The following is a 162627-nucleotide window of genomic DNA, read 5'->3' on the forward strand; positions in this document are numbered from 1 at the left end:
CCCAACAACCTCCCCACCTACCCCTTCCAACACCACCGCTACTGGCTGGAAGGGCCCTCCGCGCAGGGCGATGCCACGAGCCTGGGCCTGGACACCCTGGACCATCCCTTCCTCAGCGCGGCCACCACCCTCGCCGACGGCGACACCCTGCTCCTCTCAGGACGGCTGTCACGCCGGCACCATGCCTGGCTGGTCGGTCACTCTGTCGACGACAACGCCCTGCTGCCCGCCACCGCCTACCTGGAGCTGGCCTTCCAGGCTGCCGGTTGGCTCGACTGCGGCAGCGTCGAGGAACTCACCCTGGAAGCACCGCTGTTCCTGCCCGAGCACGGTGGCGTCCGGCTCCAGGTGACCGTCGATCCCCCTGATGACGAGGGCCGGCGCGCGATCAGGGTGCACTCCCGACCGGACATTGCCGGCGACGGGACACTGGACGAGGAGGTCGTCTGGAGCCGTCACGCCGCCGGCGTGCTCGCCCCCGCCTCCGCACAAGCCGGTACCCCCCTGGAGGTATGGCCGCCGCCGGGTGCCGCGGAACTCGACGCCGATGGCCTCTATGAGCGGCTCGCGGATCTGGGCTACACGTACGGAGCCGCCTTCCAGAACCTGTGCGCGGCCTGGGCGCTGGACCACACCGTGTACAGCGAGGTGGAGCTCGCGCCCGAATACCATGCCGACGCCGCCCGTTTCGGGATACACCCCGCTCTGCTGGACTCGGCGCTTCACGCCATGGGGCTGGGGGACTACCTCGGCGAAGGCGTCCAGTTGCCGTTCACCTGGTCCGGAGCCTCCCTCCAGGCCACCGGTGCCACCACACTGCGTGTCGCCCTCGCCCCGGGTGAGGGCGGTGAGAACACCGTGACCTTGTCCGTCGCGGACCCCACAGGAGCACCGGTCGCCCGGATCGAACAGCTCACCCTGCGCCCCGCGCCGTCCGGCCGCCCGCCCGCCGGCCCCGTCCGCCAGGCGTCCGACGCGCTGTACGAGCTGGAGTGGGTCGAGGTCGCCGGGCCCGCCTCGGAGCCCACCGAAGCTCTCCCCCCGTACCGGCTCGCCGGGCCCGTCGGCCCGTTCGGCGACCTGCCGTCGCTGCTCGGCGCCCCCGTCGAGCGGGATGCCGAACTGACCCTGCTGCCGGTATGCGTGCCCGGGGACGGGGCCGGGAGCGGCGGCACACCGGCGGCGGTGGGCGCGGCCGTACAGGATCTGCTCGACCGGCTCCGTGACGTGCTGGCCGACGACGCAGACGACAACGGCCCGCTCGTGGTCCTCACACACCGTGCCGCGCCCGTCCTGCCGGGCGATTTCCCTGAGCTGGCGAACGCTCCGCTCCTTGGGCTGCTCCGGTCGGCGGCGACCGAAAACCCGGACCGGATCATCCTCGTCGACTTGGACGACGAGGCCGCCTCGCTGTGTGCACTGCCCGCCGCACTCGCCACCGGGGAACCTCAACTAGCCGTACGGGGCGGCGAGTTGAGAGTACCGAGGCTCACCAGGAGCGTTCCGGAAGCAGCGCTGGAGGTACCGGGGGACGGCTCCGCCTGGCGGCTGGAGACACCCGGAGGCTCGCCGGACGACCTGTGCGCGGCCCCGCACCCCGCAGCGGAGGCTCCGCTGTCACAAGGCCAGGTGCGGATCGCCGTACGCGCCGCCGGGCTGAACTTCCGGGACGTGCTGACCGCCCTGGGCATGGTCCCGGTCGGGGCACCGCTGGGCACAGAGGCCGCCGGCACTGTGCTGGAGACCGGCCCCGGGGTAGCCGATATCTCTGTCGGAGACCGGGTCTTCGGTCTGGTTCCCGGCTCGGTGGGCCCGATCGCCGTGGCAGACCGGCGGCTGATCGCACGGATCCCCGACGGATGGTCCTTTGCCCAGGCGGCCGGCGTACCGGCCGTGTTCACGACGGCCTATCACGGCCTGGTGGAGCTGGCCGACCTGCGGCCCGGCGAACGGCTGTTGATCCACTCCGCGGCCGGCGGCGTCGGGATGGCGGCACTGCAACTGGCCCGGCACCTCGGTGCGGAGGTTTTCGCCACCGCCAGTCCCGGCAAGTGGGGGGCGCTGCGCGCCCTGGGCCTCTCCGCCGGGCATCTCGCCTCCTCCCGGACCACGGACTTCGAGAGCGGCTTCCGTGCGGCCACCGGCGGCGAGGGCGTCGATGTCGTGCTCAACTCGCTGACGGGCGATTTCATCGACGCTTCACTCCGGCTGCTGCCGCGCGGCGGGCGGTTCGTCGAGATGGGTATCGCCGATCTGCGGGACCCCGAGGCGGTCGCTTCTGCGCATGAGGGCGTGTCCTACCACGCCTTCGAACTGCTGGAGATGGACGCCGAACGCGTCCAGGAAACACTGCGCCACGTGCTCGCCCTGTTCGAACGAGGGGTTCTGGAGCCGCTGCCGGTCAGTGCCTGGGACATTCGCCGGGCGCCCGCCGCCTTCCGTTATTTCAGCCAGGCGCGACAGGTCGGCAAGGTGGTGCTCACGGTACCGCCCGCCGACACGGACGACGGCACAGTGCTCATCACCGGCGGCACCGGCGCCCTCGGTGCCGCGCTTGCCCGCCATCTGGTCGCCGAACGGGGTGTCCGGCACCTGGTGCTGACCGGACGGCGCGGTGAGCGGGCCCCGGGAGCGGCAGAGCTCGGCGCCGCGCTCACCGAGCTCGGCGCCGACGTGCGTATCGAGGCGTGCGATGCCTCTGACCGCGAGGCACTCTTCCGGCTGCTCGGCTCGATCCCGCCGGAGCACCCGCTGACCGGGGTCGTCCACGCCGCGGGGGTACTGGACGACGGTGTGCTCGCCTCACTGACGCCGGAGAAGGTGACCGCTGTGCTCCGGCCGAAGGTGGATGCGGCCTGGCATCTGCACGAGCTGACACGCCATCTGGACCTGCGGTCCTTCGTCCTGTTCTCCTCGGCATCGGGTCTGCTCGGCGGTGCGGGACAGGCCAACTACGCGGCGGCGAACGTCTTCCTCGACGCGCTGAGCCGGCACCGCCGGGGCCTCGGCCTGCCGTCGACCTCGCTGGCGTGGGGCATGTGGGAACAGTCCAGCGGCATGACGGGACATCTGGCTGAGGCCGACCAGGAGCGGATCAGCCGGGGCGGGCTGCTCCCCATGTCCGTGCCCGAGGGCCTGGCCCTTTGGGACGCGGCCCTCGCCGCGGACCGGCCTCTGCTCGTTCCGGCCCCGCTGGACCGTGCGGCCTTGCGTGCCCAGGCCGAGGAGGGCACGGTTCCCGCGATGCTCCGCTCCGTGGTACGGGCTCGCGCGGTGCGGCGCGCCGCCCAGGGAACGCAGGTCTCGGCGGTCCCGCTCGCTGATCGGCTGGGGACCCTGCTTCCTGCCGAGCGCGAGCAACTGCTGCTCTCTCTGGTCCGCGACCAGGTCGCGGCGGTACTGGGGCATGTGGAGGCAGACGACATCGCTGCCGAACGAGCGTTCAAGGAGATCGGCTTCGACTCGCTCACCTCGGTGGAACTGCGCAACCGCATCGGGGCAGCCTCGGGGCTGCGGCTACCGACGACCCTGGCGTTCGACTTCCCGACCCCGGCCGCGCTGGCCGGTCACCTCCTCGCCCAGCTGGCCCCGCAGAACACAGCGGATCACTCCGCGGACCTTGAGCGGCTGCTGGCCGGAATCTCCGTGGACAGCGAGGACTTCCCTGCGATCAGGGACCGCTTGCGCGCCGCGCTGTGGCAGTGGGACGAGGCCGTCTCGTGGTCGGGCGACGGTGGGGACCAGGGCGCCGGGACGGCGAGCGATCTGTTCGAAGCGACCGACGCGGAGCTGTTCCAGGCCCTCGACGAGGAACTCGAAGCGCCCTGATCGCAGGAGCGCCCCCCGGCCCGCCCCGTCAACCGATCAACCCATCGAGAGGAGAGTGCGGCTGCCATGAACACCGAAGACAAACTGCGCGACTACCTGAAGCGGACGACGGCCGATCTGCGCCAGGCCCGTCGGCGCGTCAAGGAACTGGAACACAGGGATCACGAACCGATCGCGATCGTGTCGATGGGATGCCGGTTCCCGGGAGGAGCCGACTCACCGGAAGCACTCTGGCACCTGGTGCGGGAGGGTACCGACGCGGTGTCCGCGTTCCCGGAGAACCGGGGCTGGGACGTGGAAGCCCTGTACGACCCTGACCCGGACCGGCCTGGCACGACCTACACCCGGGAAGGGGGCTTTCTGGACAGCGCGGGAGAGTTCGACGCCGCGTTCTTCGGAATGGGCCCCCGCGAGGCGGTCGCCACCGACCCCCAACACCGGCTGCTGCTGGAGTTGTCGTGGGAGACCTTCGAACGGGCAGGCATCGCTCCCGGGTCACTGCGGGGCAGCCGTACGGGGGTCTTCGCCGGGGTGGTGTCACAGGCGTACGTTCCCCCTCCCGGTCGGGTGCCCGACGGCTTCGAGGGACACTTGATGACGGGGAACGCCACCAGCGTCGCCTCCGGCCGGATCGCCTACCACCTGGGGCTCGAAGGTCCGGCAATCACCATCGATACGGCGTGTTCCTCTTCGCTGGTGGCCATGCACCTGGCGGCCCAGGCGCTGCGCCGCGGCGAGTGCGACCTGGCGCTGGCCGGCGGCGTGACGGTGATGGCGACGCCCGTCCTGCTGGTGGAGTTCAGCCGCCAGCGGGGGCTGGCGCCGGATGCCCGCTGCAAGGCATTCTCCGCGGACGCCGACGGCACGGGATTCGCGGAGGGCGCGGGTCTGGTCCTGCTGGAGCGGCTCTCCGACGCCCGGCGGGCCGGGCGTCGGATCCATGCCGTGCTGCGCGGCTCGGCGACCAACCAGGACGGCGCCAGCAATGGGTTGACCGCGCCCCACGGCCCCGCCCAGGAACGCGTCATCCGACAGGCCCTGGCCGATGCCCGCCTCACCCCGCAGCACGTGGACGCGGTCGAGGCGCACGGTACGGGGACGACACTCGGCGATCCGATCGAGGCCCACGCGCTTCTTGCGACCTACGGACAGGACAGGCCGGATGACAGGCCGTTGCACCTGGGGTCGTTGAAGTCCAACATCGGACACACCCAGGCCGCAGCGGGCGCCGCGGGCGTCATCAAGATGGTGATGGCGATGCGCAACGGTCTTCTCCCCAGGACCTTGCACGCCGAGGAGCCGTCCCCGCACGTGGACTGGTCGTCGGGAGCGGTTTCGCTGCTCACCGAAGCGCGGCCCTGGCTCCCTGACGGCCGGCCCCGGCGGGCCGGCGTCTCCTCGTTCGGCATCAGCGGCACCAACGCGCACGTCATCCTCGAAGAGTTCTCCGACACCGCCCCCGCCTCGGCCTCATCCTCGCCGCACGACATGCCCGCCCCCTGGGCGCTGTCGGGTGCGACGGAGTCGGCTTTGCGCACCGGGGCCGGATACCTGCTGGAACACCTCGCCGAGCATCCCGGCCTCACACAGGCCGAGGTGGGACACGCGCTGGCTGTGCGGCGTACGGCGTTCCCGAAGCGGGCCGTCGTCCTGTCGGGCACCCGCGAGGAGCAGTTGGAGGGCCTGGCCGCGCTGGCGTCCGGCAGCCCGGCACCGCGCGCGGTGCGGGGTACCGCGGCGGAGCGGCTGACCACCGCGTATCTCTTCACCGGGCAGGGAAGCCAGTGGGCCGGCATGGGCCATGAGCTGTATTCCTCGCACGCGGCCTTCGCGGCGTCTCTCGACGAGGTCTGCGAGGCGTTCGACGGGTTGCTGCCGCACCAGCTGAGAAAGATCCTCTTCGCGCGTCCGAACAGCCCGGAGGCGGAGTTGCTGGACCGTACCGAGTACGCGCAGCCCGCGCTGTTCGCCGTCGAGACCGCGCTCTTCCGTCTGCTGGGCGAGTTGGCGCCCGAACCGGACTGGGTCGCCGGGCACTCACTCGGCGGCCTGACGGCGGCGCACGCCTCGGGTGTCCTGTCTTTGGCAGACGCCTGTGCGCTGGTCGCCGCGCGCGGTCGGCTGATGCAGGCGCAGCCGGACGAGGGTGTGATGGTCGCCTGCGAAGCCACGGAGGAGGAGATGGCCGAGGCGGTGTCCCGCCACCCGGGACTGGTGGACATAGCGGCGGTCAACGGGCCTTCCGCCACGGTGGTCTCAGGTGAAGCGGCGGCGGTGGCCAAGGTCGCAGGGGCCTTCTCGGAGCGTGGGCGCAGGGTCAAGGCCCTCCAGGTGAGTCATGCCTTCCACTCCCCCGACATGGACGGCGCGCTGGCCCCGTATCGCGAAGTGGTGGCGGCGCTCGCCTTCCACCCGCCCCGCATCCCGGTCGTCTCGGAGGTCACCGGCGTCCAGCTCACCCCCGACGAACTCCGGCAGCCGGACTACTGGGTCCGCCAGTTACGCTCCACGGTCCGCTTCGGCGACGTGGTCGCCGCGCTGACTTCCGCCAGGGTGACCGCCTATGTCGAGATCGGTCCGGACGCCGTTCTCGCGCCGATGGCCGCGTCCTGCCTGCCGTCGTCGGGGCCTGTCGTGGTGCCCACGTTGGTACGCGAACAACCGGCGGACGCCGCCCTGTCCACGGCCCTGGCACGACTGCACTGCGCCGGGGGCGCGATCAACTGGGACGCCTGGTTCGGGCGCCCGGCCGGGCCGCACGCGGAGCTGCCGACCTATCCCTTCGAGCGGCAGCACTACTGGTGGCCCACCGGCACGCTCACGGCCGGGGACGCGGTCCCGGAAGCTCTCGACGAGTCCGGTGCGACCGCTGCGGCCCACTCCGGAGCAGACTCGGGGGACAGTCTGCTGGACCTGGTCCGCATCCATGCCGCCCACGTTCTCGGGCATCCCTCTCCCGATGCGATCGCGGCTGAGGACAACTTCGTGGACATCGGATTCTCGTCGTTCACCGCGCTGGAGGTGCGCAACCGGCTCTGCGAGTCCACCGGTCTCGAACTGTCCCCCGTGCTGCTCTTCGACTACCCGACGCCGATGTCCGTGGCCGAGTTCCTCGAACAGCAGTCCGTCGCCTGACATAAGGCCCAGGAGCAGGTGCCGTTCCGGGGGTGGCGGGCAGCTACCGTGCAAGCTGATCCCCAGCTGTGCAATCCGGATATCGATCAAGGGCCGGGGCCTGGCGGAGCGGCCGGAGACGAGTCACGTACCGCTTCAGCCAGCGTCTCGACAATCCGTGCCGCAGGGCGCCGCAGAGTACTGACTGCGCTGCAGAAGCCCTCGGCGACGAGCGCCTGCTGGGGCAGCTTGCGGCCTGCCGCTCGGAGTGGTCCTCCGCCCTCACCAAGCCGGCCGACACAGCCGGGGGGACAGCCAGTTCGACGATACGTACGGATGGCCGCTGCCAGATCTCGCGGCCCGCTCTCCAGCCCGAGCCCCGGCAGCTACCGCTCCGGCCGCGCCGAACCCGGCGTCGTCTCCCGGCCGGCGAGGCGTGATCGGGCCGTCACTGGCCTCCCGCCGGAACGGGAGCAGACCCGGTGGTTCCGCGGTCGTCGCCGGGCTGCCGGGGAGACGACGCGGGGATGGCGTTGTCGATGAGGACGGCGGCGATGGCGGCGGCGGTGGGGAAGGATTCGCTGTTGAGGACCCGGGTGCGGGCCGAGGCGCCGTCGATGAGCAGGGCCAGTTGTTCGCCGAGTTGTTCGGGGTCGGTGGCGCCGGCTTCGCGGGCGGTTTCGGTGAGCCGCGCGGCGATGGTGCTCTTGTAGTCGCGTGCGTACTGGGACGCGGGGTGCTGGGGGTCGTGGAGTTCGACGGCCGCCGCGATGTAGGGGCACAGGGGCATGGACGCGGGCATCTCGAAGGCGGCGAGGAGTCGTTCGCGGGGTGTGAGGTCGGTGCGGTCGAACACTCCGGGCATGACGTCGGGATCGAATCGGCGCAGGTATTCGGCGACGAGTTCGTCCTTGCTGGGGAAGTGCTGGTAGGCGGTGCGCTTGGACACCTGGGCCACGGCGCAGAGTTGGTCCATCCCGGTGCGGTTGATGCCCTGGTCGCGGAACAGCTGCTGTGACGCACTGAGGATGCGCTCACGTGCGCCCCTGCCGCGGCGCCGGCCCAGGGGGCCCTTCTCCAACTCCGTCATGCCTCCAGCCTAGACCGTTCGGTACGGACCGGTCTACATATGCCTGGACCGTGCACCCTCCGCGATGACGGAGATTCCGCAGGGTGCGAGCGGTCCGGTGCTCGTCGGTGCGTCATGGCGCACCGGGCGTCCCACGGCGGAGTCGGTACCGACCGGTGTACGTAGCTTGCGCTCCGGTCAGCCCCCGGATACGTTACGTACACAGCTTGGTATATGTAAGACCGAACTGCTTCGGACAGCCATCAATGCAACGGAGTGATCGTGGGAAAGCTCGATGGCAAGGTAGCGGTGATCACCGGCGGATCCACCGGCATGGCACTGGCCGGCGCCCAACTGTTCGTCGAGGAAGGAGCGCACGTCTTCATCCAGGCCCGGCGGCAGGAAGCACTGGATGACGCGGTCAAGCTGATCGGCCGCAACGTCACCGCCGTCCAGGGGGACGCGGCCGAACTGGACGACCTGGACCGCTTGTACGACACCGTGAGGCGGGAAAAGGGCTCGATCGACGTGCTGTGGGCCAGCGCCGGGACGGGCGAACCCGCCGTCCTCGGCGAGATCACCGAGGAACAGTTCCACCGCGCCTTCTGGCTCAACGCACGCGGCACCCTGTTCACCGTGCAGAAGGCATTGCCGCTGATCAACGACAACGGCTCGGTCCTCATGACCGGATCCAACGCCTCCCTCGGCGCCTTCCCCGGCTGGAGCCTCTACGCGGGAAGCAAAGCCCTCCAGCAGGCATGGGCCCGCGTCTGGCTCAACGAACTGCGCGACCGCAAGATCCGGGTCAACGTCCTGACCCCCGGCCAGGTCGCCACCGCCAAACAGGAAGAGCTGTTCGACGAGGAGACCAAGGCCGCGTTCGAATCCCTCATCCCCCGCGGAAAGATGGGCCGCCCCGAAGAAATCGCCACCGTCGCCCTGTTCCTCGCCTCCGACGACTCCAGTTACGTCAACGGCCTGGAACTGGTCACCGACGGCGGCACCACCGCCATCTGACCCACGCCAGGAACGCCGCGGACACACCCCACAACAACCCGGTCGCCACCACGAACTGATCTCGGACGCGGACATCCGCGACATCCGAAGTGTTGCGCGGGCGTCACCGAATCCGCGTGCCGTCGATGGTTCGTGAGCGGGACAGCGCGACACCTCGTGAACAGGAAGAGAGCACACCTCATGAGCAGCATCACCCTCATAGGCACGGGGAACATGGCCCGTACCCTCGGCACGCTCGCGGTGGCGGGCGGCAACACCGTCGAGGTCATGGGACGCGATCAGTCCAAGGCCGATGACCTGGCCAAGGCTCTGGGCGGCGGCGCGACGACGGGCAAGTGGGGCGCCGTCCCTGCCGGGGACATCGTCATCACGGCCCTGTTGTACGACGGTGTCGTCCCGGTCGTCGCCGAGTACGGAGACGCCCTCGCGGGCAAGGTCATCGTCGACATCAGCAACCCCTTCAACGCCACGTTCGACGGACTGGCCCACAGCGAAGAGACCTCGATCGCGCAGGAAGTCGCCAAGGTGGCCCCGGCCGGCGCCGACGTGGTGAAGGCGTTCAACACCATCTTCCGCAACGTCCTGGAGAAGGGCCGGCCCAACGTCCTCATCGCCGGCGACAACGCGCAGGCCAAGGCGGGCGTGGCGGCATTCATCGAGAGCCTCGGGCTGCGCCCGCTGGACGTCGGCGGCCTGAAAATGGCGCACTGGCTGGAAGGAGTGGGCGTGGTAACGGTGGGCCTCGCCAGCAACGGGGTTGGCCACTGGGACTTCGCCCTCGGCGTCAACGAATTCACCGGCTGAGCGCCCGGGGGCGGGCAGTCGGCGGACAGGGCGTCCATGTATGCGTGATCGGGCTCGGCCCCGACATCCCCGCCCCCCAGCACCCAAAGGTCGCCCGCCCCCTGCGTAACGCCATCGAGATCGAGGACGTGTGGTTCCGCTACGGACACGGCCTGCCCTGGGTGCTGCGGGGCGTGAGCCTGCGGATCGAGGCAGGCGGGCCATCGCGCTCGTGGGAGTCAACGGTTCCGGTAAGTCGACTCTGGTCAAGCTGCTATGCCGGTTCTACGACCCGACCCGGGGCCGGATCCTGTGGGACGGCACCGACCTGCGGGACATCCCGCCCAGTGAACTCCGCGAGCGCATCGCCGCCACCTTCCAGGAACCCATGCGCCATGACCTCAGCGCGAGGGAGAACATTGGGATAGGCGAACTCAGCGCTCGTGTTGTCGGGCGGGCAGTGGCAGCGCATAGGGCTCGCGCGGCTGTTCCTGCGCGCCGACGCGGACCTGCTGGTCCTGGACGAACCCACATCGCGCCTCGATCCCGACGCCGGGTACGAGATCCGCACTCGGCTCCGGACGCATCGGGCCGGGCGGACCAGCGTGCTGATCTCTCACCGGCTGAGCGCGGTCAGGGACGCGGACACCATCGCGGTGCTGGAGGACGGCCGGATCACCGAACGCGGCGACCATCGGCGACTCATCGCCCAACAGGGTACGTACCACCGGTTGTTCACTCGCCAGTCCCGCAACTACCGCGAAGAAGTCACGCCGGTGCCGGACAAGACGGACCCGTACGGTGACGAGGCTGCGCTTGCCGGCGGCGGCCTCGGCGCCTGAGCCTCCATGTGCCCGGAAGGAGCCTACGTGCCCACCGCTTTGACCACTGCCGCAGCAATCGTGGCCCTGATGACGCTCGCCGCCTTCCTGGTACGAAGGACGTGCGTTCTCCTCGATGTCACCGGCACCAGCATGCCGCCCACCTACCGCGACGGGGACCGGCTGCCGGCAGTCAAGGCACCCACAAGGCTCATACGCCGAGGGGCAGTCGTCGCGATCCGGCTACGCACAGGCCCCGGCTCCCACGACGTGGAAGACACCATCGAGGGCCACCCCGTGGCCACCTGCGTGCTCAACCGTGTCGTGGCCCTCCCCTGGGACGACGTGTCGCACCACCTGCGCCTCACGAACCCACCGCATGCCACACCCCCCGCTCCCCTGCCCCGCATCGTGCCCCTTGGTCACGTGTTCGTACCCGGTGACCACCGTGAGGTCAGCCGCGACTCCCGCCACAAGGGGCCCGTCCCTTTGGACCAGATCACCGGGGTGGTGCTGTGCGGGATCCGCCAGTCGGTCGTCTGGGGACATTCGAGACCCTGCGGCCATGCGGACACCGGGTGCACACCCGGTGCTGACGCGCGGTCAGATCCCGTGAGGCCGGCTGCCGACGGCGTCGGCAGCGGTGGGGGCGGGGCGCAGACGCCGGGCGAGGAGGACGCCGCTCAGGGCGAGGGCTCCGGTGAGGGCGAAGATGCCGAACAGTGCGGTGCGGATGTCGGCGTCGTAGTGCTGTGCGATGGCGATGGCCGCGCCGCCCAGACCGGCGATCAGGCCGGTGGCGAGGGTCTGCGCGAGCTGCAGTGCCCCGCTGACCTCGCCCTGCCGCTCGGCGGGTGCCTGCTCCATGGTGTCGGTGGTCGCGGCGTTGAACCCGATGCCCATGCCGATGCCTCCGATTCCCCAGCCCACCACGGCGATCCAGGACGGTACGGCCTCGACGAGGATGGCCAGGGCGATCACCGCGACACCGGCCAGCAGGACGACGAAGCCGAGGGCGACGCTGCCGGTGCGGCTGCCCTGGTTCCTGCCGTCCCGTTTCGCCTGGAGCGCCGAGCCCACCACCCAGGTGATCGCGCCTGCGGACAGTCCGAGACCGGCCTGGGCTGCGCTCACGCCGTGCAGTTCCTGGAGGCCGAGAGGCAGGAACGCCTCGCTGCCGAAGTAGACGCCGCAGAGGAGGCCGCGGATCACGATGCCGGCGCCGGGCCCTGGGCGCGCGCCGAGAGTGCCCTTCGGTGTCACCTGACGCAGCGCCGGCACGGCGATGGCCACACCCAGCAGGGCGAGCGGGACGAGCAGCGCGAAGTTCTTCAGCAGCAGCGCCTGGAGAAGGAGGCCGGTACCCGCGGTGAGCAGGACGGCGCCGGTCAGCGGCCCCTTCCACCAGGGCAGCGCGGGAACGCCGGCCGGTGCGGGAACGGCTCCCGGTACGGCGCCCGCGTTCCGGGGACGGTTGAGCTTGCGCAGCCCAGGAAGGGTCAGTACGGCGGCGATGGCGATGAGCGGCAGCATGAGCAGGAAGACCGCACGCCAGGTGGTGGCGTCCGCGAGTGTGCCGGCGAGGACGGGGCCGATGAGCGAGGGGATCGTCCACGCGGACGAGAGCAGCGCGAACATGCGGGCCCGCAGGTCCTGGGGGTACGCCAGTCCGATCACCGTGTACGCCACGGCCATCACGGCGCCGACGCCGAGGCCCTGCGCGAACCGGCCCAGCAGGAACAGTGGCCAGGACGTGGCCGCTCCCGCCACAGCACAGCCCAGCGCGAAGACGGCCATGCCCGTCATGGCAGCACGCCACGGGCCGACCCGGTCGGCGGACCGTCCCGCGAGGACGGTGCCGATGATGTTGGCGAGCATCAGCGCGGACAGGCCCCAGCCGTAGGCCCCCAGACCGTCCAGCTTCCGGGCGATGTCGGGCAGGACGGTGGCCACACCGAGTGACTCGAACGCGACCATGCCGACCGACAGGACGACGCCTAACGTGAGGGTCCTGTAAGGGCCGGCGAAGACGCTCTCCGTCGGCTTCGGTTCCGTGGCGGCCGATGGTGCGGGGCGGTCGCCTGGTCCCTCCGTCGCCTCGTCGACATGCTGAGACATGGCGGTCACTCCTCGCGAGATATTTCCGTTCCGTATTGGAACGGAACGGAAGCATATCTATACTGGCGCGATGGTGAACACCCCGAACGGCACCCCGGCAGGCGCGCGACCGGCCGCCAGGCAGCGCTCCGGAAGGCCGCGGGACGAACGTATCGACGCGGCCGTACCCAAGGCTGTGATGGAGATCCTCAGCGAAACGGGCTACGCCAACCTGACACTTGAGGCGGTCGCCGCCCGTGCGGGTACGAGCAAGCCGGCCCTGCGCCGCCGCTGGCAGTCCCGTCAGCACCTCGTCGTCGACGCTCTCGCCACGACGATCGGCACCCAGCCCACCCCGGACACCGGGTGCACGCACTGCGACCTCATCGCCGGGATCGGCACCCTCAGCCAGGCGTTCACCACCACGGTGGGGCGGCGCACGCTGCCAGCCCTGGTCGCGGACCTCGCCGACGACCCGGAGCTGGAATCGGCGTTCCTCGACAAGTTCTTCCACCCGCGCCGCGCCTCCACGGCCGAGGCTCTGCGGCGCGGGATCCAGCGGGGGGACATCCGCGCCGACGCCGACATCGACCTGCTCCTGGACATGCTGGCCTCGACCACGTACTACCGGGTGCTCTTCGCCCACCTTCCCGTCACGGCCACGCTCGCGGAAGACGTGGTCAAGCTGGTCCTCGGCGGGGTGGCCACCGAGCAGTGGCGCGTCCGGAGCGGGGGCGTGGACGGTACCTGACCGCGGGTCAACATTCGGGTGCGCCGGGGTCGCCCGGCTACAAGGCGAGGAAGTGCTGCTTTGCTCAGCCGAGACGTCGAACTGTCCGCCCTGGGAAGGGTGCTGGCATCCGCGGCTTCCGGAATGGGAGCCAGCCTTCTCCTGGAAGGCGGTATCGGCGCCGGTAAGTCCCATCTGGTGCGCGCCGCGCTGAGAGCCGCCCGGAGCAGAGGGTTCGAGGTGATGTTCGCCCGCGCTCTCCAGGCCGAACGGGCCCTGCCGTACGGCCTGCAGCAACAGGTCCACGACCAGTTACCCGGTGCCGTCTCCCCCGTATGCGCGGCGGAAGCGGGCGGAGCGGCCCCGGGCCACGCGGCCACGCTCCCTACGCACCGTCTCGTCGCCGAGCTCCCCGCGCGGGCTCCGTTGCTGAGGGTCGTGGACAACCCCCAATGGGCCGACGCGCACTCGCTCCACTGGTTCGGCCGGTTCATGAACAGCCTCGAAGGCCGGCCTGTCGCCCTCGTCGCGACCCTGGCGTGGGACCACTCCGAAGTGAAGAACGCCGACCAACGGCCCGTCGGCACCGCGTCGTTGGCCGACGTGGCCTCCGAGTTCCACCGGCGCGAGGTGCTTCAGGGCCTGAACGCCGACAGCGTCGGCTATCTGCTGGCATCCGCCTTCGGCGAACCGCTGGACACGGAGCTTGTACGCGCCTGCCACGAGGCCACCGGCGGCAATCCCCTGCTGGTGCGGGCCCTCCTGCGCGAAATGCGGCGCAGCGGAATCGGTCCGGCCGATCTGTCCGCCGGGCGCATCGCCGAGCTCGGCTCGGCCGAGGTCGCGGAGATGCTCGTCGCCCGGTTCGAGGAGTGGTTCCCCGAGGTCGGCAGGGCCCTCGACCTCATCGCCGTCATGAACCGTGTCGAGTCCTCGCACGTGGTCGCCGAACTGGTCGGTATCCCCAGCGGGGTGGCTGCCGACGTACTCCATACCCTCGTCCGCTGCGGAGTCCTGGACGAGACCCCGGCGGGCACCGGATTCAGCCGGCCGATGATCCGCACGTCGTTCCTCACCGCGATGCCTCCCAGTGAGCGCGCCCGGCTGCATGCCGAGGCCGCCAAAGCTCTGCACGGCATGGCCGCTCCCCGCAGCGAGATCACCGCACACCTGCTCCGTTCCGCGCCGGTGGCCGAACCCTGGTCCTGCCGGCTGCTCATCGACATGGCCGACAACGCACGTGCCGAGGGCGACCTGAAGAGGGCCAGGGCCTGCCTGGAGCGCGGCTCGGAAGAGTGCGGGCCGGGAGAGGAACCGGGACTGCTGCGGCGGCTGGGCCACGTCGAACTCGCCGAGGACCCCGCTGCCGCAGTCGCCGTGCTCCACCGCACTCTGGGCCTTGCCCCCGAGCCCGACGAACGGCGGGCCGTCGCACTCGTCGACCTGGCGCAGGCCATCTGCCTGACCGGCGATGTCGCTGCGGCTCTTCGGGTCATGGAGAACGAGGTGGCGGACTTCGAACGTGCCTCTGCGGACAAGGAGTTAAGCGCCGGGATCTCCGCCGTAAGCGGCCTGCTCACCCTGCTCGACGGCAAAAGCACACAGCGGACGCCCGCAACGGTGCTCACGGAGGCCACCGCCATCCCCTGGATCCGGCGCTCCCGCGCCGCCCTGTCGGCCGTGTGCGCCCAATGGGACGGTGAGCGGCGCGAGGAGGCGGTACGGCATGCCCGGCTCGGACTCAGCGAGCCGGTCGAATCCGTCAACGCCCATGCCGCCGTACGTCTCGCACTCCTCCTTGTCCTGTCACGCGCGGGCGAGCACGAGGAGGCGGCGAAAGCGTGCGGCACGATCCTGAGCAAGGCGACGGCCGAGGGTTCCGGCAGCGTGACGGCGCTGGCCCTCGCGGTGCTCACGGAGTGCGCCTTCCGGACGGGCCGCCTCCAGGAGGCCGAGGACGCGGGCCGCGAGGCACTGGAGTACGGACCCGGCCGCCACTGGCTCGGATCCGCACAGGCCCGCTGCCGGCTGGGCGGTACCCTCCTCGAATCCGGCGACCTCGAAGGCGCCCAGCGACTGCTTCTCGACGACAGACCCCACACCCCCGACGTGCTGGTTCCCGCGCTGTTGTTCCACCGGGGGCGGCTTCAGGTCGCGGTGGGCCGGGCCGAAGCGGGCCTGGCCGACCTGGAGGAGTGCGGCCGTCAACTGCGGGCGCGTGGCTGGTCGAACCCCGCCGCGTACCCCTGGCGCTCCGAAGCCGCTCTGACCTACGCGCACCTCGGCAACCACGCCGTCGCCGAGCGGCTGCTCCAGGAGGAGCTGGAGCTGGCCCGCGGCTGGGGTGCGCCGGACGCCATCGGCAGAGCCTTGCGGGTACTCGGCCTGCTCACCCGTGGCGACGGGAGAGCAGCGGTCCTGGGAGAAGCTGTCGGCTTCCTCCGGGAGTCCGGCGCCGCCCTCGACGAGGCCCGCGCCCTGCGCGACCTGGGGCCGCGAGCTGCTGCGCACGGGCACCGCCCGGCAGGCTCGGGAGCATCTGCGTGCGGCCATGGGAATGGCCGAGAAGAGCGGCGCTCATGTGCTCGTCCGTGAGCTGGGCCAGGGCACGGGGAAGAGGCGCCCGCTCGTAGCGCTGCCCTCTTCGGGGTGTCATCGGCGGCGGCCGATGCGGGGAAGGGACGCCGGACGTGACGCGGTACGGGCGCGGACGTTGAGCGCGGCTCGCTCGCGGCGATGTCCCGCTGGTGGGCGATGCCACGCTCGTGGCGATGCGGGGGCACCGGCACGGGGGACGTTCGCGTCACCGCCGTCAGGCTGGTGACGCGTCCGCCTTCGAGGCGGTCATGGCCAGGACCGGTTCCCACGCAGCGGACCCGGGAGGTGTTGACATTGACCATACGGCCAATATTATTGACCGTATGGTCAACAGCATTGGGGCACCAGCACACGCACCTCATCGGCTCGGTGCCGTCAGCGCACTGGTGTGGAGCTACGTCGCAGCCATGGCCGCAACCGTCGTGGCGCTGGCGCTCCTGGCGTTCACGGCCCCCGGGCAGGCGACCGAGGAGGCATGGGGGCACGCCGTGATCGTCATGCTCTTCGCGGTCCTCCTTCTGGTGCGTCTCCGTTCGGCCCGGTCGGGCAGCACCAGGGCGGTACGGGCACTCGGCGTCATCGCTGCGGCGCTGCTCGTCGTGAACCTGGTGGAAGCCGCCCTGCCGGACGTCTTCCCGGAGTGGATGCGGGTCGAGATGGTGGCGATCGCTCTCTGGATGGCGGCACTGATCATCCTGGTCCGCCGTTCGGCACGCCGCTGACCGCGCATCGACTCCCCAGGAATGGTGCTGTGAACACACCCCGCTCAGAGCCTCGCCCGCGCACCCGCCAGCGCCTCAGCGAGGAAGTACGTCGGACACAGATCATCAAGGCCACCATCGCGGTGGTCGCCGAACTCGGCTACGAGAGTGCCTCTTTGGCCCGGATCGCCGAGCGGGCGGAGGTCTCCAAGGGCCTGGTCTCGCACTACTTCACGGACAAGGACCACCTGATGGAAACGGCCGCCAGGACCACCCTGGCGACCATGAGGCAGACCGTCGCAGACTCTCTCGTCCTGACCGATCCGATCCCCGAGGTCATCCGTGCCGCGATTCACCGTGCGGCCAGTCTGGGTACGACGCACCAGGCCGAGCTGACCGCGATGCGGCAGATCAGCACCAACCTGCGTCACGCCGACGGCACCCCACGGCTCGGCCTCAGCGACTACGAGCAGACCTACCAAGGCCAGGAAGCCCTGTTCCGGCGCGGTCAGGAAGAGGGCACACTCCGCGACTTCGACACCCGGGTCATGGCGGTCACCTACCAGGGAGCCATCGACACGATGCTCACCTATCTCCACGGCCGTCCCGAGGCCGACGTCCACCACTACGCGGACACCCTCGCCGACCTCATCGTCGCGGCCATCAGCCTCCCTCAAACGGCCACTCGCCACCCTTCGACCAGCTAGAGCCCGATCAAAGAGACACCCTCCGGCTGTCCCGTCGGCGCGAGTCCGCGCGGGAGACGGCCGCTGTGGTCCCGCAGCCCGGGACGGCTCGCTGACCCGCAGCACCGTGCGGCCGGCCGTCGAAGTCGGGGCTGCGGCCCGAGTGGCAGGACCCGTATCGCGGCGTACGCGTCGCCGCCCTCAACGGCCGGGATGCCGGACCGTGTTCGGGGTCCGGCTCTGTCGGAACACGGCGGGACACGGTCTGGGCGCGTGCTGCGCGCTCAGTTCGTCCACGGCGCTGACGGCAAGGCCGGGAACGTCGAGAGCGCGAACGCCGTGCGCGATGCCCTGAAGCAGCAGCTCTGCTCCCGGGGCTGTGAAAACCCCTGGCCCCTCTCGGAGTTGACTTCCACGCGCGGCAGAGTGCGTTACTCCTGCCGGCATCGGCGGCAACCGGGCCCGTTCGCCACCGGTCGCGGGCCGGTGATCGCGGGCCGGTACGCCCGCTTCTCGGGCTTCGCCCGGGCCGCCGTGCACTCCGGGAACGGATACGACCGCGCCACGCCGCTGACCCTGCGGCCCCAGGTGCACCCACTCGCGCGGGCCTGGCCGAACGGGCGGACGGGCGGACGGGCGGACGGGATCGAACTGCACGGCGCCACTGGCACGGAGTGCACCGGCCGCCTGGGGGGCTCCCAGTTGGGCCACTTCACAGTCACCTGCGTCGCGGATGCCGGGCTGCGTCTGCTCCGCGCTCAGCGATTGCACGGCCCATACGGATCAGCAGTCAGCGCGTCTCATCCGTCTTCCGTCCGGAGGTGCGCCCCGGGCGGCGGGGCGGGGGAATCGAACCGTAGGGGGCCCACCGAGCCACGGCGCGGGCGATGCCCCGTGCCTCAACGCCGGCCTGGTACAGCGCTCCGCTCAATGGATTACTGAAACCGGTGAAGTAGAGATGGGGCGCTGTCGCGCACGTCTGAGGTCCGCGCACGAGGGGGTACCCAGCGTCGTTGAGGACTGAGGGGGCAGCGAGCAGGCTTCCCAGTTGGGGGCGGTAGCCGGTTGCGGCGATCACGACGTCTGGGGTCAGCCGGGTGCCGTCGGCCAGGGCGACGTGCGATCCGTCGAACCCCTCGACCGCGGCGACCGGCTGCACCCGCCGCGACCGCACGGCGGCGACGAATCCGTGGTCCAGTACCGGATTGACGCCCTCCGCCTCGTTTCGGCTGAACGCGCCGGAGCGAGGAAGGGGAATGCCGAAGGACGTCAGATCCGGTACGGCACAGCGCTGCGTCAGCAAGGACGAGCGGTCGCGCCATGCCGTGGGCAGGAACTCCGTCAGCCGCCCGGCCACATGACCACGGCTGGAGCTGCGCGGCAGGATGTTCGGCGGCGTCCGCAGTGAGAGCCACACCCGGCGCGCGCCGTGCTCGCTCAGTACGGCCGCGATCTCGGTGCCGCTGTTCCCCGCCCCCACCACCAGCACCGTGCGCCCCTGGTAGGGAAGGGGATTGCGGTAGTCGGCGGCGTGCAGCAGCGCCCCCGAGAATCCCTCACGGCCGGGCCACTGCGGCATGTACGGCGTATGGCATCGCCCCGTGGCGACCACCACCGCACACGCCGTGAGCGTGCCGCCGGAGGTGTGGACCCGCCACGGGGCGTTGTGCTCGCCGTCGTGGGGTTCGATCCGGTGCACCACGGTGTTCAGACGCACGTCGAGCCTGTGGTGGGCGCGGTAACGCTCCAAGTAGCGCACGAAGTCGTCGCGTCCCACCCACGCCCCGCACCGCCGGGGCAGACGCAGGCCGGGCAGGTGAGAAGACCCGCGCGTCGTGTGCAGCTGCAGATGGTCGTAGCGCCGTGCCCAGCTCGCCCCCACACGCTCGGCGCGTTCCAGGACCGTTACGGGCACTGCCGCACGGCGCAATATCGCTGCGGCTGCCAGGCCGCTGGGGCCGGCGCCGATGACAGCGACGGGAGGAAAGGGCGTAGTGACATAAGCCGAGTGGTTCATCGCGCGCAGAGTAGGCCGCTCCGTGCCCCTCGCAGGGTGGCTGCGGAGACGACGTAGCTGTCCCGGAGAGGCGAGAACATGCGGCCCCCGCGGGAGCTCCCACCCATCTCCGGGCGGCCGGCAGTTCACCGACCCGCTGCGAGACGTACCCGATCAGGTGACCCCACGATCACGCCGCTCGCCAACCCATGACCAGCCGCTACCGGGAGTACCGCCGCCCGCTCATGGAGCGACTGCCCGAACTGACCCGGTCCCCCGTGGTCTTCGGCGAGTGGGCCGAAATCCGCGCCGACTACGCCGTCCACGCGCGTCGTTGACACTCCGCAGCCCGCACCCGCCTGGCCTCCTCCCGAAGGAGGCGGCAGCGGCCCGTGGCGCGGTCCCGGCACACCAACAGCAGGTTGAGCGTGATCGAAGAAGAAAAGGACCACACCTCCCCCGCAGAGAAGCCGTCAGGGGAACTGCACGGTCGAACCGCTCTCATCACCGGCGCCACCTCCGGCATCGGCCTGGAGGCCGCCCGCCTGTTCGTCCGCCAAGACGCGAACGTCATCGTCTCCGGGCCGTAGCGCCGAACGCGGCGCCAGGGCGCTCGCCGACCTGCCGAACGGGCCCGACACCGGGGCGCTTCGTAGCGGCCGACCTCGGGGGCCTCGACTCGGGCAGCGCCCTGGCGGAGCAGGCCGGCCCGGTCGACGTCCTCGTCAACAACGCGTCCGTCTCCCCCGCCGCCCCGACAGCCGAACAGAGCATCGGGGTAGTCGTAGCCTTTGTCTCCGTGGAGCTTGGCAGGCCGTCGGCCGACCTCCCGGTCACCGTGCCGCCGCCGGCCACCGCCCTGCGGACGTTCCGGAGCCGGTGGGACCACCCGCTCGGACAAACTCCCACAGGTCGTCCGCCACCATCCGCTCAACGAGCGATGCAGTCACCGGTCCAGACAGCCGCAAGATCGCACCGAACGAAATGACGTCCAAAGCCGCTATCGACGCGCTGCTTGGAACGCGGCGCATTGGAGAATCCACGGACTCACGTACGGGGCGGTTCAAAGACGATCACTCAGGGCACGGTGATGACGATCTTCCCGCGTGCGTGGCCTGCGGCGCTGACGTCATGGGCCGCGGCGGTCTCCTTCAGCGGGAACGTGGCGTGCAGGGGGACGGTGAGGCGGCCCTGATCGGCCAGGTCCGCCGCCAACTGCAGCCCTGCCCAGCCCGGTGACTCTCCTGCCTCCGAGCGGGCGAACCGTACGCCGTGCCGAGCGGCGTCGAAGTCCGCGATGGTCACCACGCGGTGCGGGTCGCCGACGATGGCCACCAGTTCGGCGAGGGAGCCCTTGCCGGCCGCGTCCAGAACCACGTCGACACCGCGCGGAGCCAGGGCGGCAACGCGTTCGGCCAGGCCCGGGCCGTAGGTGACCGGTACGACGCCGAGCCCCTCAAGAAAGCCGTGATTGCCCTCGCTGGCGGTGCCGATCACGGTGAGGCCGCGGGCCAGGGCGAGTTGCGCGGTGAGGGTACCGACACCGCCGGCGGCACCCTCGATCAACAAGGTCATGCCCTCGGCGGCGTCCAAGGCTTCCAGCACACGCGTGGCCGTGTCGATATTGCCCGCGGCGCCACCCGCTTCCCCGAAGGACCACGACCGGGGCTTGGGCGCCCACGCCTCCAGCACGGCGTACTCGGCCGCGCCGCCGCCCTGGTCCACGAAGGGAACGAGGCCGAAGACCGCATCCCCCACGGCGGTGCCGGTCACCCCCTCCCCCACCTCGTCGACGATGCCCGCGGCGTCCATGCCTGGTATGTGGGGCAAGCCCAGGGAGACGAAGTCCTGCAACATCCCTGAACGCAGGTACCAGTCGGCGGGGGTGACACCGGTGGCACGCACGGCGATGCGGACCCGGCCGGGCCCGGCGTGCGGCTCCTCGACCTCTTCGACGGCAAGAACCTCGGAACCGCCATAGCGGTGGTACTGCACAGCAAACACGGACAGCCTCCATACACACGGCACGTCATTCGACAGGAGAACCCACAGCCGCTCACCTACGCGGCCGGGAGCCGACCGCGGAAGCCCGCAGCCTCACGTCACGCTAACCGGCTAAACGGTCGACCTCTTCCGTTTGTGCTTAAGTGGGAGACATGCCTGACCGACTGTCTCGGAACCCGTCCACTTCCCCCGCCGGCGCCCCCGCCCCGGGGCAGCGAGCCGACGCCCGGAACAACCGTGCTCGGCTCCTCCAGGCCGCTCGCGACGCGTACGCCCTCGACGGCACCGGCGTGCCCTCCAGCGCAATCGCCCGCCGAGCCGGTGTGGGCGCCGCCACCCTCTACCGGCACTTCCCGACACGCGACGCGCTGATCTCGGCCGCGTTCTCCGAACAACTCGGCCAGTGCGTTGCGGCCGTCGACGAGGCCCTCAACGACGACGATCCCTGGCGCGGACTTCGCACCGTCCTCACCGAGGTGTGCCGGATGCAGGCCGAGGACCGCGGCTTCAGTGCCGCGTTTCTCACCGCATTCCCCGACGCGCCCGACGTCCAGCGCGAACGTGCCCGCGCGGAGTCGCGCCTCGCCCGGCTGGTACAGCGTGCGAAGGACACCGGGCAGTTGCGCAAGGACTTCGACAGCAGCGACATCACACTGCTGTTCCTGGCCAACAACGGCGTCCTGCGGGACTCCCCGGCGGCCTCCATGGCCGCGTCCCGCCGCCTGCTCGCCTACTTCCTCCAGTCCTGTCGGCCGACGGACGACACACCGCTGCCCGAACCCGCACCACTCCGCCTCGACGACCTGTACAGGGCACCGCGTCGAACGGGATGACCGGATTGCCGAAGACAAGTTCCCTGATCCGGTGGCTGATCGGCATGTGGACCTCAGCTGTCATGAGTTCGCGGTGGTCGTGAGCCGGTCGCCGAGTGCGCTTCGCCGGTACAGCACATGCCGACCGTCACGTGTCCGGGTGACCAGTCCTGTGGAGTGCAGGACGCGCAGGTGTTGGGAGACAGCGCTTGGGGTGACCCTGAGGCGGCGGGCGAGCTCTACGGTGGGCAGCGGCTCTTCCAGGAGGCCGAGCAGTCTCGCTCGGGATGAACCGAGCAGAGACACCAGGGCCGTTGTGTCGACGGTCGGTATCTCCGAGCCCCACAGCGTGGCCACTCCCCGGCTGGGATAGACGAGGCTCGGCGGCTCGTCCGGGCTCACAGGCGGCGCGGGCTTGTGTGCGAACACGGACGGCAGGAGCAGCAGCCCCCGGCCGGATGCCGCAACCCGGTTCCTGCTGATCATCTTGTGGATGTACAGCTCTCCGTCTTGCCAGCGCAGGTTCGGGTGCATGTCGGCGAACAGCAGTCGGGCGCCCCCCAGGGCGAGCTGGCGGGCGCGGTAGGTCATGTCGGCTTCCAGCACCAGCCGCATCTGCTCCCACACCGGCTCGATGGCCACCTCCCAGTACTGCCGCAGGAGATCGCAGATGGCGTCGCGGAGTCTGGCGACAGGTGCGTCTTCGGCTGCGGTGGCGTCGCGGAGCGCTTCGGGAAGAGGGTCGGGCGCGTGCGCGAGCAGCAGGTCGTGGCGGACTCGCGCGCAGGGCGCCTGACGGACGGCGAAGAGTTCTTCTTCGAAGGCCGGCGCGAAGCTCGCGGGATTCGGGGTCAGGAAGTCGGGGAGGGTACGCCGCTGGGCGACCAAGGACATCAGCAGACCGGTGTCGAGCGTGCCGAGCCTGCCAAGTACGGACCTGCGCCAGGGCAGATGCAGCGCCGACAGACCCGGATCCTGCAGCACCCGCAGGCTGAACAGGGTCTCGTGCAGGGGCGAGAGGGCGAAGGAGGTGTCCGCGAGGTCCTCGACGCCAAGCACAAAGCTGATCATTAAGCCATACGCTACATCGATTGGCGACGCAACGCCGATGCCGTGGACTTCCTCCCATGACACCCACAACTCATGTGCGGCGGACGGCGGTTGTCACCGGCGCTGCCCGCGGTATCGGCGCCGCTGTCGCCAGGCGCCTGGCAGGCGACGGCTTGGCGGTCGGCGTGATCGATCTGGACGAGACGGACTGCGCCGATACCGTGGAGGCCATCACAAGTGTCGGCGGCTCAGCGCTGGCCGTCGCCGCCGATGTCGCCGACGAGGCCGCGGTCACTGCGGCCGTCGCCCGGATCGCCGCCACGTTCGGACCGCCGATGGTGCTGGTCAACAACGCCGGCATCGGACCCCGTGCTGACCTCGTGGACATGACCACGCAGCAGTGGGAGACGGTCCTGGGGATCAACCTCAGCGGCCCCTTCTTCGCCACCCGGGCCGTCTGCTCGCACATGGTGACGGCCGGGTGGGGACGCATCGTCAACATGTCGAGCGTCTCCGCTGTCGGTGATGCCGGCCGCGTCGACTACGCCAGCGCGAAGGCGGGTGTGCTCGGGTTCACCAAATCCCTCGCTCTCCAGCTCGGCCCGCATGGCGTGACCGCGAACGCCATCGCGCCGGGATTCGTCGTGAGCGACATGACCAGGGCCTCGGCCCGGCGGCTCGGCCTGAGCTTCGAGGAGTTCCGGCACAGAGCGGAGCAGTCCATCCCGGTCGGCCGGGTGGGCCTGCCTGACGACATCGCACATACCGCCTCCTTCCTCGTAAGTCCCGGCGCGGGGTTCGTCTCCGGCCAGGTCATCTACGTCGCCGGCGGGCCGGTGGACTGAAGGATGAGCCGCCGGATGACCCTGCTCCTCGCTGTCACCTGCGCCGTGGCAGTGGGCAACATCTACTTTCCGCAGGCCATCGGTCCGCTGGTCGCCGCCGGGCTGCACGTGTCGCCCGATTCGGCCGCTGCGGTGGTGACCGCCACACAGATCGGCTACACGGCCGGGATGGTCCTGCTGGTGCCGCTCGGCGACCGGCTCCCGCACCGCTCGTTCCTCGTCGTCCTCCTCGCCCTGACCGGCCTGGCACTGCTCGCAGCGGGTTGCGCACCGGCTCTGCCTGCCCTCATTGCCGCCAGCACCCTTGTCGGTCTGACCACCGTGGGCGCGCAGATCGTTGCCCCCATGGCGGCTGGTCTCGTGGCCGCCGACCGCCAAGGAGCGGTGATCGGCACCCTGCTGAGCGGATCGACCGGCGGCATGCTGCTGGCCCGGACCTTCAGCGGCACGCTCGGTGAGTGGCTGGGCTGGCGGGCTCCCTACCTGGTCGCCGCGGTCCTGGCCCTGATCCTCGCCACCGTCTTGGCGTTCGCGGTGCCGACCACAACCCCGTCCTCCCGCCAGCCGTACACAGCGCTACTGGCCGAGCCGCTGCGCCTGCTGCGCACCGAGCCTGACCTGCGCCGTTCGTGCTTCTACCAGGCAACCGTCTTCGCCGGGTTCTCCGCGGTCTGGACCTGCCTGGCGCTCCTGCTCGCCGGACCGGCCTACGGGCTGGGTGCCCAGGCGGTAGGAATGATCGCCCTGGTCGGCGCGGCGACCATGGTCTCCGCTCCGCTCACCGGCCGCCTGGTGGACCGCTACGGCCCCGACCCAGTGAACCTGGTCTGCATGCTTGGCGTCCTCATCTCGGCCGCGATCCTCACCATCGGTATCCGGGGCGGCACGCTGGGCCTGGCCTCCCTGACACTCGGCACGCTGCTCCTCGACACCGCGATGCAGTCCGGCATGGTCGCCAATCAGGTCCGCGTCTACGCCCTGCGCGTCGACGCCCGCAGCAGGCTCAACACCGCCTACATGACCTGCGCCTACCTGGGCGGCAGCGCAGGTTCCTGGCTCGGGACGCGCGTCTGGAGCCAGGTCGGCTGGTGGGGCGTGTGCGTGCTCGTCGCGCTGCTTGCCACCCTCGCCCTGGCCCGCCACCTACTGGCGCTGTACACGTTCGAGAAAGGCCCGGCCAGGAACCGTGCGGCGAATGCGGATGGCCACGGCCACCTCCCTGGCACTGGTGGAAATGATCAGACACCGTGCGGCGCCTCCGTTACTCGGCCTCGCCGTCGCCTGACTCGTCGTGGGCGTCGGAGTCACACAACGGGCGCAGGCCAGGCGCCGCGGGCCGGGTGAGGGCATAGCGGACGAGGAAGCTTTTGTGGTCGTACTGGGGCGGGGAGAGCCGGGCCGGACACGCACGCCCACTCATATAGGAGCTGGAGGTCAGACATGCGACGTAGGAGTTCCTGCAACTTTGGGCTGCGCCATCTCCACCTGCTGTGGTGGTCCACTCGGCGCCACCACCATCGACACCGCTCCCGTCTCTGCCGCCACCGCCGGCACGTCTACGCCGACGCCAGACAATAAACAGAAGCGGACAGCGGCTATCTACGGCTGCCGTCCATGAGTTTCGATTATGCTTCGAGCGCGCTGCAGATATGTCCGCTTCTGATGTCTCAGGGTGCTGAAATATTTCTCATTGTCTCGAATGTACTTGAGTTGGATCTTGCTTTCTTCCCTGACCCAGCCTGACACCAAGTTGGTGCGACGCTTGCATGCGACGTCGCCCTCGGCGACGCGAATCTCTCGTGTTGAGGGTTTCTTTGTCTTGGACCAGGCACGGGAGGTGGCCGCATCGTAGGGATCAGAGTAAGCAAAACCCTCTCCCTTCATGCAGTCAGACCATTTGCGGATCAGCGAGGAAACGGCTCCAGTCTCCTGAGATTCTTCAAGCCCTTTTGCGCTGAGTTTATTAAATAGGGGCTGGTCCATCTCAATCCCGTCCCACATCCTATTATAGGTAGTTTCCCAGCAACCCTTGCCGTCTTCCAGGGCGGCTGCGCGGGCGTTGGGGCTGAGATGTTTTTCCCGCTGTTCTCTACGCTCGGCCACCACGGTAGGGGCCAGGATCTCCGGGACGGAATGATAGCCGTACCGCGACGCAATCGTCTTCTCGATCACGCCGTATCGCCGGCGGTTCCTCCAGTCGCCGAACTTTGGCCGCTCTATTTCGCTCCATTCAAACCCTTTGGCTTCCATGCAGCGTTCGACAAGAAGGTCCTGGGCACCTTCGGCGTAGTAAATCTCATCGACGGAAAGCTCATAGTCATCGAATGGAAGTTTCAGGGCGAGCACTTGTGATGACGGTGCAGGGGCGTCCGCCTCGGACACGGGCCCATGTCCACGATCCGATGCCGACGAACACCCCGTCGCCATCAGCACCGCAGCAGTGGGCGCTATTCGCTGAAACAGCCTGTGCATATGTCACCCTCCGCATGAAAGTGGTGGCATCGGCGTTTCACCGATGCCACCACCTCACGACCTTACAGGAACTTCACACAGCTAGTGTCATTGTCGAACCCATTGTTACCGAACGACGAGTCCCGCGAGTTGGGCTTCGCGGTGTAGTTGTCGCCGGTGCAGGACGTACCCTTGTCCCAAAGGCCAACATAGTGATTCCGGAAGTTCTTCATCGAGCTGGCTGAGTTCTGCATACTGTCCCCGTTGTCCCACTTATTGCCGGACAGTTCATGGTCGCCGCTGGTGAATGCGCGCGTACCGCCGCCATAGTTGTTGTTCTGGAAGAGCTGGAAGGTCTCTGCCTTCAGTTCCACATCGGCGCTAGCCGCCGGAGCGAAGCCGATGGTGCCCGCGGCACAAACGGCCAGCAGGCCGAGCGGGAGTGCGATCTTACGCTTCATGGTTTCTCCAATCGAATGGGATGCGATTGGGCGCAGGTCAACCTGTTGCACAAACACCAGGCGGCAATTAGCGAAGCCGGCCGACGTCCTGAGTGCCCGATGAGGCAACCACATGGCACGAATATTCGTCAACGTCCGAATAAGCCTACGAATTCGAATGAAATATTGCAGTTTGTGAATGTATGATCCTGATTTCATGATTCGCGCGGCCGATACGCCAGGCACTGCTGGCGGAACCATGCAGTTACCTTTCGGTTAGCAGGGTGATCTCCGATGCAGCGATTGGGCTCTGAGCAGTGGCTACGCCACACCGCCCTCGGGTGGGCCGAGCCGACGGGGGCCCGAGCGGAGGGCTGCCGCATCGGGGTGCAGGACCTGTGTCCGTTCAGGCAGCGGTCTCGGGGGTGCGGCCGTGACCGGCACAGGCCCCCTAGGTCGCTGCGGGCCGGGTGACGAACACTGGCCCAGCCGTAGTCAGCCTGACCGGTGCTCCGCTCCCGGGCATGGCCATGGCATGGCGGCTTCTTTCCATCTGAGTGAGCTCTCTCAGCGTGCGCCTCGGATCGGTGGTGGGGACCCTGTCCGCAACAACGAGGCTCCCGTGCCGTTGAGGGAAGTGTTCGAAGCCTCAACACATCAGCGCAGGAGCCTCGTTGGTTCTCGCCCCTGCCGCCGAGTGGGGTCACCATGCTCATCGTCATCCGCGAGGATGACCGCCGCTGCAAGCTCCCGCCCCACCGGCGTGCGCCGGTCGGCCTGGTGCACGTCCGGGCGGAGCCAATGGCTGACGTCGACCGCGAGGACCAGGCACCCGTCGGCGACCTGCGGCTGCGGCAGGCCGACCAGCACCTGCCGCAGCCGGACCACATCAACGTTCCCGCGCTTCAACGCGTCGTTCATGGCGCCGATCCGCGCCGATGTCAGGCCACCAGAGTGAGGTCCACCGGGGTGACCCCGACCCGTCGGCGCACTGCAACGGGGACGTCTACGCCCTCGAATGTCCGCCCGCCGTACTGTTCCAGACCGGGCTGGTCCTTGAGGGTCTCGTTGACCGACTCGATCAGCTGCCGGACGATCCGACCGGCCGCTCCCGCAAGTGAGCCGGCTCCTGCCTCGTCAGCCGGGCCGGGTGCGCCAACGTTCCGTTCTCGGCAGAGACCGCGTCGTCAGCGTCCTACGAGGAGTGCGGGCGCTGTCCTGACGTTCTCACCGGCGATCCGATGCGGCAGGTTGAGCATGCGGTCCGCCCGCCGGGGATGGACCGGGGCCGGCCTTATCGAGGGGTTCGGCAGGTCTGCAGATATGCGGTGGTCATTGTGACGATCTGGTTGGTCAGGTGGGCGGTGTCGAGGTGGTGGCTGCGGCTGGTGAAGCGGTGAGTCAGTGACTCGATGGTGGCCAGCACCATGCGAGCGGCCAGCTCTGGCTGGTCGACGTGCATCTCGGGGTCGGAGCGCAGCAGCGCGGCGGCCGTTTCCACCGCGTCCTGCTCCACCTGCCGGAAACGGGCCAGCAGTTGCGGCGGCCGAGGGGCTTCCTCGAACAGCACCTGGTGCAGTCGTGGGTTGTCGGCGTGCAGCCGGATCACTGCCGAGGTCAGTTCCGGCAGCCATTCCCGCGCCGGCCTGGGCCGGCTCAGACACGCTTCTACCGCCTCGGCGGTCTGCTCAAGGTGCGCCTGGGCGAGCACCACGAGGATGGCGTCCTTGTTGGGGAAGTACTGGTAGAGCGAGCCGATCGACAGCCCGGCCGCCGCGGCGATCCGGTCCGTGGTCCCGGCGGCATAGCCATACTCGGCGAAAACGCGAGCCGCTCCGGTCACGATCCGCTCCCTGGTGCGCCAGGAACGCCGCTGGACCGGTGTCTTCCTGGGCTGGTACCCGGACGACGAGCGGGGCATCGGGGCCTCCGAAGGCGAGTACCGAAAGCGAGGAATCCCTCGTAGCCTACCCGGGCGTCCAAGAACCCCCGGGAGGTACCCAGATGGCCACCCCGCACACCCACCCAGCAGCCGGCCTGTCCCCCGCGCCGTGGCTTGCCGCCGCGCCCTTTCTGCTGCCCTACCTGGTCTACGTGCTACACACCCTTGAGGAATTGCAGGGCTTCGCCGCCTGGGCTTCGGAGCACTTCGGCCCGGAGACCACCGGCACGTTCGCCGCGTACCACATCCCGCTGATGCTGCTGGTGCTCCTCACTTCCTGGCGGGCCGTGCTGGCCGGCCGGCACGGCGGCTGGGTGGTCATGGCCGCCGCCTTCCAGTGGCAGTTCGCCGTCAACGCCCTCTTCCACCTGACCGCCTGGATAGCGCTGGGCGACTACGCCCCCGGGGCGGTCACCGGGGCGGTGGTATCGATCCCGGCCACGGTGTTCTTCTTCATCTGGATCCGTCGTCAGCGCCGGGCCACCGTCGCTGAACTCACCCTCGCGGCGGTCATCGGCACGCTCATCGCCGCCCTTGCCATCGGATTCTTGTTCCTCTAGCGCAACGCGGACAGGGGCGCCGAACGGGACGACAACGAGGGCGACCCCCGCAGGTCCTCCACGCGGCGGACCGCTCCGCACCCGGTGGCGGCGGGGCTGGTCGGTTCCCACCCCTTGGGAGAGGTTCCAACCCCTTGGGAGAAGAGTCCTCGTGCCGTGACGGAAGTGACAGCATTACGGGAGTTGAGCCAGAACCGAGAAAGGACGGGGGGCAGATGGCCTCTCTCGGGCAAGCCGTGGTCGTGGACCGGGTGGTGAGCGAGGAGGCCCAGCCACGGCGTGGGCCGGGCAACTTCGTGGTGCGTACGCTTGCCGACCGCGCCCTGGAGATGGGCTCTGTTCCCGGCGTTCCCGGCGTTCCCGGCGTTCCCGGCGCGACCAACGCCGGGCGCGCGCTGTACGAGACACGGGGCTGGAAGAAGCACACGACGCTGGCGAGTGCGTCTACCGGCCCTGAAGCGGGAGCATCGGCTGTGCGAAGGGTGGCCGATCGTACCGCTTCAACCAGGCCGCGTAGCGTTTCCCTGCTCGACAGTGCGCGACGATGAGAGTGGAAAAGTGAGCACGGCGCAGCCGGCCCGCATCTACCGCGCCAGCGGGTGACCAGCGCCTCAACGTCCTCGGCCTCGCACCTGAAAGTGCCCACGACACCGCGCGGCTCGCAATCGGTTCGTCCCCGCCCTCTGGAAAGCACTCGAAGGAGGAACCGGCGGTCAGCTCCCCGTCTTCGCTGCCGACCGCTTGCTCAAGGACTGCTTCCGCTGGTGGTTCCCGCTCGACTCGGGATGGTCGAGGACATCGGCGAGGGGTGCGCTCCGTCTGGAGGGAACGGACTGATCCGGAACGGTGCCGACCCGGCTCGCCGAGTCGGTGTGTCGTCTTCCCACGGTTTCGGCGTGGGATGAAAACGCCTCGGCGGCGGGGGCCTGAAGCGTGCGGCATACGTGTCAGCCTCGCCCAGGCCCCGCGCCGCCGAGCACTTACTACTCCTTGCCGGCGCGGTCCTGGAGGACCTCACCGAGGACGAAGAAGGCGTTGAGCGCGGCGGGGAATCCGGCGAAGACGGCCATCTGCGTGATCGTTTCGACGATCTCCTCCTTGGTGTTCCCCGCGTTGAGAGCGCTGTCGATATGGGTCTTCAGCTGAAGCGGGGCAGTGCTCATCGCGGTCAGACCGGCCACGGTCAGCAGTTCACGGGTCTTGACGTCCAGGCCGGGCCGGGTGAACACGTCACCGAGGGTGAACTCGATGAGGAGGTCCGCGAAGCCCGGGGCGATGGCTTCGAGAGCGTCGAACGACGCCTCGCCGGCCGAATCCTGGTGCAGGTTGTTGTAGTAGGCGATGCCCCGCTGGAAGCGCTCGCTCTTGACCTGGGTCTGGTCCGTCATGTCAGTTCCTTCGTTCTTGGTTCGCGCTGGGCCGCCTCACGGGGAGGGCACGGCCGTTGTCCGGAGGTACGCGTTCGTGTTCGCTTCCGTATGCCCACAACGCTAAAACCTGACGTCGACGTCAGATGCAAATCGAAGAGAGAGGGATCGAAAAGAGAGAAAGAGAGGGGAAGGAGAGCCCTGCCTGCCGCAGCGCTCAACACGGCGCACAGCTCGATGACGCGGAACGCGCGCCCACCCGCTCCATCCGGCGCGGGCCCGCCGACGGCTCCGACGCACTCGCCTGCCCCCGCGCCCGCCGCGCCACCCCGCGGTGAACGCCGCACCGCGGCCTGCGATGGCCCGGACGCCGTCACCGCCGGTCCGGCCTTCGTCCGCAACGGCCACACGGACCTGCGTCGCAACGCCGCACGGACCTGCTCGCCGCCAACCCGCCGACCCCCGCCTTCTACGGCGACATCTACGCCGCCCCGGAAACCGGACAGACCTCGCCCGCTTCCCCTTCCCCGACCCCGCTTCCCGGCGCTTGCACCCCGATTGGGAGCAAGCAGCCGACGTCGCGGGCGCCATCCTGCGCACCGAGGCCGGCCGCAATCCCTATGACCAGGAGTTGCCGGGACCTCGTCGGGGAGCTGTCCGTCGCTGTCCATCCGCAGCGACGGGTTCCGCACCCGCTGGTCACCCACGACGCCCGCCATCACGGCACGGGCACGTCCGCCATCACGCACCGGCACCGGCACCGGCACCGGCACCAAACGCTTCCGCCACCACGCCGTCGGTGACCTCCCTCTCGCCTACGAAAGGCTGGAGACGGCCGCCGACCCCGGACACGGGAGGGCCCAGGCCAGGCGTAACCGGAAGCTGCAGAAACGGCACGCGCCGACTTCGCCGGCCTACAGCAGCACAGCTCCAGCCCTGAACAGCTAGTCAGCGCTGCACGCCGCCTGGTCGCAGCTGTAGGAAAACGGGGCCCCGATCTCTGTAGGAGTCTCCGTGGGAGAACGGGGCCCCGCGTACGGGAACAGGACGGGCCACGAGAGGACGACCGTGGGTGCCCCGGGCGGTCAGTCGCCTTGGCCGGCCCGCTCGATCAGCTCGATGACCGGCCCGTGTGCCAAGCCGTCCAGGTACACGAAGCGGGCCCGGCCCGCGATGGCCCCGTCGAAGACGACATTCGGGTCCTCGCCCGCCTCGCGCAGCGCCGCGAGATGGCGGTCGACGCTTTCGACGGCGTAGGCGAGATGGTGGACACCTTCGCCGTTGGTCTCCAGGAACTCCGTGTAAGCGGCCGGTGAGCGGCTGGATCAGTTCGTCTCCGATGCTCCGGTGCCGATGAAGCCGAAGCGAGCCGAGCAGGAGACCTCCTGTCCGTGGAACCGGGCCTCGGCGAAGTGGAGATCCATGATCCGCTCGGTCTTGACGGCCCACCGTCGCTCGTAGTCCGCTGCGGCACTGTCGAGGTCCGCCACGACGATGCCGACGTGGAAGAGGGGAGGAAGGGCGGGGGACATGGCAATCTCCTGTACTCGGGGCGAGGCTGCGCACCAGACTGCCCGACCACGATCGCAAGTGGCCCAACGGGGGTCGGCAGACGGGGACAGGGGCGGAGGCGTCGGCCGCGGGCGGCTGACACACCGCAGGGCGGCGAGGTCACCGGTGATGAGGACACTTGAGCCTTGGTGCTTGCGGACCCGGGCCGTCACGTCAGATGGCACAGCGCTTCCGCATTGCCGAAGGCGATCTTGCAGCGGTCCGCAGGGTCGGGGATGGCGTCGAAGAACTCGCGGACTGCTGCCGCGTCGGGCCGGTGGAAGGGGTAGTCGGTGGAGAACAGCACCTGATCGGCGCTGGTGAAGTCGAGCGTGTGGCGCAGCAGGCGTTCTTGGAGCATTCCGCTGCTGGTGATGTGGATATTGGTGGTGAGGTAGTCCGAGACCCGGCGTTCGAGGTGCTTGGCGATGCCCGAGAGGCTGTCGACCCGGTCCATCCAGAACAGCAGCATCTCGCCCCAGTGACCGAGCACGAGTTGGAGGTCGGGGTGGCGGTCGAAGGTGCCACTCAGGATCAGTCGTAGCGCCGCGAGGCCCGCGTCCATGTGCCAGCCCCAGCCGAAGGTCGCCAGGCCGAGGTCGACCTGGGGGCCCAGGCCCCGGTAGGCGGCATCGCGCAGCCGGTTGGACGGGATCTGCGGATGGATGAAGATCGGCTGGTTGAGGCGGGCCGCGGTGGCGAACAGGTCGTCGTAGGCGGCGTCGTCCAGTGGGCGGTCGCCGGCCCGCCCGTGCACCATCGCGCCGACGTGCCCCAGGCGGGTGGCGCACCGTTCGAGTTCCGTGGCTGCCGCCTGGGGGTCGCCGGTGGGCAGGGTCGCGAATGCCCGGAGCCGGGTGGGGTGCGCGGCGACCGCGTCGGTGGCCTCGTCGTTGGCGTCGCGAGCCAGGACGACGGCTTCGCGGGAGGGGAGGGCCTGGGTGGCGGGGGTGACGACCGACAGGACGGACAGGTCGATGCCGGCGGTGTCCATGGCCTCGATCCGGCCCGGTCCGATGTCTTCGAGCCGGGCTTGGTTGTCGCCCATGGTGTTGAAGGCGACGCTTTCGTCCCGCTCGGTGCCCTGAAGCAGGTCGAGCGCGTCGCGGATGGCGACGCTGTTCCAGTGTTCCTCGATAGCGATGATCTTCATGTTCCCGTTCTCCGGCTCGTCTCGTCAGGCGTAGGGACTGGTGGTGTCACCGAGCAAGAGGTCTCGTCGTCTGCCGGTCGGTCGGCCGGGCAGCGCATCGGCCTCCTCGGGCGGGACCAGGTCGACACTTTCAGGGTGAGGCGGTCGCCGGTGGCGGCCAGGCGGTACGGCTCGGTCTCACTCGTGCCGCGGACCGTGGCGGTCACCTGCCGGCCCTCTCCAGGTGTGCGGCGACCAGGCGCAGGTCGGGTCGGCCCGGGCACGGCCGCATGAGCCAACTGTCGTTTGACAGGCAATGTACGAAGCAGGCAAGTGACTGTCAAACGATAACTATCTGGCGACAGGCAAGTTATCCTGGTGGGGTGGACGAGAAGCAGACCTCACAGCTCTTCGAGCTCGCTGACCTGATCCTGGCGGTGGGCCGCCATATCCACGCGTCCAAGGAAACGGCAGCCGAGTCCGGGACTCCCCTGGAAGGAGCCGTGATGCGGTTCATAGACCGCCACCCGGGCACGACTCCCGGCGCGGCTGCCGAGGCCACCCAACTGATCTCCAGCAACTTCAGCAGGGCACTACGAGGGCTGGAGAAGAACGGGCTGGTACGGCGGGACGTGGACGAACACGACGCGCGCCGCGTACGCCTCTACCCCACCGACAAGGCGCAGGAGAACCTGCGGCGGCTGCGGGAGACCTGGTCGCGTCTGCTCGACGGGACCGTCACCGATGCCGATGAGATCGCCATGGTGATTTCGACCCTTCAGCGCATCGAGACCCAGCTCGCCCAGAACCGCCCGGACCGCGCCGACCACCAGGACCGCCCGGACCAACTCCGGTAAGACCGGCGGCGGGTACACGCACTGCTGGACCGCTTCGCGGCGTTCCGCCAGGGGCGGTCACACCCGGCACCACCCGCGCGGACGCCCGTACTCTCCTCGTCGCCCACCGCGCCCATGCGCCAACTCCTCCGGCGCTGCGTAGGCTTCGGCGCCCTTCCGCCGCGCGGCCGAGCACGATGCGGCGCATCCCTCCGCTGCCTCACGCCGTCGTTTCGGTTCGGTGACGGGCGGGACGGGCTTGGCGAGGGGCCGGTACGTTGCACCGGCATGAGATCCCGTATCGCCGTGGTCGGCAGCGGCCCCGCCGGCCTTGCCTTCGCCCGCGTTCTGCAGCGTCATGGTCACCCTGTCACCGTCCTCGAACGTGATCCCGCACGCGACGCCCGCCCCCCGGGCGGCACGCTGGACCTGCACGAAGGGCTGGGCCAACTGGCGCTGGAGAAGGCGGGGCTGCTGGCCGAGTTCCAGACGCTGTCCCGTCCCGAGGGGCAGGCCATGCGCATCCTGGACACGGACGGGGCCGTCCTCCGCGACTGGCAGCCCCGCCCGGGAGACCGGGCCAACCCCGAGATCGACCGCGGGCAACTCCGTGACCTGTTGCTCGGGCCGCTGGACGTGCGGTGGGGGCGGGACGTGACGGAGGTGGTGCCGGGGAGCCGGGATGGCGTGCTGGTCCATTTCGCGGACGGGCGGCAGGAGACGTTCGACCTCGTGGTCGGCGCGGACGGTGCCTGGTCGCGGGTACGCGCGGCGGTCTCGTCCGTGACGCCGCAGTACACCGGCGTCACCCTGGTCGAGACCTCCCTGGACGATGTCGACATCCGCCACCCCGGCCTCGCCCGGCTGGTCGGCGACGGTTCCGTGGCTGTGTACGGCGTGAACCGCGCGCTCGTCGCCCAGCGCAACAGCGGCGGCCACGTCAAGGTGTACGCCCAGTTCCGCGCGCCTCTGGACCGGCATACGAACCCCGGCCGGCGGCGGGGCCCGAACCAGCACGCTAGCCAGGACCCGGCCGGCGCCGAGGCCCATGTCGAGGCCGACGCCGACGCCGAAGCCGTGCGATCGCGCCTGCTGGCTCTGTTCGACGGCTGGGCCGCTCCCGTCCTCGACCTCCTCCGCCACGGCACCGCTTTCGCCCACCGCCCCCTCTACACCCTTCCCGTGTCCCACACCTGGGCCCACGTCTCCGGAGTGACCCTGCTGGGCGACGCCGCCCACCTGATGCCCCCGTTGGGAGTGGGCGCGAACCTCGCGATGCTGGAAGGCGCCGAACTCGCCGAGTCCATCGCCGCCGCCCCCGGCCCTGGAGATCTGGACGAGGCCGTCCGCGCCTTCGAGGAACAGATGTGGGCACGGGCCGGCAGGTGGGCGAGCATCACGACCGCCGGTCTGGAACGCCTCGTGAGCCCGGACCCCACTGAAGCCCTCGCCCTCTTCGACGAGGTCCAGCCTTCCTGACTGCCAGGCACGGGAGCAGGGCCTGGCAGGGCTGTGGTTCTTTGCGCCCGGTGGTCGTCCGGGAGCTGGACGCGACGGGCGGGCCGCACCGGTCGGTGAACCGGTCTTCGCACACAGGGCTGTTGCGTTCTCCGCGGACTCGGGTGGCAGGCGATTCCGCCTTCACCGTGTCGCGTCAGCCCGCTTCGGGCCCGTTGTCGTACCAGTAGGCGCCCTGCACGGAGCCGCGGCCCTTGGGTGCGCCCTCGCCGCCGATCCACCAGGTCTCCATGCTGCGGGGAATCCGCGACACGGCGGCCACACCGCCGAAGGCGGCGCCGCTGCCGAAGGCGGAGTGCTGGTAGACGGTCCACTTCCCGCCCTCGTACCAATGCGCGCCCTTCACCTCACGCTGGGGACCGACCCACCAGATCTCCATGCTGCCCGGGATCCGGGACACCGCGGCGATCCCGGTTCCCGGGGACGCCCCGGCGTTCGGTGCGATGCCGTAGCGGGCCCACTGGGCGCCCTCGTACCAGTACGCGCCGTCCACCGACGCGACGGCGCTGCCGGTGTCAGCGATCCACCACACCTCCATGGTGCCGGGCGCGCGTGAGACCGCAGCCATGCCGCCGTTGACCGAGGCGCTGCGGGCCGGGGCGATCTGGTAGCGGGACCACGGGCTGCCCTCGTACCAATGAGCGCCCTCCACCGACCCGTTGGCACCGATCCACCACAACTCGATACTGCCGGGAATCCGCGAGACGGCGGCCACTCCGCCCCGTACAGCGGCGCTGCCGTTGGGCGCGATCTGATAGCGCGTCCACTGGCCGCCCTCGTACCAATGGGCTCCTTCCACGGACCCGTTGGCGCCGATCCACCACAGTTCCAGGTGGCCGGGGACCCGTGACACAGCGGCGAGGTTGCCTTCGCTGTTCACGCTGCCGTTGGGCGCGATCTGGTAGCGGGACCACGGGCTGCCCTCGTACCAGTAGGCGCCCTCCACCGACCCGTTGGCGCCGATCCACCACAACTCGATGCTGCCGGGAATCCGCGAGACGGCGGCCATTCCGCCGCTGCCGGAGGCGCTGCCATTGGGCGCGATCTGCTGGCGCGTCCACTGGCCGCCTTCGTACCAGTAGGCGCCTTCGACCGATTGGTTGATGCCGGTCCACCAGATTTCCATGCTGGTGGGGATCCGGGACACCGCGGTGATGCCACGGGTGTCAGTTGCGCTGCGTTCTGGCGCAATGTTGTATTCATGCCACGATGCGCACATCTGGAGCTCCTTTCAACTTTTGCACCGGAAAGTAGCAACGGGGAAACGGGAGGGGACCGGCGCACAATCGTGCGCCGGAGGCACGATCGCCCGCCCCGGCGCGCGCAGTTCCATGGTCAGGGCCTTTTGCGCTGGCATTCCCCCGACGCCGACCGCACGGAGGTGTTCCGGCGGGCGGGTCCGGCAGCGAGGCGATCAGGCTCAGCGGGGTGTTCCGGCTGACCGGCGCGGCGAAGGCCCCCGTCATCCGGGCGCCTGCCCCGGCCCGCGAGCGTGAGACCGGCCGAAACCAGCGTCGACCGCATCCGTTCGGTCCGCCGACCGAACCGACGGGTGAGCCCGGGCACCTGCTCGGCGAACGTCTTGCGCGTACAGGCGGCGACCTCCGCACAGACGGACCGAGGCCGCTCAAACACCAGCACTACTGCCTTGCCTGCCGCTGGCAGATCACAAGGAAACCGCAGGTAGAAGCCGCTCGTTCGTTCTGACCCGCAACCGGACCCGCTGCCCGGCAGGTGACCTGCCGGGCAGCGGGTCAGGGCTCCGCCCCTGACGACCATGTCGGTCACCTCGGCCGACTCCACAGACCCGCCTTGCACCGCGGGGAGCAGCAACTCTGCGAACTGCGGCCGTACTTCGCATCGTTCACGCCGCAGCCCGGCCGATCACACCGCCTCCCGGCCTGGCGAATTCCGCCCTGGCGAATTACGGGCTGGCGAATTGCGGGCTGTCTCAGCCGCCCTCACGAGCAGATCGACAGCCGCACCGCGTACCCGACCACAGGAAGTGGGCCAGAGCCCCGGCTCGGCTACAGAGCCCAGGTTCGATTACAGAGCCAGGTTCGGTTGCAGAGCCAGGTTCGGTTGCAGAGCCAGGTTCGGTTGCAGAGCCAGGGTGTGCGCCACTGTGCGCACGCGGTGTCGCGGGGCGGGCACGTACACAGAAGCCTGGAGGAATCCGTGGCGAGTAGGGCGGGTCTGCGGATACTCCGCGCGCCGTCCGGCTACCGGGCACGCACACCCGAGACCGACTTCCCATGGTCGGCGAGCCCTTCGGGTGACCGCTCGCCGCGGGCCAGGTGAGGGCGAGAGAGAGGGCGTTGGGCGCGCGTGCCGGTGGTGGGGTGCTGCGTAAGGAGCTGGTCTTCGTAGGTGTGGTGGTGGCGGGTGGTGCGGCGGTGGTGGAGGAGTGCGGCGGCGCGGTCGGGGTCTCCGGCGTCGATGAGGGCGCGGGCGAGGGTGTCTTGGATGATCTCCCGCTCTACGCGTACTCCGCCGATGCGCTCGATCTGGTGGTCCAGCCCTGACAGCAGGTCCACCGCGGGGCCCGGCCGCCCGGCGCTGAGGTGGGCGAGGGCGTGGGCGACGGGGGCGAGGACATCGCGGTAGTCGCTTCTCTCGTCTGCCCCGGCCCGGCGGGCGAGGGTGGTGAGGGCGTCGGTGTCGGCTGCGACGGCGAGGGCCAGTGCGAGTTGGAAGGTGTGGAAGACCTCCGCCCAGCCGCCCGGTTCGGCCATCAGCCGGTGCAGGTCGGCGGTGTCGGTCGTGCGGGCGGGTGTGTGACCGGCAAGCAGCAGCCGCCAGTTGGCCGCCGCCCGCATCCCGACGTCCCCCTCCCGCAGCTCCGCATCAGCGCGGCGGCGGGCGCCCTCCACATCGCCACTGGCCAGGTCCTGCAAGGCGGCGTGCCATTGCAGGTGGGGGCGCTGGATCGCCTGTGGGTCGCCGTCGAGCCAGGTGTCGATGAAGCGGGTGCAGCCCGGCCCGGTTCCCTGGTGGTGTTCGGCGTGGGCGCGTGCGTGGGCGGCGGGCCCGGAGCGCGGGTTCACGCGCAGCGCGTGCTCGGCGAGGTACCAGGCGTCCTCGATCCGGCCCTGCTCCACCCGGGCGGCTGCCGCACAGCTCGCCCACGCCCATGATTCAGGCCCGGCAAGCCGGTACTGCTCCTCGATCAGCTGCTCGCCGCGCTTGCGGTGGTCCACCGATCCGCACTGGTCGAAAGCGCCCAGCATGGTCGCGGCGAGGACATCCGCCGGGTACTGGGCGAAGTGCGCCACCAAGTGTTCGGCGGTGCGTCGGTGTGCCTGGTGCGTGAAGAGCCAGGCCGCGTGGACGAGTGACTGTTCCCGGACAGCACCGGCCGCCTTCGCATCCGCGTGGGCACGCACGAGTTCCGCGCGCAGCACCCCGTCGCTCAGGTGGTGGTGCCGGGAGAGGACCCACAGCATCCGGGCCACCGGAGAGTCCGGCTCCGCCGACCGCCACGTTTCCAAAGCGGGCAGGGCGCGCCCTGACATCGCCAGCCACTCGCCCACCGCTGGGTGCTCCGCCAGCCGGTCGTCCGGGAACGTCACCGTCATACGGCTCTCCTCCCTAGGACCAGAACACCCGGCACGGGGAGCCAAGAGCGCAGCTGCCGCCGGAGTTGCCGTGCGGGGCACGCTCCAGATCCATCGGCAACTCCTGCGCGGCAAGCCCGTCGGGCACGCCACGCTCACGATCCATCGCCCGACCCGAAGCGGCCTCGCCGCGCGCCATCGGCTCCTCGCCCGGGAGCGGGGCCGGCTTCTGTGAACCAGTCATGACCTCCTCCTTCCTGAAGACCGCGCCGCCAGCTCACGAGCAGGCAACGCAGCCGGATCCGGACCACAGGCGAGTAGCCACCCCACGAGGGCAAGACACCCGGCCCGCGGGATCTCGCCCGAATGAACCACCGGGGTTGCACGCCGGCCCAAGGCCCCCTCCCCCGGCCCATCACGCCAGGCCACAGCCGCAGAGGCACCCGGGCCGCGGCACCGACGCTGGCGATTCCGGCCTACGCCACCGCGCTGGACCGGCAGCGCGGCCAGGCCCTCGCGTAGCGAAGAGCAGACGCCGGCCGAACTTGCCGAGGGAGGGAGTGGTGATCTGGCGGGCTGCACCAGCGGGCCGAGCAGCGGCTGGGCAGGCCGGTGTGGCTGGTGGGGACGACCACTGAGTTCTACGTTCCCGCGTACTGGGCCTGGACCCCGCCCGCGCCCGGCCGACCAGGGCGGCGGTCGGCGGCGATGCGGTGGGGGATCTGGCGCGAGGAGAGCCGGCGCCGCGGGTGGGGACAGTCATAGCCCTTGTCGCCGTGGAGTTTCGTGGGGCATCGGCGCCTCGGGTCGCGACGGGAGCGGACGGGCGGGATACCGCGCACCGGCGGGATGAGGGCATGGTGAACCGCCGGAACGCAACCACTCCTCAAGGGGCCGAAATCCGGCGGCGGTTGGTTCCGTGCACAGCCCGAGGGTGCGGCCACAAAGATGATCGCGGCCGGCACCTCCCTGTCCCGTACCGCCACCGGCCGCCGCCCTGCGGGCACTCGGGAGCCGGCGGAACCACCCGCTCGGACGACTCCCCCAGGTCATCCGGCGCCATCCGCTCAACAAGCGAAGCGGTCACCGATCCGGACTGCCGCGAGATCACACCGAACGAAACGTGTCAGTGGTCCTGGGGCTGCTGGCGGCCACGCCGGACGATGTCGGCACCGATACCTGAAGCGATCAGCGATGCGACCGCGCCTTGCGCGTGCGCGAAGCGTTGGCCGCGACCCCAGTACGGGTCGTTGCGGCCGGCCAGGAGCCGGAGCTCGTCGGTGGTAAGAGCGAAACCGGCGCCCATCGGCAGGCTCAGCAGGCGCTCCAGCCGTCCGGAGTGTGCGAGCAAGGCGGTAACACCCACGGCGAATCCGATGGCCATGCCCGGGAGGAAATGGTGCACGCGCGTGGCACCGCTGCTGCGAAGCTCCAGCACCCACCGGACCAGGCTTCGCGTCCTGGGCAGCGCCCGGCGTCGTTCACGCACGTAGTTGAGGGTCCGGGATGTCGCGATGGTGACGGCGAAGCTCGCGGACATACCGAACAGGACCTGCTCAGGTCCCGGTGTGCTGTTGTACCCGCCGATGACGCCACGCGCCGCTCCGGCCACCGGAGCGCGCCGCCTTCGCCCCTCCGTCGGCGGCTCCTCCGGTTCCTCCCGCCACGGGCCAGGGCCCCCGCTGCTCGTCTGCGACATGCCGCTCCTCCTCGGCTACTGGTATGGCCGTCTCCCGCCACAGAACCCGACTTCCCTTCTCGCCGGAATGCATCCCCAGCGACCGTCCCCGGTCGCGCGACGGACCACTGTGAACGGACGATCAGCCGTCGAACCTGTCCGGCGCAGCCCACCCCTGGACGCCGGCTCCAGCGCGCCCCCTTGGCGGCCCGACGTGGTCGTCCACCGCGGCTACGGCAAGAACCGCACCAAGACCCAGGGCGCGAACACAACAGGGCTGGCTGAGCAGGTCGCGGAGGATGTCTGGGCGCTTATCCGCGGGGAACAACTGGCGCTGGTCGCCACGGGCGCGGGAGCAACTGGCTCTGCAGACCCGGCTGTTCGATGGCCGCATCGGCAACGGGCCCGGTCCACGCGCGGCCTCGGAGTCCTGGCTCATACACCGGCCGCCGCACAGCAGGTGCGTCAGGGGCTGCGCATACCTTGCTGTGCCGGAGGGGTGCCGGCCTGTCGTGCCGGGCCGGTGATGTCGTCAGTCCCTCGCGGTGCGGCGGGCGTAGGCGCGGGCGGCACGGGCGCGGTCGCCGCAGCGGGTGGAGCACCACTGGCGGCGGCCGTGCTTGAGCAGGAAGCGGTTGCAGGGCGGCGAGGCGCAGGCGGTGAGGCGGGCGGCATCGGGGGCGGTGAGCAGGTCGGCGGCGTCGGCGGCCATGGCCGCGAGGGCATGTTCGACGATCGCGGTGGTGGGGTGGGGTGTGGCGCGGTAGGGGCCGGTCCTCTCGTCCCACACCAGGAGGGATGCGGTGGGGACGCGGGTCATCGCGTCATTGATCGCCGTGACGGAGGCGGGCAGGGCGGGCTGCCCGGCGACGCGGGAGGCCAGCAGCGATCTGACCTGTTCGCGCAACGAGCGCAGCTGTGTCGCGCACACCTCCGCCAGGCCGGCGTCGGCCGGGGCGAGGTCGCGCTGTACCAGCCACTGCTCGGCCTGCGCCGGGGTACCCAGGAGGTCGGCCGTGTGCCCGCCGGGCAGTGCGACGGCGCTGTTGGCCAGGGCCAGGGCGGGGTGCTCATCCTCGCCCGGTGCCGACGGCAGGGCGGCTTCTTCCGTCACGAACTCTTCCATACTTCTCATGGTACGGGTTGCATCCATCCGTGAGGTACGCATACAGTCGACTCACGGTTAACACACAACCTATCCGTGAGGAACTTCTTTCGTGTCTTCCCCGACCCTCCAGACCGCCCCGTTCCCTGTTCGCGTCTTCGGCGGCCCGACTGCCCTCTTCGAGTACGGCGGCCTGCGCTTTCTCACCGACCCGACCTTCGACGGTCCCGGCGACCACGAGGCACCGGCCGCCGTGCTGACCAAGACGGCGGCGGCTGACGGCAGCCCGGACGATCTCGGCCGCGTCGACGTGGTCCTGCTTTCCCACGACGAGCACGCCGACAACCTCGACACCTCCGGCCGGGCCCTGCTCGCCGACGTCCCGCTGACGCTCACCACCCCCGGCGCCGGGGAGCGTCTCGGCGAGGCGGCCACCGGCCTCACCGACTGGCAGTCGGTCGAGCTCCAGCGCCGGGACGGCGGGCCCGGCACGGTCACCGTGACCGGCGTGCCCGCCATCCACGGCCCCGGCCCGCGCGAGGAGGTCGAGCCGATCACCGGCCAGGTCGTCGGCTTCGTCCTGACCGGCGAGGGCCTGCCCACCGTCTACGTCAGCGGCGACAACGCCTCCCTCGACGCGGTCAGGGACATCGCCGAGCGCTTCGCCCCGGTCGACACGGCCCTCCTCTTCGCCGGAGCGCCCCGCTTCACCGAAGTCTTCGACAACGAGGTGATCGTCCTGGACAGCGCCCAGGCCGCACAGGCCGCGAAGATCCTCGACGCCGGCCGCGTCGTCCCCGTCCACTACGACAGCTGGGCCCACTTCACCGAGGGCCGCGACGAGCTCGTCGCCGCCTTCGCCGCCGCCGACCTCACCGACCGCGTCGACTTCGGCGTCCGCAGCTGACCCCACGCGCGCAGGGCACGTGGACCGGACGCGGCAGGACGCCGGCCGACAGCGACCCGCCGCGGCTGTCGGCCGGCGCCCGGCCCCTCCCCCACCTCCCGCACCTCCCGCACCTCCCGCACCACCGAAGGACCGCACGACCATGACCGACCCGATCCGCGGCACCCGCCATGGCTGCGCCCCCGCCCCGCTGTCCGTACTGGACTCCGCCATGACCGGCACCGGCCAGAGCGCCGCGGAGGCGCTGTCCGCCACATCGAACTCGCCCGGCTCGCCGACCGGCGCGGCTTCACCCGCTACTGGATGAACGAGCACCACGCCATGCCCGGCGTCTCCACCTCCAGCCCGCCCGTCCTGCTGGCCCGGCTCACCGCGGAGACCAGCAGGTTGCGGCTCGGCGCAGGCGGGATCATGCTGCCCAACCATCCGCCGCTGGTCGTCGCCGAACAGTTCGGCATGCTGGACGCCCTCGCCCCCGGCCGCATCGACCTGGGCCTGGGCCGCGCCCCGGGCACCGATCACGCCACGGCCGACGCCCTGCGCCGCGGCGCGAGCGGCGCCGAGGACTTCCCCCAGCAGGTGGCCGAGCTGCTGCACTTCCTCGGCGACGACTTCCCGGCCGAGCACCCCTACTCCGACCGCGTGTACGCCGTGCCCGGGCCCGCCCAGGACCGGCTCAACGGCGTCATCCCGCCCACCGGCCGCCTGCCGGTGTGGCTGCTCGGCTCGTCCGGCTACTCGGCGCAGCTCGCCGCCCGGCTCGGCCTGCCGTTCGCCTTCGCCGCGCACTTCAACCCGCGCGATGCCGTGGCCGCCCTGCGTGTGTACCGCGAACGGTTCACTCCGTCCGAGGCCCTGGCCGAGCCGTACGCGCTGGTCAGCTTCACCGTCGCCGCATCCGACGACGAGGGTGAGGCCCGGCGCCAAGCCGGCACCCTCGCGCACGCCATGCTCCGCATGTTCCAGCGCAAGTCCTACCTGATGCCGTCCCCCGAGGAAGTGGACACCTACACCTACGACGCCCAGGAACGCCAGGCCGTCGACAGCTGGCTGAACCACGTCCCGCATGGCACCCCCGAGCAGGTCACCGCCCACCTGAACCAGGTCCAGCGGGACTCCGGAGCCGACGAGCTCATGATCGGCAGCGTCGGCCACTCCGTCCAGGCCCGGCTGCGTTCCACCGAGCTGATCGCCGACGCCTACGGCATGCCCGACAGCCCGCTCTGACGCGAGGCGGGCGGCGGCCCCCCGGCCGCCAGCCACCCACGCCTCCACGTCGCCCGCTTCCCGTCGGCCTGCTGTGATGACCCCATCCCCCTCACCAGCACGTCCGGCCCTCCCGGGCTGTCCAACAACGTACGGAGACGACATGAGCGGTACATGGCTTCCGCCCGAGCAGTACATCGCCACCCTTCCCAAGGCCACCGTCTACGGATGTTTCTTCGTCACTGACCAGGACGATCGCCCGATCCAGTTGCGCGCCGCCCACAACCCGGCGGTGTGGCAGTGGCCCGGCGGCAACCTGGACGACCCGGACGAGACGCCGTGGGGCTGCGCGGTCCGCGAGTGCATGGAGGAGACCGGTCTGCGCATCGCGGATACGCCGCGGCTGCTGGCCGTGCACTTCCTGCCTCCCCTGGGCGACTGGACCACCCACAAGATCGGCTTCGTCTTCGACGGCGGGCAGCTCGACCACGACCAGATCGACCGCATCGTCCTGGACCCGGACGAGCACACCGAGGTCGCCGTCCGGCCGCTGGAGGAGTGGCGCACGGAGATGGGCGCCTTCTCCTTCCGCCGGCTCGCCGCGGTCGCCGAGGCCCGCCGCAGCGGATCGGTCTGCTACCTGGAGCAGTCGCCTACGTCCTGACCTTCGCCCTGCACAGTGGTCGTCGCCGGGCGGTTGCCGCCGGGCGGTTGCCGCACCGTCCGTTCACCATGTCGGACCGGTTCTCGGAGCGCTGCCCGGTCATCCGTCCAAGGACACGTTCGGAGACGGCGAGTTCGTCCCGCTCGGCCCGCGCTTCCGTAAGCCGTTCGGCCAGCTGTTCTTCGAGTTCGTCCAGTTCCGCGCGACGCACGGTGATCCGTTCCGGCGGCTCGGGATCCAGCATGCGGCGGATCGTAGAAGGTCGCCGTACCGCAGCGAGCAAGAACCGGACCATCGAGTCCCTCCCTCGAAGGGGAGGGACCGTGGTCATGCCGTCAGGCGGGTGCCGCGGCGCCAGATGGCGCGGGTGTTGAGGGTGTCGCTGATGTCGCTGGTCGGGTCGCCGTCGATCAGCAGGAGGTCGGCGCGGAGGCCCTCGGCGATGCGGCCCCGGTCGCTGAGGTGGAAGCGGCGGGCCGTGCTCGCCGTGGCCGCGCGCAGAGCCCGTGCGGGTGCGAGGCCGGCCGCCACCAGGTGTTGCAGTTCGTGGTGCAGGCTCGCCCCGTGTGCCAGACCCCCGAAGAACGTCTCGGGCATGGAGACGTCGGTGCCGGCCAGCACGTCGACACCGGCGGCGTCCAGCGCGCGCACGGTGTCGTACACGTCGTGGAGCTTTCCCTGCGGGTAGCGGTTGTAGCTGGAGCGCAGGGTCCGGTCCCAGTCGGCGTCGAGGCGTGCGGCGACCCGGGGGTCGTCGGCAAGTTCGCTGCCGGTGATCCCCATCATCGAGGCGTTGAGCGTGATGCAGGGGATGACGAACATGCCCGCTTCCTTGATCACGCTGATGATCTCGGCGGTGTGCGGCTGGTCCATGAACACGTGGGTGACGCCGTCGATGCCGGCTTCGGCGGCTGTCCTGGTGGCCTCCACGGTCAGCGCATGGGCCACGGTCAGTGCGCCGTACTTCCTGGCTTCGGCGACACCGGCGTGCACGGTGGCCCCGTCGAGCGCGGGCAGCCCGGGGTGTCCCTCCACGCTGCCGTCGTCGATCATGAACTTGATGAAGTCGGAGCCCCGGGCGAGGAGTTGCGGCACGAAGGCGGCGGCCTCCTCGGGTGTGGTGGAGAACGGCATCAGGGGCATCACCGGGGGAAGGTCCCACTTGGGCCGGAACCCTTCGGGCATCAGCTCGCTCGGGTGGCCACCGGGCGGTGTGATGGCGAAGCCGGAGGAGCGCACGTCAGCCTGTGTGTCGTCGTCGGTGACGGCCCCCCGGTTCTCCCGGGTGTTCATCCCCTGCATCTCCAGTTCGGTCGTCACCCCGAACCGCAGAGCGAGCGCCAGGGAGCCCGGGGCGGAGTGGACGTGGGCGTCGATGAGTCCCGGCAGCAGTGTGGCGCCGCTGCCGTCGACGATCTCGCTGCCCTCGGGAGCGTCGCCACCGACGCGGACGATCCTGCCGCCGTCGATGACCACGGTCCGCACGCCGACCGCCTTCTCCCCGTCGAAAATCTGCGCGTTGGTAATCGCGGTGAGCGCCATGGCGGCCCGCCTCATTTCCTAGCTCGTTCAAGATTTACATACCCGATGCTATGTAGTTATTGAAAGGTATGCAAATGTGCCGGCCGGGCCTAGACTCGGCACATGAGCAGCACGTCCTCCTCCGAGCAGCCCTCCGACGACCCGGCGCTGGATCAGATCGGCCCGGCGCTGTCCCGTCTGCGGCGACGCACACCGGCATCGGGCAAGGACCTCTCCCGCAACCTCGTGCTCAACGTCATCGCCGACGCGCCGGGCGAGACGACCGTCGGCGGGCTTGCCACAGAGATGGGCGTCGCGCAGCCGGTGGCCAGCCGGACCGTCGCCGCCTGCATAGCGGACGGGCTGCTGCGGCGGGCGGCATCCCAGTCCGACGGACGCCGCACCGTGCTCGAACTCACCGAGAACGGCGAGGCCGAACGCAACCGCTTCGCCGCCGAACAGCGAAGAGCGTTCCTGGAGATCACCGTCGCCTGGTCACCGGAGGAACGGGCCCTGTTCGCACGGCTCCTGACTCGATACGGAACCGACGCCACCGCCTGGTCCAGGAAACAGACCACAAGCCGCGAGGGAACGAGCGCCCCGAGTCCGAGTCACGGCCAGGAGCCCAGGCATCGAGCGCGCTGACGGTCGATCTGCTGTTCCGGCACTCGCCCGTGGACCGGGTGAGAGTCCTGGGAACCGACCGCACCACCCCTATGACCTCTGATTCAAGTCGGCGGAGGCTCGGTGCTGTGCCGTGCGCGTGAGCCGAACGACTCGCCTTGACGGCCACTGACGTTCACGCCAACGACGGCTCGGCGGCAGCGCGGGCGAGGCCGCGTCCGCCGGCCGACCGGGTTCTGTGCGCCTTGTTCTCGCGCGCCCGGTCGCCCGGCCGGTCGCAACCCGGCGCTTATGCGCCGATCTCGTTGTCGGCGACCCAGTTGCCGTGGAACCCGAAGGGCACGCGTCGCGGCAGACGGACGCGTGCCACGGGAGCTGCCGTGACGTCGGCGGCGTCGAGCACGACCAGTTCGCTGCGATCGGTGTTGCCGTCGTGGACGACCGACAGAATCCAGCCGTCGTCCTCGGCTTCGGCGCCGGGCCGTGCCACGAACGTCGGCTCCTGGGTCACGCGCCCTGTTCCGAAGTGATGTGTGGACGCCTCTCCGGTCGTGGTGTCGAACTTGACCAGCGGGCCGGGTTCGAAGCTGCCGCCGAGGTCACGGTTCACGTCGTCGGAGAGGCGCAGGCTGTCGGGACCGGTTGCGCCGAACCAGCCGTAGCGGTGGGAGCGCCCGGCCCGTTGCGGGTTGATCCGCGGCCATTCGACACTGCGGTCGGAGATGATCTGCTCGGAGACGGTCCCCCGGTCCGGGGCGATGGTCCAACGGGCCAGCGCGGGCAGCCCGTCGGCGGGGCCGCGGAAGCTGTCGCGGAAGACCGTGTCGTAGCGGACGACATCCATGACGATCGAGCCGTCCGGGGCGTCGTACGCGTTGAGCACGTGGAACACATAGCAACGCGGCGCGTCGAACCACGTCATCTGATCCGCCGTGCCGCCACGCGGCAGCACTCCCACCCGCGAGGGGTGCTCCTCGTTCCAGCGCATCGGGAGCGCGTCGCCGTTCTCGGGTGCTCCCGCCTCCAGTCGGCCGACGGCGTCCATCGACAGGGTCACCGGCAGGTCGAGCACCACGACCCGGGTGGCGGTCATCGCCATGTCGTGAACCATCGGCACCCCGGAGACAGGCAGTTCGGCGGTGTGCGTCGCCTTCCCCGTGGCGTCCAGGACGACGTAGCGCAGGTGGTCGGCGCCGGGCCTGATCAGGTAGTTGATGGCATGCATCTCGCCGGTCACCGGATCGATCTTCGGGTGGGCGGTGAAGCCGTCCTGCAATGCTCCGCCGACGTCCCAGGTCGACATCCGGTTCAGGTCGGGGGCGATCGAAACCGGTGCCCCGCCTCCCTCGACGAGGGCGAGGAGCCGGCCGCCCTGGGCGAGGATGTTGGTGTTGGGCGAGTCCTCGGGAACGTCACCGTGGACGAAGCGGTTGCGGTACCACTCGGCACGCCCGTCGCGCAGACGGATTCCGTGCACCATGCCCCGGCCGACGAACCAGTGATGGCCGCTGCCGGTTTCGTCGGACCCCGTCGGGTTGGGGCCGATCCGCAGGTAGCGGCCGTTCAGCTCGGAGGGCAGCGTCCCGGTCAACGGCAGGTCGTCGACGCTCACCTCGTCGGAGACGGGGGCGAAGTTGCCCTCCAGGTAGGGATTACGGATCGAGGTGGTCATCGATGTCTCCGATCGTGAGGACTGAAGGTGCAGCCTGTACTGTTTGGATACTCCAATCCCGGAGTCGGACGTGCAATGCCGGGATTCAGACCATCCGGATCGGGGCAAGGGATGCCAACGTTCTCCGCCAGCGCCTACGTCGTGCTCGGTCTCCTCGAACAGTCGGGTTCCGCGACGCCGTACGCGCTCGACCGCGAGATCCAGCAGAGCATCGGACACTTCTGGGCCTTCCCGCGGTCCCAGATCTACGCGGAGGCCGCCCGGCTCGTACGGCACGGTCTCGTCCTGGAGGAGCGGGAGGCCACCGGGCGCCGACGCAGGACGCTGTCGCTCACCCCGGCCGGGAGGGACCTGCTCGCCAAGTGGCTCACCGGCCCGGCCGATCACCCCACGGAGATCCACGACGAGGGCCTGCTGCGGCTCTTCTTCCAGCAGGACGGCTCGTCCGGCGCCGCGCAGATACAACGCCTCGCCGCGCAGCAACTCCAGGAGCACCGCCGCAAGCTCGCCGAGTACGAGAGGATCCTCGCATCGGCCCCCGCCCTGGACGAGCCCGAACCGGACTCTCCTGGGCCGGGCCTGAGGTTCCAGGCCCCGCAGGCCGCTGCCCTGGCCTACGGTCTGCGTTTCGAGCAGACGGCCATCGCCTTCTGGACGGAGATCGCCGAGCACGGCGCCGACGTGGCGGACCCACGCACTCCGGCGGCCGAGACGGTGAGCAACCAGTGAGCGGGCGCTCGGTGTTCGTGCGAAGCCGCGCGATCAAGCCCGACACGGTCTGTTCAGGTGCTCAGTGGCGGTACGCGGCTGTCGCGTTCTCGGTGAACGAGCGGAGCAACGGGTTGGTGTCACCCTCGTTCCACACCGCCACCACTCGGCTTGGCGCCATGTCGATCAGCGGCACCACGGCCAGCTCTGCCGGCAGGTCGTGTCCGAGCGGGGCCAGGCCGATCGTGCCGTTCCACAGCACCGCCTGCAGGCATTCCTGGACGACGCGCACCACTGGGCCCTCACGCGGCTCGCCGCCGTTCCAGTACGACTGCCAGAACGGGTCGGTTCCCTGCGGGAACTGGAACCAGTGACGGTCGCTCAGGTCGGCCAGCCGCAGCCGGTCGCGGCGGGCCAACGGATCGTCGGCGCGCAGGACCACGCCCACCGGATCGGCACGCAGCTCACGCACCGTCAGGGCGGTCTCATCGAACGGCGCCCGCGTCAGGGCGACATCGACCAGGCCGGCGCGCAGCCCGCAGGTCGGGTCGGTCAGATCGGTGTCCCGGATACGGATGTCGATGCCGGGGTGGCGTCGACGGTAAGCGGCGGCCAGCCTGGCCGCTCCCGGGTCAGTGCTGTCGCCCAGGATGCCGACGGTGATCGTCGCGACGCCGGCTGCCGCCGTCACGCGTACGAGGACGCGGTCGGCCTGGTCGAGCAGGGCCCGCGCCTCGTCGAGCAGCACCGCGCCCACAGCGGTGAGCGTGACACCCACAGGCGAGCGGGCGAACAGCAACGCACCGACCTCGGCCTCCAGTTGCCTGATCGCCCGGCTCAGCGGCGGCTGGCTCATGTGCAGTCGAGTGGCGGCCCGGCCGAAGTGGAGTTCCTCAGCGACCGCCACGAAGTAACGCAGGGTACGTAGCTCCACGCTGCGACGATACCCGGACGGCATCGGCGTCACGGAAGCGGTCTTGGACAGTCACCAGGCCCGGGCGGTGCACTCGGGACATGAGCGAAGAAGCGAAGACCAGCACCGCACCGCAGGCCGACCCCGCCGTGTCGGTGGTCGGTCCCGACGACGGGGAAACGATCGCCATAGGTACCACGCGCATGCGCGTCCTCGAAGACGGCAGCCATACCGGGCACCGCCTCGCAATCGCCGAATCCGTCCTCGCCCCGCACACCCCCGGACCGCCGCAGCACCGCCACGCCCTGCACGACGAGGGCTTCTACATCGTCTCCGGCACGGTGCGGTTCACCGTCGGGGACCAGGTCCACGACGCCACCGCGGGCGCGCTCGTGATGGTCCCGCCCGGCGCCCCACACACCTTCGCCAACGTCACCGGCCAACCCGCCGTCATGCTCAGCACGTTCACCCCCGACCTGTATGTGCAGTACTTCCGAGACCTCCAGGACATCACCGCCGGCGGCCAGCCGCTGACGCCACAGGCCGGCGCCCACGCGATGAGCCGCTACGCGACCGAGCCCGCAACCGACCTCGCCTGAAGCCGGCGGGACGTTCGCCGGCCACACCCCGCTCGCGCCCACGCTGCTCCCGCTCAAGGCCCCGGGTCTCAGAGCTGTCCCGTGGCGGCAAAGATCGGTGTTGGCGGGGTCACCGATGTGCTCCGCCCTTCCGTATCGAGGATGTGCCCGCCCCGTTTGTACGTCCGGAGGCAGATGTACCGGTCGGCGATGGCGGCGGAAGGGAGTTCGCGGACCAGTGCGGCTTCGAACGGGGCGATCTCCGCGGTACTGCGGAACCACATGGTCAGCAGCAGGTTCGAAGGACCGGTGATCGCCTCGACGACCCGGCACTGTGCGAGGCTGCCGAGCACCTCACCGGCATGGTTCATCTCGTCGGACGGCACTCTGAGCATGAAGGTGGTGGGGACGACCGGCCCGAAGACGGTGTTCGCGCCCTCGCAGCGCAGCGCGATCCGGCCAGAGGCGATCAGCTTCTCGACGCGGCGCCTGGCCGTGGGGCCAGTGGTCCCGCACTGGCCGGCCAAGTCCGCCCAGGGCCTGCGTCCGTCGTACGAGAGGGCCTCCAGCAGGGTGCGGTCGAGATCGTCGGGGGCGGAGCCAGGCCGGCGGGGTGCCGCTGCCGCAGGGCGCGTCAGCCGGGTGGACTGCTCCAGGTCCAGCGCCTGCACCTGCCACCGCGATCCCTCCCGATAGGTTGTCAGCCCGATCAGCGTGGTCACGCAGGCGATGCCCTCGATGGTTTCGATCCGCTCGCTCAGCAGCCGTTCCAGGCTGTCGAGGTCTGGGGCGAAGGCGTCGACCAAAAAGTCCGCCGCGCCGGATGTCGCCGACATCGAGACCACCGCCGGCTCGGCGACGAGTGCGTCAGCGACGCCCCGTTTGGCGTGCGGGCGGCAGCTGACGACCAGGAATGCCGCGCATCCGTACCGCAGAAAGGCTTGGCCCGGTCCGACCGCGACCCAGGCGGCGCCGCTTTCGGACAGCGCCTCCCACCTTCTGGCCAGGGTCTTCGGCGTGTGGCGCAACGGCCCGGCCAACTCCGCCCAATCGGCACGGGGGTTGAGCTGGAGGGCGTTGACGAGCGCGATATCGAGTTCAGAGCCGGTCCCGTTGTTCATATCGGGCAGTCTGGACCCTCTCTGTGTTGCGTATGTGACAGATCACGAGCCCAGTGATGCGCCTCACCCACAGTGGGTGCGCACCCCTCCGTGATGCGGACTCTCCGCATCCGTGGAAGCCGAGGTTCATGATGCAGACACAGGTGCCAGCGGCCGAGGAGCCGGCCAAGGCAGTGGCCGCGCGGCGCCTACCGGCCAGGGTGCTCTTGGCCTCGATGGCCCTCGTCGAGCTGCTGAGCGGCGTGACCCAGGGCTATCTCACCCCGCTGCTGCCTTCCCTGGGCGGCGCCCTGCACATCACGGATGCGGGACAGACTCGGATCTACCTCCTCTCACAGCTCGCCTTCGCCGTGTGGACGCCGCTGCTCGCCAAACTCGGCGACGTGTACGGATACCGCCGCCTGCTGCGGGTGTCCATCGCGCTCGTGGCGACCGGTTCGTTGCTGATGGCGGCATGGCCGAGCCCGTTCACCCTCTCCGTCGGTGTCGTGCTCCAGGCCGCCGTTGTCGGCTTCATGCCTCTGCTCATCGGCATTCTGCGGTACCGGGCGCCGGAGTACCGGCGCTCCGGCATAGGTCTCCTCGTCGGCGTGCTGACCGCGTCGGTCGGTGTCGGCGGCGTCGTTTCGGGCTCGTTCAGCGAGCACTCGGCCACCCTCGGCCTGTGGGTCGCTGTCCCGGTCGCGGTCCTGGCCGTTGTCGCGGGCATGCTGCTTCCGGACGGGGCTCCGCGCGTCGGCGGACGTCTGCCGCTCCTGGCGTTCACGCTGCTGACGATCGGCCTCGTCGGCGTCGTGTCCGCGCTCTCGATGGGCGGCACCTGGGGATGGATCTCGGCCCGTACCGCCGTCTCGATGGGCGGCGGTCTGCTCGCCATGGTCGCCTGGGTCGCCGTCGAGGCCCGCGCGAGGACGCCGCTTGTCGATCTGCGGACGCTGACCCAACGGCCCGTGGCCATCGTCTCGGGCGTCACGTTCTGCCTGGCGTTCTCGACGATCGGCTTCTTCGGCGCGAACGCCGTCTTTCTGGGGACCTCACCCGGCAGGGCCGGTTTCGGCCTGGACTACGGGCCACGCGCGATCGCGCTCGTCGCGCTCGCGCTGAACGTGTTCGCGCTCGGCAGTTCGCTCTCCACCGCGGCGCTGCTGCGCAGGTTCGGCGAGCGCCGGACGCTCGCGCTCTCCGGTTTCGTCATCGCCGCGTCGTTCCTGAGCCTGCTGGCGTGGCACGGCTCGGCGCCGCAGTATCTCGTCGCGATCGCCCTGCTCGGTATCGGGTTCGGCGGCTACCAGGCTTCGACCCGGGCGCTGTGTGTCGAGGGCGTTCCGGAACAGGACACCGCCATGGCGGCGGGAATCAACGAGCTCGCACTGTCGTTCGGCGCGGCGATCGGCGCTTCCACCGTGGGCGCGATCATGTCCGCCCACCAGGCGCCGACCGGCGTGACGATGCACGCGTACGTCTGGCTGTGGTCCGTGTGCGCGGGCGTCGCACTCATCGGCACCGGGCTGGGCCTGAGGTACCGCAAGGGAGAGGAGCACCGATGAGCGCCGACCACGCCGGGGTCCTGGCCGACGCCACCACCCCGATCATGGCGGCGGTCGACAGCTGGTCCGACAGGCTCGTCCAGCTCAGCCACAGCCTCCACAGAGAGCCGGAGACCGCGTTCGAGGAGCACCGGTCCTGCGCGAAGATCGTCGAGCTTGTCACGGCCGCCGGATTCGCTGTCGAGCGCGGAGTCGGCGGCCTGGACACCGCGTTCACCGCCACGCGCGGCACCGGTGAGCTGACCCTCGGCTTGTGCGCCGAATACGACGCGCTCCCCGGGATCGGGCACGCATGCGGGCACAACGTCAACGGCGCCGCCGCGGCCGGCGCCGCGCTGGCCCTGGCCACCATGGCCGACGAACTGGGCATCCGCGTCAAGCTCATCGGCACGCCCGCCGAGGAGTCCGGCGGTGGCAAGGCGATTCTGCTGCGGGCCGGAGTCTTCGACGACGTCGCCGCGGCGATGATGGCCCATGCCGACGGGCAGGACACGGTCGAGGGCTCCTCGCTGGCGCTGACCCAGTGGACCGTGGACTACACCGGCCGCTCTTCCCACGCCGCGACCGCGCCGTGGGAGGGCGCGAACGCCCTCGACGCCGTGTCCGTCGCCTACCACGCGATCGGCCTGCTGCGGCAGCAGCTTGAGCCGGGATCGGTGGTCTCCTTCGCCGTCACCGAAGGGGGCAGCGCACCAAACGTCATCCCCGCGCACACCCGGGCGGCGGTGGAGGTCCGCGCCCCGTCGGTGCCCCAGCTCCACCGCACCCTGGCCCGGGTCCGCGCCTGCCTCGAAGCCGGCGCGCTCGCCACAGCGACGAGCGTGGAAATCACCGCAGCCGCCGAGGAGTTCGCCGACCTCCGGCAGGACCGAAGCATGACCCAGGCGTACGTCAGAGCGCTCAAGGCCCTCGGCCGGACCCCGGTGTCACGCGCGGGTGAACACATCGCCTCGACCGACATGGGCAACGTCTCGCAGGTCCTCCCGTCCATCCACCCGACCATCGGCTACGACGTCAGCGACGCCGCTCACCACACCGCCGAGTTCACCGAACACGGAACATCGCCCTCCGCCGATACCGCCGTACTCGACGCAGCCGCAGCGATGGCCCTCGTCGGCGCGGAACTCGCGCGCGACCCAGGGCAACGGACCCGGCTGCTGCACGGAGTGAGGGAACGGCCCCCGGCGCGCGGAGATGCGCGGGAACCCACATGAAGGGCAGGCGCGGAGCAACTGCCCCACCACACCGCCGCGAACAGGGTCGTCGGGCCGCAACGGGCGGCTGAGTGACATGCGGGTACCAGCACGCAACCCACCGTTCGCACGGCGCTGACCTCCGCGACCGCCGCTACAGCCCGTCCCCCGCGACCAACCTCCGCGGCCCAACGGCGGCGGGCCGGCTGGGGGTTGGTGTGCGGCTGGTCGCGCGAGGGGTGGGCTGCGGGCAGGTGTCCTTGCCATCATTGTTCGGTGGACGATGACCAGCGCATACACCCCTCCAAAGTGGCCGACGACCGTGCGTCGCTCACCTCGTTCCTCGACTACCAGCGGGACACCCTGGCCATGAAGTGCCGGGGGCTGACCGGCGGGCAGCTGAAGCAGCAGGCGGTCGAGACCACGGGGCTCACACTGCTGGGCCTGGTACGCCACGCTGCCTCCGTCGAGCGAAGCTGGTTCCGCTTCGCCCTGAACGCCGAGGACGTCAAGCCCTTGTGGCCCGACCAGGCCGGCGGCACGGCCGCCGAGTTCGACGTCGAGGACGCCGACGTGGACGAGGCGTTCGCAGCCTGGCGCCAGGAGTGCGCCCGCGCCCGTACCGTCGCTGGTTCCTTCGCTTCCCTGGACGACACCGTCGACTGCGGCGGCGTGACCCTCTCACCCCGCTACGTCCTCACCCACATGATCGAGGAGTACGCGCGCCACAACGGCCACGCCGACCTCCTGCGCGAAGCGATCGACGGAGCCACCGGCGAATAAACGTCGTTCGGCCAATGACCGTGTCCCTCCGCCAGCACGCCGCCACCGCCTCCCAGCAGGGCCCGGTGTCCGCCAGCGGCGGCATCCAGGGGCCGTCCTTTGCACACCGGGCCCGCGCCCTCCCTCCGTAAGGCGGCCACCAGCACGCCCAATGACTGAGAGTTACCCTCGGCCGTCGGTCAATCGACCGCATGAGTGACCTTTTCATTCGGAATCACCATTGCGATCACCCAGCATGAGCGGTCCATGAATCCCTATGTCTACATGTGCACCATGAGCAAACGAATGGGCTTGTCCAGCCCCATGTCCCTGGCATTTTCGACGGGCGCGCTATTGGCGATCGGTGGTGCGCCGGCAGCCGCGGTAGGCGACAGCGGCGGCAGCCTCCAGATGTCGAAGGAACTCTCCCTCAAAACCGTGGGAGCCGAGGACCGGCTCCAGTACACCCTCAAGATCAACAACCCGACCAACAGGGCCTTGTCCGACGTCCATGTCGAAGACAACCTCGGTAACGTCGCCGACGACGCCCGGCTCCTCAGCGGCCCCAGCAGCACGACCGGCACGGCGTCCGTGCGGGGCAGCGCCCTCGCCTGGGACGGCGATCTCGCGCCCGGCTCGGGCGCCACCATCACATACACGCTCACGCCCAAGCCGGACAAGGGCGTCTACGGCAACGCCGCGACCGTCACCTACGGCGGCAAGACGTCCAGCGTCTGCCGCAGCACCTACGACACGACCGAGGACGCACAGACGCTGGGCTCCGCTGAAGCGCAACTCGGCGTGTCAAGCTGCTCCGTTGCGCTGCCGATCGGCGCGTCCGCCGGCACCTCCCTCGACGGCGACCCGCAGACGAGCTCGTCCGGCTTGGCCTCCGGAGCCTCTGGGAGCGCAGGGAACACCGGGACCTCCGGGACCTCCGGAAACTCCGGGACCTCCGGGACCTCCGGGACCTCCGGGACCTCCGGGACCTCCGGGAACGCCGGAGGCACCGGGACCTCCGGGAACTCCGGAAACTCTGGGAACGCCGGAGGCACCGGAACCTCCGGGAACGCCGGGAGCGCCGGAACCCCCGGGAGCAACAGAACCACCGGGTCGCCCGATGGGGCCGGCACCGGGAGAGCCGCGTCGCCCAAGTCCGCACGGCCCCCCGACTCGTGCCGCACTCCCTCGGGAGCGCCGTGCGTCTCCGCCCCGCACGCGGGCGGCGGCGGCCGTGCTGTGGAGCTCGCGGCACGTGGCACGGCGCCCAGCGGACCCAACGCCGAATCCGGGTCCGCGGTGCCGTATGCGGTCGGCTCGGCAAGCGCCGTGGCGCTCGCCGGGCTCGTCCTTGGTGCACGGGCCGTGAAGCGCAGGCGCGAAATTTAGCGAGCACACCGTGAACAGCACATGCAACGAGGGTGGCCGCCCACGCGGCCGTCCGGTCAAAGGGCCCAGTCGGGCCGTGCGGCTGTTCCGCACACTGTGCGCCGTATGCCTGATCGCCACGGCGGCCATCTTCGTTCCCCCCTTGATGCCCGACGCCTCCGACAACGACGCACAGCGGGCCTCGGCTGATGCGAAGGTGACGGCTGCCCCCATGTCTCCCTCACATCCGCTGCGAGTGAAAGCGGCAGACATCGGTGTCGACGCCAAGGTGGTGCAGCTGGGACGCACCCCTGACGGGTCCATCGGCACGCCGCCGAAGAGTCAGCGCAACCTGGTCGGCTGGTATCGCGGCAGCGTCACGCCGGGCGAGCGGGGTTCGGCCGCCCTCGTAGGCCATGTCGACTCGGACAAGCAGCGGGCGGTGTTCTTCCGTCTCAGCGAGTTGAGGGCCGGGCACAAGATCTCGGTACGGCGAGCGGACGGCAGCACCGCGCAATTCACAGTGGACACACGCAAATTCGTAGAGGCGAAGAACTTTCCCTACTGGCACGTCCTGAGCCGGAAAGGAGGTCCCGGCCTGTGGCTCATCACCTGTGCACCGCCGTTCGACAAGAAGACCAAGACGTATAAGACAACGCTGCTCGTCCACGGAAATCTCACCGAGACCGAGCGAGCAGCCAGTTGACGGCGGACCCGAAGGTCCTGGGTCCACCGTGCGCGTCCGGGCCGTGGAGCGCCCTGAACGGAAGGTGCCTGCCGGGACCAGGTTGACGGGAGCTCCCCAGGCTCCCAGCAGCCCCGGCCGGCAAGGAGCCGCCACCGCACCACGGCCCGTGACGCGGCTGGAGCCGACGGAAGTCCAGGCTTCAGCATCCTCTCGGGCGCCGAACTCACCGTCACCGCCGCCCTGTTGGCCGACGCCGACGGCGTCGCCCCTGAGGCGTCGCCGCGGGGTCCGGCGTCGCTGCCCTGTACGCACGGCCGCGGCGGGGACGCCGCCGGCCGCACCGGGCCGCCGGTGACTGGGCAGCCGCGTCTGCCTGGCCCTGGGGAGCGCACTTGGGAACGCCGGGCGCCACGCCGGTCATCAGTTGGCCCGCGCCTCATATGGACGGTCCGGCAGGGGCGAGAGGGGAACGCAGTGTGTGGTGTCCGCGGGCACACCGGTGTGTGCCACCCCGTCGTCGTCGCGGTAGCGCCATGCGAACGGCACCCCTTGTGCCGTCATCACATCGGGGCCGTTCATGAGTTGGAAGTGCAGGTGCGGCTCGGATGAGTTTCCGGAGTTGCCGCATTCGGCGATCTGCTGGCCCGCTGACACCCGGTCGCCCACGGCCACCTCCAGCGACCCGCGCCGCAGGTGTGCGAAGGCCGCGTACACGCCGTCGCCGAGGTTCAGGACAATGTGATTCCCGAGCAAGTGGCTCGGCCAGCCGAGACCGCGGATGAAGCCCTCCAGGTAGAGGAAGAGGAAGGCGGGGAGCGACATGCGCGACAGGTGGTCCCGCTGTCCTCCCGCGGTCGCGACGACGACTCCGTCGGCGGGGGCGAGCAGCGGCCTGCCGAACGTGGGGTAGCGGCGAGGGCTCCGGGCGAGTGGCCAAAGCCAGCGGAAGGGCGGGGCCTGCGATGTGACTCCTTGGCCGCTTCCCCCTCCTTCGGGTACGTATTTCAGGTCGATGGCGTACGTCTGTGCGTGGCTGTGCGTGTGACTGGGAACCTTCGTCGCCGGGCCGTTGAGCGCCAGCCAGCGCCCCGTGACTGGGGCCCGGAGCAGCAGCGGCTCGCGCCCCGGGGGCGGGCGCTGTTCGCGGATCAGTGTCACGCGCATGACCCGTCCGGCGATCAGCAGCGCCACACCGGTGTACCAGAGCGGGCCGATCCCTTGCACATTCACCACAATGCACACGGCGCCGGCGGCGAACACCAGGCCGTAGCGCTTCCACAGATTCACGAGCATGTGCACCTTTTCGCAGGTGTGTCAGTTCGAGCGGTGTCCGCATCCTGACATGGCGGAACGGAGGTGCCGGCGTGGCCACCGTCACGAGGCTCCGACGGGGGCCAACTGCTGGCCGGCCAGCCGTCGGTAGGTGACGTCACCCTCCATCAGCTCCAATTGGCTGCCCACAGGACACGGTCCGGACGTACCGCAGTCCATGTTCCGACGGGTACAACTCGCGGTATGCCGGGACTCATGGAGCCTCGGCCCATGTCCACATGCCCTCTTGAGAAGTCATCCGGGGCGGACGATCCCCACCACGCCCAACGGCCTACCGGCCCACATGAGATGACCCCTGAGGCGGAAAGCTGACCAGTAGGCGATCGAGCCGGGTCTCCCATGTGGAGGCCGTGTCCGAGAGTTCGGCGGGGTCGACGGCCAGGCGGAGGCCGGGAAGGCGGTGGATCAGCACCTCCACGGCCGTCTCGATGATGGCCTGCCCGACGCCCTGCCCGGGGCATTCGTGGGGACCGCTGCTGAACGCCAGGTGGGCTTGGTTGCCGCGTACGGCGGTGCCCGTGTGGGGGCGGATCTCCGGGTCCAGGTTTCCCGGAGCCAGGCCGAGGACGAGCAGGTCGCCGGCCTTGACGTGCTGGCCGCCCAATTCGCAGTCGGCGGTCGCGAACCGGCCGGGAAGCACGGCCAACGGCGGCGCGTTCCACATCACTTCTTCAACGATCGCCGCGGTGGTCATCTGTCCGCTCACCAGGTCGGCGAGGCGGGAGCTGTCGCTGAGGATCATCTGGAACACACGCGCCAGGAGGTTGCTGGTGGTGGTGTGTGCGGCGAGGAGCACGAGGCGCAGGTGGTTGTGGACCTCCTCGTGCTCCAGAGAGGCGGGATGCTGGATCAGTCCCGAGGTGAAGTCCGGGCCTGGTTCGGCGCGTTTGTGCGACGTGAGGTCAGCGAGCACCCGCGTGATCCGCTCGTTGTGCACGATGGCGTCCTCGCCGCCCTTCATCACCTGGGCGCAGGACGCCACCAAGTGTTCACCGTCCGTCTCCGGGAGGCCGAAGAGCCGCGTCAGTACGAGCATCGGCAGGTGCTCGGAGTACTGGATGACCAGATCGGCGTGCCCGGTGTCCGCGAAGGCGTCGATCTGCCTGTGGGCGAAGTGGACGACGTGGCGGCGTATGCCGCGGTTGACCACGGTCTCCATGGTGTCGGTGACCGCTCTGCGCAGCCGCTGATGGGGTTCTCCGTCCTGCGAGAGGCAGTCGGGGCGCCACCCCAGCATCGGAATGAGTGGCGAGGTCTCCTCGATCCGCCCCTCCTTCCAGTCCCGCCATGTGCGCGAGTCCCGGCTGAACTGGCTGGGGTTGTCCAGCGCCCGCCGGTTCTCCCGGTAACCGAGCACCAGCCAGGCGGGCACGTCGCCCTCCAGCAGTACGGGCGCCACCGGCCCGTACTGTTTTCGCAGCCGGGAGTAGGTTCCGTACGGGTCGACCGTGGACTCCGCCGCGTACAGCCTCGTCGTGGCGCCTGCGGGCCGCACGGGACAGCCCGCAGGCGGGTTCGGTGCGTCCAGGTGCGGGCTGTCGGAGGACTGGGGGTTCATCGGGACTCCAATGCGGCAACAGACCGTTCCTTGATGTGGCGGACGAGCGCGATCAGCACATCGCGGCTCGATACCCGGTCGCGTGCGTCGCAGGTGACGATCGGCGTGTGCGGGGAGACGGCAAGAGCCTCCCGTACCTCATCGACGGGGTGGTTGCGGGCGTCGGGGAAGACGTTGAGGGCGATGACGAACGGCACCTCCAGCCTCTCCATCTCCTCGATGGCCCGGAAGCTGGATCGCAGCCGCCGGGTGTCCACCAGGACGACCGCGCCGAGGGCGCCCTTGAACAGGCCGTTCCACAGAAACCAGAACCGCTCCTGCCCCGGCGTACCGAACAGGTACAGCACCAGCTGCTCGTTGAGGCTGATCCGGCCGAAGTCGAGGCTGACGGTGGTGCTCTTCTTGTCCGCGACGCCCACCAGGTCGTCGACGCCGACGCTGGCCTGCGTGAGGGTTTCCTCAGTGGTGAGCGGCACGATTTCGCTGACCGAGCCGACCATGGTCGTCTTCCCCGTGCCGAAACCGCCGGCGACCATCACTTTGACCGACCGGCTTCCCGCGTGCAGCGCTTCCGCCCGTTGCGGAAATGCCGGCTGGTCAAAGCCGTTGAAGTCCACTGAGTACCTCCTCAAGAAGCGCGAGGTCGGGCCCGCGGTCGCCCGTACCCGCGACGGGATCACGGGCTTCCACCTGGCCTGTGTGCAGCAGGTCGGCCAGCAGCACCGAGAGAATGTTGAAGGGCAGCCCGAGGTGCGCGCCCAGTTCGGCCACCGACAGCGGGTCACGGGACCACCGGAGGATCGCGTCGTGCTCGGGCTGGGTCCCCGGTGCCGGTGCGGAGCGGGCGACGATGAGGGTGGCCACATCGAGGGTCGCCGCTTTCGTGGCGGGCGCGCAGCGGCCACCTGTGAGGACGTAGTAGCGCTCCAGTCCGGTCCGGCCCGGGCCCCGCTGCGGCCCGGTCATCCAGGCTGCTCCTGCCGCGGAACGGTTCCGAGGAGGTCGCCCATCCTGCGGGCGCAGTCCCTCATCTGGTGCCCCAGCAGGCCCTGATCGAGGCCCTTCCTGGCCAGCACGCCCAGATACGTCTCGGTGCCGGCGCGTACGACGAAGAGATGTCCGCCGTCGACCTCGATGCCTGCGAGCCGTAGCTGGCCCTTCTCCTTGGGGAACTGTTCGGCGACGGGCTGGGCCAGTGACTGCAGGCCCGCGACGATGGCGGCGAAGCGGTCGGCGTCGTCGGGGTCCGCATCGTAGGAGGTGATGGCCTTTCCGTCGGAGGAGGCCACCAGTGCGAAGCGGATCTCCGGGATGCTCTCCGCCAGCTCCCGGAGCGCCCAGCTCAAGTCGGTCTGGTGCTGCGTCATGTGGCTAGTCACTCTCTTGTCGCTCGTCGGGGCGGCCGTGCGTGTCAGGTCCCTCCGCCGGGCCGCTGCCGGAGACGAAGGCGGCCAGCCCGGTGAAGGACTCCTCCGGCGGCACGCCCGAGGTGTCCTCCCCCGCGGGTGCGCTCATGGCGTGGCGGGGGCCCGGTACGTTCCTTGGCGGTCTGTCCCGCTTGGGCAGTCCGCCCGGTGTGGTGTCGCCGGTGAACGGCTCCTCGTCGAGCGGCTCCTCGTCGGGGCCGGCTGTCTGCAGCGGGCCGTCCGGGACGGTGGGAGGGCCGGCCGTCGCGGGCTCGGGTGCCCGCTGCGGCGTGGCCGACCGCCCCAAGGCCGACTCCGAGTACGGACGCTTGTCGAGGGGCTTGAAGTACCTGTGGGGCACCACGACGACGACGGCGGTGCCGAGCCACGGCGAGTCGTCGAAGGTGACGGTGATCCCGTGCTTGCGGGCGAGGTTGCCCACGACGCGCAGGCCGAGCTGCGCGTCCTCCGCCAGGCCGCCGGGTCCCGAGCCGACGGCCACGCCGTTCAGCAGCCGCAACGCCTGACGCCTCTTCTCCTCCCTGAGCCCTGTGCCCGAGTCCTGGATCTCGATGCCCAGCCCGTTGGGCACTTCCCTGCCGGACACGATCACTGGCTCCGCCGGGGGCGAGTACCGGGACGCGTTGTCCATGAGGTGGGCGAAGATCAGCGTGAGGTGGTCGACCAGGTTGCCGTCCACGCCCAGTTCAGGAAGCCTGCGCACCTGTACGCGCCTGAACTCCTTGATACGGGCCATACCGCCCCGGACCACGCTGAGCAGCGGCTGCGGTGTCTGCCACTGCCTGCCCGGCCGGTCGGCCCCGCCCAGGACGACGATGCTGGCTGCCAGGCAGTCGGCCGGGCCGATCTCCTGGTCCAGATCCATGAGGTCCCGGGCGACCGCCGGCAGGCGGGAGTGCACGCCCTGCATCTCGTGCAGCTGGGCACGGATCTTGTTCGTGTAGACCTGCAGTCGGCTACCGATGCTCACCACCGACCGCCGGGCCGAGGTGCTGCGGTCGAACTCCTCCTCGATGGCGAGCAGGGAGGTCCGCAGAATCTTCCTGAACGTGCTCCGGAACTCCTCCGGTACGGCGGGGTCCTCGGCGAGCGGCCGGAGCACGTCGTCCATCGCCGCGTTCTGGCGCAGCTCGTCGACCGCCCTGGGCAGGAACTCCTCCGCCAGCCGGACCAGTTGCACCTTGTGCAGCTCGGTCAGCCGGGACAGCCCGGCGTACAGCGAGGAGACCTCGGTGGCGTGCTTCTCCTCCGCGGACGCCAGCCGCTGTTCCCACTGTTCCTTGTCCCGCGCCGCCTGTGTCCGGTGTTCCCCGGCGGCCTGGCGCGTCCGGCGTTCGGTGTAGAGCAGTCGCTCGACGCAGACGGCTGTGGCCGCTGTGGCCACCGCCCCGACGATGAGAGCGGTGAGCCTGGCCTGGGTCGTCCCCGTGGCCATCGCCACAAGCGTGGCCACACATATAGCGACGGGCAGGGACCACCATGCGTACCAGGCAGTTGGCAGCCGGGCCGCGGGTGGGGCGGAGGCAAGTTCCATCGGGATCCTCAACCAATTACTGAAACGGGGGCGGTCGGAACGCACTCGTCGCACAGCCGGTGCCGTACGCGGAGGCGGCATTCACCGAATCGCCTGCCGGTACTTCTGGTTGCTCGGATTCCGTGTGTTCCTTTTCTCGGGGCGCCAGGCGGGTGGGCGGCAGGCTCCGGCTCCCTGCGAGTGCTTCAACTCGCCGGGCGTTGTGGAGTTTAGCGAGGAGAAGGTCCGCGTTGCAGAAGATGCTGTGTTCTGCCATGCATCTCGAATTTCCGTTCGGATGTAACGCGTGAGACTTTCCTGGCCCGTTCGCCGGGGCATCGCGCGGATGACGCCGCTGGAGACGGCGAACGGGCCACGTCCAGCGCACAGTCGGCGGAACGAGTGCGCACGTCCCGCGCGCATTCCGGCTCACGCCGGGCGCTACGAGACGCCGACGACATACAGCGCCGACAATTCAGCTTGGCGTCATGGCGACACCCTCTGAGCATCCATCCGCTGGACGAGCCGACTCCTTGATCGATATCGCCTCTCTTTGATCAGCCCCACGGGCAGGGCACCTGGGGGTACCCAACTCGGATGCATCCGCCGATTGTGGGGAGACTGTCACTAGCGCCAAAGGCACCCCGCGCAGGCCGCGTCCGGCCTGCGGTGAACGGTCCTCGCGGCGACGGGGCAGCAGCTCTGTCGCCTGTTTGACCTGGCCCGACAAGTCATCGACCGACAACTTCACCCGGCGCCCTCTTGTCCGGGGAAGAGCACCGAGCCACCGTATGCCCCACCGCACCACGCATGGCCGTCATGCACTCAGCACCGACGTGAGCGTTCCCACGAGCAGGAGGACTCACCGATGGGACGAAACGGGGTCAGCGGAGAACTGGCAAAGGTGGTCACAGCCAACGTCAGGAGCTGCACGGAAGATTACAAGCGTCGCGAAAAATCCAGCATCGCGCGTCGGAACAAAACCGCCCGCCGGGAAGAGCGGCACAGCGGGAGCGTGACCTTTTCCGTGCAAGGGGCGCTGGTCCGTGCGCCCAGGGAATTTCCCGCGCCCGACGAGCACGGCGCGGAACGCCTGCGCAGGCTGGACGAGTGCCTCGCCGTCATCGAGAGGGAATTCCCCGGTGTGGTGGAGACCGGAATCAGCCTGTGCCGGCTCTCCTGCGCGTTGCTGGAAGGCGCGTGGCGCGAGCGGGCGGAGGCCACGGACGTTCCTGCTTTCGATGATTCGTGCACCTGTACGCTCTGCGCCCACTTGCCCAAGCCGCTCAGCCGCGATCTGAAGGACTACGACTGGCGCAGGAGCGACGGCCGCCCGCTCTCGGTCAAGACGTGGCCCTACCGGAGAGAACTCGACAGCGTGCTGACCGGCGGCTGGGTGTGGACCAGGAAAATGAACGACTCCGACCGGGATCTCGGCCTCAGGCTCCGGCACGAGGACGACATTCTGGTGCTCCACGAGTACAAACGCGTCGAGGCGGCGATCGAGGTGTCCGCCACCGCGCGGGTCATCGAGCAGCGCCTCGCCGAGGACCGCACGACCAACGGCGCGCGTGCCCTGGTATGCGGCCTCTACGCCGCCTTCAAGCGGACCGTCGACGAGTACTGGCTCAAGCGGCATGTGTCGGGCACCGCCGCGCTCCCCCAGTCCACGCCGCTCGACAAACCTGCCTACACCCTGCTGCAGCTGATGGACTGCCTGTTCTGGCACGTCTCACCCGACGCCGAGCTCTGGCAGGAAGAACACCTCGCCTCGCTGGTCCTGTGCCGCGTGCTCAACGACATGACCGACGTACGCGCGGACGCGGTCACAGGGGAGGTCAGCAACTTCTGGCTGAGCTCCATGTCCACGCACGACAAGGCCCTGTACGGCGCCTGCGTCCTCGCGCTGATCAAGTACGGGTGCATGCCGGAGTCCCACGGGCCGCTGTGGAACGGGTGGCTGATGGGCACCACGATCGTCTGGGAAGGGCTGACCGGCCGGCACGCCCTATGGTTCGACGGGATCACCAACGGCCTGCCCCCGGGGGACGACTGCCTGCTGTGCGGCATCGAACCCAACGCCTGCACCGGCCTGCTGACCGACGGCGTCGCGCTGCGCACCGGCGGCGTGCCCATGGTGGACGTACTCGGCGAACGCGCGGCCCAGCTTTCGGCACGCTGCCATGCCGAACACCCGCGGGCATGGCGGCTGTTCGACCGGGAACTCGCCGCCTTCGAGGCGCTGCACGGGGAATGGCGCGGTGACATCGGCACAACCTGGGAGATACTGCGCCGCACGTACATAGCGGCCGTCATCGCCTCCCTGGCCGGCGGTGAGGGCGCCCGCGACGTCCAGATCGACTCCGGGGACGTCGGCGCCGACCTGTTCCACGCGCTGCACCGACCGCCGACGTGGAAGGAGGACACGGCTCTGCTCGCCTACATGTTCGGCTGCGCTCACCCGCACTTCCTGTGGAACGGCCAGGGCTTCGCGCCGACCGCGGTCGGCGGTGACTGGCTGGACGGCTGAACCGCTCGGGCAGCCGGCCCGTAACCGTTCTCCGGCACCCTGACCGGCGCTCCGAGTCGCACCCTCGTCACGTCCGTCAGGCCGGCGATGCCGTCCTGCTGTCGCGGTCGCGGTGGCCGTGGTGGCCGCCCCGCACAGCACCGTCGTTTCCGGCGGCGCCGGACAGGCCGCTGAGCTGCTGCGTACGCGGGAGGGGCGCGGCATCGGTGTCGCGCGCGTGCGCGACGATGCCGCCTCGCGCGCGGCGCCGAGGGACCCGGTCGCCGCCCGGGGGCCGTGGTGGCCGTGGGAGTGCGGGCTTGTGCCGCAGTCGCCTCATCCGCCGGTTTCGGGTTCGCGGGCCGCGAAGGCGGCCGGGGTGAGACCGGTGTGGCCACGGAAGAAGCGGCCGAAGTTCGCGGGATCGGTGAACCCGAGATGGACGGCCACGGCCCGGGCGTCCCAACCGGCACCTCCCAGCAGGCGGCGGGCTTCGAGCAGCCGCCGCTCGTCGATGACCTCACGCGCTCCCTTGCCGGTGGCGTCCCGGGCCGCGCGGCTGAGGGTGCGAACCGAACAGCCGAGCAGCCCGGCATAGTCCGCAGCCCGGTGCAGTTCCCGGAAGTGCAGCTCCAGGGCTTCCACGAACCGTGCGTACGTGTCCCTGCCGCCCATGCCGCCCGCCGCCGCGCCGGTGGGGGTGACATCCGGGGAGCCGGCGAGGCGCAGCAGCAGCGATTCGAGCAGGCTGCGCCGCAGAGCGTGGTGGACATCGAGCCGGCGACGCCCCAGTGCACGGTGTTCGTCCAGGAGCTGGAGTGCCGTCTGCCGCAGCCAGGCCGCGTCATCGGGGTGCGGGCTCAGTACGGCAGGGGCCTCGTGCGCGGTGAGCGGGGCCAGCAGGCGGGCGGTCCCTGCCGTCAGCACATCCGGCTCGAACAGGATGAACAGGCCGCGGGCGGCGCCCGGCGGATGCCAGCACTGCGCCTGCCCGGGACGAACCCACAACCACTGGCCGCAGGCGACGGTCCGCGTGACGTGGTCGACATCGTGGAGCAGCTCGCCCTCGGTCACCAGGATCAGGTAGTGGAAGGTGGCGCGGCCCGGACGGGGTGGGTTCCACGGCCAGTCGTCGTGCTCGGCGAAGAAGTCCTCGACGGTGCTCACCTCAAGGCCGTATGGCGTACCGACCGGGGGCTGGAAACCGTACAGCGGAACCGCGGCCCGCACGGCCTGTCCACTGCGTCCGACTCCTGGAGAACTCCCAGGGTGTCGCTTGTCGACCATCACGTGTCCGCAGCCTACCGCCCGGTTTGCCCGCTTCGGGGAAAGGATGGGATGTGCCGCCGTGACCGTGCGGCTGCCGTCAGCGTCCTTCGCCGACGCACCTGCCCACCACCATCCCCGGAAAGGAAACGCTCGTGAACGGACCGACCCTGCAGACGTTCGCCGCCGAGTGCGCTGAGGAACTTCCCGGAGCCCAGCTGGAGCAACCCTTCGGTCCTGACTGGGAGGTCTTCAAGGTACGCGGCAAGGTGTTCATGCTGATGACCGAGGTCCCCGGACGTCCCGTCGTGATCCTCAAGGCGGACCCCGACGAGGCCCGCGCGCTGCGGGAACACAGCAGCCACATCACCCCCGGCTACCACATGAACAAGAAACACTGGATCACGCTGGAGGGCGGGACAGGGATGGACAAGAAGCTCGTCAAGGAACTCGTCACCGACTCCTACCTGCTCGTCGTCGCCCACCTGCCCAAGGCCCGGCAGCCCGTCGATCCGCACACCTACGGCACCGGCACGGGGGTGGCCCGGTGAGCGCGGCCGGTGACCACCTCCAGGACACCGCACGCAAGGCGGCCCACGCCCTCCCCGACGTCAGCCACGGCCGCCCCTTCTCCCCCGGACTCGACGTGTACAAGGTCGCGGACAAGGTGTTTCTGATCGTCACCGACGACCCGGACGAACAGATCATCACGGTCAAGTGCGAGCCCGAGCACGCGCGCGCACTGGAGCGCGGCTACGCCGCGATCACCCCGGGCCGGTATCTCGACAAGAGACACTGGGTCTCGCTCGGGCCCGGGCGCGGCATCACAAAGCGGCTGATCAACGATGTGGTCGAGCACTCCTACGACCTGGTCGTCGAAGGTCTGCCACAGAGCAAACGCCCGCCGCGCGCTCCGGGCCCGGACGCGACCGCCCGGTGAGCGTTGGCCGCGCTCCGCTTGGACACGGTGGCGGCGAGATCAGGGGACGGGAACGATGCACGCTTCCTGGGCGACGCTGTCCCTGCCGCAGGGGTGCAGGCGATACGGGGGGCCTTGGTGGGGAAGGTTTTGCTGCTGGTGTTGAAGTACATCTTGCCCGTCGGGATGTCGTGGCTGCGGCCCTTGACGACGTACTTGCCGGTGTCGCACTGTCCCGCGCCCAGCCATATGCGGGATTCGTAGTCGTTCTCCGTCCAGGCCGAGCGGCAGCGCGACGAGGCCGCGCGTCGTGTGCGAGCGGTGCGTCGGGGCCGAGCGGTGCGTCGGGGCCGAGCGGTGCCTAGGGGCCGATGTGGCCGGCGCGGCAACCGCGGGCGGTCCCGGGTCCCGCCTGGCGCCTCGGACAGGCCGGCCACCTGCTGTCCTCGGACGAGGGGGGGCTACCGGCCATGGCTCACTCCTTGTCGGCCCTCCGCCGGAGTATCGCCTGTCCCACCAAGGCCCCCAGCATCCCGCCGGCCCCGCCGGGGCTGAACGCGAAGGGCCGGCCGAGCAGCCACATCATGAGCACCCCAGCGACGAACCCCCCTGCGATCGCTATCGCCACGGCCCCGGTCCAGAACCTCCACGACATACCCCACATCCCCCGCATCCTCACAGCTCGCGTCCGGCGGTGGCGACGTGAGGTTGTCCAGACCGCCTCGACGCCGCCGGTCCGGCGGCCCGATTCGTCTGCCGCCCCGTGCTGATGGTCGTCCAAGCGATGGGCGGTATCGAACGTCAAGGTGTCGCCCTGCTGTCCGCCTCAGCCCTCTCTGGTACACCCGGCTCACCACCCTCCATCCGGTCGACGGCGTCCTGCGCACCTTCCGGCCGCCGCCCGCACCTCGTACGTGATCCCTGCGTCCAGCATGACCTGCTCAACATGCCTGCGTACCTGTGGAGACGGCCATCCTCAGCCGTCCATGCAGAACGCGCAGCACTCCGTCGAGAAGGTGGCCCGGTGAGGGGTGAAGGGGGAGGGAGACCGGGTGGCGGGTCAGGGAGGCGCCGCGGCGTTCCACGGTGTTCATCACCTGGTGCTGGAAGATCAGGCCGGGGCGGTACAGCAGTTGGTACTCCGGGGACTGCGGGGCGAGTGCCTCTTCTGCCGCTGCCAGGGCCTTGCGGGCCTTGCGGCAGGCATGGGCGAGCAGGTCCCGTACCCCGGGGGTGTCGCGGCCCGACTCCAGGTCGGCGCGGGTGACGTCGAAGCGGGCAAGGTCAGTCAGGGGCAGGGTGAGCTTCCCGCTGCGCAGGTCCTTGGCGAGGTCGGCGAGGTCGTCCGTGCGCTGGACGGCTTCGGCGTTCGCATGGTTCGCGGCGGCGGACGGCTGGGGTACCCCGGGCAGAACCGCCGGGTGGATGAGGCGATTGAGCGGCACGTTGATGCGCTCGATGTACTGGTAGTAGTCCTCTTCGGTCGGGTACTCGGTGTACGTCAACTGCTGGGCCTGGCCCGCCATGAGGATGTGCACGTCGGCGTGGGACAGCTCGCGCGCGACCACGGTGTGCAGGAAGGCGCGCAGGAACGGCTGCTCGGCCCGGCCGGTGACCAGCCCTTGCCGGACCTGTTCGTTCCAGGCATGCAGCGGTCCGGGGTGACGCCGGTTGACCGGTACATCGGCCAGGTTGTCGCCGTGGAGACCGAAGGCGATGACGGCGAACAGATACGGCTGCGACGCCGGGGGCACGAAGAACCGAGCAGGCATGTACCACAGGGGGTAGCGACGGAACGCCATACCGGCCGCCGCCGTGTAGTCGGCCCGGAGTCGGGCATGCCCCAGGCCGGCCGCATCCAGTGCATGACCCCAGGGGGTGAGCGCCCGCGACCGGGCGATCCGGGACAGCGGCTTCCAAGCTGAGGGCATGAGCGGGCTTCCTCCCAACGCCCGCGTGCTGCACACGCGGTGTGTATGCGGAACGGGTGGCGCACACACCACCCGGGTATGTCACTTTCCAGAATCAATTAGTCACCGTATGTATTCATTTGGAGGATGGATGCCCACACAGGTCCCTCGGCATGTGGCCTGCATCATGGGCGGCAACGGCCGCTGGGCCGGGCAGCGTGGACTCGCCGCCGCCCATGGCGATCTCGCTTCCGCGAGCGCCCTCAAGGCGATGTTCGAGACCACTGAGGAGGAGGGCGTCGAATGGCTGACGCTCCTCACTCCCGCCGAGCAGTCGGCGAGTGCGGAGGAGACAAGCTTCCTGTTGCCTTTTTTCGCGCAGCACGTCCTCGGCACAGCCCTGGAGCGCCTGCACAGCGAAGGCGTACGCGTGCGGATGCTGGGGGCCACCGGCCCTGGCATCTCCGAGGACGTCCGGCACCGGCTACGTGACGCGGAGGACCTGACCCGCGGCAACACCCGGCGGAACCTGACGATCGCCTTCGAGCACGGCGGCCGGAGGGACGTCCTGGACGCGGCACGCGAGTTGATCGCCCGCCGTGTCCCCGCCGACAAGGTGACGGCGGACACCCTCCCCCAGTACATGCAGTGCCCCGAACTACCCGACGTCGACCTCCTCATCCGTACTGGAGGCGAACACCGGATCTCGGGCTTCCTGCTGTGGCACTGCGCTGACGCCGAACTCGTCTTCCTCGACGTCCCCTGGCCGGACTTCCGCACCGACCATCTGCGGTACGCCCTGGACCTCTACCGGCGACGCCACCCCGACCAGGCCGCGGCCGACCCTGCCTCCGGCGAGACCTACCCCGCCCCCGCTCAGCGTCCCGGCTCGGGCCTCCCGGCCGACGCCGGCGTCCCTGCTGGCGATGGTCTGCTGACCAAGCTGCTCCGCCTCCCCGGCACCCTCGCCACCTACCTGGGCCTCGTCCTCCTCGACGGGCTCCAGGAAACACTCAGCTACGGCGACCCGCAGATGAACGGGCCGGACTCCGGCCTCAGCGACGGGCCGCCCAGCCCACCGGCGCCCTCCGGTTCCTGACAGCCGACCAGCGCCCGCCGCACCGCGTCCCCAGTACCGGCCCACTCGTGGACAAAGCCACCGCCCTGTCGTTACCCCGCAGGTCACGCTGCCTTCCGTCCTGGCGTTCAACGCTTTCAACAGGTCGTACACCGAGTCCGTGAATCGCGGTGTTTCAGCCGGGAAGCACGGCGAGGAGCCCGGGCCGTCGCCTCCCCCAGAGGCCAAGCAGTTCGACGTTCCCGTCATACCGGGCCGAGGTGTGGTGATGTTGCGGAAGGATGAACTGCCGTCCCGGCACAGGGCTGTTGCGCCGGGGTGGTCGCCGCTGTATTACCGGGGCGACCCATTGGAGATCCTCTCGGGACACGGGAGGTATGTGCGGGACGCGCAGGGGCGCTCCTATCTGGACCTCTACGGGGGGATCGGCGCGAATCTGCTCGGGTACGACGTGCCCGAGGTGCGCCAGGCGCTGGAGCGTCAGCTGCGTACCGGTGTGGTGCACACTTCCACGTTCTATCTCAGTCGCTCTCACGTGGAGTTGGCCGAGCGCGTGGGGCGGTTGTCCGGCGTTCCCGACCCCGTGGTGTTCTTCACCTGCTCGGGCACTGAGGCAGTGGAGACAGCGTTGTTGCTGGCCACCGAGTATCGCCGCAGCCGTCAGGTGGTCGCGCTGCACCACGGCTACCACGGGCGCTCCTTCGGTGCCCTGGCAGTGACCGGTGACCGCCGGTGGCAGGGTATGGCGCTGTCCCCACTGAATGTTGCTCATGTCCCGGCGGGACGCGCGGACCCTCAAGGAGCTGCACAGGAGGATACGGCGGCCTACGTGCGGCGGTGTGCTGCTGAACTGGAGGGGCTGCTCGATGGGGTTCTGCCGCCGGTGGCGGCGCTGTTGGCCGAGCCGGTGCAGGGGGTGGCCGGTGCGGTTCCGCTGGAGCCCGGACAGCTGGCTGCCTACGGGCGGGCGGCGCGCGAGCGCGGAGTACTGCTGATCGTCGATGAGATGCAGACCGGTTGGGGTCGCACCGGACGTTACTGGGGCCACCAGTGGGCCGAGGCACAGCCCGATCTGCTGGTGTTCGGTAAGGGCGTCGGCAACGGGCTGGCGCTGGGCGGCGTAGTGGGACGTCGCGAGGTGATGTCCTGCCTGCCCATGCCCAGCGTCTCCACCTTCGGCGGCAACCCGCTGGCCACCACGGCTGCCGCGGCCACCCTCGACGTACTCGAAGAGCGCGATCTTCCCCGCTACGCACATCGGATCGGCGGACTGCTGCGCAGCCGGCTGGACGGGCGGCTGCGTGAGACGGCTTCCGCACGGTCTGTGCAGGGGTGGGGCCTGCTGTTGGGACTGGCGTTCGTGGATCCGGACACCGGCGCCCCGAGTCCCGCTCGCGCCGCAGCCGTGCAAGAGGAATGCCGGGCGAGAGGCGTACTGGTCGGGCTGGGCGGCACTGCCGGCAACCGGCTGCGGCTGATGCCGCCCCTGACCCTCACGGAAGAAGAAGCGCGACACGGCGCAGATGTCATCGCCGCCGCCGCGCAAGAGACCGACGGGTGCGGGAGGAGCACTTGAGATGCGGACACAGGATGCGGACAAGCTGGCCGCGCTGCGGCCCTTCCCCCTGACCTCAGTACAGCGCGCTTACCTGCTGGGGCGGGATGAGGAGCAGCCTCTGGGCGGCATGGGCTGCCATATGTCCTTCGGATTCGACGCCGCCACCGCGCCGGATCCGGGCCGGCTCCGACACGCTTACCAGCGGCTGCAAGAGCGCCACCCCATGCTGCGTGCCGTCTTCCCCGACCAGGAGCACGGCCTGGTACGCCCGCAGCCTGTAGGCCAGTTGACGGTGCACGACCTCACCGGTGCATCGCCGCAGGAGCGTACTTCGGCCCTGCTCCGCGTGCGCGAGCAGTTCGCGCAGCGCACATGCGACCCGGCGCGCGGCCCGATGATGGAGCTGCACCTGTCGCTGCTGCCGGACGGTGGCGCCCGGCTGTATGCCGACATCGATCTGCTGGCGGCCGATCCGCCCAGCATCCGCACCGTTTTGAACGACCTCGCCCAGCTCTACGCTGGCGAAACCGGTGAGCTGCCGCCGCTGGGCTACGACTTCCCCCGGCACCAAAGCGAGTACGGCCGGTGGGGCATCGGAGCGCGCTCGCGGTCCGAGGAGCTGAACGCCGACGAGCTGGCGCACGTGGAACTCAGTGCACCTCGCCTCCCCCTGACTCAGGACCCGGAGTCGGCGTCAGGCGGCCGGTTTCACCGCCGCACCCTCTCGATACCGCAGCAGGGGTGGCGGCGGATTCAGGAGAAGGCCGCGCGAGCGGGTGTGCGTCCCCGGGCAGTCCTGTATGCCGCCTACATCCATACCCTGCAGCGTTGGAGCGAGGGCGACCACTTCTTACTCAACGTGCCGCTCTTCGACCGCCCCCGGGCCCACCCGGACATCGATGCCACCGTCGGGGACTTCAGCCGCCTGTGTGCCTCGCCAGTCACCGACACGGGCGCCAGTACCCTCCTGGAACTGGCCCGCAGCGCCCACGCGGACGACCATGCCCTGCGTTCCGGCGGCCAGGCGGCCACATGGGAATCCGTAGCTGTTGCCGCGCGCCGGCGCGGGCAGGTGCCGCCCCTGTTGGGAGCCGTCTACACCGAGCTGGACGAGCCGTGGGCGGGGGAGGAATTCACCCGCCGCTTCGGGGCCCTGTCCTGGGCGCTCACCCAGACGCCTCAGGTATGGCTGGACTGCCTGGTCCACCCCACGGGCGAGGGCATGTGCATGGCCTGGGACGCGGTGGACGATCTCTTCCCGCCCGGTGTCCTGGACGGCATGGCGGAGCACTGCACCACCGTGCTCACCGCCTTCGCCGACCGCGACTGGCACGCCTCCGTGCCCACCGGCCTGCCCAGCGTGCAGGCCGATGTCCGTCGGCAGGCGAACGCCACCGAGGCGCCGGAAAGCGGACGGCTGCTGCACGAGCGGTTCTTCGACCTGGCGGCCACCGCCCCCACGCCGGTCGCGCTGCGCTGCGGGGGCGAGGCGGTCAGCCGGGGTCAACTCGCTGAACGGGCCCTGCGGGTGGCCGCGCTGTTGCAGGAGCACGGCGTGGCGGCGGAGGAGCCTGTCGGTGTCTGCCTGGGGGCGGGTACCGAGCAAGTCGCCGCCGTGCTGGGCGTGTTGGCGGCCGGCGCCTGCTACGTTCCCGTCGGCCCTGACCAGCCCGCACAGCGCCGCGACCGCATTCTTGGGACAGCCGGAGCGCGGATCGTCCTCACCGGTCCGCCGGACGGCGCCGACCACGAGGAAGGCGGCGACCACGAGGAAGGCGGCGATGCCCGTCCGGCGTACCTGCCGGTGGCCGAGGCAGCCTCTCGTCCGCCGCTGGGGCGGCCGGTCGAGGTGGACCCCGCAGCACTCGCCTACACCATCTTCACCTCCGGCTCGACCGGCTCCCCCAAGGGCGTCGAGATCGAGCACCGCTCGGCCGTCAACACGCTCGAAGACCTCAACCAGCGCGGCGACATCGGCCCGCAGGACGCGTGCCTACTCGTCTCCGCGCTCGACTTCGATCTGTCGGTGTACGAAATCTTCGGCCCGCTCATGGCCGGAGGGTGCGTGGTGGTGCCCAGCGGCGAGGAGCAGCGGGACCCGGAGGCGTGGCTGCGTCTGATCGGCGAGCACCGCGTCACCGTGTGGGACTCGGTCCCCGTGCTCTTGGAGACGCTGATCGCGGCCGGGGAGACGGCCCACGAGACAGCCCAGGAGACAGGCGAGGTCGCGGGAGCGCTGCGCGGCCTGCGGGTGGCGCTGACCGGAGGCGACTGGATCGGCATCGACCTGCCGCAGCGGCTGCGCCAACTGGCGCCCGGCTGCCGCTTCTTCGCCTGCGGCGGCGCCACCGAAGGCGCGGTCTACTCCAACCTCTTCGAGGTCGAGGAGGTCTCCCCGCAGTGGACATCGCTGCCCTACGGGTATCCGCTGCGCAACCAGCGTTACCGGGTGGTCGATGGGCAGGGCCGGGACTGCCCCGACTGGGTGCCCGGCGAGCTGTGGATCGGCGGGCGCGGTGTGGCCCGCGGCTACCGAGGCGACCCGGAGCGCACCGCCGGGAGCTTCCCCGCAGCCGAGGACGGAACACGCTGGTACCGCACCGGCGACATGGGTCGCTACCGCGACGACGGTGTCCTGGAGTTCCTGGGCCGCGTGGATCACCAGATCAAACTCCACGGCTACCGCATCGAACTCGGCGAGGTGGAGGCCGCCGTCGCCGCCCACCCCGACGTCTCACGCGCCGTTGCCGTCGTGACCGGGCCGGAGGCGCAGCGGCGGATCGTCTCCTTCGTACAGCCCGCCACCGACACCGTGGACCTCCCCGCCGTACGGCACCAGGCGCGGGACTGGCTACCTGACTACGCGCAGCCCGACGACTACCTGATCCTGCCCGAGCTGCCGCTGAACGACAACGGCAAGATCGACCGCAAGGAACTGGCCACCTGGGCCACGCCGCACACCGAGCCAGTGGACCAAGAGCCGCCGCAGACAGCAACGGAAGAGACACTGGCCCATGAGTGGTCAGCGCTGCTGGAGACCTCCGTTACCTCCCGGCACCACAACTTCTTCGAGCTGGGCGGCAACAGCCTCTCTGCCATGCACCTCGCCACCGCCATCCAGCGCCGCTTCCACACTCGGGTGCCGCTGCGGCGGCTGCAGGCGGCGGCCACCCTCACCGGCATGGCCCGCGCTGTGGACGACGCGTGCGCAGACGGGCATCGCGCCGGCCCGAACGGCAGCGAGGCGAGGACATGAACCCCACCCAGCTGCCCGGGCCCGCCGGCGAATGGCTGCGCCCCCTGCACACCCCCGCCGGCGCCCCACTCCGCCTGATCTGTTTCCCCCACGCCGGCGGTGGCGCCAGCCTCTTCCGCGCCTGGGTGCCCTCCATGCCCGACGACTGCGCGCTGTGGGCGGTGCAGTACCCCGGTCGTGAGGACCGCATCACCGAGCGGCACTGCGACTCGGTTCCGCAGCTCGCCCGCCGCATCGCCTACGCGCTGCAGTGGGCCATGGACACCCCCTACGCGCTCTTCGGACACAGCATGGGCGCCATCGTCGCCTACGAAACCGCACGTGAAGTGGACAAACTCGGCCTCACCAGCCCCCTGCGGCTCATCGCCTCCGGCAGTCCGCCGCCCGACCAGGCCGCCGCGGCCTGCCGTGCGGAGCGCGACGCAGCATCGCCACCACCCGCGTCGGCGCAGGAGGCGGAGCGGCCCGTCACAGCGACAGCCCTGGAGACCGACACCGATCTCCTCGCCCGTTACGGCCCGGATCCCGGCGCCGTGCCGACCGAGGTGCCCCTCACCGTGCTGCGCCACGACGACGACCCGGACCTCGACACCGGGACGGCTCGCGGCTGGGCCGCGGTGACCAAAGCGAGCTGCCGCCTGCGCACCCTCCCCGGCGACCACTTCACCTGCGTCACCGACCCCGAAAGGACCATTGAGGAGACCATGTCGGCCCTCACAACGGCGCACCTTTCCGACACAAGGAGGACAGCATGAACGCCACCCCCGGCCTCACCAACGGCACCACCGAACTGCTCCTCAAACGCGAGGCGTTGTTCCACCGTCTGACCGACCCCGAGGCCATCCCACGGTTCTTCGACAGCGTCGCTGAGAACGTCAGCTGGACCCTGCACGGCAAACACCCCCTGGCCGGCGAATACACCTCCAAGCAGGCGTTCCTCGACCAGGTCATCCACCGCCTCGGCCCGATGATGCGCAACGGCCTTCGCTTCCAGATCAACCGTCTGCACATCGGCGACCCCGTCACCGTCGCCGAGATGGAAAGCACCTCCATCGGCCACGACGGCGCGCCATACGACCAGGTCTATGCCTGGATATGCACCTTCGATGAGCGCGACACCATCATCAACGTCCACGCCTACGTCGACTCCGTAGCCGTCATCGAATTCCTCCGCCGCAACGAAGGGTGACAGGAGCCCGGTTCGGGCCGGCCGATGTCCCACCGGCCGGCCCGAACGGCACGAGGCCGGGGCCCAACACAGCCGATCGCCGCCGCTGACACAGGGCCGGGTGAGTATGCGCGAGCCAAGACGGCGCTGGTGCAGGAACTCACCGACGATGCTTGCGATCAACTGGGGCTGCTATCGGCGCCCGTGCGGAGAAATCAGTGGGCCTTGCCCAACCTGGCTGAATGCAGGGCGAATTAGAGGGTGCCGCGTACGGGAAAGCCCCGCCAGCTTGTAGTTGCGGGCGGCGAGGGAGAAAGCCGCAGTGGGCTCCACGGATACGCAGAGGTTCAGGTGGATTCCGGTGGATCAGCTCTCGTGCGGTGCGGGCGACATGGGAGGGGCGGGCGCTTCGATCGAGAGCGGCGCGTCCGGTCCGGGGAGGAAGTACACGGCGTAGAGGACCAGCGGGCTGTTACACAGGTTGTCCCCGATGTGGGCATGTTCCGGGCCGCTGTTCTCCACGAAACACCATTCCTCGGCGTAGGTCTCGGTCGACCAGTCGGTAAAGGTGCGGGTCAGCGTGCCGGCGCGCACGACTGCGAGGAGCGGACCCGGGTGGTAGTGCCATCCGGTGGTACCGCCCGGCGGCAGAGTGATTTCGCGCATCGTGACGTGCGTGGCATGCCGGCCCAGGTACGGGAGCGAGCACGCCAGCACTCCAGTGGCGAGCCCGTCGTTGTGCGCGGGAGGCGCATCGTCGGGGGGCCAGGGCGCGGGCGAGTCCCCGGGGAGAGCCAGAGTGGCGAGGATGTCCATCGGGGTGGTCACGAGGTTCCTCCCCTCAGGCGTCATCGCCGAAGTCCGGAGGCAAGTTACGGGCAACCAGAAGATCGTCGTTGGACATCCCCGCCGGCACCATGGGCCAGACCATGGCTTCTTTGGAGACCATGAACTCGACCAGCACGGGCCTGTCCTCGACCTTCGCCGCCTCTTGGATCACCCTGTCGACATCCTCGGCCCGCTCACAGGTGAAGGCCGCACAACCGTAGGCACGGGCAAGTGCGGCGATGTCAGGGCTGGTGTCCAGGGATGCCGCGCTCAGGTCGGTGTGCGCGTACTCACGGTCGTAAAAGAGGTCCTGCCACTGGCGCACCATGCCCAGGGTGCCGTTGTTGATGACCGCCACCTTGATCGGGAGACCGCTGTGCACGCAGGCGGCGAGTTCTTGGTTGGTCATCTGGAACGAGCCGTCGCCATCTATCGCCCACACACGGGCATCGGGCAGCGCCGCCTTGACCCCCATGGCAGCCGGTAGGGCGTAGCCCATCGTCCCAGCGCCACCGGAGTTGACGAAGGAGCGCGGCCTTTCGAACGGGATGAGCTGCGCGGCCCACATCTGATGCTGTCCTACCCCGGCGGTGTAAACGGTCCCCGGACCAGACGTCAGCGCGCCCAGACGTTCGGTGACGTAGTGGGGAGAGAGCGCCCCGGGGGTGGGTGAGTAGCCGAGGGGAAAGCGCTGCCGCAACTCCTCCAGCCTGCTGAGCCACGGGCCGTGCCCGGCCCCGTCTTCGGCCGTACGTCCGGATTGGCGCGCGCGGTCGGTGCGCAGTTGCGCCAGGAGGGCGCTGAGTGCGGGCGCACAGTCAGCGACGATCCCTACGTCGGGCCGACGCTTGCGACCGATCTCCCCGGCATCGATGTCGACGTGGATGACACGGGCGTCAGGCGCGAAGGAGTCCAGTTCACCCGTGACACGGTCATCGAACCGTGTCCCCAGCGCCAACAGCAGGTCGGCCTCCTGGAGGGCCGCGACGGCAGTCACGGAGCCATGCATGCCGGGCATGCCCATGTGCAGCGGATGTCCGCCGGGTCAGGGGTCGGACGCGGCTCGTGCGGAAGCCGCAGGTCCTGCGAGAGTTCCAGGTACGTGGCGCCCTGCAAGGCATCCTTCGTTATATCCACCAGAACCGGGCCCGGGCGCCCGCTGACCGCCGCGCGTAGCGCCCTCGCAACCGTGGGCCCGACGTCCTCGGCCTTGGACACCTGGGCGTTGAACTTGGTGACCGGAGCCGTGATGGAGCAGATGTCGCTCTCCTGGAACGCGTCACTGCCGAGTAACCCGCTGGGGACCTGCCCGGTGATCGCCAGGGTCGGGACGGAGTCCATGCGCGAGTCCATCAGCGCGGTGACCAGATTCGTGGCACCGGGCCCTGAGGTCGCCACACACACCCCCACCCGCCCTGACGCCTGCGCGTAACCGGACGCGGCGTGCCCGGCACCCTGTTCGTGGCGGGTGAGGATGTGCTGTATCCCGAGGGCCTCGCTCATGCGCTGGTACAGCGGCAGGATCGCCCCGCCGGGGATACCGAACAGCGCCTTCACACCGTGTTGCTGGAACGCATTGATCACCGACTGGTGCATGAGGGTTTCGAGCGCGGCATCGAGCGTCGAGGCGGTGTTGCAGGCGGTCCGGCGCAATTCTGTAACGGATGGGGAGAAGGTTGAGTACGAGTGCGGTTGAGCCGTGTGCGATACAGAGGGATCTCGCCTCTGAGCTTCTAAAGACGAACGGTGAGAACGGATTGCGTGGGGCGCGTTCACGCCATCCCCTTTACGACGGGAATTCCCGCACCTGAGCGACCTCCTCGAAGGCCACTTCCGCAACGTCCGCCAGCGGGCCCTCACGGTCGCCCGAGTTCCACGGCCGGGCCTGTGGCCTCCTGGCCGCTGTGAGGTGCATATCCGGTCATGACCGCTTTCGGCATGACCGGTTCCGTCGTGGCCACTCCACTTCCCGACGGGCTACGTTCCCTTCACCCACCGCACCACAGCAGGGTGAACGCCCCTCACACGCCGCCCACCGGGCAGATGCCCGACACGTCTTCGGAGGCCCCCGTGCGTCACCTCACCCGTGCCTTGGCCACCGCTGCTGTCACGGCGTTCATGGGAGGCGTGCTGGTCGTGCCGGCTGCCGCGTCCAGCCCGGCCGCACCGCCGGCGCCCACCGGCTGCACGACCTGGACGGAGAACGACTACGAATCCGGCATCTGGGTCGGCGCGGGCCAGTGCGACACGGGCAAGTACGTCGTCGAGGTCCGTTGCCGCAACATCCTGACCGGCACGATCTACTTCAGCACCGGGAGCAGGACGTTCCCGACCAAGGCCCCTCGCATCGCCTACACCCCCTGTGACAGGGACAGCGTCGCCCAGGAGGCATGGATCGTTCCGGTCTCCTGACCACACACCGCCTCCGGCCAGAAGGGACGGCGCGCGGAACCCACCGGCACGGCAGCGGTTTCCATGCCTGGCGGCCTGACGCTCCGGCCGCCGGGTTCCATTCCGAGTCTGGCGTGGGAGGAGTTCGGCACAGTGCATTCGCTGGGGTGTTCATGAGCGCACACCCAGGAGCCGCCACCAAGGGCCGTGGCTGTTGACGCACTCGACTGTCCAACGCGGCCATCTCCAGTCGTGCGCGCTGCCGCATGGGCACCTGGCGATCACGTGGTACCCATCGGGGCCCTTGATCCACGTGCGGGTCGAACTGTGTTCTCGCATTGCTCAAGTGGCCTGCTCCTCCGGCCCGTTGGTGCGCAGGATCTGCTGTGGAACTCGTTCGACTGTCCCTGGTCCATTCGTATGGGTTGTTTAAGTGTTCATGTCTGGTGCGTGGTGAGGTGCCTGCCGAACTGTGGGTGTGGCGGGGCCGCGTTCGGCCGGGTGGTGCCGCTGTCTTTTTGAATTTCGGCCGGAGGGGAGGTGATTGCTGTGGAGGACTCACGTGAGGTGTACGAGGTGCCGACGGTGACGGATGCGGGGGACTTCTCCGAGGTCACGCAGGGCGACCTCGCCGGCTGGACCTTCGATGGCGGGCACGCGCCGTTCGTCTACATGTTCAAGGGCCCCGAAGGTTAAGGGGCGGTCGGCGGGGCGGTGTTTGCCGCCCCGCCGGTCTTGTGCCCTACCGGGGGCACGTTTCGCGCAACACCCAGCGCGCTTACCGCTCCCCCAGCGCGCCCCGACCGCCCCGACCGCCTCGCCCCGCCCGGCACCCCGTTCCCCGTCGCCGAACTCGGCACCGAGGCCGCCGTCGAACGGCTCACCTCATGGTTCGGTGAGCGGTGGAATCCCCGGGCCGCCGTTACCTTCCACCGGCGCCTGGACGCTCTGGGTTCAGCCACCTCCTTCTGGATCGGCCAAGGCCGGCTCACCACCGGCACAACCGGAAGGCCGGCAGACGGCATCTCGCGTACGTCGCTCAGGGCTTGATGCCGGCGGCCTTCCACGGGGCTGGCTGCCGGTGCACGGTCGAGGGCGAGGCGGTGGCAATGTACGCAGCCCGCTCACACCGACCACGCACGCCAACCCTGCGTGGCGTCCACGGTCCCCGGGGGCCGCGGCAGGGCGGCGGACGGGGCTTCCTCTCTGGTGCTTCGTGGTTGCGGTCAGGGCGTCGTGAGGCCGAACCAGTAACTGAAGGTCTCCAGGAGGGAGTTGAGGCGGTTGAAGGGTTCGATGGTGCCGGTGGGGATGGTGAGAGCGCCCTCGCTGTACAGCTCGCCCGGGGTCTTGGCGCCGATGGCGAACTCGTTGAGGCCGGTGCGAGTGATCTCGTACATGGCGTCGGCCGTGTCCTGGTCGGCGGCCCGCGGAGTGTGGACGAGGACGCCGTTGCGGAGCCGCACCGTGCACTCGGACGGGTCGTCCGGGAGCCCTCCGGTGACCGTGAGGCCGAAGGAGAGCGGGTGGCTCGCGGCGGCGGGGCCGTTGAGGCGGATGCCGACGTAGTCGAAGAGCATCTCCAGCGGCATGGCGGCCAGCACGGGCGGGGTGATGATCTGCGGCGAGGGCAGGTTGGGCGGGGCGCCGTCGGCGGACCGGGTGCGCAGCTCGTGTGCGGCGGCGAGGTAGAAGTTGCGCCAGGGGCCGCTCTCGGCCTGGTAGCCGAGCTGTTCGAGGACGTCGGCCTCCAGGTGGCGGGCGTCCTGGTCGGTGGGGTCGGCGAAGACGGCGTGGCTGAGGAGTTCGGCGGCCCACCGGTAGTCGTCGGCGTTCTTGGCGTTCTCGTACGTCTGGCGGGCGAGCGCGACAACGGTGGCGGCGCCGCCCATCGCCTCGACGTACCGGAGCCCCGCCGCCTCCGGGGGCAGGGTGTGCAGGTGGGCGGCGTTGCCGTCGTACCAGCCCAGGTAGCGCTGGTAGACGGCCTTGATGTCGTGGTTGACGGTGCCGTAGTAGCCGCGGTTGAACCACTGTCCGGCCAGGGACTCCGGCACGTGGGTGTCGAGGTCCTCGGCGATCTCCGTCATGGTCCGGCCCTGGTTGGCCAGCCGCAGTGACTGGTCGTGCAGGAAACGGTAGAGGTCGGCCTGGCTGGTCAGGAACGAGACGATGGCGTCAGGCTTGTCCTCGGTCTTCCAGCGGGGCCAGAAGTGGCTGGCGAACAGGGTGTCCGAGCGGTCGGCGTACCACTCGATGGACTGGGTGAGGTACTCCGACCACGCCTTGGCGTCGCGAACCTGGGCCCCGCGCAGGCTGTAGAGGTTGTGCAGGGTGGGGGTGGCGTTCTCGGCCATGCACAGGGTGCGCACGTCGGGCAGGTAGAAGTTCATCTCGGCCGGGGCCTCGGTGCCCGGGGTGAGCTGGAACTCCATGTTCACGGGCCCGAACGCGTGGGGGTGGCCCTTCTTCGCCCTGTGCGGGGTGACCTCGAACGTCGGGGGCAGCAGTCCGGACGATCCGGCGGACATGCTCTTGCCCAGCCCGGCGTCGACCTGGCCCTGCGCTGACCGTTCGAGGAGCGGCCCGTACATGAACATCGCGCGACGCTGCATGGCGTTGCCCGCGTAGACGTTCTCGCTCACCGAGTGCTCCAGGAAGCCTTCCGGGGCGATGACGTCCACGCCCTCGGGCAGCTCGCCGTTCTCGAACAGGCCCAGCACGCCGCCGTAGTGGTCGAGGTGGGAGTGGGTGAAGAGCACCGCGCGGATGGCGCGCTCCTGGCCTCGGTGCTGCCGGTAGAGCTTGAGGGCTGCCGCGGCGCACTCGGCGCTGATCAGGGGGTCCACCACCACGATCTCCGGGGACTCCCCTGTGGGGTCCTCCAGGAAGGAGATGTTGGACAGGTCCATCCCCCGCACCTGGTAGACGGCGTTGGGGACGACCTCGAAGAGGCCGGTGTACATGTTCAGCCTCGCGTTGCGCCACAGGCTGGGGTTGACGGTGTCGGGCGCCGCCTCCTCGTTCAGGAACGTGTAGGCGCTCAGGCTCCACGCGGGGAGCTTGCCGTCTTCCCGGCCGATGGTGAAGTCCGCGGGCAGCTCTTCGAGCTGCCACTGTGCGGCGAGGGCCCTCTCGGCGTCCTCGTCCCACGGGGGAACGGGGACCGCGGCGTTCAGGTCCCTGGTCAGGGTGGTGGCGGGCTGGGGTGTCCTGTCGGTGGAACCGTGCATCGGTCGCTTCCCCTCTGTCGGCCGGAGGCCGAGCCTCCGGAGCGGATTCGGCTCGCGCGCGACTCAACGGCCCACCCGGCGACGGGGATGGCGTGCTCCCGTGGCGTGGGCGGCCCGACAGCACGGATCCTCCCAGTGCGTGCCTGGGGCAACCAGACGGGGAACCGGTCAGCCGGACAGGTGTCCTGTTCCGTCCCCGCGGTCCCGGACCCGTGGGAGCAGGGGGAGTCCTGTCGGCGCGCGGTGCGGTCGCCGACGGTGCCGAGGGGGACTTCCGGCCGGTCCGCGAACGGGTTGGGGCCGCCGCCCCGGTCTTGTTTCCGGCCTTGTCGATACCCCGCGCCGTTGCGAAGCTCCGCAAGGAATCCGACGTAGGAAAGGGGCAGCGATGGGTGTGGTTCTGGGCGACTTAGAGGTCGCGTTCACCACCGGTTTCACCGCGCGATGGAACGACCGCAACAGCGGCGGCAGGTTGAACACCGGGTTCTGGCAGCCGGTTCCGCCCGCCGGGTTCCGGGCGCTGGGTACCCTCGGCCGGCCCGACTACGGCGACCCCAACGGCGTCGGTGTCGCCGTGTGCGTACGGCAGGCCGAGGGCAGGCCACAGGCGCTCGCCGACCCGGTCGACTACGAGTGGCGGTACGACGACAAGGGCTCCGGGGCGCGCTTGAACGGCAGTACGTGGCGCCCCGTCCCACCGAGCGGCTATGTCGCGCTCGGGGACGTGTGCGCCGACAGCCACTACAAGCCCGCGCTCACCGACGCGGTGTGCGTACGCGAGGACCTGACCGCGCCCGGCCCGGCCGGGGGGCTGATCTGGAACGTGGCCGACACCGGCGGACGGCACCGGGCCAGCATGTGGCGCATCACCGCCCCGCCCTCGTACGTGGACGCCACGGAGGGGCCGACCAAGGCGATGATCGCGCCCGGCGGGTTCGTCACGGTCGCGCAGTACGAGCAGCCCGCCTTCGAGGAGCAGATGCGGGTGCTGCGGCTGCCGTTGCCCTCGGAGCGACCTGGAACGCTGCCCGCGCCGCCGCAGTTGACCGGCCGCTCCCGGCCCGCATCGGCGACCGCCCCGGTCACCGATCACGCGGTGCGGGTACCGATGACGGCCGTCGTCGACACCGGCCGGTCGGTGGCCTGGAAGGTCGCCAACTCGCCCTTCTACACCATCGAGCGCCAGGTGGCGTGGAAGCTGCTGATGTTCGCCAACAACGCCACGTCCGTCGACCAGTGGCTGGAGGACGCGGTCACCGTGGGGGTGGAGAAGTCCACCAGCGAATCGTTCCAGGTCACCACCGGCGTCTCGGTCACGGTGGAATCCGGCGTCCAGCTCGCAGGGGCCGGATCCCAGGTCTCCGCCACCGTCAGCACGGAGCTGGGCTACGCGACATCCACTTCGGTGTCCCACTTCGAACAGCGCACTGTCACCCGCAAGATGATCACGCCCGCCGGTCATGCCGCCGCCATGTGGGTGGGCGCGTACTCCCTGCGTACCGTGCGCGGCGACGGAAGCGTGGTGGGCCAGGCGCTGGCCTTCGACGGTGACAGCTTCCACACGGACCAGTACCCGGACTGAGCCATGGACCGAGCCATGGACCGAGCCATGGTGCCCACTTCGGAAAGGAATCGCTGATGGCCGCTTCGGAAAGGAACCGCTGATGGCCACTGTCACCACAGCCGGCACGTGGAAGCGTGCCAGCCCCATGCCACCCGAGGACCTCCGCGGCGAGGGGACGAACCAGGTCCGCTGGGGAACCGCTGACGAGCAGAACCGCGAGACCGGGTACACCTTCACCGGCGGTACGACCGACGCCCGGCTGGACGGCCACGAATTCACGCTGGGCACACTCACGTACGACAACTACATACGCGACCCCGGGGTCTACATCTTCAGCTTCTGGCTGATGCTGACCGTCCGCGTCGCCGTCGAGGGCAGCCCCGAGGCGGAGTTCACCTACGTCGCCTCTCACGCCGATATGGGGGACCAGCAGCGCGACGTACCGGACTCCCTGACCTTCATGACCAGTCCGCCCGAGCAGAGCATCTCGATCGACGGCGTCCCCTACACCGTGGTGCTGTGCGGCTTCCCGACCGACCGCGACGAACCGCCCACGGACGTGCTGCGGGGCCCGGAGAAGTCGAGCACCACCGTCGAGCTGCACGCCATGTTCGTCCGCAGGGACGGCGTGCACCTGGCCATCCGCGATGTCCACTACGCGGGCACCCCCGACGAGGAGTACGCCGAGATCGTCAACCACTGCGCGACCGGCCTCGGGCTCAACGGCTGGGTCCTCAACGTTCACCCTGGCCAACTCCCACCACCGCAGCCACCCCGCGCAAACCCAGGCACTGCACCGCTACCTGCGCTGGCGCAATACCGACGCCCGCCACCCCGACGTACTCACCGCCCAACGCAAGGAACGCGCCCGTGTCCGCCGCGAGAAGGGCATCCGCTGGGGCGGACGCCCCCTCAACACCGCAGCCTGACTCAACACCGCAGCCTGACCAACCGCGAACCGCAGTCCCCGAGCGCCGAAGGAGGCAAGTTCAGAAGAAGGACAGCGACAGAAGGATGACTCAGGAGGCGGACGGTTCGATCTCCCCCGCAAAGACGATGACCTGGTCGATGAGGCTCCGCCGCAGATGGACGACGTCCGTTCCCGCCAGGCGGGGACCTCCATCCGGCGTGGTGAAGACCCACTGGTACCGGGCCCACTCGTCAGGCATGTCCACCGCCGAGCAGCGCACCATCGTGCCGGTCCCCGCAGGGTGGCGCCGGATGTCCAGCACGAACCGCTCGACCGCCGCGATCCCTTCGCTGCGACCCAACGGCCCCCAGAAGACCACGTCTGAGGTCAGCGCCTGGGAGAGCAGAGCAGTCACGTAGATGTCGTCCGAGGCGTTGAACGCGGAGATGAACATGTCGATCGCGGAGCGTGCACTCTCTTCCTGCATACCCCAGTAATACCAGCCGTTTCGCGTGCGCTCGTCCCGTGAGCCGCCTTCCGATCACGGTGAACCATTCCGGCCACAGCACTACCCGCCAACGGGACTTCGTCGCGCCCCAGTTGCTCAGGTCGTGGCAGGAGACCGACCGCGAGCATTTTCGCTCCGTTCGAAGACTGGGGGCGTCACGGTGGTGCGGAACGCCGGGGACGCCGTTGCCGCACGTCCCCGGCGTATGGCCAGATGGCTGTCAGGGATCTGGGAACAGCTTCTGCTGGCGCTTCTCTCCCAGAGACAGGTGCCACCCATGACCGCGCCCATGAGGACCCCTTCCTATGAGAGCTACCAGAACGCTGTAGGTGGCTCCGTTCCCCGCGCTCAGCGCTGCGGGAAGCCAGAACGCAAACATGACCGCTCCCACGCAGGTCGCCATGAGGGCAGGATGCCTCGCAGAGAATCTCTGACTTCTGGTGGGCGGACGGCTGCGTTTTTCGAAGCGCCAATAGGCATCAACGAAACGAGCCATCAGACTCCTTGGCTTCGGAGACCCCATCCGATCATTCTGCCCTCAGCCCGGGAGGTTTCGGTCACGCTCGTCACATTCGAAGCGCACCGCGCGGTGGGCCCGGGCCGGGAACGTGTCGAGCCCGCGGCGAGGAGCGCCGAGTGGGGGGGATCTGCGCGGCGTCACGGCTCTGAGCGTCACTGCGATTCGGCCCGGGGGTCCTGGAGGGCGCGGACGAGGTAGTCCTCGTCGATGGGCTTGGGGTCGGGCAGGTCACCGATGGCTTCCAGCAGATGCGCCCGGTCGTAGGTGCGGCGCTGCGCGAAGTAGCCGAGGAGTCGTGTCTGTCCGGCGATGAGAGCCTCGGCCGGGGTGGGGTCGGTCAGTTCCGGCACCGGAACCAGGGCTGCGCCGGGGAAGCGGCGCTCCAGTGCGCCGGCCGCCGTTGCCGTCGCGGTGTTCTGCGGATGGGTGACGTGCAACGTCCGTAGTGATGGCGTGCCGCGAAGGAACTCGGCGGCGCGGACCATGGCTTGGGCTGCGTAGTCGGCCTGGAGAAGGTTCAGCGTGCCACCTGGATCAATGGCCGCTCGAAGGCGCAGGGTGTCTCCGCGACCCCGTTTGAGGGCGCGCAGCAATGTCTGGCCCTTGTCCCGCATGGACAGCGCGCGAGCTCCCGCGTCCACCGCGCGCACCAGGTGGTCCAGTGGCTGACTGGGCAGGCCGGGGGGTACTGGGCGGTCGGTGACGAGGATGCCCGGCCGCATGATGGCCACCGGACGTCGAGTGCCGCGGGCCCAGGCGTGCACCATGGTCTCGGCGGTGTACTTGGCCTCCTCATAAGGGACTTGGAAACCGGCGTCCTCGTACAGATCGTCTTCCTGCACATGGCCGGTGAGCCGGCGGCCCGCTACGGCGATGGTGCTGATGTGCACCAACTGGGCGTCCGGGGCGTGATCGGCGAGTTCCAGAAGGTGGCGAGTGCCGAGCACGTTGGCCCGGTACACGGGCACAGGATCGCCGTCCAGGCTGAGCAGAGCCGCGCTGTGCCAGATCTGGGTGAGTGCGTCGGTGGCCCGCGCGTGGGCGTCGGCACTCAGCCCGAGGCCGGGTTCGGTGATGTCGCCGCTGACGTAGCGCAGCCGCGTGAGAGCGCCGGCCGGCAGGGGCGGGGCGTCGAGCCAGGTGACGGCGGCCTCGGTACGGGTGCGCAGGCTTTCCTCGCTACCGCGGCCGAGGACGGTCACGGGCTCATCGCTGGGACGGGCGAGCAGTTCACGAAGCAGACGGCAGCCGACGAAGCCGGTGGCCCCGGTGACGAGGATGGACAAGACGCCTCCACAGCAGAGGTGCGACTACAGCGGGTGAGGGGCTGACCGTACGCCTCCGGTAAAGGCAATCAGACCGCGTAGCCCGTCTCCGTGCGTTCGCGTCACTCAGAAGAGAGCAGGTGAGCAGTCTTCTCGCTGCTACCGGAACGAGTGAAACGCAACCCGATTCTCCTTCACCGCAAGGGATTCGCCGGGTACGCACCTCCGTAATGTTACTGTCCGTGGCGGTTTGAATACCCGTCTCGTCATCTCCCGGAAGGCTGCACACATGTACCAGGAACCGGCCGTGTCCGATGAGCGTGCGATCGCCGTCGTGGGGGTGTCCTGCCGTCTGCCCGGCGGCACGACCGGAATGAACGAGCTGTGGAGCGCCCTGGAGGAGGGCCGCGACCTGGTCACCGAGATGCCTCCGGACCGGTTCGACGTCGACCGGTTCGTGAACACGGAGATGCCGCGCCCGGGCAAGACCTACACAGCGGCGGGCGGCTTCCTGGATGACATCGCTGGTTTCGACGCTGCCTACTTCGGCATCTCCCCCAAAGAGGCTGCGCACATGGACCCGCAGCACCGGCTGCTGCTGGAGCTGACGGCGGAGGCCCTGGATGACGCAGCCATCGCTCCGGAGAAGCTGGCCGGCACCGACGCCGCCGTCTACATCGGTATCTCCGACGCCAGTTACGCCGGACTCACGGCCCTCGAACCGCGCACCATGAACCCCTACACGATGTCGGGCGGGGCCTCCTCGATCGCAGCCAACCGGCTTTCGCACACCTTTGATCTGCATGGTCCGAGCATGGCGGTGGACACCGCCTGCTCCTCGTCCCTGGTTGCCCTGGACCGGGCGTGTCACACGCTGTGGGAGGGCACCAGCAAGGCGGCACTGTGCGGCGGCGCGAATGTCTTGCTCAGCCCCATTCACTACGTCGGTTTCTGCCAGGCGTCGATGCTCTCTCCGAGCGGCAGGTGCGCCTCATTCTCCGCCGATGCCGATGGGTTCGTTCGCGCCGAGGGGGGCGGCATGGTGGTGCTGAAGCGCCTGACCGACGCGCTGGCCGACGGCGACCGGATCCACGGGGTGATCCTGGGCAGCGCCAGCAACTGCGACGGCAAGACCATGGGCCTGGCCCTGCCCAGCGCCGAGGCCCAGGAGGACCTGCTGCGCCGCGTCTACGCACAAGCGGACGTGCATCCCAACGAGTTGGTGTACCTGGAGGCGCACGGCACGGGCACCGCCGTGGGGGATCCGCTGGAGGCACGGGCCATCGGCCAGGCCCTGGGCATGCGGCGGATCACCGGTCCGCTGCCGATCGGCTCGGTCAAGACCAATGTGGGACATCTGGAGCCCGCCTCCGGCATGGCCGGCCTGTGCAAGGCACTGCTCGTTCTGCGGCACAACACGATCCCGGCATCCCTGCACGCACAGCAGCCCAGCCGGGCCATCGACTTCACCGGCCTCGGCATCGACCTGGTCACCCGGAACCGGGCCCTTGCGGACGCATCGCGTCCCGTGGTGGGCATCAATTCGTTCGGCTTCGGCGGCGCGAACGCGCACACCATCCTCACCGCAGCGCCGCCCGTGCAGCCCGAGCCATACGAGGCGAGCGCGGTGCCGCCGGAGGGCCTGCCGGTTCTGGTCAGCGCGCGAACGAAGGCAGCCCTGGCGCAGGCGGCGGCACGCATGGCCGTACACCTGCGGAGTGCCGGTCCGGAGGACTTCTACGACATCGCCTACACCTCCTGCCGGCGCCGGGGCCTTCAGGAGCACCGTGCCGCGGTCCTGGCCGCATCGGCGCCGGAGGCTGCCGAGCAGTTCGACGCGCTCGCCGAATCGGGTACGGACGGGACGGCCCAGGCGGTGCACGCCGGGCGGGTGGCCTTCGTCTACTCCGGCAACGGGTCGCAGTGGGCCGGCATGGGAACGGACCTGCTGGCTGAGGACGCCGTCTTCCGACAAGCGGTGACGGCCGTGGATGCCGAACTGACGCCGCGGTTGGGGTGGTCGGTCGCCGAGTACCTGGCCTCGCCGCCCGAGCAGTGGCGGCTTGAGGCAACCGAGGTGGCGCAGCCGTTGCTGTTCGCCGTTCAGGTCGGCCTCACCGAGATGCTGCGCGGCCAGGGCGTCGAGCCGGCCGTCGTGCTCGGGCACAGCGTCGGCGAGGTGACCGCCGCCTTCACCGCCGGCGCCCTCACCTTGGCGCAGGCGGCCGAGGTGATCACGCAGCGCAGCCAGGCCCAGGCGGCCACCGCGGGCGCAGGCCGGATGGCGGCCGTCGGGCTGGCGCCCGACCATGTCGCGGAGGTACTCAAGGTCTACGACGGGAAGTTGGAGGTCGCGGGCGTCAACAGCGCCCGGGACGTGACGGTGGCCGGGGACGCCGACGCGCTCGCGGCCCTCGGCGAGCAGCTGACCGAAGAAGACGTCTTCTTCCGCGACCTGGGCTTGGACTATGCCTTCCACAGCCGGGCGATGGACTCGCAGCGGCAGCCACTGACCGCCGCGCTGAAAGACCTTCAACCACACCCGGCGGACATTCCCTTGTGCTCCACGGTCACCGGCACCCGGATCACCGGCACCAGCCTGGCCGGTGAGCATTGGTGGCACAACATGCGCGAGCCCGTCGCCTTCGACAAGGCCGTGGACGCGGCGCTGAACGACGGCGCGGACATCCTGCTGGAAATCGGCCCCGACCCCGTGCTGCGCACCTACCTGCGGCGCATCACCGAGGCACGCCAGCGGACGCCGGTCGCGGTCCTGGGAACTCTGCGCCGCGAGACCGACGGCACCGCTGCGATGGCCTCCGCGCTGGCAGCCCTGCTGGCCGTGGGCGCCCACACCGACTGGTCCCGCTACTTCCCCCGCCCCGGCCGGGTGACCGATCTGCCCGCCTACCCCTGGCAGCACGAGCGCCACTGGGCCGTGCCCAGGGAACAGGCCGACTGCCCCCCGGCGGAGCACCCGCTGCTCGGCAACCGGGCCCCCGCGCCCTCCCCGCTGTGGACAACGGCGGTGGAGCCGGCTCGGGTGCCCTGGCTGACCGACCACCGAGTCGCCGGCAGCGTCGTCATGCCCGCGACCGGGTACGTGGAGATGGCGCTGGCCGCCGGCCGCCTGGCCTGGGAGGCACCGGTGGAGGTCGAGCATCTCGACATCGCCGCCGCACTGGTGGTGAACTGGGCCGACGCATCCGCCGTCAAAATGCAGATCGCGCTCGACCCCGACAACGGCCTTCTGCGGATCTCCAGCGCCGACGGGCACAGCGGCGAACCCCGCACCCACGCCCGCGCCCGCGTGCGCAAGCTGCTCACCCCCCGCCCGCAACCCATCGACGTGGCCGCACTGCGCCAGCGGTGCACCCGCCGGGTACGGGCAGAGGACCACTACACCGCCTGCGCAGATGCCGGCCTCGGCTATGGCCCCGCCTTCCAGGTCCTCACCGACCTGCACACCGGCGAGCGGGAAGCCCTCGCCCACTACAGCCACCCGGCGCCCGGCGCGCCCTACACCGCGCACCCGTCGTTGCTCGACGGCGCCCTGCAGTCCTGCGCCCCGCTCCTGGCCGGTCTCATGGCCCAGGACCGGGCCTACTTGCCCGCGGCCATCGGCGCCGTCCGGGTGTGGGGCACACCTGCTGAGTCCGGCGTCATCGCCGTACGAGAACGCTCACGCACCGAGTACGAGATCTGCTGGGACATCACCGTCGCGTCCCCTGACGGCACCGTCTGTGTGCAGCTCGACGGCTGCCGTCTGCGCCGCTTCGCCGGCGTCCCCACAACGCCCCTGGCAACTACTCACACGGTGCTGCGCGCCGCACCGCGCGACAGTGACGCCTGTTCCTCGGCTTCCCCTGTGCCTCTGCCCAGCGAGGTGCTCACCGCGTGTGCGCCCCGGATCGCCGAGACCCGCGCGGCCTGGCGGGAACTGGACTACAGCAAGGGCCGGGCACGTCTCCTTAAAGTGTTCGCGCATAAATTCATCGCAGCGGTCCGGTCGCTGCTACCCGATCCGCGGGCGCCCTTCACCGAGGAAGACCTCGTCGAGTACGGACTCGATGGTCGCCAGCTTCGTTTTTTCAAGATGCTTCAGCCGCTGGTGGAGCAATACGGGCTGCTGCGCAAGGAGGCAGATGACCGTTATCTTCTGACCGGTTCGCCGTCTGAGGAGTCCTTGGAGGCATTGCTCGCCGAGGCGCCTCAGTTCATCGCCCTTCAGGCGCTGAGCCTCCAGCAGCTCGCGCATCTTCCCGACGTCCTTCGCGGAGATCACGACCCGATGGAGCTGCTGACACATGACTCGTCAGCCAGAACTCTCGAAGTGTTCTACGACATTGACCCGTTCTGTCATTTCTACAACCGTCTGACCCGCATCCTGCTCAAGGAGATCGTCCAGAGCTGGCCCGAGGGCCGGCCGCTGCGTGTCCTGGAAGTCGGGGGCGGTACGGGAGGTCTCACCGCCCAGTTGCTGCCGGTTCTCCCGCCGGAGCGAACCCGCTACTGCTTCACCGACCTTTCCTCCTTTTTCTTCGCCCGGGCCCGTACCCGGTTCGGCGCCCACGACTTCGTCGACTACCGCACGTTCGACCTGGACACGCCGCCGGCCGAACAGGACTTTTCCCTCCGGGCTTTCGACCTGATCGTGGCGGGCAACGCGCTGCACACCGCCAAAGACCTCACCCGCGCCGTCGGACACCTCACCAGCCTTCTGGCACCCGGCGGCGCCCTGCTCACCTTCGAAACTCACACCCCAGAGGTACTGGCGCCGATTTTCGGCGGACTCGACAGCTTCTACGCCAACACCGACGCCACGCTGCGGCCCCGCTCCCTGCTGCTGCCGCACGCGGAGTGGCCCGGCCTGCTGACGTCCTGCGGCTTCGCGCACGTCGAGCAGACCGGCGACGATGCCGACGAACCCGGGGCCAAGGACGGCTCCATCCTCCTGGCCACCCTGCCCGCCACGCTGCCGCACGAGACGGCACCGGGGGTCGGCGACCGTACGGACGCCGCCTTCGTCGTCGCCGCGGAGACCACCACGGAGCTGCCACTGGCAACGGCGGTGACGGACCTCCTCATGGAATCCGGTGGACACGGTGCACAGGCCGTCCTCGCGCCCACTGCGCAACACGAGTGGGAAGCTGTCCTCGGTCCCGACGACGCCCCGCCCGCCGTGGTGTTGCTCCTGGGGGAGCTGGCCACAGACGACCCCGACGCGGTGGTGGACCAGACAGTCCAGCGCGCGGAAATGCTGCGGACTTGGTCAGTCGCTGTGGATCAGAGGCAGCACGGCAGCAAGCGCCCGGAACTCTGGGTCGTCTCCCGCCCCAGTGGCGCCGTGGAAGCCGGCATGGAGGCCGCCCAGCCGGCCGACGCGGCCATCTGGGCACTGACGCGTTCCCTGACCAACGAACAGCCCGGCATCCAGTGCCGACGAGTGTCCCTGGCCCGCGTGGGTGACCTGGACGAAGACGCCTGTCGTATGACCCGCGAGTTGTGCGCGCCCGGCGACGAGGACGAGATCGTGCTGACGGCACAGGGCCGCTTCGTCGTTCGCGAGCAATACCGCCCCCGTGCGCGCCCGGCCACCAGCGGCCTGCCCTACATGCTCCACGCCCGCAACCCCGGCCTGTCCTATGAATTGTGCTGGCGGGAGACCGAGCAGCCCGAGCCCGGCCCCGGCCAGGTGCTCATCGAGGTCAAGGCAGCCGCCCTGAACTACCGGGACATGATGCGGGTGACCGGCCTGCTGCCCGCCGAGGCCGGTGAGGACCTTCCGGTGCCCGACGGCTACGGGCTGGAAGGCGCGGGCCTGGTCGTCGCCTGCGGCGAGGGCGTGACCCACCTCAGGCCGGGGGACCGCATCTCCTGCCTGTGCCCTGGCGCGTTGGGCTCCTACGCGCTGGCGCCGGCCGAGGCCGCCCTCCCGCTGCCGGACAGCATCACGTTCACCATGGCCGTCACCATGCCGGTGGCCTACGCCACCGTTGTCTACAGCCTGGGCACCCTCGCCCGTCTCCAGCCCGGCGAGACCGTGCTCATCCACGGCGCGGCAGGCGGCGTGGGGCTGGCAGCCCTGCGCTACGCGGTCGCCCAGGGCGCCGAGGTCATCGCCACCGCCGGCAGCGAACTGAAGCGCAACTACCTGCGTGCCCTGGGCATCACGCACGTCCTGGACTCCCGTTCGCTGGACTTCGCCGACCAGGTCCGCTCCCTCACCAACGGCCGTGGCGTCGACGTGGTGCTCAATTCGCTGGCCGGCGAGGCCATGGTCCGCAGTCTCGAACTGCTCCGCCCCGGCGGTCGCTTCCTGGAACTGGGTAAACGCGACTTCTACGAGAACAAGCCGCTGCTGCTGAGGCCGTTCAACAACAACATCGCCTTCTTCGGCGTCGACCTCACCAAGGTCATCGCCGACGAACGCCAACTCACCGAGCTCTTCGCAGAGCTCACCGACCCCGCGATGCAGCATGTACTGAGCCCCCTTCCGCACAGCACCTTCCCCGCCGCCCGCGTGGACGAGGCCTTCACCTTCCTGCAGCACTCCCGCCACCTCGGCAAGATCGTTGTCGCCTTCGACCCCCTGGACGAGCCACCGCTTGTTGAACACCGCGCCCGGCCCCACCACCTCGACCCGGACGGCACCTACCTCATCACCGGCGGCACCAGCGGCTTCGGAGCCGAGACCGCCAAGTGGCTCGCCAGCCAGGGGGCCCGACACCTCGCGCTCGTCAGCCGCCGCGGTCCCGACGCGCCAGAGGCCGACGCGATCCTCACCGCCCTGTCCGCCCAGGGCGTGCAGGCGACCGCCTACGCAGCCGACGCCGCCGACCTCGCGGCCATGACCGACCTCCTGGCTCATATCGAAGCCCAGGGCCCCCCGCTGCGCGGCGTCGTCCACGCCGCCATGCACCTGGACGACGAACTGCTGCGCGACCTGGACCGGGACCGCATCGCCGCTGTGCTGCGCCCGAAGATCGCCGGCGCGATGGTCCTGGACCAGCTCACCCGGAACCGGGAGTGCGACCTGTTCCTGATGTACTCCTCCAGCTCCGCGACGATGGGCAACATCAAGCAGGCCCCCTACGTGGCCGGCAACCTGTATCTGGAGGCCCTGGCCCGCAACCGCCGCGACGCGGGCCTGCCCGGCCTGGCGATCGCCTGGGGAGCACTCGATGCCGGTTTCGTGGCCCGCAACCACCTGGCCCCCAGCCTGGCCGGCGTCGGAATGCACACCGCCAGCACGGACGAGGCACTCGCCGAAGCCCAGAAGCTCTTGCACAGCGGGGCCACCGCGGCCAGCGTTGCCCGCATGGATTACGGTGCGCTGCGGGCGTTGGCGCTGGGTACCAGCCCGCGCATGGCCGGCCTGGTACCCACCGGCAGCGACACGCGGGACGAAGCCGAGGAACTGCTGCGCCGGCTGCGCCAACTGCCGGCAGAGGAGGCGCTGAACCTCCTGGCGCAGAGCATCGCCTCACGGATCGCCGAGATCATGCAGATGAACGTCGACGAGGTGGACCTGCACCGGCCGCTGGATTCGTTCGGCCTGGACTCGCTCATGGCCACCGAGCTACTGGTGAAGTTCCAGAAGGACTACGCCATCAACATCCCGCCCATGGAGCTGCTGCGCAGTACCACCGGGTCCATCACCGACCTGGCCCAACTGATCCACCTTCGCCTGGCGCTGGCGCCCAGCACCGTGGCACCAGCGCTCCCGGCCCCGCGGGCCAGCCAGGAAGAAGAGCCTGCCACGCCCGCTGAGCGATCGGAGCCGGCTGAAGACGAACCGGTACCGGCGACCCAATGAAACCGACCGTCTTGTTGCCGCCCGGTACGGCCGGCAACAAGACGGCTCTGCCTCACCGGGGGGCGTTTACCGCTGCCGCGCGAGGTCTGCCATACGGGTCAGCCGTTGTGAGGTCGTCTCGTCCACCGGTGTCATCACCGTCATCCGGTGTCCCGTCCCCGTGACGCTGGTCGAGACGAAGTTGAGGTGCAGCAGGCCCACGAGGGGACTGTCCAGGCGCTTGGTTTCGTACCGCTGGAGCATGACGTCGTGGCGACTCCACAACCGTGCGAATTCATCTGACCGCTGCCGTAGTTCACCGACCGTCGTCGCGGCTGCCGGAGTATCCATGTCGCTGCCGACGACGGCACGCATCTGCGCCACCATCCTGGTGGCGACGATGTCGTCATCTACATAACGGCTACGCCAGTCAGGATCTGTGAAAAACCGCACCGCGCAATTGCGTTCCGCCAGCGGAATCAGGTCCATGTCGGTAAACAGGAAACGGTAAGCGCGGTTATAGGCCACCACATCAAACAAAGAAGTCTGCAGGCACGCGGGGTACGGATCGAGTTTGTCCAGAACCGGCTGGAACGCCGCAGGCAAAGAAGGGTCGCTCACGGCGGACTCGGCCGGTGACACCCGCACCCCGGCAAGCCGCCGCAGATGCTGCCTCTCGGTGTCGTCCAACCGCAGCGCTCGGCCGACCGCCACCAGAACCTGCATGCTGACATTGATCGGCCGGCCCTGTTCGAGCCAGGTGTACCAAGTGACCCCGACCCCAGCGAGCACCGCGACCTCTTCACGCCGCAGGCCGGGCGTCCGGCGCCGGCCGGTGGAAGGAAGACCCACCTGCTCCGGAGTCAGCCGTTCACGTCGGGTACGCAAGAAGTCGCCGAGCTCACGGCTGATCACAGGGGATGCGGTGTCCATCATGTCTCCATCTTCTTCCACCTGGGAGGTGTGAGCCAGGTGCTGTCAGTACCTGCATAAACAGGCTCCTGGTAACAGGATGAGCCCGTCGCCAGGATGGGCTGATGGTCATCGGTGGCCGGCTCGGAGATCTGTACGGGAGACGCAGACTCTTCCTCACAGGGATGGCGGGCTTCACCGCGTTCTCGCTGCCGGCGACCGCCGCCCCGCACATCACCGTGTTGCTGGTTGCCCGCGCACTCACCCCTACCTACCGAGGCCCGTGGCTGTCGACCAGCCGGGCGTGGCATCCGCGAGGGCCCGGCCGCTGTGTGAACCCGCCCGTCGAAACGAAGCCGGTAGCCAACATGCCGTGCGCCGGGTGCGCTTGCCTGGCTCGCCGCTCCTCGCCCAGGCACACGAACACGTGGGAGAGCGGCACGGATACCAACTGCCGCCCCGCAGAGTGTCTGTCGGACGGGCGCGGGCACGGTGCTGCCGATCATTGGGTCCGGTCCGGCGTCAGGCGGCCGTATGCCACTTCAGGTAGGTGCGCCGGCGCCGGGCACGGACGAGCCGTTCGTGGAGGAGGGCGACGGCCGGAGAGCGGGGCGTCTTCGACGGCTTGCCCGTAGCCAGGCGGGCGAGCTGCCGCGACGTGGCAGCCTGCACGGCTGCGGCTGCAAGCATTCTGTTCCGGAAGCGGGTGCGGGGCGGGCGGGCCTGTGCGTCGCCGCCGGCAAGCCACTGTCCCGGCAGAGTGGGGTCGATGGCCAGGGCCGTGGCCAGGCCGACCATGGCGACTCCGGAGTCGATCACCTGTTGGGCGACCACGCGTCTACGGATCCCTCCGGTCAGCAACAGTGGCAGCGGCGAGGTGGCGACGAGCCGCTCGGCGAGTTCGAGGAAGTACGCCTCGCGGGCAAGGGTGCGGCCGTCAGCGGGGAAGCCAGCCGTGGCCAGGCTCTCGATGCTGCCGCCGGACAGCTCGACCAGGTCAGCTCCCGTGTCGGCGAGCATCTTGATCACGTCACGTGCGTCGTCGGTGTCGAATCCGCCGCGCTGGAAATCCGCCGAGTTCAGTTTCACTCCGACCGCGAAGCCCGCGCCGACTCGCTCACGGACCGCGCCCGTGACATCGAGCAGCAGGCGGGCGCGGTTGTTCAGGCTGCCGCCCCAGCGGTCGTCACGCCGGTTCACCAGTGGAGAGAGGAACTGGGAGAGCAAGTAGCCGTGGGCGGCGTGGATCTCGACTCCGTCGAAGCCGGCCCGCTGGGCCCGTTGTGCGGTCACGGCGAAGCGTTCCACCGTCTCGTCGATCTCCTGGGCTGTCATCGGCTGGGGCGTCGGATACATGCCGGAGAGGCCGCCGGCGTCGAGCGGCACAGCGGAGGGGGCCCAAGTGGTGCCGGCGAGGTCTTTGGGGACGACGCGCCCAGGGTGGTTGATCTGCATCCAGATCTGCCCGCCTGCCGATCTGCCGGCTGTCGCCCAGCGCTGGAAGGGCTCCAGAGCCGTGCCCTGTTCCAGGACGACGTCGCCCGGCTGGGCAACCGCTCTGCCATCGATCATGACGTGTCCGGTGATCAGGAGCCCGGCACCTCCCGCGGCCCAGCGGCGGTAGAGCGTGGAGAGTGCGTCACCAGGCAGCTGGCCTGGCGCGGCGAGCAACTCTTCCATCGCGGCCTTCGCGATCCTGTTGGGCAGCGGAGCACCGTTGTTCAGGTGCAGCGGCTCATCCAGCGTGGCCATCTCTTCTCCCATGACGTCGACTCCGAGCGGCCCAAGTCGGGCCTTCCATACCGTTGTTCGTCTTCGCGCCGCAGATTGGGGCGTCAAGAGGTGGCGGGGTCGAGGTCGCTTACGTCGTCGAATCCGGCCTTGCGGTTGAGGTTGCCGGTGATGCGGGCGACCGTGGCCCGGGGAAGCAGGCGCGACGCCCAGGTTCCGGCGCGGCTGGAGGCGCGTCCGGGAAAGGAGACGGACCGGCCATGTGCGAAGTCGTCGAGGGTTGCGGCAGCGACGCCGGCGGGGGTGTCCGTGGCCTTCGGGTCCATGGACACGCTCGTGCTGTCGAAGAATCCGGTGTCGGTGGCCCCCGGGTGGGCCGCCATCACGCGTAGGCCGGTATGGCGGACCTCCTCGGCGAGCGCCTCGGTGAACGAGAGCACGAATGCTTTGGTGGCGGCGTAACTGGCCTGGTACGGCATGGGCTGGAAGGCGGCGGTGGAGGCGACGTTGACGATGCCGCCGCGGCCACGTTCGATCATTCCGGTGCCCAGGAGGTGGACCAGACCGACCAGCGCGGTGACGTTCACGTCGACGGACTGAAGGTTGGGTTCGAGGGGACGGCCGAGGAAGGGCCCTACCGACCCCGACCCGGCGTTGTTGACCAAGAGGTCCACGTCCAGGCCGAGTTTCCCGATGGCGTCGACCACCGTCTGCGGGGACCGCCGGTCCGACAGGTCCGCGACGACCACATCGACTCGGACGGAATACGCCTTCCGGATCTGCCCGGCAAGGCTGTTGAGCGCGTCGGCCGAGCGGGCGACCAGGACGAGGTGTGCGCCTCGGGAGGCGAGTTCCCATGCGTAGGCCGCGCCCAACCCTTTCGAAGCGCCGGTGACCACGGCGGTGGTGTTGGTGTAGTCGTGCATGAGCGAGTGCCTTCCTGTTCGGCAGGGCGGCCGGTCCGCGTCGGAGCGGACGGGCCTCGGGAAAGACGGGACGCGGGGAGCTTCCCGCTGCGGCGACGGCCTCGCATCCACAGCGGGAATCAGGCCACTTACTTCGAGGTTCGAAGAAAATAACACTTCGTAGCTCGAAGTAAAAGGTTAGGATGCGGCCATGACGCGAAGCGCCCTTGAGACGGCGGTGGTGGCGAACCACGAGATCTTCATGCAGACCAGCGACCGGATCGAGACCGTCCTGGCCGAACACGGTCTGACGCACGCAACCGCTCACGCGCTCTGGGCGATCGACCCGGCCGAGGCGCCGCCCTCGATGAAGGAATTGGCGAGCCGGCTGTACTGCAACGCACCCAACCTCAGCTTCGTCGTGAACCAGCTCACCGGTCGGGGATTCGTCGAACGTTCCACCGACCCCACCGACCGCCGCTCACGCGTCGTAGCGCTGACGGAGGACGGGCGACGGGTACGGACCGCGGTGATCGAGGCAACACTGGCCCTGAGCCCCTTCGCTCAACTGGACACCGACGACCTGCTCAACCTGGTGGGTCTCCTGGGGAAGGCGCTCAAGCGGACGGCAGGCCCGGCGTGAGAGTCGGCAGACTTCAGGACGTGACAGCCGCCGTTCATGATTTCGCCCCCTTGGCTTCCGTCGCCGCCGGCGGGACCGCGCGTGGACGAGGATCGTCAAGCGGACCCTGAACGGGGTCGGTACGGATGGCCTGATCTCTTGGAAGGTCAACGTCGACTCCACGGTCTGCCGGGCGCACCAGCACCCCTCAGTTCACGCCCGTACTGGTCGTGCCCGTACTGGAGGTGATCCGGTGTACGGGGCGGCGCGCGAAAGGCCGGAGCGAGCCCGGGCGGACGAGGCGTACGACTCTCGCAAGAAACCTTCCCGCCTGCCCAAGTCTTCTGCGGCGCGCACGAGTTCGGGGAAGGCGCGTCCCATGGCCGAGCCGCGCCTGGTCTGGAGGACCCCGGCGCCGGGCCGGGCGAAGACGAGGCAGCGGTAGCCGCCCCACTCGGGCTCGTACGCCAGACCCGGACCGGGTCGGCATCCGCTCGGCGCCGCGACTCAGCGCCGTGCCCTCAGCCCCTCGATGAGCAGGTCAAGGCCGAACTCGAAGAGCCGGGTGAAGTCCGTGCTGGTGAGCGTGGGCAGGCCGGCCTGGAGGTGGGGGTACTTCCCGGCCGCCACCGTATCGGCGAGGACACCCGGGTCCGCCGGGCCGGCGTCTCCCCGCTGGAGGGCGGCCTGCTCCTCCAGGGTGTGACCCACGGTGAAGTTGGCCACGGTGTAAAGCGCACGCGCCGCGTCGTCGTCGGGAAAACCCGCCGCACGCATCACGCCTACCACGGTGTCGGCGAAGCCCAGGATGTTCTCCCCCGTCGAGTGCGTACCGGCGAACACCCGTGCACCATCACGACGGGCGAGCAGGGCCGTGCGCATCGCGCGGGCCAGGGCCGTCAGCCGCTCGCTCCAGTCACCGCCGCACGGTTCGGCGGCGGCATCCGCGACGCCGTCCATCATGCGCTCGGCCATCGCCGTCAGCAGGTCCTGTTTGGTCGCGAAATAGCGGTACAGCGCACCGGCCCGCACCTCCATCGCCTCGGCGAGCTGCCTCATGGTCAGTGCGTCGAGTCCTGACCGGTCCAGCAGGTCGAGGGCTGTCTGCAGGGTGCGCGCACGGTCGAGTCGCGGGGGCCGGCCTCGGCCCGTGCTTGACGGGGAACTCATGGGCCTCACTATAGTGAACCCCGTTCACGTGAACGTTGTTCACAAATAAGAGGGAGGACACCCCATTGGACGTCGACGTGATAGTCGTGGGTGCGGGGCCGACCGGGCTGATGCTCGCCTGCGAGCTGGCGCTGGCTGGTGTGCGGACCCGGATCCTGGAGCGCCGCGCCGAGCCGCAACGGGATTCACGGGCGCTCACGCTGCATCCGCGCAGCCTGGAGCTGATGGATCAGCGCGGGTTGCTCGACCGGTTCCTGTCGCTCGGCCGGACCGTGCCCGGCTGGCACTTCGCCCGGCTCCCCACCCATCTGGACTTCTCCGCGCTGGACTCCCGGCACGGCTACACGCTCTTCCTCGCCCAGGCCCGCACCGAGGCGCTGCTTGAGGAGCGGGCCAGGGAGCTGGGCGTGGAGATCCGGTACGGGCACGAGGTCGTCGCTCTCAGCCAGGACAGCGACGGGGTCGAGGTTCAGGTGCGGGGCCCCCGGGGCGTCGGAACCCACAGCGCCCGGTTCGCTGTCGGATGCGACGGCGGACGCAGCCGGGTGCGGGAGGCTGCCGGGATCGGCTTCCCGGGCACCGACGAGACCTTCACCGGCGTGCTCGGCGACGTGGCCGTGATCGACGGGGACCCTGCGGTCCTCGACGCTGCCCGTGCCCGTGGCGTCCTGGTCGCGCCGCTGGAGGACGGTCTGACCAGGCTGGTCTTCGTGGACCCTGAGCGGATGCGGGTGCCGGCCCGTGAGCCCGTGACCTTGGAGGAGTTCCGCGCGTCCCTGGTCCGGATCTGCGGCTCCGACTGCGGTGTCGCCGAGCCCCGTTGGCTCTCTCGCTTCGGCAACGCCACCCGTCTCGCGGAGAGTTACCGCTCCGGCCGGCTCCTGCTGGCGGGCGACGCGGCCCACATCCACTTCCCCGCGGCAGGCCAGGGACTGAACACAGGCATCCAGGACGCCATGAACCTCGGCTGGAAGCTGGCCGCGGCTGTCAACGGCTGGTCACCGCCCGGGCTGCTGGACAGCTATGACGAGGAGCGCAACCCGGTCGGCCGGGCGGTCACCGAGAACACCGAGGTCCAGACGCTGCTCGCGGAGCTGACACTGGTCCCGCAGTACCAGCGGCCCGGTGCGGCACTCCGCGAACTCTTCGACGAACTCCTGCGCATGGAAGAGGTCAACCGCAGGCTCGCCGCCCAGGTCTCCGCGCTCGGCACCGCCTACCCGCCGGCGAGCCCCGGGGCCGACCCGCTGGTGGGGCGGCGGATGCCCGACATCGGACTGACCGCCACCGCGTCGGAGGCGACGCGGGTCTACGAGCTGCTGCCCGAGGGTCGGTTCGTCCATCTCGATCTCGCCGGCGACCCGGAGCCCGGGGCGGTCACCACGGGCTGGGGGTCACGCGTCACCGCGGTCGCCGTTACGAAGCGGGACGACCACGCGGACCTGGACGGAGTGTGCGAGGTCCTCGTACGCCCAGACGGCCACATCGCCTGGGCCACACGCACCGTCGACATCGCCGCGCGCCGTGCCGAGCGGCACGAAGCGCTGTCCACCTGGGCCGGAACGCCCTCCTGAGTACCGGAAGGTCACCGTCATGTCCGTACAACGCGTCAATCCCCCCGCCGTGCACAGTCCGACCGGGATGATCAGCCAGGTCGTCACCACCGAGAGAGAGCGGCTGGTGCACCTGTCGGGCCAAGTCGCCTGGGACGCCGAAGGCCGGCCCGTCGGGCCCGGTGACCACGGGGCCCAGGCCGCGCAGATCGTCCACAACATCGAGGCGGCCCTCGCGGCGGTCGGCGCCACCCGGGACGACATCGTCAAGGAGACCCTCTACGTCGTGGACTACAGCCCCGCACTGCTGCCCGCGATCTTCGGGCCACTGCGAGAAGGTGTCACCCTGGCCCCCGCGAGCACACTGGTGGCTGTGCCCGCCCTCTTCGCACCGGAATACCTGCTGGAGGTCGAGGTGGTCGCGGCGCCGCGAGCGGCGCGCACGGCACCGGACCCGGCAGCAGGGGACTCATGAGCCCGGTGCCAGCCACCGGCCTCGCCCAGCAGCAGCTGAACGCGCGGAGTTGGGGGCGGTGTTCGCGCGGGTTGCACGGCGGACCGGGGCTTACTCGGCCACGGTAGCGAGGCCGGGGCACTCATCTACGCCGTACGGAACCGGTCCTGCTCCACCTCGGTGACCAGCCCGGCACCCAGCAGCCTGTGCAAGTGCTGGACCGCCGTCCTGCGCTCGACCGGCCCCACCTGCGGACCCTCGACGTGGGGCCGGTACACCAGCCGGTGCTCGACGATGTCCTCGACGGTCCGCGGCTCGCCGAGGAACGCCAGAAGCTCAGCGTCCCGTTTCTCCACCACGCCGGCGAACGCGTCGAGCCGCCGTCGGAACTCCGCCGCCCCCTCGATGACGCCCTTCTGATGGGACGTGCCGTACCAGCGCGCGCCGATCTCCCGGCAGCGGCGCATCGACGCCTCGAAGGCCGCGAGATCGCTGCCGGTATCGCCGTAGTACGGCCCGAAGGAGGTCAAGTCGATGTCCGCGACGAACAGGAAGCCGTCCGGCTCGATCAGGAAGCCGCTGTGGCCCGCCGTGTGGCCGGGAAGGTGTACGACCGTCACCGTGCGCCCGCCCAGGTCGAAGACGGTACCGTCGGCAAGTCCCTTCGCGTCCGGCCGCCCGCGTACGTGGAATTGATCCCGCAGCACCGCGTCGGCCGCCTCGGCCGCCTCCGGCGGCAGGCCGAACCCGGCGACCAGTGCCTCGCAGGAGCGCAGCCCGTCGAGGTCGGCCTCATGGACGTGGACCGGCACGTCGTAGCTGCCGAGCCCGGCGATGTGGTCCTCGTGCGCGTGGCTGACCAGGACGGCGTCGGCGGGCGGCGCACCGTCGACGAGCGACAGGGAGGGGTCCACGACCAGCGACTCGGTCGTGCCCCGTACGAGCAGCGAATTGCCGTACGGGTAGGCCCCGTTGTTGGCGCCGACCAGCACGCTGACCTCGCCGTACTCCACCGCCGCGTATCCGGTGGTGTGCGTTTCCATGATGTCTGCTTCCTTCGATCGGACTTACGGTCCGGGGTTCACATCGCGTGCGGTACCGGAGAGTTGAAGACAGATGCGGGGCGACCGTTGGTCGACGAAGCATCCGGGTGGGGTTCGCGACGGCCCGGTCGAAGGCGTCGCGGCACTGGGCCGGCTGCGCCGCGTCGAGGCAGTCCTCCACATCAAGGCAGTCCTTCGAGTGGACGGCGCCGTCGTTCCGGAACGTTTCCCGCACCGGCTCGTCCATCACCCTCCTCCCTCATGCCCGTCCCGCGGTGGTGAGTTGAGAGCACGGTAGGGCGCCCTCCAATTAAACACAACAGTCGTTACGAGAAAGGTGCGGGGGCCTCACGAGGCATCGAACAGGGAGACCGACGGGTGAGCGACGAGGGCGACGAGGGCGACGAGGACGAGGAAGGCGGAGCCGAGCAGAGTGCCCTCAGCCGGGCCCGCCACCGCTGGTTCGGCGCCGACCCCTCCGCTCACCGGCGGGTCCTGCGCCACACCGGAGAACGGGAGCCCTCATCAGCCCGGAATCGGCCACTCGTCCACCGGGCAGCTGATCCGCCCCGTCCGTGCGACACCGCCGAGGCCCACGGTCACCGCGCGGGCGGACCGTCGATCGGCGTAGGTGCCTCATCGTGTGCGTCCCATGGCGAGTGCGGTCATCCATCGCCAGTTCAGGGGAGAACTCGGCGCCTTTGTCCCGGGGCGGGTGCGGGGGACGAGGACGCGCAGGGCTCGCCGGCGCACGGTGCAGAGGACGGGGGTGGGCAACGTGAGTGCCTCACCGTCGACCGCGACAGGGATGTTCTCGGCCTCGGCTGAGATTTCCGCTCGGCGTGCCGTCAGGAAGTTGAGCGCCGGCGAGCGCTCTTCGCGCAGGGCCACGTCGGCCACCTGGACCGCGTCCTCCACCCGCACGCCGATGATTCCGAGCTTGCCCCCGTCGAGCCGGGTCCGCAGACTCGCGGCCGTGAGATCTGGGGTGGCGTAGGCGTTGTTGCTGACGAGGACCGCCTGCTGCCCGGCGAGCTGTCGCTCACCGGCGGTCACTTGCAGGCGTCGGTCCTTCTCCCCGAGCAGGTCGGGCAGGAGACCGAAGGCGGTTTCCGACTTCGCGTCGCGGTACTCGGGGCGCTGGACGATGTCCGCGTACACCCCGAACGACACGGTGTTGACGAAGGGCCGCCCGTTGACCGAGCCCAGGTCGACGCGGAGTTCTTCGCCGTCGGTCAGCGCGTCGAGGCAACGGGCCGGATCCGTACGGTCGAGGCCGAGGTCCATGGCGAAGTGGTTGCGCGTTCCTGCCGAGATCACCAGGAACGGGAGATCGTGTTCGACTGCCACCGCCGCGACCAGCGCCTGAGTGCCGTCGCCGCCCGCCACCCCCAGCAGATCGGCGCCCTCGGCCACGGCCCCGCGCGCCAGCGCCTCCACGTCAGGGCCGCCGCCCTGTGTGTCGAGCAGGTGTACCTGGGCGCCCATCTGTTCCGCCTGCCCCACCAGCCCGAAGCGGCCGACCTTTCCACCGCCCGACTCCGGGTTCATGATCAGTACGGGCCGCCGGGGCGCCGGCCCGGTCCTGCCGCGCATCACGTACGCCTCCCCGGTGGCGCGCAGGGCGGCCCGCGCACAGATCAGAGCCACGCCGTACAGCGCGAGGGCCAGGAGTTCGTGGCCCCACACGTCTTCCCGGATCCAGTGGAGAAGCGCTCCGAGTGGTGCCCCGACCGCAAGGAGCGCACCGAGCAGCCGGAGCGGGCCACGGCGGGCGCCCAGCCACCACAGCCCCACGGCGGAGACGACAATGCCGCCGAGCCCGCTCAGGAAGATCAGCGGGCCGGCCTCCACCAGCGCCAGGAGCAGGACGCCGAGTGCGGCAGCCAGTGCCAGAAGAGCGCAGCGGGCCAGGAGCCGCGCCGTTCCCCACCTGCCTCCGGATGCGCCCACCGCCACCACCTCCGGGTCCCAGCCTCTCCCACCCGGTACGCTCCGGCGCTCCGGGCCGCGCCGAGCGGGAGACGCTCCCGGCCGGCTGTCAGCCGCGCGGTGCGGAGGCGAAGGTCCTCGGTAGCGCGGACATGTCCCGCAACTTCGCGAGAGCGACGCCCGCCCCCTCTGGCATCCGCTGACGCGCGAGGGCCTCCGCCGCCCTTCCCCGAACGGGGTCGGCAGCACCCCAGGACTGAGACGCCGCAGGCCAACGGCTCATCGTGCCGCGCCCGTTCACCCAAAACCCGAGGGGCTGCGGGCGAAGCAGGCCCGGCACCGGCGTGCCACGGTCACGCGCATCCGCCGGACGGGCGGCACCGTCCTCCCGTCCGTGGCCGCCCGGTTCAGGCGGGGAGCGGCATGCCCGCGGCGTGGAACAGTCGGTCGCGGGAGGCCGCCGCCTCGTCGAAGACGGCGTCGCCGCCCTTCAGTACGCCGTTCTCCTTGAGGACGTCACCGGCCACCATGACCAGGTCGACGTTGCCGGCGTGCCCGCCGGCGACGATCGTGGCGGCGGCGTCCGTGGCGGGCAGCATGTTGGCGTGGTCGAGGCGGATCATGACGAGGTCGGCCGCCTTGCCGGGGGTCAGGCTGCCGGTGCGGTCGTCGATCCCCGCCGCGCGAGCGCCTTCGATGGTCGCGAAGGACAGCAGGTCGGCGGCATCGAACGTGGGCAGGCCGGGGACACGGTCCATCGGACCGGCAGCGCCGGCGAGGATCAACTGCTGATAGGCGAGCGTCGCGCGCATGACGCCGAACATGTCGCCGCTCACGATCGTCTCGGTGTCCACGCTCAGGCTCGGGCGGACACCGGCGGCCAGCAGCCGGTTGGTGGCGGGCTGGCCGAGGCCCGGCATGAAGACCTCCAGGGCGCCGGCCACGGACGCGGTGGCGCCGCGCGCGGCCAGCATCCTGAGCTCCTCGTCGGTCGACGTGCACAGGTGGATGAACGTCATGTCCGAGGCCAGCAGCCCCGACTCCTCAAGTTGCCGGACGGCCTGCTGCTTCGCCCCCCACTCGCCGAGCCCCACGTGCATGCTGATGCGCAGGTCCAGTTCCCTGGCGAGCCGGATGTCCCGCTCGGCCACATCGGCGGTGGACAGCTCGGGGCCGCGGAGCATCGCGTTCAGCGTGACCCGTGCCGAGTCGTCGGACAGGACCTCGTTGCGGATGCGCCGGATGTCTTCGGGGTGCGTACGGTCACTGCCGAACTGCCACTGTTCGGCCTCCGTGGACGGCCACCCGTGGTCGAAGACGGCCCGGATGCCCGACTCCCAGTGCGCCGCGATCGCCGCGTCCGAGTGCTCGGGACTGTTGCTGATGTGGGACTCGTCCCGCACCGTCGTCACCCCCGAGTCGAGGGACATCAGGTCCGCCGCCAGGTTGCCGGTGTGCACGTCGCGGGGGTCGAAGTGCTGGCCGAGGCCGATCTGCACCTGGTTGCGGTATTCCTGGTAGGTCCAGGCGGGGCCCAGGTTGCGCAGCGCGCCCTGCCAGTTGTGGCGGTGGGTGTCGATGAAGCCGGGCAGCACGGCGTTGCCTGTGCCGTCGATGATCCGGGCCCGGTCGTCGGACAGGTCCCGGCCGACTTCGGTGATCCTGCCGTCGGCGACGAGCACGTCACCCACCAGGGTGCCGAGCTCCTCGTCCTGCGTCATCAGATACGCACCCTTGATCAGAATGCGGTCCTTGTTCCGGGCCTCATTGGGCTGGTCGGTCTGGTCGATCTGGTTGGGCTGGTCGGTCTGGCCGTGAGACATCTTTCGTTCCTTTCGTGCCATGTACGGCACTGTTCTGTCCGTGGGCGAAGGGGTGATCACTGCCCGGTCGTGCCACGCGGTCGCCGGGAGGCGATCCAGACGGCGGCGAAGGTGAGCAACGCGCCGGCGATGGTGAGGACGGAGGGAGACTGGCCGCCGGAGGGGGCCAGGAAGTCCAGGGCGATCGAACTGGCCAGTTGTCCCGCGATCGAGGCCATGCTGAGCAGCAGGACACCGATGCGGCGTACGAGGAGCGCCGAGGCGCCGATGAACACCACGCCGCACAGGCCACCGAGGTAGACCCACCAACTGGTGGGCAGCGGGTGCCCCGACGTCCCCTGGAAGAGGGTCTTCACGCCCCAGGCGGCGACGAGAAACACCGCTCCGACACAGAAGTTGAGCCAGGTCGCCGCGAGGGGCGAGCCCGACGCGGCGGCCGACGCCCCGTTCAGGGCCTGCTGCACGCCGAGCAGGAAGCCGGCGGCTATCGCGGCGAGGGCCGGCAGGACGATCTCGACGGGTGCCGGGGTGTCGGTGAAGCGGGGCAGGGCGGAGACGACCGCGGCTACCAGGATGACGGCCGCTCCCGTGAGCCGCGCCGCGACCGGGCGTTGCCGCAGACCGCCGCCGATGCCCCGGGCGTCCACGATCAGCCCGGCGAGGGTCTGGCCTGCGATGGCCGACACGGTGAACACGGCGATACCGGTGACCAGCGCGGCGGTCGACTGAGCCAGGGCGAACGTGCCACCGAGTACACCGGCCAGCAGATAGCGGCGGGGAAACCGGCCTTCGCGGGCTGCCCCGACCAGGCGGCCCAGCGCACCGCGCAGTCCTCGGGAGAAGAGCGCGAGGACGGACAGCAGCACGAGCCCGCCGGTGAAACTGATGGCCGCAGCGGCGATGCCATCGTCGAGGCGATGACTGAGCTCGCCGTTCAGACGGGCCTGTACCGGTACCACCATGCCGGCGGCGATGGCCGCCGCGACGGCCAGGTAGCCGCCGCGCTGAACGGCCGGGCGGGAGTGCCCCGGCGGCTGAGGACCGGGCCCGGCGGTACGGCGGCCCGGTTCGGGCGGTGCGGTGGGAGTGCTCATGTCGATTCCTTCAAGCGGCAAAAGGGGTGCGCCCGGAGCGGGCCGGTCGTCCCGGCGGGGCGCGGTCCCGGTCAGAAGTCCGTGTTCGCGATGTCGTCGAGGATCGAAGGACCCTTCGGCGACCAGCCGAGCACCCGTCGGGCGGTGTCGCCCGCGGCCTGCTGGTCGAGCAGCAGGGCCTCGCCGAGCAGGCCCAGCCGGTCCAGCGTCTGCACGACCGGCTCGGACTCGACCCGTCCGGCCAGGCCGACGGTGCGGCTCACCGCTTCGCTGATCTCCCGCACGGTGGGGTTCACGCCGCCGGTGCCGAGGAAGTAGGAACCGGCCGGTGCCTTCTCCAGCGCGAGTACGTACAGCTCGGCCAGGTCGTCCACGTGTACGGTGCTCCAGTGCTGGTCACCGGGGCCGACCATGGTGAGCGCCGGAGTCTTTCCGGCACCTCGCGGACCGGCGGCGACGAGGTTGAGCAGGCCGCCGCCATGGCCGTGGACCACCGCCGGGGCGACCACCGAGGTGCGGACGCCCCGCGCCTCGCGTACGCGCTGGGCGAGCGGCACCCGCCAGGCGGCCAGCCGCGGGGCGTTCATGGCGGTCGACTCGGTGATCGCCGAACCGCTGCCGTGCACCCAGATGCCGGTGGTGTGCACGAACGGCCGGTCCGTGTTCCGCAGCGCGCGCAGGAAGCTCGCGACGGCGGTCTCGTCGACGGCCGCGCTGGTCTCGTCACCCGGCGAGGCCACATGGATCACGCCGTCCCGCACGGCCGCGAGTTCCTCCAGGGTGTGGCCGTCGGACAGGTCGGCGATCACCGGCTCCGCGCCCTTGGCCCGCACCGGCTCGGCCTTTTCGGCGGAGCGGACCACGGCGGCCACCTCATGTCCCCCGGAGATGAGCCGGTCGAGCACCGCGGCCCCGATGTAGCCGGTGCCGCCGGTGAGCAGTACGCGCATGATGGATCTCTTTCGTTGACGTTCCGTGGGCGGGGCGTCGGCCCGCAAGACAACGGTCGTTTCCCCCGGCTATCGTGTCCAACGAATGTTCCCGAATACGCGATCGCCAGCACCGATTAATCAGGAGTGGGTGTGGACCAGAGACGGCTGGAGTACTTCCTCACGGTCGCCGAGGAGCTGAACTTCACGCGGGCGGCCGAGCGGCTGCACGTCACGCAGTCCACGCTCTCGGCCGGTATCAAGGCCCTGGAGCAGGAGCTGAGAGCCGAACTGCTGCTCCGCTCCACGCGGTCGGTACGGCTGACGGAGGCCGGTTCGGCGTTCCTGCCCGAAGCGCGCACCGCGATCGAGTCCCTCGACCGGGCCCGGGCCGCCGTGGAGCCGCTCGCCAAGGGCTTGCGCGGCAGCCTCACCGTGGGCGTACTCAGCGGGCTGACCGTGATCGACGTGCCCGCCCTGGCGGGCGACTTCCACCGGCGCCACCCCGAGGTCCGGCTGCGCACCGAGACCTCGCAGCGCGGTACCTCCGGGCTGATCGAGAAGATCAAGGAGTCGCACATCGACGTGGCCTTCGTGGGCGCCAACCTCAAGGACGACCAGCTCAGGACGATGGCCATCAAGAAGTACGACATCCAACTGCTGGTCCCCGCCGACCACCGCCTGTCCGGCCGGAAGAGCGTGCGAGTGCGGGACATCGCCGACGAGTCCTTCGTCGACATGCCCGCGGGCTTCGGCCAACGCCAGCTCGTGGACGACGCGTTCACCAGGGCGGAGCTGTCCCGCCGTGTGCTGATCGAGGTCTCCGACATCACGACGATCGCGGACTACGTGGCACACGGCCTGGGCGTGGCGCTGCTCCCCCCGGACTTCGCGGAGCCGGCCGGGGACGCGGTGCGGGTCGTCCCTCTCGTGGACGCCCGTCTCTCCTGGACGCTCAGCGTGGTCGCCTCGGCAACCCGCCCGCCGACCCGCGCACTGCACGCCTTCCTCGACCTCATCCCGCACCACATCCACCGCGACCGCGTGTTCTGAAGCGACGAACACCCCCGGGCTCGCACGGACGGGAGGCGCACTCCCGACCGAGGCTCCGCTGAAAGCACCCCGTCACGTCCGGCAACCCTGTTGGTGCCGGCGCTACTTCGGCGTACTGGAGCTGCCTGAGCCGGTGTCTGACCGCGCGGGTGATCTCGCTGAGGTCTGCGGCGGCGAGGTTTTCGCTGTCACGCTCGGCCAGCGGCCAGCGGCCAAACACCCTCGCTCGGGTTCAGATCCGGTAGCCCGGGATGATGCGCAGGGAGAACACCGACCCGGATGCCCCCGAAGCCGGATGGGCCCTGTCATCAGGCGGAGCCGGTTCCCGCCGCCGAGTGGGAGCACTCTCGCAAGGCGCCTCGTCACAATTTCTCTGAGCTGCGGTGATGTCCCACAGACCGGAGCTGGTGGCGGTCTACCGGCCTGGCCCGCGGCCCGGGATCGCGGTTGCTGACCAGATCACTCCGTTACGGGAATGCACTCATCGAGCAGGTCGACGACGTCGCGCCAGGCTCGCTGCGCGTGCTGTGGGTGGTAGCCGACGCCGGGGACCATGGGGTGGTCGACCGGCGGATGGTGGAAGGCGTGCAAGGCGCCGCCGTAGACCGCGAGGCGCCAGTCGACGCCCGCGGCCTGCATCTCAGCGGTGAACGCGCTCCGTTGCGCGGGCGACATGATCGGGTCTTCCGACCCGACCCCGGCCCACACCGGGCAGCGAATGTGCACCGCCTCGCCCGGTCGGCCCGTGGTAGTTGCGTTGACTGTCCCGATCGCGCGCAGGTTGACGCCGTCGCGCCCGAGTTCCAGCGCGATGGCGCCCCCAGTGCCGTAGCCGACGGCGGCTATACGGTCAGGATCGGTCCGCGGTTCGGTGCGTAACACGTCGAGCGCCGCGTGGCCGATGGCTCGCATCCGGTCGGGGTCGTCGAGCAGCGGCATGCAACGGGCCAGCATCTCCTCGGGGTCGGCCAGATAGCGCCCACCGTGAAGGTCGAAGGCCAGCGCTACGTATCCCAGCTCGGCGAGGGCATCGGCCCTGCGGCGCTCGACGTCGCTGAGCCCCGTGCCCTCTGGTCCGAGCAGCACCGCGGGCCGGTGGTCGACACCGGCCGGGAGCGCGAGGTGCCCGATCATCGTCAACCCGTCGGCCGGGTACTCGACCGTACGCGTCGTAATCGTTGTCATGGGTCTGGACTGTAGTGATCGTCGAGCCCGGTCCGGCCGGTGTTCCGCCGCCGGCAGAACAACCCGGGTATCCCAAATACGGCGATGGCGCACAAGCGTCACAACCCGATGGACCCATTCCGCCCCGAATGGACTCCTTCCGCCCCGAGCGGCAGGACCGCTACCGGCCGAAGGACCGCAAGCGCATCCCGCGGCGGATTCCGGACGAGCTGTTCAACGCGCTGTTCGCCGGGCTGAAGTATCACCGCGACCGGGCCCTGCTCGGCTTCTGGGTCTCCGCCGGCGCCCGGGCTGAGGAACTGCTTACGCGCTGCGAGAAGGGTGTCCTTCCCGGCCGGCGGCTCATCGCCAGAATGCTGAGCGCCGACGCGTTCCCGATCGAACAGCTGGCGAAATGCCAGTCCAGCTCATGGACGTGGCTGGACCCGGCAGGATTTCCAGAGGGAGATTCGAGCACCTGTGCTCGCGACAGTGTCGACCCCGCGCTACACGGGGCGAAGAACAGGGTCGATCCCGGCCAGGATTTCGTGCAGCTGACGAGCCCCCAGAGCCGCGCGGTCGTCAGGGTCCCGCAACAGCTGCTCGCACAGCTGCATCGCGTCGTCCCGGTCCTTGGAGAAGACGCTGAACACATCGAGGATTGCGGTGTGGATCCAATCGCTGTGGTTCGAGTCAGCGACTGCCAGCGCTGAGGCAACGACCGCCAACCCGATTTTGTCCTTTCGCCGGAGCACGGCTTCCGCAGTCACCCGGGTGACGAAGGTGTCACCGGGGTCGAGTACGAGGTCCAGCAGTGGCCCGACGGCCTCCTGCCTCTCGGCGAAGCCTGCCAGCCCGTGACCGGCATCCGCCCGGTCACGGTAGTCGTGACTTCGCCCGAGCTCTCGCAGCGCCATGACCGCTTCATACCGCCGATCTCTGTCCACCTGCTCACCCACCCCTCCCGCGATGTGCGGTCAAGTACCACCAAGGCACCCTCATATGATCGCCGGGACAAACCCCAACGTTCGTTCCGGCGGATCAAGACGTCAAAGGCTCCATGACACGTACCGCACCTTGACGGAACAGGTCCGGTGTCTCTACGGAGACGAATTCGGACCGACGCCAGAGTGCGACCTCGACCATAGGGAGCACCACTCGTCGAGGAACTGACTCTCGCTGACGCGGATTCAATCCTCGCCCTCCTCGACGAGCTCGGTCCGTTCGGTCGAACTGGGCCTGATTGACCGCTCCCTGACCTGCCGGTCCCCCATGGCCCGAAGGCCACCTCCGGGCGCTGCAGCAGGTCACAAGCCGTCAGGGCCCTCACGGTTTCGTCGGCCGCGAGGTCGCGGATGCTGTCCACTTTCTCCCGCACCGTGACCGGCGGGCCGTCGACCAAGCCCGCGGCCCGCTTGACCGCATTCCCGCTCCACTGGCACCGACCCGTGCGCTCGTTCACCGGCGGGGCCCTGGCTCTGCTCGAACGCATCCGGCGCGGACGTCAGTATCCGGTGCACCCCGAACAACACGCCCTCCTGCCGCTGTTCGTCAGGCCATCGCCCCGTTACCCAGCGATACGTGCGGACCGTCTGGACCGTGTGGAAGGACGCCCCGATCTCCTCAGTGAAAGTCCTGAGCGAGGCTTCCACGCTCAGCGTTTCCTCGTCCTCGATATCCTCGATGGGCTGGTGCCCGCCGTGACCGCGTAACGGCTCACTCTCCAGAGCCATGTCGCCCACCGCGAACCGGCACCGGGCCACCGCGTGTACCAGCCCCACCCACTCCGTCACCAGCTCCTCGAACCGGTCGCGCGGCACGTTGCCGATCGTCTGGCCACGGCACTCACCCCCAAGGGCTGAATCTCCGGTGCCTTGGGGCGCCGCCCGGTGGAAGGAAGACCCACCCGCTCCGGAGTCAGCCGTTCGCGTCGGGTACGCAAGAAGTCGCCGAGCTCACGGCTGATCACAGGGGATGCGGTCTCCATCCTGTTCCACCCGCGAACTGTGAGCCAGGTGCTGTCAGTACCTGCATAAACAGGCTCCTGGTAACAGGATGAGCCCACCACCAGCATGGACTGATGACCACAACACCTACCCCACCGTCCCTACGTTCTGAGAGCGACGACAAGAACGCCGGCGCCCCGGCGCCCCCATCGAGCACTCAGGCGACCACGCCCCCGACGCTGGGCACGGCCGGGCTCCTCACCACGCTGACGGCCCTGCTGCTGTCGGTGGTGAGTTTCGCCGCGGCCGGCATCGCCGTGCCCGACATCGGTGCCTCACTGCGCGCCTCAGCAGCCGAACAGTCGCTGGTGGTGTCCATATACGCCCTGGGCTTCGCTGTGCCGATGGTCATCGGTGGCCGGCTCGGAGATCTGTACGGGAGACGCAGACTCTTCCTCATCGGCATGGCGGGCTTCACCGCGTTCTCACTGCTGGCGACCGCCGCCCCGAACATCACCGTGCTGCTGGTTGCTCGCGCGCTCATGGGTGTCTCCGCGGCGGCGATGGTCCCTCAGGTGCTGGCGACGATCACGGCGTCGACCCAGGGACGGGAACGCGCCAGGGCAGTTGCCCTGTTCGGCGCGACCGCGGGCGGTGCCACGGCCGTCGGCCAGGTCCTCGGCGGCGTACTGCTGTCTGTCCCCCTGCTTGGCGCCCCCTGGCGCATGGTCTTCGCGGTGAACGTTCTCCTGGGCGTTCTGGCGTTCATGGCCGCCCTGCGCTGGATGCCGAGCACCAGCTCGCCGGGCCACCGTTCGCTCGACCTGATCGGCACGGTACTTCTCGGATCCGCACTGCTCGCGCTGCTGCTCCCGCTGTCCCAGGGAGGGGCACTGGGCTGGCCCGCATGGTGCTGGGCGCTGCTGGTGGCGGCCCCGGTACTGTTCGCCGCGTTCTGGAGGTGGCAGCTCCGGCTGCACCGCGACGACCGTGTACCCCTTGTGCCGCCGCCCCTGTTCCGGTTGAGGTCGTACCGGCTCGGCCTGGTGATGGCGCTGATGCTCCAGTCCGCGTTCGGCGCGTTCACGTTCCTCTACGCGCTGTCCACACAGACCGGCCTCGGGTGGTCCCCGATGCGCGCGGCGCTGGTGCTGCTGCCTTTCGCCCTGTGCTTCCTCGTCGTGTCGATCTGGTCGGGAAGGCTGGCTCCCCGCTTCGGGTTCCGCCGGCTGCTGACGATCGGCGGAGTTGTCCAGGCAGTACTGCTGACAGTGACCGCGGCATGCGTCTTCTCGCAGGGTGCCGAGCTGAGCTCGTGGACACTCGGCGCTCTGCTGGTCGGCGTCGGCGTCGGCCAGGCACTCATGTTCGGGCCTTTGGTCGGCGCGATGATCACCGACGTGCCGCCGGCTTCGGCAGGAGCGGCATCCGGGGTGCTGCAAACCACTCAGCAGGCCGCGATGGGCCTCGGCGTGGCCGTGACCGGCGGGCTTCTCGGCGCGGCGATGGCCAGCTCGTCAGCCCCAGTCGCTGAGGCTTACACGACAGCACTCGCGATCTGTCTTGTTGTCCAGGCCGCCTTCGCAGTCATCTTCGCCGCCTGTGCCCTCGCACTGCCCAAGCGCTGACACGTCAGAACGCGGAATGGGCGTCCAGCGCCGTACCAGGACGCTGGACGCCCACCCGATGACGTAGTCAAGTCAAGGAACAGCGGCTGCGGTCCTGGGCTCGGCCGCCAGCCGCAGGCCGACCTCAACGAGGGTCCAGCCGAGGCGGGTACGAAGGCCCCGGCGGCGCCGGTCCGCGGAGACGAGACGGTACGCGTCGGCTTCGGCGCGGAGTTCGGCGGCGCGGGCATGGTGCAGGACGAGGTGGGTCTCGGGGTGGGTCTCCGGGTGCATCGGGCTGCGCCCTTTCAATCCGCTCCCAGGTCTTCCAGCAACCCACCCCTCGGCCGCTCTCCCCCTGCCCCTGCCGGTCAGGGTGGCGGCGCGCGCTGTCTGCCGCCTGCGGGAATTCAGGTGGCCTCAGCGAACGATCTCGGTAGGGTCGGGCAATGCCCGAGCTGGAGCGGCTGCATGCCGGCCACGCACCGGCGGTCCTGGCCTTCGAGCTGGCGAACCGCACCTACTTCGCTGCGTCGGTCTCCGACCGCGGCGACGACTTCTTCGACCAGTTCACCGACCGGTACAACGCCTCGCTGGCCGAGCAGGAGGCCGGCATCTGCGCCTTCTACGTGCTTGTCGCGGAGGACGGCTCGGTGCTCGGCAGGTTCAACCTGTACGACTTGGAGGATGGCACTGCCAGACTCGGCTACCGGGTCGCGGAGCGGGCCGCCGGCCGCGGCGTGGCAACCGCGACCGTCCGGAAGCTGTGCCGGATGGCGCCCGCGACGCACGGCCTGCGCACGCTGCGGGCGGCCACCTCCCACGACAACGCCGCGTCCCAGAAAGTCTTGACCAGGGCCCGGTTCGTCCCGGTTGGCTCTGCCGTCCCGGCCGATCTCGGCGGCAAGTCAGGCACTTGGTATCAGCGCGATCTCCAGCCGTAGAACTTGACCTTGCTCGTGGGTCGGCTGCTGGAAGGCTGCGGCCACCGCTGATCATCGGCGTGGGAAGACTGACGGATCTTGCGATGGCCGCCGGTCACAGCGTGGACCCTGCTCGCCGCAGGAAGCGTTCGAGGGCCTGATGAGCCGGGTAGCCGGCCGGTTCGCCCGGGATGAACTCCGGTGCCGGGCACGGGAGCTGATGATGCGAATGCTGTCGGAGCTGCCACGCAAAGACTGTTGGAGCGTCGCCGAGTGGGCCGGAGAGGCCACCCCGGGTGGCATGCAGCACCCGCTCGCCCGGGCCTGATGGGATGCCCCGGACCCCACGGGATGCCGACGCCCTGCGCGATGACGTGCCCGAATACGTCCTGGAGCATCCACGCGACGAAGGTGCAGCGCTGGTGGTCGACGAGACCGGGGACGTGAAGAAGGGCACGAACACTGTCGGCGTCCAGTGCCGGCGCCAGCGCACCGGCACCCCCGGCAGGATCGGAAACGCGCAAGTCGCTGTCTCCCTCGTCCACGCGGGGCTGCGTGAACACGCAGCGATGGGCCCGGAGTTGCACATACCACACTCCCGTCTTCGCGACCCAGCCGGAGCCGGCCGCCCGCATGACCGGCCGGTTTCTCGATGCGGGGCACCGCGCCGGCTGAGTTGTCGCGGCTGTCGAGGTCTACGGCGGCAGCCCAAAGCCGTGCTCCGCAAGCTGCGCTCTGCGCTGGAAGAGCGCCAGGCCGGCTACGTACTCCCGTCGCCTGCTCACATGAAGCCACCACCGGCGCGCGGAAGTTCCGCCGGCAAGTCCGAACCGGAGCCCTGACCAGCGGACAGCAGCCGCACGCCGTCTGGGCACAATGACCAACGAACCCGAGCAGGAAGGCCCGACACCGTGGACCTGGACGAGATGTTCGGCGAAGGCTGGTGCGTAGCACTCGCCTCCCGCCCGCTCGCCGAAACCCTCCGCCTCATGGGCGTCGCCAACCCCGTCCCCTGCCCCGAGGGCGTGGACCAAGCCGCACACTTCCTCCAAGAGCACCAGGGTGAAGGCGCCTTCGTCCTCGGCCGCGACATGGCCGGCGGCTGGGCCCTCACCATCGAATTCGAAAGCTGGATCGGCTTCGATGACGATGTCCTGCGCACCCTCGCCACTGACGGCCGCACCGCCATCAGCGCCTATCGCGACCCCGACACGAAGACGGCCACCATCGCCCATGACGGCGCCGTACTCGGCCGCCTCGACCTGTCCGGCGGCTACTTCGACGGCCCCTCCGGCAGCGTGGACGCCGCCCACCCCGTCGTTCGCTCCCTCACCGCGGCCGGCTTCGACGCCTCCCCCGACTGTGAACCCACCGGCGAAGCCGCCACCGAAGAGCCCGAAGGCTGCCTCATCCTCGCCGTACGCGTCCTGACCGGCATCACCCTCACCGCAGCCGACTTCGAGGCCCCCTGGACCGGTGGCCTCTCCCGCCCCGCCCTCTCACCGGGCCAAGCCTCGTGAAGGCGAGGTAGGGCGCGGAGAAGACCGATGAGTTGTTGGGCCGTTCCGTTCGGATCACCGAGCGGGCCGGAGGAAGATGCCCGCAATGTGCAGTCGGCCAGGTAGATGGTCGCGGTCTTCTCGTCACGGGTGCTGATTCCGCCCGGTTCGGATCCTCGTAGGCGCCGGCCTGGGCCATGAGGGCGGTGAACACCCGTTCCCAGATGCCGCCGACAGCCCACACCCGCAGCCGGTTGCAGGCACCTCTCAGCTGCCGTACTTCTCGGGCGGGTGCGCCCGCTGCGACCGGTCCGGGACTTCCAGGCGATCGCGTCGATCGCCTCACGTCACGGTGGTCCCCTCACGGGCGCCCCGCATCGGTGCTCGGTAACTAATTCAGGAAATAACGGCTCGATCCGCGCCCACCGCGCGCCAGCCAACGGCACACCCGGGCCGGCGTTCTGACGACCGGAACGAAACAGCCGAGGTCAGTGAGATCCGTCGGCTGGTTGCTCAGCCCTCGTCCGCCGCCGGTCCGGCCGGCCTGGGAGTGGTCTCGCTGATGACGCCGGCGAGGCGGTGCAGCTGTGCGGCGAGTACGTGCCGCTCCTGCGGAGTGAACTGCGACAGAGCCGCGTACTGGCGTGCGCGCAGCTGGGCCTGCATGACGGCGAGGTGTTCGGCGCCTTCCTGGGTGAGGCGGATGAGGACCTGGCGCTCGTCCTGCGGTGAGCGGCGCCGGGTGACCACGTTCTTGCCCTCCAGCTGCTTGAGCATGCGGGTGGCGGTGGGCACGCTGACCTCGGCGTGAGCGGCCAGGCGGCCGACGGGCAGGCCCTCATCGCCGGCGCCCTCGGCGAGGGGGGTGAGCAGGGCCAGCTGAGCCAGGGACAGGCCGGCGGCGTACTGGCCGACGGTGGCGGCCCGCGAGCGCCGCATCGCGTAGAAGAGCCGGTCGGCGGCCTGGGCCAGATCTTCGACGCCGGGCTCCCCGGGCAGGCCAGGGGCGCTGCCGGTCTCGGATTTGCCTGCTTCTCGCATGACCGTTAGCTTACTGAAGAGAAATCATTAGCAAGCTAACTGTTAGAGAGCAAGGTAAATGTCCTTTCCCGCTCGCATCGACGTCCACCAGCACATCGTTCCGCCGGTCTGGGGCGAGACCCTCGCCGCGCAGGGCCTCGACTCCGGCGGCTGGGCCGTCCCGGACTGGAGCCCGAAGAGCGCGATCGCGATGATGGACCAGCAGGGCATCGCCACCGGCGTCCTGTCCGTCACCGCTCCAGGCGTCCACCTCGGCGACGACGCGCAGGCCCGGGATCTCGCGCGTGCGGTGAACGAGTACGGCGCCGAGGTCGTCAAGGACACCCCGGACCGCTTCGGCCACTTCGCCAGCATCCCGCTGCCCGACGTCGACGCCGCCGTGGCGGAGGCCGTCCACGCGCTGGACAACCTGCACGCCGACGGCGTCGTACTGATGTCCAACGCCCGTGGCCGCTATCTCGGCGACCCGGACTTCGAGCCGCTGTGGGCCGAACTCGACCGCCGGGGCGCAAACGTCTTCGTCCACCCTGCCCAGCCCCCGATGGACCTGCTCCCTGGCACCCCCGCGCCGCTCGCCGACTACGTCTTCGACACCACACGCAGCGCCCTCAACCTGGTGCTGAACGGCGTTATGAACCGCTGGCCGAACGTGCGGGTGATCCTCTCTCACGGCGGCGGCTTCCTCCCCTACGCCGCGTATCGCTTCACCGGCCTGACCTCCACCGTCGTCGACCGCGAGCGCAAGGCCGAGGACATCCTGCGCGACCTGAAGCGGTTTTACTTCGACACCGCCCTGTCCGCCAGCCCCAGCGCCCTACCCGCTCTGCTCGCCTTCGCCGCACCAGGCCACGTCCTCTACGGCAGCGACTGGCCCTTCGCTCCGCAGGAGGCCGGCAGCTACTACGACCACTTCCTCGACACCTACCCGGACTTCACCTCCGGCCAGGCAGAAGCCATCGACCGCAAGAGCGCCGAGACCCTCTTCCCCCGCCTCGCCCACTGACCCCACGGACAGGCACCGCGAAACCGCTACGGGTCGGGCAACGCCTTGAGCCGGGTCGGACGGTGATCGAGTTTCCCGGTCGCCGAGCCGCGCTCACCGATGAGCGGCAAGCACTGCCGCGAGGCCCTCTCGCAGGTCTTTGACGAAATACCCGGGAACCTCCAGCGACGGGAAATGACCCCCGCTTTCGGGTGTCCGCCATCGGACGATCTGTCGGTACCGCTCCTGCGCCCAGGGGCGCGGGCACTTCTCGACGTCGCGCGGATACATGGTGAGTGCCGACGGGACGTCGACCCGGAGTTCGGGGTCCAGCGAGTTGTGGCTTTCGTAGTAGATACGGGCCGCCGATGCGCCGGTCCGCGTCAGCCAATACAGGGTGACGTCGTCGAGAACGCGGTCTCTGGAAATCGTCTCGAACGGGCTGTCGTTGGTATCCGACCACTCGGCGAACTTGTCAAGGACCCAGGCAAGAAGCCCGACCGGTGAGTCGACGAGCGAGTAGCCGATGGTCTGCGGCCGGGTCGCCTGCTGCTTCGCGTACGCCGCGCGGTGGCGCCAGAAATCGCGGGTTTCCTCGGTCCACTTGCGCTCGACCGCCGTCAGCCCGTCCGTTGTCAACCCGGGCGGTCCCTCCGCGAACGTTGTGTGGATGCCGAGAACGTGCGCCGGGAATCTGCCGCCGAGCAGCGTGGTGATATTGCCTCCCCAATCGCCGCCGTGGGCTGCGAACGTGCTGTAGCCGAGCCTTTCCATCAGCTCCACCCATGCAGCCGCGATCTTTTCGGTTCCCCATCCGGTGGTGGCCGGCTTGTCGCTGTAGCCGAAGCCGGGCAACGACGGGACCACGACGTGGAACGCCGGCGCGTCTGCTTCTTTCGGGTCCGCCAGTTCGTCCACCACATCGACGAACCGGGCGATGCTGTCCGGCCAACCGTGCGTCAAGAGCAGAGGGGTGGCGTCCGGGCGCGCGGATCGGCGGTGCAGGAAGTGGATTCCCAGATCATCAATGGTCGTGCGGAACTGGCCGATCTGGTTGAGCCGGTCTTCGAACGTCCGCCAGTTGTACCCGGTGCGCCAGTAGTTCACGACCTCGACGAGGTCGGCGAGCGGAACCCCTGTTCCCATCGGCGAGGACCGGGCTCGGCGCCACAGACCGTCTCGGCCTCCGGCAGCCGCGCCGCGGCCAGTCGCGCGCGCAGATCGTCGAGGTCGGCGTCGGTCGCGTGGGCTTCAAATGCTTGCACGTCGCTGGTGAGACGGGGCATGAGACCTCCTGGCCATCGTGGAACCGGCTAAGGCGGTTCTAGCAGTTCTCCGAGCCGCGCCGCAACCGGCTAAGGTGGTTCCATGCGTACTGGTTTCCCTGACTTCCGCCTCGGCAGCGTGCTGGCGACCAGCTTCACGGGGACTCTGTCGGAGCGTCATGGCGAGGCCGTGGAGCGCATTCCCACGCCGCACCGGCTCATCGACTGGCTGGCGGTGAACGGCCTTGCGGTGGACTCCTGCACCGGCGCCCAGCTCGACCTCGCCCGGGAACTGAGGGAGTCGATCCACGCCGCCGCGACAGCGGCGGCGGTCCAGGTCGCTCTCCCTGCGCCCGCTGTGCAAGTCATCAACGACTGCAGCGTCCAGGGCCGGGCCGCGGCGATCCTGACGCCCGAAGGTGAACGGCGATGGCGCCTCAGCTCGGCTTCCCGCGTGGAAGACGCCCTCGGCGTGATCGCCGCCGACGCGATCAGCATCATCGCTGGGGAGCGGGACGGGAAATTGGCCCTGTGCGTCTCACCAACCTGCCAAGCGGCCTTCTTCGACACCAGCCAAAGCCGCACCCGCAAATGGTGTGACATGAATACGTGCGGGAATCGCCAGAAGAAAGCGCGCTTCAATGCCAACCAGCGCAAAAACCCCCGACCGGCGAAGTGACCGTTACCCCGGTACATCCGCGCGGGCCCCGCGTCCGCGACTCATCCGCAGCGTTGGACGCACACCCCAACGGCACCGCTGAGAACGTCCGCCGCCCTCGGTCAGCGTCCTCGAAAGCCGGGCAACGCCTTGAGCCGGATCAAGCGGTGGTCAGGACTTGCCGGATCAGGCGGTAGTCAGGACTTGCGGTGGTCAGAGCTTGCGGTGGACCGAGACCGCGTAGGCGCCGTCGGTGTAGGGCTCGCGGGACCATGTCGCGTACCGCGCCTCACGTACGAGGCCCGCCGCCGCGCAGTGCGCGTCGTAGTCGTCCGCTGTGTACCCGCGGTCCACGGAGAAGCCCGCCACCAGGCGGCCTTCCGGCCGTACATGCGCCGCTACTCCGGCGACCAGGGCAGGTTCCGTCCCTGGCGGGGTGAACAGCGGGACGTTGCCCGCCATCACCACCACATCGAAGGACGTGCCGAGGTCGAGACCGGCCAGGTCGCTCAAGTGCCAGGGGATGTCGGGCGCGAGGCGCCGGGCGGTGGCCAGCATCGACGCGTCGAGGTCCACGCCCACCACGTCGATCCCGTGCCGCGCCAGCTCGATCGCCACCCTGCCCGTACCGCACCCCGCGTCCAGGACGCTGGACGGCCCCAGGGAACGCACCAGTTCGGCCTCGCCGTGCACGTCCCCGCCCTCGGTCGCGATGCGGTCGAACCGGGCCTGGTACTCCTCGCCATTCCATGCCATACCGGCACCCTGGCACATCCACCCGCACCGGCCGCAGCTCGCCCCCCGCCTGTTCACCGGCCATGACCGGGGGCAGCGACATCCGGGTGCCGCTCGCCCGATGCTGCTCATCCGGTGCCGCCCTGCGCGCGGACGGTCGCGTGCGGCTGGGCCGCCGCTTTCAGGGGCGGTCAGCGGGTCAGTGGCGACAGCCGTCGTGGCCCGTTCCGCCGGGCGTGATGCGGGCGCCCTGCGTCGTGGCGTGGCGGGCGCGCGACCACAGGCCGGCGGCGCTGACGTCCGTCAGATGAAGGTAGGGGAACGGGACAGGTGGCACGGTGGCCGTGGACAGGGACAGCGGGAGCAGGCCGAAGGCGCGGCCACTGATCAGGTCGGCCCGGAGCCTGACGTCGCCGGTGAGCGTGATGTGCCGTGCGTGCGTGCAGGAACCGGGCTCCCCCGATCGGCCGGGATAACCGACGTGTGCGCCGTCCAGCGTCACCCGCCGGGCCCGGCACCCGCCGTCACCCTTCGGCCCGCAGTACAGGCCGGTGACGGTGAGCGCGTCGGCGCGCAGCGTGGCTCCGCGCCGGGAGGGGGCGTGCTGGTCGACGGCGTCCTTCAGGCACGCCAGTACCGCACGGGCTGCGGTTTCCGCGGCGCTGTTCGCCGGAGCGGAGCGAGGGAGGGCCTTGGCCTCGCAGGAGTGCGGCGGCCGGCCGTGGTGGGGCGGGGCGGGTTGCGTGAGCGGGGACGGTGGTGCGCCGTGCGCGCCGCTGGGTGAGCCGGGCAGGTGACCCAACGCGTAGCCGATGACGAGCAACAGCGCCGCGCGGCGCACCGTCCGCCGCTTATCCACGGCCCGTCGGGGGTGTGTCCTCGGTGGTGCGCCATGCCAGCGCGAGCGCTCCGCCGGTCAGGGCGAGCAGTATGCCGAGGAGGAATCCGCCGAGGTTGGCCAGGGGGTAGGACAGCAGGCCGAGCAGGATGGCGCCGGTTCCGGCCCAGAGGGCCCTGGCCGGTCGGGCCCACAGGTGTACGGCGCAGCCGACGAGGGCGGCTGCCAGAAGCAGGGCGGTGGCGGCGCTGAGCCCCTGGATGCCGAGCATGCTGGGGCGTGCGAGGGGCAAAGCGCCGAGCTCCAGCCCGGCGAGAGCCACGCACAGGCAGGCGGCGACAGGACGCGGGCGCGCCGTCAGGCGCATGGCTTCTCCCCTCCTTTCACGGACATGCTCGCGCCGGCCAGCGAGAACATGCCGGCCGTCAGCGACCACGCCTTCAGGCGCATGTCCGTGATGGTCAGCGAACGTGCCTGCTGCCCGTACGTCCCCGCGGTGCCTTGAGGCCCGGAAGCGTCCAAGGTGGCGGCGTCCCGTCCCATCTCCACGGACCTGAAGGTCATGTCGCCGGTGAGGTCGACGAGGTCGAGGACCATGCCGCTGGCGCGCACCGGCTCGTCCTCGCCGGACCGGATGACGAGCGTGGCGGTGCCCAGCGGGGTGTGTGCCACGGCGGACTGGCACAGGTTGCTGATGCGTGCGCTGCGGAGACCGACGACGGCCACCGGGTGGTCGGAACCCTTGGCGTCCCGGCGAAAGGAGGCGAACTGGGTCGCGTCCGTGGCCTTGAGCCGTTGTGCGGTGACGGTGAAGGGGGAGCCCGCGACGGCGAAGGACACGGGGATCTCGGCCGCCGTTGTCGTGGCGATGGTTCCCGCGGCCAGCAAAGCCGTCAGGGGGAAGACGAGCGCGAAGCGCCGCCAGTCGGTACGGCTGCCGACTGGCCGGCGCGTCTTTCTGCGGTGCCGCGGCCGGGCGCGTGATGCTGCGGTTCGCCTCATGCTGTGTGTCCCTTCCCCGGGGCTGGGCGCGTGAGTTCCTCGTGTCCCGCATGTGCAACGCCGGTCGGCGGCCGTTTGTCACCGCAGGCCACCCGGTCGGCGGCTCGTCACGTCACGGTGGCCGGCGCACGCCCGAAGGCCCGGGTCAGATAGGCGTGGTCGACGGGCTCGGGGTCTGGGAGGTCTCCTACGGCGGTCAGCAGGTGGGAACGGTCGTAGGTGCGGCGATGTGTGCTGTAGGCCAGCGGGTTGGCGGCGAAGTTCGCGGCGAGCTTTTCCAGTGCCGTCGGCTGGGGCAGCGTCGGCTTCATGCTCACCTTCAGGCCCGGGAAGCGCGCCTCGACGGCGGCTGCGACGGTCGCGAACTCCACGTTGTGGGGGTGTGTGACGTGCAGGGTGCGCACACCCGTCGAGGGCCGGGCCCTGCATGCGGCCAGCACCATGGCGTGGGCCGCGTAGTCGGCCTGAAGCAGGTTGAGGCTGGCTTGCGGGTCTCCCTGCAGGCGGTACAGAAAGGGTGCGGCGCGCGTTTCCTCTTCGCCGCGGCGACCGCCCGGCGGCGTGGGCGGCGATGAACCCGCTGCGGCCCGGCTGCTCATGATCTGTTCCACGAGGCGCAGCAGGAGATCGGTCGGCTGGCCGGGCAACCCTTGAGGGACAGGCCGGTCGGTGACCAGCAGGCTGGGCCTGAACACCGTCACATCGCGGCTGTTGCCCTGTGCCCAGACGCGGAGCATACGTTCGGCGGTGTACTTGGACTCCTCGTAGGGGAGCTGGAAGCCGTCGGTGTCCCGCAGGTCGTCCTCCGTGATGTGGCCCGTGCTGCGTCGCCCGGCGACGTAGGCGGTGCTCACATGCAGCAGGCGGGCGTCCGGGGCCTCGTCGGCCAGGTCCAGGACGCGGCGGGTGCCGATGACGTTGGCGTGGTGCAGCGGCGCCGGGTCCCCTTCGAGCCGGGGCAGGGCCGCGCAGTGCCACAGCGTGGTGAGGCCCTCTGCGATCCGGGCCCGCTCCTCGGGGCCCAGGTCCAGCCCCGGTCGCAGCAAGTCACCGCTGACGTAACGCACGGTGCCGAGCGCTTCGGGGGCCAGCGGCGGGGTGTCCAGCCACCGCACGGCGGCCTCGACGCGGGCGCGCAGTTCTTCAGCCATGCCACGGCCCAGAACGGTGACGCTTTCCTCGCCGCGGGCCAGCAACTCGCGCAGGAGGCGGCAGCCGAGGAATCCGGTCGCGCCGGTGAGCAGCACGGACAACGAGGTCTCCTTGCGAGGGAAGGGGCGGGGGGACGGAGGTCCGGACGCTACGCGGAGAGGGCCGGTCGCGGGGGGCGGTACGGGGCAGGTCGCGCACAACCACCCGCACGGGGGTGAGTGATGTCCCGTGGCAGCACCACTCGTTCAGGTGGTTCGCAGAAATCACGGGCAAATCCTGGTGACCCTTCGTGTGCACCGGTCGGCGAACAACTACGGTGCGTTGCTGTCTTGTCTACACAGTGAAAGGGCGCTCATGACGGACCATTTGGCCCCCGATGCCCCGGAGCGGGCGATCGCCATCGTCGGCGCATCCTGCCGCTTGCCAGGCGGTGTCCACGACCTGGACTCGCTGTGGGACGCGTTGCGCGACGGACGGGACGCCGTCGGTGAGGTGCCGCAAGACCGCTTCGACGCACGCCGGTTCGTCAGCGCCGACATGGCCCGCACGGGCCGGAGTTACACGGCGGCCGGCGGTTTCCTGGACGACATCGCGGGCTTCGACGCCGGGTACTTCGGGATCTCCCCGAAGGAAGCCACGCAGATGGACCCGCAGCACCGGCTGTTGCTGGAGCTGACGGCGGAGGCGCTGGACGACGCGGCCATCTCCCCCGCCCGGCTCGCCGGTTCGGACACGGCCGTCTACGTCGGCATCTCGGACGCCTCCTACGGCGGGCTGAACATGATGTCGCTGGAGAAGATCAACCCGTACACGATGGTGGGTGCCGCCTCCTCCCTCGCCGCCAACCGCCTGTCCCACGCCTTCGACTTGCACGGCCCGAGCATGACGGTGGACACCGCCTGTTCGTCCTCGCTCGTGGCACTGGACCGTGCCTGTCACACCCTGTGGGAGGGCACCAGCAGGGCGGCCCTGTGCGGCGGCGCCAACGTACTGCTCAGCCCTCTGCATTACGTGGGGTTCTCGCAGGCTTCGATGCTGTCCAAACGGGGGCGCTGCGCGGCGTTCTCCGCGCAGGCCGACGGATTCGTACGCGCCGAGGGCGGCGGCCTGGTGGTGCTCAAGCGGCTGCGGGACGCCCTGGCCGACGGCGACCGTGTGCTCGGGGTCGTTCTGGGCAGCGGCAGCAACAGCGACGGGCGTACGACGGGCGTCGCGTTGCCCAGTGCTCGGGCGCAGGAGGATCTGCTTCGCCGCGTCTACAAGCAGGCCGGCGTCGATCCCGACGAGTTGGTCTACTTCGAGGCGCACGGCACCGGGACCCTGGCCGGTGACCCGCTGGAGGCCGAGGCGATCGGCCGGGCGCTGGGCGTGCGCCGTATCACCGGCGCACTGCCCATCGGCTCGATCAAGACCAACGTCGGCCACCTGGAGCCCGCTTCGGGAATCGCCGGGCTGTGCAAGGCGCTGCTGGTGCTGCGGCACGGCATCGCTCCGGCGTCGCTGCACGCCGACACCCCGAACCCGGACATCGATTTCACGGGGCTCGGCCTGAGTCTGACCAGTCGGCCCCAGCAACTGCCCGCCCGCGCGCGGCCCGTGGTGGGCGTGAACTCCTTCGGGTTCGGCGGCGCCAACGCCCATGTCGCGCTCACCGCGGCCCCCGCGGCCCCGGCCCCCTCGTCAGCGCCCGGGCAGCCGCCTGAGGGTTTGCCCCTGCTGGCCAGCGCCCGCACGCCGCAGGCCCTTTCGGAAGCGGCCTCGGCCATGGCCCGGCGGCTCGCTCACGCGGGTGAGGACGAGTTCTACGACCTGGCCTACACCTCGTGCCTGCGCCGCGGCCTGCACGAACACCGTGCGGCCGTCTTCGCCCGTACGCCGCGGGACGCAGCCAGGGGCTTCGCGGCCCTGGGTACCCGGACGAACACCGGGACGGCCGGCACGGCCGGGGCCGCCGCCGTTCCCGCCCGGGAGCCGGCGGCCGTGGAAGAGGGCGTCCCGTGCGGCCAGGTCACCTTCGTCTTCGCCGGCAACGGTTCGCAGTGGGCCGGCATGGGGGCCGACCTGATGCGCGACGAGCCCGTCTTCCACGCGGCCGTCGAGGAGGCCGATGCCGAACTCAGCCCCCGGCTGGGCTGGTCGGTCGCCAAGGAACTCCACCTGCCGCCCGGCGACTGGCAGCTGGAGGCCACCGAGATCGCACAGCCGCTGCTGTTCGCCGTGCAGCTCGGCATCGTGGCCGTACTGCGCGATCGCGGGGTCACCCCCGCGATGGTGCTGGGCCACAGCGTGGGCGAGGTGACCGCCGCCCACGCCGCGGGCGCACTGACACTCCCCCAGGCCGCACAGGTGATCACCGAGCGCAGCCGGGTGCAGGCCGCGACAGCGGGCCAGGGCCGGATGGCGGCCGTCGGTCTCACCCCCGAGCAGGCGGCCACCGAGATCGCCCCCTGGGGGCAGGCGTTGGAGATCGCCGCCGTCAACAGCCCCAAGGACGTCACCGTGGCAGGCAAGGCCGACGCCCTGGCGGCCCTGGGCTCCCAACTCGCCCTCCGTGGCTGCTTCTTCCGCGACCTGGGCCTCGAATACGCCTTCCACAGCAGCGCGATGGACCCCCAGGCCGAACCGCTCACCACGGCGCTTCGCGGCCTGGCGCCCCATGACGGTGACATCGCGCTGTACTCCACCGTGACCGGCGGCCGGTTGCCGGGCAGCGCCCTGGACGCCGAACACTGGTGGCACAACCTGCGTCGGCCGGTGCGCTTCGCCGCTGCTGTCGAGCAGGCGGCACAGGACGGCGGCGACGTCTTCGTCGAGATCGGGCCGCACCCCGTACTGCGCACCTACCTGCGGCGCGTCACCGCGGCCCGGGCGGGGGGAAGGGCAGCCGTTGTCCCCACGCTGCACAGGGAAACGGACGGCGTACGCGCGCTGGCACGTGTGCCGGCCGCGCTGCTCGCCGCGGGAGCCGAGACCGACTGGAACCGCTACTTCCCCCGGCCAGGAGCAGTCGCGGCGCTGCCCGCCTACCCCTGGCAGCGCGAGCGCCACTGGAGCGGTGACGAGCACGTGTGGACCCGCAACGGCGCTCTTGCGCACCCGCTGCTGGGCGGGCGTGTCACCGCACCGCATCCGGTGTGGGAGGGCTGCGTCGAACCCGGTCTTGTGCCCTGGCTGGCCGACCACCGTGTCGCGGGTTCCGTGGTGATGCCGGCCACCGGCTACGCCGAGATGGCCCTGGCCGCCGGACGCGAGGCCCTTGGCGGACCGGCCGAGGTCGAACACCTGGACATCCAGTCGGCCCTGGTCGTGCCCTGGGCCGAGGCACCCGGCACCAGCGTCCAGACCGCCCTGCACCCCGACGACGGCACCCTGACCATCACCAGTACGACAGTCAACTCCCAGGAACCGCGTCCCCACGTCCGCGCCCAGGTACGTGCCCTGCTGCAGCCCCGTCCCGCCGACCTGGACCTGGGGGCCGTGGCCGCCCGCTGCCCGCGGCACCTCCCCGGCCGGGCCCACTACGCCGCCTGCTCCTCCGCCGGCCTGGACTACGGGCCGGCGTTCCAGGTGCTGACCGCGCTGGACATCGGCGACGGCGAAGTGCTGGCCCGCTTCCGGCACGACGCCCCGGGCCTGCCCTACACGGTTCATCCCTCCCTGCTCGACGGCGCGCTGCAGGCGGGTGCCCCGCTCCTCGCGGACCTCGCGGGTGACGGAGCCGCTTTCCTGCCGGCGGCCATCGGCGCGCTCCGCGTCTGGGACGAGCCCTCACCCACCGGCGCCGTGTGGGTACGTGAACGCAGCCGCACCGCGCACGAGGTGTGCTGGGACATCACCGTCACCGACGACGACGGACGCCTCCTCGCACAGCTGGACGGCTGCCGGCTGCGACGGGTGGCGGCGACACGGGGGATGCCCGTCACCGTTCATGAGACGCAACTGCGAGCGGCGCCGCGCACCGACTGCCCGGCCGCTCCCTCCCCGCTGCCCGCACCACGCCGCATCGGCGAGGCAGCCGCACCGCGCCTCGCTCAGCTGCGCCGCGAACTGCCCGACTCCTGTGGCGAAGTGCTGGCTCTGCTGAAGGACGTGATGGCCCGCCGTACGGCGACGGTCTTCGCCGAGCTGCTGCCGGACCGCACGCTGCCCTTCTCCCTCGACGATCTGGTCGCGGCAGGGTCGCTGGACAAACACCGGCGGGTGTTCACGCTGCTGATTCCGCTGATGGAAGACCTCGGTCTGCTCGACCCGGCCGGCCCCGGCAGGTGGCGGCTCACGGCGTCTCGATTCCCCGTCGACGGCATGCTGCGCGAAGCCGCCGCCCTCTCCCCGGACTCCGTCGCCGCGATCAGCCTCGCGGCCCGGCACTGCAGCTTGGTGCAAGCGCTCCTGCGAGGAGACGCCGACCCCCTGGAGATGTTCGTCACCGACCACGCGGCGCAGGCACTGGAACACTTCTACGACCTCCTCCCCGTCTTCCGGTTCCACAACCGTGTCGCTCAGGCGCTCGTCCGCGAGATCGTTGCCGCGTGGCCGCGGGGACGGACGCTGCGCGTCCTGGAGGTGGGTGCGGGAACAGGTGCCACGACCGCGGCGCTACTGCCGCTGCTGCCGACCGACCGCACGCACTACTGCTTCAGCGACGTGTCCGCTTTCTTCTTCCCGCGCGCGAAGGGCCGGTTCGCCGCCTCGGACTTCATCGACTACCGCACCCTCGACCTGGCCCAGGACCCCACCGGCCAGGGCTTCGCTCCGCACAGCTTCGACCTCGTCGTCGCCGGATTCGCGCTGCACACGGCGCCGGACCTCAGCGAAGCGCTGAACAATGTGGCCACCCTCCTGGCACCGGGCGGCCAGCTGCTGGCCACCGAGGCGCACGATCCGCTCCTGCTGCAGCCCTACTTCGGCTATCTCGACAGCTTCTACGGCAACACCGACACCGACTTGCGGCCCCGGTCGCTGCTGCTGCCCCGTGACGAATGGCCCGCCCTCCTGAACCGATGCGGCTACACCGATGTGCTGCAGGCCGGTCATGACACGGCCCGAGTACGGGACGGCTTCTCCGTCCTGCTCGCCGCGGTCCCGGCCACCGCCCCGGTCGTTCCGCCCGCACAGCCGGCGGAACGCAACGACGGCACGGCCTTCATCGTGGCGACGGAGTCGGCCGGCGAAGGGACGATGGCGACCGCTCTCGGCGACCGCCTCACCGACGGCACCAGCACGGCCCGCTTCGTGCCGATGACCGACGACGAGGACGTGTGGGCGGAAGCCCTGCAGTGGGCTCACAGCGAGCCGTCCACCGAACGCACCGCGGTCGTCCTGCTCCTCTCGGACGTGCACAACGACGCGCCTGAGGACATCACCGCACAGGCCGGCCGACGGGCCGAGGCTCTCCTGGCGCTGACAGCCGCGATCAGCGCGGCTCCGCACAGCGCACCGCCCCCTGAACTGTGGCTGGTGACCCGGCCCTGTGGCACGGTGCCCTCTCCCGGCGTCACCCACGAGTCGGACGCCGCGCTGTGGGGAATGGCCCGCAACCTGGTCAACGACGGGATCGGCCTGACCAGCCGCCGCATCAGCCTGGAGCCCACGGCGGACACCGCGGCTGACGCCCGCCGGCTCGCGCGGGAACTGCTGGGGCCCACCGAGGAGGACGAGATCCTCCTGACCGCCTCGGACCGTTTCGTCCCCCGCGAAGTGCCCCGGCCGACCGCCCAAGTCAGCGACGAGAGCGTCCCCTTCGCCCTCAGGGTGGACGATCCCGGCCTGTCCTACCGGCTCGCCTGGGAGGAGCGGGACCTGCCCCGGCCCGGGCCCGGCGAGGTCCTGATCGAGGTGCGCGCGGCGGCACTCAACTACCGCGACATCATGCAGAGTGTCGGCCTGCTGCCCGAGGAAGCCATCGAAGGCACCCACTCGGCCCAGGGATGCGGGCTGGAGTGCGCGGGCGTCGTGGTCGCCTGCGGCGAAGGAACCACGCGCCTGTCTCCGGGAGACCGCGTGGCGGGCATGGCACCCGCCACCCTCGCCTCGCACACCGTGACCGACGCGCGCGCGGTATGGCGGCTGCCGGACCACATGAGCTTCACCGCCGCGGCCACCATGCCCGTTGCCTACGCCACGGCCCACTACGGTCTCGACCGGCTCGCCCGACTCCGGTGCGGTGAAACAGTTCTCGTGCACGGCGCGGCCGGCGGCGTCGGCCTGGCGGCGATCCGGTACGCACACGCACATGGCGCCCATGTGATCGCCACGGCGGGCAGTGACCTGAAGGGCGACATGCTGCGCGCCCTGGGCGTACAGCATGTACTGGACTCCCGCGCCCTCGACTTCGCCGTCCAGGTCAAACAGCTCACGGACGGACGCGGCGTGGATGTCGTCGTCAACTCGCTCGCGGGCGAGGCCATGGCCCGGAGCCTGGAGCTGCTGAGGCCGGGCGGCCGGTTCATCGAACTCGGCAAACGGGACATCTTCGAGAACAAGCCGCTGCCACTGCGGCACTTCCGCAACAACATCGCCTTCTTCGGCGTCGACCTGACGAAGGTACTGGACGACGAACGGGAATCCGAGGCGCTCAGCGCCGATCTGGGCGAGCAGGTCCGCAACGGCACGTACAGCCCTCTGCTGCACACCGTCCACCCCGCGGCACGCGTCGACGAAGCCTTCCGGCTCATGCAGCACTCACGCCACATCGGGAAGGTCGTCGTCGCCTTCGACCCCCTCGACGAGCCGCCCCTGATCGAGCGGTCCTGGCCGGCGCCCCGGCTGCAGGAGACGGCCACCTACCTCGTCACCGGCGGCACCGGCGGCTTCGGCGCAGCCACCGCCCAGTGGCTCGCCGACCTGGGCGCCCGTCATGTGGCACTGGTCAGCCGGCGCGGCGCCCAGGCCCCGGAAGCCGAGCACGTGCTGGCCACGCTCACCGCACGAGGGGTCACGGCAACCGCGTATGCGGCGGACGTGACGGACCTGGACGCCATGCGCGAGGTCGTCGCCACGATCGACGCCACGGGGCACCCGCTGCGCGGCGCAGTGCACTGCGCCATGCACCTGGACGACGCGTTGTTCACCGAACTGAGCGGTGAGCGGATCGCCGCCGTCATGGCTCCCAAGATCACCGGAGCGGCCGTCCTCGACCTCCTTCTGCGCGAGCGGGAGTGCGACCTGTTCCTGATGTACTCCTCGGAGACGGCCACGCTCGGAAACGTCAAACAGACGCCCTACGCAGCCGGCAACCTCTACCTCGAAGCGCTCGTCCGCCGCCGTCGCCAGGAAGGAAAAGCAGGACTGGCCATCGCCTGGGGCGCCATCGCAGACGTGGGATACGTCGCCCGCAACGGGCTGGCGCAGGCCGTAGCACGGTTCGGACTGGGACTGCTCTCCCCACACGACGCGTTCGCCGCCGCTGCCGGACTGCTGGGCGCGAACGCCGAGGTGGCCGGCGTCATCCGCAGCGACTGGGGACGGGGAACACGGCTGCTGCCGTCCACCGCCACCCCTCGGCTCTCCCAGCTGCTCCCCCGGAACACCGCCGCGAACGGCGACCTCGACCAAGAAGAGCTGCTGCGCACACTGACGCACATGCCGGCAGAGGGGGCGCTCGCCTCCCTGACCCACAGCTTGCGGGAAGTCCTGGCCGGCATCCTGCAGATGGAAGAGGAAGGAATCGATCCGCACGGCCGGCTGGACTCCTACGGGCTCGATTCCCTGATGGCGACCGAACTCCTGGTCACCCTCAACCAGCGCTTCGGCGTCGACATCCCGCCCATGGAACTGCTGCGCAGCAGTACGGGCTCCCTTGCCGATGTCGCCCAGACGCTCTACCTGCGTCTCGGCCTGCGCCCGCCCGAGCCTGCCGCGCCCTCCACCCCCATCCCCCACCAGGCCCACCACAGCGACACCGGGCACGCGGCCACCCCGGCGTCCTGAGACAAGAGGCCGAGCCCGGCGAGGACTCGCCTCCCCTCCACCTGAACCGCCCACCCCTGCCCCGCTCCTGCGCGGCAGGGGTGCGTGCGTTCGCCGCGGTGCGGGGCGCGGTGACCGCGCCGCCCTGGGCCGGAACACCAGGCCGTTCCCGTCATCGACGCGGGAGGCGTCCGGTACGGGAAGTCCGGTACGGGAAGGCGCCCTGTACGGGAGGCGTTCAGCGGGCCTGGCGGGTGGCGGAGCGGTTGGCCTTGCGCACCGCGGCGAGCAGTTCTGCCTTGTTCATGCCGGAGCGGCCCTCGACGCCCAACTCCTGCGCGAGGCCGTACAGATGTTCCTTGGTGGCCTGCTCGTCCACGCCCTGACCGCTGCGTCCGCCCTGCTGCCGTGGACGGGCCGACCGGGGATCCGAGGGACCTTTACGGCCACGCTCCTTACGCTCCCAGTGGTCACCGACCTTCTCGTACTCGTGCTTGAGAGCGCCGTAGGCGACCCGGTGGGAGCGCTCGCCCTCGCCGTACTCCCGCACAGCGGAATCATGGGCCTTGATCCAGGTGCGCTGCGCCCCGCGCGCAGAGCGCTGGAGCGTTGAGGGAAGTTCTTCTCTGCCAGGCATGTCATCCCTCCAGAAGGGGTGAGTGTCAGCGTTGGTAGAGGCCGACGATGTTGCCGCTCGCCAGGGCGGGTCCGTCGACCGTGCCGTGCACGTCCTCGGCCGAGGCACCGTCGGGTACACCTGCGGGACCTGGCAGGGCGTACAGCCGGAAGAAGTACCGGTGCGCCTCGTCTCCCACGGGCGGCTGCGGCCCGCCCCAGCCGGTCCCGCCGAAACCGTTGGTGAGCGGGGTACCGCCCTGCGGGGTCTCCCCCGCGTTCACGGACCGTGCGGCCGGATCGATGCCGGTGACCAGCCAGTGCACGAAGGTCCCGGACGGCGCGTCCGGGTCCTCGCACAGCAGGAGGAGTTCGGCCGCGCCCTCCGGCACGTCCGACCACTCCAGAGGCGGGGAGACGTCCTCGCCGTCCCGTGTGTAGTACCGAGGGATCAGAGCGTGATCGTTGAACGCGGAAGTACTGAGTGCGATACCAGCCATGCAAGCACCAGTAACCACCACGTTCCACCCCAAACACCCACCTCACGGAACGGCACCACAAGCGTCCCAAGTCACGGCGGTACCTTGGCGAAGCGGGCAACACACCCGTCCAAGGACCCACAGGCCAGCGAGGAAAGGGCTGCTGACATGCCGCTTGAAGGCGAATACGAACCGAGTCCGTCGCAGTGGGTACGGGACCAGGTCGAACTGTACGAAAGCAGCGGCGGAACCAAGGGCACCACCATGCGCGGAATGCCCGTCATCGTGCTGACCACGCTCGGCGCGAAGAGCGGGAAGATCCGCAAGACCGCGTTGATGCGCGTGGAGCACGACGGGCAGTACGCGATCGTGGCGTCGCTGGGCGGAGCGCCCCAGCACCCCGTCTGGTACCACAACGTGGTCGCCGACCCGCGTGTGGAGTTGCAGGACGGTCCTGTGCGCCAGGACATGGTCGCGCGTGAGGTGACGGGTGAGGAGAAGCGGCGCTGGTGGGACCGGGCGGTGGAGGCTTACCCCGACTACGCCGACTATCAGGCCAAGACCGACCGCGAGATTCCGGTGTTCGTACTGACGCCGACGGAGACACCGCACAGCTGAGGCCGGGTGGCGGGCGCTGATGGCCGTGCCGGGAGGCGGAGCTTCGGGGCCGGTGGGGCGGGACGTACAGTCGGGCACCATCGGGGCCGTGGCGGGCGCGGCCCGTCAGTGCTGGAAGGCGATCGTGACTGCGCACCCCACCTACCCGTCCCTGCTGGATCTGCCGCCGCTCGGCGCCGGCCACTTCGCCGCCGTCGAGGACAAGGTCGCCTCGCTGTTGCGGACGCGTTCCGACGTCGTGGTGATGCAGGGTGAGGCGCTGCTGCCGCTGGAGGCGTGCATCCGCTCGGCGGCAGCGCCCGGCTCTGTGGCACTGAACGTGGTCACGGGGCCGTACGGAGAGACGTTCGGGCGGTGGCTGCGGGCGTGTGGCGCCGAGGTGGTCACGCTCAGTGCACCGTTCACGGGTGCCGTGTCGGCGGAGCAGGTGGCGCGGGCATTGCGGGAGACGCCGTCGATCGGGCTGGTGAGCCTGGTGCACGCGGAGGCGGCGACGGGCAACACGAACCCGGTTGCCGAGATCGGCGCCGTGGTGCGGGAGCACGGCGCCCTGTTCATGCTGGACGCCGTGGCTTCCGTCGGCGCCGAGCCGCTGCTGACGGACGCGTGGGGCGTCGATCTGTGCGTCGTCGGAGGCCAGAAGGCGCTGGCCGGCCCGGCGGGAGTTTCGGCCGTTGCGGTCAGCCCGCGTGCGTGGGAGCGGATGGAGGCCAACGCGCAGGCACCGCGCGGCTCGTATCTCTCGCTCCTGGACTGGAAGGAACGCTGGACCGACGCGGGCCGTACGGCGCTGCCGCACGCTCCGGCGCAGTTGGAGATGCTGGCGCTGGAGGCGGCTGTCGACCGCGTGAACGGCGAGGGCCTTGAGGCGTCGTTCGCCCGGCACCGCTCGGTGTCGGCCGCCATGCGGGCCGGGGTTCGTGAGCTGCCGGGCCTGCGGCCGTTCGTCGTACGGGACGAGGACGCCGCGCCGGTGGCGACGACGCTGGGCGTCTCCGACGAGGTGGACGCGCGGGAGGTCGTGGCGGCGGCGCTCGCGGTGGATGCGGGCGTGCCGTTGCAGGCGGCCGGGGGCGCGCTGGCCAAGGAGATGCTGCGCGTCAACCACTACGGACAGGCCGCGCGGATCGAGGTGGCCGCGGCTTCACTGGAGGCGCTCGCAGCGGGACTGCGCGCGCTGGGCCTGAGCGTCGACAGCGGCGCCGCACTGCGTGCCGCCGAGGCTGCGTGGGACGGGAACGGAAACGGCGCAGCGGCGCACTGAGCCGTGCCGTGGGCCGGAGAGCTGGAGCCGCGGGGATCCGGGGATTCAGGGCCTGGAGCCTCGGATTTTGCGGACGCGGCGGCGCGCGGCCCGATGGGTCGGGAACGGGCCCGGTGGTCAGGGTCGGGAACGGGCCCGGCGTTCGCGTGCGCGGCGGCGGATGACCACGAGGTCGATCGCGGCGAACAGCGCGAGCAGTGCGCAGACTCCCGCCAGGACGCTGAGCAGGGTGTCGCTCGGTGAGCTGTGGCTGTGCGAGGTGGACGCCCACCACGCGAAGAAGACCGCGGCTGCCGCGAACACGGGCACTCCGCAGGACGAGAGGATCGCGCGCAGCCGCAGATCGGTACGGGCTGTGACCGGCTCGGTGCCGCTGCGCGCGTGCCGTCCGCCTCGGCTGCCGTCGCGGTGGCCCGCGCGGGGGCGGGGAGGCTGGGGCTCGGACACCGGTTCACCTTCTGTCGGGTATGGGGACCTTTGTTCCATGGTCCCCATACCCGGGCGCCGGCGCGAGAGGGACGGGCACGGGATGCCGTGCGCGGGTGCGGGGGCGCCGACCCGATCGGCTCGTCGGCCGGCTGGCCGACTACGTGTCAGCAGTGGCGGCTGACGTGCCCCTTCTTACCGGCGGGGAGCACATCGAGGTCGCGGAGCGTGACAGAGAGGCGGTCGCTCCAGGTACGGCAGGCGCGGGTGAAGTCCCGGGCTCGGTACTCGATGTCGAAGACCCGGTCGTCATAGGCGGTGGCGAACGGTTTGCACTCTCCGTAACGGGCGCACTCCTCGACGACGGCGAAGTCGAAGCCGATACGGGACCGTTGGGGCAGGAGGTCGGCCGTGTTCTTCTGGCCGACCGCCAATCCGCGCGCGTGGGCGCGCTTCGCGAGTTGCCTGGCGAAGGCGGTGGCGTCCTTGGTGGTCAGCTGGTCGTCGGAACGTTCGTAGGAGTCGAGGTTGTCGAACTCGACGGCGTCGAAGCCGTCCTTCGCACAGCCGTCGATCCACCGTCCGACCACGCGGAGCAGCGCGGTGCGACGGGCGGACGTGGAGATGTCGAGCAGGGGTTCGTCCCAGTCCTCGTCGATGACCAGGTCGCCGTCGTCGTCGCGCAGCAGAAGCCGGGGGTGGTGTTCGCGCCACCAGTCGACCGCGTCGCCCGGCTGGGTCTGGAAGGCGTTGACGTAACAGACGTTGTACGCGTCCCGCGCCGGTTCGGCACGCCGGTCGCGGGAGACGACTTCCACGTCGGAGGCGGGCGGGTAGGCCCCGCCGAGCTGGTAGTCGAAGACCGCGCCGGCCGCGGGCAACCGCACGCCGTCGTCGGACTTCTCCTTCGTCGAGGGAGTGCTCGGCGCACACGCGCCGAGTGCCAGCAGCAGTGCCGCCACGCTCGCGGCGGCACGCAGGAACGCGGGCCGCCGCGGGGCGGCGGTGCGGTTCAGCGTGCGCTCCGGACGTACTCGCGCGGGGAGTTGGGTCCGTCAAGGTCACGCGCGGCGAGGACGCGTGCGGCGAGGACGCGTGCGGCTGAGGTGCCGGTCAGGGCGGCGAACACGTGGCGTTCCGCGCCCTCATGGGGCTGACGGCTGCGCCAGGCCGTCATGTCCCGCCGCTTCGGCACGGCCAGCGCCTTTTGTCCCGCGCCGAGGGGCGGCCCGGCACAGCGCGGGCAACGGCCCGGCTCCGCCCGCTCGTTCCGCTTCTGGTGAGCGGAACGGCAGGGCAGACGAACGAAGTGACTGCTGGTTCTGAAGGGGCTATTGGTGCTGATGCGACAGGAGCACATCGCCCCAGTATGACCGACTCGTTCGGCAGCCGGTGACCACCCCCGGTGACCAATCCGGTGACCAACCCGCCGCTGACCTCGGCTTCCGCGCCCGGCTCCCCACCTGCGCGGCCGTTATGCGAGGGCGTCCTGCGCGTCCGTTCTGCGGGCCGGTCCGGTGCGCCGGTCCCGTGTCCCCACCACACCGTCTCCGGCCCGCGTCTCTCGACCAGGTCTCCGGCCCGCGTCTCCGGTCCGCTCCGGCCGCGTCTCCCCCGGTGGGCCCGGCGCGGGCGCGGGCCGGGGAACGGGGTTCAGGCGACGGTCACGCCCAGGGACTTCCAGCTCGCCGCCGCCGCGCCGATGAGGCCGGCGTCGGTGCCGGTGATGGCCGGGGCGAGGGCGAGGGAGCGTACGTAGGGAAGGACGGCGTAGCGGGCGAGTTCGTGACGGAGGGGGGTGAAGAGGGTGTCACCCGCGCGGGCGACACCGCCGCCGACGACGGCGATCTCGATCTCTACGAGGGTGGCGGTGGCCGCGATACCCGCCGCGAGGGCGCGCGCGGCGCGGGCGTAGGCGTCGAGGGCGCGGGGGTCGCCGGCGCGGGCCGCCTCGGCGACACCGGCGGCGCTGGCGTCGCCGCCGGGTTCGGGGCGCCAGCCGGAGGCGTGGGCACGGCGGGCGATATTGGTGCCGGAGGCGATCGTCTCGACGCAGCCGTGGGAGCCGCAGGGGCAGGGGTCGCCGTCCATGTCGACGCTGATGTGGCCGATGTGGCCCGCGTTGCCGCTGGGGCCTGGCTGGAGGGCGCCGTCGAGGACGAGGCCACCGCCGACGCCGGTGGAGACGACCATGCACAGGGCGCCCGCACGGCCACGCGCCGCACCCTGCCAGTGCTCGGCGGCTGCGATGGCCACACCGTCGCCGACGAGGGTGACGGGCAGCCCGCCCACACGCTCCCGCACGTCGGGGACCAGGGGGTGGTCGCGCCAGCCGGGAATGTTGACCGGGCTGACGGTGCCCGCCTTCGCGTCCACAGGGCCGGCGCTGCCGATGCCGATGCCGCGTACGCGGTGCCATTCGGGCGCCGCGGTCAGCTCGCCGAGCACCTCGTCGACGGCGGCGCTCAGGCGGGCCGCGCTCTCCTGTGCGGGGGTGGGCCGCTGGATGCGGGCGAGCAGCCTGCCGCCGGTGTCGACCAGGGCACCCGCGATCTTGGTGCCGCCGATGTCGAGCGCGGCGACGAGGTCGTTGAGCATGTGCGGTGGGCTCCCGGGCGTGCGGTGGGCGGGTCAGCGCCGGGACCGGCGTCGACCGGACAAGTCTTGCCACTTCTGACAACGTTGTCCAGCCCCTCACCGCCTACGGGGCTTATGCTGCTCGGTGCCCTTGGACCGTCGCCCGCCTCCTGTCGGGGCCGCCGGTCGCGGCGGACAGCGGAGAGTTCCGGGAGCTGTCCGCGAAGCCGTCCCGAGAGCTGTCCCAGAGTTGTTGCGAAAACTGTCCCCAGAGTTGTTCCGAGAGCGAGGACTGGACCCCGTGGCCGACACCGCACGCTCCGCAGGATCCCGCGCCGCCGGGCACCGCCGTCACGCGGAGCGGCGTCCGACCATGAAGGACGTGGCCGCGCGCGCGGGTGTGGGGCTCAAGACCGTCTCCCGCGTCGTCAACGGCGAGGCGGGCGTCTCGACGGACACCGAGCGGCGGGTCAACGAGGCGATCACGGCGCTGGGCTTCCGCCGCAACGACAGCGCGCGCGTACTCCGCAAGGGCAGCACCTCCAGTGTGGGCCTGGTGCTGGAGGACCTGGCCGACCCGTTCTACTCGCCGCTGAGCAGGGCGGTCGAGGAAGTGGCGCGCGCGCACGGTGCGTTGCTGATCAACGGGTCGAGCGCCGAGGACCCGGAGCGCGAGCGCGAGCTGGTGCTGGCGCTGTGCGCGCGGCGGGTCGACGGCCTGGTGATCGTGCCGGCCAGCGGCGACCACCGTTATCTGGAGCCGGAGATGGCGGCGGGTGTGGCCACGGTGTTCGTCGACCGTCCGCCGGGCCGGATCGAGGCCGACCTGGTGCTCTCCGACAACTTCACGGGCGCGCGCGAGGGCGTGGCACACCTGATCGCACACGGACACCGGCGGATCGGCTTCATCGGGGACCAGCCGCGTATCCACACGGCGGGCGAACGGCTGCGCGGCTACCGCGCGGCGATGGCCGAAGCGGGGCTCGCGGTGGCGGACTCCTGGGTGGCACCCGGCGGCACCGACCCGCAGCGCGTACGGGCCGACGCGGCGCGGATGCTGGACGGTACGGAGGGAACGGAGCCGGTGACGGCGTTCTTCTCGGGCAACAACCGGGTGACCGTCGCACTGGTACGTGAGCTGGCGGCGCCCGTGCGGCGGGAGCGAGCCGTGGCACTGGTCGGGTTCGACGACTTCGAGCTGGCCGACCTGCTCTCCCCCGCGGTCACCGTCGTCGCGCAGGACCCGGCCGACCTGGGGCGCAATGCCGCCGAACTGCTCTTCCGGCGGCTGGACGGCGCCGACGACGAGCCCCGCCGCGTCTCCCGGCCGACGCGCTTGATCGCCCGCGGTTCGGGCGAACTGCCGCCTTCGCTCTGAGGGGAGGGGACGGCCTGACGGAGGGCGTTACGGCCCCGCCGCACCGTGATCCCCATCGGCTACCCCTCACGACTGGGGTGAAGGTCCTGGCGGTGTGGTCGGTCGGGCGTCGGCGCTTGTGGCGGCGTGCTGGGCGGCGGCGACGATGTCCTGCAAGGCTGCGACGTGTTGGGCGAGCGCTTCGTGTCCTGCGGGGGTGAGGGAGAGCCAGGTCCTCGGGCGTTTGCCGACGTATCCCTTGCGGATCCCAAGGTAACCGGCGGTGTCCAAGGCCGAAGCCGCCTTGCTCATGACGGAGTCGGACACCTGGCAGTGGTCACGCACCACCCCGAACTCGGCCTCGGCGCAGGCGGAGAGGAACGCCGCGACGGCCAGCCGGGTGGGGTTGTGCAGCGTCCCCTCCAGGGTGGCCGGATGCGGCCGGTGGCTGCCAACGCTCATGCCTGCTCCCGCAGTTGGCGCCTGATCGCGAGGTTGTACCGGGCGAAACCGACCCACATGCTGAGCCCCACGGCGACGGCCAGGGCGCTGACGGCGACGTGGTCACCGGCGCCGAGAGCCCGGAAGATCCCCCACACCAGGCCGGCGGCGAGCACGGTGGGGGCCAGAATCATGAGACGCCGTTGCCTGCGCCCCGCCCTGAAATCCGCGTCCTTCAGCTGCGTCACGCCCCGGCTGCGTCTCGCGGCACGCCTGAACGCGACGACCACCAGCCCTGCCACGGGGTACGCGAGCCACAACTGAACGAAGCCCTTGTCCGCCTCCAGGAGCCGCTGCGCGACGACGACGTAGACCGCGAGGAAGATTCCGGTGGCCGGTCCGTACCAGGCGGGCACGAGCCTGGCCCGGAGCCGGGCCTGCGTCTGCGCCCCCTGTACGTCCCGCAGGACGCTCGCAGCGGCGTCCGCCGACCGGGCGGCGACAGGCACGCCCTCACCAGTGGTGTCCTGCTCCATCGTGCTCTCCCATTCCTTTCTGGCCAGCGCCTTTCTACGTTGACACATAGTTGCCAGGATGGAAAGTGAGTCGTCGAGGCCAGCCCGGGAGGGGGCGCCGCGGGCCTGGCCCGTCTCCCTCGGGGCCGCGAGGCTCCCGCGTCCCGTGCGGGGTGTCGCCTCGCTCCCGCCATCTGCCGCTTCTCCCGAATGGCTCTTTCAGCAGGACGGTGCGCCCGGGTCCAGGCACTCTGAGACGGAGAAGTGAATCTCGCGCGCTCTCCGGGGAAAGCGCACGCCGCTGGCGTGGAGGATGGCGAAGGTTATGCCGAGTGACATCAAGCTGGACGAAGACGGCGACGGTTGGGTCACGGCGGAAGGCTCGGTTCTCAAGGCGGAAACCACAGACCTGATCCTGGATTCCCCGGCCCGGCGAAGCCCCGGCGGCGGCCCGCCATTCCGTCGCGCACTTGTCCATGACGCAGGTGATGGCCTGACCATCAACTTCAACGCTGACTACCCGGGCGGCGTCAGCGTGGCGAAGGCCCGCCTGAATCTGCATGTGAAGAACCAGTCCGGCTCACCAAAGCTCCCTAAGACAGCAGACGTTGGCACGCTCAAGATGCTCGCTCGGCAGGTGGCGCCCCGCCTGCCGCCTTAGAGATCGTTTTCACGGTGAAGCCTGTTTCATCCCCACAAGTCGCGGTGCCGAGAAGCGGCTTGTGGGGCGATGGCGCGTTTCGCGTTCCGTGCGGCTGAGTGGAACACCCGGAATAGGCTCTCAAAGGGGGCCCTTGACAGGTCCGAATCCTGTGGACAGGGGTGCGCCGCGGCCACGAATGCAAGGCCGACCACTTCCTCGCTTTCACCAGCATCGCCCGCTCCCTCATGCCAGGCCCCAGGGGCCGGCATGAGTGTCTGGGCGAGGACCGGGGCGGTGCAGAACGGAGTGGTCGCCAACTGCTATGCGGGCGGGGTGAGTTGGGTGGTTGGTATCGGACGTCCCGCCTCGGCGGTGTACTGCTCTCCCCACTGTCGCAAACGGGCCTGGCATAGGCGGTATAGGCGGTATAGGCGGCGCGCGGCGCCCGATGTGGCCGGCCGGAGCCGCATCGCCGACAACGCGGCTCCAGCCTCCGTCCTCCCGGCGCGACAACGGGGTACTCCCGCACCCCGCCGCCACGGAGGGCCCGGCTTCTGAGGCCCGGGGCGCGCTCACTGCCAGGTGGCACCGCCACGGTAGACCCGGTGGTCGGAGATGCGCCGCTCGCCGCCGTAGAGGCTGTCGCCTTCGACGGCTCCGAAGTCGGCGGCGCTGAGGAAGATGTAGTCGATCTTCTTCTGCGTCGGAGGACTGGTCTTCGATGAGCTGTAGGTGATCTCCCCGCTTTGGCCCCGGGCGGCTCCCGGGGGCCAGGAGGCGGAGTGGTCCGCGTCCGACTCGTCGGCCTCGCTGAAGATCCCCTCGCCACCGCTGTGGCTGTAGAACTTGTCCATAACGGGGTCGAACGGCTGCGCGTTGAAGTCACCCATCAGTACCACCGGCTTCGTGGCGTGCCACCCGGAGGCCAGGGCCGCCAGCTTCGTCGCCTGTCCGTCCCGCTTGCCGTCGTCCTGGGCGTCGTCCGGGTCGTCGACGGAGAGATGCACGGAACATGCCTTCACGGGGCGGGCGCCGAGGGCGGTGTCGGCGCAGAGCGCGTGAATCTTCGTGTCGCCGAGGTTGTGGGTCTCCCGGGGGGTGGCGATGGGCTTCTTGGAGAAGAGCGCCATGCCGAACGCGGTGTCCCCTCCGTCGCAGTGCTTGCCCGCGGTCTGGCTGCTGCTCGCGTACGTCGCGTGGTATCCCTGGGCGACCAGAGCCGCGCGGATGTGGCGGTACTGGGTGTAGCAGGTCTCGTTCAGGGTGACGATGTCCGGGCTGTAGTTGCCGACCGATTCCACGATCTGGGCCCCCCGCACGGGGATTTCCCCGCGGGAGTCGGTACCGGGCAGGTAGTTGTGCTGATCGCCGGCCTCCCAGCAGACGTTGCCGCACATGTTGAAGTGCCAGAACTTCAGGTCCGTACTGGCCTCGGCCTCCGGGCTGTTGATTCCCAGCTGCGCGGTGAGTACCAGCGCGCCGAAGGCGGCGACCAGATAGCGGAGACGGCGTCCTTTTCGTATCAAGGCGGTGATCCCTCCGAAGCATGCGGTCCCGACACGTCGGAGCGTCTCCGCCGCGTCTCAGCCGGACTCGGCTGCGGTGTCGTGCCTGGAACGCCACATCCTGCCGGAAGGGCCGCGGTTGAGCGCCACTGCGAACGCCGTCCGTCGTGCGGCCGACGAGGTGGGTGGTCACCGGCCAGTGGCAAAGCCGCGCGACCAAGGCGGCGTCGGCGGTCGGCGATCGGCGCGAGGGGGCCACCGCCTCCCCCTCCGGAGGACGGCGCCCGGCGTGTGACGGGTGAGGACGCGCCGTGAAAGATCCTCGTTAACTCCCTGCACGACCCTTGCCAAGCCGAGTTAGTACGTGTTCGGATTATCTCGTCGGGCGGTGCTCCCGCCCGGCATCAGCGCTGGTCGCCACCCCGTACCCGGGGCGGGACCGGCAGGCCGACACCTCTCTGACGCGCCCCCAACTCCCCTCTTCCCCTACGTGGTTCAGCCCTGCCCAGACACACCCCTGGAGGGATCTCCCGTGTTCGACTTCACCTCCGTCGACCTCCTCGACGCCTTCACCAGCGAACTCCGCCTCTGCAAGGTCACGGACGGCGAACATGTCGTCGTCCTGTCCGAGCCAGGGAGCCGTGGCGACTACGTGGCGGCGGCGTTCGGAGCGGCCAAGTCGCTCGGCGCCCGCGTCATCTCGGCCACGGTGCCGGGAGGCAGCCCCGCGCCCATGCCCAGCACCCACACAGGCGCGGGGCCCGGGCTCAGCTCGGTGCTCGACGACACCGCGGCGCAGGACCTGCTGAAGTCGGCCGACCTGGTCATCGACCTCACCCAAGAGGGCTTCATCCACGCGCCCGTACAGCAGGAGATCCTCAAGGCGGGCACCCGGATCATCTTCGTGTGCGACGCTCCGGACGTGCTGATCCGCAACCTGCCGCGCGAGGGCGACAAGGACCTGGTGGTCCGGGAGGCCGAGCTCCTGAAGAAGTCGCAGGTCATGCGGGTGACTTCGGCTGCTGGGACCGACCTGACCGTGCAACTGGACGGGTCGAAGCCGGAGTTCCAGACCGGCTTCGCCGACGACCCGGGCCGCTGGGACCACTGGCCCAGCACGATGGTGCTGTGCTGGCCCGAGATCTCCGACGGACGGATCCTGCTGGCCGAGGGCGACATCCTGCTGCCGTTCAAGGAGTACGTCCGCTCCCCCGTCACGCTGCATGTCGCGGGCGGGCACATCGGGAAGGTGGAAGGCGGGGCCGAGGCGCGGATGCTGGAGACGTTCTTCGAGGACGCCGACGACCAGTGGGCGCGCTCCCTGTCGCACATGGGCTGGGGGCTGATGCGCTCGGCCGACTGGTTCGCCACGGCGATGTACGGCAAGGGTGATCTGATGGGCATGGACGCGCGCGCCTTCGCTGGCAACTTCCTGTGGTCGACGGGCCCCCACCCGGTGCTCGGCCGGGAGTCCTACGCGCACCTGGACATCGCGATGCGCGGGTGCACCGTCACGGTCGACGGCACCGAGGTGGTCTCAGGCGGTGCGCTCACGGAACGGTGACCGGCCCCGGGGCCGCACCGGGGAGTCGGCACCCGCAGCCGGCACCCGCAGCCGGCTCCCGCACCCCCACACCCCGCGACCCGCGGCCCCGCGCGCCCACGCCGCGCAGGCAGGACGCACCCGCACCGCGCACGTCGTACGAACACGCCAGGAGGAGAACCGCGTTGGCGCCCAGTCAGTCGTTTGAAGCCACCATCGTCGGCGGAGGGCTCGGCGGCCTCACGGCCGCGCTCGCCCTGCGGCAGCGCGGCGTCCGGGTCACCGTGCTGGAACAGGCCGCACGGCTCGGTGAGGTCGGCGCCGGGATCCAGACCGCGCCCAACGCCAGCAGGCTGCTGCTCGGGCTGGGCCTGCGGCGGCAGTTGGAGGCCATCCACACCGAGCCGCTCGACCAGGTGCGGCGCCGGTGGAAGGACGGCAGTGTCGTCGGGCTCACCCCACTCGGCGAGCACTGCAAGCAGACGTACAACGCCCCGTACTGGCACTACCACCGCGCCGACCTGCACCGCGTGATCATGGAAGCGTGCACGGCGGCAGCCGGTCCTGGGCCCGCCGTGCGGCTGCGCACCAACAGCCGGGTCACGGAGCTGGACCGCGGCGACCCCTCGCGGCCCGTCGCGATCACGGCCGACGGTGAGCGGTACGCGGCCGATGTCCTGGTGGGCGCCGACGGCATCAGGTCGCGGGTGCGCGATCTGATGGGCGCCGAGGACACCTTGGAGTTCTCCGGGGAGATGTGCTACCGCGCGCTGATCCCGGGGGACGCCATCGCCGCCGATCCCGCGACGCGCTGGCTGGTGGACCGTTTCCAGAGCACCATCTGGTACGGCCCCGACCGGCACCTGGTGCACTACATGATCAGGGGCGGCCAGTGGCTCAACATCGTGGCCATCGTGCCCTGCACCGACGAGGTGGCCGAGAACTGGACAGCGCCCTCCTCCGCAGCTGAACTGGCCGCCGCTTTCCCCGGCTGGGACGACCGCGTTCCCGCGATGCTCTCCAAGGCGGCTGCGGCCGGTGACGACGCCGTCTCGTGCTTCGCGCTCTACTACCGGCGGCCCGACCCCGTATGGCAGGACGGCCGGGTCGTGCTGCTCGGTGACGCCTGCCACGCGATGCTGCCGTACCAGGCCCAGGGCGCCTCGCAGGCGATGGAGGACGGGGCGGTACTGGCCGAGGAGTTGGGCACGGTCACGCCCGACGGCATCGAACAGGGGCTGCGGCGCTACGTGGACCGCCGCGCCAAGCACGCCGGCATGGTGCAGGATGCCTCGCTGCGCAACAAGACCTTCTACCACTACCCCGACGGCCCCGAACAGGAGGAGCGCGACAGGCTGTTGCGCAGGGGGTTCAGCGGAGAGTCCGACGTGTCCTACGAGTGGCTGTGGAGCGGCACCCCGCTGCGCGACGCCGACGCGACGGCGTTCTCCTACCCCTTCCCACGCTGACCGACCACCCTTGGAGCACGCGTGAAGACAGGCGACCAGATCGTCCAGGACCTCCCATGGAAATGGGGAGTCCAGGGCAGGATTTTCATCATCGGTGGCCTCGGCTACCTGTTCGATGCGTGGGACATCGCGCTCAACGGCTTTCTGATGCCGCTGCTGGGCAAGGAGTTCGACCTCGGCCTCGGTGCCCGCGGCCTGGTGGCGACGTCCAACCTCGTCGGCATGGCGGTCGGCGCGATCGTATGGGGCGCGATCGCTGACCGTATCGGCCGTAAGAAGGCGTTCAGCGCCACCCTGCTGATCTTCGCGCTGTTCTCGGTGTTCGGCGCGCTCTCCCCCAACTACGAGACGTTCCTGCTCTTCCGCTTCCTCGCGGGTGTCGGGCTCGGTGGCTGCATCCCGGTGGACTACGCGCTGGTGAGCGAGTTCTCGCCCAGGAAGCACCGGGGCAGGATCCTGACCGCGCTCGACCTGTGGTGGCCCATCGGGGTCACCCTGTGCGGGCTGGCCTCGACGGCGCTGATCCCGCTGGACGGCAACTGGCGCTGGATGATGGCGACCATGGTGCTGCCGGCGCTGCTGCTCTTCTGGGTGCGGCGCGGCGTGCCGGAGTCCCCGATCTACCTCACGAAGATGGGCAGGGAGGCCGAGGCGCGTACCGTCATCGACGACCTGGTGGCCCGTACGGGCGCGGCGCCCGAGCCGTACAGCATTCCGACGGCGCCGCCCGAGCAGACCGGGCCCGACGGGCGGCGGATCGGCGGACTGCGCGCCGGCTTCGAGCAGTTCAAGATGCTGTGGACGTACAGCCCGCGCATCACCTCGGTCGCCTGGCTGCTGTTCGTGACCATCATGCTCGTCTACTACGCGGCGCTGACCTGGATGCCCTCGATCCTCAAGGAGGAGGGCTACGGCGACACCGCCTCGTTCACCGGTACGACCCTGATGAGCGCCGTCGGCATCGCCGGAGTCGTCGCCTCGACGTGGCTGGTGGACGTGGTCGGCCGTAAGCGGCTGATCGGCTTCTCGGCGCCCGTCGCCACGGCCGCGCTGGTGGGTTTCGCGCTGGTGCTGGAGGTACGGACGGCCGCGCTCGTCGGGATCGCCGTCTTCGGCTTCCTGATCCAGCTGACCATTCCCGCGCTGTACGCGTACGTCTCGGAGCTGTACCCGACGACGCTGCGGGCCAGCGGTTTCGGCTGGGCCTCCTCGGTCAGCCGGGTCAGCACGGGCTTCGCACCGATGCTGTTCGGCTCGCTGATGTGGCCGCTGCTCGGGCTGCCGCTGACCTTCACCGTGCTCGGCGTCATCGTGGTCGCCGCCGTGCTGTGGATGGCGGTCGCCGCACCGGAGACAAAGGGCCGCGAGCTGGACGCGGTCGCGGAGGAGAACGGCGACGTACCAGGTGCGCGACCGGCCGGGGACGGCTCCCTGGAGACGGCGCAGGGCGAAGAGCCCGTACGTGGCTGACGGGCCCGAGCGCAGCCGCGGAAGCGGACGCGGACACCGGCCCAACCCGCACACCGGCGCCGACCGCGCACCGGCACAACCTCAGCACCATCTGGAAGGAGGGCCCGAGCATTGAAGCCCGCACCGTTCACCTATCACCGCGCGCGCGATCTCGACGGCACCGCCAAGCTGCTCGCCGAACTGGCGGGCAGCGGCGGCGAGCCGAAGATCATCGCCGGGGGCCAGAGCCTGGTCGCGATGATGAACTTCAGGCTCGCCCGCCCCGATCACCTGGTCGACATCAGCGGTGTCGAAGGGCTGCGCGGGCTGCGTACAGACGGGGAAGGCGCCCTGCACATCGGGGCGCTGACCACCCATCACGAGGTGGAGACCGCTCCCGGCCCGCTGCTCGGGCCCGGCTTCGCCGTACTCCGTGACGCGATGCGCTGGGTCGGCCACCTGCCGATCCGTACCCGCGGCACCGTCGGCGGCAGCCTGGCGCACGCGGACGCGACGGCGGAGTGGTGCCTGCTGGCCGTGCTGCTGGACGCGGAAATGGTGGCGCACGGCCCCGCGGGTCAACGCCGCGTCGCGGCACGGGACTTCTTCCTCGGCTACTACTCCACGGCTCTGGAGGAGGACGAGGTACTCACCGAGGCCGTCTTCCCGCGCCCCGCTCCGCACGCCGCGCTCACCGAGTTCGCGCAGCGGCACGGCGACTTCGCGACCGTGGCCGCCGCCGTCGCGCTGGACCTGACGCCCGACGGCGGCGGGGTGCGCGGCGGCCGGGTCGCGCTCGGCGGCGTCGACGCGCTACCGGTACGGGTTCCCGAGGCCGAGGCGGTCCTCGCGGAGGGCGGCAGAGCGGGGCCCGCGCTGTACGAGGCGGTCGCAACCGCAGCCGCCCGGGCCGTCGACCCGCCCGGTGACGCGAACGGAAGTCCGGAATACCGGCGCGGCCTCACCCGCAACCTGGTGGCACGCGCCTGCGAGGAGGCGGTCTCACGATGACGACGGAGAAAGCGGCGGCCCAGGAACACCGCGGGGCGCGCGACGGCGCGCTGATCGGGACCTCGGCACGCCGCCGCGAGGATCCCCGGCTGCTGACCGGGCGGGGTGTGTTCACCGACGACATCCAGGTGCCGGGCATGCTGTACGCGCAGTTCGTCCGCGCCACCGTCGCCTCGGCCACCGTGACCTCGCTCGACCTGTCGGCGGTTCGCGAAGTGCCGGGCGTGGTCGCGGCGTTCGACGCCGAGGACCTGGCGCTGGGTGACATCACGGCGCGGCTGGGCCGCCCGGCGGCCGAGTTCGTGCCGACGAGCATGCCGGTGCTGGCACGGGACCGGGTGCGGTACGCGGGCGAGCCGCTGGCGGTCGTGGTGGCGCGCGATCCGTACGCGGCCGAGGACGGTCTTGAGGCGGCGAAGGTCACCTACGAGACCCGTACGGCCGTTGTCTCCGACACCCAGGCCCTCTCCCCCGGCGCCCCGCTGGTGCACGACGAGGCGGCGGCCAACACGCTGCTGGACGTGTCGATGTTCGCCTCGGAGGGCATCGACGCGGTCTTCGCAGAGGCGGCGTGCGTCGTGGAGGTGGAGACGCGTACGGGCCGGCAGAACGCGCTGCCGCTGGAGACGCGTGGCGTGATCGCCGCCTGGGACGACCGTGAGGAGCAGCTCGCGCTGCGTATGCCCACACAGGTGCCGCACCAGGTGCGTACGGTCGCGGCACGCTGTCTTGGCCTGGACGAGCGGGCCGTGCGGGTGCTGGTGCCCGACATGGGCGGCGGCTTCGGGCTCAAGTGCGTGGTGGGGCGCGAGGAGATCGCGGTGGGCGCCGCCGCGCTGCGGCTGGGCAGGCCCGTGAAGTGGACGGAGGACCGCAAGGACGCGCTGACCGCCTCGTTCCTCGCCCGTGAGCAGCACTACGACGTACGCGCCGCGTTCGACGCCGAGGGGCGGATCCTGGGTCTTGACGCGGACATCGTGTGCGACATGGGCGCCTACTCCTGCTACCCGTTCACGGCGGGCATCGAGCCGCTGATGGCCTCGGCGGAGATGCCGGGGGTCTACAAGGTGCCGTCGTACCGCGTACGGGCCCGCGCCGTGACCACCAACAAGGCGCCGAGCGCACCGTACCGGGGGGTGAGCCGGCCGCAGTACGTGATGGTGGTCGAGCGGCTCTTCGAGCGTGCGGCGCGGGAGTTGGGGATGGACGCGGTGGAGATCCGCCGCCGTAACGTGATCACGGACTTCCCGTACACGGGGGTCAACAACGTGACCTACGACCCCGGTTCGTACCTGGAGTCCCTCGACCTGTGCGAGCGGACCCTGCGCGACGAGGGCTGGTACGAGAAGCGGGACGTGGCGGACGCGGCCGGGCGCCATCTGGGCATCGGGTACGCGTGCTTCAGCGAGCGCACCGGGTACGGCTCGACGGCGTTCGCGCAGCGGAAGATGGAGGTCGTTCCCGGGTTCGACATCTCCGAGGCCCGTATGGACACCTCGGGAGCGCTCACGGTGACCACGGGCACGATGAGCCACGGGCAGAGCCACGAGACGACGATGGCGCAGATCGCGGCGGACGAGCTGGGCCTGGAGCTGGACAAGGTCCGTATCCACCAGGGCGACACCGACCGGATCACCTACGGCTGGGGCACCTTCGCGAGCCGTTCGATCGCGGTGGGCGGCAGCGCGGTGCGGCTGGCGGTCGCGAAGCTCGGCGAGAAGCTGCGGCTGATCGCGGCCTCGCGCTGGGACGTGCCGCCCGACCAGGTGGAGCTGGGCAGGGGCGGAGTGCGACGCGCCGACGGCGGTGGCGAGTTGAGCTACCAGGAGATCGCCGACATCGCCTATCTCAAGGCGCATCTGCTGCCCAAGGGCGTGGAGCCGGGCCTCTCGGCGACGGCCTCGTTCGACGTCTTCAACGACGGCACCTTCTCCAACGCCACCCACGGCGTCGTCGTCGAACTGCACGAGGGCACGGGCCAGGTGGAGATCCTGCGGTACGTGTGCGTGGAGGACTGCGGCGTCGCCATCAACCCGCAGGTCGTGGAGGGCCAGTGCCGGGGCGGCATCGCGCAGGGCATCGCGGGCGCGCTGTTCGAGGAGATCACCTACGACGCGCAGGGCGAGCCCTCGGCGACCAGCTTCATGGACTACAAGGTGCCCACGGCGCTGGAGATCCCCGACATCGGCATCCAGCACCTGGAGACCCCGTGCGCCTTCACCGAGACCGGCGCCAAGGGCGCGGGCGAAGGCGGCACGATCGGGGCGCCGGCCGCCGTACTGAACGCCGTCAATGACGCGCTGCGCCCCACGGGCGTGGAGCTGGACAACACCCCCGTCACCCCGGAGACCGTCGCGAGCGCACTGGAGCACGCCTGATGTCAGAGATCACCCACCAGCCGCCGGACCAGCAGCTGCTGAGCCTCTCCGTGAACGGGGAGCGGCACGAACTGCTGGCCGAGTCGCGGCGCACCCTCGTCGACGCGCTCCGGCACGACCTGGGGCTCACGGGTACGCACGTGGGCTGCGAGCACGGCATCTGCGGTGCGTGCACGGTGCTGGTCGACGGGGCCCCGGCGCGGGCCTGTCTGATGTTCGCCGCGCAGGCAGAGGGGCGTGAGATCCGTACGGTCGAGGCGCTCGGCGAGGGCCCCGGCGGGCGTGAACTCGGCGACCTGCAAAGGGCGTTCACCGAGCACCACGCCCTCCAGTGCGGCTTTTGCACACCCGGCTTCCTGATGCTGGCCGAGGGTTTTCTCGCGGAGCGCCCTGATGCCACCAAGGAGGAGATCCGCGAGGTGGTGGCCGCGAACCTGTGCCGGTGCACGGGTTACCAGACGATCGTCGAGGCGATCGACGACTGCGCCGCCCGGCGCCGCGCGTCGGTCTGTGAGGAGGGTTCATGCGGTTGAGCAACGCCGTCCCGGTGAAGGCACCGGCAGGCGAGGTCTTCGCGCTCGTCAACGACGTGGAACGGGTGGTCTCGTGCATGCCGGGCGCCGCGCTGGAGGGACGCGACGGCGACGCCTGGCGGGGCAGGGTGAAGGTCAAGGTCGGTCCGATCACGGCGGCGTACGCGGGCACGGTCCGCTTCCTTGAGGTCGACGAGGAGCGCCGCACGCTGCGCGTACAGGCGCGCGGCGCCGATACGCACGGCAGCGGGGACGCGGAGGCGGCGGTACGGCTGGAGGTCACCGAAACGCCCGAGGGGTCCGAACTGCGGCTGGAGACCGACCTGGTGATCCGGGGCAAGATCGCGCAGTTCGGCAAGGGCGCGGTGGCCACGGTCTCGGACAAGATCCTCCAGCAGTTCGCCAGGAACCTGGGCGCGCTGCTCGACCAGGACCGCGCACACCGCGCGGCTCCGGCGCCGGACTCTCTTACGGCATCGGCGCCGGTGTCCGGTTCAGTGCCGGTGTCCGGTTCAGCGCCTGAGCCGGTCCCCGGCGGCGCCGGTCGGGGAACGTACGCGGCACATGCGCCCCGGCCGCAGTCGGAGCCCCGGCCCCGGCCCGAGTCGCAGCCGCAGCCGCAGCCGCACGCCGAACCGCAGCCCGCCCTCGCGGCGTACGCGGCCGGCCAGGACGAGTTGAACGGGCTCTCGATGATCGTCGGCCCGGCCCTGTCCAAGTACGGGCCTGTGGTCGGCGCGTTCGCCTTCGGACTGTTCGAGGGCTGGCTGCTCGGCCGGGTGCTCACGCGGGAGAAGCACGCGGCGAGGTGCGGCCGGTGAGCGGGTACGGCAGCGAGACGGACAGCACCTACGAGCGGGCCGGGTTCGGCGCCCCCGTGCGGCGCGGCACCCGTCCCGCGCTGATCGTCGTTGACCTGACGCGCGGGTTCACCGAGGAGTCCTTCCCCACCGGCTCCGACCTCACCGAAGTCGTCGGGGCGACCTCTGCCCTGGTGGAGGCGGCGCGGCCCGCCGGTGTCCCGGTGATCTGGACGGCCATCGCCTACAGCGCGGCCGAGGCGGAGGGCGGCTCGGTGACCTGGCTGGAGAAGGCCACGGGTATGCGGGCGCTGGTGGAGGGCAGCGCGGCTGTTGACCTGGACCCCCGGCTGCCCCGGCGCCCGGAGGACCTGATGGTCGTCAAGAAGGGCGCCTCCGCGTTCTTCGGCACCTCGCTCGCGGCCTCGCTGACGGGCCTCGGTACCGATACGGCCGTCGTGTGCGGGGCCACCACGAGCGGGTGCGTGCGCGCGACGGCGGTGGACGCGGTGCAGTCCGGGTTCCCCGTACTGGTGCCGCGCGAGTGCGCGGGGGACCGCGCGCAGGGACCGCACGACGCCGCGCTCTTCGACATCCAGGCGAAGTACGGCGATGTGATCGGCCAGACCGAAGCACTGGACTATCTGCGCCGGCTCCCCTCCCCCACCTGACCCGCACCCCCGTGCTCGTACGCAACGACACAGCACAGCCCTGCACAGCCCGACACACACCGACGTGTACCGGCACGCACCAGCCGACCCCGGCACCTGCCAGCACATGCCGACACCTACACATCACCACTCACCAAACCGCCACTCACCAGGCCACCACTCCCCAGGAGCACCCTTGTCCCACCCGCCCGCGCCCGCGCGTTTCCTCACCCCGGAGGCGGCGGCCGACCTGGCCGCCGTTCCCGCCACCAGCCACTGCGCCTACAACGGCTCCGTCCGGCTGCACGTCCTCGACTACGGCGGCTCCGGCGTCCCTCTCCTCATGCTCCCCGGAATCACCAGCCCCGCCGTCACCATGGACTTCGTGGCCCGCGAGCTGACCGATCTCGTACGCCCGCTGGTGCTGGACGTGCGCGGACGGGGGCTCTCCGGCGACGGCGGCTCCTACTCCCTGGAGGCGTACGCCGAGGACACCGAGGCCGTCGTCACCGGGCTCGGGCTGGAGGCACCGCTGCTGTTCGGGCACTCGATGGGGGCCCGTATCGCCGCGGCGACCGCCGTGCGCGGCAAGGTCGCGGTGGGGGGCACCGTGGCGGTGGACCCGCCGATGAGCGGGCCGGGGCGCGGCACGTATCCGACCTCGCTGGACGCCTTCCTGGGTCAGCTGGCGCAGGCGCGGCGGGGCACGGACGCCCAGGAGGTCGGGCGCGCCTGGCCCCGCTGGCCGCTGCGGGAGCGGGAGTTGCGTGCCCGGTGGCTCGCGAGCTGCGGTGAGGAGGCGCTGCGGGGCACGCATCACGGCTTCGAGACGGAGGACTTCTTCGCGTGGTGGCCCTCGGTACCGGGGCCGGCCGTCATGCTGTACGGCGCCGACAGCCCGGTCGTCACGGCCGAGGGCGCCGCCGAGGCCGCGCGCGCCCTGCCGGAGGCCCGGCTGACGGAGATCCCGGACGCGGGCCACATGGTGTTCTGGGACAACCCGGACACGGCGCTCGCCCTCCTCCGCGAGGCACTGCGTGGCCTCACCGGCTGAGGCGCCCGGCGGGCACCCGCGCCCGTCGGGGCACTCAACTGCCGTGCTTAAGTGGCCTCATGGCTGACAAAACCCTTTCCACGGCGGCGGGCACAGGCGAGCAGCCGGTCGCCCCCGCCGTGCTGACGGCCGCACCCGGCTATCAGGTGCGGCGCCTGTACCAGGCGTACCTGGCGGTGTGGGTGCGCACCGTCGACCCGACGCTGACCGGGCCGCAGTTCGCCGTACTGACGACCGTGCACGCGAACCCCGGCAGCGACCAGAGCTCGATGGCGTCGGCCGTCGCGCTGGACACGTCGACCATGGCGGACGTGGCGCGGCGACTGGAGAAGCGCGGGCTGCTGGAGCGCCGTACGGCGGCGGCCGACGGCCGCCGCAAGCTGCTGTACCTCACGGACGAGGGCGAGAGCGCCCTGCGTGAGGCGAACGGCAGGGCGCGGGAACTGGACGAGCGGCTGCTCGACCAGTACGACCCCGACGCCCGCGAACGGCTCCTGCGGGAGCTGACCGCCCTCGCCGACCACTGGGAACGGCTGGGCGGGGACACCTAGAGCGCGCGAGCGCCGTACCTTCGTGGAGGACCCGTGACAGACCATCACATCGGCATGATCGTTCCCAGCTCGAATCTCACGATGGAGACCGAGCTGCCGCGCATGCTGCGCGCCAGGGAAGAGGCGATGCCAGGGGACCGCTTCCTCTTCCACAGCAGCCGGATGCGGATGCGGCATGTCACGCCCGAGCAGCTGCGCAGCATGAACGCGCAGACGGAGCGCGCGGCCCTCGAACTCGCCGACGCCAGGCCCGACGTGGTGGCCTCGGCGTGTCTCGTCGCGATCATGGCGCAGGGTCCTGGCCACCACTGTGTGGCAGAGGAGGAGATCAGGGCCGGGCTCGCCGCCGGGGGCTCGGAAGCGCCGGTGGTCTCCAGCGCGGGCGCGCTGCTCACCGCCGTCGAGGCGCTGGGCGCCAAGCGGGTCGCGGTGATCACCCCGTACATGAAGGAGTTGACGGGCATGGTCGTCGACTACCTGGAGGACGCGGGCACGCGGGTGGTGGACTCGCTCAGCCTTGAGGTGCCCGACAATCTCGCGGTCGCCCGGCTGGACCCCGACGACCTGCGCCGGCACTGGCGCCGCCTCGATCTGAGCGGCGCCGACGCGATCGTGCTGTCGGCGTGTGTGCAGATGCCCTCGCTGTCCGCGATCCAGGCGGTCGAGGACGCGGCCGGCCTGCCCGTCCTGTCGGCGGCCACCGCCACGGCCCACAGCATCCTGACCCGCCTCGGCCTGCCACCCGTCGTACCGAACGCCGGCTCCCTCCTCGCCGCCCGCTCCTGAACCACCGTTCCCGAACGGCCGGTCGCCGGGGCTCGGGAGCGGGCCCGCTCCCGAGCCCCGGCGAGGTGCCTCGGTCAGCCGCGGGAGGGAAACCGGCGCGCGGCACCTGTCCGAGCGGCGATCGCCACTACTCGATGATCCGCACCGCGCCCGACGGGCAGAGGGTGCCGGCTTCCAGTGCGGCGGGCGCGGCGTCGTCGTCGGGCTCGCTGACCAGGACGGTCACCAGGCCGTCGTCGTCCTGGTCGAACACCTCGGGTGCCGTCAGTACGCACATGCCGGCGCCCACACAGATGTCCCGATCGGCCGTTACACGCATGGTCGCTCTCTTCATGACAGTCCTTTCACGGTCCTTTCACGGTCGCTTCGCTTGCCGTGTCCCCAGTGTCGGCGGCTCGCCGGTCGGTCCATCAGCCGGCCGGCGACCGGCGACCGGTTCAGCATGTGACCGGCTCAGCATGTGACCCGGTCAGCGTGTGACCGGCTCACCACGTGACCGGAAGCTCGTTGACGCCCTGGATCGTCGTGCCGGGGCGCAGTGTCAGCCGCTCGACCGGGACTGCCAGGCGCAGTGTCGGCAGGCGGTCGAACAGCGCGGCGAGGATGATCTCCAGTTCGAGCCGGGCGAGGTTCTGGCCGAGGCACTGGTGCACCCCGTAGCCGAAGGACAGGTGGTGGCGGGCCGCGCGGCGCACATCGAAGGCGTCCGGATCCTCGAAGACCGAACTGTCCCGGTTGGCAACGGAGTTGGTCACGATGACCGCCTCGCCTGCCCGGATGAGGTGGCCGTCGATCTCGATGTCGTCCGTCGCGAAGCGACCGCCGGCGAGGTCGGCTATCGCGAGATAGCGCAGCAGTTCCTCCACCGCGCCGGGAAGGAGCGAGGGATCGGCCCGCAGTGCGGCGTGCTGGTCCGGGTGTTCGAGCAGGGTGATGACGCTGAGCGAGGTCATCGAGGCGGTCGTCTCGTGCCCGGCGACCAGCAGCAGTAGCGCGGTCGAGACCAGCTCTTCGCGGCGGGCCCTCCCCTGCGTCAGCTGCTCGGCGACCATGGTGCCCAACAGCCCCTGCCGGGGCTCGCGTTGGGCACTGACGATCAGCCCGTCCAGGTAGCTCTCCAGCTCCTTGCGTGCGGCCCGCGTGCCCGCCGCGTCCTCCGACTGGATCAGCCGCCTGCTGGCGTCCTGGAAGAAGTCGTGGTCGGCGTAGGGCACGCCGAGCAGCTGGCAGATCACCATGGACGGCACCGGCAGCGCGAACTGGCTGACGAGGTCGGCGGGTGGTCCGGAGGCGATCATCTCGTCCAGGAATCTGTGCACGATGCGTTCGATGTCGGATCGCATCTCTTTGATCCGCCGCACCGTGAAGCCCTGAATGGCCATGCGCCGCCGGACCCCGTGCTCGGGCGGGTCCAGGCCGATGAAGGCCGGCTCGCCGTCCCGGAGACCGTCCGTACGCGGCGAGGTGGCGGGAAAGTCGGCGTTTCTGCGGTCGGACGACATGCGGGGATCGGCCAGCAGCGCGCGTGCCGTCTCGTACCCGGTCACCAGCCATGCCTGCCGGCCGTCGTAGAGCGTGACCCGGTGCAGCGAACCGCCCTCGTCCCGCAGGCGGTTGTACTGGTCGGGCAGGCGGTAGGGGCAGGTGCGGTCGCTGGGGAAGGCGGGGGGTTCCGGTTGAGGCGTCGTCACGGTCTCGGTCATCGGTACCTCGAAGTCCTCGACAGTTAAAGAACTCTCCGTTCTCTAAAATGAGGCTAGGGTATGGCCCCTGGGCACACAACGGGTGATCGACGAATAGCCGAGAATGATGCTTGCAACCAACGGGGATCAGCCGGTCGAGCCGGCCGGCGACCATCGCAAAGGCCCTCGCCGCCGCGGCGAGAAGCTGGAGAACGCCATACTGGCCGCGGCCCTGGACGAACTCTCCGAGGTCGGCTACGCCGGGCTGACCATGGAACGCGTGGCCACAAGGGCGCGCACGGGAAAGGCCGTTCTCTACCGCAGGTGGCCGAGCCGCGCCGAACTCGTCATCGACGCCTGGACAGCCCTCCGGCACCGCGACGTCGACCTGCCCGACACCGGAGACCTGCGCACCGACATCATCGCCGTGATGCGCCACCTGTCGGACAGCATGGCCGGCCCGCACGGCGACATGTTCCGCGGCCTGCTCACCGAGATCGTGCGGGACCCCGAGTTCGCCCGGCTGGTGCGGGAACGGGTCCACACCGTCGGCCCCGGAGCAGTCCAGCGCGCCCTGCAACGCGCGGTCGAGCGCGGCGAGATCGAGTCATGGATCCCCTCGTCCCGGCGTGCCACCGTGGCGGTCGACCTGCTGCGCAACCACTACCTGCTGCACGGAGCCCCGATCCCGGACAGCGTCGTCATCGGGATCGTCGACGACGTCTATCTGCCCCTGCTCCTCGCCCCGCCGCTGGACCCCCCGCCCGATCCCGCCGGGAACGAGTAGCCGCTTTCCTGTTCGTCCGGGCACATGTCCTGGTGGCGGCGGGTGCCCGCGCCCTGGTAGCGGAGGGTGCCGCCTGAGACGGGGCAGGTGGGAGCCGGCGGACAGGACACCCGGCACGGTGTCCCGAACGAGTCCTCCCAACGTCCATTTCGAGACTTTCGGCGCGTTCCGCGGCTCGGGCCTGAGGACCGTGCCGAGCTCGGGCCGGTGCGGACCGGTACCCCAACTCCCCCCGGCGGGTGGCCCTTTCGGAGCACGGGTCGGCCACGCCCGAGCCCTGCCCGGCAACTCCCGCTATAAGACGCCTTATCCGTGCACTGTTTGATGCATTCGCATATTGCGGAATCCTTCTCGTCAGGACCAGCTTTCTCCACAAGCTGGGCAGTTCCCCCCGCAGTGCTCCGCAAGGAGGTCCTTTGCCCCTTGCCCTTCTCGCCCTGGCCCTAGCGACGTTCGGTGCCGGCACAGCAGAGTTCGTGATGATAGGGCTGCTGCCCGAGACCGCCTCCGACATGAACGTCCCGATCTCCGACGCCGGCAACTACATCTCGCTCTACTCCCTCGGCGTCGTCGTCGGCGCTCCACTGCTGACCGTCGTCGGTCTGCGCATACGCCGGAAGGCGATACTGCTGGCGATGACGGGGCTGTTCATCATCGGCAACGTCGCCTCGGCACTCGCCCCCAACCACCATCTCCTGCTGGCCGCACGGTTCCTGGCCGGGATGCCCCACGGGGTCTTCTTCGGCATCGGCGCCGTCGTGGCAGCGGGGCTCGTCACACCGGAGAAGCGCGGCCGTGCGCTGTCACTGGTGCTGCTCGGCGTACCCGTCGCCAACATCGTCGGCTCCCCGCTGGGCACCCTGCTCGGCCAGTCCGTCGGTTGGCGCTGGACGTTCATGGTCGTCGCGTCGATCGGCCTGCTGGGGCTCGTCGCGCTGGCGCTGCTCGTGCCCCGCCAGCCGGGGCCCAACAAGGTCAGCCTGCGCGGTGAACTCTGCGTGTTCAAAAGACCGCAGGTGTGGCTGGCCTACGCGGTGGTGGTCTTCGGCTTCGCCGGAACGTCCTCCTTCTATACGTACATCCAGCCGCTGGTCACGGAGGTGAGCGGCTACACCCCGACCGCGGCGACAGCGCTGCTGTCGCTGGCCGGTGCGGGCATGACGGTCGGCACGATGCTGGGCGGGCGGTTCGCCAACTGGCCACTGCGCACCATCTGCTGTGCCCTGGTGACGCTCGCGGGCTCACTGGCACTGGTCATGGTGACGGCGCAGAGCACCGTTCTGATGGCGGCGAACGTGTTCCTCACGGGCGTCGCCGGCATGGCGGCGATCCCCAGCATCCAGGCACGCATCCTCGACCAGAGCAGAGAGGCCCCCGAACTGGGCTCCGCGAGCGTCCAGTCGGCTTTCAACATCGCCAACTCCCTCGGGGCCTCCCTGGGTGGAGTGGTCATCGCCGCCGGGTTCGGCCTGACATCCCCCAGCTGGCTCGGTGCGCTACTGGCCCTGACCGGCGCGGCTTTCGGGCTGCTCTCCGGGCTGCTGGACCGCAACTCCCGCACCTGGAAGGTCACCACTACCTGGGAACGTGCCGAGACCAAGGCGTTACGGCACGGGCCGTCCGTACGGCCCGTACCCCGGCTCGCGCACCTCGCCGTGTGACCACGTGCGGGGGCGTCAGCGCCCCGCGAGCCGGTCCAGCTCAGCCCGGTCCAACCCGGAGGCAGCGGCGACCTCTTCCACGTCGAGCGCACCGCAGTCCAGGCCCCGCAGCAGATATCCGCTCAGCGCACGAGCGGTGGCGGGCTCGTCCATCACGTCGCCGCCCGCCTTCCCCACATAGGCGGCCAACCGCTCACCCGCACGCTCCATCCCCTCCCGGTAGAACGCGTACACGGCGGCGTACCGCGTCGGGAGGTGGCCGGGATGCATGTCCCAGCCCTGGTAGTACGCGCGTGCCAACGACCGCCGCACCAGACCGTGGTGGAGCCGCCAGGCATCATGGACCTGCGCCTGGTCGCCGACGGGCAGCACGTTCGTCGAGCCGTCCGAGAGCCTGACCCCGGTGCCCGCAGCCGCGACCTGCATGACCGCCTTGGCGTGGTCGGCCGCGGGGTGGTCCATGGCCTGGTAGGCCGCGCTGACCCCGCACGAGGCGCTGTAGTCGAAGGTGCCGTAGTGCAGCGAGGTGGCCCGCCCATCAGCCGCGTCGATCATGCGCGCGACCGTGGCGCGGCCGTCGGCGCCGAGGATGGACTGCGTGGTCTCGACCTGGATCTCGAAGCCGATACGGCCAGGGGTGAGACCGCGCGCCTTCTCGAACTCCTCGCACAGCCCCACCATCGCGGTGACCTGCTCGGGATAGGTGACCTTGGGCAGCGTGAGCACCAGGCCCCCGGGCAGCCCTCCCGCCTCCATGAGGCCGGTCAGAAAGATGTCCAGCGTACGGATGCCGCGGTCACGCACGGCGGCCTCCATGCACTTCATACGGATGCCCGCATACGCGGGAGCAGGCCCGTCCGCGCCTTGCGAGCAGGCCGCGGCCACGAGTTGGGCCGCGCGCGCCGCGGCGGCGTCCTCCTCGTCGTCGGGCCGTGCTCCGTAGCCGTCCTCGAAGTCGATCCGCAGGTCCTCGACGGGCTCGCGCCGCAGCTTGGCCCGTATCCGCTCATGGACGGGCCCGGCCAGCGCGGTGTCCATACCCAGTACATCGGCGAGCGCCCCGGCGTCCGGCGCGTGCGCGTCGAGCAGTGCGAGCGCGCTGCGTCCCCACTCCCCCACGGTCTCCGGGGTGATGACGTCCGCCGGCACATAGACGGTGTGCACGGGCTGGCGTGTGCCCGGGTCTCCTGGGTAGCGGCGGGCGAGTTCGGCGTCCACCCCGGACAGCGATCCCGCGATGCCCTCTGCCACGGACTTCGCGAAGGTGGTGCTGACGGTCTCGCCCTGCGTCATCTGCGCTCCCTCTCCCGGTCTTCTCAACAGAATGTTGAAGATACGGCGGCGACGCTAATGGCCCGCTGACCTGCCGGTCAAGGGTCCCCGCACGCCGAAGGGCCTCCGCACACGGTGTGCGGAGGCCCTTCCGTGACGCCCCGACGGCGCGGATGCCGTGCCGGAGCCGCCGGCCGACATGTTGCCTGAGGGGTGGGGGTTGTTCAGGCTTTGCGGGTGTTGATGTCGTCGGTGAGTTGGGGGACGACGTCGAAGAGGTCGCCGACGATGCCGTAGTCGACGAGGTCGAAGATGGGGGCCTCGGCGTCCTTGTTGATCGCCACGATCG

General features: G+C 70.2%; 135 protein-coding genes and 13 pseudogenes. 76 read left to right on the top strand and 72 right to left on the bottom strand.

Annotated elements, in window-relative coordinates; genetic code table 11:
* The coding region (locus NMN56_RS19740) for an SDR family NAD(P)-dependent oxidoreductase (RefSeq protein WP_283742498.1) at positions 1-3828 on the top strand (3828 nt) is incomplete at its 5' end.
* A 66-nt stretch (positions 3829-3894) separates the two neighbouring features.
* A complete protein-coding gene (locus NMN56_RS19745) occupies positions 3895-6963 on the top strand; it encodes a type I polyketide synthase (RefSeq protein ID WP_274045953.1) in 3069 nt (1022 codons plus the stop codon).
* 427 nt (positions 6964-7390) lie between these two features.
* On the opposite strand, the gene NMN56_RS19750 is transcribed toward NMN56_RS19745, so the two are convergent.
* Entirely contained in the window at positions 7391-8032 is a 642-nt protein-coding gene (locus NMN56_RS19750) for a TetR/AcrR family transcriptional regulator (protein WP_274045952.1), read from the bottom strand.
* Between the two features lie 261 nt (positions 8033-8293).
* Between NMN56_RS19750 and NMN56_RS19755 the strand changes: the two genes are divergently transcribed.
* The 4 genes and pseudogenes from NMN56_RS19755 to NMN56_RS43260 form a co-directional block, all read left to right on the top strand.
* Positions 8294-9028: an SDR family NAD(P)-dependent oxidoreductase gene (locus NMN56_RS19755; protein WP_274045951.1), complete on the top strand. Its 735-nt coding sequence runs from the start codon at positions 8294-8296 to the stop codon at positions 9026-9028.
* A gap of 180 nt (positions 9029-9208) precedes the next feature.
* The gene (locus NMN56_RS19760; protein WP_274045950.1) at positions 9209-9832 is read left to right on the top strand and encodes an NADPH-dependent F420 reductase; all 624 of its coding nucleotides are present in this window, start codon (positions 9209-9211) and stop codon (positions 9830-9832) included.
* Positions 9833-10043: 211 nt separating this feature from the next.
* Positions 10044-10653, top strand: a pseudogene (locus NMN56_RS19765) (ATP-binding cassette domain-containing protein).
* 132 nt (positions 10654-10785) lie between these two features.
* Positions 10786-11133, top strand: a pseudogene (locus NMN56_RS43260) (S26 family signal peptidase); the annotation flags it as partial.
* Positions 11134-11235: 102 nt separating this feature from the next.
* Here NMN56_RS43260 and NMN56_RS19770 read toward each other — a convergent pair.
* Complete coding sequence (locus NMN56_RS19770; protein ID WP_274045949.1) at positions 11236-12750, bottom strand: MFS transporter; 1515 nt, start codon at positions 12748-12750, stop codon at positions 11236-11238.
* 70 nt (positions 12751-12820) lie between these two features.
* On the opposite strand from NMN56_RS19770, the gene NMN56_RS19775 reads away from it, so the two are divergent.
* The 4 genes from NMN56_RS19775 (at position 12821) to NMN56_RS19790 (ending at position 17465) form a co-directional block, all read left to right on the top strand.
* Positions 12821-13480, top strand: a complete 660-nt coding sequence (locus tag NMN56_RS19775) for a TetR/AcrR family transcriptional regulator (RefSeq protein WP_274045948.1) — start codon at positions 12821-12823, stop codon at positions 13478-13480.
* Between the two features lie 18 nt (positions 13481-13498).
* Complete coding sequence (locus NMN56_RS19780; RefSeq protein ID WP_280842882.1) at positions 13499-16054, top strand: AAA family ATPase; 2556 nt, start codon at positions 13499-13501, stop codon at positions 16052-16054.
* A gap of 326 nt (positions 16055-16380) precedes the next feature.
* A complete protein-coding gene (locus NMN56_RS19785) occupies positions 16381-16779 on the top strand; it encodes a hypothetical protein (protein ID WP_274045946.1) in 399 nt (132 codons plus the stop codon).
* 29 nt (positions 16780-16808) lie between these two features.
* Entirely contained in the window at positions 16809-17465 is a 657-nt protein-coding gene (locus NMN56_RS19790) for a TetR/AcrR family transcriptional regulator (protein ID WP_274045945.1), read from the top strand.
* 769 nt (positions 17466-18234) lie between these two features.
* Here the strand turns inward: NMN56_RS19790 and NMN56_RS19795 are convergent.
* Entirely contained in the window at positions 18235-19461 is a 1227-nt protein-coding gene (locus NMN56_RS19795; protein ID WP_274045944.1) for a flavin-containing monooxygenase, read from the bottom strand.
* Positions 19462-19649: 188 nt separating this feature from the next.
* Here NMN56_RS19795 and NMN56_RS19800 point away from each other — a divergent pair, with 188 nt between their 5' ends.
* Complete coding sequence (locus tag NMN56_RS19800) at positions 19650-19778, top strand: hypothetical protein (protein WP_274045943.1); 129 nt, start codon at positions 19650-19652, stop codon at positions 19776-19778.
* Positions 19779-19868: 90 nt separating this feature from the next.
* The gene (locus tag NMN56_RS19805) at positions 19869-20030 is read left to right on the top strand and encodes an SDR family NAD(P)-dependent oxidoreductase (RefSeq protein ID WP_280842883.1); all 162 of its coding nucleotides are present in this window, start codon (positions 19869-19871) and stop codon (positions 20028-20030) included.
* A gap of 233 nt (positions 20031-20263) precedes the next feature.
* Here NMN56_RS19805 and NMN56_RS19810 read toward each other — a convergent pair.
* Positions 20264-20390: pseudogene (locus tag NMN56_RS19810) on the bottom strand (IS5/IS1182 family transposase); the annotation flags it as partial.
* 127 nt (positions 20391-20517) lie between these two features.
* Entirely contained in the window at positions 20518-21444 is a 927-nt protein-coding gene (locus NMN56_RS19815) for an NADP-dependent oxidoreductase (RefSeq protein WP_274045942.1), read from the bottom strand.
* Between the two features lie 152 nt (positions 21445-21596).
* Here NMN56_RS19815 and NMN56_RS19820 point away from each other — a divergent pair, with 152 nt between their 5' ends.
* Positions 21597-22277, top strand: a complete 681-nt coding sequence (locus NMN56_RS19820) for a TetR/AcrR family transcriptional regulator (RefSeq protein WP_274045941.1) — start codon at positions 21597-21599, stop codon at positions 22275-22277.
* Positions 22278-22337: 60 nt separating this feature from the next.
* On the opposite strand, the gene NMN56_RS19825 is transcribed toward NMN56_RS19820, so the two are convergent.
* Positions 22338-23327: an ArsR/SmtB family transcription factor gene (locus NMN56_RS19825; RefSeq protein ID WP_274045940.1), complete on the bottom strand. Its 990-nt coding sequence runs from the start codon at positions 23325-23327 to the stop codon at positions 22338-22340.
* 56 nt (positions 23328-23383) lie between these two features.
* Here NMN56_RS19825 and NMN56_RS19830 point away from each other — a divergent pair, with 56 nt between their 5' ends.
* Together NMN56_RS19830 and NMN56_RS19835 are read left to right on the top strand one after the other, a co-directional pair.
* On the top strand, positions 23384-24151 hold the full coding sequence (locus NMN56_RS19830) for an SDR family NAD(P)-dependent oxidoreductase (protein ID WP_274045939.1): 768 nt from the start codon (positions 23384-23386) through the stop codon (positions 24149-24151).
* Between the two features lie 15 nt (positions 24152-24166).
* The gene (locus NMN56_RS19835) at positions 24167-25495 is read left to right on the top strand and encodes an MFS transporter (RefSeq protein ID WP_274045938.1); all 1329 of its coding nucleotides are present in this window, start codon (positions 24167-24169) and stop codon (positions 25493-25495) included.
* Between the two features lie 255 nt (positions 25496-25750).
* On the opposite strand, the gene NMN56_RS19840 is transcribed toward NMN56_RS19835, so the two are convergent.
* Both NMN56_RS19840 and NMN56_RS19845 read right to left on the bottom strand, forming a co-directional pair.
* On the bottom strand, positions 25751-26533 hold the full coding sequence (locus NMN56_RS19840; RefSeq protein ID WP_274045937.1) for a hypothetical protein: 783 nt from the start codon (positions 26531-26533) through the stop codon (positions 25751-25753).
* Between the two features lie 152 nt (positions 26534-26685).
* The gene (locus NMN56_RS19845; protein ID WP_274045936.1) at positions 26686-27063 is read right to left on the bottom strand and encodes a hypothetical protein; all 378 of its coding nucleotides are present in this window, start codon (positions 27061-27063) and stop codon (positions 26686-26688) included.
* A 687-nt stretch (positions 27064-27750) separates the two neighbouring features.
* On the opposite strand from NMN56_RS19845, the pseudogene NMN56_RS19850 reads away from it, so the two are divergent.
* Positions 27751-27834 (top strand): annotated as a pseudogene (locus NMN56_RS19850) (IS5/IS1182 family transposase); the annotation flags it as partial.
* 194 nt (positions 27835-28028) lie between these two features.
* Here the strand turns inward: NMN56_RS19850 and NMN56_RS19860 are convergent.
* Positions 28029-28136, bottom strand: a pseudogene (locus NMN56_RS19860) (IS982 family transposase); the annotation flags it as partial.
* 200 nt (positions 28137-28336) lie between these two features.
* Positions 28337-28885, bottom strand: coding sequence for a TetR/AcrR family transcriptional regulator (locus NMN56_RS19865; RefSeq protein ID WP_274045935.1), 549 nt, complete (start codon positions 28883-28885; stop codon positions 28337-28339).
* Positions 28886-29046: 161 nt separating this feature from the next.
* On the opposite strand from NMN56_RS19865, the gene NMN56_RS19870 reads away from it, so the two are divergent.
* Complete coding sequence (locus NMN56_RS19870; protein WP_274045934.1) at positions 29047-29544, top strand: HXXEE domain-containing protein; 498 nt, start codon at positions 29047-29049, stop codon at positions 29542-29544.
* 983 nt (positions 29545-30527) lie between these two features.
* On the opposite strand, the gene NMN56_RS19875 is transcribed toward NMN56_RS19870, so the two are convergent.
* Complete coding sequence (locus tag NMN56_RS19875; protein WP_274045933.1) at positions 30528-30932, bottom strand: carboxymuconolactone decarboxylase family protein; 405 nt, start codon at positions 30930-30932, stop codon at positions 30528-30530.
* A 337-nt stretch (positions 30933-31269) separates the two neighbouring features.
* Between NMN56_RS19875 and NMN56_RS19880 the strand changes: the two genes are divergently transcribed.
* Both NMN56_RS19880 and NMN56_RS19885 read left to right on the top strand, forming a co-directional pair.
* Complete coding sequence (locus tag NMN56_RS19880; RefSeq protein ID WP_430542646.1) at positions 31270-31851, top strand: MmyB family transcriptional regulator; 582 nt, start codon at positions 31270-31272, stop codon at positions 31849-31851.
* Positions 31852-32041: 190 nt separating this feature from the next.
* Positions 32042-32227, top strand: coding sequence for a hypothetical protein (locus tag NMN56_RS19885; RefSeq protein ID WP_280842881.1), 186 nt, complete (start codon positions 32042-32044; stop codon positions 32225-32227).
* A 9-nt stretch (positions 32228-32236) separates the two neighbouring features.
* On the opposite strand, the gene NMN56_RS19890 is transcribed toward NMN56_RS19885, so the two are convergent.
* Positions 32237-32443: a VOC family protein gene (locus tag NMN56_RS19890; protein ID WP_274045931.1), complete on the bottom strand. Its 207-nt coding sequence runs from the start codon at positions 32441-32443 to the stop codon at positions 32237-32239.
* Between the two features lie 188 nt (positions 32444-32631).
* On the bottom strand, positions 32632-33615 hold the full coding sequence (locus NMN56_RS19895) for an amidohydrolase family protein (RefSeq protein WP_274045930.1): 984 nt from the start codon (positions 33613-33615) through the stop codon (positions 32632-32634).
* Between the two features lie 362 nt (positions 33616-33977).
* On the opposite strand from NMN56_RS19895, the gene NMN56_RS19900 reads away from it, so the two are divergent.
* A complete protein-coding gene (locus NMN56_RS19900; RefSeq protein WP_274045929.1) occupies positions 33978-34451 on the top strand; it encodes a MarR family winged helix-turn-helix transcriptional regulator in 474 nt (157 codons plus the stop codon).
* Positions 34452-34718: 267 nt separating this feature from the next.
* The gene (locus tag NMN56_RS19905; protein WP_274045928.1) at positions 34719-35909 is read left to right on the top strand and encodes an FAD-dependent oxidoreductase; all 1191 of its coding nucleotides are present in this window, start codon (positions 34719-34721) and stop codon (positions 35907-35909) included.
* Positions 35910-36084: 175 nt separating this feature from the next.
* Here NMN56_RS19905 and NMN56_RS19910 read toward each other — a convergent pair whose 3' ends face one another.
* From NMN56_RS19910 to NMN56_RS19935, 6 genes and pseudogenes are all read right to left on the bottom strand, one after another.
* Positions 36085-37095, bottom strand: a complete 1011-nt coding sequence (locus NMN56_RS19910) for a hypothetical protein (protein ID WP_280842880.1) — start codon at positions 37093-37095, stop codon at positions 36085-36087.
* A gap of 1075 nt (positions 37096-38170) precedes the next feature.
* The gene (locus NMN56_RS19915; protein WP_274045926.1) at positions 38171-39526 is read right to left on the bottom strand and encodes a tetratricopeptide repeat protein; all 1356 of its coding nucleotides are present in this window, start codon (positions 39524-39526) and stop codon (positions 38171-38173) included.
* Positions 39527-39539: 13 nt separating this feature from the next.
* Positions 39540-39749, bottom strand: coding sequence for a hypothetical protein (locus tag NMN56_RS19920; protein ID WP_274045925.1), 210 nt, complete (start codon positions 39747-39749; stop codon positions 39540-39542).
* Positions 39750-40209: 460 nt separating this feature from the next.
* Positions 40210-40592 (bottom strand): annotated as a pseudogene (locus NMN56_RS43265) (IS5/IS1182 family transposase); the annotation flags it as partial.
* 39 nt (positions 40593-40631) lie between these two features.
* Positions 40632-41204: a hypothetical protein gene (locus NMN56_RS19930; RefSeq protein WP_274045924.1), complete on the bottom strand. Its 573-nt coding sequence runs from the start codon at positions 41202-41204 to the stop codon at positions 40632-40634.
* Positions 41205-41715: 511 nt separating this feature from the next.
* Entirely contained in the window at positions 41716-42309 is a 594-nt protein-coding gene (locus NMN56_RS19935) for a CGNR zinc finger domain-containing protein (protein WP_274045923.1), read from the bottom strand.
* 91 nt (positions 42310-42400) lie between these two features.
* Between NMN56_RS19935 and NMN56_RS19940 the strand changes: the two genes are divergently transcribed.
* The 4 genes from NMN56_RS19940 (at position 42401) to NMN56_RS19950 (ending at position 45065) form a co-directional block, all read left to right on the top strand.
* Positions 42401-43195 (top strand): MBL fold metallo-hydrolase, encoded by a 795-nt coding sequence (locus NMN56_RS19940; protein ID WP_274045922.1) that lies wholly within the window; start codon positions 42401-42403, stop codon positions 43193-43195.
* A gap of 142 nt (positions 43196-43337) precedes the next feature.
* A complete protein-coding gene (locus tag NMN56_RS43030; protein WP_347178623.1) occupies positions 43338-43502 on the top strand; it encodes a hypothetical protein in 165 nt (54 codons plus the stop codon).
* Positions 43499-44422, top strand: a complete 924-nt coding sequence (locus NMN56_RS19945; protein ID WP_347178624.1) for an LLM class flavin-dependent oxidoreductase — start codon at positions 43499-43501, stop codon at positions 44420-44422. The genes NMN56_RS43030 and NMN56_RS19945 overlap by 4 nt, the downstream gene beginning before the upstream one ends.
* Positions 44423-44564: 142 nt before the next feature.
* A complete protein-coding gene (locus NMN56_RS19950) occupies positions 44565-45065 on the top strand; it encodes an NUDIX domain-containing protein (RefSeq protein ID WP_274045921.1) in 501 nt (166 codons plus the stop codon).
* Here the strand turns inward: NMN56_RS19950 and NMN56_RS19955 are convergent.
* Positions 45055-45309: a hypothetical protein gene (locus NMN56_RS19955; protein WP_274045920.1), complete on the bottom strand. Its 255-nt coding sequence runs from the start codon at positions 45307-45309 to the stop codon at positions 45055-45057. The two genes, NMN56_RS19950 and NMN56_RS19955, sit on opposite strands and share 11 nt — an antisense overlap.
* 83 nt (positions 45310-45392) lie before the next feature.
* Positions 45393-46607, bottom strand: a complete 1215-nt coding sequence (locus tag NMN56_RS19960; protein WP_274045919.1) for an amidohydrolase family protein — start codon at positions 46605-46607, stop codon at positions 45393-45395.
* A 102-nt stretch (positions 46608-46709) separates the two neighbouring features.
* Between NMN56_RS19960 and NMN56_RS19965 the strand changes: the two genes are divergently transcribed.
* Complete coding sequence (locus NMN56_RS19965; RefSeq protein WP_274045918.1) at positions 46710-47231, top strand: MarR family winged helix-turn-helix transcriptional regulator; 522 nt, start codon at positions 46710-46712, stop codon at positions 47229-47231.
* A gap of 268 nt (positions 47232-47499) precedes the next feature.
* Here NMN56_RS19965 and NMN56_RS19970 read toward each other — a convergent pair whose 3' ends face one another.
* Complete coding sequence (locus tag NMN56_RS19970; protein WP_274045917.1) at positions 47500-48882, bottom strand: carotenoid oxygenase family protein; 1383 nt, start codon at positions 48880-48882, stop codon at positions 47500-47502.
* A gap of 111 nt (positions 48883-48993) precedes the next feature.
* Here NMN56_RS19970 and NMN56_RS19975 point away from each other — a divergent pair, with 111 nt between their 5' ends.
* On the top strand, positions 48994-49611 hold the full coding sequence (locus NMN56_RS19975; RefSeq protein ID WP_274045916.1) for a PadR family transcriptional regulator: 618 nt from the start codon (positions 48994-48996) through the stop codon (positions 49609-49611).
* 61 nt (positions 49612-49672) lie between these two features.
* Here the strand turns inward: NMN56_RS19975 and NMN56_RS19980 are convergent, their stop codons facing one another.
* Positions 49673-50548, bottom strand: coding sequence for a LysR family transcriptional regulator (locus NMN56_RS19980; protein ID WP_274045959.1), 876 nt, complete (start codon positions 50546-50548; stop codon positions 49673-49675).
* Between the two features lie 56 nt (positions 50549-50604).
* Here NMN56_RS19980 and NMN56_RS19985 point away from each other — a divergent pair, with 56 nt between their 5' ends.
* Positions 50605-51102 (top strand): cupin domain-containing protein, encoded by a 498-nt coding sequence (locus NMN56_RS19985; RefSeq protein ID WP_274045915.1) that lies wholly within the window; start codon positions 50605-50607, stop codon positions 51100-51102.
* Positions 51103-51170: 68 nt separating this feature from the next.
* Here the strand turns inward: NMN56_RS19985 and NMN56_RS19990 are convergent, their stop codons facing one another.
* Entirely contained in the window at positions 51171-52202 is a 1032-nt protein-coding gene (locus NMN56_RS19990; RefSeq protein ID WP_274045914.1) for an Lrp/AsnC family transcriptional regulator, read from the bottom strand.
* Between the two features lie 128 nt (positions 52203-52330).
* Here NMN56_RS19990 and NMN56_RS19995 point away from each other — a divergent pair, with 128 nt between their 5' ends.
* The 5 genes from NMN56_RS19995 to NMN56_RS20015 all read left to right on the top strand — a co-directional run bounded on the left by NMN56_RS19995 (position 52331) and on the right by NMN56_RS20015 (position 57778).
* Positions 52331-53749, top strand: a complete 1419-nt coding sequence (locus tag NMN56_RS19995) for an MFS transporter (RefSeq protein ID WP_274045913.1) — start codon at positions 52331-52333, stop codon at positions 53747-53749.
* Entirely contained in the window at positions 53746-54963 is a 1218-nt protein-coding gene (locus tag NMN56_RS20000; protein ID WP_274045912.1) for an amidohydrolase, read from the top strand. The genes NMN56_RS19995 and NMN56_RS20000 overlap by 4 nt, the downstream gene beginning before the upstream one ends.
* A gap of 255 nt (positions 54964-55218) precedes the next feature.
* Positions 55219-55725 (top strand): DinB family protein, encoded by a 507-nt coding sequence (locus NMN56_RS20005; RefSeq protein WP_274045911.1) that lies wholly within the window; start codon positions 55219-55221, stop codon positions 55723-55725.
* A 273-nt stretch (positions 55726-55998) separates the two neighbouring features.
* Complete coding sequence (locus NMN56_RS20010; protein ID WP_280842879.1) at positions 55999-57093, top strand: DUF7927 domain-containing protein; 1095 nt, start codon at positions 55999-56001, stop codon at positions 57091-57093.
* Between the two features lie 76 nt (positions 57094-57169).
* Positions 57170-57778, top strand: coding sequence for a sortase domain-containing protein (locus tag NMN56_RS20015; protein WP_274045909.1), 609 nt, complete (start codon positions 57170-57172; stop codon positions 57776-57778).
* Between the two features lie 402 nt (positions 57779-58180).
* Here NMN56_RS20015 and NMN56_RS20020 read toward each other — a convergent pair whose 3' ends face one another.
* The 6 genes from NMN56_RS20020 to NMN56_RS20045 all read right to left on the bottom strand — a co-directional run bounded on the left by NMN56_RS20020 (position 58181) and on the right by NMN56_RS20045 (position 63512).
* Positions 58181-59053, bottom strand: a complete 873-nt coding sequence (locus NMN56_RS20020; RefSeq protein WP_274045908.1) for a M23 family metallopeptidase — start codon at positions 59051-59053, stop codon at positions 58181-58183.
* A 310-nt stretch (positions 59054-59363) separates the two neighbouring features.
* Positions 59364-60650 carry a cytochrome P450 gene (locus NMN56_RS20025; protein WP_274045907.1) on the bottom strand — a complete coding sequence of 429 codons (1287 nt, stop codon included), beginning with the start codon at positions 60648-60650 and terminating at the stop codon, positions 59364-59366.
* Positions 60647-61267 carry a GTP-binding protein gene (locus tag NMN56_RS20030; RefSeq protein ID WP_274045906.1) on the bottom strand — a complete coding sequence of 207 codons (621 nt, stop codon included), beginning with the start codon at positions 61265-61267 and terminating at the stop codon, positions 60647-60649. The genes NMN56_RS20025 and NMN56_RS20030 overlap by 4 nt, the downstream gene beginning before the upstream one ends.
* Positions 61248-61616 (bottom strand): DUF742 domain-containing protein, encoded by a 369-nt coding sequence (locus NMN56_RS20035; protein ID WP_274045905.1) that lies wholly within the window; start codon positions 61614-61616, stop codon positions 61248-61250. The genes NMN56_RS20030 and NMN56_RS20035 overlap by 20 nt, the downstream gene beginning before the upstream one ends.
* Entirely contained in the window at positions 61613-62017 is a 405-nt protein-coding gene (locus NMN56_RS20040) for a roadblock/LC7 domain-containing protein (protein WP_274045904.1), read from the bottom strand. The genes NMN56_RS20035 and NMN56_RS20040 overlap by 4 nt, the downstream gene beginning before the upstream one ends.
* A gap of 4 nt (positions 62018-62021) precedes the next feature.
* Entirely contained in the window at positions 62022-63512 is a 1491-nt protein-coding gene (locus NMN56_RS20045) for a sensor histidine kinase (RefSeq protein ID WP_274045903.1), read from the bottom strand.
* Positions 63513-64605: 1093 nt separating this feature from the next.
* Here NMN56_RS20045 and NMN56_RS20050 point away from each other — a divergent pair.
* A complete protein-coding gene (locus tag NMN56_RS20050; protein WP_274045902.1) occupies positions 64606-66120 on the top strand; it encodes a hypothetical protein in 1515 nt (504 codons plus the stop codon).
* Positions 66121-66435: 315 nt separating this feature from the next.
* On the opposite strand, the gene NMN56_RS20055 is transcribed toward NMN56_RS20050, so the two are convergent.
* The gene (locus tag NMN56_RS20055) at positions 66436-67389 is read right to left on the bottom strand and encodes a helix-turn-helix domain-containing protein (protein WP_430542647.1); all 954 of its coding nucleotides are present in this window, start codon (positions 67387-67389) and stop codon (positions 66436-66438) included.
* 131 nt (positions 67390-67520) lie between these two features.
* Here NMN56_RS20055 and NMN56_RS20060 point away from each other — a divergent pair, with 131 nt between their 5' ends.
* Both NMN56_RS20060 and NMN56_RS20065 read left to right on the top strand, forming a co-directional pair.
* Positions 67521-67916, top strand: coding sequence for an MmcQ/YjbR family DNA-binding protein (locus tag NMN56_RS20060; RefSeq protein ID WP_274045900.1), 396 nt, complete (start codon positions 67521-67523; stop codon positions 67914-67916).
* Positions 67913-68305: an MmcQ/YjbR family DNA-binding protein gene (locus NMN56_RS20065; RefSeq protein ID WP_274045899.1), complete on the top strand. Its 393-nt coding sequence runs from the start codon at positions 67913-67915 to the stop codon at positions 68303-68305. Before NMN56_RS20060 ends, NMN56_RS20065 begins: the two co-directional genes overlap by 4 nt.
* A 454-nt stretch (positions 68306-68759) precedes the next feature.
* On the opposite strand, the gene NMN56_RS20070 is transcribed toward NMN56_RS20065, so the two are convergent.
* Complete coding sequence (locus NMN56_RS20070) at positions 68760-69065, bottom strand: hypothetical protein (RefSeq protein ID WP_274045898.1); 306 nt, start codon at positions 69063-69065, stop codon at positions 68760-68762.
* Between the two features lie 160 nt (positions 69066-69225).
* Entirely contained in the window at positions 69226-70215 is a 990-nt protein-coding gene (locus NMN56_RS20075) for a squalene/phytoene synthase family protein (RefSeq protein ID WP_274045897.1), read from the bottom strand.
* A 130-nt stretch (positions 70216-70345) separates the two neighbouring features.
* On the opposite strand from NMN56_RS20075, the gene uppS reads away from it, so the two are divergent.
* The 5 genes from uppS to NMN56_RS20100 all read left to right on the top strand — a co-directional run bounded on the left by uppS (position 70346) and on the right by NMN56_RS20100 (position 77275).
* On the top strand, positions 70346-71293 hold the full coding sequence (gene uppS, locus NMN56_RS20080) for a polyprenyl diphosphate synthase (RefSeq protein WP_274045896.1): 948 nt from the start codon (positions 70346-70348) through the stop codon (positions 71291-71293).
* Positions 71294-71540: 247 nt separating this feature from the next.
* On the top strand, positions 71541-72848 hold the full coding sequence (locus NMN56_RS20085) for an aspartate aminotransferase family protein (protein ID WP_274045895.1): 1308 nt from the start codon (positions 71541-71543) through the stop codon (positions 72846-72848).
* Between the two features lies 1 nt (position 72849).
* The gene (locus tag NMN56_RS20090) at positions 72850-76086 is read left to right on the top strand and encodes a non-ribosomal peptide synthetase (RefSeq protein ID WP_274045894.1); all 3237 of its coding nucleotides are present in this window, start codon (positions 72850-72852) and stop codon (positions 76084-76086) included.
* Positions 76083-76841 (top strand): thioesterase II family protein, encoded by a 759-nt coding sequence (locus NMN56_RS20095; protein ID WP_274045893.1) that lies wholly within the window; start codon positions 76083-76085, stop codon positions 76839-76841. Before NMN56_RS20090 ends, NMN56_RS20095 begins: the two co-directional genes overlap by 4 nt.
* Positions 76838-77275, top strand: a complete 438-nt coding sequence (locus NMN56_RS20100; protein WP_274045892.1) for a nuclear transport factor 2 family protein — start codon at positions 76838-76840, stop codon at positions 77273-77275. The genes NMN56_RS20095 and NMN56_RS20100 overlap by 4 nt, the downstream gene beginning before the upstream one ends.
* 345 nt (positions 77276-77620) lie before the next feature.
* On the opposite strand, the gene NMN56_RS20105 is transcribed toward NMN56_RS20100, so the two are convergent.
* Both NMN56_RS20105 and NMN56_RS43270 read right to left on the bottom strand, forming a co-directional pair.
* Positions 77621-78082, bottom strand: coding sequence for a cupin domain-containing protein (locus NMN56_RS20105; RefSeq protein WP_274045891.1), 462 nt, complete (start codon positions 78080-78082; stop codon positions 77621-77623).
* 13 nt (positions 78083-78095) lie between these two features.
* Positions 78096-79678 (bottom strand): annotated as a pseudogene (locus NMN56_RS43270) (thiamine pyrophosphate-dependent enzyme).
* 474 nt (positions 79679-80152) lie between these two features.
* On the opposite strand from NMN56_RS43270, the gene NMN56_RS20120 reads away from it, so the two are divergent.
* Together NMN56_RS20120 and NMN56_RS20125 are read left to right on the top strand one after the other, a co-directional pair.
* Positions 80153-80494, top strand: coding sequence for a hypothetical protein (locus tag NMN56_RS20120; RefSeq protein ID WP_280842876.1), 342 nt, complete (start codon positions 80153-80155; stop codon positions 80492-80494).
* A gap of 528 nt (positions 80495-81022) precedes the next feature.
* Positions 81023-81169 carry a lasso RiPP family leader peptide-containing protein gene (locus NMN56_RS20125; RefSeq protein ID WP_274045887.1) on the top strand — a complete coding sequence of 49 codons (147 nt, stop codon included), beginning with the start codon at positions 81023-81025 and terminating at the stop codon, positions 81167-81169.
* 530 nt (positions 81170-81699) lie between these two features.
* Here the strand turns inward: NMN56_RS20125 and NMN56_RS20130 are convergent.
* Complete coding sequence (locus NMN56_RS20130) at positions 81700-83706, bottom strand: alkyl/aryl-sulfatase (RefSeq protein ID WP_274045886.1); 2007 nt, start codon at positions 83704-83706, stop codon at positions 81700-81702.
* 388 nt (positions 83707-84094) lie between these two features.
* Here NMN56_RS20130 and NMN56_RS20135 point away from each other — a divergent pair, with 388 nt between their 5' ends.
* From NMN56_RS20135 to NMN56_RS20145, 3 genes and pseudogenes are all read left to right on the top strand, one after another.
* Positions 84095-85288 (top strand): Vps62-related protein, encoded by a 1194-nt coding sequence (locus NMN56_RS20135; RefSeq protein ID WP_274045885.1) that lies wholly within the window; start codon positions 84095-84097, stop codon positions 85286-85288.
* An 82-nt stretch (positions 85289-85370) separates the two neighbouring features.
* A pseudogene (locus NMN56_RS20140) lies at positions 85371-85859 on the top strand (choice-of-anchor K domain-containing protein); the annotation flags it as partial.
* A gap of 148 nt (positions 85860-86007) precedes the next feature.
* Positions 86008-86199: pseudogene (locus NMN56_RS20145) on the top strand (IS630 family transposase); the annotation flags it as partial.
* Between the two features lie 90 nt (positions 86200-86289).
* Here the strand turns inward: NMN56_RS20145 and NMN56_RS20150 are convergent.
* A complete protein-coding gene (locus NMN56_RS20150) occupies positions 86290-86667 on the bottom strand; it encodes a nuclear transport factor 2 family protein (RefSeq protein WP_274045884.1) in 378 nt (125 codons plus the stop codon).
* Between the two features lie 693 nt (positions 86668-87360).
* Positions 87361-88494, bottom strand: a complete 1134-nt coding sequence (locus NMN56_RS20155) for an SDR family oxidoreductase (protein ID WP_274045883.1) — start codon at positions 88492-88494, stop codon at positions 87361-87363.
* Between the two features lie 286 nt (positions 88495-88780).
* On the opposite strand from NMN56_RS20155, the gene NMN56_RS20160 reads away from it, so the two are divergent.
* Positions 88781-96292: a type I polyketide synthase gene (locus NMN56_RS20160; RefSeq protein WP_274045882.1), complete on the top strand. Its 7512-nt coding sequence runs from the start codon at positions 88781-88783 to the stop codon at positions 96290-96292.
* A 66-nt stretch (positions 96293-96358) separates the two neighbouring features.
* On the opposite strand, the gene NMN56_RS20165 is transcribed toward NMN56_RS20160, so the two are convergent.
* The 3 genes from NMN56_RS20165 to NMN56_RS20175 all read right to left on the bottom strand — a co-directional run bounded on the left by NMN56_RS20165 (position 96359) and on the right by NMN56_RS20175 (position 99840).
* Positions 96359-97207 (bottom strand): helix-turn-helix transcriptional regulator, encoded by an 849-nt coding sequence (locus NMN56_RS20165; RefSeq protein WP_274045881.1) that lies wholly within the window; start codon positions 97205-97207, stop codon positions 96359-96361.
* A 498-nt stretch (positions 97208-97705) separates the two neighbouring features.
* Positions 97706-98935, bottom strand: coding sequence for an NADH:flavin oxidoreductase/NADH oxidase family protein (locus tag NMN56_RS20170; RefSeq protein WP_280842875.1), 1230 nt, complete (start codon positions 98933-98935; stop codon positions 97706-97708).
* 83 nt (positions 98936-99018) lie between these two features.
* A complete protein-coding gene (locus tag NMN56_RS20175) occupies positions 99019-99840 on the bottom strand; it encodes an SDR family NAD(P)-dependent oxidoreductase (protein ID WP_274045879.1) in 822 nt (273 codons plus the stop codon).
* A gap of 190 nt (positions 99841-100030) precedes the next feature.
* Here NMN56_RS20175 and NMN56_RS20180 point away from each other — a divergent pair, with 190 nt between their 5' ends.
* Entirely contained in the window at positions 100031-100462 is a 432-nt protein-coding gene (locus tag NMN56_RS20180; protein WP_274045878.1) for a MarR family winged helix-turn-helix transcriptional regulator, read from the top strand.
* 486 nt (positions 100463-100948) lie between these two features.
* Here the strand turns inward: NMN56_RS20180 and NMN56_RS20185 are convergent, their stop codons facing one another.
* Complete coding sequence (locus NMN56_RS20185; protein ID WP_274045877.1) at positions 100949-101611, bottom strand: TetR/AcrR family transcriptional regulator; 663 nt, start codon at positions 101609-101611, stop codon at positions 100949-100951.
* Positions 101612-101676: 65 nt separating this feature from the next.
* Between NMN56_RS20185 and NMN56_RS20190 the strand changes: the two genes are divergently transcribed.
* Entirely contained in the window at positions 101677-103185 is a 1509-nt protein-coding gene (locus NMN56_RS20190; protein WP_274045876.1) for a monooxygenase, read from the top strand.
* Positions 103186-103204: 19 nt separating this feature from the next.
* Entirely contained in the window at positions 103205-103639 is a 435-nt protein-coding gene (locus tag NMN56_RS20195; protein WP_274045875.1) for a RidA family protein, read from the top strand.
* A gap of 125 nt (positions 103640-103764) precedes the next feature.
* On the opposite strand, the gene NMN56_RS20200 is transcribed toward NMN56_RS20195, so the two are convergent.
* The 6 genes from NMN56_RS20200 to NMN56_RS20225 all read right to left on the bottom strand — a co-directional run bounded on the left by NMN56_RS20200 (position 103765) and on the right by NMN56_RS20225 (position 110460).
* Positions 103765-104661: an MBL fold metallo-hydrolase gene (locus NMN56_RS20200; protein WP_274045874.1), complete on the bottom strand. Its 897-nt coding sequence runs from the start codon at positions 104659-104661 to the stop codon at positions 103765-103767.
* A 348-nt stretch (positions 104662-105009) separates the two neighbouring features.
* A complete protein-coding gene (locus NMN56_RS20205; protein ID WP_274045873.1) occupies positions 105010-105147 on the bottom strand; it encodes a hypothetical protein in 138 nt (45 codons plus the stop codon).
* Positions 105148-105297: 150 nt separating this feature from the next.
* Positions 105298-106614, bottom strand: a complete 1317-nt coding sequence (locus tag NMN56_RS20210; protein ID WP_274045872.1) for a diacylglycerol/lipid kinase family protein — start codon at positions 106612-106614, stop codon at positions 105298-105300.
* Positions 106615-107000: 386 nt separating this feature from the next.
* Positions 107001-108416 carry an amidohydrolase family protein gene (locus NMN56_RS20215; RefSeq protein ID WP_274045871.1) on the bottom strand — a complete coding sequence of 472 codons (1416 nt, stop codon included), beginning with the start codon at positions 108414-108416 and terminating at the stop codon, positions 107001-107003.
* Between the two features lie 56 nt (positions 108417-108472).
* Complete coding sequence (locus NMN56_RS20220) at positions 108473-109510, bottom strand: DMT family transporter (protein ID WP_274045870.1); 1038 nt, start codon at positions 109508-109510, stop codon at positions 108473-108475.
* A gap of 71 nt (positions 109511-109581) precedes the next feature.
* Positions 109582-110460: an NAD-dependent epimerase/dehydratase family protein gene (locus NMN56_RS20225; protein WP_274045869.1), complete on the bottom strand. Its 879-nt coding sequence runs from the start codon at positions 110458-110460 to the stop codon at positions 109582-109584.
* Positions 110461-110592: 132 nt separating this feature from the next.
* Here NMN56_RS20225 and NMN56_RS20230 point away from each other — a divergent pair, with 132 nt between their 5' ends.
* Positions 110593-111492 (top strand): LysR family transcriptional regulator, encoded by a 900-nt coding sequence (locus NMN56_RS20230; RefSeq protein WP_274045868.1) that lies wholly within the window; start codon positions 110593-110595, stop codon positions 111490-111492.
* A gap of 112 nt (positions 111493-111604) precedes the next feature.
* Here the strand turns inward: NMN56_RS20230 and NMN56_RS43275 are convergent.
* Positions 111605-111734 (bottom strand): annotated as a pseudogene (locus tag NMN56_RS43275) (IS630 family transposase); the annotation flags it as partial.
* Between the two features lie 217 nt (positions 111735-111951).
* Positions 111952-112677 carry a dienelactone hydrolase family protein gene (locus NMN56_RS20235; RefSeq protein ID WP_274045867.1) on the bottom strand — a complete coding sequence of 242 codons (726 nt, stop codon included), beginning with the start codon at positions 112675-112677 and terminating at the stop codon, positions 111952-111954.
* A gap of 128 nt (positions 112678-112805) precedes the next feature.
* Between NMN56_RS20235 and NMN56_RS20240 the strand changes: the two genes are divergently transcribed.
* The gene (locus NMN56_RS20240) at positions 112806-113369 is read left to right on the top strand and encodes a hypothetical protein (RefSeq protein WP_274045866.1); all 564 of its coding nucleotides are present in this window, start codon (positions 112806-112808) and stop codon (positions 113367-113369) included.
* A 53-nt stretch (positions 113370-113422) separates the two neighbouring features.
* Here NMN56_RS20240 and NMN56_RS43280 read toward each other — a convergent pair whose 3' ends face one another.
* Positions 113423-114148, bottom strand: a complete 726-nt coding sequence (locus NMN56_RS43280; RefSeq protein WP_430542648.1) for a DUF6192 family protein — start codon at positions 114146-114148, stop codon at positions 113423-113425.
* A 588-nt stretch (positions 114149-114736) separates the two neighbouring features.
* Here NMN56_RS43280 and NMN56_RS20245 point away from each other — a divergent pair.
* Positions 114737-116230, top strand: coding sequence for an MFS transporter (locus tag NMN56_RS20245; protein ID WP_274045864.1), 1494 nt, complete (start codon positions 114737-114739; stop codon positions 116228-116230).
* A 72-nt stretch (positions 116231-116302) separates the two neighbouring features.
* Here NMN56_RS20245 and NMN56_RS20250 read toward each other — a convergent pair whose 3' ends face one another.
* Positions 116303-116503: a hypothetical protein gene (locus tag NMN56_RS20250; RefSeq protein WP_274045863.1), complete on the bottom strand. Its 201-nt coding sequence runs from the start codon at positions 116501-116503 to the stop codon at positions 116303-116305.
* 155 nt (positions 116504-116658) lie between these two features.
* Here NMN56_RS20250 and NMN56_RS20255 point away from each other — a divergent pair, with 155 nt between their 5' ends.
* The 3 genes and pseudogenes from NMN56_RS20255 to NMN56_RS20265 all read left to right on the top strand — a co-directional run bounded on the left by NMN56_RS20255 (position 116659) and on the right by NMN56_RS20265 (position 118652).
* A complete protein-coding gene (locus NMN56_RS20255; protein WP_274045862.1) occupies positions 116659-117153 on the top strand; it encodes a GNAT family N-acetyltransferase in 495 nt (164 codons plus the stop codon).
* 139 nt (positions 117154-117292) lie between these two features.
* Positions 117293-117949 (top strand): annotated as a pseudogene (locus NMN56_RS20260) (transposase); the annotation flags it as partial.
* Between the two features lie 94 nt (positions 117950-118043).
* Complete coding sequence (locus NMN56_RS20265; RefSeq protein WP_274045861.1) at positions 118044-118652, top strand: DUF6461 domain-containing protein; 609 nt, start codon at positions 118044-118046, stop codon at positions 118650-118652.
* A gap of 492 nt (positions 118653-119144) precedes the next feature.
* On the opposite strand, the gene NMN56_RS20270 is transcribed toward NMN56_RS20265, so the two are convergent.
* Positions 119145-119672 carry a MarR family winged helix-turn-helix transcriptional regulator gene (locus NMN56_RS20270; RefSeq protein WP_274045860.1) on the bottom strand — a complete coding sequence of 176 codons (528 nt, stop codon included), beginning with the start codon at positions 119670-119672 and terminating at the stop codon, positions 119145-119147.
* Positions 119673-119730: 58 nt separating this feature from the next.
* On the opposite strand from NMN56_RS20270, the gene NMN56_RS20275 reads away from it, so the two are divergent.
* On the top strand, positions 119731-120675 hold the full coding sequence (locus tag NMN56_RS20275) for an amidohydrolase family protein (protein WP_274045859.1): 945 nt from the start codon (positions 119731-119733) through the stop codon (positions 120673-120675).
* Between the two features lie 93 nt (positions 120676-120768).
* Here the strand turns inward: NMN56_RS20275 and NMN56_RS20280 are convergent.
* Positions 120769-121940, bottom strand: a pseudogene (locus NMN56_RS20280) (epoxide hydrolase family protein).
* 82 nt (positions 121941-122022) lie between these two features.
* On the opposite strand from NMN56_RS20280, the gene NMN56_RS20285 reads away from it, so the two are divergent.
* Entirely contained in the window at positions 122023-122598 is a 576-nt protein-coding gene (locus NMN56_RS20285) for a CGNR zinc finger domain-containing protein (RefSeq protein WP_274045858.1), read from the top strand.
* 192 nt (positions 122599-122790) lie between these two features.
* Here the strand turns inward: NMN56_RS20285 and NMN56_RS20290 are convergent, their stop codons facing one another.
* The 5 genes from NMN56_RS20290 to NMN56_RS20310 form a co-directional block, all read right to left on the bottom strand.
* Entirely contained in the window at positions 122791-123333 is a 543-nt protein-coding gene (locus NMN56_RS20290; RefSeq protein ID WP_274045857.1) for a class I SAM-dependent DNA methyltransferase, read from the bottom strand.
* A gap of 178 nt (positions 123334-123511) precedes the next feature.
* On the bottom strand, positions 123512-124171 hold the full coding sequence (locus NMN56_RS20295) for a hypothetical protein (RefSeq protein ID WP_274045856.1): 660 nt from the start codon (positions 124169-124171) through the stop codon (positions 123512-123514).
* The gene (locus NMN56_RS20300) at positions 124164-124517 is read right to left on the bottom strand and encodes a DUF6114 domain-containing protein (protein WP_274045855.1); all 354 of its coding nucleotides are present in this window, start codon (positions 124515-124517) and stop codon (positions 124164-124166) included. The genes NMN56_RS20295 and NMN56_RS20300 overlap by 8 nt, the downstream gene beginning before the upstream one ends.
* Positions 124508-125152 (bottom strand): DUF6230 family protein, encoded by a 645-nt coding sequence (locus NMN56_RS20305; protein ID WP_274045854.1) that lies wholly within the window; start codon positions 125150-125152, stop codon positions 124508-124510. The genes NMN56_RS20300 and NMN56_RS20305 overlap by 10 nt, the downstream gene beginning before the upstream one ends.
* A 107-nt stretch (positions 125153-125259) precedes the next feature.
* Entirely contained in the window at positions 125260-126399 is a 1140-nt protein-coding gene (locus NMN56_RS20310; protein WP_274045958.1) for an SDR family oxidoreductase, read from the bottom strand.
* A 259-nt stretch (positions 126400-126658) separates the two neighbouring features.
* Between NMN56_RS20310 and NMN56_RS20315 the strand changes: the two genes are divergently transcribed.
* Positions 126659-134233: a type I polyketide synthase gene (locus NMN56_RS20315; protein ID WP_274045853.1), complete on the top strand. Its 7575-nt coding sequence runs from the start codon at positions 126659-126661 to the stop codon at positions 134231-134233.
* A 217-nt stretch (positions 134234-134450) separates the two neighbouring features.
* On the opposite strand, the gene NMN56_RS20320 is transcribed toward NMN56_RS20315, so the two are convergent.
* Together NMN56_RS20320 and NMN56_RS20325 are read right to left on the bottom strand one after the other, a co-directional pair.
* Entirely contained in the window at positions 134451-134849 is a 399-nt protein-coding gene (locus NMN56_RS20320; protein WP_274045852.1) for a ChaB family protein, read from the bottom strand.
* A 25-nt stretch (positions 134850-134874) separates the two neighbouring features.
* On the bottom strand, positions 134875-135327 hold the full coding sequence (locus tag NMN56_RS20325) for a YbhB/YbcL family Raf kinase inhibitor-like protein (protein ID WP_274045851.1): 453 nt from the start codon (positions 135325-135327) through the stop codon (positions 134875-134877).
* A gap of 147 nt (positions 135328-135474) precedes the next feature.
* Between NMN56_RS20325 and NMN56_RS20330 the strand changes: the two genes are divergently transcribed.
* Positions 135475-135924: a nitroreductase family deazaflavin-dependent oxidoreductase gene (locus tag NMN56_RS20330; RefSeq protein WP_274045850.1), complete on the top strand. Its 450-nt coding sequence runs from the start codon at positions 135475-135477 to the stop codon at positions 135922-135924.
* Between the two features lie 124 nt (positions 135925-136048).
* Positions 136049-137188 carry a pyridoxal-phosphate-dependent aminotransferase family protein gene (locus NMN56_RS20335; protein WP_274045957.1) on the top strand — a complete coding sequence of 380 codons (1140 nt, stop codon included), beginning with the start codon at positions 136049-136051 and terminating at the stop codon, positions 137186-137188.
* Positions 137189-137305: 117 nt separating this feature from the next.
* Here NMN56_RS20335 and NMN56_RS20340 read toward each other — a convergent pair whose 3' ends face one another.
* The 4 genes from NMN56_RS20340 to NMN56_RS20355 form a co-directional block, all read right to left on the bottom strand.
* Entirely contained in the window at positions 137306-137635 is a 330-nt protein-coding gene (locus tag NMN56_RS20340) for a DUF6343 family protein (protein ID WP_274045849.1), read from the bottom strand.
* Between the two features lie 146 nt (positions 137636-137781).
* Positions 137782-138576 (bottom strand): endo alpha-1,4 polygalactosaminidase, encoded by a 795-nt coding sequence (locus tag NMN56_RS20345; protein WP_274045848.1) that lies wholly within the window; start codon positions 138574-138576, stop codon positions 137782-137784.
* Positions 138577-138626: 50 nt separating this feature from the next.
* Positions 138627-138809: a hypothetical protein gene (locus NMN56_RS20350; protein WP_274045847.1), complete on the bottom strand. Its 183-nt coding sequence runs from the start codon at positions 138807-138809 to the stop codon at positions 138627-138629.
* Positions 138810-139267: 458 nt separating this feature from the next.
* Positions 139268-140212, bottom strand: coding sequence for an ROK family protein (locus NMN56_RS20355; protein ID WP_274045846.1), 945 nt, complete (start codon positions 140210-140212; stop codon positions 139268-139270).
* 280 nt (positions 140213-140492) lie between these two features.
* On the opposite strand from NMN56_RS20355, the gene NMN56_RS20360 reads away from it, so the two are divergent.
* Entirely contained in the window at positions 140493-141569 is a 1077-nt protein-coding gene (locus NMN56_RS20360) for a LacI family DNA-binding transcriptional regulator (RefSeq protein ID WP_430542649.1), read from the top strand.
* Positions 141570-141635: 66 nt separating this feature from the next.
* Here the strand turns inward: NMN56_RS20360 and NMN56_RS20365 are convergent, their stop codons facing one another.
* Positions 141636-142010 (bottom strand): winged helix-turn-helix domain-containing protein, encoded by a 375-nt coding sequence (locus NMN56_RS20365; protein ID WP_274045845.1) that lies wholly within the window; start codon positions 142008-142010, stop codon positions 141636-141638.
* Positions 142007-142573, bottom strand: coding sequence for a hypothetical protein (locus tag NMN56_RS20370; protein ID WP_274045844.1), 567 nt, complete (start codon positions 142571-142573; stop codon positions 142007-142009). The genes NMN56_RS20365 and NMN56_RS20370 overlap by 4 nt, the downstream gene beginning before the upstream one ends.
* 256 nt (positions 142574-142829) lie before the next feature.
* Here NMN56_RS20370 and NMN56_RS20375 point away from each other — a divergent pair, with 256 nt between their 5' ends.
* Positions 142830-143165, top strand: coding sequence for a hypothetical protein (locus tag NMN56_RS20375; RefSeq protein WP_274045843.1), 336 nt, complete (start codon positions 142830-142832; stop codon positions 143163-143165).
* 554 nt (positions 143166-143719) lie between these two features.
* On the opposite strand, the gene NMN56_RS20380 is transcribed toward NMN56_RS20375, so the two are convergent.
* Positions 143720-144673, bottom strand: coding sequence for an endonuclease/exonuclease/phosphatase family protein (locus NMN56_RS20380; RefSeq protein WP_274045842.1), 954 nt, complete (start codon positions 144671-144673; stop codon positions 143720-143722).
* Positions 144674-145184: 511 nt separating this feature from the next.
* On the opposite strand from NMN56_RS20380, the gene NMN56_RS20385 reads away from it, so the two are divergent.
* From NMN56_RS20385 to NMN56_RS20435, 11 genes are all read left to right on the top strand, one after another.
* Positions 145185-146216 carry a 2,5-dihydroxypyridine 5,6-dioxygenase NicX family protein gene (locus tag NMN56_RS20385; protein ID WP_274045841.1) on the top strand — a complete coding sequence of 344 codons (1032 nt, stop codon included), beginning with the start codon at positions 145185-145187 and terminating at the stop codon, positions 146214-146216.
* A 164-nt stretch (positions 146217-146380) separates the two neighbouring features.
* On the top strand, positions 146381-147664 hold the full coding sequence (locus tag NMN56_RS20390; RefSeq protein ID WP_274045840.1) for an FAD-dependent monooxygenase: 1284 nt from the start codon (positions 146381-146383) through the stop codon (positions 147662-147664).
* Positions 147665-147685: 21 nt separating this feature from the next.
* Positions 147686-149134: an MFS transporter gene (locus tag NMN56_RS20395; RefSeq protein ID WP_274045839.1), complete on the top strand. Its 1449-nt coding sequence runs from the start codon at positions 147686-147688 to the stop codon at positions 149132-149134.
* A 111-nt stretch (positions 149135-149245) separates the two neighbouring features.
* Positions 149246-150124 (top strand): FAD binding domain-containing protein, encoded by an 879-nt coding sequence (locus NMN56_RS20400; protein WP_274045838.1) that lies wholly within the window; start codon positions 149246-149248, stop codon positions 150122-150124.
* Positions 150121-152502 carry a xanthine dehydrogenase family protein molybdopterin-binding subunit gene (locus tag NMN56_RS20405; RefSeq protein WP_274045837.1) on the top strand — a complete coding sequence of 794 codons (2382 nt, stop codon included), beginning with the start codon at positions 150121-150123 and terminating at the stop codon, positions 152500-152502. Before NMN56_RS20400 ends, NMN56_RS20405 begins: the two co-directional genes overlap by 4 nt.
* Positions 152502-153035, top strand: coding sequence for a (2Fe-2S)-binding protein (locus NMN56_RS20410; protein WP_274045836.1), 534 nt, complete (start codon positions 152502-152504; stop codon positions 153033-153035). Before NMN56_RS20405 ends, NMN56_RS20410 begins: the two co-directional genes overlap by 1 nt.
* Positions 153026-153856 carry an SRPBCC family protein gene (locus tag NMN56_RS20415; RefSeq protein WP_274045835.1) on the top strand — a complete coding sequence of 277 codons (831 nt, stop codon included), beginning with the start codon at positions 153026-153028 and terminating at the stop codon, positions 153854-153856. The genes NMN56_RS20410 and NMN56_RS20415 overlap by 10 nt, the downstream gene beginning before the upstream one ends.
* On the top strand, positions 153853-154506 hold the full coding sequence (locus tag NMN56_RS20420; RefSeq protein WP_274045834.1) for an isochorismatase family protein: 654 nt from the start codon (positions 153853-153855) through the stop codon (positions 154504-154506). Before NMN56_RS20415 ends, NMN56_RS20420 begins: the two co-directional genes overlap by 4 nt.
* A 175-nt stretch (positions 154507-154681) precedes the next feature.
* Entirely contained in the window at positions 154682-155539 is an 858-nt protein-coding gene (locus tag NMN56_RS20425) for an alpha/beta fold hydrolase (protein WP_274045833.1), read from the top strand.
* 59 nt (positions 155540-155598) lie between these two features.
* The gene (locus NMN56_RS20430) at positions 155599-156090 is read left to right on the top strand and encodes a MarR family winged helix-turn-helix transcriptional regulator (RefSeq protein ID WP_274045832.1); all 492 of its coding nucleotides are present in this window, start codon (positions 155599-155601) and stop codon (positions 156088-156090) included.
* 33 nt (positions 156091-156123) lie between these two features.
* On the top strand, positions 156124-156876 hold the full coding sequence (locus NMN56_RS20435) for a maleate cis-trans isomerase family protein (protein WP_274045831.1): 753 nt from the start codon (positions 156124-156126) through the stop codon (positions 156874-156876).
* 127 nt (positions 156877-157003) lie between these two features.
* On the opposite strand, the gene NMN56_RS20440 is transcribed toward NMN56_RS20435, so the two are convergent.
* Together NMN56_RS20440 and NMN56_RS20445 are read right to left on the bottom strand one after the other, a co-directional pair.
* On the bottom strand, positions 157004-157195 hold the full coding sequence (locus NMN56_RS20440) for a ferredoxin (protein ID WP_274042659.1): 192 nt from the start codon (positions 157193-157195) through the stop codon (positions 157004-157006).
* A 166-nt stretch (positions 157196-157361) separates the two neighbouring features.
* Positions 157362-158579 (bottom strand): cytochrome P450, encoded by a 1218-nt coding sequence (locus tag NMN56_RS20445; protein WP_274042577.1) that lies wholly within the window; start codon positions 158577-158579, stop codon positions 157362-157364.
* Between the two features lie 106 nt (positions 158580-158685).
* On the opposite strand from NMN56_RS20445, the gene NMN56_RS20450 reads away from it, so the two are divergent.
* Both NMN56_RS20450 and NMN56_RS20455 read left to right on the top strand, forming a co-directional pair.
* A complete protein-coding gene (locus tag NMN56_RS20450) occupies positions 158686-159345 on the top strand; it encodes a TetR/AcrR family transcriptional regulator (protein ID WP_280842741.1) in 660 nt (219 codons plus the stop codon).
* A gap of 416 nt (positions 159346-159761) precedes the next feature.
* The gene (locus tag NMN56_RS20455) at positions 159762-161006 is read left to right on the top strand and encodes an MFS transporter (RefSeq protein WP_274042575.1); all 1245 of its coding nucleotides are present in this window, start codon (positions 159762-159764) and stop codon (positions 161004-161006) included.
* A 15-nt stretch (positions 161007-161021) separates the two neighbouring features.
* Here the strand turns inward: NMN56_RS20455 and NMN56_RS20460 are convergent, their stop codons facing one another.
* Together NMN56_RS20460 and NMN56_RS20465 are read right to left on the bottom strand one after the other, a co-directional pair.
* On the bottom strand, positions 161022-162299 hold the full coding sequence (locus tag NMN56_RS20460; protein WP_274042574.1) for a DUF6986 family protein: 1278 nt from the start codon (positions 162297-162299) through the stop codon (positions 161022-161024).
* Between the two features lie 203 nt (positions 162300-162502).
* Positions 162503-162627 (bottom strand): annotated as a pseudogene (locus NMN56_RS20465) (electron transfer flavoprotein subunit alpha/FixB family protein); the annotation flags it as partial.

It is taken from the genome of Streptomyces iconiensis, assembly GCF_028657195.3.
GTDB lineage: Bacteria > Actinomycetota > Actinomycetes > Streptomycetales > Streptomycetaceae > Streptomyces > Streptomyces iconiensis.

What these genes read in the sequence shown, in the direction of transcription:
- NMN56_RS20245 (WP_274045864.1), top strand. Translation starts at nt 114,737, where the DNA reads ATGACCACAACACCTACCCCACCGTCCCTACGTTCTGAGAGCGACGAC.
- NMN56_RS19915 (WP_274045926.1), bottom strand. Translation starts at nt 39,526, where the DNA reads ATGACGGTGACGTTCCCGGACGACCGGCTGGCGGAGCACCCAGCGGTG.
- NMN56_RS20200 (WP_274045874.1), bottom strand. Translation starts at nt 104,661, where the DNA reads ATGGAAACGCACACCACCGGATACGCGGCGGTGGAGTACGGCGAGGTC.
- NMN56_RS20315 (WP_274045853.1), top strand. Translation starts at nt 126,659, where the DNA reads ATGACGGACCATTTGGCCCCCGATGCCCCGGAGCGGGCGATCGCCATC.
- NMN56_RS20010 (WP_280842879.1), top strand. Translation starts at nt 55,999, where the DNA reads ATGAGCAAACGAATGGGCTTGTCCAGCCCCATGTCCCTGGCATTTTCG.
- NMN56_RS20035 (WP_274045905.1), bottom strand. Translation starts at nt 61,616, where the DNA reads ATGACCGGGCCGCAGCGGGGCCCGGGCCGGACCGGACTGGAGCGCTAC.
- NMN56_RS20430 (WP_274045832.1), top strand. Translation starts at nt 155,599, where the DNA reads ATGGCTGACAAAACCCTTTCCACGGCGGCGGGCACAGGCGAGCAGCCG.
- NMN56_RS20095 (WP_274045893.1), top strand. Translation starts at nt 76,083, where the DNA reads ATGAACCCCACCCAGCTGCCCGGGCCCGCCGGCGAATGGCTGCGCCCC.
- NMN56_RS20180 (WP_274045878.1), top strand. Translation starts at nt 100,031, where the DNA reads ATGACGCGAAGCGCCCTTGAGACGGCGGTGGTGGCGAACCACGAGATC.
- NMN56_RS20150 (WP_274045884.1), bottom strand. Translation starts at nt 86,667, where the DNA reads ATGCAGGAAGAGAGTGCACGCTCCGCGATCGACATGTTCATCTCCGCG.
- NMN56_RS19965 (WP_274045918.1), top strand. Translation starts at nt 46,710, where the DNA reads ATGAGCAGCACGTCCTCCTCCGAGCAGCCCTCCGACGACCCGGCGCTG.
- NMN56_RS19880 (WP_430542646.1), top strand. Translation starts at nt 31,270, where the DNA reads ATGGCCCGGACGCCGTCACCGCCGGTCCGGCCTTCGTCCGCAACGGCC.
- NMN56_RS20170 (WP_280842875.1), bottom strand. Translation starts at nt 98,935, where the DNA reads ATGGCCACGCTGGATGAGCCGCTGCACCTGAACAACGGTGCTCCGCTG.
- NMN56_RS19980 (WP_274045959.1), bottom strand. Translation starts at nt 50,548, where the DNA reads ATGCCGTCCGGGTATCGTCGCAGCGTGGAGCTACGTACCCTGCGTTAC.
- NMN56_RS19990 (WP_274045914.1), bottom strand. Translation starts at nt 52,202, where the DNA reads ATGAACAACGGGACCGGCTCTGAACTCGATATCGCGCTCGTCAACGCC.
- NMN56_RS43280 (WP_430542648.1), bottom strand. Translation starts at nt 114,148, where the DNA reads ATGCGTTCGAGCAGAGCCAGGGCCCCGCCGGTGAACGAGCGCACGGGT.
- NMN56_RS20225 (WP_274045869.1), bottom strand. Translation starts at nt 110,460, where the DNA reads ATGCGCGTACTGCTCACCGGCGGCACCGGCTACATCGGGGCCGCGGTG.
- NMN56_RS19955 (WP_274045920.1), bottom strand. Translation starts at nt 45,309, where the DNA reads ATGCTGGATCCCGAGCCGCCGGAACGGATCACCGTGCGTCGCGCGGAA.
- NMN56_RS20375 (WP_274045843.1), top strand. Translation starts at nt 142,830, where the DNA reads ATGCCGAGTGACATCAAGCTGGACGAAGACGGCGACGGTTGGGTCACG.
- NMN56_RS19975 (WP_274045916.1), top strand. Translation starts at nt 48,994, where the DNA reads ATGCCAACGTTCTCCGCCAGCGCCTACGTCGTGCTCGGTCTCCTCGAA.
- NMN56_RS20410 (WP_274045836.1), top strand. Translation starts at nt 152,502, where the DNA reads ATGTCAGAGATCACCCACCAGCCGCCGGACCAGCAGCTGCTGAGCCTC.
- NMN56_RS19745 (WP_274045953.1), top strand. Translation starts at nt 3,895, where the DNA reads ATGAACACCGAAGACAAACTGCGCGACTACCTGAAGCGGACGACGGCC.
- NMN56_RS20020 (WP_274045908.1), bottom strand. Translation starts at nt 59,053, where the DNA reads ATGCTCGTGAATCTGTGGAAGCGCTACGGCCTGGTGTTCGCCGCCGGC.
- NMN56_RS19970 (WP_274045917.1), bottom strand. Translation starts at nt 48,882, where the DNA reads ATGACCACCTCGATCCGTAATCCCTACCTGGAGGGCAACTTCGCCCCC.
- NMN56_RS20370 (WP_274045844.1), bottom strand. Translation starts at nt 142,573, where the DNA reads ATGTGTCAACGTAGAAAGGCGCTGGCCAGAAAGGAATGGGAGAGCACG.
- NMN56_RS19820 (WP_274045941.1), top strand. Translation starts at nt 21,597, where the DNA reads ATGCCTGACCGACTGTCTCGGAACCCGTCCACTTCCCCCGCCGGCGCC.
- NMN56_RS20460 (WP_274042574.1), bottom strand. Translation starts at nt 162,299, where the DNA reads ATGACGCAGGGCGAGACCGTCAGCACCACCTTCGCGAAGTCCGTGGCA.
- NMN56_RS20365 (WP_274045845.1), bottom strand. Translation starts at nt 142,010, where the DNA reads ATGAGCGTTGGCAGCCACCGGCCGCATCCGGCCACCCTGGAGGGGACG.
- NMN56_RS20405 (WP_274045837.1), top strand. Translation starts at nt 150,121, where the DNA reads ATGACGACGGAGAAAGCGGCGGCCCAGGAACACCGCGGGGCGCGCGAC.
- NMN56_RS19870 (WP_274045934.1), top strand. Translation starts at nt 29,047, where the DNA reads ATGGCCACCCCGCACACCCACCCAGCAGCCGGCCTGTCCCCCGCGCCG.
- NMN56_RS20355 (WP_274045846.1), bottom strand. Translation starts at nt 140,212, where the DNA reads ATGCTCAACGACCTCGTCGCCGCGCTCGACATCGGCGGCACCAAGATC.
- NMN56_RS20025 (WP_274045907.1), bottom strand. Translation starts at nt 60,650, where the DNA reads ATGAACCCCCAGTCCTCCGACAGCCCGCACCTGGACGCACCGAACCCG.
- NMN56_RS19795 (WP_274045944.1), bottom strand. Translation starts at nt 19,461, where the DNA reads ATGAACCACTCGGCTTATGTCACTACGCCCTTTCCTCCCGTCGCTGTC.
- uppS (WP_274045896.1), top strand. Translation starts at nt 70,346, where the DNA reads ATGCCCACACAGGTCCCTCGGCATGTGGCCTGCATCATGGGCGGCAAC.
- NMN56_RS19845 (WP_274045936.1), bottom strand. Translation starts at nt 27,063, where the DNA reads ATGAAGCGTAAGATCGCACTCCCGCTCGGCCTGCTGGCCGTTTGTGCC.
- NMN56_RS43030 (WP_347178623.1), top strand. Translation starts at nt 43,338, where the DNA reads ATGACCGACCCGATCCGCGGCACCCGCCATGGCTGCGCCCCCGCCCCG.
- NMN56_RS20305 (WP_274045854.1), bottom strand. Translation starts at nt 125,152, where the DNA reads ATGAGGCGAACCGCAGCATCACGCGCCCGGCCGCGGCACCGCAGAAAG.
- NMN56_RS20325 (WP_274045851.1), bottom strand. Translation starts at nt 135,327, where the DNA reads ATGGCTGGTATCGCACTCAGTACTTCCGCGTTCAACGATCACGCTCTG.
- NMN56_RS20320 (WP_274045852.1), bottom strand. Translation starts at nt 134,849, where the DNA reads ATGCCTGGCAGAGAAGAACTTCCCTCAACGCTCCAGCGCTCTGCGCGC.
- NMN56_RS19770 (WP_274045949.1), bottom strand. Translation starts at nt 12,750, where the DNA reads ATGTCTCAGCATGTCGACGAGGCGACGGAGGGACCAGGCGACCGCCCC.
- NMN56_RS20185 (WP_274045877.1), bottom strand. Translation starts at nt 101,611, where the DNA reads ATGAGTTCCCCGTCAAGCACGGGCCGAGGCCGGCCCCCGCGACTCGAC.
- NMN56_RS19750 (WP_274045952.1), bottom strand. Translation starts at nt 8,032, where the DNA reads ATGACGGAGTTGGAGAAGGGCCCCCTGGGCCGGCGCCGCGGCAGGGGC.
- NMN56_RS19930 (WP_274045924.1), bottom strand. Translation starts at nt 41,204, where the DNA reads ATGTCGCAGACGAGCAGCGGGGGCCCTGGCCCGTGGCGGGAGGAACCG.
- NMN56_RS20330 (WP_274045850.1), top strand. Translation starts at nt 135,475, where the DNA reads ATGCCGCTTGAAGGCGAATACGAACCGAGTCCGTCGCAGTGGGTACGG.
- NMN56_RS20085 (WP_274045895.1), top strand. Translation starts at nt 71,541, where the DNA reads ATGTTGCGGAAGGATGAACTGCCGTCCCGGCACAGGGCTGTTGCGCCG.
- NMN56_RS20250 (WP_274045863.1), bottom strand. Translation starts at nt 116,503, where the DNA reads ATGCACCCGGAGACCCACCCCGAGACCCACCTCGTCCTGCACCATGCC.
- NMN56_RS20175 (WP_274045879.1), bottom strand. Translation starts at nt 99,840, where the DNA reads ATGCACGACTACACCAACACCACCGCCGTGGTCACCGGCGCTTCGAAA.
- NMN56_RS19995 (WP_274045913.1), top strand. Translation starts at nt 52,331, where the DNA reads ATGATGCAGACACAGGTGCCAGCGGCCGAGGAGCCGGCCAAGGCAGTG.
- NMN56_RS20100 (WP_274045892.1), top strand. Translation starts at nt 76,838, where the DNA reads ATGAACGCCACCCCCGGCCTCACCAACGGCACCACCGAACTGCTCCTC.
- NMN56_RS19785 (WP_274045946.1), top strand. Translation starts at nt 16,381, where the DNA reads ATGGTCAACAGCATTGGGGCACCAGCACACGCACCTCATCGGCTCGGT.
- NMN56_RS20135 (WP_274045885.1), top strand. Translation starts at nt 84,095, where the DNA reads ATGGGTGTGGTTCTGGGCGACTTAGAGGTCGCGTTCACCACCGGTTTC.
- NMN56_RS19945 (WP_347178624.1), top strand. Translation starts at nt 43,499, where the DNA reads ATGAACGAGCACCACGCCATGCCCGGCGTCTCCACCTCCAGCCCGCCC.
- NMN56_RS19835 (WP_274045938.1), top strand. Translation starts at nt 24,167, where the DNA reads ATGACCCTGCTCCTCGCTGTCACCTGCGCCGTGGCAGTGGGCAACATC.
- NMN56_RS19825 (WP_274045940.1), bottom strand. Translation starts at nt 23,327, where the DNA reads ATGATCAGCTTTGTGCTTGGCGTCGAGGACCTCGCGGACACCTCCTTC.
- NMN56_RS20270 (WP_274045860.1), bottom strand. Translation starts at nt 119,672, where the DNA reads ATGCGAGAAGCAGGCAAATCCGAGACCGGCAGCGCCCCTGGCCTGCCC.
- NMN56_RS19895 (WP_274045930.1), bottom strand. Translation starts at nt 33,615, where the DNA reads ATGAAGATCATCGCTATCGAGGAACACTGGAACAGCGTCGCCATCCGC.
- NMN56_RS19875 (WP_274045933.1), bottom strand. Translation starts at nt 30,932, where the DNA reads ATGACGGACCAGACCCAGGTCAAGAGCGAGCGCTTCCAGCGGGGCATC.
- NMN56_RS20165 (WP_274045881.1), bottom strand. Translation starts at nt 97,207, where the DNA reads ATGATGGACACCGCATCCCCTGTGATCAGCCGTGAGCTCGGCGACTTC.
- NMN56_RS19890 (WP_274045931.1), bottom strand. Translation starts at nt 32,443, where the DNA reads ATGTCCCCCGCCCTTCCTCCCCTCTTCCACGTCGGCATCGTCGTGGCG.
- NMN56_RS19800 (WP_274045943.1), top strand. Translation starts at nt 19,650, where the DNA reads ATGACCAGCCGCTACCGGGAGTACCGCCGCCCGCTCATGGAGCGACTG.
- NMN56_RS20130 (WP_274045886.1), bottom strand. Translation starts at nt 83,706, where the DNA reads ATGCACGGTTCCACCGACAGGACACCCCAGCCCGCCACCACCCTGACC.
- NMN56_RS19920 (WP_274045925.1), bottom strand. Translation starts at nt 39,749, where the DNA reads ATGACTGGTTCACAGAAGCCGGCCCCGCTCCCGGGCGAGGAGCCGATG.
- NMN56_RS19830 (WP_274045939.1), top strand. Translation starts at nt 23,384, where the DNA reads ATGACACCCACAACTCATGTGCGGCGGACGGCGGTTGTCACCGGCGCT.
- NMN56_RS20290 (WP_274045857.1), bottom strand. Translation starts at nt 123,333, where the DNA reads ATGGCATGGAATGGCGAGGAGTACCAGGCCCGGTTCGACCGCATCGCG.
- NMN56_RS20195 (WP_274045875.1), top strand. Translation starts at nt 103,205, where the DNA reads ATGTCCGTACAACGCGTCAATCCCCCCGCCGTGCACAGTCCGACCGGG.
- NMN56_RS20215 (WP_274045871.1), bottom strand. Translation starts at nt 108,416, where the DNA reads ATGTCTCACGGCCAGACCGACCAGCCCAACCAGATCGACCAGACCGAC.
- NMN56_RS19775 (WP_274045948.1), top strand. Translation starts at nt 12,821, where the DNA reads ATGGTGAACACCCCGAACGGCACCCCGGCAGGCGCGCGACCGGCCGCC.
- NMN56_RS19960 (WP_274045919.1), bottom strand. Translation starts at nt 46,607, where the DNA reads ATGGCGCTCACCGCGATTACCAACGCGCAGATTTTCGACGGGGAGAAG.
- NMN56_RS20300 (WP_274045855.1), bottom strand. Translation starts at nt 124,517, where the DNA reads ATGCGCCTGACGGCGCGCCCGCGTCCTGTCGCCGCCTGCCTGTGCGTG.
- NMN56_RS19950 (WP_274045921.1), top strand. Translation starts at nt 44,565, where the DNA reads ATGAGCGGTACATGGCTTCCGCCCGAGCAGTACATCGCCACCCTTCCC.
- NMN56_RS20275 (WP_274045859.1), top strand. Translation starts at nt 119,731, where the DNA reads ATGTCCTTTCCCGCTCGCATCGACGTCCACCAGCACATCGTTCCGCCG.
- NMN56_RS20415 (WP_274045835.1), top strand. Translation starts at nt 153,026, where the DNA reads ATGCGGTTGAGCAACGCCGTCCCGGTGAAGGCACCGGCAGGCGAGGTC.
- NMN56_RS20450 (WP_280842741.1), top strand. Translation starts at nt 158,686, where the DNA reads ATGCTTGCAACCAACGGGGATCAGCCGGTCGAGCCGGCCGGCGACCAT.
- NMN56_RS20045 (WP_274045903.1), bottom strand. Translation starts at nt 63,512, where the DNA reads ATGGCCACGGGGACGACCCAGGCCAGGCTCACCGCTCTCATCGTCGGG.
- NMN56_RS20220 (WP_274045870.1), bottom strand. Translation starts at nt 109,510, where the DNA reads ATGAGCACTCCCACCGCACCGCCCGAACCGGGCCGCCGTACCGCCGGG.
- NMN56_RS20040 (WP_274045904.1), bottom strand. Translation starts at nt 62,017, where the DNA reads ATGACGCAGCACCAGACCGACTTGAGCTGGGCGCTCCGGGAGCTGGCG.
- NMN56_RS20075 (WP_274045897.1), bottom strand. Translation starts at nt 70,215, where the DNA reads ATGCCCTCAGCTTGGAAGCCGCTGTCCCGGATCGCCCGGTCGCGGGCG.
- NMN56_RS19935 (WP_274045923.1), bottom strand. Translation starts at nt 42,309, where the DNA reads ATGGAAGAGTTCGTGACGGAAGAAGCCGCCCTGCCGTCGGCACCGGGC.
- NMN56_RS20235 (WP_274045867.1), bottom strand. Translation starts at nt 112,677, where the DNA reads ATGACAACGATTACGACGCGTACGGTCGAGTACCCGGCCGACGGGTTG.
- NMN56_RS19985 (WP_274045915.1), top strand. Translation starts at nt 50,605, where the DNA reads ATGAGCGAAGAAGCGAAGACCAGCACCGCACCGCAGGCCGACCCCGCC.
- NMN56_RS20445 (WP_274042577.1), bottom strand. Translation starts at nt 158,579, where the DNA reads ATGACCGAGACCGTGACGACGCCTCAACCGGAACCCCCCGCCTTCCCC.
- NMN56_RS19760 (WP_274045950.1), top strand. Translation starts at nt 9,209, where the DNA reads ATGAGCAGCATCACCCTCATAGGCACGGGGAACATGGCCCGTACCCTC.
- NMN56_RS20285 (WP_274045858.1), top strand. Translation starts at nt 122,023, where the DNA reads ATGCGTACTGGTTTCCCTGACTTCCGCCTCGGCAGCGTGCTGGCGACC.
- NMN56_RS20440 (WP_274042659.1), bottom strand. Translation starts at nt 157,195, where the DNA reads ATGCGTGTAACGGCCGATCGGGACATCTGTGTGGGCGCCGGCATGTGC.
- NMN56_RS20240 (WP_274045866.1), top strand. Translation starts at nt 112,806, where the DNA reads ATGGACTCCTTCCGCCCCGAGCGGCAGGACCGCTACCGGCCGAAGGAC.
- NMN56_RS20000 (WP_274045912.1), top strand. Translation starts at nt 53,746, where the DNA reads ATGAGCGCCGACCACGCCGGGGTCCTGGCCGACGCCACCACCCCGATC.
- NMN56_RS20090 (WP_274045894.1), top strand. Translation starts at nt 72,850, where the DNA reads ATGCGGACACAGGATGCGGACAAGCTGGCCGCGCTGCGGCCCTTCCCC.
- NMN56_RS19905 (WP_274045928.1), top strand. Translation starts at nt 34,719, where the DNA reads ATGAGATCCCGTATCGCCGTGGTCGGCAGCGGCCCCGCCGGCCTTGCC.
- NMN56_RS20255 (WP_274045862.1), top strand. Translation starts at nt 116,659, where the DNA reads ATGCCCGAGCTGGAGCGGCTGCATGCCGGCCACGCACCGGCGGTCCTG.